The sequence below is a fragment of the Modestobacter italicus genome (genome assembly GCF_019799965.1).
Lineage (GTDB): Bacteria > Actinomycetota > Actinomycetes > Mycobacteriales > Geodermatophilaceae > Modestobacter > Modestobacter italicus_A.
This window is the reverse complement of record NZ_JABGCJ010000001.1, coordinates 54,855-281,513: the sequence shown is the minus strand read 5'-3', so window position 1 is coordinate 281,513 and position 226,659 is coordinate 54,855. Positions and strand designations below refer to the sequence as shown.

Sequence of the window (226,659 nt, the reverse complement as noted above, 5' to 3'; positions counted from 1 at the left end):
GCGGCGGCCGACGCCCTCGGGCTGGACAGTGCGTGGGCCGACACCGCCGTCTCGCTGGTCCGCGGGTCGGGCGTCGGTGACCGGGCAGCGGTGCGAGCGCGGTTCGCCGAGGCGCGGGCGCGGGCGCAGCGGTCCGGGGACGCCGACGTCGAGATGCGGGTGTGGTTCAGCCAGGCGGTCACCGCCCACGACGCCGGTGACATGGCCGAGGCGCTGGACCACGCGGCGGCGGGGCTGGCCCGGGCGCGGGCGCTGGGGGTCGACTGGTCGTTCTACGGCGCCGAGCTGCGGCACCTGGAGGTGCTGGCCCGCTACGTCCTCGGTGACTGGGACGGGAGCCTGGCCGCCGCCGACGCGCTGGCCCGGGTCCCCGACATGGCCGCACACGTGCGCGCCGACGGGCTGCTGGTGCTGGTCGGCCGCGGTGACCCCCGGGCGGCCGAGCGGCTGGAATGGGCGCAGGGGCCGGCCGCCCGCTGGGACAACCACGTGCTGCTGATGCTGGCCACGGTCGCCGCGGAGATCGAGCTGGCCGGCCAGGCCGGCGACGCCGCGACGGCGGCGGAGCGGGCCCGGTGGGCCGACCGCCGGCTGCGCGAGCTGTGGGGCGACGAACGGCTCGCCTCGCTGCGGCTGGTCGCGACCGCGCTGGCGGCGGTCGGCGACGCGGCGGTCGCCGCCCGGCGGGGAGGGGATGACGAGGCCGTGGACCGCTGGGTGGCGGAGGCGGCGGAGCTGGCCGAGATCGGCCGGTCAGCGGCCCGGACGCCGTACCCGGTGGGGATCGAAGGGCGCGCCTGGGCGACCCGGCTGGCGGCGGAGCTGGCGCGGGTGGACGGCGAGGACGCACTGGAGCCGTGGCGGCGGGCGGTCGAGGAGTTCGGCGGCCTGGGGCACGTCTACGAGCAGGCCCGTTCCCGGTTCCGGCTGGCCGAGGCGCTGCTGGCCGGTGACGACCGACGCGGGGCGGCCGATGAGCTGCGAGCCGCGCACGAGGTGGCGGTGCGGCTGGGGGCGGTGCCGCTGCGGACGGCGGTCGAGGCGCTGGCCCGCCGGGCGCGGCTGGAACTGCCCGGAGTGCTGACGACGACCAGCACCGTCTTCACCCCGCGGGAGGCCGAGGTGCTGGCGCTGGTCGCCCAGGGGCGCACCAACCGGCAGATCGGCGCCGAGCTGTTCATCAGCGAGAAGACGGCCAGCGTGCACGTCAGCAACATCCTGGCCAAGCTCGGTGCCGCGAGCCGCGCCGAGGCCGTGGCCCTCGCCGCCGCCCGCGGGCTCCTCGGCTGACCGGCGTCCCTGCGGTCGATCAGCGGCCGGCCCGCCGACCGTCCGCCGAGGATCGACGGGTCAGCCCGCCCGCCTGCGGGTGAAGGGGGCACGGAGCCGCTCGACCCAGCCGTCGAGCAGGGTCGTGCGGTCGTCCGGCCGGGCGGGCGCGGTCGGCATCAGCAGCCACAGCGCCAGGTAGAGGAAGAACCCGGCCCCGCCGGCGAAGACCAGCGCGACGAACCCGAGCCGCCACAGCAGCGCGTCGATCCCGGTGTGCCGGGCCAGCCCGGCGGCGACGCCCCCGACCAGCAGGTCGGTGCGGTCGCGCTGCAGCGGCGGACGCCCGGAGGTGTCGTGCGGCGTCCCGGCCGGCGGCGCCTGGAGCTGCGGGGTCTCGGTCTGCGGGGTCTGGGTGTGCACCGTCTCGGTCATGACACGAGCCTGCGCCCGGCGGGGTCCCGCCGGCATCGGGGAACCCCCGGATCCGACCCTGGTCCTACAGCTCAGGGTCGGCGGGGCGCGCCCCGGAGGCGAGCATCAAGTGACAGCTGATCGGGCTCACCCGGCCCCGGGAGCCCCGCTCAGCTGTCACTCGGTGAGGGCGGCGGCACTCGCCGCCCGGAGGAGGCCTCAGAGCATGGTGCGGAGGCGTTCCCGGCGGGCGCGGAGGACGTCGACCGAGGCGGACGCCGAGGGCGGGCCGGGCACCGACTGGCGCAGCTGGGTGTGCACCACGGCCTGCGGCGTCGAGGTCTTCGCCGCGATCCGGTTCACCAGCCGGTTGATCTCCCGGCGCAGGTCGGTGGCGTCGCGCCAGGAGCGGCCGGCCTCCTCTTCCTCCGGGTGGTCCTCGACGACCATGAAGCCGTCGTCGTCCCCGTTGCGGTGCGAGGCGGCGATCCGGGCGCGCAGCTCGTCGTCCCGCTTGGCCAGCAGCTCGGCGGTCTGCGCGGGCGTGAGCAGCCCGGGGATGCCCAGGAAGTCTTCGGCCTCGGCCTCCAGCGGCACCACCGCGGGGGAGCCCTCACCGGTGTGCGCCGTCCCGCTGGACAGGACGTGGGCGAACCGGGCGTCGGCCTCCAGCGCCTCCCACTGCTTCATCTCGCCCTCGCGCGGCTCGCGCGGGGGCAGGTCGAGGGCCTCCAGCTCCTCGTCGGGCTGGCTCTTCGGCGGCGGCATGACGTGGTTGCGCTGCTCCTCCATCGAGGCGGCCAGCGACAGGAGCGGACGCACCGCGGGGAGGAACACGGTCGCCGACTCGTGCGGCGCCCGGGCACGCACGACGCGGCCGACGGCCTGGGCGAAGAACAGCGGCGTCCGGTAGGAGGTCATCCAGGCCAGGACGGCGGCACGCGGCACGTCGACGCCCTCGGAGACCATCCGCACGCAGACTGCGATCCGGGCGCCGCCCTTGTTGAACTTCTCGATCTTCTTCGACGCCTTGGGGTCGTCGGAGAGGATCAGCTCCGGCGCCTTCCCGGTCACCCGGCGCACGATCTTGGCGTACTCGCGGGCGTCGTCCTGGTCGCTGGCCAGCACCAGCCCGGCGGCGTCGGGCATGCCGCCCTCCTCGCGGAGGTGGGTGATCCGGTCGTCCATCGCGGCGATCACGTGCGGCACCCACTGGCCCTTGGGGTCCAGTGCGGTGCGCCACGCCTGCATCTCCACCGAGCGGGTGCCGGCCTCCGACAGCGAGGCGGCGACGACCTCGCCGGCGGAGTTCCGCCACCGCGAGGTGCCGGTGTAGGCGGCGAACACGACGGGCCGGACGACGTTGTCGGCCAGCGCCTCCTTGTACCCGTAGGTGAAGTCGGCCATCGACATCAGGCCGCCCTGGCCCTCGAAGCCGTCCTCCACGTACCGCACGAACGGGATGCGCTCGTCGGCCTTGGTGCGGAACGGCGTCCCGGTCAGGCACAGCCGGCGGGCGGCGCGGCCGTAGGCCTCCTCGACCGCCTCGCCCCAGGAGAGCCCGTCGCCGGCGTGGTGCACCTCGTCCAGGATCACCAGCGTCTTGACGGTGGTGGCGCGGGCGGCGTGCAGCATCGGCTTGCCGGCCACCTGTGCGTAGGTGGTCACGTAGCCCTGGGTGCCGGCGCGCACCGGGCCGACGGCGTTGGTCAGGTTGGGGTCGAGCACGATGCCCATCGCGTCGGCCGCGTCGGCCCACTGCATGCGCAGGTGGTCGGTCGGGCAGACGACGATCACCCGCGCGACCTCGCGGCGGGACAGCAGCCGCGCGGCCAGGGTCAGGGCGAAGGTGGTCTTCCCGGCGCCCGGGGTCGCGGTGACCAGGAAGTCCTTCGGGGACTCCTCCTCGTACTTGCCGAGGGCCGCCTGCTGCCAGGCCCGGAGTGGTCGGCTGGTCGTCTGCGGGGCCCGGGCCGCCGCCTGTGTTGCAGTCGCCATGTCGGGAGTCATTCTGGACGGCGGCCGGGCAACACGCCCAACCACCCACCTCCCGCGCGCGTCTCCGGGCGCGACGTATGGCGGCTGTCGGCACGCCGCTGACCTGCGCACATGACTCGACACGACGCAGGGTGTGGCGCTCGTCATGTCCCGGACCGGACCGTCCCGTCACCCTCCCCGGCCCCGCCGTCCCCAACCGCCCCGCGGCGCGTTGACAGACTCCCGGCGTGACCGACGGAGCCGACCTGTCCCTGTCCTGGCTGACCTCACCGGGAGCGGTGTCGGAGGAGGTGCGGGCCGAGCTCACCGCGTGCTGGCGGGACGTCGCCAACGGCGGGGGAGCGGTCGGCTTCGCCCAGCAGCTGCCGGTCACCGACGACGTCGTCCGGCCGGTGCTCGACGACGCGATCGCCACGCTCGGCGCCGGGCTGGGCCGGCTGCTCGTCGTCCGCCGGGACGGCGACCTGGCCGGCTGGCTGCTGCTCACCGGCAACGCCGACCCGGTGCGCGCGCACTGGGGCCGGGTGACCCGGGTGATGACGGCGTTGCCCGCGCGGGGCAGCGGCGTGGGCCGGGCCCTGATGACCGAGGTGGCCCGCGCCGCCCGGGACGACCTCGGACTGGAGCTGCTGCGGCTGGAGGTCCGGGGCGGCACCGGCTACGAGCGGTTCTACGCCCGGTTCGGCTGGCAGGTGACCGGCTGCTGGCCCGGCGCCCTGCAGATCGGCCCCGGCGACCGGCGGGACGAGCTGCTCATGACCCTGTCCCTGACGGGCTCGCCCGCCGCGTCGTAAGCTGGCCCCGGCCCCTCGACCAGGAGGCCCGATCGGCCCGGCCACCAGCGGGACACCCCCCGCTGCCCGGCGCCGCCTCATCCACCGTGCTGCCTCCTGGAGTCCTCCCGTGTCCTCGTCGGTGCTGTCCCCGTCCCTGCCCCAGCTCGCCCAGCGGCTCTCCGGGGTCGCCAGCTCGCCGGTCCGTGAGCTGCTCGCCCTGCTCGACCGGCCGGGCGTCATCTCCTTCGCCGGCGGCCTGCCGGCCCCCGAGCTGTTCGACCTGGACGGCGTCCGGGCCGCCTACGACAGCGTGCTGTGGGGCCCGCGTGCCCGGCACGCGCTGCAGTACGCCCCCACCGAGGGCGACCGGCAGCTGCGGGCGCGGGTGGCCGGCCGGATGACCGCCCGCGGGATGCACAGCTCGGTCGACGACCTGCTGGTCACCACCGGCTCGCAGCAGGGCCTGACCCTCGTCGCCACCGCGCTCCTCGACCCGGGCGCCGTCGTCCTGGTCGAGGACCCGACCTACCTGGCCGCGCTGCAGTGCTTCCAGCTGGCCGGCGCCCGCGTCGTCCCGGTCGCCACCGACGAGCACGGCGTCGACCCGGCGGCGCTGGACGAGGCGATCCGGCGGGAGAGCCCGGCGCTGGTCTACCTGGTGCCCACCTTCGCCAACCCGACCGGGCGCACGATGCCCGAGCACCGGCGCGCCGAGGTGGTCGAGCTGACCGGCCGGCACGGTGTCTGGCTGGTGGAGGACGACCCGTACGCGGAGCTGCGCTACCGCGGCACCGACGTCGCGCCGCTGGCCGCGCAGTCAGGGGCGGACGAGCACGTCGTCCACCTGGGCAGCTTCTCCAAGATCGCGGCCCCGGGGCTGCGGCTAGGCTGGCTGCGGGCGCCGTCCCGGCTGCTGCCGGCGCTGACGGTCGCCAAGCAGGCCGCCGACCTGCACACCTCCACGATCGACCAGGCCGCCGCGGCCGCCTGGTTCGCAGCGGCCGACGTGGAGACCCACCTCCGCACGCTGCGGCGGGCCTACCGGCAGCGCCGCGACGCGATGGTGGCCGCGCTGCCGACGACGCTGCCGGCGGGCAGCACCTGGACCGAGCCGGACGGCGGCATGTTCGTCTGGGCGCGGTTGCCCGGGGACGTCGACACCGCCGAGCTGCTGCACCGGGCGCTGGCCGCTGACGTCGCCTTCGTGCCCGGCGCCGCGTTCTACGCCGGGACGCCGGACCGGTCGACCCTGCGGCTGTCGTTCACCACCCACACCCCCGAGCGCATCGCCGAGGGCATGGCCCGCCTGGGCGCCGCCCTCCGCGCCTGACGGCGCACCCCGGGGCGGCCATGTTGGCCAACATGGCCGCCCCGGGTCCGGCCCGCGCTGAGCGGGGGGCCTTGCTCAGTCGGCGGGTTCGTCGACCCAGTCGGGGCCGTTGACCTCGCCGGGGCCGGCCAGGTCGGCCGCGTCGACGATCGTGTAGGCGTAGCCCTGCTCGGCGAGGAACCGCTGCCGGTGGGCTGCGTACTCGCTGTCCAGGGTGTCCCGGCTGACCACGGTGTAGAAGTGCGCCTGCCGGCCGTCGGCCTTCGGGCGGAGCACCCGGCCGAGGCGCTGGGCCTCCTCCTGACGTGACCCGAAGGTGCCCGACACCTGGACGGCGACGGCGGCCTCGGGCAGGTCGATGGAGAAGTTGGCGACCTTGGAGACGACGAGGGTCTTGATCTCGCCGGTGCGGAACGCCTGGAACAGCCGCTCGCGCTCCTTGTTCGTCGTCGACCCCTGGATCACCGGTGCGTCGAGCGCCGCGCCGAGCTCGTCGAGCTGGTCGAGGTAGGCCCCGATCACCAGCTTCTGCTCCTCCGGGTGCCGCTCCAGCACCCGGCGGATGACCGGCAGCTTGGACTGCGCGGTGGCCGCGATCCGGTACCGCTCCTCGGGCTCGGCGACCGCGTAGGTCATCCGCTCCTCGTCGTCCAGGCTGACCCGCACCTCGATGCACTCGGCCGGGGCGATGTAGCCCTGCGCCTCGATGTCCCGCCACGGGGCGTCGTAGCGCTTCGGGCCGATCAGGGAGAAGACGTCGTCCTCGCGGCCGTCCTCGCGCACCAGCGTCGCGGTCAGCCCCAGCCGGCGGCGGGACTGCAGGTCGGCGGTGAGCCGGAAGATCGGGGCGGGCAGCAGGTGGACCTCGTCGTAGACGATCAGGCCCCAGTCCTGGGCATCGAAGAGGTCCAGGTGCCGGTACTCGCCCTTCCGGCGGGTGGTGATCACCTGGTAGGTCGCGATGGTGACCGGCCGGATCTCCTTGCGCTCGCCGGAGTACTCGCCGATCTCGTCCTCGGTCAGGCTCGTCCGCGCGATGAGCTCGCGCTTCCACTGCCGGCCGGAGACGGTGTTGGTGACCAGGATCAGCGTGGTCGCCTTCGCCTCGGCCATCGCCGCGGCGCCGACCAGCGTCTTGCCCGCGCCACAGGGCAGGACGACGACGCCCGACCCGCCGGCCCAGAACCCGTCGACGGCTTCCTGCTGGTAGTCACGCAGGTGCCAGTCGTCCTGGGCCAGGTCGATCGGGTGGGCCTGCCCGTCGACGTAGCCGGCGAGGTCCTCGGCCGGCCAGCCCACCTTGAGCAGCGCCTGCTTCAGCCGCCCGCGCTCGGAGGGGTGGACGACGATCGAGTCGGCGTCGATCCGGGCGCCGAGCATCGGGGCCACCCGCTTGCTGCGGACGACCTCCTCCAGCACGGCCTTGTCGGTGCTGGTGAGCGTGAGCCCGTGCACCGGGTGGTTGGCCAGGGTCAGCCGGCCGTAGCGGTCCATCGTGTCGGCGACGTCGACCAGCAGCGCGTGCGGCACCGGGTAGCGCGAGTAGCGCACCAGGGCGTCGACGACCTGCTCGGCGTCGTGCCCGGCGGCGCGCGCGTTCCACAGCGCGAGCGGGGTGATCCGGTAGGTGTGCACGTGCTCGGGTGAGCGCTCCAGCTCGGCGAACGGCGCGATCGCCGCCCGGCACTCCTTGGACTGCGGGTGGTCGACCTCGAGCAGCAGCGTCTTGTCGGACTGGACGATCAGGGGTCCGTCGTTCACGCGGGCGCGATCCTCTGTTCGGGGCTCCGGTGCAGGGTGCGCGCCGGACTGTCCACGGTAACGCCGCACACCGGCCGGGCCTTCCGGCGCAGCTGCCGATCGCGTCACCTGGGCGCCGGTCCGGGCACGGCCGGGGTTGGGGCGAGGGGGCAGCCCCGCGCTCGGTCGGCGCGCGCGGAGACGCCCCGCTGCCGGTGAGACGCCGCTACCGTCCCGGCATGCTCGACCACCTCGGGATCCAGGTCGCCGACGTCGAGGCGTCGCTGGCCTTCTACCTGCAGACGTTCGCGCCCATCGGCATGCGGGAGGTGGCGCGCTTCCCGGCGGGGGAGTCCTCCGTCGTCGGCCTCAGCGGCCCGGACGGCGTGCCGGACCTCTGGCTCAGCCCGGCCGAGGCCGGGGAGACCCGGGAGCTGCACGTCGGTCTCCGGGCCCCCGACCGGGCCGCCGTCGACGCGGTGCACGACGCCGCCCGGGCGGCCGGCGCCGAGGTGCTCCACGCTCCGCGGGAGTGGCCGGAGTACCACCCGGGCTACTACGCGGTCTTCCTCCGGGACCCAGACGGGCACAACGTCGAGGCCGTCCACCACGGCTGAGCCCGGCCGGGGCTCATCCCGCCGGCGGCCCCTCAGGTCCAGGCGGTGCGTCGCAACGGGGGCTGCTCACCCCCGGTCTTCTGCAGCAGCACCTGGTTGACGCCCATGTCGCCGGCCTCGAAGGCCAGGGCGCAGGCGGCCATGTACAGCCGCCAGACCCGGGCCCGGCCCTCGCTCGTGGCCGCGACGGCGGCGTCCCAGTTCTCCTCCAGTCGCTGCACCCACGCCCGGAGGGTCAGGGCGTAGTGCTGGCGGAGCGCCTCGACGTCGAGCACCTCCAGGTCCCGGGACTCCAGCAGGCCCACCGTCTCGCCCAGGCCCAGCAGCTCGCCGTCGGGGAAGACGTAGCGGGCGATGAAGGTGTCCGGGTCCCAGGTGGTGGTGCCGTCGTTCCAGTTGATCGCGTGGTTGAGCAGCCGGCCGCCGGGACGCAGCAGGCTCCGCAGCTGGGCGACGTAGGCCGGCATCTGCGCGCGGCCGACGTGCTCCGCCATCCCGATCGAGCTGATCGCGTCGAACGGCTCGTCGTCCACGGCCCGGTAGTCCTGCACCCGGATGTCCACCAGGTCTGCCACTCCTGCCTCGGCGACCCGCTTGCGGGCCATCCGGGCCTGCTCCTCCGACAGCGTGATGCCGACGACGGTGGCCCCGTAACGCTGCGCGGCGTGGATGGCCATCGAGCCCCAGCCGCAGCCGACGTCCAGCAGTCGCATGTCCGGGGACAGGCCGAGCTTGCGGCAGACCAGGTCGAGCTTGGCCTCCTGCGCGGCGTCCAGCCCGGTGTCCGGGGACTCCCAGACGGCGCAGGAGTAGACCATCGACGGCCCGAGCACCAGCTCGTAGAAGTCGTTGCCCACGTCGTAGTGGTGCGAGATGGCGGCGGCGTCCCGGGTGCGGGAGTGCCGGCGGCCGTGCGAGCCGAGGTCGGCCTCCTCGACGGGCGGCGCGGGCTCCCGGCCGATCGCGCCGAGCCGCAGTGCCGTGCCGACCAGGCCGAGCCGCTCGCGCAGCGTCGGCGGCGCCATCGGCCCCGTCTCGGCCAGCCGGCCGACCGACCGGAGTGCGGCGAAGGTGGCGAAGACGTCGTCCTCGATGTCGATGTCACCGGCGACGTAGGCCCGGCCCAGGCCCAGCTGGCCCGGCGACCAGGCCAGCCGGCGCAGCGCCCGCCGGGAGTTCACCGCCAGCACGGGTGCGCCGGGCGGGCCGGCCAGCGAGCCGTCCCAGGCGCGCAGTCGGAGGGGCAGCTCCGTCGTCCCCAGCACGGCGCCCAGCGCCTCTGCCAGCCGGTCGGCCACCGTTCGCTTCGTCATGTCCACGCTCCTGAACCAGGTGCGCCGACCAAGGCCCGTCACGTCTCGAACTCTGGTTGCGCACACCAACTGTTCCGCGCAACAGTGGGCGGGTCCGTGATCATTCCGAACTCGCCCGATCTAGGGAACAGAGATCAGGACGGCGCGGGGGAGTCCTCCGACTCGACCAGCGCGACCGAGGTGATCCGGTGGACGGCGAAGGTGCGGTTCTCCCCGCGCCCCTCGTCGAAGCCCTGCAGGAAGCCACCGACCAGCGAGACCGGCTGCACGATCCGCTGGCTGCCGCTGCCCTGGGCGTCGACGTAGCCCAGCCAGATCGGCAGCCCCTCGCGCACGGCCCGGGAGAGCAGCTCGAGCGTGCTGGCGGTGGTCACCCCCGGCACCTGCCGCACCGGCTCGCTGCGCCGGGCGGCGAGCGCGGCGTCCCCGGCCCGGATCTCCCGGACGGTCGCCGCCACGTCGTCGGGGGCCAGCCGCCGGGGCCCGGACGGCGCGGCGTTGCCGGGTCGCCGTCCGGCGGCGCGCGCGGGCGCCTTCGGCCGGGTGAGCACCGCCCCTCCGGAGGACTCCCCGGCCGGGGCGTAGCCCGCGGCGCGCAGCACCGAGAGCACCTCCTCCGGCGGCAGCCCGCTGACCAGGACACCGGGGGCGAGGCGGCGCAGCTCGGCGTTGGCGGTCCGTCGGTCGCTGAGCACCTGGGACACCAGCCCGTGGTCGTCGGAGCGCACGTAGCACTCGATCGCGCCCACCCGCAGCCGGCCGTGCTGGCGGGCCACGTCGTCGACCAGGAACTCCAGCGCCTGCGGCACCGGGGTGCGGGAGGCGCGGGTGAAGAAGTCGTGCAGGTCGGCCGCCGACCAGCCGGCGTCCAGCGCGCGCCGGATGCTGCCGTCGGAGACCCGGTAGACCGTGGCCCCGCCGGAGGACTCGACGTCGGCGACGACGGCCAGCGTCCCGGCCAGCTCGGCGACCAGCGGACCAGGGGCGATGAGGGAGAGGTCGGGCTGGGCGAGCACGTGGTCCACCGGCTCGGGCAGCAGGCCGCGCATCCCGTCGGCGGCGGCGTCCTCCCCGCCGGTGAGCAGCGCCCGCCCGCCGGTGCTCAGCACCCCGCCCACCGCGATGCCCAGCCGTTCGGCCTCGGCCAGCAGGTCGGGCACCGGGGAGAGCCGGTCGGCCCGGCGCGGCGTCCGCCAGCGCAGCAGGGTGACCAGCTCCGGGGCGGTGAGCCCCTCGCCGGATGGGAACTCGGCCAGCACCGCCAGCGCCGAGCGCCGCAGCGCCGGTGCGGTCTGTCGGACGACGTCGGGGGACAGCACGTTCACCGCCTTGCCCGCCACGTCGCGCTGGCCCACCAGCGAGATGAGCCGGACGCTGGTCAGCCAGCCCTCGGCCAGCACCGCCCAGCGGTCGGGGAGGTCCTGCTCGCGCCAGGCGTCGTAGCCGCGGGTGGGCAGCCACTCGTCGCGCTGGGCACCGCCGACGTCCAGCAAGCCTGCGGCGTGCGCCAGCTCGACCAGGAAGGCGATGTCGCCCTCGCTGATCCGCAGCTCCTTGGCCAGCCGCTTCTGGTCGCGCACGCCGAGCCCGCCGCTGCGCAGCAGGCCGGCCGGCTCCTCCTCCAGCGCGGTGAGCACGTCGGTGACCCGGCCGATGACCTCCAGCGCGGCGCCGGCGGCCTGCCGGTCGACGATCGCCGGATCGCGCCGGGTGACCGCCGGTTCGGGGCGCAGTCGCGGTGGGCCCAGCGGTCGGTCGCCACGCAGCGCCAGCCCGATCTCCCGGGGCAGCTCGACGTTCACCGCGTCGATCCGGGCGAGCAGTCCGGCCTGCAGCAGCCGGCGGGCCGGGGTGAGCGCACCGCCGGTGCTGTCGGGCAGGTGACCGACCGGCCGGTCGGCGCTCAGCCGCTCCAGCACGCCGAGCTCGTCGGGGTCGAGCCCGGCCAAGGTGGCCGGCACGTCGCCGGGCAGCGGCACCCGCAGGTCGGCCGCCCGCCGGCCCAGCCCGGCCGGGTAGCGGACGGCGCGGCGCACCGGCTCGGGGGCGTGCAGGTCGGCGTCGCCCCACAGCAGCGCCCGGGTGGTCAGCGTCTCGACCGCGGCGTCGACCACCTCGGCCGGCACGTCGGGCAGCAGCCCGGGCAGCTCGGTGCGCGGCACGCCGTCGGTGGGGGAGAGCAGCACCGCGTCGAGCACCTGCAGGGTCGCGGCGTCCAGCTCGTCCAGCGCGCGGTCGACCGAGACCGGCACCGCCAGCCGCGTGGCCAGGCCGACCACGTCGGAGGGAGCAGGGCGCGCGACGTCGGGCCGGGCCACCAGGAGGTCGCCCAGCTGCTCGTCGGTGCGGGTGCGCAGCCAGGCGGCGAGCGTGGCGGGCTGGTCCGGAGACATCCGCTCCACGCTACGTCGCCCTCCGCCGCGGCCGCCGGGCCGGCCGGGCTCTGTCACCATCCCGGGGTGCCCGCCCTCGACGACCCGCAGACCCGTACCGACCTGGCCGCGCTCCGCGCCGGGGGCCTGCGCTGGCTGGGCGGCGGACTGCTCGCCGTCGTCCTGGGGTGCGTGCTGGGCGCCGCCGTCGTCCGGATCGCCGAGGACGGCGGCACCCGGCTGCCCGGCGGTGGGCTGCTCGTCGTCGCCCTGGTGCTCGGCGGGCTGGCGGCCGCGCTCGCCGGTCTCGGCTCGCTGCTGCGCACCCGCCGGTGGGCCGCCGCGCTGGCCCGGGAGCCGTGGCGGTCGGGCCGGCTGCGGATCGCCGGGCCGGCGGTGCTGCAGGTCGAGCCGGACGGGCCGGAGGACGACCCGCTGCCGCTGCGGCTGCTGTCGACCGCGGTCTGGCGGACCCGGGCGGTGCAGCGGCTGGACGGCGGCGAGGTCCGCTACGCCGAGGTCTCCCCGACCGAGTGGGTGCTGACCGCCGACGGCGCCGGCACGGTCTACGGCGCCCGGGTACCGGCCGGCACTGACCCCTCCCAGCGACACGGGGACCCGCGGCGTGCGTGCGGGCGGCCCGGCACGGGAAGATGAGCGGTGAGGCACCCGGGGAGCTGACCCGGGCCCCGCACGCAGATGGAGGCGTCATGTCCAAGCGCAAGGAGAAGCACGCCCACCTGGTCGAGCCGACCTGGGGGCAGTCGGAGGGCGACGGCCCGCCGGTGACCGAGCTGGTCAGCGAGATGGCCGGTGGCCTCTCCCCGTTCGGCGAGGACCACGCCTTCCCGCTCCCGCCGGAGCGCCTGCGCTACGTCCACCCGCAGGACAAGCCCAACCGGGCCGGCCTGATGGCGGGCGAGGGCAGGTGAGTGCGCCCGCGCTGCCGTCCTACAGCAGCGGCACCTCCACGGTGCCCCTGCTGGGCGACACGATCGGGGACGACCTCGACCGGACGGCAGCGCGGGTGGGCGACCACGAGGCGCTGGTGGAGTGCTCCTCGGGCCGCCGCTGGACCTACCCCGAGCTGGTCGCCGACGTCGACGCCTGCGCCCTGGGCCTCGACGCCCTCGGCGTGGCCAAGGGCGACCGGGTCGGCATCTGGGCGCCCAACTGCGCCGAGTGGGTGTTCGTGCAGTACGGGACGGCGAAGCTCGGCGCCGTCCTGGTCACGATCAACCCGGCCTACCGCACCCACGAGCTGTCCTACGTGCTGCGCCAGGCCGGCATCTCGGTGCTGGTCGCCGCACCGGAGTTCAAGGGCAGCGACTACCGGGCGATGGTCGACGAGGTCCGGGCCGACTGCCCGGACCTGCGCGAGGTGGTCTTCCTCGGCGACCCGGCGTGGGACGAGCTGATGGCCACCGGCCGCGCCGCCGACCGCGGGCTGCTCGCCGAGCGGGCCACCCAGCTCTCCCCGGACGACCCGGTCAACATCCAGTACACCTCCGGGACGACGGGCTTCCCGAAGGGCGCCACGCTCACCCACCACAACCTGCTCAACAACGGGTTCTTCGTGGGCGAGGGCTGTGGCTACACCGAGGCCGACCGGGTCTGCATCCCGGTGCCCTACTACCACTGCTTCGGCATGGGGATGGGCAACCTGGGCTGCACCTCGCACGGCGCGACGATGGTCATCCCGGCGCCCGGCTTCGACCCCGCGGCGACCCTGCGCGCGGTGCAGGACGAGCGGTGCACCTCGCTGTACGGCGTCCCGACCATGTTCATCGCCGAGCTGGGCCTGCCCGACTTCGCCTCCTACGACCTGTCCAGCCTGCGCACCGGGATCATGGCCGGCTCGCCGTGCCCGGTCGAGGTGATGAAGCGGGTGGTCGAGGAGATGGGCATGACCGAGGTGACCATCTGCTACGGCATGACCGAGACCTCGCCGGTCTCCACCCAGACCGGTGCGGACGACGACCTGGACCGCCGCACCTCGACGGTCGGCCGGGTGCACCCGCACCTGGAGGTCAAGGTCGTCGACCCACGGACCGGACTGACCGTGCCGCGCGGCAGCCCGGGGGAGTTCTGCACCCGCGGCTACTCGGTGATGCTCGGCTACTGGGACGAGCCGGAGAAGACCGCCGAGGTGCTCGACGCCGCCCGCTGGATGCACACCGGCGACCTGGCGGTGATGGACGAGCAGGGCTACCTGAACATCGTCGGCCGAATCAAGGACATGGTGATCCGCGGCGGGGAGAACGTGTACCCGCGGGAGATCGAGGAGTTCCTCTACACCCACCCGGACGTCGTGGACGCCCAGGTGATCGGCGTCCCGGACGTGCGGTTCGGCGAGGAGCTGATGGCCTGGGTGCAGCTGCGCCAGGGCGCCGAGCCGCTCACCGTCGAGGCGTTGCGGGAGTTCTGCGCCGGCAAGCTCGCCCACTACAAGGTGCCCCGGTACCTGAAGCTGGTCGACGGCTTCCCGATGACGGTCACCGGCAAGGTGCGCAAGGTCGAGATGCGCGAGGTGTCGATCGAGGAGCTGGGGCTGCAGGAGGCGGCCGCCCACCGCTTCGCCTAGGGGTGGACGGGGCGGCTGCGGGGTCAGCCGTGGCGCAGCAGCAGGTCGGTGGCCAGGCCGCAGAGGGCGGCCAGCACCACCAGCGCGGTCGCCAGGGCGGCGGCGCGCGGTGCGCGGGCGTCGCCACCGGCCGCGGCCGCGGCCTGGGCGTCCCGCTGGCGCCGGGGCGCCACCACTCCGAGCACCGCCAGGGCGGCGATCGCCGCGACCGCGGCCGGGACGACCAGCCGCAGGTCGCCGTGCACGGCCGCGCTGCGGGTCAGCAGGCTGGTGACCAGCAGCAGCCCGACCCCGGTGCGCTGCCAGGACAGCGCGGTGCGGGCCGGCTGTGTCTCCCCGGCGCGGTGGGCCGGTGGGCTGCTGGTCACCCGCGGACGATGTCCACCACGACCAGCACCAGCAGCGCCACGACCAGCAGCGCGACCAGTGCGGTGACCCAGCGCGCGGCCACGCTGGTGGGCAGCGGCTCGTCGGCGGCGATGGCCCGCTCGTTGCGGCTGTAGCGGCGGTGCCCGGCCAGCGCGGTCACCAGGCCGGCGACGAGCAGCGCCACCGAGACCGCCTGGCCGCCGCCGGGGAAGCCCAGCCGCGGGGCGAACTGGGTCATCGCGACGCCGCCGGCGACCAGGGCCAGGCCGGTGCGCAGCCAGGCCAGCAGCGTCCGCTCGTTGGCCAGGCTGAACCGGTAGTCCGGGTGCGGCGGCGGCGCCGGGGAGCCGGGCGGGGTGGACACGGCGGTCAGCGTAGGGGCCGGGTGGCAGCCTCCCCGGAAAGCCCGCCCGGCACGGCCCCCGGCCGGGCTAGCCTGAGGAGCGAGCGGCCGAGACCGGCCGTGGACGCCCCGGCCACGACGGCCCGGGGCCGGCGACGAGTGACTGAGGGATCGACGTGCCCAGCGGCAAGGTGAAGTGGTTCAACCCGGAGAAGGGCTTCGGCTTCCTGGCCCACGACGGTGGACCGGACGTGTTCGTGCACAAGGACGCGCTGCCCGCCGGTACCACCGAGCTCAAGCCCGGCCAGCGGGTCGAGTTCGGCATCGTCCAGGGGCGACGCGGTGACCAGGCGTTGCAGGTGCGGGTGCTCGACCCGCTGCCCTCCGCCGTCGCCGCCACCCGCAAGAAGCCCGACGACCTGGTGCCGATCGTCGAGGACCTGATCAAGCTGCTGGACGACGTCTCCGAGGGGCTGCGGCACGGGCGGCACCCGGACAAGCAGCACGCCCGCAAGGTGGCCGCGGTGCTGCGCGCCGTCGCCACCGACCTCGACGCCTGAGGCCCGGCGGGGCGTCACCCGGCCGGGGGCGCCTCGGTGGTGCCCTCGGTCGGACCGGCCGCGGTGCGGATGAAGCCGACCGGCCACGCGCCGGACAGCCCCTCGCACGCGTCGGCGTCGGAGTCCTGCACGACCACCAGGTAGAACGTCGCCGGGACGACGTCGGAGGTGGAGATCTCGTCGAGGACGGTGGTGCCCGCCTCGACGTCGACCTCACCGATCCGCTCCTGCAGGTCCTCGTCGAAGACCTGCACCTCCCAGCCGGTCTCGGCCACCGCGTCGGGCACCTGCAGCACGACGGTGGTGTCCGGCGCGACCTCGAGGATCGGCGGCGAGGTCTGGTAGCGCTGGCCCTCCCCGTCCAGGCAGTACTGGGTGGGCTCGGCGGTGATCGGGTCACCGCCGGCCTGCACGGTGATCGAAGGGGCGACGGTCTCCGGGCTGCCCGGACCGGATCCCCCGCAGCTGCTCAGCAGCACCAGCCCGGCCAGCAGCGCGGCCCCCGTCGACGCCCGTCCTGCCGTGCTCACGTCATGCCTCCCGATCGGTGGTGCGGATGACCCGGCGGGTGCGCAGGCTCCAGAGGGTGAGGGCCACGGCGAGCACCAGCAACGCCGCGGCCACGGTGAAGCCCAGCCAGCCGATGGTGGGCAGGGCGACACCGAGCGCGCCACCGACGACCCAGGCCAGCTGCAGCCAGGTCTCGGAGCGGGCGAACGCCGAGGCGCGCAGCCGGTCGGGCACCTCGCGCTGGATGATCGCGTCGAGGGCGGACTTGCCCAGGCCGTTGGCCACCGCGGCCACCCCGGCGACCAGCGCGGCCATCGGCAGGCTGAACGTGAAGGCGGCCAGCACGGTGATCGCGGCGGCCACCCCGGCGGCGGCCAGCACCACCTTGTCCGGGCTGGTGGTGTGCAGCCGCGACCCGGCCGCGGTGCCCAGGAAGCTGCCGGCCCCGGCCGCGACGGCGATCGAGCCGAGCGCGACGGTGGCCGCCCAGCCGTCGTCCACGGTGGCCTGCACCAGGAACGCGGAGAAGATGGTGAGGAAGCCGCCCAGTCCGCGCAGCGCCGCCGTCGCACGCAGCGCGGTCACCACGTGCGGGGTGGTGGCCCGGCGCCGTCCCGGCAGGTCGATCGGTGCGGTGCGCAGCACGTCGGCCGCCTCCTCACCGGCCGGGACGTCGACGTGGGAGGGGAGCCGGAGGGCGAGCACCGCCGCCACGGTGAACAGCACGGCGGTGGCGCCGAGTTCCCAGCCGAAGCCGAGCACCGCCACGATCCCCGCGCCGACGGCCCCGAGCACCCCGCCGGCGGCCAGGCCGAAGACCGACAGCCGGGCGTTGGCCGAGGTCAGCGACATCGCTCCGGGCAGCACGCGGGGGACGACGGCGGCGCGCAGCACGTTGAAGCCCTTGCTCAGCACCAGCACCCCGAGCGCCGCCGGGTAGAGCGCCAGGTCGTCGTGGTGGGCGGCCATCAGCAGCGCCAGCACGGCCCGCGCGGCGAGGCTGCCGCTCAGCGCCCAGCGCCGCCCGCGCTGCAGCCGGTCCAGGGCCGGTCCGATCACCGGCGCCACCAGCGCGAACGGTGCCATCGTGACCAGCAGGTACAGCGCGACGTTGCTGCGCTGGGCGTCCGCCGCGGCGGCGAAGAAGAGCGTGCCGGCCAGGGAGACGGCGATCATCGCGTCGCCGGCCACGTGCAGGGCGTTGACCCAGACCAGCCCGGAGAGGCCGCTGTCGCCGGCGCCGTCGGCCCGGCCGGCGGCCCGCACCCGGCGGACGGCGGCGCCGCTCAGCTCGCGGGTGCGTGCCGCGGCGACCCGGGTGACGGTGACCCGCGGCCCGCGGACCCCGGGGCCGGGCGTGGTGGCACCGGGCGTCGGGTCGGCCCAGGGGCCGGCCGTCGTCGCGGCGGGGGCGGCGCCGTCGGTCGTCGCGCGGGCAGCGGCGCCCGGCGGCTGAGCGGCGGGGACCGGTGCGGCGGGGACCGGTGCGACGGGGGTCGGCGCGGCGGCCACCGGGCGGGCTGCGGTGGGGGTGTCGTCGCCGGGCGGCTGGCTCGCGGCCACCGGAAGCGGCCGGGTCTGCTGCCGCCGCACCCCCATCGGTGAGGTGTCGACCCCGTGCTCCGGCGCGTGGCGCGCGGCGCGCAGCCGCCGGCGGGCGCGCGGGGCGGGGGAGTCGGGCACGCCGCCCATGGTGCCGCAGCTGCCTGTGTCGGTCCGCCGCCCTCGGCGCGGGCACCCGGCGGTGAGGACGGGCGGAGCCGCCCGCGCCCGTCCGCCCACTCCGGCTGCGCTGCCCGGTGGTGGCGGCCCGGCCGAACCGCCGTCCCGGCGACGCCGCCCGAGCCGGGGTGGCGCCATCGGTGACAATGGGGGTGTGTCCGACTCCGAGTACGCCGCTGCCCCTGGCCCCACTCCGGACGAGGTGCTGGCCGCCGCCGTCGAGCAGGCCCGTGCCGCCGCCGTCGAGGTCGCCGGGGACGCCGCCGCCGTGGGTGACCACCTGGGCGTGAGCCCCGAGCCGATCGGCGTGGACGAGGCCCCCGAGCTGGGCGCCGTCCGCACGCACTCCTTCGCCGCCACCCTGCCCGGCTACGTGGGCTGGCACTGGGCGGTGACCCTGGCCGTGGTGCCCGGCGACGCCGCCCCGACCCTCGACGAGGTCGTGCTCCTCCCGGGTGACTCCGCGCTGCTCGCCCCGGCCTGGGTGCCGTGGAGCGAGCGGCTCCGCCCCGGTGACCTCTCGGTCGGTGACGTGCTGCCCTCCACCGAGGACGACCCGCGCCTGGTGCCGGCCTACCTCGCCGACGACGACTCCGCCGACGACCCGGCCGGCCGCGTCGTCGCCGAGGAGCTGGGCATCGGCCGTGAGCGGGTGCTGTCGCCGGAGGGCCGCAACGAGGCCGCCACCCGCTGGCGGGAGGGCGACTTCGGGCCGCGCTCCTCGATGGCCCGGCACGCGCCCGGCCCCTGCGCCACCTGCGGGTTCTACCTGCCGCTGGCCGGGTCGCTGCGACTGTCGTTGGGCGCCTGCAGCAACGCCTTCGCCCCGGCCGACGGGCACGTGGTGGCCGCCGACTACGGCTGCGGCGCGCACAGCCAGGCGAGCCTGGAGCGCGCCGACGGCGAGCCGGCCGAGTTCACCCCGACCGCGCGCTACGACACCGCGGACTTCGACGTCCTCTGAGCGCCGGGCCGCTGAGTGCTGGGCCGCTGAGCGCTGGGCTCAGCGCTGGCCCTGCCAGCGCATGAGCGCCAGGCCGAGGAAGGGCAGCACGACGCCGGCGACACAGGTCCAGGTCCAGACCGGGTCGACCCGGTCGCCCAGGAACAGCAGCACGACCAGCGCGATCGCCCACAGCGCCGTCCCGGCCAGCACGACCCGGGTGGTGTCGACCTGCAGCGGCGGGGGAGAGGGGCGGGTGGGCGCGGGCACGCCCCGACCCTAGGTCCGGCGCAACCAGAACGGAACGCGGGTGGAACGACCCGGCCCGGCGCATGTGGCACGCTGTCGCCGCTCGATGTCAGCTGCGCCGGGCGGTCCGCCGGTGTGTCGACACCGCCGGGGCCGTGCCGTCGCCGTCCCCCGGGGGTCACCCATGCCCGACAAGTCCCGCAACCGTGCCCGCAAGGTCGCCGGTGGCACGGGTGCGACCGCAGCCACCGGCACCGCCCCGGCCCCGGCGGACGCCGGCGTCCCCGCCGAGGTCGTCGCCGGCCCGCGGCGCAGCGCCGGCCCGCAGGTCCGGCCGAAGAACGGGGTGGACCGGTACTTCGAGGTCACCGCGCGGCGCTCCACGTTCGGGCGCGAGGTCCGTGGCGGTCTGACCACCTTCTTCACGATGGCCTACATCGTGGTGCTGAACCCGATCATCCTGTCCGGCGCGGACATCGACGGGAACACGCTGCCGTTCGCCTCGGTCGCCGCCGTCACCGCCTTCGTGGCCGGCGCGCTCACCATCGCGATGGGCGTCATCGGGCGGTACCCCTTCGCGCTGGCGGCCGGGCTGGGGATCAACGCGATCGTCGCCGTCTACGCGGCCACCGAGCTGACCTGGCCGGAGATCATGGGCCTGGTCGTGCTGGAGGGCCTGCTCATCACGGTGCTGGTGCTCACCGGGTTCCGCCGGGCCGTCTTCGAGGCGATCCCCGCTCAGCTGAAGATCTCCATCGCCGTCGGCATCGGCTTCTTCCTGACCATCATCGGGCTGGCCGACGCCGGGGTGATCCGGCCGGGCTCACCGCTGATCAGCTTCGGCGTGGGCGGTCAGCTGGCCGGCTGGCCGCTGCTCACCTTCGTCGTCGGCCTGCTGGTGACCAGCGTGCTCGTCGTCCGGCGGGTGCGTGGTGGGCTGCTCATCGGCATCGTCGTCACCACCCTGTTCGCCATCGTGGTGGAGGCGATCGCGCAGGTCGGGCCGCGCACCGGCGCCGACGGCAGCGAGGCCAACCCGCGCGGCTGGGCGCTGCAGGTGCCCTCGTGGCCCGACGACTGGATCGGCCTGCCCGACCTGTCGCTGATCGGGGACTTCTCGCTGTTCGGTGGGTTCTCCCGGATCGGCGTGATCGCCGCCGTCCTGATCGTCTTCGCGATCATGATCGCCGACTTCTTCGACACGGTCGGCACGGTCACCGCCGTCGGCGCGGAGGGCGACCTGCTCGACGAGGACCGCAACCTGCCCCGTTCCCAGCCGGTGCTGCTGGTCGACTCGCTGGCCGCCGCGGCCGGTGGTGCCTCCAGCGTCTCGTCGAACACGACCTACATCGAGAGCGCGGCCGGGGTCGGCGACGGTGCGCGCACCGGCCTGGCCAGCGTCGTCACCGGTGTGGTGTTCCTGGTCGCCGCGTTCTTCACCCCGCTGGTGCAGGTGGTGCCCTCCGAGGCCGCCGCGCCGGTGCTGGTGATCGTCGGCGCCATGCTGATCAGCCAGATCCGCGACCTGGCCTGGGACGACATGTCGCTGGTGATCCCCGCCTTCCTCACCATCGCGCTGATGCCGTTCACCTACTCGATCACCAACGGGATCGGTGCCGGGGTGGTCAGCTTCGTGCTGCTCCGGCTGGCGGTCGGCCGCCGCCGGGACGTGCACCCGCTGATGTGGATCGTGGCGGCGGTGTTCGTCGTCTACTTCGCGCTCGAGCCGATCCAGCAGCTCCTCTGAGGAAGGACCCCCCTTCCCCCCACCCCTCGCAGGCTCGGGGCGGGCCCCTGAAGGGGGGCCGGTCGGGGACGTCGCCTCCGCGGGCGGCGCCTCGGCGCGGCAAGTCGTTAGTCATGCTTCCTTTCTCGGGTTAAGGTGGACGACGTGGCTCGGACGACGCTGGACACCGCGGCGCTCGCCCACGACCTGCGGCTGGCCGTGATGCGCTTCTCCCGGCGGCTGCGCAACCAGCGGGTGGACACCTCGGTGACCCTCACCCACCTGGCCGCGCTGTCGACGCTGAAGCGGCACGGGCCGATGAGCCCTGGAGAGCTGGCCACGCACGAGCGGGTGCAGCCTCCGTCGATGACCCGGGTGGTCGTGGCGCTGGAGGCCAAGGGCCTGGTGACCAGGACGCCGCACCCCACCGACGGTCGGCAGGTGGTCATCGAGCTGACGCCGGCGGCGGAGGAGCTGATGAACGAGGAGGTCCGCGCTCGGGAGGCATGGTTGTCCGGGCACCTCCAGGAGCTGACCGCCGAGGAGCGGGCCGTGCTGCGCGAGGCCGCGGTGATCATGGACAAGCTCGCCAGTGGGTGACCTCGACGGCTGCTGACCCCACCCCGCGCGCCGGCATGTTCCGGTCGCTGCGCGTGCGCAACTTCCGGCTGTACGTCTCGGCCAACCTGGTCAGCCAGACCGGGACGTGGATGCAGCGCATCGGTCAGGACTGGCTGGTGCTCCAGCTCTCCGGGGACAGCGGCGTCGCGCTCGGCATCACCACCGCACTGCAGTTCGGCCCCACCCTGCTGTTCAGCTTCTACGGCGGCGTGCTGGCCGACCGGTACGACAAGCGTCGGGTGCTGATGCTCACCCAGGCGGTGATGGGCGTGCTCGCGCTGGGGCTCGGGCTGATGGTGGCCACCGACGCGATCGACCTCTGGCACGTCTACCTGCTGGCCCTGGGGCTGGGCATCGTCTCCTCGCTGGACACCCCCGTGCGGCAGTCCTTCGTCTCCGAGATGGTCGGCGCCGACCTGCTGGCCAACGCGGTCAGCCTGAACTCCACCGTGTTCAACGGGGCCCGGCTGGTCGGACCGGCGGTGGCCGGTGCGCTGATCGCGGCGTCCGGTGGCGACACCGCTCCGGCGTTCCTGGTCAACGCGGCCAGCTTCGCGACCACCATCGCCGCGCTGGCGTTCATGCGGGTCGGGGAGCTCAACCGCAGCGCGCCGGTCGCCCGGTCCCGCGGGCAGCTGCGGGAGACCCTGGCCTACACCCGCCGGCACCCCGACCTCATCCTCGCGATGGTGCTGGCCTTCACCGTGGGCACGTTCGGCTTCAACTCCCAGATCACCATCGCGCTGATGGCCAAGGAGGTCTTCGGCCTGGGGGCCGGCGCCTTCGGGCTGCTGTCCACCGCCTACGCGGTCGGGTCGTTGTCCGGCGCCCTGCTGTCCACCCGCCGCAGCACCCGGCCGCTGCAGCGCTTCCTGATCGTCTCCGCCGTCGCCTTCGGGCTGCTGCTGGTGGTCAGCGGCCTGATGGGCGACTACGTCGCCTTCGCCGCGCTGCTCATCCCGACCGGTGCTGCCGCCCTGGTGTTCAGCGTGGCCTGCAACAGCTTCGTCCAGCTCGGCGTCGACCCGCAGATGCGCGGCCGGGTCCTGGCGCTCTACTTCATGGCCTTCATGGGCGGGACGCCGGTGGGTGCGCCGCTGATCGGCTGGGTCTCCGAGCGGTTCGGCGCCCCCTGGGGGCTGATCGGTGGCGGGATCGTCTGCGTCGTCGTCGCGGCGGCCGCGGGCGCGGTGCTCTCGCGCGGGCGCCGGGTGCGCCTCGAGCTGCACGTCGTGCCGCCCAGCGCACACCTGCACGTGGCCCCCGCCCGGCTGCCCGACCGGGTTGCGGGCCTCGCGGAGGCTGCGGACGGGGCAGTGCCCGGGGAGCAGACGACGCGCGACCCGGTCCGCTGAACCGGTCGCAGACAGCGTTCGCGTTGTCACACGGCGCTGACGGACGTACCGTCGCTGCGTGCCCTCCGCAGGGTCGGTCGCCGCAGACCTCAGCACGAGCTCGCTGCACCTCGCCGTGATCATCGCCATGGTCGCCGCAGGGGTCGCCGTGCTCGTCTGGCTGCTGCGCGTCTTCACCGGGCAGCGCCAGCACGACGTGGCCGCCCAGCGGCGGGCCCGCGAGCAGGCCGACCAGCCGCCGCGGCCACCGGCCGCCCCGGCGACCCGGTTCATGGAGGCCACGCCGCCCGGCCCGGGCATCGCTCCGCCGCGCCGCCGGCCGGCCGCCGGGCACCACCCCGCCGGGCGCCGCGCGCCCGGGACCGGCCAGCAGCGGGCGGTGTCACCTCCCGTCCGTCGTCCGCTCCAGCTCGTCGCCGCCGACCTGCGGCGGCTCACCCGGGAGCTGACCACCGTGCCCGGTGGCATGCCGATGGCCCGCCGGCGCGGACTGCTGGCCGCCTACGACGACGTGCTGGTCGAGGCGGCCGACCTGCTGCAGGTGCCGCACCGGCTGATGGACACCCCCGAGACGGCCCGGGAGTTCGAGCGGTTGCGGCTGCTCGGCGAACTGGAGGCCGCCGGGCTGGTGACCGGCTGAGCGGGTCGGCCGGCCGGCTCTTCCTCGCCGTCGACCCACCTGCGGCGGCGGTCACCGACCTCGAACGGGCCCTGGCGCCGCTGCGCTCGGCCCCCGGCGCCCCGCGGTGGACGCCGTCCGCGCGGTGGCACCTGACCCTGCTCTTCCTCGGCGAGGTGCCCAGCGCCCGGCTCGCCCCGCTGACCACCGCGGTGCGCCCCGCGGTGGCCGCGTCCCCGGCGATGTCCCTGCAGCTGGCCGGGGCCGGCCGGTTCGGCTCCCGTCGTCGTCCGGCGGTCTGCTGGGCCGGGCTGGCCGGCGACGTCGAGGAGCTGACCGCGCTGGCCGGGCGGCTGGCCGCGGCCGCGCGCGGGCTGGGGCTGCCGGTGGAGGACCGGCCGTTCCGGGCGCACCTCACCCTGGGCCGGTGGCGACCCGGCCGGCCGGCCGACGGCGACCTGCCCGAGCGGCTGGCCGGGTACCGCGGCCCGGCGTGGCCGGTGGCCGAGGTGGTGCTGTGGCGCAGCCACCTCGGCCCCGAGCCACGGTACGAGCGGGTCGCCGCCTGGCCGGTCGGCTGACCTGCTCGGGGTCCCGCCCGGCTCAGACGGCGACCGCGTCCCGCGGGAACAGCCGGCGCAGCACGTCGGACAGGGTGACGACCCCCAGCACCTCGTCGCCGTCGGTGAGCACGGCGAGGTGGTTGCGGGTCTCCCGCATGGCCGCCAGCGCGGCGTGCACCGTCGTGTCGGCGGGCAGCGCGAACAGCGGCCGGGCGAAGCCCGCTGCAGCGGCGTCCCCCGGGGCGGTCAGGGTGTCCCGGACGTGCACCACCGCAGTCGGCCGCTCACTCCCACCGACCCCCAGCAGCACCCGGAGGTGGCCGGAGTCGCGGGTGGCTGCGCGCACCTGGTCGACCGTCGCCGCCGCCGGCACGCCGGTCAGCTGCCTGCCCGGGGTGAGCAGCTCGCGGACGGTCAGCTGCTCCAGCTCCAGCACGCCGGCGATCTGCGCGGAGTAGCCGGCGTCCAGCGCGCCCACGTTCGCCGAGTGCTCGACCAGGTGCCGCAGGGCCTCCGGGGTCGACCCGACGGCCACCTGGTCGGCCGGCTCGACCCCGACCCGGCGCACCAGGGCGTTCGCGGCGGCGTTGAGGGCGCGCAGCAGCGGCCGGGTGAGGACCAGGAAGCCCCGCATCGGCAGCGCGAGCAGGGTGGCGGACCGCTCGGGGTGCGCGATGGCCCAGGACTTGGGCGCCATCTCCCCGACCACCAGGTGCACGAAGGTCACGACCACCAGCGCCAGGACGAAGCCCACCACGTCGGCGGCGACCGCGGGCAGCCCCCAGCCCTCGAAGAGCGGGGTGAGCCAGTGGTGCACCGCCGGCTTGGTGACCGCACCCAGGGCGAGCGTGCAGACGGTGATGCCCAGCTGCGAGCCGGCCAGCAGCAGCGTCAGCTCCGAGGAGCTGCGCAGCGCGGCCCGGGCCGAACGGCTGCTCGCCGCCGCGTCCTCCAGCCGGTGGCGCTTGGCCGCCATGAGCGCGAACTCCACGGCCACGAAGAACGCACTGAGCCCGACGATGAGGACGGTCGCGGCCAGGACGACGATCGGGTCGTCGGTCATCGGGAGACCTCCTCGTCGGTGCGGTCGGTGGCCGTGGTCCGGTCGGTGTCCGGGAGCTCCAGCCGCAACCGGGACGGGACGTGCCGGTCGACGGCGAGGACGGTGACCCGCAGCAGCCGCGGGGCGGGCGCCGCGTCGTGGACCAGGTCGGCCGGGTCGGCCGGCAGCTCCACGTCGAGGACGGTGCCGACGTCGGGCAGGTCGCCGTGGACGGCGATCACCAGGCCCGCGACGGTCTCGTGGTCGCCGCGGGGCAGGTCGATGGACAGGGACCGCTCGACCTCGTCGACGTGCACGTCGCCGGCCATCTCCCAGACACCGTCGTCGGCCACCGGCTCGTACGCCGGGTCGGCGGGGTCGTGCTCATCGGTGATCTCCCCGACCAGCTCCTCGGCGAGGTCCTCCAGGGTGAGCACGCCGGCGAAGCCGCCGTACTCGTCGATCACGCAGGCCAGTTGCTGACCGGCCTGCTCGAGCTGGCGCAACGCGTCGGGCAGTGCGGCCAGCGAGGAGACGACCAGCGGGGGGCGGGCGATGGCGGTGACCGGCGCCGAGTCGGGCTCGCCGGACCGCAGCAGGTCGGCCAGCTGGACGACGCCGACGACGTCCTCGCTGCCGGCGGCGAGCACCGGGTACCGGGAGTGCCCGTGCGCCATCAGCTGCCGCAGCTCACCGAGGGTGGTGGTCTCGCTGACGGTGGCGACCCGGGACCGGGGCACCATCGCGTGCTCGACGTCCCGCCGGGGGAAGTCCAGGATCCGGTCCAGCATCATCGACAGCTCGACCGGGAGGTCACCGCTCTCCCGGGAGTCCTCGACGATGTGCTCCAGGTCCTGGGCGGTCGCGGCGTGCTCGACGTCGTGCACCGGCTCGATCCGCAACAGCCGCAGCAGCAGGTTCGACGCCTGGTCGAACACCCAGATCAGCCAGCCGAACAGCGCCAGGTACAGCGCCGTGGACCGGGACAGCCACCGGGCGACCGGCTCGGACCGGGCGATGGCCAGGTTCTTGGGGAACAGCTCGCCGAAGAGCATCTGCACCAGCGTGGAGAACAGCAGCGCCAGGACGGCGCCGACGCCCATGGCCACCGCGGTCGGCACACCCGCGCCGCCGAGCAGCTCGCCGAGGGAGTCACCGATCAGCGGCTCGGCCACGTAGCCGACCAGCAGCCCGGTCACGGTGATGCCCAGCTGCGCGCCGGAGAGCATGAACGAGGTGCGGCGGGTGATCGCCAGGGTCCGGGCCGCGGCCGCGTCACCGGCGGCTGCGCGAGCACCGACCCGGGAGCGGTCGACCGCCATGTAGGCGAACTCCTGGGCGACGAAGTACCCGGTGACCGCGGTGATCAGCAGGACCACCAGGACACCCGTGGCGAGGGAGAGGAGCGTGGTCACCGGCCACGCACCGCCTCGGTGGGGCGGCGGTGCGTGGCCTGGGCTATGTGGTCTGCGCTCATGTCTCTCTGGTCGGTGGGGGACCTGGACTCACGGCCCCGTGGACTCCGCCAACGGCCCGGCCCGACCGGCGGTTCCCCCGCCGGCAGCAGTCCGGCCCGGATCACCCGTGCGAGTCGGCCGGGCCCGGAGGCGGGTGGCCCACCGGGCCCGGTCCGGGCAGCGGGCTGGCACCCTGACCGTCGTGCCGCAGACCGACCCGCTCACCCCGGCGTCCGACACCGCCTTCGACGTCGCCACCGCCGTCACCCGCAGCGAGGGCGGTGGCCTGTCCGCCACCCTCGACCCGGGCTGGGACGTCGGCGGCGGCGTCCTCAACGGTGGCTACCTGCTCTCCGTGGTCGCCCGGGCCGCCGTCCTGGAGTCCCCGCACCCCCACCCGGTCGCGCTGTCGGCCAGCTACCTGCGCGCGGCCGCGGCCGGCCCGGCGTCGCTGACGGTCACGCCCGGCCCGGCGGGTCGGACGCTGGCCCACTCGACGGTGCTGCTCTCCGACGCCACCGGGCCGGCGGTCAGCGTCCAGGCGACGACGGCGACCCTGACCGCCGGCGAGCCGGTGTTCTCCGCACCGGTGCCGGCCGCCACCCCGCTGGCCGACTGCATCTCCCTCGCCGAGAACGCGCACCTGGCCCCGTCCGCGGTGGCGGTCCCCGGGCTCACCCGGCGGGTGGAGACCCGGCTGGACCCGGACACCGCTGGGTGGGCGCTCGGGCAGCCGGGGGAGGAGCCGGTGCTGCGGGCCTGGGTGCGCTTCGCCGACGACCGCGAGCCGGACCCGCTGGCGCTGGTCACCTTCGCCGACGTGCTGCCGCCGACGCCGTGGGCGCTCGGGGTGTTCGGCTGGGCGCCGACCGTGCAGCTGCAGGTGCTGGTACGGGCCCTGCCGGCGCCGGGCTGGTGCCTGGTCGAGGCGCGGGCGAGCGAGATCGCCGGCGGCTGGCTCGACGAGGACTACCGGATCTGGGACTCCACCGGCCGCCTCGTCGCGCAGAGCCGCCAGCTCGCCCGCGCCCCCCGGTAGCGGCAGCGGTTCCCGAGCCGCCCCGGTTCCCCGCGGTGGCCCCGTCCAGAGGCTCGCGCCGAGCTGGCGAGGCGTGCGGAGGACGGGGTCCTTCCTCAGGCCTCCTGGCGGAGCACCGTGGCCGGGTCGGCGCGGTCGGCGGCCCGCTGGGCGTAGAGCGCGGCCAGCCCGGCCACCACCACGACGACCACGGCGCTGAGCCCGAGCGCCGGCCAGGGCACGTCCAGCAGCGGGGTCGGCGGGCGCACCTGGTCGACGTCCAGCCGGCGGTAGACCAGCGCGACCGCGCCGGCGGCCAGCACCCCGCCCAGCAGCACGCCGGCGACCGCGACCCCGATCAGCTCGACCAGCAGCGAGCGCAGGTGTGCGGCGCGGGTCAGCCCCAGCCGCCGCGCCATGACGTAGCCGGCGACCCGGGTGCGCGACCGGGCCTCCAGGTACAGCAGCAGCCCGCCGACGGCGATCACCCCGACGAACACCGCCAGCGCCGACAGGTAACCGAACGTCCAGGTGATCCCCAGGAAGTTCGCGCTCTCCTGAACCCCCTCGGGCGTGAGCAGTCGGATGTTCTGCGCGCCGGCGTCGGCCAGCGCATCGACGCCGGCGCCGAGGTCGTCGTTCGTCCAGAGCTCGGCGGCGGGCGCAGCGCCTGCGTTGCGGGTGATCTCCGGCAGCCGGCCGGCGTCGACGAGGACGACCGGGTCATCGCTGCGGCGGCCGGGCAGCACCCGGGCGGTCGCGGTCACCTCGGCCGGCACCGAGGTGCTGCCCAGCCGGAGGTTCGGGTCGCCGGCCGGCAGCCCGGCGGCGACGATCGGCAGCCGCCCGTCCACCTCCGGGCCGGTCAGCGCGGCCAACAGCTCCGGGAGTGAGCGGTCGGCGAAGGAGTCGTCCCAGAAGGCCGTGTCGGCGAAGTCGTCGGGGTCCACGGCCAGCACCTGGACGTCGGTGCGCCCGGCGTCATCGGCAGCCTCGGCGCTGCCGTCGTAGCGGACGAGGTAGGTGCCGGCGGCCTCGATGGCCGGGGTCACCTCGAAGCGCGTGACCGTGGTGGCCGCCGCCGCCGCGCCGATCTGCACGCCGACCTTGGCGTCCAGGGTGGTCTGCGAGCTGGCGGTGAGCGTCGCGGTGTAGCCCAGGACGGCGACCGGCAGTGTGACCGCGACCAGCAGGGTGCCGGTGGCCAGCCGAGCCGCGGTGAGCCGGTTGGCGGCGAGGAAGACGGCGGGTGAGCGGCGGCCGGCCCAGCGGCGCAGCCGGGGGAGCAGGGCGGTGACCAGCCTGCCGAGCACGATCGCGGTGCCGGCGATCGCCAGCAGCGGGAAGGCGACCAGCAGCCCGTTGACCTGGGCCACGAAGCCCACGCTGACCACGGCGTCTCGGGTCTGCAGCAGCAGCCAGCACCAGGCGGCGCCGAGCAGCAGGGCCAGCTCCCACGGCACCCGGGCGGGCCAGCGCGGTGCCGCGCCCAGCGGCCGCTCCGCAGTGCCCCGCGCGCGCAGGCCGGCCACGGCGGAGGCCGCGCCGAGGCCGACGACGAACGCGGCCACCCCGGCCCACGCCGCGGCGGTCGTGGCCGAGGGGTCCAGGTCATCGGCGGGGCCCAGCCCGGCGATCAGCAGCCGGGACGCCGCCCACCCGAGCGCGGCCCCCGCCAGCGCCGGCAGCGCGAGCTCCAGCGCCGCCTTGCCGGCCAGCGGTGCCGGCCCGACGCCGCGGGCGGCCAGCAGCCGCACCTCGGTGGCCCGCCGGTCGGCCCAGAAGCTGCCGGCGGCGGCGACCAGCACCAGGGCCAGCAGCGCACCGGCCACCGCGACCGGGACGACGGGCCCGCGCAGCCCGGACTCGATCAGGGTGGCCCGGTCCAGCACGTCGGGCAGCCGGTCGTTGGGCACGGCCACCACGGGTTCCGGCGAGCCTCGGGAGGGCAGCGGCAGGCCGCTGGCCGCCACGATGCGCTGCTGGGTGTCCAACTGGTCGCGCGCGTCGCTGACCGACAGCGACGCGGCGTCCACCGGTACCTGCTGCAGCCGGGTCGCGTAGCCGACCGCGGCCGTCGCCAGCCGGTAGAAGGTCGGCTCATCGGTGGTCAGCAGCATGGCGGGCGGCGGCACGTTCGCCGACGTCTCGTTGGAGAACAGCAGCCGGTAGTCGCACCAGTACGGGTCATCGGCGTTCGCCACGGCGAGGTCGCGGTGGATCCCGGCGACTGGAGCGGACTGGGACCCGAAGGTGAGCACGTCCCCGACCGCGAGGCCCTCCTGCTCGGCCAGGGTCTGCGGGACCCACACCCCCGGCCCGTCCCCGCGCTCGACCACCTCGACGTGCTCCAGGGCAGCGGGGCGGTGGAACAGGCTGATCGGCGTGGAGAGCAGCGAGCCGTCGGTGCGGCTGACCGGAGCGGCCGAGTAGGGGAACGGGCCGGACGAGCCGATCCACGCCGTGGCCAGCACCGGCTCGGGGTCCATCCCGGCATCTGCCCACGCCTGCAGGAACTGGTCGTCGGCCGCCGGGCGGGTGCTGCCGTCGCCGCCGTCCAGCGGCTGGAGCTGCTCGTCGACGAGGGATGAGCTGACGCCGGTCTGCGGGCGGGCGACCTCGTCGCAGCGCTGGGCGAGCTGCTGCTGCAGGGCCGCGGAACGGGCGGAGGAGAGGAACAGCGGGGCGGAGGCGACCGCGCACGCCAGGATCGCCGAGGTCACCAGCACGGCGAGGACGGCGGCCGGCTGGCGCAGGCCGAGCAGCGGCGCCCGGGTCCAGGGGGCCAGACGCCACAGCTGTGGCCGGCTCACGACGGGGCCCCGTCGGTGAGCACGCCGTCGCGCATGGACAGCACCCGGTCGGCGCGGGCCCAGGCGATCTCGTCGTGGGTGGCGATCAGCACCGCCGATCCCTCCCGGGCGGCGGCGGTGACGGCGTCGAGCAGGCGGTCGGCGTGGCCACGGTCCTGGTGGGCGGTGGGCTCGTCGGCCAGCAGCACCGCCGGGCGCAGCAGCAGCGCGCGGGCGACCGCGGCCCGCTGCTGCTCGCCGAGGGAGGCCTGGTGGGGGTAGCGGTCGGCCAGGTGGTCGATGCCGAAGTCGGCCAGCAGCGCCCGGGCTCGGGGTCCCGCGTCGGCGGTCGTGCCGCGCAGCCGGGCGGGCAGCAGCACGTTGTCGGCCAGGCTGAGGTCGGCGACCAGCCCGAGCGCCTGCGGCACCAGAGCCAGTTCGCGCCAGCCCAGCTCCACCGGCGGCCGATCGGCCAGGGGGCCGAGGTAGTCCAGGTGCCCCTCGTCGGCGGTCTCCCAACCGCACAGCAGCGCCAGCAGGGTGCTCTTGCCCGAGCCCGACGGGCCCACGAGCGCCACGAACTCCCCGGCGTCCACCCGCAGGTCCACCCCGGCCAGCGCGGTCACCGTCTCCGCGCCGCGGCTGAACCGCTTGACCAGGCCGGTGGCGGCGAAGCCGCCGGCCGGCTGCAGCCGGGGGCTCATGCGGCGACCAGCCGGCCGTGGTCCAGTCGCACGAACCCGTCGGCGATCGCCATCACCCGCGGGTCGTGGGAGGAGATGACGAAGCCGACGCCGGCGGCGGCGAGGTCCTCCATCGCGACCAGCACCCGTTCGGCGGCGGCGGTGTCCAGCTCGGCGGTCGGCTCGTCGGCGACCACCAGCGCCGGGTCGCCGACCACGCCGCAGGCCACGGCCAGCCGCTGCTGCTCACCACCGGAGAGCTGGGCGGGGAGGTGGTCGGCCCGCTCGCGCAGGCCGAGGCGGCCCAGCAGCGCCAGGGCGTCGTCCTCGGTGGCCGGCGCCCCGCGCAGCGCGGCGGCCAGCCGGATCTGGGCGACGGCGTCCAGGTAGGGGAGCAGGTTCTCCCCGGGTCGCTGGAACAGGTAGGCCACCTGCCGCTGGCGCAGCTTGCGCCGGGCCCGGGCACCCAGCCGGTCGACCCGCTGCCCGGCGATGAGCACCTCCCCGTCGTCGGGGGAGTCGATGCAGGCCAGCAGCCGCAGCAGCGAGGACTTCCCCGACCCCGACGGGCCGACCACCACGGTCACCTGGGCGCGGGGGATGGACACCGTGACGTCGTCCAGCGCGGTCACCGACTCGGTCGCCGTCCGGTAGGTCTTGCGCACGCCCCGGCAGACCGCGGCCGGCGGTGACTCGGGCGTGCTGAACACCGGGTCGGCCAGCGGATCGGCCGCGAAGTGGAAGCCGTCGTCGGTGCTCATCGAGGCGAGAGCCTAGGTGTTGGGCGCAACCACGCCCGGGAGGTCGACGTCCCCGGTCAGGTAGCGCTGGACGGTGGGCCCGACGGCCGCGACCAGCTCGTCGGCGGTCGCCGAGGCGAGCGGCTCGACCCGCAGCACGTAGCGGGCCATCACCACCCCGATCAGCTGGGAGGCGACCAGCGACCCGCGTGCCTCCGCCTCGGCCGGTGGCAGGCCGAGCGTGCCGACGACCCGGCGCAGCACCTGCGAGACCAGGAACTCCCGCAGCAGCCGGGCGGTCCACTCGTTCGTCACCGCCGACCGCACCAGGGCGAGCCCCGCGGACCGCCCCGGCCCGTCCCAGACGTGCAGCAGCAGCCGGACGACGCGGGCGCCGAGGTCCGCCGTCCCGCCGGCGAGCAGCTCGGGCAGCAGCTCCTCCGGGTCGGCCGGCGCCTCGATCGCGGCGAGGAACAGCTTGTCCTTGCTGCCGAAGTAGTGGTGCACCAGGGCGGGGTCGACGCCGGCGGCGGTGGCGATCACCCGGATCGAGGCGCCGTCGAAGCCACGCTCGGCGAAGGCGGCGCGCGCGGCGGTGAGCACCGCGTCCCGGGTGTCCGGGTTGCCGGGCCGTCGTCCGGTGGGCCGGGCGCGGCGGGCGGGCTGGCTCAGCTGGTCCTCCTCCGCAGGGTGGCCGCCGCCAGGCCCAGGGCCAGCAGCGCGGCGCCGGCGACGACGCCGACGTCCACCCACATGGTGCCGGTCGCCTCCGGTGAGGCGCCGACCTCCTGCAGCGCCTCGACCGCGTAGGTCAGCGGCAGGACGTCGGCGACCGCCTGCAGCCACCCGGCCAGCTGGTCGCGGGGCACCAGCAGCCCGCAGAGGAAGAACTGCGGCAGCACCACCACCGGCATGAACTGCACCGCCTGGAACTCGCTGCGGGCGAAGGCACTGGCCAGCAGGCCCAGCGCGACCCCGAGCACCGCGTCCACCACGGCGATGAGCACCACCAGCGCGAGCGGGCCGGCGACGTCCAGGTCGTAGGCGGTGGTCGCGATCGTCACGGTGACCACCGCCTGCAGCGCCGCGGCCAGCCCGAAGGCGGTGCCGTAGCCGAGCAGCAGGTCCAGCCGGGACAGCGGCGTGGTGAGCAGCCGTTCCAGCGTCCCCGACGTCCGTTCCCGCAGCATGGCGATGCTGGTGACCAGGAACATCACCACGAACGGGAAGACCCCCAGCATGGTCAGCCCGATCCGGTCGAAGGTGTCCGGCTGGCCGCGCGGGGTCGGCACGTCGGCCCACAGCAGGTACAGCAGACCGAGCAGGGCGCTGGGCAGCACCAGCAGCATCGCCACGGTGCGGTGGTCGTGCCGCAGCTGCCGGAGCACCCGCCCGGCGGTGGCGGAGGTCAGTCGCGGGGAGAGCGCGGTGGTCATGCCGGCACCTGCTCGGCGCGGACCAGGGAGAGGAACGCCTCCTCCAGGTCGTCGGTGCCGGTGCGGGCGCGCAGCTGCGCCGGGGTGGAGTCGCTGAGCAGCCGCCCGTCGCGGAGCAACAGCAACTGGTCGCAGCGGCCGGCCTCGTCCATGACGTGGCTGGACACGACCAGCGTCGTCCCGGCCGCGGCGAGGGCGTGGAAGTGTGCCCAGAGCTCCACGCGCAGCAGCGGGTCCAGCCCGACGGTCGGCTCGTCGAGCACCAGCAGCTCGGGTCGGGCGACCAGGGCGCAGGCCAGCGAGGCCCGCCCGCGCTGCCCGCCGGAGAGGGCGCCCACCAGTTGCCCAGCGGCGGCGCCCAGCCCGACGTCGGCCAGCGCGGCGTCGGCCGCGGCGGCGTCCCGCCCGGCGAGGGCGGCGAAGTAGCGGGCGTTCTCCCGCACGGTCAGGTCGGGGTAGACGCTGGGTGACTGGGTCACGTAGCCGACCCGGGCGCGCAGCTCGGCGGCGCCGGCCGGGCGGCCCAGCACGGTGACGGTGCCCGAGTGCACGCGCTGCACGCCCACCACGGCGCGCAGCAGGGTGCTCTTCCCGCTCCCGCTGGGGCCGAGCAGGCCGGTGACCCGGCCGGGTGGCACGGAGCAGCTCACCTCGTGCAGGACCCGGCGGGCACCGCGGTGCACCACCAGGTCGGAGACGGTCACGGCGGCGGTCATGGGCCCTCCCGAAACAACTCAACGAGTGATGAACTCAACGCTAGATGAGTTGTGCGGCCGGGACAAGACCCGGGAAGCCACCCGGGGAGGTCAGCTGCTGCGGCCCAGCTCGGTGAGCAGCCGGCGCCGACGGTCGTGCTCGTCGGTCGCCAGGTCGTAGAGCTCCACGTCGCTCTGCCGCTCCTTGGCCACGTACATCGCGACGTCCGCCTGCCGCAGCAGAGCACCGATCTCCACCGGGTCACCGCCGGTCGCGGCCACCCCGATGCTGGCGCCGATCTCGAGCGCGAGCCCGTCCACCGGGAACGGCGCCCGCAGCGCGTCGCGCAGCTGACGGGCCGCGGTGCAGGCCTGCTGCGCCGTCACCTCCGGCAGCAGGACGGCGAACTCGTCGCCACCGAGCCGGGCCAGCAGGTCGTCGTCCCGCAGCAGCGGCCGCAGCCGCGGCCCGACCTGGGCCAGCAGGCGGTCCCCGTAGCCGTGTCCCAGCGTGTCGTTGACCTCCTTGAACCTGTCCAGGTCCATCAGCAGCACGGCCAGCCGGGCCCGGCCGGCCAGCAGCTGCGCTCCCTGGGCGAGCAGTGCGGCCCGGTTCGGCAGACCGGTCAGCTCGTCGTGCGTGGCCTGGAAGGCCAGCCGGCGCTGCAGCTCCAGCCGCTCGGTGACGTCCCGCGCGGTGACCAGCAGGCCGCCGATGACCGGGTCGCCGCGCCGGTCGGAGGAGCTGATCTCCAGGTGCCGCCAGCTGCCGTCGCGGTGCCGGGCCTGCACGAGGAAGACCTGCGAGGGGTCCTGGTCGCGGGTGACCGGCTCGCCGTCGGCGGTGAACAGGTCGGCGTCCTCGGCGTGCAGCAGGTCCTGCGCCGGCCGGCCCAGCAGCTCCTCGCGCGACCAGCCCAGGACGTCGGAGACGGAGTCGGACACGAAGGAGATGTGGCCGGTCGGGGTGAGCAGGGCCAGCACGTCGTTGGTCGCCTGCACCACGGACCGGAAGCGGCGCTCGCGGTCCAGGGCGGCGAGCAGGGCGTTGAACGCCGCAGCCGTGGTGCCCAGGTCGTCGGCGGAACCGACCGGGAGGGCCAGCGCGGTCGCCGGGGGAACCGAGCCCTGCGCGGTGGCCACCGGGTCGCCGACCGTGTGCGCCACGTCGGAGAGCCGGCCGGCGAGCAGCCGGAGGCGGCTGCCGATCACGTGCCGGGCCAGCAGCCAGTTCGCCGCCCCCAGGACCAGCCCGGCGGCCAGGCAGGCGACCCGGAAGACCGGGTCCTCGGCGTACCGGGCCGGCACGCCCAGCAGCTCGGCGAACAGCGGGAAGACCGCGCCGACGGCCAAACCCAGCAGGGCCATCCCGGCCGCCAGCCGGGTGAACGCCGACCAGCGGGCAGGGGAGTGCCCTCGACCCGTGGTCCGCGGTGGTGCCATGCGGTCAGGTCGGCAGCCGGGTGCGTCGACTGCAGCCCCGGGGAGCGGGTCTCCCCCCGGCGAGGGGGAGCCGGGCTCAGCCACCGGCCGGTGCGGTGTGGCACCGGCCACGCGCGGGGTCCGGCACGGCGATCACCAGCAGCGTCAGCGGCACGGTCGCCACGATGCCAGCACCCGGCCCTCCACGGGGGCGACCGGCGCCGCGACGCCGGTCGCGGCCACCGGGGTGGGCCACTCGGTGGTCCGGCAGGTGGCTCCGGGGCCCGGGCTGGGTCGATGGCCGGCGGGACCGGTCAGCTGGGCCGATCGGCCAGCGCGGTGCCCAGGGCGTCGCCGGACCGCCAGGCGCTCTCCACCTTCGACGGGGCCGACCAGCCGTCCCCGCAGAGCCCGATGCCGTCGGCAACCGCGAACGGTTCCTCCCGCGGTGCGGTCGGCTTGGCGAAGCTCCAGCGGTGGACGTGCGTCCACTCCGGCTCCCCGTCCAGCCCCAGCACCGCGCGCACCGCGGCCACCACCGCGGGCACGGCCCGCTCCGGATCGTCCAGGTGCTCGGCGGCCAGCGCCGGCGTGCTGTGCGCGACCAGCACCGGGGCGCCGTCCCCGCGCCGGTCGCCGTCGTCGGCGATCCACTCCACCGCGGGGGAGTCGTGCACGAAGGCCCCGTGCAGGTCGGCCGGCCAGCGGCGGCCGGCGAAACCGAGGGCCACCGCGAGCGTCGGCTGCCACGCGGCGGGCCGCAGACGCCCGGCGATCGCCGAGCCCGGGTCCAGCAGCCGGGCAGCCTGCGGGTCGGGCACCGCCAGGACGACGGCGGCGGCCGGGTCGCCGTCCACGGTCGGACCGCCGTCGCCGCCCACCCGGGTGACCGCCCGCTCCAGCTGGACGTCCAGGCCGCCGGCCAGGTCGGTCACCAGGCTGCGGAGGCCGCCGGGGGTGCCATACCGCAGCGGGCCGGACGTCGTCCGCTCGATCCCGTCCGGCCCGGCGACGGCGAAGGTGTCGGTCCACGGCCGGGCCAGACCGCGGTCCACCCAACCGGCGACCACCGGGGCGAACGGCGAGCCCTCGGCGACGGTCAGGTAGGAGGCGCCGAGGTCGACCGGCCGGCCGTGCAGGGTGCGACCGCCCATCCGGCCCCCCAGCCGGCGGCCGCGGTCGAGCACCCGCACCGCGCTGCCCCGGTCGGCCAGCGCCCGGGCACAGGCGATGCCGGCGATGCCGCCGCCGACGACGACCGTGCTGCTCGGGCTGCTCACGGCACGATCCTGCGGTCCGCGACGTGATCGTGCCCGCCGGGCCGCGTCGGGTGACCCGCCCGGCGGGTCGATGGGCGGACGGCGCCGGGGATGATCGTCGGCGTGCCCGTCCCTCCCGTGCAGATCACCGACCCCGCCGACGAGCGGGTCGCCGACTTCCGCGACCTCGTCGCCGGCGACCGCAGGCCCGGCACCGAGCGGGGCACCGGGCCGGTGATCGTCGAGGGTGTCCCCGCGGTCGAGCGGCTGCTCGCCTCGGGCTACTCGGTGCGCAGCGTCTTCGGCATCCCCGGCCGGGTGGCCGACCTGCAGCTGCCCGACGACGTGCCCGCCTACGAGGCCGACCGGTGGGTGCTCTCCGACGTCATCGGGTTCCGGCTGACCCGGGGCGTGCTCGCCTCCGCCGACCGGCTGCCCCCGCCGGACCTGGACGAGCTGCTGGCCGGCCCCGACCCGGCCGCGCCGCGCCGGCTGGCGGTGCTGGAGGGGCTCAACGACCACGAGAACATCGGGTCGATCGCCCGGTCGGCGGTGGCGCTGGGCGTCGACGGCCTGCTGCTGGACCCGACCTGCGCCGACCCGCTGTACCGGCGGTGCGTGCGGGTGTCGATGGGGCACGTGCTGTCCCTGCCGATCGCGGTGCTCAGCGACTGGCCGGGCGGGCTCGACCGGCTGCACGACGCCGGGTACCTCACGGTCGCACTCACCCCGGCGGCGGACGCCGTCGACCTGGCGGACGTCGACCTCGCCGCCCACCCGCGCACCGCGGTGCTGCTCGGCGCCGAGGGGCCGGGCCTCACCGCCGCGGCGAAGGAGACGGCCCGGGTGCGGGCCCGGATCCCCATGCGGGCGGGGGTCGACTCGCTCGGGGTCGCCGCGGCCGCGGCGATCACCTTCGCCACGCTCCGCTGACCGCGGCGGCCGGGCTGCTGGCGCTGCAGCTCCCCGGGCCCTACCGTCCCGACATGACGTTCTGGATCGTGGTCGGGGTCCTGCTGGCCGTGCTGCTGGCCGGGACGGCCCTGATCGACCACCGGGCCAGGGCCCGCGGCGCCCGCGTGTCCGGCGACGTCGGTCAGAACGTGACCCGCGGCGCGGTGAACGGCAACGTCGACGCCTACCGCGGCTCGGACGCCCAGGGACACCGCACCGGGGGCGGCTTCAGCGGCCCCTGACCGCCGGGAGGCCGGTGTCCCGCGAGGCCGGCCGCCCCTGGTCCGCTCGGGGCAGACCGGGGCCGGGCCTCGGTCGAGTGGGGCCTCGTCAGCCGCGCAGCGACAGGCGGGCCAGCTCGGCCCTGGCCTGCTCCGCGAACTGCGGGGCGCACATCACGTCGTAGCGGCTGGCCACCACCTTGCTGGTGCTGGTGAAGTCGCGCTTCCCCTGCGAGGCCGCGTACCCCACGGCGCCGAAGACGGCACCGAACACCAGCCCGATGAGCAGGCCGGTGAACACCGAGCCGAACCAGTCGCTGCCGTCGGCGGCGAAGATGCCGAGCAGCAGGCCCACGAAGAGCCCGAACCACGCACCGCTGGCAGCTCCGGCCGCGATCGCCCGGCCCCAGCTGAGCCGGCCGGTGACCCGCTCGACCATTCGCAGGTCGCTGCCGATGATCGTCACGTTCTCCACCGGGAACTTCTGGTCGGAGAGGTGGTCCACCGCCCGCTGGGCCTGCTGGTAGTCGTCGTAGGACCCCACCTGCACGCCGCCGAGCGGCATGGACACAGAAGCTGGCATGTCGATCTCCGTTCCGAGCCGGCCTGCTGATGGCGGCCGGACGTTCCGGCTGCCACGGGTGTCCACCAGGACGACGACCGGCTCACTACCCGAAACGATCTTCGGGGACACCCTGTTCCGCGATGGACCTCGGCGGCACCGTGCCAGGCCGGCTCTTCGCTACACCAGGCTGTCGGCCCAGGCGCGGTGCAGGTCGGCGAACCGGCCGGTGCCGCCGACCAGCTCGGCCGGCGAGCCGTCCTCGACCACCCGGCCGGCCTCCATCACCAGCACCCGGTCGGCGATCTCCACCGTGGAGAGCCGGTGGGCGATGATCAGCGCCGTCCGGTCCGCGAGCAGCGTCTGCAGGGCCTGCTGGACGAGCACCTCGGAGGGCACGTCGAGGGAGCTGGTGGCCTCGTCGAGCACCAGCACCGCCGGGTCGGCGAGGAACGCCCGGGCGAAGCTGACCAGCTGGCGCTGCCCGGCCGACAGCCGGCCGCCGCGCTTGGCCACCGCGGTGTCGTAGCCCTCGGGCAGCGCCCCGATGAAGGCATCTGCGCCGATCGCCCGGGCCGCCGCCTCGATCTCCGCGCGGGTCGCGTCCGGCTTGCCGAAGGAGATGTTGTCGGCGATCGACCCGGAGAACAGGAAGCTCTCCTGGGTCACCATCACCACCGCCCGGCGCAGGTCGGCGTCGGCGAGCCGGTCCAGCGGGACGCCGTCCAGCCGCACCTGACCGGCGACCGGGTCGTAGAACCGGGCGGCCAGGCGGGCCAGCGTGGACTTCCCGGCGCCGGTGGCACCGACCAGGGCGACGGTCTGGCCGGCCGGGATGGTCAGGTCCAGCTGGGGGAGCACGGTCGACTCCCCGTAGCCGAAGCGCACGTCGTCGAAGACCACCTCCCCGGCGGCGGGGGAGGGCAGCGGCTGCGGGTCGGCCGGCTCCGGCACGACGGAGCGCTCCTCCAGCACACCGGAGAGCTTCTCCAGCGCGGCGCTGGCCGACTGGTAGCTGTTGTAGAACATCGCGATGTCCTGCAGCGGGTCGAAGAAGCGGCGCAGGTAGACCAGGAACGACAGCAGGAAGCCGACCTCGAGGTCGCCGTCCATCACCCGCAGTGCGCCGTAGCCGAGCACCGCCACGGTGACCAGGTTGCCGATCATCGTCACGCTGGGCACGAACACCGCGATCAGCCAGAACGCGTGGTGGTGGGCCCTGCGGTTGGCCTCGTTGAGCTCGGCGTGCAGCGCGTCGTTGCGGGGCTCCCGGCGGAAGGCCTGCACCGCGCGGATGCCGCCGAAGGTCTCGGTGAACTGCACGATCAGCGCGGCGATCGTCTGCCGGGTGTGCCGGTAGGCGACCGTCGAGCTGCGCTGGAACCAGCGCCCCAGCAGGTACAGCGCAGGCAGGCCCAGCAGCGCCACCAGCCCCAGCGGGAGGTCGAGCACCAGCATCAGCACGCCGATGGAGACCACGCTGAACAGGGCGGTGAGCAGCCCGTCGAGCCCCTCGTCGAACAGCTCGGCCAGCGCCTCGACGTCGCTGGTCAGCCGGCTGATCGTCTTGCCCGAGGTGTACCGCTCGTGGAAGGACAGCGGCAGCGCCTGGACGTGGGTGAACACCCGCCGCCGCAGCGTGAGCAGCACCGCCTGGCCGACCCGCCCCGAGCCGATCAGGAAGCGGTAGCGCAGGCCGGTGTCCAACACGGCGGCGGCGACCATGGCCGCCGTGATCCAGACCAGCGGCCACGGATCGCCGTCCAGCAGGGCCGGGACGGCGACCTCGATGCCGAGGCCGATCAGCAGCGGGCCGGCCAGCCAGGCGAGGTTCTGTACGACGATGACGGCCAGCAGCAGCCACAGTGCCCGGCGGTGGGGGTGCAGCAGCTCACCGAGCAGCCGTCGCGACCGGCCGCGCAGGAACGAGCTGGCCGAGGCGTCCAGGTCGTCGGCGTCCTCGCCGGCCACGCCCCGCCAGTCGGCGTGCGCGTCGGCCGGTGCGCCGGCGTCGGTGGTCACGGCCGCGCCGGTGCCCGGGGTGGTCATCGGGCGCCCACCTCGCTCAGGTCGGTGTCGGTCAGGCCGGCGAGCTCGGACTCGGAGGAGAGCAGTGCCCGGTAGGCGGGCACCTGCGCGAGCAGGTCGGTGTGCCGCCCGACGGCGGTGATCCGGCCGTCCTCCAGCAGCGCCACCCGGTCGGCGAGCAGCACGGTGGAGGCCCGGTGGGCGACCACCAGCGCCGTCGTCTCCGCGAGCACCTCGCGCAGCGCCTGCTCGACGAGGGCCTCGGTGTGCACGTCCAGGGCCGACAGCGGGTCGTCGAGCACCAGCACCGACGGGCGGCCCAGCACCGCGCGGGCCAGCGCCAGCCGCTGTCGCTGGCCGCCGGACAGCGACAGGCCCTGCTCGCCGATCCGGGTGTCCAGCCCCCAGGGCAGGTCGTGCACGAAGTCGGCCTGGGCCACCTGGAGCGCCTCGGCCACCTCGGCGTCCCCGGCGCCGGGCCGGCCGAGCGTGACGTTCTCCCGCACGCTCATCGAGAACAGCGTCGCCTCCTCGAACGCGGAGGCGACCACGGTGCGCAGCTGGTCCAGCGGGAGGTCGCGGACGTCGTGCCCGTCGAGGGTGACCCGTCCACCGGTGACGTCGTACAGCCGGGCGACCAGGGCGGTCATCGTCGTCTTGCCCGAGCCGGTGGCGCCGACCAGGGCGACGGTCTCGCCGGGTGCGACGTCCAGGTCGACGTCGGTGAGCACCGGCTCACCGGTGCCGGGGAACCGGAAGGCCACGTGCTCGAACCGCAGCCGGGCGGGGCTGCCCACCGCGGCCGGTCGCACGCCCGGGGCGTCGGTGACGGTGAGCGGTGCGTCGAGCAGCTCACCGATCCGGTCGCAGGCGCTGGCGGTCTCCTGTGCCTGGGCGAGCAGGAAGCCCAGGGAGAGGATCGGCCACAGCAGCACGGTGAACAGGGCGACGAAGCCGACCAGCCCGCCGACGGTGAGGGCGCCGCTGCTCACCGCCAGCGAGCCCCCCACCAGGATCACCGCCAGGGTGATCTGCGGCTGGAACTCGAACAGGCACCAGATCAGCGCCAGCGTGCGGACCTTGCGCAGCTGCAGGTCCTGCAGGCGCAGCGCCTTGCGGTCGTACCGGCCGAACACCAGGCCGCTGCGGCCGAGCGACTTGACCACGCGGATGCCCTGGACCGCCTCCTCCACGTCGGTGGCCAGCTCGCCCTGCTCGTCCTGCACCAGCCGGGACTCGGCGTTGTACCGCTTCTCCAGGCGCAGCCCGAAGAAGGTCAGCGGCAGGCAGGTGACCAGCACCGCCACACCCAGCGGCCAGTAGGTGGCCACCAGCAGCGCGCCGACGACCGCGCAGGTGACCAGGTTGACGACGAGGAAGACCGCGCCGAAGCCGACGAAGCGCCGGATGGTGGAGACGTCGGAGGTCGCGCGGGACAGCAGCTGACCCGAGGACCAGCCGTCGTGGAAGGCGACCGGCAGCCGTTGCAGCCGCTGGTAGAGCGTGTCGCGCAGGTCGCGCTCGATCTGCAGGCTGCTGATGTTCATCGCCCAGCGGCGCAGGAAGAACAGCGCCGCCTCGGCGACGCCGAACAGCAGCGCCAGGCCCAGCAGCGGGACCAGGCCGGCGCGGTCGCCCCGGGCGATCGGCCCGTCGACGACGGCCCGGGCGATCAGCGGGACGGCGAGCTGGGTGAGCGAGGCGAGCAGCGCACCGGTGAAGGTCAGCGCGATCAGGCCGCGGTAGGGGCGGGCGAAGGGCAGCAGCCGGGCCAGCGCGGAGAGCCGGCCCCGGGTGTCGGCGGCGGGGGCGACGGTCTCGGTCATGGCGCGCTCAGGCTAAGCCTGGGTGCCGACAGCAACGAACCATTTACGCCCGCGGCGGAGTCGGTCCCTCAGCGGTTCCGGCGCACGCCGAAGACGATGTCCTCCCAGGCCGGGATCCGGGCGCGCGGGTCGTCGGTCTCGCCCTCGCCCAGCCGGCCGAGCACCACGGTGTCCTGGGTGTCGGGGTCGACCTCGTCGTGCACGGCGTGCTGCGGTGCGGCCGGGTGCTCGAGGTCGCCGGCGAGCTCGTCGTGCTGGGTGCCGTCGGCCGGGACGACGTCGTGCGCCTCGTCGTCGGGCAGCTGGCCGTCGGGCAGTTGGCCGTCGGGCAGCTGGTCGGCGGTGTCCAGGTCGTCGGCGTCGGTCAGCTCGCCGCCCCGGAGCACGGCGACCCCGCGCCGGGAGATGGGCGCGGCCGGCAGGCCGGCGGGGACGTCGGGGACCACGCGCACCAGCCGGGTGCCCTCGGCGAAGTCCATGGTCGTGGCGTCCACCGGGGTGACGGTGCGGGCGGGCAGGTCGTAGCTCCACCGCGTGGTGCCGGACTTGTGGCCCGCCCGCCAGTCGGCGCGGACCTGCCAGGTGCCGTCCTCGGTGCGGTGGGCGTCCCAGCTGACCGCGTCCAGGTCGGCGCCGAGCAGCCGCAGCCGCTCGGACATGAACTGCTCCAGCGGGACGCTGGGGACGCCCTCGGACAGCCGGACGCGCGCCTCGCGGGCCTGCTCGGCGACCCGGATGCGCTCCTGCAGCACCGGGTGGGCGAAGCGCATGATCCGCTCGACCCGCGTGCCGGAGGACTCCGCGACCTGCTCGGGGGTCTCCCCGGCGCGGATCCGGGCCTGGATCACCCGTGGCGGCAGGTCCGGTGCCGGGGCGGGCGGGGCCGGGGCGCGGTCCGGCCCGGCGAGGGCGGACCGCAGCTCGTCGTCGACCGGCAGCTCGAAGCGCTCGCCGTCCTCAGCGGGGTCGGTCTGGTCGGGCGCGTCCGCGGCCAGCACCAGGCGCTTGCCGTCCGCGGAGAGCGCCACGAGGCGCAAGGAGCGCATGGGGACGACCTCCAGCAGGGTTCGGTGCGGGTCCGGGATGGGAGACGGACCAGCGCCACGCTATCCGCGCCGCCGTGAGCTGCACCCGCCGACACGCCCGGTCCGGCGCGTCGCCTCGACAAGGGCCGCCGGGAGGCCCCCGGCGATCGCGGGGGCCCGGTCGCCGCCGCTCGCGGGAGCCACCAGAATGGTCACCTCGGCGATCCCGGACCCTCCTCGGGTCGTCCGCAGACACCCGGGGAGGACGGCGGGACAGACGGCCGGCGCAGTGCGGCGCCGCACCAGGAAAGGGGAGGGGCGCTCGTGTGCGGCATCTCGGGTGAGGTCCGGTTCGACGGCGGGGTGGCCGACATGGCCGCGGTCGCCGCGATGTGCGACCAGTTGCAGCGGCGGGGCCCCGACGGGTCCGGCGGGTGGCAGGCCGGGCCGGTGGCCCTCGGGCACCGCCGGCTCAAGATCATCGACCTGACCGACGCCGGCGCGCAGCCGATGGTCGACGCCGAGCTCGGTCTGACCATGGTCTTCAACGGGATCATCTACAACTACAAGGAGCTCCGCGCCGAGCTGCAGGGCGCCGGCTACCGCTTCTTCTCCACCTCCGACACGGAGGTGGTGCTCAAGGCCTACCACCGCTGGGGCGCGGCCTGCGTCGAGCGCTTCCTCGGGATGTTCGCGTTCGTGGTGGTCGAGCGGGACACCGGCCGGGTGGTCATGGGCCGGGACCGCTTCGGGATCAAGCCGCTCTACCTCAGCCGCGGCCCGGGCCGGTTGCGGTTCGCCTCGTCGCTGCCCGCCCTGGTGCGCGCCGGCGGCGTCGACACCAGCATCGACCCGGTCGCGCTGCACCACTACATGTCCTTCCACGCCGTCGTCCCGGCGCCGCGCACGATCCTGGCCGGGGTGGGCAAGCTGCCGCCGGCGACCGTGCGCACCTACGAGCCGGACGGGCGGGAGTCGGACTGGGAGTACTGGCGCCCGGTGCACGAGCGCCGGGCCGACCTGGCGGGCCTGCGCCCGGAGGAGTGGCAGGAGCGGGTGCTGGAGTCGCTGCGCGTCGCGGTGCGCCGGCGGATGGTCGCCGACGTCCCGGTCGGGGTGCTGCTCTCCGGGGGCATCGACTCGAGCCTGGTCGTCGGACTGCTGGCCGAGGAGGGGCAGCGCGGGCTGGCCACGTTCTCCATCGGCTTCGAGGCGGTGGGTGAGCGCAGTGGCGACGAGTTCGTCTACTCCGACGTCGTCGCCGAGACCTTCGGCACCGACCACCACCGGCTGATGATCCCCAGCGCCGACGTGCACGCCGGCCTGGACGGCGCCATCGGGGCGATGGCCGAGCCGCAGGTCAGCCACGACGCCGTCGCCTTCTACCTGCTCTCCCAGCAGGTCAGCCAGCACGTGAAGGTGGTGCAGAGCGGCCAGGGCGCCGACGAGGTGATGGCCGGCTACGACTGGTACCCGCCACTGGACGGCGTCCCGGCCGACCAGGCCGTCGAGGCCTACTCCCGGGGGTTCGTCGACCGCACCCACGACGAGCTCGCCCAGCAGCTGTCGGCACGCTGGCTGACCTCCGAGGACGTCAGCCGGGCGCTGATCGCCGAGCACTTCGCCCGGCCCGGTGCGGACACGGCGCTGGACAAGGCGCTGCGGCTGGACTCCACGATCATGCTGGTCGACGACCCGGTGAAGCGGGTGGACAACATGACGATGGCCTGGGGCCTGGAGGCCCGGGTGCCGTTCCTGGACCACGAGTTCGCCGAGCTCGCCGCGGCGGTCCCGCCGGAGCTCAAGCTGCTGCACGGGGGCAAGGGCGTGCTCAAGGACGCTGCCCGCAAGGTGATCCCGGCCGACGTGATCGACCGGCCCAAGGGCTACTTCCCGGTGCCGGCGATCATCGACCTGCACGGCGACTACCTGGAGACGGTGCGCGCTGCGCTGCACGCCCCGGAGGCCCGCGAGCGCGGCCTGTTCCGCCCCGAGTACGTCGACCGGCTGCTGGCCGAGCCCAACGCGCACCGCACCACCCTGGGGGCCAACCAGCTCTGGCAGGTGGGCCTGCTGGAGCTGTGGCTCCAGCGGCACGACATCTCCTGATCCGCGGGGCGGCTCCCGGGAGGCCGGGACACCTCCTCGACACACCGCTGGTGCACTCTGGCAGCGGCCTGCCGAGAACTGAGCCGTCCACGAGGAGGTGCGATGACCGATGTCCTGCGGTCGCCCGGTCTGTCCACCGAGGTGCGCCTCGCGATCGCGGAGATCGCCGCCGCTGCCGGCGCCTGGGTGCCGGCGCTGTCGCCGGCCGCGGACCGGGTGGCCTACGTCAGCGACCGCTCCGGGCTGCCCCGGCTCGAGGTGGCCACGCTCGACCAGCAGACCCCGCCGGCCGTGCTCTCCGGGATCGACGAGGAGGTCGTGTCGGTCGCCTGGTCGCCGGACGGTGAGTGGATCGCCTACCTGGTGAGCCCCGGCGGCTCGATCTGTGCCCAGCTGTGGGTGGTGCGCCCCGACGGCACCGACCGCCACCTGGTCGCGGGGGAGGACCCCCGGGCCACCGTGTTCGCCGGGGGCTGGACGGCGCCGGGGCACTACGTCTGCTCGATCGCCCCCGGCGACGGGCCGGACGCCGACGTCGTCCTGGTCGACGTGGTCAGCGGCGCCCGCCGCACCCTGGCCAGTGGCGGGTTCCTGGCGGTCACCGCGGTGTCGGCCGACGAGCGCACCGTGCTGGCCCGGCGTGGCCCGCGCGGCCACCGGCACGTGGTGCTGGTGGACGTCGCCTCCGGGGTCCAGCGCCGCGTCGTCCCGCTGAGCGCCCCGGGTGGCGCGGCGTCGGAGGACGGCCGGTTCGCCCCCGACGGCAGCGCGGTCTACCTGCGTGCCGCCCTCCCGGGCCGGCCCGGGGTGCCGCGCAGCGACCGCACCGGGCTGGTCCGGGTGCCCCTCGACGAGGACCGGGTGCCCGGCGCCGGGCAGGTGCTGGTCGCCCGGACGGACGCCGACCTGGACGCCTACGCCGTGCGCACCGACGGGACGGCGCTGTGCGTCTGGAACGTCGACGGCGTCACCGAGCTCGACCTGCGCGACCTGTCCAGCGGTGAGCTGGTCCGGGCCGTCCCGCTGCCCGAGCCGGTGATGCCCGGCTGGTCACTGTCGGCCGACGGCGGGCTGCTCCTCGCCGAGCTGACCGGCCCGACCGCGCCCCGCTCGCTGTGGTCGGTGCCGCTGGACGGCACGGGGGAGGCGGTCCCGCTGCCGTCCTCCCCGCGGCGACCGGACCCGCACCTGCTGGTCACCCCGGTCTGCCTCCGCTACCCGGCCGCCGACGGCATGGAGCTGGACGGCTGGCTGTACACCCCGCCCGGCGTGCACGGCCCGAACCGCACGGTGGTGACCTTCCACGGCGGCCCGGAGGGGCAGGAGCGGCCGGCCTTCAACCCGGTCGCCCAGTCGCTGGTCGCCGCCGGGCTGACCGTCTTCGCGCCCAACGTGCGCGGGTCCGGCGGGCACGGCCGGGCCTTCATGGCCGCCGACGACCTGGCCGCCCGGGAGTCCTCCTTCGACGACGTGGTGGCCACCGTCGACCACCTGGTGGCCGAGGGGATCGCGCTGCCCGGGCAGGTCGGGGCGCACGGCTGGTCCTACGGCGGCTACCTGACCCTGGTCGCGCTCACCCGGTGGCCGGACCTGTTCGCCGCCGGCGCGACGCTGGCCGGGATGAGCGACCTGCGCACCTTCTTCGCCGGCACGGAGCCGTGGATGGCCGCCGCCTCGGTGACCGAGTACGGCGACCCGGTGACCGACCGGGAGATGCTCGCCGCGATCTCGCCGATGACGGCGCTGGACCGGCTCACCTCACCGGTGCTGCTGACCCACGGCGACCGGGACACCAACGTGCCGGTGCTGGAGTCGGTGCAGGCACACCAGGAGCTGACCGCGCTCGGCGCGCCGGTCGAGCTGCTGCTGCTGCGCGGCGAGGGACACACGATCGTGGGACGGGACAACCTGCTGCACCTGTCCGAGCGGGTGGCCGAGTGGTTCGATCGCTGGCTGTGAGCCAGCGATGACCGGTGCCCCCGGCGTGTTCGCCCGTTACCCCGGCACCGTCCGGGACGAGGCGGTCGACCCGGACGGCGCGGTGCGGCCGGCGTACCGGGCGGTCGCGCAGGTGCTCGAGACGCTGGGCGGGGCCGGGATCGCCGCGGTCGCCGATGCGGTGGCCCGGGAACGGCGGCTGCGCGGGGTGGTGGTGGGGGACCACGTGGACGGCCGGCTGCAGGAGCGGCCCCTCCCGCTCTGCCCGGTCCCGCGCGTGCTGACCGCCGGGGACTGGGCCCACCTGGCCGCCGGGGCCGAGCAGCGCACCCGGGCGCTCAACGCCTTCCTCGCCGACGTCTACCGGCCGGCCGGACGGCGCCGCAGCGATCCCGACCGGCACCCGGAGGTGGTGCGGGCCGGGGTGGTGTCCGCGGCGGTGATCAGCGCCAGCCCCGGCCACCGCCCGTCCGCCGTCGGCCTCGCCGGGCCGGGGCAGCGACGGGTCACCGTGGCCGCACTGGGGGTGCTGCGCGGCCCCGGCGGCTGGCTGGCGGTCAGCGACGACCTGAGCGCCCCGGCCGGCCTGGGGCACGCGCTCAGCAACCGGGAGAGCAGCCGGACGGCGCTGCCCCGGCTGCACGCCGCCGCCGACGCCGACGGGCTGGTCGACCCGGCGACGGCGGTGCCGCTGCTGCGTGCCGCCCTCGCCGACGCGGCGCCGCGGGAGTGCACCGGCGCCCCGCGGCTCGCCCTGCTCAGCGGCGGGCCGGGGGAGCCCACCTGGTTCGAGCAGCGGCTGCTCGCCGAGGCGCTGGGCGTCCCCGTGGTCACCCCGGGTCAGCTCTGGCCCGGGCTCGACGGCGGGGTCGTCGCCCACGTGGACGGCGAGCGGCTGCCGGTGGACGTGCTGTACCGGCACCTCGACGAGGCCGAGCTCGCCGCGCACGTCACCCCGGCGGGCGCCCCGTTGGACGTGCTGGTCGCCGAGGGGGTGCGCGCCGGCCGGTTGTCGGTGGTCAACGTCCCGGGCAACGGCGTCGCCGACGACCCGGCGCTGTACCGCTGCGTGCCGGAGATGATCCGCTTCTACCTGGGCGAGGAGCCGGTACTGGCAACGGTGCCGACCTGGGTGCTCGCCGACGACCGGGACCTGGCCCAGGTGCGCGACCGGCTGCACGAGCTGGTCCTCCGGCCGGTCGACGGGTACGGCGGCCGGGGGCTGGTCTCCGGCCCGCTGTGCTCGGCGGCCGAGCTCGCCGAGCTGCAGGCCGAGGTGCTCGCCGCCCCGCACCGGTTCGTCGCCGCCGAGCCGGTGGACTGCTCCACCGTGCCCACGGTGGTGGACGGGTCGCTGGTGCCCCGGCGGGTGGACCTGCGGGTGTTCACCGTCGCCGGGCGCACCACCCGGGCGCTGCCCGCGCCGCTGACCCGGGTCGCGCCGGCGGCCGGCGCCCAGCTGGTCGGGTCCGGCCCGGGCAGCGCCACCAAGGACACCTGGCTCCTGGGCAGCTGACGGGCTGGTGGGGCCCGCCCGCGGGGCCCACGACGCGCACAGCGTGTCATGGGGGGCGATGGGGTTCTTCGAACCGGTCTGGCCGCGCATCAAGGCCGACCCAACCAACTAAAGGTAGCCCAGTCCCGGCCCATCCTAGGAACGCGTTGACGAGGCCCAGGACTGATTGGCGACGTAGGACGCGAGTGGTCGGTCGGGGATGGCTACTGCGGCGTGCCATGTCGCCAGACAACCGCTCTAAGCCTAGCCTAAGCGGGTAGCCGGGACGTTCGAGCGGGAATTGGTGAGGCGCGGGATGGTAGCCGAGGTAATAGCTCTGTCTGTCGGCAATACTGTGGCCAAGTGGGTCTTCAAGCTCTGGGTTGGCTCAGATGATCTTGCAGACGCTTCCTCCGATATAGGATCGCTCGTCGCCCAGCATGTTCCTGGACTCCTGAGTGCTCGAAAGACAAGCCGTCAGTTTGATCGTCTCGCGGAATCGATCAGCGAAAGGCTTGAGCCACTCTTGGCGATTGAATTCCGCGGCCTCAAAGAGAATGAGCAGGAGGCTGCCATTCTTGCGTTGAATGAAACGCTAAGCCGCTCTCATCTCAGTGTTGAAGAGCTGCTCAAGGCGGATTTGAATGCTAATCAACTAGAGAGTGTCTTGCGCGCCAACGCGCCAGACGTCGCCAGTCGGGCCATGCTGGCCGAGTCGGCCGTTCAATATTATGACTTACTCTTGGCCGAATCCTGCACGTTCATCTGCCAAGCCGCGTTGAGCCTTCCCAACTTTGCCAGCGCCGCCGCGAAGCAGATGATGGAACGCGAGTCAGACATACTGGACGTGATGTCTGCGGCGCTTGACCGGCTGCCAGTTCCTCGGGTTCCCGAATCCTGGGGTGAGGGCGGCGAAGATGCCCGCTTCGAAAACAAGTACCTACAGTCCCTGGTGACCCGCCTGGACGTCCTAGAACTCTATGGTGCGAGCCTAGACGCCGATCGCCGGCAGTACCCTCTTTCGGTTGCATACATTTCCCTTACCGCGTCTCAGGGGGCTGCGGACGTAACGCAGGGGAGGAGTCGGATCGATCTCGAGGCACCGCTCGGCGACTTTGAAGGAAGCGATGAAGCCGATGACGTCTCGCCGGCGCGGGACAGAAACTGGATTCTGGATGCAGAGTCGGTGCGAGTTGACGCTGCCCTTGGTGGGTCCACGCGTGTCCTAGTTGGCGGACAGGCGGGTTCGGGCAAAACAACACTCCTGCAGTGGCTGGCCGTCACAGCCGCCAGGAACGCATTTGCCGGTCGCCTTGAAGACTGGAACGGAAAGATTCCTTTCCTGGTTCGCCTTCGCCAGTTCAGCGAGGAAGATCTTCCAACTCCGGATCAACTGATCTTCAGTGCAGTTCCCAACATTGCCGAGGTGATGCCGCCTGGTTGGGTGCACAGAGTCCTGGAGTCGGACCGGGCGCTACTGCTCGTTGATGGAGTCGATGAACTCTCTGAGGAGCGCAGGGATGTAGCCCGACGTTGGCTCGAGGAGCTCATCCTCGATTATCCAACAGTCCGAGTCGTTGTCACGTCGCGTACCACCGCGATCAGCAAAGAATGGCGTGAGTTGAAGGGATTCGCAGGGACGGAACTCCTTCCCATGGATCTCGGCGATATGCGCGCTCTTATTTCCCATTGGCACCGTGCTGCTGCCATTGACATCGTCGACCCTGTCATGCTGAGCCGCATCCGGCTGGCTGAGACCAGCATGCTAGCAACTGTCCGAGAGAATGCAGCGATAAGAAGCTTGTGTACAAGTCCTCTTCTGTGTGCCCTCATCTGTGCACTACATCGCGACAGCACTAACAAGCTTCCCGAGAATCGCGTGGAGTTGTATGAGACTGCTCTTAGAACCCTCCTGATCAGTCGCGATGAGGAGCGGGACGTTACGTATGGACGGCGACAGGGGCTCAACTTTGCCGCACGCAAGTCATTACTCAGAGACTTTGCCCTCTGGCTTCTCGAGAACGACGCGTCGGACGCTACTGAGGAAGTCTTTAAGCGGCACGTCGAGCGAGGTCTGCGTCAGTTGACGCATGTCAAGGCTGATGCGGAAGCTGTGGCAACGGAGTTACTCCAGCGAAGTGGGGTGCTGCGGATGCCGGTCGAAGGTCGCGTCGACTTCATACATAAGACGTTCCTTGAGTACTTGGCTGCAGAAGCGCTCGTCGAGGACGAGGCTATCGACAAAATCGTACTGGAAGCGCATCGCGATCAATGGCGCGAAGTGGTGATTCTTGCCGCGGGACATGCCCCGATTGCTCAGCGTGAGCGGCTATTGAACGGGCTGATCGATCGCGGAGACGCTGAGCCGGCCAATCTTCATCGCTTGTACCTGCTGGCTGTTGCCTGCCTGGAAACAAGCTACCGTCTCTCTGAGAACATTGTCCAAAGACTCGAGTCGTGCCTTGCTCGGGTGATGCCACCTGCAAACATGACAGAAGCTGCAGCTGTCGCTTCCGCGGGAAATGTTGCTGTGCCTCAGTTGACTGCTCACATGTCTCGTGCGCTTGAAGCTGCCGCATGTGTTAGGGCTCTCAGCCTCATTGGTACGGAGGAAGCCTTGCTCGCCCTTCGTCAATTCTCCGCTGACTCGCGAGTCACCGTGACGCGCCAGCTGATCAGGGCCTGGACGCAGTTCGATCCAGAGCGTTACGCGGAAGAGGTGCTCGCCGACTCGCCGCTCGACCGGGGGTACCTCAAAATCACAGATCCGGAATTACTGCCGTTGACTCGGCATATGAAGCAGCTCGAGCGCGTCTATCTAGACTGTCCGGGCCGCTGGGACTCATTCGAGATTGTCGCTGATTACCCTGTTGTTACAGGTCTGGATGCAAGCTTCTCTAAGAACTTGACTGATCTGAGTAGTTTGCGGCGGCTGGTCAATCTGCGAGTTTTAAGCGTGCGCGCATGTTCCAATCTAGTCTCCACGCAGGGGCTTGAGGCGCCTGCTCTTCGGACGTTCGACGCGGGTGGATCCGCGAATCTCGCGGACTTGTCAGGTCTCTCCAGTGACTGGTACAACACGATCCACCTATCAGGTACGGCCGTGTCCGACCTGGCGCCGATCGTGCAGGTTCCGATACGTCGTCTAGTTCTCAGTCACATGCCATTCCTCACACATCTAGAGGCGAATATGAAAGTTAGTGAACTTGTGTTAGGCAATTGTCGTGAGTTGAGATCGTTGGATGTACTTGGGGGTTGGCAGGGGCTTGGTTCGCTGCAGATATTCGGATCGGTCGGTGATGTTGAACCGGTGTTCGTCCCGGATTCCGTAATGGAACTGTTCGTATCCTCAGCGACGACGGGCGGCGTGATCAATCGAATGCGGCTCGGATCGGGACTAAAGAGGATCATCGCATCTGGTGTAACCTCCTCATTCGTCGACCAGCTGGCTGGTCTTCCGAGCCTGACGAGTGTGACCCTGTATGACGCTGAAGAGATATCGGATGTGGTCAGGCTAGCGACTTCTCCGTCTCTTCAGGTCTTGACTCTGACTAGCGGCCTTAGGGAGAAGTGGATGTCAAGCGGTTTGTCACTTCCGGGTTTCACGGAAGTTGGCCGATCCCGGCGTGGCAACATGACTTTTACTCGGACGTAGGTTCCAATGAGGTTGGCTAGCGCGTGTCTATCAGGTGCGTGACCAGGCGAGGACAGCAGCCAGCACGACGCCGCCACGGTAGATGAGGGCGTGTTTGTCGTAGCGAGTGGCCAGTCCGCGCCACTGCTTGAGCAGGGGCAAATGAGCCATCGACGACGGTGCGCTTCTTGTAGAGACGGTGCGCTTCTTTAGAGCTCGCGGTAGTAGCTGACCGGCCGGCCGCCCTTGCTGCCGCGGCGGGCGCGGTGGCCCTGCTGCTCGCGGGGCTCGGGGACGATGGCGACGATCGCGCGGGAGCGCAGGTGGGCTCGAATGGCCTTGAATAAGTAGGCGTGATCGGCCAGCAGCGCGGTTAGTCGGGTGCGAGGCCGACCCGGTGTGGATTGAGCCACGCGGATGCTGGCCAGGCGCGGCAGGCACGCGGGTGCGTCGTCGGCCTGACCGGCGCAGACCAGGATCGACAGTGGCCGGCGCGACCGTCGACGGCGTGGTGGACCCTGGTGGACAGGCCACCGCGGGAGCGGCCGATGCTGTGATCAGGGGGCTCGGCCAGCGACCTGGTGCTGGCTCCGAGAACCTGTGTCATGTGGTTCGCCGATGCACATCCGTGGGAGCCTCGATTCGCGGCAGGTTGGTGGCGTGCTTGTGCGTGCGGTTGACCGTGGAGTCCACCGATACGGCGGCCCAATCGACGTCACCGGCGGCATCAGCGTGCGCGATCACCGCGGCCAGCATCTAGTCGCGCGTGCTATCCGGGGAAACCGGGCGTGCCGCTTCCACGCCTTCTGCCAAGCCCCGAACCGCTCCGGCAGATCACGCTTGGCGACTCCGCACCAATAGCGGTGTTCAACGCCCATCACCGCCTGTCGGTGATACCGGTGATGCCGCGACCGGCCCGTCACATGCGGCATCAACGGCTCGATCGCCGCCGACTGACTACGACTCGGCTGCGAACGAACGGCCACCGGATCGAGATCCCGCGCCGAAGACAATCAACTTGGGAGACACGCTCTAGAGCTGGCCGACGACGTGTTCGATGCTGGCGGTCAGCGCGCTGACGTCGTCCGGGTCGATCGCCGGGAACATGCCCACCCGCAGCTGGTTGCGGCCCAGCTTGCGGTAGGGCTCGACGTCGACGACCCCGTGCGCGCGCAGCACCTTCGCCACCGCCGCGGCGTCCACCGCGTCGTCGAAGTCGATGGTGCCGACGACGTAGGAGCGCTGCTCGGGCTCGGTCACGAACGGCGTCGTGTACGACGTCTTCTCCGCCCACTCGTAGAGCCGGCGGGAGGACTCCTGGCTGCGGGCCACCGCCCCGGACAGGCCGCCCAGGCCGAGCATCCAGTCGATCTGGTCGGCCAGCAGGAACAGCGTGGCCACGGCCGGGGTGTTGTAGGTCTGGTCCTTGCCGGAGTTGTCGATGGCGATCGACAGGTCCAGGAAGCCGGGGACCCAGCGGCCCGAGGCCTTGATCTCGGCCACCCGCTCCAGCGCCGGCGCCGACATCAGCGCCAGCCACAGCCCACCGTCACTGGCGAAGGCCTTCTGCGGGGCGAAGTAGTAGACGTCGGTCTGGCCGACGTCGACCGGCAGGCCACCGGCCCCGGAGGTGGCGTCGACGAGCACCAGGGCATCGGGGTCGATGCCGGCCGGCCGGAGGACCGGGGCCATCACGCCGGTGGAGGTCTCGTTGTGCGCCCAGGCGTAGACGTCCACGCCGGCCTCGGCGGTGGGCAGCGCCAACGAGCCGGGCTGGGCCTTGGCGATCACCGGGGCGTCCAGGAACGGTGCCTCGGCCACGCCGGAGGCGAACTTGGCGGAGAACTCGCCGTAGCTGCCGTGCGCGCTGCGCTGCCGCACCAGGCCGATGGTGGCGGCGTCCCAGAACGCCGTCGTGCCGCCGTTGCCGAGCACGACCTGGTAGCCCTCGGGCAGGTCGAACAGCTCGGCGAGCCCCTCGCGCACCCGCTTGACCAGGCCCTTGACCGGCGCCTGGCGGTGCGAGGTGCCCATGACGGCGGCGCCGGAGGTGGCCAGCGCCTGCAGGGCCTCCGGCCGGACCTTGGACGGGCCGCACCCGAACCGGCCGTCGGCGGGCAGCAGGTCGGTGGGGATGGAGATGCTCATGCTCGTCGTCCTCCGGTCGGTCGCGCGGCCCCGCTGCAGGGCCCGCCGCGAGCGTGCGAGTGGTGGGGGCAGCGGGGTCCTTCAACTACTGGATGGTGTCCCAGCCCTCGACGTCCTGGGGCTTGCGGGGGGCGGGGCCGACGTACCGGGCGGAGGGGCGCACCAGCCGGCCGGTCTGCTTCTGCTCCAGGATGTGCGCGCACCAGCCGGCGGTGCGCGCGCAGCTGAACATCGAGGTGAACATGTGGCTGGGCACCTCGGCGAAGTCGAGCACCACCGCGGCCCAGAACTCGACGTTGGTCTCGATCGGCCGGTCCGGGCGGCGCTCGCGCAGCTCGGTCAGCGCGGCCTGCTCCAGGGCCAGGGCGGCCTCGAAGCGCGGGGCGCCGAGCTCCTCGGCCGCGCGGCGGAGCACCCGGGCGCGCGGGTCCTCGGCGCGGTAGACGCGGTGGCCGAAGCCCATCAGCCGCTCGCCGGAGTCCAGCAGGCCCTTGACGTAGGTCTCGGCGTTCCCGGTCTGCTCGACGCCGTCGAGCATGTGCAGCACCCGGGACGGGGCGCCGCCGTGCAGTGGACCGGACATCGCCCCGATCGCGCCGGAGAGCGCCGCGGCGACGTCGGCGCCGGTGGAGGCGATCACCCGGGCGGTGAAGGTCGAGGCGTTCATGCCGTGCTCGGCCGCCGACGTCCAGTAGGCGTCGACCGCGGCGACGTGCCGCGGGTCGGGCTCACCGCGCCAGCGCACCATGAAGCGCTCGACGATGGTGGAGGCCTCGTCGATCCGCTTCTGCGGCACGGCCGGGACGCCGATGCCGCGGGCGGACTGCGCGACGTAGGACAGCGCCATGACCGCGGCGCGGGCCAGCTCGTCGCGGGCCTCCTCGTCGGAGACGTCCAGCAGCGGCCGGTAGCCCCAGATCGGGGTGAGCATGGCGAGCGCGGCCTGCACGTCGACCCGCACGTCGCCGGTGTGCACCGGGATGGGGAACGGCTCGGCCGGCGGCAGCCCCGGCCCGAACTGGCCGTCGACCAGCAGCGCCCAGACGTTGCCGAAGGTGACCGTGCCGACCAGGTCCTCGATGTCGACGCCGCGGTAGCGCAGGGCGCCGCCGTCCTTGTCCGGCTCCGCGATGGTGGTCTCGAAGGCGATGACGCCCTCCAGGCCCGGTACGAAGTCGTCTGCCATCTCGCATGCTCCTCTGCGCGCGGGTGGGGACGGACGCCGGTCAGCGCACGACGAGCCACAACTTAGGCGGTCGCGGGGCGCGGAGGGCACCCGGGCGGGCGGTCACCCGGCGGTGCGCGGTGCAACGGTGACAGCATGAGGGAGTGCCCGACCTGATCCGCATGCGCAGGGACTACGACGACAGCGGCTTCGGGGAGGAGGGCCTGGCCCCCACCTGGGTCGAGCAGTTCGACCGGTGGTTCGCCGACGCCGTCGCCGCCGAGCTCCCCGAGCCCAATGCCATGGTGGTGGCGACCGCGGACGCCGACGGTGCCCCCGACGCGCGGGTGGTGCTGATGAAGGGCTACGACGCCGACGGGTTCGTGTTCGGCACCAACTACGCCTCGGCGAAGGGCGCCCAGCTCGCGGTGAACCCGCGCGCGGCGCTGGTGTTCCCGTGGCACGCCCAGCAGCGGCAGGTCCGGGTGACCGGCGCCGTCGAGCGGATCGGGCCGACCGCCTCCGACCTGCTCTGGGACCCGCGGCCACGCGGTTCGCAGCTGGCCGCGGCCGCCTCGATCCAGTCGACGGTGGTGGAGTCGCGGGAGCTGCTGCGCACCCGGGTGGCGGAGCTGGACGCGCAGACCCCGGCCGGGCAGCTGCCGCGGCCGGAGAACTGGGGCGGCTACCGGGTCGTGCCCGAGCGGGTGGAGTTCTGGCAGGGCGGCCATGACCGGCTGCACGACCGGCTGGTGTTCGTGCGCGATGACGAGGAAGGCGGCGGCTGGGTCGTGCAGCGACTCGCCCCATGAAGGACCCCGTCGCCCCCCGCGACTCGCACGCTCGCCGCGGGACCCTGCGACGGGGCCGTTCCAGCACGTCACCTGCAGAGACGCCGGTCGATCCGGTCGAGGGCGGTCTGCCGGTGGAGCAGCCGCAGCCGGTGACCCGGCGGCGCGGGTGGGCGCTGGACACCACGCCGCTGCGCAACCGCGCCTACCGGCGGGTCTTCGGCGGGGTCGCGGTCACGATGCTCGGCCAGCAGATGACGCTGGTCGCCGTCCCGTACCAGGTCTACGACCTGACCGGCTCGTCGCTGATGGTCGGGCTGACGTCGGTGGTGGCACTCGTGCCGCTGGTCGTCTTCGGCCTGCTGGGCGGCGCCATCGCCGACGCCATGGACCGCCGGCTGCTGATGGTGGTCAGCTCGGCGGGCGCGGCGGTCACCAGTGCGCTGCTGGCGCTGCAGGCGCTGCTGCCCGGTGACGGGCACATCAGCGTGCTGTGGGTGCTGGCCGCCGCCGTCTCCGGGTTCGCCGCGGTCAACCAGCCGGCGCGCAGTGCGGTGATCCCGGCGCTGGTCGGGCCGGCGCAGGTGGCGGCCGCGAACGCGCTGGCGATGACGGTGCGCCAGGCGGGCGTGATCGTCGGACCGCTGCTGGCCGGGCTGCTGATCGGCCTGGGCGACCTCTCGATCGTCTACACGATCGACGCCCTGGGCTTCGTCGCCGCGGTGCTGCTGCTGCGCGGGCTGCCCCCGCTGCCGCCCGAGGGCGTCTCGGGGCCGCTGCGGCTGCGGTCGGCGGTGCGGGGGGTGGGGGAGGGCTTCGCCTTCCTGCGCACCCAGCCGCTGCTGCTGATGACCTTCGTGGTCGACGTGATCGCGATGCTGTTCGCCTGGCCGCAGGCGGTCTTCCCGGAGCTGTCGCAGACCACCTACGCCGACAACGCCAACAGCCTGGGCTGGCTGTTCGCCGGCGTCTCGATCGGCTCGCTGCTGATGGGGCTGACGTCGGGCTGGGTGAGCCGGGTCGACCGGCAGGGGGCGGTGGTCCTGGCCGCGATCGCGGTGTGGGGCGTGGCGATCATCGGCTTCGGGCTGGCGTCGACCCTGTGGCTGGCGGTGCTCTGCCTCGCCGTCGCGGGCGCCGGCGACATGGTGAGCGCGGTGCTGCGCTCGGCGATGCTGCAGACCGCCGCCCCGGACGAGATGCGCGGGCGGATGCAGGGGGTGTTCATCGTGGTCGTCGCCGGTGGCCCGCGGCTGGGCGACCTGCGGGCCGGGCTCATGGCCAGCAGCGTCGGGGTCACCGCGGCGATGGTCTCCGGCGGCCTCGTCATCGTGGTCGCGATGGTGGTCGTCGCGGTCGCCGTCCCCTCGTTCTGGCTGTACCGGGCGTCGCAGGCCGACGAGGTGGCCCGGGCCGCCCGCCGCCGGCTCGCGGCGGACTGACCTCCGCCACCGGTCACCCGGTGCTGCCCCAGCCCCGGCGAGGCAGCCCCGGGTGACCAGCGACCCGCGTGTCGGGCATGTGCCGGGGGCGTGGCGGGTAGCTGTGCGGCCATGGCGCTCCCGCGGGTCCTCGTCCTCGTCCTCGCCGGTGGCAAGGGCAGCCGCCTCGAACTGCTGACCGAGACCCGGGCCAAGCCCGCCGTCCCGTTCGCCGGGGTGTACCGGCTCATCGACTTCCCGCTGTCGAACTGCGAGCACTCGCAGATCCCCGACGTGTGGGTGTCGGAGCAGTACCAACCGCAGTCGGTGAACGAGCACCTGGCCAACGGCCGGCCGTGGGACCTGGACCGCACCACCGGCGGGCTGATGATGCTGCCGCCGTTCCAGGGCAGCGACCGTGGCGGCTTCACGATGGGCACCGCCGACGGGCTGTGGCGGCAGGCCGAGCTCATCCGGCAGTTCGCCGCCGACGCGCTCGTGGTGGTCAGCTCCGACGCGGTCTACAAGCTCGACTACCGGGCCGTGGTCGACGCCCACCTCGGGTCCGGTGCCGAGGTGACGATGGTGACGACCGAGGTCGCCCCGGACGACGCCGCCCGCTACGGCATCGTCCGGGCCGCGGACGACGGCAAGGTCACCGACTACGCCTACAAGCCCGACGAGCCGGCGACGACCACCGCCACCAACGAGGTCTTCGTCTTCTCGCCGACCGAGACCCTGGACCGGCTCGAGGCGATCAGCGACCAGGTCGGCGAGGACGGCCTGGAGGACCTCGGCACCCACCTGCTGCCGGCGCAGACGGAGGACGGCCTGGCCCGGGCGTACCCGCTGGGGGGCTACTGGCGGGACGTCGGCACCGTCGAGTCCTACTGGGAGGCCCATCGGGAGTTCCGCTGCGAGGAGCCGCCGATCGACCTGGACGAGGCGAGCTGGCCGATCCGCACCCGCGGCGGCCGGCACAGCGCCGCGCGCCTGCTGCGGGGGGCGGTGGTCGAGGACAGCCTGGTCTCCGGCGGCACGCGGGTGGCCGGGGAGGTGCGCGGCTCGGTGCTCTCGCCGGGGGTGATCGTCGAACCGGGGGCGACCGTCGTCGACTCGGTGCTGCTGCCCGGCGCCCGGGTCCGCGCCGGGGCCACCGTCACCCGCACGGTCCTGGACGACGGCGTGGTGGTGGGGGAGCGGGCCACCGTCGGCGGTGACGGGGAGATCACCCTGGTCGGGCGGCGGGCCGAGGTCGCGGCCGGCACCGAGCTGGCGGCCGGTGCACGCTTCCCCGAGCCCGAGCGGGACTGACCCCCGGGCTCGTCAGCGGGGCGACTCCGCGGTCAGGCGAGGACGTGGGCGACCACCCGCAGGTCGGCGACGAGGGCGTCGTAGGCGGCGGCGCGGGCGTCGTCCGGCGTCCGCAGCACGGCCGAGGGGTGCGCGGTCGCCAGCACCCAGGTCTGGTGCGGAGCGTCCTCGTCCTGGTCGGCCTCGGGCAGCGAGGCCTCGGCGGCCCGCACGCCCGGCGGCGTCCACGGCATCAGCTGCCCGCGCTCCCGGGTGATCCGGAACGACGGCGCGATGAGCGCCTTGGCGGCCACCGCACCCAGGCAGACCACCACCTCCGGCTGCAGGACGGCGAACTCCGCCTCCAGCCAGGGCCGACAGGCGGCCAGGTGCTCGGCCCCCGGTGACTGGTGGATCCGCCGCTTGGGCGTGGGCGTGAAGCGGAAGTGCTTGACCGAGTTGGTCACGTAGGCATCGCCGCGGTCGATCCCGGCGTCGGTCAGCGCCTCGTCCAGCAGCCGGCCGGCCGGGCCGACGAACGGCTCGCCCCTCCGGTCCTCCTGGTCGCCGGGCTGCTCGCCGACGAACACCACCCGCGCGGTCTCCGGGCCCTCGCCGAACACCGTCTGGGTGGCCGGCTCCCACAGCTCGCAGGCCCGGCAGCCGGCCGCCGCCTCGCGCAGCCCGGCCAGGCCGACGCCGCTGGGCACCTGCGCTGGTTCGTCCCCGCCGCTCATGTCCAGATCCCACCCGACGGCGGACGTTGCCGCAGCACGAACGGGGACACACCGCACCGTTCACTTGACGAGTTGGAAAGTCATCAGACACTCTCGCCCCGAGAAGACAACCGAGACAGCACGCACAGACCGAACCCCGGAGGGGCAGTGCTCGAGTTCGACGGCCTGGTCAAGGCCTACGGCGACAACCAGGTGCTCAAGGGGGTGAGCTTCTCCGTCGCCCCGGGGCAGATGTTCGGCTTCTGCGGCTCCAACGGCGCGGGGAAGACCACCTCCATGCGGATCGCGATGGGCCTGGCCCGGGCCGACGCGGGGGAGGTGCGCTGGTCGGGCCGGCCGGTCGACGAGGCCGTCCGCCGCCGGATCGGCTACATGCCCGAGGAGCGCGGGCTCTACCCGAAGATGAAGGTCGGCGAGCAGCTGACCTACTTCGCCCGGCTGCACGGCATGGACGCCGGCCCCGCTGCCCGCGCCGCCGAGACCTGGGCCGAGCGGCTCGGGCTGGGCGAGCGGCGCGGCGACCGGGTCGAGAAGCTGTCACTGGGCAACCAGCAGCGCGTGCAGCTCGCCGCCGCGCTGGTCAGCGAGCCCGAGGTGCTGATCCTGGACGAGCCGTTCTCCGGCCTCGACCCGGTCGGCGTCGACTCCCTCGCCGAGGCGCTGCTGGAGCAGTGCCGGCGCGGCGTCCCCGTCGTCTTCTCCAGCCACCAGCTGGACCTGGTCGAGCGGCTCTGCGACGCCGTCGGCATCCTCGCCCGCGGCTCGATCGTGGCCAGCGGCACCGTCCCCGAGCTGCGGTCCACGACCGCGGGCCGGCAGCTGCGGGTGGTCGCTCCTGATGCACCCGGCGGCTGGGCCCAGGCGGTGCCGGGGGTGCGGGTGGTCTCCGAGCAGCGCGGGGACACCGTGCTGGAGCTCGCGCCCGGCACCGACGACCAGCAGGTGCTCGCCGCCGCCCTGGCCACCGGCCGGGTCACCCACTTCGCCTGGCGCGAGCCCACCCTCGTCGAGCTCTTCCGCGACGCCGTCACGACCCCTCAGGAGGTGGCGGCATGACCGCGACCGCAGACCGCGACGTCCGCAGCACCGGACCGGCGCACTCCGACGTGACGCCGCACAGCCCGGGGCAGCTGGTCCGCCTGGTGGCCGGCCGGGAGGTCAACACCCGGATCCGCGACAAGGGGTTCCTCGCCGGTTCCGCCTTCCTGATCCTGCTCATCGTGGGCATGCTGGTCTTCCAGGTGCTCATCAACAGCGGGGAGGACACCACCCGGCTCGGGGTGATCGGCGGGGACGCCACCGTCAGCGACGCGCTGCGCAGCCAGGGTGAGGCGCTGGGCACCGAGGTGGAGGTCGTCGAGTTCGACGACGAGGCCGCCGCCAGCACCGCCGTCGAGGACGGCGACGTGGAGGGCGCGCTGCTCAGCCCGTCCGGCGCCCAGCCCGAGCTGCTCGTGGAGAGCGACGGCGGGCAGGTCGAGACCCTCGTGCAGGGCGCGGTGCAGGAGCTGTCGCTGACCCAGCAGCTGGCCGACGCCGACGTCACGCTGCAGGCGCCGCCGGAGGTCGAGGTGGTGGCGCTGGACCCGGACGCCGAGGCCGACTTCGAGGCCATCATCGTCGCGCTCATGGGCGTCGCCGTGCTGTACGGCCTGTTGCTGCTGTTCGGCCAGTTCGTCGCCCAGGGCGTCGTCGAGGAGAAGTCGAGCCGGGTCGTGGAGCTGTTGCTGGCCACCATGCGCCCGTGGCAGCTGCTCGCCGGCAAGATCATCGGCCTGGGCGTGCTGGCGCTGGGGCAGATGCTGGTGATCGCCGTCATCGGTGTGGCGGGGGCGCTCGCCTTCGACCTGGTGACACTGCCCGGCGACCTGATCGGCACGGTGCTGACGGTGCTGGCCTGGTTCGTCCTCGGCTACGCCTTCTACGCGGCGCTGTTCGCCGCCGCCGCCTCCCTGGTCAGCAGACAGGAGGACCTCGGCAGCGTGATCACCCCGGCGACCCTGCTGCCCGTCATCGGGATCGTCATCGCCATCCAGGCCGCACAGGACCCGACCGGCACGCTGGCCGTCGTCACGTCCTACGTCCCCGGGATCTCACCGATGGTCATGCCGTTGCGGCAGGCGGCCGGTGCCGCCGAGTGGTGGGAGGTCGCCCTCGCCGTCGTCCTCATGCTGGTCGCGATCGCCGCCATCGTGCGGATCGGCGGGCGGGTCTACGCCGGGGCGCTGCTGCGCACCGGCGGCCGGGTCAAGCTGCGCGAGGCCCTGGCCTCCGAGAAGGCCTGACCCACCGCTGTCCCCGATCAGCCGGGTCCCCCTGCACCAGCATCGGTGCACGGGGACCCGGCTGATCCCGGGGCCCTGCCCACCGCGGGCGGCCGGACGGCGGTGCGGTCAGACCTGCGCGAGGGCGCCGAGCGGGCCGCGGTAGGGGTGCGCGGGTGAGCCGGTGACCCCGGTGCGCACGGTGAACAGCCGGCCGGCGTCGGGCTGTGCGGCGGCGGCCTCCTCGTCGAGCCCGTGCACCGAGGTGCTGATCACCAGCAGGTCGCCGACGAGCGCGCAGCTGGTGGTGTTCTCCACGCCCGGGACCTCGACCACGGCCAGCAGCTCGCCGGTGGGCGACCACCGCCGCACCTGGCCGCCGCCCCACAGCGCGGTCCAGAGGCAGCCCTCGTCGTCGACGACCAGGCCGTCGGCGACGCCGTCCGGGTCGTCGGAGAGGTCCAGCAGCACCCGCCGCTCCCCGAAGGTGCCGGTGTCCAGGTCGTAGTCGAACGCCCAGACCGTCGCGGCACCGGAGTCGGACAGGTACACGGTGCGGTCGTCGGGTGCCCAGCCCAGGCCGTTGGAGATGGTCAGCCCGTCGAGCACCGTGCTGACCGTGCCGTCGGTGTCGAGGCGGTAGAGGCTGCCGGCGCCGGGGCGCTCGTCGAAGGCCATCGTGCCGCCGAAGAAGCGGCCGGCCCGGTCGCAGGCGCCGTCGTTCATCCGGGTGCCGGTCGCGCCACCGCCCTCACCGGTGAGCTGGATCAGCGCGTGCGCCTCGCCCTCGGCGGTCAGCCGGGTCACGCCGGCGTCCGCGCCGAGCAGCCACCCGCCGGCGGCGGCCGGGACGGCGAAGCCCACCGTCTCCCCGCCGCGGTGCTCGGCCACGTCCACGACGTCGTCGCCGTCCACCCGGCCGCGGCGCACCAGCCCGGCGGTGATGTCCACCCAGACCAGCTCGGCGGCGGCGGCGTCCCAGATCGGGCCCTCACCGTGCTCGGCGGGGGCGGCGCTGGCGGGCTGTGCCTGCAGTCGGATCACCGGGCCATCCTCCCCAGTACACGGGGCCGTCACACCGACCACCGATACTCAGCGCGTGTCCGAAGCCACTGTCGACGTCGCCGACCTGCGTCCGGCCGGGGGTCCGCCCGAGCCCGACGACCGCACCGCCGAGGCCCCGCTGCGCGAGGACATCCGCCTGCTGGGCCGGGTCCTGGGCGAGGTGATCGCCGAGCAGGCCGGCCCCGAGGTGCTGGAACTGGTCGAGTCCACCCGGGTCGAGGCCTTCCGGATCCGGCGGTCGGAGGCCGAGCGCGGCGACCTCGCCCAGCGGCTGGCCGCCCTCGACCCGCGCAGCGCCAACCACGTCGTGCGGGCGTTCAGCCACTTCTCGCTGCTGGCCAACATCGCCGAGGACGTGCACCACGAGCGCCGCCGCCGGCACCACCGCCGGGAGGGCTCGCCGCCGCAGAAGGGCAGCCTCGCGGCCACCCTCGACCTGCTGGACGGCGCCGGGCTGGACGGCGACACGGTGGCCCGCGAGCTGTCCGGCGCCCTCGTCGTACCGGTGGTCACCGCGCACCCGACCGAGACCCGGCGGCGCACCGTCTCCCAGGTCCAGCGCCAGGTCAGCGAGCTCATCCGCAACCGTGACGCCGACGACCCGGCCTGGTCGGCGCGACTGTGGCGTGAGGTGCTCACCCTCTGGCAGACCGCGCTGCTGCGGCTGAGCCGGCTGCGGCTGGCCGACGAGATCGACGAGGCGCTGCGCTACTACGACCTCTCGCTGTTCCAGGTCGTCCCGGCGATCAACACCGAGCTGCGGCAGGCGCTGCAGGAGCGGTGGCCCGACGCCGACCTGCTCGGCACCCCGCTGCTGCAGCCGGGCTCCTGGATCGGCGGTGACCGGGACGGCAACCCGTTCGTCACCGCCGACGCCGTCCGCCGGGCCACCACCCGGCAGGCGGAGACCGCGCTGGGCCACCACCTGGCCGAGCTGGTCTGCCTGGCCGACGAGCTGTCGATGTCCGACCGGCTGGTCACCCCGACGCCGGAGCTCTACGCGCTGGCCCAGGCCGCGCAGGACGACTCGGTGTTCCGCGCCGACGAGCCCTACCGGCAGGCGCTGCGCGGGATGTACCGGCGGCTGGCCGCCACCGCCCAGCAGGTGCTCGGCTCGGTGCCCGGCGAGCAGCCCGACGCCGCCCTCCCGCCCTATACCGCACCCGAGGAGCTGATCGCCGACCTCGGCACGGTCGACGTGTCGCTGCGCAGCCACGGCGCGGGCGCGCTCGCCGACGACCGGCTGGCCCGGCTGCGGGACGCCGTCGAGGTGTTCGGGTTCCACCTCTGCGGGCTGGACATGCGGCAGAACTCCGCCGTGCACGAGGAGGTGCTGGCCGAACTGCTGGCCTGGGCCGGCGTGTGCGACGACTACGCCGGCCTGGACGAGGCCGGCCGGGTCGAGCTGCTCACCGGCGAGCTGCGGCTGCGCCGGCCGCTGGTGCGCGCCGACGCCGAGCTCTCCGAGCTCGCCCGCGGCGAGCTCGACCTGCTGGTCGCCGCCGCCGAGCAGGTGCGGCTGCTGGGCCCGCGGGCGATCCCGAACTACGTGATCAGCATGTGCGAGTCGGTCAGCGACGTGCTCGAGGTCGCCGTGCTGCTCAAGGAGGTCGGCCTGCTCGACCCGGACGGCGCCGACGGACCGCGCTGCACGATCAACATCTCCCCGCTGTTCGAGACGATCGACGACCTGCAGGCCGCCGGCGCGACGCTGCAGGCGATGCTCGCGCAGCCGCTGTACCGGGCGCTGGTGACCAACAAGGGCGACCTCCAGGAGGTCATGCTCGGCTACTCCGACAGCAACAAGGACGGCGGCTACCTGGCCGCCAACTGGGCGCTCTACCGGGCCGAGCTGGCGCTGGTCGAGGTCGCCCGGGCGCACGGCATCCGGCTGCGGCTGTTCCACGGCCGGGGCGGCACGGTCGGCCGGGGCGGTGGCCCCAGCTACGAGGCGATCAAGGCCCAGCCGCCCGGTTCGGTGGCCGGCGCGCTGCGGATCACCGAGCAGGGGGAGGTGATCGCGGCCAAGTACTCCACCCCCGACCTCGCCCGCCGCAACCTGGAGGCGCTGGTCGCCGCGACCCTGGAGTCGACGCTGATCGACACCGAGGGCCTGGCCGACGACGCCGAGCAGACCTACGCGCTCTTCGACGACCTGGCCGCCCGGGCCCGCTCGGCCTACAGCGCGCTGGTGCACGAGACGCCCGGCTTCGTCGAGTGGTTCCGCGCCGCCACCCCGGTGCGGGAGCTGGCCGAGCTCAACATCGGCAGCCGACCGCCGTCCCGCAAGGCCGGGGACAAGATCACCGACCTGCGGGCGATCCCGTGGGTGTTCAGCTGGTCGCAGGCCCGCATCATGCTGCCGGGCTGGTACGGCACCGGGTCGGCCCTGGAGTCGTGGGTGGACGGCTCGCCGGAGCGGCTGGCCCAGCTGCAGGACCTGCACCGGCGGTGGCCGTTCTTCCGCACCGTGCTGTCCAACATGGGCATGGTGCTCGCCAAGACCGACCTGGAGCTGGGCGCCCGCTACGCCGAGCTGGTGCCCGACCCCGAGCTGCGCGAGCGGGTGTTCAGCCAGATCGTCGCCGAGCACGAGCGGTCGGTGCGGATGCTGCTGGCGGTCACCGGTGACGACCACCTGCTGGCCGACAACCCCAGCCTGGTCCGGTCGATCCGCAACCGGTTCCCCTACCTGGAGCCGCTGCACCACCTGCAGGTGGAGATGCTGCGCCGCCGCCGCGGTGGGGACGACGACGAGCTGGTGCGCCGCTGCATCCAGCTGTCGGTCAACGGCGTCGCCACCGCCCTGCGCAACTCCGGCTGAGGCCGGGCCCGCACCCGGGGGTCGGCCACGCTGGTGCTCTGCTGCCTGTGGGGCAGCAGAGCACCAGCTTCCTGAAACCCCTGGGGGGCGCCCTGCCGGGTCAGGGCCGCCAGCCGCGGATGCCATGATCCACTCGTGCCACGCCCCGCGACGACGTCGATGGACGACTGGATCGCCCTACCGCTGAGAGCGCAGTTCGACGCCTTCCTCGACCAGCACCGCGACCTGCTGAACGCCTGCCTGGACGACCTCACCGAGGAGCAGGCGCGTCGTTCGCTGGTCGCCTCCAAGACCACGTTGCTGGGCCTGGTCAAGCACGCCACGTTCGTGGAGCGGGTCTGGTTCGACGAGGCCGTGACCGGTCGGTCCCGTGCCGAGATCGGCATCCCGGCCGGCCCCGACGAGTCCTTCGACCTGGATGACGGCGACACCGTGGCGAGCGTCCAGCGGGCGCACGCCGAGGCCTGCGAGTCCTCCCGCCGCGCGGTGGCCGGGCTCGGCCTGGACGACCTGGTGCACGGCAACCGCCGTGGCCCGCTGCCGCTGCGCTGGGTCTACCTGCACGTGCTGCGGGAACTGGCCCAGCACTGCGGGCACGCCGACATACTGCGGGAACAGCTGCTGCGCGGCTGACGGCGGGTCCCGCGCCGGGGCCCGCCGTCAGCACAGATTGCTCAGGGGCGGGCGGCCTCGATCGCAGCGGCCAGCCGGCGGACGCCCTCGTCGACGTCGCCGGGCTGCACCGCGGAGTAGGCCAGCCGGAAGCTGTTGTGCCCGCCCTCGAGCAGGAAGTCGGTGCCCGGCACGATCGCGACGCCCCGGGCGGCGGCCTCGGCGGTGATCCGGGCGACGTCGTGCCCTTCGTCCTCGGGCAGCGATACCCACAGGAAGTAGCCACCCTCGGGACGGCGGAACGTCGCCCGCGGCAGGTGCTCGCGCAGCGCGTCGTCCAGCAGCCCGACCCGCTCGGCCAGCGCCGACTTCACCCGCTCCAGCGCCGCGGGGAACCGCTCGCCGCGCAGGTACTGGTAGACGGTGCCCTGGGCGACCATGTTCGGCGCGATGTAGGTGTTGGTGGCCCGCACCTGGATGCGCTTGATCAACGCCGGCGGCCCCACCAGGTAACCGACCCGGATGCCCGGGCACACCGTCTTGGAGAACGACGAGGCGTAGACGACGTGCTCGCTGTCGGCCCCGCCGTCGAGCTCCAGCATCCGCGGCAGCTGCTCGCCGCTGAACCGGATGTCGACGTAGGGGTCGTCCTCGAAGAGCACGAAGCCGTGCTCCCGGGCCAGCTCCAGCAGCCGGTGCCGCTTGGCCAGCGACAGCGTGTAGCCCGCCGGGTTCTGGAAGTTCGGGATCACGTGCGCCAGCGTCGGCCGAAGTCCGCCGTCCAGCAGGGCGGCGACCTCGTCGACGGCGATGCCGTCCTCCTCCAGCGTCACCAGGTGCACGTCGGCGCCGCGGTTGCGCAGGCCGAGCAGGGTGCGGTCGTAGGTGGGGCGCTCGGTGATGACGGCCGCGCCGGGTGTGGCCAGCTCGTCGAAGAGGAAGGCGTCGGCCTGCATGGAGCCGTTGGTGACCAGCACGTGGTCGACCGGCACCCCGTGCTTCTCCGCGATCCACTGGCGCAGCGGCACGTAGCCCACCGCCGTCCCGTAGCCGGTGAGGCCGGCCGGGTCGGCGTCGAACGCGGCGACGGCGGCCTGCTTGAGGCCCTCGACGTCGACGATGTCGGTCGACGGGGCGCCGCGGGCGAAGGAGATCATCGTGGTGGCGGGCGAGGTCTGCGCTGAGCCGGTCACCAGACCGAGTCTGCCGTACCGCGCCACCCGGGGCTCAGCCCTCCCGCGCCGCCGCGGCCGCCCGGACGGCATCCAGCAGCTGCTGCCGGTCGTGGATGGTGGTCCGGGCCCGGCCGTGCACGGCACCGAGGGCGATCTCGGCGGCGTCGATCGCCCGCCAGTCGGCCAGCAGTACCGGGTGTCCGCCGCGGGCGAGCAGGGTGTCGACCCAGTCCTCGTCCCCGCGGGGGCGCAGCACCCCGGACGCCACGTCGGCCAGCAGCGAGGCGACCGTCTCCCGTGCGTCGTGCTTGTTGGTGCCGACGACGCCGGTCGGTCCCCGCTTGATCCACCCGGCCACGTACTCGCCCCGGCTGACCTCGCCGTCCCGGAGCACCCGGCCGGCGTCGTGGGGCACGGTGCCGCCGTCCAGCGGCAGGCCGGGCAGCGGGTGCCCGCGGTAGCCGACCGAGCGCACCACCAGGTCGGCCGGGACGACGTCGAGCTCCCCGGTGCCCACCGCCCGGCCGTCGGCGTCCACCGTCGTCCGCTCCACCTCCACCCCGGTGACCCGGTCGGCGCCCAGCAGCCGCACCGGGCGGGCGTGGAAGCGCAGTCGCACGCTCACCGTGCCCGGCGCGGCCTCGTGACCGGCGTAGTCGGCCAGTGCGGCGAGGTTGCGGGCGACGTGCCGGTCCTCGGCGGCCAGGGCCGCGTCCCCGGCGTCGGTCAGGTCGGCCGGGTCGACCAGCACGGTCGCAGCGGCCAGGTGCCCGAGCTCGCGCAGCTCCTGGGTGGTGAAGCTGGCCTGCGCCGGCCCGCGGCGGCCGAGCACGGTGATCCGCTCGACGGGTGCGGCGGCCAGGGTGTCGAGCACGTGGTGCGGCATGTCGGTGGGGTGCAGCTCGGCGGGGGAGCGGGCCAGCACCCGGGCCACGTCGAGGGCGACGTTGCCCACCCCGACGACCACCACGTCCCGGGCCCGGGCGACCAGCTCCTCCACCTTCGCCCGGTCGGCGTCGGGGTGCCCGCAGTACCAGGCCACGACGTCCGTGGCGGCCAGGCTGCCGGGCAGCTCCTCACCGGGGACGCCCAGCGCGCGGTCACCGGCCGCGCCGTAGGTGTAGACGACGACGTCGACGTGGGCGCGCAGTTCCGCCAGCGACAGGTCGGTGCCGATCTCCACGTTGCCGACGAAGCGCACCCGCTCGTGGTCCAGGGTGTGGTGCAGCGTCTCGCGCAGCGCGCGCATCTTCAGGTGGTCGGGCGCGATCCCGTGCCGGACCAGACCGAACGGGGTGGGCAGCCGGTCGATCAGGTCGACGGCGACCGGGACGTCGTCCTGCCCGGCCAGGGCGTCGGCGGCGTAGATGCCCGCCGGCCCGGCGCCGACGACTGCCACCCGCAGCGGGAGTCCGGGGACTGTGGGTTGGGCCACGCCCGCATCGTCGTCCCGATGGCGGGTAGGCGCCAGGGTGAACCCGGGCGGCCGTGCCCGGTCACCGTTGAGGAGCCCTGCGTGTCCATCACCATCGTCGCCACCATCTCGCCGAAGCCCGGTCGGGCCGACGCCGTCCGCGAGGCGTTCACCGCGGCGATCCCCAAGGTGCACGAGGAGCCCGGCTGCGAGCTCTACGCCCTGCACGAGGACGGCTACGGCTTCGTGATGATCGAGCGCTGGGCCACCCAGGACGACGTCAAAACCCACGGCGCCGGGGAGACGTTCAACCAGCTGTCCGAGAGCGTCAAGGACGACCTGACCGAGCCGATCGGCGTCCGACTGCTGCAGGCCGTGCCCGCCGGCGACGAGACCAAGGGCGCCCTCTAGACCGCCTGGCAGGTGGGGCACCAGAAGAGGTTGCGGCCGACCATGACCTCGGTGCGCACCTCGGTGCCGCAGATCCGGCAGGGCAGCCCGGCGCGCCGGTAGACGTAGTGCGCGTCCTCCCGGAGCGCCGGGCCGCGCCGGCGCTCCCGGTCGGCGCGCTCGGTGGTGACGATCCGGCCGGCCTTCACCCCGGCTCGCATCAGCACGACCAGGTCGGCCCACATCGCCGTCCACTCCTCCGCGGTGACGGCCCTGCCCGGCCGGAACGGGCTCATCCGCTGCCGGAACAGGATCTCCGCGCGGTAGACGTTGCCCACCCCGGCGAGCACGGCCTGGTCCATCAGCAGCGCGCCGATCGGCACCCGGCTGCGGGAGATGCGGGCGAACGCCTTCGCGGGGTCCGACCGGCGCAGCGGGTCGGGGCCCAGCCGGTCGAGGATCAGCTGCACCTCGCCGTCGGTGATCAGGTCGCAGGCGGTGGCGCCGCGCAGGTCGGTCCACACACCCTCGCCGTCCTCACCCGGGCCCTCCCAGCGCATCCGCAGCGCCCCGCGCGGCTCGGGCGGCAGCCCGGTGCCGGAGGTGAACTTCCCGTAGAGGCCCAGGTGGACGTGGACGACGTCCGGGCCGAAGAAGGCGAACAGGTGCTTGCCGTAGGAGGTGACCTCGTCGAGCACCCGGCCGTCGAGCAGCTCGGCCTGCCCGGCGAAGCGGCCCTGCGGGCTGGTCACGTGCACCTCGCGGCCGGCGAACGCAGACTGCTGTTCGCGGGCCAGCCGGAACAGGGTGTGGCCCTCAGGCACCGACGTTCACGCCGTCCAGCTTCGCCCGTGCCACCCCTGTTCGCCACGACGAGCCAGGTGACCCAGCCGACACCCCGTACCGCCGGGACCGGCCATGTTGGCCAACATGGCCGGTCCCGGCGGTGGCGGCGGGCCGAGAGGGCCGCGGGTCAGCGAGTGCGGACGGCGGCGTAGCGGTCCAGGGACACCTGGCGCTCGTGGGCGTGGTCGACGACCGGCTCGGGGTAGCCGGCCGGGACGCCGCCGGGCGCCGTCCACGGCTCGTGCACGTGCTTCGGGTCGAGGTCGCGCAGCTCGGGCACCCAGCGCTTCACGTAGGTGCCGTCCGGGTCGAACTTCTTGCCCTGGGTGACCGGGTTGAACACCCGGTAGTACGGCGAGGCGTCGGTGCCGGTGCCGGCGACCCACTGCCACCCGTGATTGTTGCTGGCCAGGTCGCCGTCGACCAGGTGCTGCATGAACCACCTCGCGCCCAGCGTCCACTCCTGGTGCAGGTCCTTGACCAGGAACGAGGCGACGATCATCCGCACCCGGTTGTGCACGTAGGCCTCGCCGAGCAGCTGCCGCATCCCGGCGTCCACGATCGGGAAGCCGGTGCGGCCGGTCTGCCACGCGCGCACCAGCTCCTCGGCGTCCGGCCCGGTGTCGTAGCCCATGCCCTGCAGCTCGGGCTTGAGGTACACACGGGCCGACTCCGGGCGGTGCCAGAGGACGTCGGCGTAGAAGTCGCGCCAGGCCAGCTCGTCGGTGTAGCGGCGCACCGACTCCGAGCCCTGCTCGGCAGCCAGGTCGGCCAGCAGGGTGCGCGGGTGGATGCAGCCGTACTTCAGGTAGGCCGACAACCGGCTCGTCCCGTTCGTGCCCGGGGTGTTGCGGCCCTCGTCGTAGCCGAGCAGCCGCTCGTCGCGGAACCGGTGCCAGGCCGCCAGCGCCGCCGCCTCCCCGGCCGGGGGCAACTGCACGTCGCCCAGGTCCGGTCGCGGCGGGAGGTCGTCGGAGCGCACACCGTGCTGCCACGGGACGGCGTCCGGGCGGACGGCGGGGGAGTGCCAGCCGTGCTCCCGCCAGGCCCGGGCGAACGGGGTGAACACCTGGAACGGCGTGCCGTCGCGCTTGACCACGCGGCCGGGCGCGACCGCGTACGGCGAACCGGTGCGCACCAGCGGGACGTCGCCCAGCGCCCGCTCCACCGCCTGGTCGCGCTGCCGTCCGTACGGGCCGGCGTCGGCGGTGACGTGCACGCCGGCGGCGTCCAGCTCGGCGGCCAGCCGGGGGAGGACGACGGCCGGGTCGCCGGTGCGGGTCACCAGGGCACCGCCGGTCGAGGCGTCCAGCTCGGCCAGGCAGTCGAGCAGGAACCGCCGCCGTGGCTGCCCCGAGGGTCCGTACAGCCGGTCGTCGAAGACGAAGACCGGGACGACGCTGCCCCCGGGCCCGGCGGCGTCGACGGCAGCGAGGAGTGCTGGGTGGTCACCCAGGCGCAGGTCTCGGCGGAACCAGAGCAGCGCGGTGGGCACCCGGCCGAGCTTAGGAAGCCCCGGCCGCTGCCGCTGGGTGATCAGCCGCTGGGTGGATCAGCTGTGGGCGGGCGCCAGGCCGAACGTGGGGCGGTCGGCCTCGGCGACGAGGTCGAGCTGCTCGGGGTGGTCGAGGAGGTACTTGCGGATGAAGGAGCAGTAGGGCAGCACGTGCAGCTGCCGCTCCCGGGCGGCGGTGAGCACGCCGGCGACGAGCTGGGTGCCCAGGCCCCGGCCGCCCATCGACGGGTCGACCTCGGTGTGCGGCAGCGTCATGACGTCGCCGTCCACGTGGTAGCTGGCCAGGCCGACGACACGGTCGCCGTCCCGGATCTCGAAGCGCCCGCGCTCGGGGACGTCGACCACCGTGATGTCCATCTGTGCTCTCCACCTCCCGCGCCTCCGGCGCCGTTGCCGGGGCTCGTACGTGCTTCGACAAGGTAACGGTTGCGACACGTCGTCGCCCGCATCCCTACCCACGCGTGGCGGGTCGGGGACGTTCCCCCCGCCGCTCCGCACACCGCGACGGAAGTGGTGGCCGGCATTCGCCCGGAATGTGCCACAGCGGTGGCGGAAATGGGTCCAGCGCGGTGTACATGTAGATCTCGTGAAGATCCAGTGACACATTCTCCACATTCTGCGGGTGTGCGTCGTCGCATGGGCGACGTCGGTCGCCCGGGAAGTTCTCGCAGCTCAAGCGTGTGTGGGCGATGGTCGTGGGCCGCGGGGAGGACTCGGATCGTGTTCTCCGCCACCATTGACCTGGATCACGACCGAGTAACGGAATGGTGCGGGACGGGCATTCCACAATTTCTGGGGCGAGTGGGCTGTTAACGTGCTGGAAGCCGAGACGAGAGCGGGTCCGCACCCGCCCTTCTCCCGCTCACCGGCGGCGCACCGCGAGACGTGTGCACACACCTCGTGGCGCCGCGACCGAGCGCTGCAGCTCGTCAGCTGCCACCCGCGGCGCAGCGTGCGCTCCCTCGCGCGCTGCCCTGCCGCCGGGTCCGAGAACTTGAACGAGAGGTGGTCCCGTGCCCGCCGTACACGCCGAAGGCCTGTTCAAGGTGTTCGGCCGGCGCACCGCAGACGCGGTGCGCCGGCTCCAGGACGGTGCCTCCGTCGCAGAGGTGCGAGGCAGCGGCGCGACGCCGGCCGTCATCGACGCGACCTTCAGCGTCGAGCCCGGCGAGATCTTCGTGGTCATGGGGCTGTCGGGCTCCGGCAAGTCGACCCTGCTCCGGATGCTCAACGGCCTGCTGGAGACGACGGCCGGCACCGTCCGGGTCGGGGACGCCGAGCTGACCGCCCTGGACGCCAAGGGCCTGCGCCGGCTCCGGCAGGAGCGGATGAGCATGGTCTTCCAGCACTTCGCGCTCTTCCCGCACCGCAGCGTGCTGGACAACGCCGCCTACGCCCTCGAGGTGCGCGGGGTCGACCGCGCCACCCGCCGGGCCAAGGCGCGGGAAGCCCTCGCGCTCGTCGGCCTGGACCAGTGGGCCGACCAGAAGCCCGGCCAGCTCTCCGGAGGCATGAAGCAGCGGGTCGGACTGGCCCGCGCGCTCGCCGCGGAGACCGACCTGCTGCTGATGGACGAGGCGTTCAGCGCGCTGGACCCGCTCATCCGCCGGGAGATGCAGGACCAGCTGCTGGAGCTGCAGGCATCGCTGGGCAAGACCATCGTCTTCATCACCCACGACCTCAACGAGGCCATGCGGCTGGGTGACCGGATCGCGATCATGCGGGACGGCCGGATCGTGCAGATCGGCACGCCCGACCAGATCCTCGAGACCCCGGCCGACGACTACGTCCGGCAGTTCCTCGCCGACGTCGACCGCGGCCGGGTGTTCACCGCCCGGCACGTGATGGTCGGGGCACCGGCGCTCGTGGCCCCCACGGCCGCGCCCGCGCAGGTGCTGCAGACCATGCACGACCACCGCTCTGGGTCGGTCCTCGTCGGGGACGGCGACGGCCGGGTGGCCGGCGTGGCCACCGAGGACGCCGTCCGCGCGGCGGCCGCGGTCGGGGCGCCGTCGCTGGCCGGGGTGGCCCTGCTGCCGCCGGTCGAGGTCCGGACGACGACCACGCTGAGCGACCTGCTCGCGCCCGCCGCCCAGGACGAGGTGCCGGTGACCGTCGTGGACGACGACCGCCGGTTGCTCGGGGTGGTGCCCCGTGGCGCCGTCCTGGCTGCACTGGGTGGCGTGCCGCGCCCGGCGCCGGCCGCCGTCCCCGAGTCCCTACACCCGGCGGGTGCGACCGCGCTGGCGACGAAGGAGGCCGTCCGTGGCTGAGACCGTGTTCCGAGCCGCCGATGACGGTGCCCTGCCGCAGATCCCGGTCGGCGACTGGGTCGACACCGGGTTCGACTGGGTGACCGACAACTTCGAGCCGCTCTTCGATGCGATCAGCGCCGGGACCGAGACCGGGGTCGAGGCACTGCGCGACGCCCTGCTGTTCCCTCCGTCGATCCTGCTGGCCGTGCTGCTGGCCGTGCTCGGTGGCGTGGTGCGGTCGGTGCGCTTCGCCGTCGTCTCGTTGCTGGGCCTGCTGCTGCTGATCAGCATGCGGATGTGGGAGCCAGCCATGGCGACGCTGGCCCTGGTCCTGGTGTCCGCGCTGATCGCGGTGGCAATCGGCATCCCGATCGGGGTCTGGGCAGCCCGCAGTGACCGGGTCAGTGCCGCCCTCCGGCCGGTGCTCGACTTCATGCAGACCATGCCGGCCTTCGTCTACCTCGTGCCCGCGGTGACCTTCTTCGGCATCGGCCTCGTGCCGGGCGTCGTCACCACGATCATCTTCGCCGCACCGCCGGCCGTCCGGCTCACCGAGCTGGGCATCCGACAGGTCGACCCGGAGCTGGTGGAGGCCGGGCACGCCTTCGGCAGCCCGCCCGGGCGGATCCTGCGCGGCATCCAGCTGCCGCTCGCGCTGCCCACGATCATGGCCGGCGTCAACCAGGTGATCATGCTGGCGCTCTCCATGGCGGTCATCGCGGGGCTGATCGGGGCGGCGGGCCTGGGTGGCGTGGTCGTCACCAGCATCTCCCGGCTCGACGTCGGGCTGGGCTTCGAGGGCGGCCTCTCGGTGGTCGTCCTCGCCATCTACCTGGACCGGCTGACCGGCGCGTTCGGTCAGCGGCGGGGGCGGTTGTCCGGCATCCCGTCCTTCCTCAGCCGCGGCGGGACGGTCGCGAAGGGCGGCTTCGCCGCCAGCGGCCGGTCCGCCAGTGCGGCCATGCCCGTCGGGCCCGACCAGGACCCACCGAACCGACCTGCCCGGTAGTCGATCGGCGCGGCCCGCCCGGGCCGTCGCCGCGGAGCCGGAGCGCCAACGGTGCGCGGGGCAGTCGACCGCCACCAGATGTAGGAGAGGAACGACCGCATGAACAAGCACCTGACCACCCGAGGCACCCGCCTGGCCGCCGGCCTCGCCGCCGTGGCCCTGACCGCGACCGCGTGCGGCAGCGACAGTGACGAGGACACCACTGCCAGCGGCGGGACGTCGTCCGGCGGTGCCTGCGAGACCGTGAACCTGGGCTTCATCCCGTCCTGGACCGACGGCCTGAGCATGGCCTGGCTGTGGAACGAGGTCCTCGCCGAGCAGGGGGTCGAGGTCGAGATGACCGAGATCTCCGAGGCGGCTCCGCTGTACGCCGGCCTGGCCGGCGGGGACGTCGACGTCTACCCGTCCGCCTGGTCCGAGGTCACTCACGCGGCATACATGGAGGAGTACGGCGACCAGGTCGAGGACCTCGGCGCCTGGTACGAGGGCGCGGTGCTGACCTTCGCCGTCCCCGAGTACACCGACATCGAGTCCATCGCCGACCTCGCCGGCAACGCCGAGATGTTCGACGGCCGGATCGTCGGGATCGAGCCGGGCGCGGGCCTGACCGCGACCACCAAGGACAGCGTCATGCCGACCTACGGGCTGGAGGAGGACTACACGCTGGTCGAGTCCTCCACCACGGCGATGCTGGCCGAGCTGCAGGCGGCGACCGACGCCAACGAGGACATCGTCGTCACCCTGTGGCGCCCGTTCTGGGCCAACAGCGAGTTCCCGATCAAGGACCTCGCCGACCCCGAGGGCGCGCTGGGCGAGGCCGAGGGCCTGCACACCCTGGCTCGCGAGGGCTTCTCCGACGACTGCGCCGACGTGGCGTCGATGATGGAGAACGCGACGCTGACCGACGAGCAGTACGGCTCGCTGGAGAACATGGTCGTCAACGAGTACGGCGAGGGCCAGTACGCCGAGGCCGTCGACGCCTGGCTCGAGGAGAACCCGGACTTCGTGGAGTCCCTGCAGAGCTGACCTGCGTCACCGGATCACCCGAGGGGCTCGACGGCGCGTGCCGTCGAGCCCCTCGTGGTGTCCGATACCCTCTCGACGGCAACCGGGCCGGCGCGCAGCGGCCCGGTGGCGGTGCGACCAGCGCCGCCGCAGCCCCCGTAGCTCAGGGGATAGAGCATCGGTTTCCTAAACCGTGTGCCGCAGGTTCGAATCCTGCCGGGGGCACCTCGAGGGCCCGTCCGTCGCCGGTCGGGGCGCGGGCGACACTGGGGGCATGACCGCTGCTGATGCCGGGCCGCGCGCCGACCGGAGCCCCAGGCCGCTGACCGACGACGCGCGTGCCCTGCTCGACGCGCTCCTCGCCCACGACTTCCTCGGCGTCGCCGAGCTGCGCGCCCAGGTGGCCCGGGCCACCTCCACGCCGGGCTGCCGTTGCGGGTGCGGGACGCTCGACCTGCAGGTGCCCGATGACGTGCCGGCCGCCCCGGCCAGCGGCCCGGCACCGGTCGAGGGGACGGTCGTCGGTGCTGACGGGGCGCCCGTGGGCGGGGTCCTGCTGTTCGTCGAGGACGGCCGGCTGAGCCGCCTGGACATCACCTCGCACGGCGACCCGCTGCCGCTGCCCGCTCCGGACCAGGTGACCTGGGGCCCCACCCGGTGGGCGGGCGCGGACACGGTGCGCCGGCCGGCCCGGTTCCGGCGCGGCTGAGCCTCGCGTGACGCCCCGCGTCGGCGGGTAGCCGCCGGTGCATGCCAGTGCGCAGCGCGGCGGTGGCGGCCGCCGACCAGTGGGTCGACCCGGACGACGGCATCCGCTATCCCGCGGGTGAGGTGCACGCCTGGGAGCGCGGCCGGAACGAGACGGTGTGCGGGCTCTCGCTGTACCGCTCTCGGCTGGCCCGGTTCCCGCACGTCAGCTGGGCCGACGTCCAGCCGGAGTCCGGCCGGCATGCCGAGGGTGTGGCGGACGTCTGCCGCCGCTGCCGGGCCGGCACCGGCGCCCGGCGGGACGAGCGCGGCTGGACCCGGACGAACCCGCGTCCCTGAGCAGGCCCCACGGCGGAGGCTCCGGTGTCAGGGTGGGCGGATGGCCGGTTGCTGTGACCCCCGTGGCTGTGACCAGGTGTTCGACGCCCGGTTCGCCCGGCGGCGGGCCGACCGCTACCGCCGGCGCGGACTGGACCGCACCGCCCGGGCGATGGTGGAGCTGCTCACCGAGCGCGGCGTGGACGGTGCGACGGTGCTGGAGATCGGCGGCGGGGTCGGGGAGATCCAGCTCGAGCTGCTGCGACGGGGCGCGGCCTCGGCGACCAACCTGGAGCTCTCGCCGTCCTACGACGCCGAGGCGACGGCGCTGATCGCCGAGGCCGGCATGACCGGGCGGGTGCGCCGCCGGCTGGTCGACATCGCCGCCGACCCGGCCGCCGTCGAGCCGGCGGACGTCGTGGTGCTGCACCGGGTGGTCTGCTGCTACCCCGACGTCGACGCGCTGCTCGGCGCGGCCGCCGACCACGCCCGCCAGCAGCTGGTCTTCAGCCACCCGCCGCGCACCCTGCTGTCCCGGGCGGCCACGGGTGCGGAGAACCTCGCCGCCCGGGCGTCCGACCGGGACTACCGGGCCTTCGCGCACCCGCCGGCGCAGATGCTCGCGGTGCTCGCCGAGTGCGGCCTGGCGCTGACCGGCAGCCACCGGAGCCCGATCTGGCGGGTCGCCGCACTGCAGCGCCTTGACCGGGCATATCCGTAAGTCGTAGCTTACGTTCGTGCCCACTTACCAACCCGGTGATGGGTGGGAGGCCCTCGGGGACCCCACCCGCCGGGCGATCGTGACGTCCCTGGCCGAGCGGCCCCGGGCCGTCGGCGAGCTCGCCGACGAGCTGCCGATCAGCCGTCCCGCGGTATCCCAGCACCTCAGGGTGCTCAAGGACGCCGGCCTCGTCACCGACCGCGCGGTCGGCACCCGCCGGGTCTACCGGCTCAGCCCGGAGGGCCTGGGCGCGCTGCGGGATCAGCTCGACACGTTCTGGCAGCGGGCCCTGCACGGCTACCAGGACATCGCCGAACAACCGACCGAGGAGAAGTCATGACCCAGGCAGCTGCTGTGGTGGTCCGCCGCGAGATCGTCGTCCAGGCGACGGTCGAGCGGGCCTTCACCGTCTTCACCACGCGGTTCGGCGACTTCAAGCCGCCGGAGCACAACCTGCTCGGCGCCCCGGTCGTCGAGACCGTCCTCGAACCCCGGGTCGGCGGCGCGATCATCGACCGGGCCGCCGACGGCAGCGAGTGCCGCTGGGCCCGGGTCCTGGTGCACGAGCCGCCGCACCGCGTGGTGTTCAGCTGGGACATCAGCCCGCAGTGGCAGGTGGAGACCGACCCCGAGCGCGCCAGCGAGGTCGAGGTCCGGTTCGTCGCGGAGGGGCCGGACCGCACGAGGGTCACGGTGGAGCACCGCAACCTCGACCGGCACGGCGAGGGGTGGCCGGCCGTCAGTGACGGCGTGGCCGACGACGCCGGGTGGCCGCTCTACCTGGCCCGGTTCGCCGCGCTGCTCACCGCCGGCGACTGACCCCGCGGCCCGGTCCGGCCGGGGGGCCGGCGCACGCTGAGCGACGCCGCGCGCCGGCCCCCCGCCGGAGACCGTCGACGAACGTGCAGGTCGTACACAGAAAGTCCTCAAGGACTCCGTTCACCCGGTCGATCTACTGGTTGTCAGTCGATGACCCTCAGTGAGCGGAGTCCGAACGTGTCCACCCCGATGGCCAGCACCCCCCGCGGCGTCACCCGCGTCCTGATCCTCGCCGACGCCCCGGTCCTGCGCCGTGGGCTGATCGGCATGATCAACGAGACCGCCGGCATGCAGGCGGTGGGCACCCCCGGTGAGCCGCGCCGCGCGCTGACCCTCGCCGAGTCCGCCCGCCCCGACGCCGTCGTGGTGGAGCTGGGCACCGGCCGGGCCGCCACCCTGAACGCCTGCCGCGACCTGCGCCGTCGCTTCCCGCAGCTGGCGATCGTCGCCCTGGCCACCTCCGAGGACCCGGCCGTGGTGAACGAGGCCCTGGCCGCCGGCGTCCGCGGCTACCTGCTGATGAACACCTCGCCGACCCTGCTGGGCTGGGCGGTGCTGGCGGCTCGCGCCGGCCGCACCGTGGTCGACCCGCAGATCCGTCGCGGTGAGGGCGCCGAGGTGCCGGTGTCGCGTGAGCTGACCCCCGAGGTGCCGCTGACCCGCCGCGAGTCCGACGTCCTCGACGAGCTCATCCAGGGCCAGTCCAACCGCGCCATCGGCAAGAACCTCTTCATCTCCGAGGACACGGTGAAGTCCCACGTCAAGGCCATCCTGCGCAAGCTGGGTGCCCGCGACCGGGCGCACGCGGTGTCCCTGGTGCTCTCGGCCCGCAACCCCGGCTGCCACTGCGGCGCCCACCGGCTCGCCGAGGCCCCGGCCGACGTCTGACCGGTGCCGGACGGCGGGTGCGCGGAGCCGGGGTTAGGTTGCCCCGGTGCCTCCGACGACACCCGCCGTCAGCAGTGGCCCGCCGCAGCTGCAGCGGCTGTTCGTGGTCGGCTGCCCGCGCTCGGGCACCACGCTCCTGCAGTCCTTCCTGGCCGCGCACCCGGGCGTCCACTCGTTCCCGGAGACGCACTTCTTCTACCGGCTGCGGGCCGGCGGTGTGCGGGCCGAGCAGGGGGTGATCAGCGCTGAGCTGGCCGCTGACCTGCCGCAGGTGGCCGGCTTCCTGGGCCGGCCCGGGATGTCCTGGCCGGTGCCGCCGACCGTGCACGGCACGGCGGAGGCGTTCGTGGCCACCGCGGACGAGGTGACCCTCGCCGCGGGCGCGAGCGCCTGGGTGGAGAAGACCCCGGCCAACCTCTACGCCATCGACCTGATCGAGCAGCTCGTCCCCGGCGCCCGCTTCCTGCACATCCTCCGGGACGGCGCCGACGTGGTCACCAGCCTCTGCGCCGTGGCCGGCGGGTGGGGCAGCACGTACTCGGTGGACCAGGCGCTGGAGCTGTGGACCGAGTGTGTCGAGATCACCGCTGCCCACCGCGACCGGCCCGGCCACCACGTCGTCTCGTACGCCGACCTGGCGCAGCACCCCGAGCCCACGCTGCGGTCGGCCTGCGACGTCGTCCGGCTGGAGTACACCCCGGCGATGGTCGATGGCCGCGCCACCGCCGCCCGTGGCCTGATCAAGGACTTCGAGCACTGGAAGGGCGACAACGTCGGCCCGCTCCGGTACCGCCCGCGCGAGCGCTTCGCCCAGGCCTTCGACCCCGCGACCCGCCGGCGGATCGAGGAGCGGGTCGCCGCCGTGCACCTGCCGGAGACCGTGCCCGGCTGAGCCGTCCGGGGGTTACCGTGCTGGGCATGGTCGGCATCCTGGCGGCTGCGCTGCTGCTCCTGCTGCTGGCCGCGATCGTCGCCTGGGCCGTCTCGGTGCCGAAGCCACGGCCGGCGATCGGCCGTCCGCTGCCCCCGCGCGAGCGGGCCTGGCAGCAGCAGGCGGTCGCCGCCGCCCGCTGGGGCGCCGCGCACGACGAGGTCGACGGGGTGACCCGGGTGCTGCTACGGCGCAGTTGCCCCGGCCTCGACGGGCGCCCGGAGGTGCTCGAGGAGCGGGTGTTCGACACCTTCCCGGCGAACGACCCCATGTGGGAGGCCCGCTTCACCGAGGCGATGGCCGGTGCCCGGTTCCGCTGCTCCTACCTCAACACCGAGGAGGGGCAGGCCTGAGCCGGTCGGGCAGGATGGGCGGCATGGGTCAGGTCGTCGCCACCACCGAACGGGTCGTGCGGGCACCGGCGGACGTCGTCCGCTCCGCGCTCGCCGACTACACCACCACGCGCCCCGCGGTGCTCCCCGAGCAGTACAGCGAGTACCGGGTGGACGCCGGCGGACAGGGCGCCGGCACGAAGGTGCACTGGCGGCTGCAGGCGACGTCCAAGCGGGTGCGTGAGCAGGACGTCGTCGTCACCGAGCAGCCCGACGGCACGCTCGTGGAGACCGACACGAACTCGACCATGGTGACCACCTGGACGGTGTCGGCCGCCGACGCCGGGGTCAGCACGGTGCGGGCGCGCACCACCTGGACCGGCGCCACCGGCATCGGCGGGTTCTTCGAGCGCACATTCGCGCCCAAGGGCCTGTCCCGCATCCAGGACGCGATGCTGACCCGCCTGGAGCAGTCGCTCGCCGGCTGAGCAGCCGCATCCCGGCTCCGGGTCAGGACCACGAGTGGTCGTCACCGGGCCAGCGGTAGCTGGCCGCCCCGATCCGTCGGGACAGCTCGTCGCGCAGTTCGGCGTGCTCCGCGGTGAGCACGCCGAGCTGCACCGAGTCGGCCGGCAGCCCCGCCCGACCGATCTCCGCCGGGTCCAGCGCCGGCGCCGCCGGGGCGCGCTCGCCGCCCGCGACCGGGGCGTGCGCGACGTACTGCTGCACGGCGGAGACGACCGATCGGCGCAGGCCCGGCGGGACCCGGGCGGCCGGGTCGGCCGCCGACGAGAGCACCAGCACCGCGTCGAGCAGGACGGCGACCGCTGGTGCGGTGCCGAGCTCGGCGGCGCGTGGGCGGTAGGCGTGCAGCAGCGGATAGGCCCGGTGCTGCTGGCTGAGCGTCGTCAGGGTCGACGACAGCGCCGAGAGGGACACCACGGCCGGGACCGTCGTCCCCGGGGTGACCAGGCCGGTGGCCATCTCCGTGCCGGTGCTGCCGAACCCGGTGACCTGGGCGGCGAAGCTCCGCTTGCCGACCACCGCGGAGATCACCGAGGTCAGGTAGGAGACCCCGAGGGTGATCAGCAGCATCCCGCTGAGCGCGGCGGCCATGGTGGCCAGCTGGAACCCCGCCCCGGCCGGCTGGTACCCGCCGTTGCCCAGCGTGGCGACGTTGTAGCCGGCGAAGTAGAAGCGCTCCCATACCGAGGCCGGCGCTCCGCTGGAAGAGCCGACCACCGCCTCGTCGCCGCCGAGGAAGACCAGCGACCAACCGATCCAGAGCAGGGTGAACCAGGACCCGAGGGTCGCGGCGACGAGGATGGGCCCGGGGCCACCCACGAAGCGCACCAGGGCCGCGTCCGCCACGGCGGGCCGCCGGGTCAGCCGCCAGGCGGCCCGGGTGATCAGCTGGGTCAGCGGGCCGGGACCGCTGGCCACCGCCAGCGTCGTCCGCCCCTCGTCGACCACGGCGAACGCCACGATCGCCAGGCCGAGGACGTCCCACCACCAGCCGGTCACCGGGTGGCCGGCCGGGAGGTGGGGGAGCGGTGGAGCGGGCAACCGGCGACGGTCGGCCTCCTGGTTCGCGGACGGGTGTCGGGAGAGAGGTGACCCGGGAGGCCGCCGGCTACACACCGGCTGCCCGCGCTCGCGGCACGTCCGCGCTCCGGCAGGGACGATGGGGGAGTGACCGCAGCGACCCCCACCGTCGAGGGCCTCTCCGAGCTCGCCGGCCTGCTCGCCGACGGCGGGGCCCTCGTCCTCTCCGGCGCCGGGCTCTCCACCGACTCCGGCATCCCCGACTACCGCGGCGCCACCGGCTCGCTGCGCCGGCACACGCCGATGACCTACCAGACCTTCACCCGTGACCCGCGCGGCCGGCACCGCTACTGGGCGCGCAGCTACGTGGGCTGGCGGCAGATCGCCGAGGCCCGGCCCAACGCCGGCCACCGGGCCGTCGCCGCGCTGCAGCAGGCGGGCGCGGTGGGCGAGGTGATCACCCAGAACGTCGACGGGCTGCACCAGGCCGGCGGCGCCCGCGACGTGCTGGAGCTGCACGGTGGTCTGGACCGCACCGTCTGCCTGGCCTGCGACGACGTGGCATCCCGCGCGGAGCTGGACCGCCGGCTGCGCACGGTCAACCCCGGCTTCCGCCCCGACGTCACCGACGAGGTCAACCCCGACGGCGACGTCGAGCTGCCCGAGGAGGCGCTCGACGGCTTCGTGATGGTCGACTGCCTCGCCTGCGGCGGCGGCCCGCTCAAGCCCGACGTCGTCTTCTTCGGTGAGACCGTGCCGCGCGACCGGGTCGACCGCTGCTTCACCCTGGTCGAGCAGGCCCGGTCGCTGCTGGTGCTGGGCTCGTCGTTGACCGTCATGAGCGGCTACCGGTTCGTCATCGCCGCCGCCAAGCGCGGCATCCCGGTGGCCATCGTGAACTCCGGCCCGACCCGCGGGGACGCGAAGGCATCGCTCAAGGTCGATGCCCCGCTGGGCGCGGTGCTGCCCGAGCTGGCGCGCCGGCTGGCATGAGCCGCGAGGTCGAGCGCACCGACGACGGCCGCTGGATCGTCGTGGACGGCCGGCGGTGGCGGACCGCCGACCCGGCCCTTCCCGAGGACGTCCGGGCCAGGCTGCTGCACCACCTCGGGGTGGCCCGGTCGGCGGTGCGCACGTCGCGCGGGGACGACGGAGCGGTGGCCGCCGCCCGCGCCCGGGTGCAGCTGGCCAAGACCGGCCTCGGCGAGCGCGGCCCCGCCTGGTGGGAGCAGGACGACGCCGAGCGCCGCGCCCGCTGGGAGTCCGCGCTGGGCCAGCTCGAGTCCTGAAGGGCCGAGGTCGCGACTTCGGCCCCCGGGTCGCCGGGCGGTTGGCTGCTCGCCGCTGCGGGCAGGAAGGCGGCGATGCAGACGTTCCTGCCGGCCGCCGACTTCACCGAGTCCGCCCGGCTCCTGGACAACCCGCGGCTGGGCAAGCAGCGGGTCGAGTGCCTGCAGGTGCTGCGCGCACTCGAGCTGCCCGACTACGGCTGGGCCAACCACCCGGTGGTGACCATGTGGCGCGGGCACACCGCCGGCCTGGTCGTCTACTCGCTGGCGATGGTGCGGGTCTGGCGCGAGCGCGGCTTCGCAGACACCACCGAGGCGCTGATCGCCGAGTTCGCCCCGGACGCCGCCCGGCTGACCCAGCAGGAGGCGGCCGACGCCGGCCTGCTGCCCAGCTGGGTCGGCGACGAGCAGCTGCACCTGTCCCACCGGTCGAACCTGCTGGCCAAGGACCCCGGCTTCTACCGCGCCCGGTTCCCCGACGACCCCGACGACCTGCCGTACCTGTGGCCCGGCTCGGACGACGTCCCGCCGGCGCCCCCGCCGGAGGGCGTGCCGGTGTGGGTGGTGCGGCCGCGGGCGCACAACGAGCTGGGCGCGGCGCTGGCCACCGGGGTGGTCGGGCTGGGCACCCAGTCCGGCATCGACGTCGACGCGACCGGCCAGTCGCCGGCCGAGCTGCGGGCGCTGTCCAAGGAGCTGTCCGGCCGCCGTCCGGCCAAGGACCTGCGCCAGCTGTCCACCTTCCTGGACGAGGTGGCCCCCGGTGACCTCGTCGGCCTGCCGATCGAGCACGGCGCCGGGCTGCTGCTCGGTGAGGTGGTCGGCGACTACGCGTTCGCCGGCCGGGAGCTGCTGCCACACCGCCGTCCGGCCCGGTTCGAGTCGGTGGTGCCGCGTTCGGCGGCCCGGCCACCGGCCACCCTGCAGGACCCGCGCGCGCTGTTCCGGGTCGTGCTCGACCCGGACGCGGTCCCGGCGGGGCTCCGGCGCGGGACCCGTTGACAGGCAAGTCGCTGCTTGCCTAACGTGTCGTCCCGTGGGTGACGTGTTCAAGGCGATCGCCGATCCCACGCGCAGGGCGATCCTCGACGAGCTCACGGACCGGGACGGGCAGACGCTGTTCGAGCTCTGCTCCCGGCTGGCCACGAAGCACGGCATGGGGTCGAGCAGGCAGGCGGTCTCCCAGCACGTCGACGTCCTCGAGTCCGCGGGGCTCGTGCGCAGGCGGCGGGCGGGCCGCTACACGTTCCACCACCTCGACACCGCGCCGCTGGGCGAGATCACCCGCCGGTGGCCGGTCCCGGACCCGGAGGAGGACCCATGAGGGTCAACGTCATGAGCGTGATGGTCGATGACCAGGCCAAGGCGCTGCGTTTCTACACCGAGGTGCTCGGCTTCGAGCCCAAGCGGGAGATCCCCCTGGGGGAGCACTCCTGGCTCACCGTCGTCTCACCCGAGGACCGCGACGGCGTCGAGCTCTCGCTGGAGCCGGACGAGCACCCGGCGGCGCGGCCGTTCAAGCAGGCGCTCGTCGCCGACGGCATCCCGTTCACGTCCTTCGCCGTCGACGACGTGTCGGCCGAGTACGAGCGGCTGACCGGCCTGGGCGTGCGGTTCACCCAGCCGCCGGCGGACATGGGCGTGGTGACCACGGCCGTCTTCGACGACACCTGCGGCAACCTCATCCAGATAGCGGCGCTGAAGGACTGACCCGGGCGTCACCGCAGACCCGCGCCGACCTCCCCGACCGCGGCGGCCAGCCGCCGTCGCGCCTCGGGGAGCTCGGCGGGCTCACGCGCCGCGTGCACGAACCAGCAGGCTCCCGCGTACAGCTTCCGCAGCCAGAGGAACGGCGCGAGCTCGGCGTCGTCCACCGGGTCGGGCATCGCGTCCAGCGCTGCCCGGCCGTCGAGGCGGGCCGTGGCGCGCAGGCTGGCCAGGTCCCAGCCCCGCGGGCCCCGGGAGGTGTCCTCGAGGTCGGTCCAGCGCAGCCCCTCGCCGGTGACCAGCAGCAGAAGGACCCCGTTCCTCACCACTCGCAAGCTCGCGGCGAGCCTCGGACCGGGGCCGGCAGGGCCCCGGCCCGGTCCGGCGCGCGGGGTCGGCGCCCAGTCCGGCACCGGTGGCCACGAACTCCGCCAGGTCGTCCAGCGGCCGGTCCAGCGGGGAGCCGGTCCACAACGGTGGCAGCGTGCCCAGCACCTCGTGCAGCTCGGCCAGCGACCGGCCGGCCTGCTCCGCGGTCGGTCGCTCTGGCAACACGTCGACATGTCGCCAGAACGACACCGTGCGCCCGTCGTGCTCGTGCGGGCCGGGCGGCGGCAGGTCCGACGGCGGCACGACCGCCGCCCCCGCCGCGGTCAGCGCCGCGGCGAGCGCGACCTCCCGGGTGAACGGGTCGCGGATCTGCGGACGGAGCAGCGGTGTGTACACGGCCACCCGGGCCACCACCGGCGCCGGGCGCAGGTGCACCGCGGCGTTGACGCCCCAGGACAGCAGCGCCGGCTCGGCGACGGGGACGCCGTGTCGCCGGGCGACGGCGACCGCGGTGGTGACGGCCTGCTCGACCGACGCCGTCACGCCTGCGGCAGCGACACGTTCTGCAGCCGCACCTGTCCCCGGGCGACGATCTTGCCGTCCTCGCGGGTGAGGGTGACCAGCCACAACTGCAGCGTCTTCCCCTGCTGTACCGGCTCGGCGAGCACGTCGAGCCGGCCGGCCGTCATCGGACGCAGGAAGTCGGTGCTGTTGTTCACGCCCACCGCGAACTGGCCTCGCTCGGCGACCGCCGTGCTCGCCCCGACGCTGGCGGCGCCCTCCACGATCGAGCAGTAGACACCGCCGTGCACGACCCCCCAGGGCGTGTGGTGCTCCGGCCCGACGTCGACGTGCCCGGTGACCCGGGTGCCCGTGACCTCGACCAGCTCCAGGCCGGTGGCCGCGACGAACGCACTGGCGGTGGTGAGGTCCGGGGTCACGCGGCGTCCCAGACCAGGCAGAACGGGTGTCCGACCGGGTCGGCGTAGACCCGGAAGTCCCCGCCGCCACCGGGCAGCCGGCGGGCGCCCAGCTCGAGCACCTGGGGCTCGGCCACGTCCACGTCGGCGACCCGGATGTCCAGGTGGAACTGCTGCGGCCGGCTCGGGTCGGGCCAGTCCGGCGGCTGCAGGTCGGGGGCCTGCTGGAAGGCGATCCGGTACCCGGCGCCGGTGACCACCACCCAGTCGTCGCCGGGCTCGCCCTTGACCTCCATGCCGAGCAGCCCGGCGTAGAACGTCGCCAGGGCGTGCGCGTCGGGGGCATCGATGACCACGGAGTGCAGCTGACCGATCATGGCGGCCATCCTCTCCCGGCGCCGGGCCGCCCACCAGGCTGACCCGTGCGCTCCCGGGCACCCCCGCCCGGCGCGCGCCCCGGCCGTGTCGGACGATCGTCGGCATGGCCGCACCCGACCCCGCCCCTCAGCTCGGCACCCTCTCCTGGCTCCCGGCCGTCGACCGGCTGGACCTGCTCGGCGCGCCCGTGGCCGCGGCCGTGCCCACGCTGTCCGCTCCCGTCTGGGTGGCCGAGATCGACGACGACGCCGCCGACACCGCCGCGTTCACAGAGGCCTACTCGGTGCCACTGGCTGCCTCGGCGAACTGCGTGGTCGTCGCCGCGCGTCGGTCGGGGGAGACGACGATGGCCGCCTGCCTCGTGCTGGCCACCACCCGGGCCGACGTCAACGGGCTGGTCCGGCGGCACCTGGGGGCCCGCAAGGCCTCCTTCGCCCCGCAGGACGTGGTCGTCGCCGAGAGCGGCATGGCCTACGGCGGGATCACCCCCGTGGGGCTGCCGGCGTCCTGGCCGGTGCTGGTCGACGCCGCCGTGGCCGCCAGCGAGCTCGTCGTCATCGGCTCGGGCACCCGGGGCAGCAAGCTCGCCGTCCCCGGTGCCGTGCTCGCCGGGCTGCCGGGCGCCGAGGTGCTCGACGGGCTCGGCCAGCCGATCGGCTGACCTGCCTACCCTCGTGGCGTGTCAGAGCACGAACAGCACCCCGGCGCGCCTGCCGCACCACGGCCCGAGCGGGCACCCGACGACAGCGACGTCGGCTGGGGCGAGCGGCTGACCGACCCGGACGACGACGACCGCCGCTACCTGGAGGACCGCCCGCCGCACTGGGGCAGCGACTGACGAAGGACCTCGTCCTCCTCACCCCTCGCCAGCTCGGGGCGAGCCTCTGGACGAGGCCGAGCCAGCCGCGACCTCGCGGGTCAGGCGCGGTGGCGGGCTTCCGTCTCGGGCGTGGGCTGCTCGGGCGCGTGCTGGGCGCGGAGCAGGTCGCGGATCTCGATGAGCAGCTCGGTCTGGGTGGGCAGTACTTCGGCCTCCTCGCCCCGCTCGCGGCGCTCGAGCAGCGTCTTCATGGGCAGCACCACCACGAAGTAGATGACCGCCGCGGTGATCAGGAAGGTGATCACCTGGTTGACGAAGGCGCCCCAGGTGAAGAGCTGCCCGTCGACCTCGAACGTGCCGCCCTGGACACCGCCCCCGCCGACCAGCCCGATCAGCGGGCGGAGGAACGACTCGGTGAACGAGGTGACCACGGCGGTGAACGCGGCGCCGATGACCACTGCGACCGCCAGGTCGACGACGTTCCCGCGCAGCAGGAAGCCCTTGAAGCCCTTGAGCACGTCGGCACTCCTCGACTCGTGCGGCCGCCCCCGGCGGCCCGGTGATCACGGCCGGCCGAGGGTAACGGTGAGGCTGCCCGCCGCCGCGGCAGCAGCCAGCGCGGCGGCCGTGTCCGGCGGCACGGCCAGTACCAGCAGGCCCGCGTCACCGGCCCCTGCCTGGCCGTCCGGCGCCGGGGCGGTCAGCACGAGGGCACGGGAGGCGACCACCTCGACCGACGGCGCGGCCACCTCGCCCGCGGCTGCGAGCACGTCGACCCGGTCGCCGGCGCGCAACAGCGTGGCCACCGCCAGGTCGGCCAGCCGGACCGGAGCCGCGACCTGCCCGTCGGGCACCGCCGCCCACAACCCGGGGCCGACCAGCCGGACGTCGGTGATCGGCTCACCGGCCCGCAGCGGTGCGGCCAGCACGCGTCCGGCGAGCTCGGCCGGGTCGGTGCTCACGCCGTCCGGTGCCCGGTCGGCGGGCAGCTGCTCCGGCCGCACGTCGTCGGCCGTGAGCACCTGACCGGCCGCCAGGTCAGCGGCGGCGACCACCACGGGCACCGTCGGGCCCGCGATCGGGGCGCCGGCGGCCGGCGCCGGCGGTCGCAGGGCGAGCAGCAGGGCCAGGCAGGCGAGACCGGCCGCGGCCACCTGCCGCAGCAGCCGCACCGGGGAGCGGGGACGACGCAGTCGGGGCATGCCGCCAGGGTCGCGGCGGCCGGCGTTCAGCGGCTGGGCGCCGGCCAGGTCGTGGACAGCGGGTCAGGTTGTGGACCGTCGGCAGGGCAGCGCCGCCGTCCGTGCCGTCAGCCGGCGGCCGTGCTGCTGGTGGTCGACGAGGTCGCCGAGGACGAGGAGCTGGTGGTCGACGAGCTGCTGGCGGAGGACTCCTTGCCGCCGGAGCCGGCGGACTCCTTCTTCGCGGCAGCCGGGGCCGTGGACGAGCTCTCGGCCTTGCGGCTGTCGGTGCGGTAGAAGCCCGACCCCTTGAACACCACGCCGACCGACCCGTAGACCTTGCGCACCGGTGCGCCGCACTCCGGGCAGGTGGCCACCGCTGGGTCGGTGAACGACTGCACGACCTCGAACTCGTGCTTGCCCTCGGGGTTGCTGCAGACGTACTGGTAGGTGGGCACGGTGCTGGAGACTCCTCGTCACGGTCCGAGCCGGGCTGGCACTCGGCCCCGGCGACTGCCAATCATGCGCCGAGAGGGCCCGTCACGTCCACGTGGTGGGGGTGAGTGTGACGTGCGCGTCGCGGTGCGGTGGTGCCGTGGACCGGACGACGGCTAGAACGTCCCGGACGGCCTCGGGCCCGGCAGCACCTCGTCGAGCCAGGCGTCGTACTCGTCCTCGGTCATCGGCCGGGCCGGGGCGAGCGCGGCGTCCAGCAGTCCGGGAGGGGTGCCGGGCGCGGCGGTGACCCCGACCCACGCCGCCTCCCGCCGGCTGAGCAGCACCTCCGAGTACGCGGTCGTGTACGACCAGCGGTCCGGGGCCACCTGGCGGCAGGACGTCACCGTCTCGCCGATGGTGCTGCCCGGGGCCGTCCGGGCGGTGCACGGGTCACCCTGGACGGCGGTCGAGGCGTCCCGGAAGAGCTCGAACCCCTCCGTGGGACCGCCGTCCACCGGGACGTAGGGCGTCACGATGAGCTCGCTGCCGGTGTGCTGCGGCGACTGTCCCCGGAACCCGTCGACCTGGGTGACCCAGGGCCGGGACAGGGTGCCGACCTCGGTGAGCACCCGGTCGTCCTGCCAGCCCTGCCGGGCGTCGGGGTACCAGGTGGCGACCGAGGCGCCTGCGCCGATGAGCAGCACGAGCGTCGTCCCGCGCCGGACCACGCCGGGCCACTGGAGCCCCGCCACGACGGGGAAGGGCAGTGCCGCGGCAGCGAGGAGCAGCGGATCGGGCAGCACCGCCCGCAGGTCCGCCTGCAGCACCGCGACGCCGAACAGCGCGGCGCCTCCTGTCCCGAGGACGCCGACGGACAGCCCTCGCAGGAACGAGCCGGTCGAGTCGGCGTCGTCCGGGCCGGTCACCCGGTCCAGCCCGATGGCCAGCCCCACCGCGGCCACGGTCAGCAGCCCGAGCGCGATCAGCACGTGGGTCGTCCCCCCGAACGAGGACGCGATGACCAGGGGTGTGCCGACCAGGGAGACGGCCACCCCCAGCCCGGTCACCGATGCGAGGTGCCGGAGGGCCCGGCGGAGGGCACGTGAGTGCTCCGAGTGGGGAGCCGCCCGGGCCGGCACGAGCGGAGTGTGGCAGGCCGTCGACCGGGACGGCGGCTGCCGTACCGCGCACCCGGGTTAACGTTCGGCGGTGTCCTCCCCGTGGCTCGACGAGCAGCAGCAGCGCACGTGGCGCGCCTGGCTCGCGGTCGCCGAACTGCTGCCGCGCACCCTGGACGCCCAGCTGCAGCGCGACGCCGGCCTCACCCACGCCGCCTACGTCGTCCTGGCCATGTTGTCGGAGGCACCGGACCGCAGCCGCCGGATGAGCGACCTGGCCCGCACCGCCAACCAGTCGCAGAGCCGTCTCTCGCACACCGTCGCCCGGCTCGAGGAGCGCGGCTGGGTGCGTCGGGAGAAGGCCGCCGAGGACCGGCGCGGCAACCTGGCCGTGCTCACCGACGCCGGCTGGGACGTCGTGACGCGGGTGGCCCCGGGCCACGTCGCCGCGGTCAAGGAGGGGCTGTTCGCGGCGCTGACCGCGGAGCAGACCGCCGCGCTGGAGGACGCGCTGACCGCCGTCCTCGACCGGCTGGACCCCGACCACACCCTGCGGGTGCCCGAGGCCGGCTGACCAGCCCGGTCAGCGCAGGTGGCGCAGGAACGACTCGGGGGGAACCGAGGAACTGCCGCCAGCTCTCGGTGAGCTCGAGCTCCGACCAGACCGCCGGCCGCATGCCCCACTCGCCGACCTCCAGCAGCGTCGCGCCCGGCAGCGCGGCCACGACGGGGGAGTGCGTCGCGACGACGACCTGAGCGCCGCGGTCGACCAGCGCGAGGAGGTGGGACACCAGCGCCAGGCTGCCGCCGAAGGACAGCGCGGCGTCGGGCTCGTCGAGCAGGTAGATGCCCTTCCCGGCAGCCCGGCTGGTGAGCACCTCGAGGAACGCCTCCCCGTGCGACAGCTCGTGGAACGCCCGGTCGCCGCCCACCTGCTCCAGGTAGCTGTACAGACCATGCAGCGTCTCGTCGCGCAGGAAGTACCCCCAGCGGGACGCTCCCGGGCTGCGCTCGACGACGAGGCCCAGCGACTCGGGCTCGCTGGCCCGGGTGCGGTGCCGGACGTTGGCCGATCCACCTTCCGGGTTCAGGCCCAGCGTGACCGCGAGCAGCTCCATCACCGTCGACTTGCCCGACCCGTTCTCCCCGACCAGGACCAGCGCCCCGGCGGGCAGCTCGAGCCCCTCGTCGACCAGCTGCGCCACGGCCGGCACGGTCAGCGGCCACCGGCCCCGCTGCTCGGCGGACGGCGGGGGAGCGGCACGGTCGGGTTTGACCCGGCGGATCGGTCGAGGGTCCACCCGGCCATCCTGTCCCGCCGGTACGACACCCCGGACGTGGTCCTCCGACTGGTCGGAGCTGCGGGCGCTCAGCGGCCCAGGTGGCGCCAGCGGCGGGTGCGGGCGCGCATCCGCTCGACGTCGTCCCGGCCCAGCAGCCCGGCCAGCTCCTCGGCGAGCACCCGGCCCAGCCGCCGGCAGAACTCCACCGGCTCGTCGGCGGCGTCGGGCCGCTCGGGCACCACCCGGTCGACGATGCCGTCCCGCCACAGGTCGGTGGCCCGCACGCCCTGCGAGGCGGCCAGCTCGTCGGCGCGGTCGACGGTGCGGTGCACGATCGCCGAGGCGCCCTCCGGTGGCAGCGGGCCCAGCCAGCCGTTGGCGGCGGCCAGCACCCGGTCGGCGGGCACCAGGGCCAGCGCTCCGCCGCCGGTGCCCTGCCCGAGCAGCACCGCCAGCGTCGGCGCCTCCAGCATCACCAGGTCCTGCAGGCAGCGGGCGATCTCCCCGGCCAGCCCGCCCTCCTCGGCGGCCACCGACAGGGCCGCGCCCGGGGTGTCGATCAGGGTGAGCAGCGGCAGCCGCAGCTCGGCGGCCAGCCGCATCCCGCGCCGGGCCTCGCGCAGCGCGCCCGGGCCCAGCGGGGCCGACAGCGACTGCCCGCGCCGGTCCTGGCCGAGCACCACGCAGGGGGCGCCGCCGAAGCGGGCCAGCGCGATGAGCAGCCCCGGGTCGTACTCGCCGGCGCCGGTGCCGTTGAGCGTGACGACGTCGGTGGCCGCGGTGCGCAGCAGCTGCCGCACCCCCGGCCGGTCCGGACGGCGCGAGGCGGTGACGACGTCCCAGGCGCTGCGGCCGTCCTCCGGGTCGTCGGCGTCGGTGCCGTCCCCGGCGACCGGCCCCTCCACCTCGCCCTGCCGGTGCCAGGTGGACCGGGCGGCCAGCACCCGCAGCGCCCGATCGGCGACGTCGGCGATCTCCTCGTGCGGGACGACGCCGTCGATCAGCCCGTGCGCGGCCAGATTCTCCGCGGTCTGGACGCCCTCGGGGAAGGGCTCGCCGTACAGCGCCTCGTAGACCCGGGGCCCGAGGAAGCCGACCGCGGCACCGGGCTCGGCGATGGTCACGTGCCCCAGCGACCCCCAGGAGGCGAGGACGCCGCCGAACGTCGGGCCGCGCAGGTAGACGAGGTAGGGCAGCCCCGCCTCCTTGTGCCGGGCGATCGCCGCGGTGATGCCGATCATCTGCAGGAAGGCGACCGTGCCCTCCTGCATCCGGGTGCCCCCGGAGACGGGGGCGGCCAGCAGCGGCAGCCCCTCGTCGGTGGCCCGCTCGACCGCGGCCATCAGCCGCTCGGCGGTGGCCACCCCGATCGACCCGGCCAGGAAGCTGAACTCGCCGGCGACGACGGCCACCCGGCGCCCGCGCAGCCGGCCCTCCCCGGTGACGACCGCCTCGTCCTGCGAGCTCTTCTCCGCGGCCCGGGCGAGCTCCGCGGCGTAGTCGTCGTCCACCGCGCGGGGTGGCACGGGGGTGTCCCACGAGGTCCACGAGCCCGGGTCCAGGACCAGGTCGCGCAGCGAGCGGGCGTCCAGCCGGCGGGCGCTCACGTCGCGTGCCCGTCCTCGACGTCGCCGCCCTCGCCGTCGGGCTGGGGAACGCCCTCGGCGCGCTGCAGCCAGGCGCGGATGGCCTCGCTGTCGGCGCCGAGCACCGGCGGCGGGGTGTGGTCACGCCGGGTGGTCTCCACCTCGCCGTCCGAGCCCGGGGCGAAGAAGCGCAGCGGGGGGCCGGGGAGGGTCAGCGGCCCGGCGGTCGGGTGGTCGACCGAGATCGCCAGGCCCTGGGACAGGGTCTGCTCCCAGGCGTACACCTCGTCCAGGGTGCGCACCTTGCCCGCCGGGACCCCCGCCGCGGCCAGCCGCGCCAGCAGCTCCTCGGCGGGGATGTCGGCGAAGGCCGTCTCCAGCAGCTCGATCACCCGGTCGCGGTTGCCCACCCGCTCGCCGTTGGTGGCCAGGCCGGGTGCCTCCGGGTCGAAGCCGAACTCGGTGCACAGCCGGCGCCACAGCCCCTCGCTGCCGCAGGACAGCTGCACGCTGCCGCCGGCGCAGCGGAACAGGCCGTAGGGCGCGATCGAGGGGTGGTGGTTGCCCTGCCCGCGGTTGACCTTCCCCGCCACGGTGTACGCCGTGCCCTGGAAGGCGTGCACGCCGACGACGGCGGCCAGCAGCGAGGTGCGCACCACCTGGCCGCGGCCGGTGCGCTCCCGCTCCAGCAGCGCGGCGAGCACGCCGTAGGCGCCGTACATGCCGGCCAGCAGGTCACCGATCGGGACGCCGACCTTCTGCGGGTCCTCGGGGCCCGAGCCGGTCAGCGACATCAGGCCGGCCTCGCCCTGGGCGATCTGGTCGTAGCCGGCCCGCTGCCCCTCCGGGCCGTCGTGGCCGAAGCCGCTGATCGACAGCTGCACCAGCCGCGGGTTGAGCTCGGCCAGCACGTCGGTGCCGAACCCGAGCCGCGCCAGCGTGCCGGGCCGGAAGTTCTCCATCAGCACGTCGGCGCGGCGCACCAGCTCGGTGAGCAGCGCCTTGTCGCCGTCGTCCTTGAGGTCGAGGGTGATCGACTCCTTGTTCCGGTTCGCGGAGAAGAAGTAGGTGGACTCCCGGCCCTCGGGGGTGTCGACGAACGGTGGCCCCCAGCCGCGGCTGTCGTCCCCGCTGCCGGGGCTCTCCACCTTGATCACCCGCGCGCCGAGGTCGCCGAGCATCATCCCGGCGTGCGGCCCGGCGAGCGCGCGGGTCAGGTCGACGACGAGCACGCCGTCCAGGGGTCCGGTCACGGTTCCTCTTTCCCTACATCCAGCCGGGCACGACGAACACCAGCCAGGCCACGAGCGGCCCGACGGCGACGACGACACCGGAGTAACCGAGCATCTGCTTGTAGAAGCGGTCGCGGTCGATGTCCTGGGCGTTGGCGAGCACCAGCGCCCCGTTGGTGGAGAAGGGGCTGACGTCGACGATCGTCGAGGCGACCGCCAGCGCGGCGACCACCCCGACGGCGCCGATCTCCCCGGCCAGCAGGAACGGCACGGCCAGCGAGATGGCCACACCGATGATCGCGGTGGACGAGGCGAACGCGGACACCACGGCGCCGATGTAGGCCAGCAGCAGGGCGACCAGCAGCGGGCTGCCCAGCGCGGTCACTCCCTCGCCGACGTAGGAGATGGTGCCGGCCTCCTGCAGCACGAACACGAAGGTCAGCACGCCGGCGATCAGCAGCACCGTCGACCAGCTGATCTGCATGACCGCGCCCTTGTGCCGGGCGGCGGAGAACAGCGCCAGCACGGTGGCGATGGTGATCGAGACGAAGCCGATGTCCAGGTCGAAGGCGAGCGCCAGGACGGCGAGGGTGACCAGCCCGACCAGGGTCAGCACCTGCTCGGCGGTCACCCCGGCCCGGACGGTGCGGGTGTCGGTGCGGGTGTCGGTGTCGGCGGACGCCGCCGTCCCGTGCCCACGGACGACGCTGCTCCGGTCGCCGGTGCCGGCCAGCGCGCGCTCCTCGGCCTCGACCTCGTCGCCGACCCGGCGTCCCATCAGCTGCCGCCCACCGAAGACCAGGAACAGCACCACGGCGATCGCCAGGTTGAACAGCAGGCTGGCCAGGAAGATGGTCAGCGGGCTGCCGGGCAGGTCGTTGTCGTCGACGATCCCGTTCACGGTGACGCCGTAGACGCTGATCGGCGAGAAGCCGCCGCCCTGCGCGCCGTGCACGACCATCATGCCCATCAGCAGCGGGTTGATCCGGTGCTTGGCGGCGAAGCCCAGGGCGATCGGCGCGATGATCGCCACCGCGGCGGGGGAGAGCGCACCGATCGCGGTCAGCACCGCGGTGACGGCGAACATCACCCACGGGATGAAGGCCACCCGGCCGGCGACGAGCTTGACCGCGCCGCGCACCAGCAGGTCGACCGTGCCGTTGTTCTGCGCGATCGCGAACAGGTACGTGACCCCGATCAGGGTCAGGACCAGCCCGCCCGGGAACCCGGCGATGATGTCGTCGGTCGACAGCCCCACCGCCAGCGTGCCCACCAGGAACGCCGCCACGAAGGCCAGCGCCCCCATGTTGATGGGCAGCGCGGTGGCGATCGCGAAGATCGCCACGAGCGCCAGGATGGAGATGATCTCGGGTGACACGGTGCTCCTACTGCGACGACGCTGCGGGCGGTCGCCCGGAGACGCCGGTCACTGTCTCATGAGGCGCACGGGGCGGCTGATCAGCGCAGGGGACGCCAGCCGCCGCCCGGGGTGACCACCGCGGACACCCGGTGGTCGTGCTCGCCGGAGGGCAGCTCGTCCACCATCTCCTCGTCGAACACCACCGCGACCAGCAGCGCGTCCGGGCGGGCGTGCGGCAGCGCCCGGTCGTACCAGCCGCCGCCGCGGCCCAGCCGGGTGCCGTCGGCCGCCACGGCCAGCGCCGGCACCAGGACGACGTCCGCGGCGGCCAGCGTCGCGGGCGGCAGCGGCGTGCCCGGCGGCTCCAGCAGACCGAACCGGCCGACGGTCAGCGCCCCCGACCACCACCCCCAGTGCAGCTGCCGGCCCTGTGCGGGCACCACCGGCAGCAGCACCCGCCCGGGCAGCGCGGCGGGCAGTCGGCCGTGCCCCGGCTCCTCGGCCAGCGGCACGGTGGCGGCGACGACGCCGTCCGCCGGCAGGTGCGCGGCCAGGACGTCGGCGAGGGCGTCGGCGGCGCCCGCCCGGGCCTGCGCCGTCCGGCCGGCGCGGCCGGCCAGCAGTGGTGTGCGCAGCGTCGCCTTGGCTCTCACCAGCTCGGGGGAGTCGGGCACCTGGCCAGGCTAGTTACGCTCCCGACATGTCGAGCCCGTCCGCCGATCGCCAGCCCATCACCAAGGCCGTCATCCCGGTCGCCGGGATGGGGACCCGATTCCTGCCGGCCACCAAGGCCGTCCCGAAGGAGCTGCTGCCGGTCGTCGACCGGCCGGCGCTGCAGTACATCGTCGAGGAGGCCGCCCGCGCCGGCCTCGGCGAGGTGCTGATGGTGACCGGGCGCAACAAGGGCAGCATCGAGGACTACTTCGACCGCACGCCCGAGCTCGAGTCGGCGCTGGAGGCCAAGGGCGACCAGTCCCGGCTGGACGCCGTCCACGAGTCCACCGAGGTCGCGCAGGTGTTCTTCGTCCGCCAGGGCGAGGCCAAGGGGCTGGGGCACGCGGTGCTGCAGGCCGCCGCCTTCGTCGGGGACGAGCCGTTCGCGGTGCTGCTCGGCGACGACCTCATCGACGCCCGCGACCTGCTGCTGGAGCAGATGCTCGCCGTCCAGGCCGAGCACGGCGGCGCGGTGATCGCGCTGCTGGACGTCGGTGCCGACAACATCTCCAAGTACGGCGCGGTCGCCGTCGAGGACGCGCACGTCTCCGGTGACGCCGCCGGTGACCAGGTGTTCCGGGTCACCGGGATGGTGGAGAAGCCCCCGGCCGACGAGGCGCCCAGCACGCTGGCGATCATCGGCCGCTACGTCCTGCCCCCGGAGGTCTTCGAGGCCATCCGTGCGACCCCGCCCGGCCGCGGCGGGGAGATCCAGCTGACCGACGCGCTGCTCAAGCTGGTCGAGGACGGCGTCCCGGTGCACGGGGTGGTCTTCTCCGGCCGCCGGTACGACACCGGGGACAAGCTGGACTACCTCAAGGCGGTCGTCCGGCTGGCCGTCGAGCGCGCGGACCTCGGCCCGGACTTCGGTCCCTGGCTCAAGGACTTCGTCGCCGACCTGCCCGCCGAGGGCGCGTCGCCCGCCTGACGGACGTCCCCAGGGGGCACCATCGGGGTCAAGTGCGTCGACCGGCGGCCGCACCCGGCACCAGCCGGGCGCGGCCGAGCCCGGTGACGGTGGTGACGACGGTGGTGGGGATGAGCGACGACAGCACACGTGGGTGGTTCGCCGGCGGTGGCCGGGACACGACCCAGCTCGACCTCGGGCAGGGCTCGCTGGTGCCCCCGCCCCGGGACAACCAGCTGATCTCCGGGCCGACGCCGCGGGTCACGCACGACACGACGCAGGCCTCCCACGACACGGTGCAGGTCGACCGGGCCGTGTTCGCCTCCGACCAGGTGCCCTCACCGGCCGTCGCCACCGGCGACCGCGCACCCGACCCGATGGCCGACACCGGCTCGGTGGACGTCTCCGGGGTGCGGCTGCGCACCGTGGAGCACCACCTGGACGAGATCCTCGGGGCCGTGCCGCAGCCGGCCCCGATCGAGCTCGCCGTGCTCGACGCCCAGGGGCTGCTCTGCGCCGAGCTGGTCACCAGCCAGCGCTCGCTGCCCGCCTTCGACCAGGCCGGCCTGGACGGGTACGCCGTCCGGTCGGCCGACATCGCCACCGCCACCGTGGAGACCCCGGTCGACCTGGCGGTCGTGGGGGAGAGCCTGGCCGGATCCGGTGAGGCCGCCTCGATCGGCGACGGCCTGGCCCACCGGGTCGCGGCGGGCGCGATGCTGCCGGCCGGCGCCGACGTCGTCGTCCCGGCGGCGTGGACCGACCAGGGGGCGGCCCGGGTGCAGGTCTACGCCGCGCTCGCGCCGGGCAGCTACGTCCGCCGCATCGGCGACGACGTGGCCCCCGGCGACACGGCGGTGCAGATCGGCACCCCGATCGGCCCGGCCCAGATCAGCCTGCTGGCCGCCGTCGGGCGGGAGCGGGTGGCGGTGCGGCCGCGCCCGCGGATCGCCGTGCTGTGTGCCGGCGACGAGCTGGTCGACGTGGGCGCGACCGTCGGCCCGGGGCAGCAGGTCGACGTGAACAGCTACGCGCTGGCCGCCGCGGCCCGCGACGCCGGGGCCGAGGCCTACCGCGCCGGCATCATGCCCAACGACCGGCGGCGGATGGTCGAGCTGCTCGAGGGACAGATGCTGCGCAGCGACGTGGTGCTGATCGCGGGCACCTTCGCCAACGGCGGGCCCGACCTGCTGCAGGAGGCGCTCGCCGAGCTGGGTGGGCTGCAGTTCACCCAGGTCGCCATGCACCCCGGTCCGGTGCACGCCTTCGGGCGGCTCGGGGCCGACGGCGTCCCGGTGATCTGCGTGCCCGGCGAGCCGGTGGCCGCGCTGGTGGCCTTCGAGGTGTTCGTCCGGCCGGCGATCCGGCTGATGCTGGGCAAGCGCCAGCTGTTCCGGCGCACCGTGCAGGCGGTGTCGGCGCAGCAGCTGCTCTCACCGCTGGGCTACCGGCAGTACCTGCACGGCCAGGTGATGCGGCACCCCGACGGCGGCTACGTGGTCGAGCCCATCGGTGACGGGGACCAGGCGATGCTGGCGCGGATGGCGCGGGCGAACTGCCTGATCGTGGTGGACGAGGACGTCACCGAGGTGTCGGCCGGCGGGCTGGTCACCGTCATGCCGATGCTGCTCGGGGGCTGAGCTGGAACCGGCGCCGCACCCCGGCTGGCCGGCCCAGCTGAGCTGGGGGCCGGTCGAGCTGCACCCGCTGCGCCGCGGGGACGCCGCCCAGTGGGCCCGGCTGCGGGTGGAGAACGAGAGCTGGCTGGCGCCCTGGGAGCCCTCGGTCGGGATCTCCTGGTCGGCCCGGCACACCCCGGCGGCCTACCGGGCCATGCGCCGGGCGTCGTCCCGCCGGGCCCGGCTGGGGACGTCGCTGCCCTTCGCCCTCCGCTACGAGGGCCGGCTGGCCGGGCAGGTCACCGTGGACAACATCGTGCGGGGCGCGATGCGGTCGGGGCACCTGGGCTACTGGGTCGACCGGGCGGTCGCCGGCCGGGGCGTGGCGTCGCTGGCCGTGGCGCTGGTCTGCGACCACGCGTTCGGCCCGGTCGGGCTGCACCGGCTGCAGGCCGACATCCGGCCGGAGAACCGGCCCAGCCGCCGGCTGGTGGAGCGGCTGGGGTTCCGTCAGGAGGGGTTGTTCCGCGACTACCTCGACATCGACGGCGCCTGGCGGGACCACCTCGGCTACGCCCTGCTGGCCGGCGAGCACCCGGGCGGGGCGCTCGCCCGGTGGCGGTCCCGCAGCCCGTCCTGACCGGCCTGCGGTACGCACCGCACCCGTACGCTGACCAGCCGTTACCGGCCCGAGACCAGCCGTGGACGACGACACGCCGATGTGTCGCGCGGACGCGACGACACACCGGTGGACGTCCCGGTCATCGGCAGTCCGCCGACTTACCTTGACTCCCGAGTGACTGATGTGACTCGTGTGGCCCCAGGGAACGGGGCCCTTCCGTTGTGCCAGGGATGGATCGAGGTGTTGTGATGGGTTCGGGCGTGCTGCTGGCCGCTCTCGTCGTGCTGTGGTTCGTGGTCCTGGTGCCGATGGTGGTCACCCGGGGCGACGGGCAGGCGCGGACGAGCGCGGCGGACTCGGGGCGGACCCTGCAACGCCGCCGCCCCGTGGACCCCGTCGTCCACGCGGAGACCGAGCGGGTGACCATCGACCGCGCGCTGCTCCGCAGTCGCGGTGAGCTGCAGGTCGACGTGCACGCGGTGCGCCGCCGCACGCTGGCCGGCCTGGTCGCCCTCGCCGTCCTGGCGCTGGTCGGCGCGCTGGCCTACCGGTCCTGGCTGTGGGCGCCGCAGGTGCTGCTCGACCTCGCCGTCGTCGGCTACCTGATGGTGACCAAGGCCGCCGCCGATCGGGAGCGCCGTGCTGCCGCCCGGCGCGCCGCCCGGGCCGCGCAGCGTCCTGCGCGGGCCCGCCCGGTGCCGCACCACGCGCCGGCCCCGCGCCCGGCCGCGCCGTCGGTCAGCCCGGAGCCCGCCGTCGCCACCGAGACCGGGCCGGTCCACCCGAGCCTGCCGCTGGCGCCGGTGCACCCGCTGCGGCCCGGCCGTGTCGTCGCCGCACGCACCCCGGCCCCGGCCGGCTGGCAGCACAGCGCGGTCGTCGGGCTGGACGACGACGACATCGGTTTCGCCGACATCGACGTCTACTCCCCGGCGCGGGTCGTCAACGGCTGAGCCGACCAGCCCGACCCTCCGGCGCTGCCCCCGTGGCAGCGCCGGAGGGACCGGGCGGTAAGCTGCTCATCACAAGGGGCTGTGGCGCAGTCCGGTAGCGCACCTCGTTCGCATCGAGGGGGTCAGGGGTTCAATTCCCCTCAGCTCCACCCTTGTCAGGCCGGGCCCTCGGGCCCGGCCTGACGCACGTCCGGGGTCTCCCGGCCGGCCTGACCGCGCCCGCCCGAGCCGGCTGGATGGTCCACCCGGCCTGACCACGCTGCCTCCCCGACCGTGATCGACGGCGGTGGACCGGGGCCCGGGCGGGCGCGCCCCTGGCCATCGGCCGGGGGGTGAGCCGCTCCGGGCATCGCGGTCACCGAGCCGGGCGCGTCCCGCCGGCGGGCTGGCTGGAGGCGGCAGCACGCAGTCGTGCCGGGGGTGCGTCGGTCAGAACCAGGAGGGGAACCACATCCGCTGCAGCCACTCCGGGTGCGACAGCGGCTGCCCGGTGAGCACCGGGTAGAAGAAGACGAAGGTCATCGCCACGGCCGCGACGTACAGGCACACCACGCCGAGCCCGACGTTGCGGCGCAGCGCCGAGGCGGTGGCCGGTCCCAGCGCGTCCTGCAGCACGAGCACGACCGCCAGCACGAAGAACGGCACGGCCGGGGCCATGTAGAAGATGAACATCGTCCGGTCGAGGTTGACGAACCAGGTGAGCCACCCCGCGGCGATGCCGGTGGCGGCGACCACGGCGGCCTGGTCGCGGCGGGCGACGATCCGCCACAGCAGCCACAGCATCGCCGGGGCGAAGGCGAACCACAGGGTCGGCGTCCCGACCATCAGGATGTAGCGCACCACCTGGTCGCCCGCGGCGTCGGTGAGCCCCTGCGGGTTCCACAGCAGGATCGGCCGGCCGGACACCAGCCACGACCACGGGTTGGACTCCCACGGGTGCGGCGAGGACAGGCCGCTGTGGAACTCCAGCCACTCGCCGTGCATGTGCCACAGCGAGCGCAGCGCGTCGGGGACGAAGCCGAAGGCGGTGTCGGGGTGCTGGTCGGCCCAGTGCCGGCCCTGCGCGTTCTCGCCGCGGAACCAGCCGGCGAAGGTGGCCAGGTAGGTCAGCACCGGGACGGCGGCCAGCGCCCAGGTCGCCCCGGGCAGTCCGCGGCGCAGGGCCACCGCGGTGGGCCGGGGCACCCCCGCCGCCCGCCAGGCCGACCGGTCCCACCACAGCGAGAGCAGGGCGAACGCGGCGAGGAAGTAGACGCCGCTCCACTTCACCCCGCCGGCGCAGCCGAAGAGCACACCGGCGGCGATCCGCCAGCCCCGCGGGCCGAGCCGGAAGCCGGTCGCGGTGACCCGGTCGGCGCCGTCCCGGACCCGCTGGCGCACGGAGTCCCGGTCGACGACCAGGCAGGCGACCGCCGAGATGACGAAGACCTGCAGGAAGACGTCGAGCAGCCCGATCCGGCCGAGGCTGAAGGAGAAGCCGTCGAGGGCGAGCAGCAGGCCGGCGAGCAGGCCGAGGAGCGTGGAGCCGGTCAGCCGCCGGGCCAGCCGGGTGAGGACGACGACGGCGATCGTGCCGGCCACGGCACTGGGCACCCGCCAGCCGAGGGAGTCGTAGCCGAACAGCTGCTCACCGACCGCGATCAGCCACTTGCCCAGCGGCGGGTGGACGATGAAGGTGTAGCCGCGGTTGTACTCGTAGCCCAGCTCCCGCAGCTCGGCGGCCTCCGGCGGGTAGTACGCCTCGTCGAAGACCAGGTCGGCCGGGTAGCTGATGTCCCACAGTCGGGTCACCAGCGTGGCCAGACCGAGCAGCGCGGTCAGCACCGCGGCCAGCGTCCGGTCCGACGGCAGCTGCGGGGTGGGCTGGCGGCGGGGCCGGGGCAGCGGGGGGAAGCGACGGTGCGCGGTCGCCTCCGGAGCCGACGCCGTGCGTTCCGGGACCAGCACCGCCATGCCGGCCAGGGTAGTCAGAGGCCCCCCTGCTCCCCGCCGCTCGCAGGCTCGCGGCGGCCCCCTGCACGGGGGCCTGGGGGACCGGGCGTGACAGGCTCGATGGCATGACCGGACGACTCGTGCTGGGTGGTGCACCGCTCGGGCAGCCGGGGGACGTCGGCCCGCGGCTGCGGCAGGCGATGGCCAATGCCGACGTCCTGGCGGTGGAGGACACCCGCCGCCTGCACCGGCTGGCCAACGACCTGGAGGTCACCCTCACCGGCAAGGTGGTCACCTTCCACGAGACGGTGGAGCGCTCCCGCCTGCCCGGCCTGGTGGCCGCGATGAGCGAGGGCCGCACCGTCCTGCTGATCACCGACGCCGGGATGCCCTCGGTCTCCGACCCCGGGTACACGCTGGTGCGGGCGGCGATCGAGGCCGGCATCGAGGTGACCTCGGTGCCCGGGCCCTCCGCGGTGGTCACCGCGCTGGCCGTGTCCGGGCTGCCGTGCGACCGGTTCACCTTCGAGGGGTTCCTGCCCCGCAAGGGCGGTGAGCGGCGCTCCGCGCTGACCGCGCTGGCCGCCGAGCCGCGGACGATGGTGTTCTACGAGTCACCGCACCGGCTGGCCGACGCCCTCACCGACGCCGTGGGTGCCTTCGGGCCGGAGCGGCCCGCGGCCGTCTGCCGGGAGCTCACCAAGACCCACGAGGAGGTCCGCCGCGGGTCGCTGGCCTCCCTGGCCGAGTGGGCCGCTGAGGGGGTGCGCGGGGAGATCACCCTGGTGGTCGCCGGCGCGGTGGCCGGCCCGGCGAGCCTGACGGCGGCGGAGCTGGCCGCCGAGGTCGCCGCCGAGGAGGCCGCCGGCGCCGACCGCAAGGAGGCCATCCGCACCGTGATGGCCCGCACCGGCCTCCCCAGACGCCAGGTCTACGACGCAGTCGTCGCCGCCAAGCCCACCTGACCCCGCCGTTGGTCGCGGTGTGCACCGGACGTCGGTTCTGGGGCAACCGACCAGCGGTCAGCGCACGACCCCGAGTGCGGCGGCGATGCGTGCGATCAGTCGCTCCGGGTGGTGCAGGTCGGCTGCCGTCACGAAGAGCACGCGCCAGCCGGCGGCTGTCAGCACGTTGAGTCGTTGCCGGTCGCGGGCGAACTGGCCTGGTTCGGCGTGCCAGAGCCCCCTACTCCAGCGCGACCCGCTGTACGGGCCAGCCGAAGTCGACATGGGATGACCGCCCGGCCAGCGGGTGATCTCCACGTCGTCGTGCGCCGAGCAGAGCGGGACTCCCCGCAGCGCGGCCGCGCTCACCCCGGTGACGACGCCGTCCGGCAGCAGCAGACGACCCGCAGCCAGCGCCCGCAGCTCGTGCGTGACCGGGACGTCGCGGTGGACGTAGACGTCGGGGAACAGTCGCCTCCAACAGTGCCTGCGCAACTGTGCCCTCGTCAGCGCGCCGTCCCGGACGGCCCCGGAGCCCAGGAACGGGGCGTGGCAGAGGTCGTCGGGCACGGCGAGCACACCACCACCCTGCCGCCCCACAGCCCGCGCCACGTCCGTCGTCCACAGCCCTCCGCCGTTGTGCGCGTGCTGTCGATCAGTCAGCTGTGGACCGACATCTCGTGCACAACGGCGGAGGGAACAGAGGTGTCAGAGCCAGCCGGTGCGCTTGAAGCCGCGGTGCAGGGCCAGGCAGGCGAGCAGCATCACCAGCAGCGCGGCGGGGTAGCCCCAGCGCTCGTCCAGCTCGGGCATGAACTCGAAGTTCATCCCGTAGATCCCGGCGATGGCGGTGGGCAGCGCGATGATGCCCGCCCAGGCGCTGATCTTGCGCATGTCCTCGTTGTCGGCCAGCGAGGTGCGGGCCAGCGACGCCTGCAGGATCGAGGTGAGCAGCTCGTCGAGGCCGGTGACCTGGTCACGCACCCGCAGGGCGTGGTCCTGCACGTCCCGGAAGTAGGACCGCATCGCCTCGGGCACCAGGTCGTTCGGCCGGTCGACCAGGGTGGACAGCGGCAGTTCCAGTGGCAGCACCGCCCGGCGCAGCTGCATCAGCTCCCGCTTGAGCTGGTAGATGCGGCCGCTGTCATCGGTGCGGGCCGGGCTGAAGACCGAGGTCTCCACCTCCTCGACGTCCTCCTCGACGGCGTTGGCGACCTCGAGGAAGTCGTCGACGACGTGGTCGGCGATCGCGTAGAGGACGGCGGACGGGCCGTTGCAGAGCAGGTCCGGCTGCCCCTCCAGCTGGGTGCGCAGCTGGCCCAGCTCACCGTGCGTGCCGTGCCGGACCGTGATCACGTGGTCGGGGCCGACGAACACCATGATCTCGCCGGTGATCACCACCTCGCTGGTCGAGGTCAGCAGCTCGTGCTCCACGTACTGCGCGGTCTTGAGCACCATGAACAACGCCTCGTCGTAGCGCTCCAGCTTCGGGCGCTGGTGGGCGTAGACGGCGTCCTCGACGGCCAGCGGGTGCAGCCCGTAGTGCTCGCCGATCGCGGTGAGCTCGGCCTCGGAGGGCTCGTACAGGCCGAGCCAGACGAAGCCGCCCTGCTCGCGGGCCACCCGGAGCGCTTCGGGCGGGGCGACGTCCAGCCGCTCACCGCGCACGTAGACGGCGCAGTCGACCACCGGGTCGCCGCCGTCCCTCGGCGGGGTCACCTCGCGCGGGACGCCGGCCGGACGCGGGCGCAGGGTCTGTGGGAGGGCCGCGGGGGCGTTCTGGCTGGTGGTGCTGCGGGTGTCGGTCACCGGTCCTCCTCGGGTCTGTCGGTGTCCAGCATCCCCGCCGGCCGGGAGCCCGTGCACGGCACGCGCCCGCCGGGTGGCGAACGACGCTGCCCGCTCCAGATGATCACCAGTCGGACGGCGTCCCGCACCTCGGCCCGGTCTCCCCCGCAGGGGTGAGGCCCGCCCGCTCACCCCTGCGGGGGAGCGGCCGGCGACCCGACCTGATCGGTGACACCCGTCATCGGTCAGGAGAACACCGTGCCCACCGCCGTCCTCGACGACGTCCGCACCGCCTCCGTCGCGCCGCAGCCCGCGGACGTGCGTCCCCGGCGGATGCCGGTGACGGTCGCGGCGGCCGGGCTGCTCGCCGTCCTCGAGTCCGTCGGGCTGCTGGCGATCGGGCTGACCGGCCTGGACGGCGTCTTCGGGGTGGGCGCCCGCCCGTCCGGGGCGCTGGTGGCGGGCACCCTGCTGCTGCTCGCCGGCTGGGTCGTGCTCGCCGCCGGCGGGGGCGCGAGCCTGGTCGACGGGGCCGGCCGGCGCCTGCTGGTGGCGCTCGCCTGCGGGGAGATCGTCCTGCTCGCCGTCCTGGTGGTCGCGGGGCTGCTCGGCGCCGACGGCGTCTGGCTGGTCGCGGTCGGTCCGCTCGGGGCGCTGCCGGTGCCGGCGCTGGCGCTGCTCGCCCTCGCCGTCCCCACCGGCAAGCTGCTGCTGGCCGGCGCGCCGTCGGCAGGGGAGTGGGTGCGGGCCGGCGGCCGGCCGCGCACGGCGCGCTCCGCGCCGGTGGTGCGCCACCGCGCGCTCCGCGGTGTCACCGTGGCCTGCATCGGACTGGCGCTCACCGGGACCGCGGTGCTCGGCGCCCCGGCCGACCCGGCGGCCTCCCCGAGCACCGTCGCCGTCACCGAGGCGCCCTGAGCCGGTGCGGCGGCGAACTGGCTGGACGCAGGTCACTACCCTCAGGCCGTGACAGATCGGCACATCCTCACCGCCGTCGCGTGGCCCTACGCCAACGGCCCGCGGCACATCGGCCACGTATCCGGGTTCGGCGTCCCCTCCGACGTCTTCAGCCGGTTCCACCGGATGAGCGGCGACCAGGTGCTGATGGTGAGCGGCACCGACGAGCACGGGACGCCGATCACGGTCGCCGCCGACGCCGAGGGGATCACCCCGCGGCAGATCGCCGACCGCAACAACCGGGTCATCGTGAACGACCTGGCCAGCCTGGGGCTGAGCTACGACCTCTTCACCCGGACGACGACGGCCAACCACCGCGCGGTGAGCCAGGAGATCTTCCTGGGGCTGCTGAAGAACGGCTACGTCTTCCCGCAGACCACCCTTGGCGCGATCAGCCCGTCGACCGGGCGCACGCTGCCCGACCGCTACATCGAGGGCACCTGCCCGATCTGCGGCTACGACGGCGCGCGTGGTGACCAGTGCGACAACTGCGGCAACCAGCTCGACCCGACCGACCTGGTCAACCCGGTGAGCCGGATCAACGGCGAGACCCCGAAGTTCGTCGAGAGCGAGCACTACTTCCTCGACCTGCCCGCCTTCACCCGGGCGCTGGGCGACTGGCTGGCGACCCGCAAGAGCTGGCGGCCCAACGTGCTGAACTTCAGCGTCAACCTGCTGGAGGACCTCAAGCCGCGCAGCTACACCCGGGACATCGACTGGGGCGTGCCGGTGCCGCTGGACGGCTGGCGCGACCGCAACGACAAGCGGATCTACGTGTGGTTCGACGCCGTGGTGGGCTACCTGTCGGCGTCCATCGAGTGGGCCCGCCGCTCCGGTGACCCGGAGGCCTGGCGGCAGTGGTGGCAGTCGCCGGACGCCGACGCCTACTACTTCATGGGCAAGGACAACATCGTCTTCCACTCCGAGATCTGGCCGGCCCAGCTGCTCGGCTACAACGGCGCGGGCGACAAGGGCGGGACGCCGGGCTCCTACGGGGCGCTGAACCTGCCCACCGAGGTGGTCTCCAGCGAGTTCCTGACCATGGAGGGGCGCAAGTTCTCCTCCTCGCGCAACGTGGTGATCTACGTGCGCGACTTCCTCGCCCGGTACGACGCCGACGCGCTGCGCTACTTCATCGCCGTGGCCGGCCCGGAGAACCAGGACACCGACTTCACCTGGGCGGAGTTCCTGCGCCGCAACAACGACGAGCTCGTCGCCGGCTGGGGCAACCTGGTCAACCGCACCGTGTCGATGGCGGCGAAGAACGTCGGCGCCGTCCCGACCGCGGGCGAGCTCACCGAGGCCGACCGGGCGCTGCTGGCCACCACGTCGGGGGCCTTCGCGCCGGTCGGCGACCTGCTCGGGCGCAACCGGCAGAAGGCCGCGGCGACCGAGGCGATGCGGGTCGTCGGTGAGGCGAACAAGTACCTGTCGGACCAGGCGCCGTGGAAGCTCAAGGAGGACCCGGCCCGCCGGGACACCGTGCTGCACACCGCGCTGCAGGCGATCAAGGACTGCAACGCCCTGCTGACGCCGTTCCTGCCGCACTCCTCGCAGCAGGTGCACGAGCTGCTCGGCGGCACCGGCGTCTGGTCGGTGGCCCCCCAGGTGGTCGAGACCGAGGACCTGGACGACGGCTCGCCGTACCCGATCATCACCGGGCCCTACGGTGAGGGGCAGGCCGTCTGGGCGTCCACGCCGCTGCCGCCGTCCGGTACGCCGCTGGCCCCGCCGAAGCCGGTGTTCACCAAGCTCGACGACTCCATCGTCGCCGAGGAGCTGGCCCGCCTGGAGGAGAAGGGCACCAGCGGCACGGACGGCGAGGCGTGACCCCCGTGACGGCCATGTTGACCAACATGGCCGCGGGGGCCGGACGGTCGTGTCCCGCCGGACCGGCCATGGTGGCCGACATGGCCGCGCGGTGAGCCGGTCGGCGTCCTCGCGGGCGAACCGGCGGGGCGAGCCGCCGCCGTCGCCGGAGCCGCTGCCAGCGCCGGCGGTGGACAGCCACACCCACTTCGACATCGCGGTCGGCGGGGAGGACCGCACGCCGACCGAGGACGAGGTCGACGAGGCGATCGCAGCCGCCGTCGCGGTGGGGGTGCCACGGCTGGTCCAGGTCGGGGTGGACGTCGCCTCCTCCCGCTGGTCGGCCGAGCTCGCCGCCCGGCACCCGAACGTGCTGGCCGCGGTGGCCCTGCACCCCAACGAGGCCGGCGCGGGTGCGGCGACCGAGCAGGCGTTGGCGGAGATCGACCGGCTCGCCGCGCAGCCGCGGGTACGGGCGGTGGGGGAGACCGGGCTGGACCGGTTCCGCACCGGGGAGGACGGCTGGGCCGCCCAGGAGGCGTCCTTCCGCGCCCACATCGACATCGCGAAGCGGCACGGGATCGCGCTGGTCATCCACGACCGGGACGCGCACGAGCACGTGCTCCGGGTGCTCGAGGACGAGGGCGCGCCCGAGCAGACGGTGCTGCACTGCTTCTCCGGGGACGCCGGGTTCGCCCGGGCGTGCATCGAGCGGGGGTACGTGCTGTCCTTCGCCGGCACGCTGACCTTCGGCAACGCCGGGTACCTGCGGGAGGCGGCGGCGCTGACCCCGCTGGACCAGCTGCTGGTGGAGACCGACGCGCCCTTCCTCACCCCGGCGCCGTTGCGCGGCCGGCCGAACTCCGCCCGCCTGGTGCCGCACACGGTGCGGGCGCTCGCCGAGGTCACCGGCGTCCCGCTGGAGCAGCTGTGCGGCGCCCTGACCGCCACCGCCGAGCGGGTGTTCGGGCGCTGGGAGCCGGAGAGTCCGTAGTAGCAGCGGGAGGGCGCCACCTCCACGCCGATCCGGGGCACACTGGGGGCGTGGGCCGCCTCATCGCCGTCGTGCTCTTCATCGCCCTCATGGCCCCTGCCGGGCTGCTGGCCCGGGGCTGGTCGCACGCCTCGGCGCGCCGGGGCGCTGCTGCCGCCGGCGTCGAGTTCGTGCCGGTCAGCCCGTCGGCGACGGCGCACCTGGACCGGCAGGCCGTGCACGGGCGCCGGCTGCGCCGGCTGGGCCTGCTGGCGGGGGTGGCCGCCGTGATCACCACGGTGGTGCTCTTCGCCGAGGCGTCGGTGTTCCTGTGGGTCCCGGCGCTGGCCACGGGTCTGCTCGCCGGCGTGCTGCTGGCCGAGGTCACCCGGCCGCGGGCGCGCTGGGCGCTGTCGAGTCCGGCCCGCCGGCCCCGGCGCGGTGAGCAGATCTCCCTGGGGTTGCTGTGGACGATGCGGGCAGCCGTCGTCGGTGTCGTGCTGAGCAGCGTGTGGCTCTCCGACGAGCTGGGCAGGGCGCTCACCGTCACCGCGCTGGCGGTGCCGCTGGGGGGCTGGGTGCTGGCCGAGCTCGCGCTGGCCCGGGTGCTGCTGCGCCCGCTGCCGGCCGAGGGGGCCGACGTGCCGGTCGACGAGGCGCAGCGCACCTGGACCGCGCACCTGGTGGTCGGCGCGGCGAGCGTGCTGGCGCTGCTGCCGCTGGGTGCGCTCCTGCTGCGGGCGGCGATCGACCTCGATGACCGGGTCACCTCGGACGGCGCGGGCCTGCTGCCGGTGGCCTTGGTCGCCGGCGGGTTCTCCGCACTCATCGCCGGCGTGCTGGTCGCCGGGTTCCTGCTCACCTGGCTCCGGCCGGTGCGGCAGACCACCCCCGCGCTGGCCTGAGGGAGGTCCGGTGCCTCGCCCGCTGTGTGCGGGACCGTTCACCGGGGCTGCGAATGTGCGGTTGGCCACGGTGGACGGGGGCGCTCAGGAGTGTCCAACCGGCGTGTGAGTGACTGAACGTGTCGGCGCGCCTGCGCACAGCTGAGTCGACATGTTGGTTTCCTGGCGGAGCACCGTTGTCTTCCGTTGGGCGTTCGTTATCGTGTCGTGACCGACCAGCCGGGGTGGGGAACACCCAGGCGGCCATCTGCCGGCCAGGGTGACCCCCGACCGGTGGCACCGTCGGGCGACACGAGACCGGGCGCCTCCCTCGGGTGGGGTCCGTCGGCTGCTGCCTGCGTTCCCCTGCCGGGCCCAGTGACCCGTGGATGTGTTGTGCGCCGATCGTTGAAGTTCAGTCTCTTCGCCCTGGTCCTGCTGGGCCTGGTGGGCGGCTCCGCCGCCTACCTCCTCGCCCAGAAGTCGGTGACCCTCACCATCGACGGCCAGGCCCGCGAGGTGAGCACCTACGCCGGGACCGCCGGTGAGGTGCTCGCCGACGAGGGGCTGACGCCGGCCACGCAGGACGTCGTCCTGCCGGCGCTGGACGCCCGGGTCGGCGACGGCGACACCATCGTGGTCAACCGCGCCCGCCCGCTCTCGCTGACCGTGGACGGCGTGCGCACCGACGTCTACACCACCGCGCTGTCGGTGGACGGCGCGCTGGCCGAGCTCGGCTACCGGGCCGAGGACCTGGTGCTGTCCACCAGCCGCAGCGAGCGTCTCCCGCTGGACGGCATGGAGCTGGCCATCACCACCAACAAGGACGTCACGCTGATCGCCGACGGTCAGCAGCGGGTGGTCACCACCGCCGCGGCCACCGCCGGCGACCTGCTGGCCGAACAGGGCATCGCCCTCTCGCCGACCGACCGCACCTCGCTCTACCCGCAGCAGCCGCTGCTGGACGCGATGGTCCTGCGGGTCACCCGCGTGCAGGTCAGCGACGTCACCGAGGTGCAGCCGGTCGACTACGAGACCGTGGAGACCCAGGACCCCGCGGCGTTCGAGGGCGAGCGCACGGTCACCTCGAAGGGCGTCGCGGGGGAGCGGACCGTCACCTGGCGGGTCACCGTCACCGACGGGGTCGAGACCGGCCGCGAGCAGTTGGGCAGCGTGGTGACCCAGGAGCCGGTGGCCGAGCAGGTCGCCGTCGGCACCAAGGAGAAGCCCGCCGCGCCGGCGGCCGTGGTCAGTGCCGACGGGCTGAACTGGGCTGCGCTGGCCAAGTGCGAGTCCGGTGGCCGGCCGAACGCGGTCAGCGGCACCGGCAAGTACCGCGGCATGTACCAGTTCTCCACGTCGACCTGGGCCGCGGTCGGTGGCTCCGGTGACCCGGCGGCCGCCTCGGCCGAGGAGCAGACGATGCGGGCCCAGATGCTGTACGCGCGATCCGGTGCCGGCCAGTGGCCGCACTGCGGGTCCCGCCTGTTCGGCTGAGCGGGACGCTGAGCACCGTCCCGGAGCAGTCCGACGGGCTGCTGGGCCCCGCGGCCATCCGCGAGCTGGCCCAGCAGCTCGACCTGCGCCCGACCAAGACCCTCGGCCAGAACTTCCTGCACGACGCGAACACCATCCGGCGGATCGTGCGCACCGCCGACCTGACCGAGGACGACGTCGTCCTGGAGGTCGGCCCCGGGCTGGGCTCGCTCACCCTGGGCCTGCTCGGGGCGTGCGCGCACGTCACCGCGGTCGAGATCGACCCGCGGCTGGCCGACCAGCTGCCGCACACCGTGGCCGCCCGGGCACCCCAGCTGGCCGGGCGGCTGACCGTGGTCACCGCCGACGCCCTGCGGGTCACCGAGCTCCCCGGGCCGCCGCCCACGGCCCTGGTCGCCAACCTGCCGTACAACATCGCCGTGCCGGTGCTGCTGCACCTGCTCGAGCTGCTGCCCTCGCTGCGCAGCGCGCTGGTGCTGGTGCAGGCCGAGGTCGCCGACCGGCTGGCCGCCGCCCCGGGCTCCCCGGCGTACGGGGTGCCCAGCGTCAAGGCGGCCTGGTACGCCGACGTCCGGCGGGCGGGCAACGTGCCCCGACCGGTGTTCTGGCCGGTGCCCAACGTCGACTCCGGGTTGGTCGCGCTGCGCCGCCGACCCGCCCCGCCCGGCGACCGGGCGGCGACCTTCGCGGTCATCGACGCCGCCTTCGCCACCCGGCGCAAGGGGCTGCGCGCAGCACTGGCCGGCTGGGCCGGCAGCCCGGCCGCGGCCGAGGCCCGGCTGCGGGCCGCCGGGATCGACCCCACCACCCGGGGCGAGCGGCTGTCGGTCACCGAGTTCGCCCGGCTCGCGGCCACCCCGTAGGTCGACGTCCGTCCCCGGTCCGCCGAGCCTGGGGACGGCGGCACGGCGGGCCGTGGCAGGGTGGGCGGATGCACCACGCGACCTCCGGTGGGCCGGGCCGGCTGGCCGGCAACGGCGCCGTCGTGGCCCGGGCGCCGGCGAAGGTCAACGTGCACCTGGGCGTCGGGCCGCTGCGTCCGGACGGCTTCCACGAGCTGCAGACGGTGTTCCTGGCCGTGTCGCTGTTCGACACCGTCACCGTGCGCCCGGCCGAGGGCCTGTCGCTGGCCGTCCGGGGCGAGGGCTCGGCGGCGTCGAACGGGCCGGCCAGCGTGCCAGCCGACCGGCGGAACCTCGTCTGGCAGGCCGCCGAGCTGCTGGCCCGGCACGCCGGGGTCACCGCCGACGCGCACCTGGAGGTGGACAAGTCCATCCCGGCCGCCGCCGGCCTGGCCGGGGGGAGCGCCGACGCCGCCGCGACCCTGGTGGCGCTCGACGCGCTCTGGGGCACCCGGGCCACCCGCGGCGACCTCGCCCGGCTGGGCGCGCAGCTGGGCAGCGACGTCCCGTTCAGCCTGCTGGGCGGCGTGGCGCTGGGCACCGGCCGAGGCGAGCAACTCTCCCCGGTGCTCGCCCGCCGGCGCTGGGACTGGGTGCTGGGCATCGCGGGCGAGGGGCTGTCGACCCCCACGGTCTACGCCGAGCTCGACGCGCTCCGGGCCGCCGGCAGCCTGCCGGACGGGGCGGACCTGGTCTCGCCCGAGCCGGTCATCGCGGCGCTGCGCAGCGGCCCCACGGAGGCGCTCGCGGCCGCGTTGGACAACGACCTGCAGGCGCCGGCCCTGCGGCTGCGCCCCGAACTGCGCCGGGCGCTGCAGGCCGCCACCGACGCGGGCGCGCCCGCGGCGCTGGTCAGCGGGTCCGGGCCGACGGTGGCCGCGCTCGCCGCGGACGAGGACGACGCGGACCGGCTGGCGGCGGAGCTGGCCGGTACCGGGGTCTTCCGGGACGTGCGTGCGGTGCACGGCCCGGTGCACGGCGCGCGCCTGGTGGGCTGACGGAGGCCGGGCGAGGGGTCGGGCTCAGGGCCGGCCGGCGAGGCCCGGCGACGGCTCGAGGTGGGACAGCCCGTGGTAGGCGAGGTTCACCAGATGGGCGGCGACCTCCCGCTTGTCCGGTGACCGGGTGTCCAGCCACCACTGGCCGACCAGCGCCACCATGCCGACCAGGGCCTGGCTGTACAGCTCGGCCAGCGCGGGGTCGTAGCCACGCAGCCGGAACTGGTCGCCCAGGACGTGCTCGACCTTGCTGGCCACCTCGCTGATCAGCGAGGAGAACCCGCCGTCGGTGCCGGCGACGGGGGAGTCGCGCACCAGCACCCGGAAGCCGTCGGCCTCCTCCTCGATGTAGTCCAGCAGCACCAGTGCGGCGCGCTCCAGCAGTTCCCGGGGGTGGCCGCTCATGGACAGGGCGGAGGTGAACCGGTCCAGCAGCCGCTGCATCTCCCGGTCCACGACGACGGCGTAGAGCCCCTCCTTGCCGCCGAAGTGCTCGTAGACCACCGGTTTGGAGACGTCGGCGCGGGCGGCGATCTCCTCGATCGAGGTGGCCTCGTAGCCGCGCTGGGCGAACAGCTCGCGGCCGACGTCCAGCAGCTGCCGGCGGCGCTGGGCCCCGGTCATCCGCACCCGTGGCCGGCCGGCGCCGGGGTCGGCGGGGGTGCTCATGCGGCCATCGTCCCCTGCCGGTGCGCCCGGGTGCTGCGGGGTGCGGGCCGGCGACGTCCGGGCCCGGCGGTCCAGGGCCCTCGTCCGGGTGGTCTCGGGCGGGCCCACCGCCGGTGCTGGGTGCCCGACGGCGAGCCCGGCCCTAGGCTCTGGGGGTCCGCCGGTCCGCCGGCGGGACCACCGCAGCCGCACCGTCCGGGGACGTCCCGGTGGGCGGCCGGCGATGGGGGATGGGGTAATCGGCAGCCCGCCGGCCTTTGGAGCCGGGAAGTCTCGGTTCGAGTCCGAGTCCCCCAGCCAGCCCGGCGGGCGGCACCGCGCCCACCCGCTGCACGTCGTCCCGAGGAGATCCGTGAGCCAGCAGGACAACCCCACCAGCGTCGGCGCCGTCGTCGTCCTCGCGGCCGGCCAGGGCACCCGGATGCGCTCGCGCACCCCCAAGGTGCTCCACGAGATCGGTGGCCGCAGCCTCCTCGGCCACGTGCTCGCCGCGGCCGAGCCGCTCGGCGCCGCGCAGACCGTGGTCGTGGTCGGCTCCGGCCGGGACGCGGTAGAGGAGCACCTGACCCGGATCGCGCCCAGCGCGCTGCCGGTGGTGCAGGAGGAGCAGAACGGGTCCGGGCACGCGGCGGCCGTGGCGCTCGACGCACTGGCCGAGGTGACCGGCGCGGTGCTCATCGTCAACGGTGACGCACCCCTGCTGCGGGCCGAGACGCTGACCCGGCTGGTGGCCGCGCACGGACAGGCCGGTGACGTGCTCACCGTCCTCACCGCGGAGGTCGCCGACCCCACCGGGCTCGGCCGGATCGTCCGGGACGCCGGCGGCGCCGTGCTCGCCATCGTCGAGGAGAAGGACGCCGACGAGGCCCAGCGGGCGATCACCGAGGTCAACGCCGGGGTGTACGTCGGCGACGCCGCCGCCGTGCGGGAGGCGCTCACCCGCGTCGGTTCGGGCAACCAGCAGGGCGAGCAGTACCTGACCGACGTCCTGGGCCTGCTCGTCGCGGACGGACGGCAGGTCGGCGGGCACCGCGCCGACGACGCCGACGACACCCTCGGCTGCAACGACCAGCGCGAGCTCGCCGCCCGTCGCCGCACGATGAACGACCGGGTCCTCGACGACCTGATGCGGGCCGGCGTGGTCGTGGTCGACCCGCTCACCACCTGGGTCGACGTGACAGCCGAGGTCGCCGCGGAGGCGGTGCTGCACCCGGGCACCCAGCTGCTGGGCGCCACCACCGTCGCCGCCGGTGCGGTGGTCGGCCCGGACAGCACGCTGGTCGACTGCGAGGTCGGGGAGGGCGCCTCCGTCGTCCGGTCGCACTGCCAGCTCGCAGTGGTCGGCCCGGCGGCGACCGTCGGCCCGTTCAGCTACCTCCGGCCGGGCACGCAGCTGGCCCGCGGCGCGAAGGTCGGCGCGTACGTCGAGACCAAGAACGTCCAGGTCGGCGAGGGCTCGAAGGTGCCGCACCTGTCGTACGTGGGCGACGCGACCATCGGGCGGGAGAGCAACATCGGCGCCGCCACCGTGTTCGTCAACTACGACGGGGTCGACAAGCACCACACCACCATCGGCGACCACGTGCGGGTCGGTTCCGACACGATGCTCGTGGCGCCGGTCACGGTCGGCGACGGTGCCTACACCGCGGCCGGATCGGTGATCACCACCGACGTGCCGCCCGGGGCGATGGGCGTCGCCCGGGCCCGGCAGCGGAATGTGGCAGGCTGGGTCGGACGACGGCGTCCAGGGACGCCCGCAGCCCAGGCTGCAGCAGCCGCCGGTGGTGCGGCCGCCGACCCCGCGACCGACACTGGGAAAGCGGGGTCCACGAGCCGGTCCACGGCCACGGACGACGAACAGCAGGGACGACGATGAGCGTGATCCGGCAGACCACCAACAAGAGCCTGATGCTCTTCTCGGGGCGCGCGTACCCCGAGCTGGCGACCGAGATCGCCGGGCACCTGGGCGTGACCCCCACCCCGACCGCCGCCTACGAGTTCGCCAACGGTGAGCTGTTCGTGCGGTTCGAGGAGTCGGTACGCGGCTCCGACGCCTTCGTCGTGCAGAGCCACACCGCCCCGATCAACACCTGGCTGATGGAACAGCTGATCATGGTCGACGCGCTCAAGCGCGCCTCCGCGAAGCGGATCACCGTGGTCGCCCCGTTCTTCCCCTACGCCCGGCAGGACAAGAAGCACCGCGGCCGCGAGCCGATCTCCGCCCGGCTGGTCGCCGACATGTTCAAGACCGCCGGCGCCGACCGGCTGATGACCGTCGACCTGCACACCGCGCAGATCCAGGGCTTCTTCGACGGCCCCGTCGACCACCTCTTCGCCATGGACCTCCTCATCGAGGAGGTCAAGCGCAAGTGGGGGCACTGCGACCTCACCGTCGTCTCGCCCGACTCCGGCCGCGTCCGGGTCTCCGAGCGCTGGAGCGACAAGCTCGGCGGCACCCCGCTGGCCTTCATCCACAAGACCCGGGACGTCAGCCGCCCCAACGAGGTCGTCGCCAACCGCGTCGTCGGCGAGGTCGAGGGCCGGGTCTGCATCCTGGTCGACGACATGATCGACACCGGCGGCACCATCTCCAAGGCCGCCGAGACCCTGTTCGACGCCGGTGCGGCCGACGTGATCATCGCCGCCACGCACGGCGTGCTCTCCGGCCCGGCCGTGGACCGGCTCAAGAACAGCCGGGTCAGCGAGGTCATCGTCACCAACACGCTGCCCATCGAGCCGGCCCGCCAGTTCGACAAGCTCACCGTCCTCTCGATCGCCCCGCTGCTCGGCCGGGCGATCAAGGAGGTCTTCGAGGACGGCAGCGTGACCAGCCTGTTCGGCGGGGCGAGCTAACTGGCGATCCTCCGGATCGCACCGCGGTCAGGAGCCGTTCCCCCGTTGAGCTAAGCCGTTCCCCGCGGCGTCGGCAGGGACCCTGCGGGCCCCGTGCCGGCGTCGCGGACGGACCCGGCCGTGGTCCCGGACGGGAGCCTCCGGCCCCGCGTCCGGGACCACGGACGCCCTTCGGGCGGACGGGTCCGGGGGTTCCCCCCGCTGGTGGCGCTGGCTTCCTCCGCTGGGTGCCGCCTGGCCCTTCCACTAGAGGACGTAGGTCGCTGCCGCCCCTGGCCGTCGGGCGGGGTGTGATTGTCAGGTAGGGTGGGCGAGTTGCCCGGCGAGGGAGCGGTTCTCCGACTCCGTGATCGACGTGCGTGTGCCTCCAGGGGTGTGCCGCGGTCGAGTGCCGCGCACACAGACCCGATCCACCTGTTGAGGAGCACACCACCGTGGCCGACTTCCGCCTCGTCGCCGAGCCCCGCACCGAGTTCGGCAAGGGCAGCGCCCGCCGCACCCGCCGGGCCGGGCGCGTCCCCGCTGTCATGTACGGACACGGCCAGGACGTCGTCCACCTGTCCGTGCCGGCCCTCGAGTTCGCCGCGGTGCTGCGCAACGGCGGCACCAACGCGCTGATCACCGTCACCCTGGACGGCAAGGACCAGCTCGTGCTGATCAAGGCCGTGCAGCGCGACCCGCTGACCCGCGTGCACGAGCACGTCGACCTGGTGGCCGTCCGCCGCGGCGAGAAGGTCACCGTCGACGTCCCCGTGGTCATCGTCGGCGACCCGGCGCCGGACACGATCAGCAACCACCAGCTGAACACCGTGTCCCTCGAGGCCGACGCCACCAACCTGCCCGAGTCGATCGAGGTCGACATCACCGGCCGCACCGCCGGCAACGGCGTCACCGCCGGCGACCTGCCGCTCCCGGCCGGGGCCACCCTGATCACCGACCCGGAGGCGCTGGTCATCGGCTTCCTGGGTGCGCCGTCCGCCGCCGAGCTCGAGGCCGAGCTGGAGGAGGCCGAGGCCGAGGCCGGCATCGAGCGCGACGAGTCCGACTCCGACGGCGACGTCGTCCCGGAGCCGCAGGACCAGGGCAGCGGCGAGTCGATGGACTCCGCCGAGAAGTCCAGCGACGCCTGATCCCGGCGAACCCCGGAGCAGGACTCTGAACGAGAGCACGACCCGCAGGGGCGCCGGCGCTGCCGGCGCCCCTGCGGCGTCTCCTGAGCCCGCCCCCGTGTCCGAGGGGCCGTTCCTGGTCGTCGGGCTGGGGAACCCCGGCCCCGGCTACGCCGGCAACCGGCACAACGTCGGCGCGATGGTGCTGGCCGAGCTCGCCTCGCGGGCCGGCGTACGACTGTCCGCGGGCAAGGGCCCCCGGGCCCGGGCGCTGTCCGGGGAGGGCCGGCTCGCCGGCCGCCGGGTGGTGCTGGCGCAGCCGCTCACCTACATGAACGAGTCCGGCGGCCCGGTGCGCGGGCTGCTCGACTACCACCACCTGCCGGCCACCGACCTGGTCGTGGTGCACGACGAGCTGGACATCGCCTTCGAGGCCGTCCGGCTCAAGCGCGGTGGGGGAGAGGGCGGCCACAACGGCCTGCGGTCCATCTCCCGGTCCACCGGCACCAAGGACTACCTGCGGGTGCGCGTGGGCATCGGCCGGCCGCCCGGCCGCCAGGACCCGGCCGACTTCGTGCTGAAGGACTTCTCCGCCACCGAGCGGAAGACCCTCGACCTGCTCGTCGCCGAGGCCGCCGACGCCACGGAGCTGCTCCTGGAACGGGGCCTGGAGGCGGCGCAGAACGTCGTGCACCCCCGCAGCTGAGTCGCTGGATCGCCGACCGGCGAAGGGTCAGTCCGTGGAAGCCAGCCCGGTGTAGGACCAAGCACGCACATAGTCGATCTGCACGTTGCCGGCCACCGATGCGGCGGGGTCACCGGCCTCGGTCTGCATGGACCAGTACATCGGCACGGTGGGGATCGACCCTGGGTCGGTGTTCCGGTACTCGACGCCGTCGAGGATGAACGTCACCGAATCGGGGCGCCACTCGATGACTGCGGTGTGCCAGTCGAGGGTGGACTGATCCGTCGTGACAGTCCAACCGTGATTGCCCTCGTCGACGTTGACGCGGTGCGAAAAGCCCTCGATGACGTCACCCGGGTCCAGTCCGGCCTCAGGGAAGTCGATCTCTCCGTTGAGCCAGTTGTCGTCGGCGGGCCACAACAACCAAGCGATCTTGTACCCCGGGACCGGGTCCGTCCGAAACCGGACCTCGTATCGCCCGTACGTCTGGACGTGGGGCACCGGCGTGATGGAGACGACCAGAGCCTCGCCGTCCTCGGTGTGCAGGTGCTCGTTGAGGATGCCGTCGCTGACCGTGACGACCCGGCTGCTGTCGTACAGGCCGGGTCCTTCGGTGTCGTACCACCCGTCGTACGAGGCCCAGCCCGGGTAGACGTCGGCGAACTCGCCCAGGGCCGCCGGCTCGTCGAAGTCCTGGTCGATCAGGGGCGTCCACTCGGGTACCGGTGCCGGGTCGGTCGACGGTGAGGCGGTCGGCGTCGTCGGTCCGGTCACGGGAGCGGCGGGTCCCGCGGTCTGGCCGGTGGGCTCCGCACCCTGGCCGGTGGCCACACCGACCGACAGCACCACCCCTGCCAGGCTCAGTGCGACCCACGGGAGCCTGCGGAGCACAGCCGAGGACGGCCCTCGACGTCGGGACACCGTCGATCGGTGCTGCCCAGCGTGCACGGTTCCCCCAGTCATCCCTCTCATCGTCGTAGGAGCCCTCGTGGTGGGCGCCACGCAGCGTGAGGCAGTCACCCTTACGGGTCGGTGGACCACCCAGCTGGGGAGCTCGGCGTCGCTCTCGAGGCACTCGACGGTCCGGCGTGCGAGCAGCGAAGTCGGTCTAACCTTGGCAGCCGGCCCCCGCGCGCACCCGGCGCGCGCTCCGCCCACTGGCGGACGAGGTGCGGCCACCAGGAACCAGGAGTGACCCCCGTGAGCTTGCGCGGCGTGCTCGACGTCGTCCTGACCGACGCCGACGTGGCCTCGGTGGTGCAGAAGGCCGGCACCACCGAGCTGGCGGTCACCGCACCGCCGTCGGTCCAGCCGCTGGTCGCCGCGGCGCTCGCGGCGCCCGCCCCGGGCGCTGGGGTGCCGGTGCTCGTCGTGACGGCGGGGGAGCGGGACGCCGACGGGCTGGCCGCGGTGCTGCGCTGCTTCGTCCCCGACAGGCGGGTGGAGGTCTTCCCCGCCTGGGAGACGCTGCCGCACGAGCGGCTCAGCCCGCGCGCGGACACCGTCGGCCGCCGGCTGGCCGTGCTGCGCGACCTGACCCACCCCGGGGAGAACGGCGCGGTCGACGTGCTGGTCGCCCCGGTGCGCAGCGTGCTGCAGCCGCTGGCCCCGGGCCTGGGCGACCTGGTGCCCGTGGAGCTGGCGCCCGGGCAGGCCGCGGAGCTGGACGCGATCGCCCAGGCGCTCTCCGACGCCGCCTACACCCGGGTCGAGCTGGTCGAGAAGCGCGGGGAGTTCGCCGTCCGCGGTGGTCTGCTCGACGTCTTCCCGCCGACCGAGCCGCACCCGGTCCGCGTCGAGTTCTGGGGCGACGAGGTCGACGAGCTGCGGTACTTCTCCGCCGCCGACCAGCGCTCGCTGGACGAGCGGCCCGAGCGGCTCTGGGCGCCGCCGTGCCGGGAGCTGCTGCTCACCGACGACGTCCGGGCCCGGGCCGCGCAGCTGGCCGTCGACCACCCGGAGCTGGCCGAGGTGGCGGGCAAGCTGGCCGAGGGCATCGCCGTCGAGGGCATGGAGTCGCTCATCCCGGCGCTCATCGGGGGTGAGCAGATGCAGTTGCTCACCGACCTGGTCGCGGCGGGCACGCACGTGCTGGTCTGCGACCCGGAGCGGGTGCGCAGCCGCGCTGCGGACCTGGTCCGCACCGCCGAGGAGTTCCTCGCCGCGTCCTGGCAGACGGCGGCCGAGGTGGGCCAGGCGCCGATCGACCTGGGCGCCTCCTCCTTCCAGGACCTCGCCGATGTCGAGTCCGCGGCCCGCGGCCGCGGACTGCCCTGGTGGACGACGGGCGCCTTCACCCTCTCCCCGGACGACGACGAGCAGCACGTCACGCTGGACGCCACCGGGGTCGAGCGCTTCCACGGCGACCAGCCCCGGGCGATCGAGCAGCTGCGCAGCTGGACCCGGGAGGGCTGGCGGGTCGCGCTGACCTTCGCCGGCCCCGGCCCCGCGCAGCGCGCCGCCGACCAGCTCACCGAGGCCGACCTGGGCGCCCGCCTGGTGCCCGGCATCGAGGCCGCCCCCGAGGCCGGCGCGCCGTTCGTCACCCAGGGCAACCTGGACGCCGGCTTCGCCTTCCCCGGGGTCGGGCTGGCGCTGGTGACCGAGGGCGACCTCACCGGCCAGCGCGGCACCTCGATGAAGGACGCCACCAAGATGCCGGCCCGGCGGCGCAACGCCGTCGACCTGGTGCAGCTGCAGCCCGGCGACCTGGTGGTGCACGAGCAGCACGGCATCGGCCGGTACGTGGAGATGGTCAGCCGCACCGTGCACGGCGGGCAGCGCGACTACCTGATCGTCGAGTACGCGCCGGGCAAGCGGAACCAGCCGCCGGACCGGCTGTTCGTGCCCACGGACTCCCTGGACCAGCTCACCCGCTACGTCGGCGGGGAGGCCCCGGCGCTGTCCAAGCTGGGCGGCGCGGACTGGACCAAGACCAAGAACCAGGCGCGCAAGGCGGTCAAGCAGATCGCCGCGGAGCTCATCCGGCTGTACTCGGCGCGGATGGCGACCAAGGGGCACGCCTTCGGCCCGGACACCGTCTGGCAGCGGGAGCTGGAGGACGCCTTCCCCTTCCAGGAGACCCCCGACCAGCTCGCCGCCATCGACGAGGTCAAGGCGGACATGATGAACCCGGTTCCGATGGACCGGATCATCTGCGGCGACGTGGGCTACGGGAAGACCGAGATCGCCGTGCGCGCGGCGTTCAAGGCGGTGCAGGACGGCAAGCAGGTCGCCGTCCTGGTGCCGACCACGCTGCTCGCCAACCAGCACTTCAAGACCTTCGCCGAGCGGTTCGCCCAGTTCCCGGTGACCGTCGCGGTGCTGTCCCGGTTCCAGTCGACGGCCGAGTCGAACGAGACGCTGCGCAAGCTGGCCGACGGGGAGATCGACGTCCTCGTCGGCACCCATCGGCTGCTCCAGCCGACCACCCGGTTCAAGGAGCTGGGCCTGGTCATCGTCGACGAAGAGCAGCGCTTCGGCGTCGAGCACAAGGAGTACCTGAAGACGATGCGGACGGCGGTCGACGTGCTGTCGATGTCCGCGACGCCGATCCCGCGCACGCTGGAGATGAGCCTGACCGGCATCCGGGAGATGTCGACGATCCTCACCCCGCCCGAGGAGCGGCACCCGGTGCTCACCTACGTGGGCGCCTGGGACGACAAGCAGATGGCCGCCGCGATCCGCCGCGAGCTGCTCCGCGACGGCCAGGTCTTCGTGATCCACAACCGGGTCCAGTCGATCGACAAGGCGGCGGCGAAGATCCGCGCCCTGGTGCCCGAGGCCCGGGTGGCGGTGGGCCACGGCCAGATGAAGGAGCACGAGCTCGAGAAGATCATGGTCGGCTTCTGGGAGAAGGAGTACGACGTCCTGGTCGCCACCACGATCGTCGAGTCCGGGCTGGACATCCCCAACGCGAACACCCTGATCGTCGACCGGGCCGACACCTTCGGTCTCTCCCAGCTGCACCAGATCCGCGGCCGGGTCGGCCGTGGCCGGGAACGCGCCTACGCCTACTTCACCTACGACCCGTCCCGGCCGCTGACCGAGACCTCGGTCGACCGGCTGACCACCATCGCGCACAACACCGACCTCGGGGCCGGCATGGCCGTGGCGATGAAGGACCTGGAGATCCGCGGGTCGGGCAACCTGCTCGGCGGCGAGCAGTCCGGGCACATCGCCGGGGTCGGCTTCGACCTCTACGTCCGGCTGGTCGGCGAGGCGGTCAGCGACTACCGGGCGCAGGCGACCGGTGAGTCCCCGGCGGTGGAGCCGGCCGAGGTCCGGGTCGACCTGCCGGTCGACGCGCACCTGCCGCACGACTACGTCCCCGGCGAGCGGCTGCGGATGGAGGCCTACCGCAAGGTCGCCTCCGTGCAGGACGACGACCAGGCGCAGGCGGTGCTCGACGAGCTCACCGACCGCTACGGCCCGGCGCCGGCCCCGGTGCTCAACCTGCTGGCCGTCGCGCGGTTCCGGGCGGCGATGCGGGCACTGGGCGTCACCGAGGTCTCGATGCAGGGCCGCAACGTCCGGGTCGGCCCGGTGGAGCTGCGGGAGAGCCAGGTCATGAAGCTGTCCCGGCTCGCCGAGGGGGCCACCTACAAGGAGGCGGTCCGCACGGTGTCGATCAAGGTGCCGGTCGGCCCGGACCGGCGCACCCCGCTGCGGGACGTCGCCCTGCTGGAGAAGCTGCACGTGCTGCTGTCGGCGGTCCTGGAACAGCCGGTGGCAGTCGCCTCCTGACGGAGGCCGGCCGCACCCGGTGTGCGACACGGGTCACACCGGGTGTGGCACGCTCGCGCCCGTGTCGCGCCGCAGAGTGCTCGTCGTCCTGCTCGTGGGTGCCGTCGGCCTCGGCGGCCTGACCGGCTGCCGCACCGCGCCGTCGGTGGCCGCCTACGTGGGTGAGACGCAGGTCAGCGTCGCCGAGCTGGACGACGCGGTCGCCACCCGGCTCGCCGACCCCGACATCGCCGCCTTCGTCGGGGAGGACGAGGCGGCGTTCACCCGGCAGGTCCTCTCCCTCCGGGTGACCGAGGCGGTGCACGCCGCCGCTGCCCGGCGCCTGGACGTCGAGGTGACCGACGCGCAGGTGCGGGACCGGATCGAGCAGCTGCTGGACGGCAGCGACCCGGCCGCGGTGTTCGCGCAGGTGGCGCAGCAGCAGGGGGCCAGCGAGGCCGACGTGGTGGAGAACGTGCGCCAGCAGCTGATCCGGCAGCGTCTCGCGGCGGCCGCCGGGGAGGCGGACCTGTCCGAGGAGGGCCTGCGGGCGCGCTTCGAGCAGGTGCGGGGGAGCCTGGGCCAGGTGGAGCTCGGCCTGGTGACGGTGCCCGACCAGGTCGCCGCCGACGCGGCACTGGCCCAGCTCACCGCCGACCCGGCCGCCTACCCGGCGGTCGCGGCGCAGTACGCGGGGCCGAACACGCTGCCGCAGATCGAGCCCCGGTCACCGGCCGACCTGCCCGAGGTGCTCGCCGCCGAGATCACCCGCACCGCCCCCGGCCAGGGCTTCACCGTGGCGGTGCCCCAGGCCGGCGGGGTGGTGGTGGGCTTCGTGCGAGCGGTGGCCCAGCCGACGTTCGACGAGGTGCGCGACCAGCTGGCCGAGCAGGCGCTGGCCGAGGCCGACGCGGTGGGCCAGCAGCTGGTGTCCGCCGTCCGCGACGACCTGGACGTCGTGGTCAACCCGCGCTACGGCGAGCTGACCGAGGGGCAGGTCGTGCCCGCCGACGGCGGTGTGGTGCAGCTGCTGGCCGACGTGGGTGGCGCGTCTGCCGGAGACTGAGCGGGTGCCCGTCGCGCTCCTCGTCACCGTCAGCCCGCGTCTGCCCGGCCTGCTCGCCCCGGCCGGCTGGCGCGCGGTCACCACCGCGCCCGCCGTGCTCGCCCTGCCCGGCGCCGCGGCCACCACGGCTGCGCTGCGCGCGGAGGGGATCGCGGTGACCGACGTCCCCGACCCCGGGGCGGTCACCGTTCCGGGCGCCGTCCTGCTGGCCACCCCCGAGGAGGCGGCCGGCTGGCCGGAGGTGCCCCGGGTCGCCGGCGCCCCCGAACCACCCGGTGTGCGGCTGCTCGACGTGGTCACGGTGATGGACCGGCTGCGCTCGCCCGGTGGCTGCCCCTGGGACGCCGAGCAGACCCACGCCTCGCTGCGCGGCTACCTGCTGGAGGAGGCGCACGAGGCCTACGACGCGATCGTCGACGAGGACCCGGTGGCGATGCGCGAGGAGCTCGGCGACGTGCTGCTGCAGGTCGCCTTCCACGCGCGGGTCGCCGCCGAGGGGGAGCCGGGCTTCGACGTCGACGACGTCGCCGGCGACCTGGTCGACAAGCTGGTGCGCCGGCACCCGCACGTCTTCGCCGACGCCGGCCCCCGTGACGTCGCGGCGGTGGAGCGCGGTTGGGACGAGATCAAGAAGACCGAGAAGCAGCGGCGCTCGCCGACCGAGGGGGTGTCCCGCTCGCAGCCGGCGACCTCCTGGGCCGCGGCGCTAGCCGGGCGCGCCGAGCGGGCCGGGTTGCCCACCCCGCCGGCCGGCGAGCTCGCCGCCCGGGACGCCGACGAGCTCGGTCAGCTGCTGCTGGGGCTGGTCGTCGCCGCCCGCCGCCGGGGCTGGGACGCCGAGGACGCGCTGCGCACCGCCGTCCGCCGGTACGCCGACGAGCTGGACGCCGCAGCGAACGCCCGCGCCGACGGCTGACCCGCCGGTGGCTGTGGGTCATCGCACGGCCGACCACCCGGCTCGGCACAGCTGCTGCCCCTAGCGTGGACGGCGGCCGGGGCGAGGAGGTGCCCGGTCGTCCACCGTCCCCGCTGGGAGGAGCAGCCCCCGCGTGCCTGCGCACCCGAACACCGACCTGCTGTCCGCTGCCGACGACGTGGTCTCCGGGGTGCTGCCCGACAGCACCTGGGCGCTGCTGCTGGTGGTCGCCGGCGCAGCGCTGGTGGCCTGGCTGCTCGCCGTCGTGATCGGCCTGGTGGTCTCCCGCTTCACCGGCCGCTCCGCCGCCGTCGCCGACCTGTCCCGGCGTGGCCGGCGGCCGCTCCGGCTGTTCCTCGTGCTGGTGGCGGTCACCGTGGTGCTGGACGCGGCGCCCGGCGTGGGGGAGTGGCGGGACGTCGTCGTCCGGGTGCTCGGGCTGCTGCTGATCGCCGCGGTCGCCTGGCTGATCGCCGTCGCCGCCTTCGTCGTCGAGGACCTCGCCCTGGCCCGCTACGACGTCGACGTGGTCGACAACCGGCACGCCCGCCGGGTGCGCACCCAGGTGTCGCTGATCCGCCGGCTCACCGTCGCGGTGATCGCCGTGCTGGCCATCGCCGGGATGCTGCTGACCTTCCCCTCCGCCCGCGCGGCCGGCACGAGCATCCTGGCCAGCGCCGGCGTCCTCTCCGTCGTCGCCGGCCTGGCCGCCCAGACCTCGCTGGCCAACGTCTTCGCCGGGATGCAGCTGGCCTTCACCGACGCGATCCGGGTCGACGACGTGGTGGTCATCGAGGAGGAGTGGGGCCGGATCGAGGAGATCACCCTCACCTACGTCGTCGTGCACGTCTGGGACGACCGCCGGCTGGTGCTGCCCTCCACCTACTTCACCACCACGCCGTTCCAGAACTGGACCCGCAAGGAGTCCGCGGTCCTCGGTTCGGTGGAGATGGACGTCGACTGGACGGTGCCCTTCGACGAGATGCGCGGCGAGCTCGACCGGCTGCTGGAGGGCGACGACCTGTGGGACCGGCGGGTCAAGGTGCTGCAGGTGACCGATGCGGTCGGCGCGCTCGTCCGGGTCCGGGTGCTGGTCAGCGCCAAGGACGGCCCGACGCTGTTCGACCTGCGCTGCCACGTGCGGGAGGGGCTCGTCGTCTGGTTGCAGCGGACCCACCCCACCGGGCTGCCGAAGGTGCGCAACGAGGGCACCGCCGGGCCCGACGTCGTCGCGCCGCGCCGTCGTCCGGGCGCCGTCGACGGCGACGCCCGCCCGGCCGGGCCGCAGGCCGGGCTGTTCACCGGCAGCGAGGAGGCCCGCGAGCGGTCCCGGGCCTTCACCGGGCCCAGCGAGGAGGAGCTGGCCGCCCGTGCCCGCACCGACGCGGAGGCCGAACCGACCGCCTGACCTGTCCCGTCAGGAGGAGCGGGTGGCCCGCGGGTCCGAGCCGAGCCACTGCGGCACCCAGAACAGCACGGCGGCGAGCAGTGCGGTCGCCACCAGGAAGCCACGCGGTCCGCTGCCGTCGACGTAGGCCCACAGCAGCCCGAGGAACGGCGCCAGGAACGGCAGCACGCCGTCGGCCCGCGCCTGCCGGCCCAGCCCCACCTCAGCGGCGTCCGGGTCGACGGGTGCCTGCCGCACCTCCCCGCGCGGCTCCCGGCTGCGCAGCCGCCCGGAGGGCCACACCTCGGCGCCGCCCACGACGGGCAGCACCAGCCGGGCACGGGCCGGGTCGCCGTGCACGGTCACCGGGGTGCCCGGCGCCAGGCGGTCCAGCTCGGGCGCCCAGTGCACCGGCAGCCACCGCCGTCCGGCCGACGTGTCCAGCTCCAGGAAGCTGCGCACCAGCAGGCCCTGCCGGACGACGACGTGGGTGGCGGGCACCGTGGTCGTCGGGCGGGTGCGCAGCCGGGGACGGCCGAGCAGCCGGGCGAGGGTCAGCACGCCGACCACCAGCAGCACCAGCACGATCGCGACCAGCCCGAAGACGACGTCGCCGACCGCGGCGTGTGCGGCGTCCCCGTCGGTGAACACCGGGACGGCACCCCGGGCCGGCAGGTCCGGGTCGTAGCGCACCGTGAGCTCGGCGTCGACCGGCACCTCGAGCGGCCGGTCCAGCTCGATCCGGCCCTCCCGCTCGGTGCCCCCGGCGTCGGTGAACGCCACGTCCAGACCGCGACCGCCCGGGGCGGCGCCGGTGGCGGTGACCGTGGCGGTCGTCGTCTCCCGGGCCGCGGACAGCGGTGCCTGCACGTCGGGCAGCCGCAGGGCCAGGGCGAGCAGCAGGCCCAGCCCGACGAGCAGGACCGGGACGAGACCGAGCAGCAGCTGGCCGACGGCGCGGCGGTGCCGGCGTGGTGCCGGGGCGGGCGGGTGCGTCATCACCGGTCATCGTCCCAGGCACGCTCCGGTCGCCGGGTGTTCGGCGCGGGGGTGCCACCGCGTCGCGCGGGCTGGCTAGGCTGCAGCCCGTGGCCAGCATCGACGCAGTAGGCGCGCGGGAGATCCTCGACTCGCGCGGAAACCCCACCGTGGAGGTCGAGGTCGCCCTCGACGACGGGACGATCACCCGGGCCGCCGTGCCCAGCGGCGCCTCGACCGGCGCCTTCGAGGCGGTGGAGCTCCGGGACGGCGGCAGCCGCTACGGCGGCAAGGGCGTGACCCAGGCCGTCGACGGCGTCCTGGACGTGATCGGCCCTGAGCTCGTCGGGTACGACGCCGCCGAGCAGCGGCTGGTCGACCAGCGGCTGATCGACCTCGACGGCACCCCGGACAAGTCCCGCCTGGGCGCGAACGCGATCCTCGGCGTCTCCCTCGCGGTCGCGAAGGCCGCCGCGGAGTCGGCCGGCCTGCCGCTGTTCCGCTACGTCGGTGGCCCCTCGGCCCACCTGCTGCCGGTGCCGATGATGAACATCCTCAACGGTGGCGCCCACGCCGACAGCAACGTCGACGTCCAGGAGTTCATGATCGCCCCGATCGGCGCGGCCTCCTTCGCTGAGGCGCTGCAGGTCGGCACGGAGACCTACCACGCCCTCAAGTCGGTGCTGAAGAAGCGTGGCCTGGCCACCGGGCTGGGCGACGAGGGCGGCTTCGCCCCGTCGCTGCCCAGCAACCGGGACGCCCTGGACCTGATCGTCGAGGCCGTGCAGGCCGCCGGCTACACCGTCGGCACCGACATCGCCTTCGCCCTGGACGTCGCCGCCACCGAGTTCCACAGCGAGGCCGGCTACGCCTTCGAGGGCAAGACCCTCAGCTCCGCCGACCTGGTCGAGTACTACGCCGGCCTGGTCGAGGCCTACCCGATCGTCTCCATCGAGGACCCGCTGTCCGAGGAGGACTGGGACGGCTGGGTGGCGATGACGCAGCAGCTGGGCGACCGCGTGCAGATCGTCGGCGACGACCTGTTCGTCACCAACCCGACGCGCCTGGCCGACGGCATCGCCCGCGGTGCCGCCAACGCCCTGCTGGTCAAGGTCAACCAGATCGGCACGCTGACCGAGACCCTGGACGCGGTCAACCTGGCCCACCGCAACGGCTACCGCAGCATGATGAGCCACCGCTCGGGCGAGACCGAGGACACCACGATCGCCGACCTCGCCGTCGCCACCGACTGCGGTCAGATCAAGACCGGTGCCCCGGCCCGCAGCGAGCGCGTGGCCAAGTACAACCAGCTGCTCCGGATCGAGGAGGAGCTGGACGACGCCGCGCGTTACGCCGGCGCCGCCGCGTTCCCGCGGCTGGCCGCCCGCCAGGGCTGACCCGGCCGTACCGAGCGGGCCCGCCCCGGCCGCGACCGCGGTGCCGGGGCGGGCCCGTTCGAGCAGGAACAGCGAGGAGAGCCAGTGAGCACCGGTCCCACCCGTCGCGGCCGGTCCGGGGGCGGACGCCGCCGGACCCCGTCGCGGCCGGTGCGGGCCGGTGCTCGCGGGGCGGCGGACAGCCGCCCGGGCCGCCGCACCACCCGCCGCCCGACCCGGGGGACGGCGCCGCGGCGCGGGCCGCGGTTCACCGGACGCGCGGTGCTGCTCACCGCCCTCGTGCTGCTGTTGGCGCTGACCCTCGCCGGGCCACTGCGCCAGTACGTCGCCGGCCGGCAGCAGCTGGCCCAGCTGGCGGCCGAGGAGGCAGCGCTCACCCAGCGGGCCGCCGACCTGCAGGCCCGGCTGGACCAGCAGGCCGACCCGGCCTACATCGAGCAGCAGGCGCGTGAGCGGCTGACGCTCGTCCCGCCGGGCAGCCGGCTGGTCATCGTCGGGGACGCCGGCGACCCCGGTGACTCCACCGACGCACCGGCCGGGGCGACCGACCCGAGCGCGCCGGTGCCCTGGTACGAGGCGCTGATGGGCTCGGTCGCCACCGCCGACGGGGACCCCGCGACGGACGGCGACTGAGCGAGGACACCGCCGCTCCGGGCCCTCGCGGCAGTCCCGGGAGGGGGCCCTGACGGGACAGCGGAGGCGCTGCCGCAGACTCTTCGGGGTGTCCAGTCCCGACCCCGCCCAGGTCTCGCCGCCGGTCACGCCGGACGAGCGTGCCGTCGTCGCCCGCCAGCTCGGTCGTCCGCCCCGCGCGCTGGTCGGTGTGGCGCACCGCTGCCCGTGCGGGCAGCCCGACGTCGTCGAGACCTCGCCACGGCTGGAGGACGGCACCCCGTTCCCGACGCTGTACTACCTGACCTGCCCGCGGGCGACGGCGGCGGCGAGCCGGCTGGAGTCCGCGGGCCGGATGCGCGAGTGGCAGGACGAGCTGGCCACCGACCCCGAGCTGGCCGCGGCCTACCTCGCGGCGCACGAGGCCTTCCTGGCCACCCGTGACGCACGCGACGTGCTGCCGACCCGGGCCACCGCCGGCGGCATGCCCGACCGGGTGAAGTGTCTGCACGCGCTGGCCGCGCACGCGCTGGCCGCCGGCCCGGGGGTGAACCCGATCGGCGACCGGGCGGTGGCCGAGATGGGGGAGTGGTGGGCAGCCGGACCGTGCGCCCAGCCGTCCCCGCAGGACCCGGCGGACGTGCGCTCGCAGGACCCGGCGGACGTGCGCTCGCAGGACCCGGACGCCGGAGGGCAGGCATGACCCGGGTCGCCGCGATCGACTGCGGCACCAACTCCATCCGGCTGCTGGTGGCCGACGTCCCGGTCGAGGGCGCGCACACCGACCTGTTGCGCCGGATGGAGGTCGTCCGGCTGGGTCAGGGCGTGGACGCCACGGGCCGGCTGGCCCCGGAGGCGATCGAGCGCACCCGTCTGGTGCTGGCGGAGTACGCCGCCCAGGCCCGGGAGCTGGGAGCCGAGCGGGTGCGGATGGTCGCCACCAGCGCCAGCCGGGACGCCGCGAACCGCGACGAGTTCGAGGCGATGGTGGTCGCCACCCTCGGCCAGTTGCCCGACGTGGTCCCGGGCGTGGAGGAGGCCGAGCTGTCGTTCCTCGGGGCGACCGCGTCCCTGGCTGCGGCGGCGCAGGCGCACGGTGCCCCGGCGCCGCGCGCGCCGTACCTGGTCGTCGACATCGGCGGCGGCTCGACGGAGTTCGTGCTCGGCGACGCGGGTGGCGTGCGGGCGGCCCGCTCGGTGGACGTCGGCTGCGTGCGGCTCACCGAGCGGCACCTGCGCAGCGACCCGCCACCGCCGGACGAGGTGCAGGCCGCCGAGGCCGACGTCCGTGCCGCGCTGGAGCTGGTCGCCGCCGAGGTGCCGGTGGGGCAGGCCGCGACGCTCGTCGGGCTGGCCGGCTCGGTGACGACGGTGGCGGCGCTCGCGCTGGGCCTGACCGCCTACGACCCGGCTGCGATCCACGGCTCGCGCATCCCGGTCGGCGCCGTCCGCTCGGTCACCGCCGGGTTGCTCACGGCCACCCGCGCCCGGCGGGCGGCCTCACCGGTCATGCACCCGGGCCGGGTCGACGTCATCGGCGCCGGCGCCCTCGTGCTGCGGGTGATCATGGACGCCTTCGAACTCGAGGACGTCGTGGTCAGCGAGCACGACATCCTGGACGGCATCGCCCTCCGCCTCGCGCGCTCCTGACGCCGCGTCCCTGACGCCGTCTACGGCGTCAGGGACGTCCGGCCCCCTCCAGGGGGCCGCCCTGAGCTTGCGAAGGGTGGGGAGGAGGGGGTCCTTCTTCAGGCGGCGCTGTCGGCGTTGACGCCGGGCGGCAGGTTGCCGGTCACCTTCTGGTAGAGGGTCGCGGCCGCGTTGGCCGCGACCAGCCGGCCGGCGGCGTACAGGGCGCCGGAGACCGCGGCCCAGGCCAGCGCGTCGGGCCAGGTGACCCCGGGGGCGGCGGGGTTCTTCGGCGGCGGGTAGCCCCGCACCTTCTCCCAGGTGGTGTCGGCCACCTTCTTGACCACGATGCCGGCCGGGATCGCCATCGCCGGGCCGAGCAGCTTGTACAACAGCGGGGTCTTCACCTTCTGCTTCTTCGCCACCCCACGATCATGCCGTGGGGGCGGCTGACGCGCGCTCCCGGAGCAGTGCTGTGCTGTCGGCATGGCACGTGACGCCGACGGCTTCCCCGTCACCCGCAGCGCCGCCGGGGTCCGCCGCGGCGCGGCCGCCAGCCGTGACCTGGCAGTCCTCGACGAGCGGGTCTCCGGCTGCCGGGCCTGCCCGCGGCTGGTCGCCTGGCGCGAGGAGGTCGCGGTGACCAAGCGGGCCTCGTTCCGGGAGGAGGAGTACTGGGGGCGGCCGGTGCCCGGCCTCGGGCCGGCCGACTCCCGGATCGCCGTCGTCGGCCTGGCGCCGGCCGCGCACGGGGGCAACCGGACCGGGCGGGTCTTCACCGGCGACCGCAGCGGCGACTGGATCTTCGCCGCGCTCTGGCGCGCGGGGCTGGCCAACCAGCCGACGTCGGTGGCCAAGGACGACGGCCTCGAGCTCACCGACGTGCGGGTGGCCGCCGCCGTCCGCTGCGCCCCGCCGGCCAACGCCCCGACCCCGGAGGAGCGGGACACCTGCTCCCCGTGGCTGGCCCGCGAGCTGGCCCTGCTGCCCCGGCTGCGGGTGGTCGTGGTGCTCGGTGGCTTCGGCTGGACGGCGCTGTGGCCGGTGCTCGCCGGTGCCGGGTACCAGATCCCGCGGCCCCGTCCGGCCTTCGGGCACGGCGTGGAGGTCACCCTGGCCGGTCCGCGCGGTCCGCTGACGCTGCTGGGCAGCTACCACGTCAGCCAGCAGAACACCTTCACCGGCAAGCTGACCGAGCCGATGCTGGACGCGGTGCTGGCCCGTGCGACGGAGCTGGCAAGCTCATGAGCGCTGAAGCGCCCTCGTAGCCCAATCGGCAGAGGCAGGCCCCTTAAAAGGGTCCCAGTGTCGGTTCGAACCCGACCGGGGGCACCCGTCCGAGTGGTGCCGGGGAAATGGGAACTCGCCGGGCCGACCTGGCGTTGGGACAGGCAGCGTGGGGTGTACGAAGTGGCCCCACGGTCCGACCAGTCACCTCGAGGAGATGACGATGCCCAGCAGCAACCCGGCCTTCAGCCGGGGGTTCCCCGCGGCCGGCAACGGCCAGTACGCCGGCTGGGGCACCACCCCGCAGCAGACGTACGGCGGGGCGCCCGCCCAGCAGGACCCCTACGCCGCACCGTCGCCGTACGCGGCCACCGGGCGCGCCTACCTGACGATGGACGACGTCGTCACCAAGACCGGCATCACCTTCCTGGTGACCGTCCTGGCCGCCGCCGCGACCTGGGCGCTGCCCGGCACCAGTGCCGCGGCCTTCGCCCTGCCGGCGGTGCTGATCGCCTTCGTGATCGCGATGGTGATCTCGTTCAAGCAGATCGCCAACCCCGGTGCCACGCTGGCCTTCGCGGCTCTCGAGGGCATCGCGCTGGGTGCGATCAGCGAGCTCTACGCGCTGCAGTTCGGCGGCAACATCATCATGCAGGCGGTGATCGGCACCTTCGGTGTCTTCGTCGGCATGCTGGTCGTCTACAAGACCGGCGCCATCCGGGTCACCCCGAAGCTGACCCGCTGGATCGTCGGCGCGATGTTCGGTGTGCTGGCCCTGGTGCTGGTCAACCTGGTCGCCAGCTTCTTCACCCCTGGCGGCCTCGGCCTGCGTGACGGTGGCGCGCTGTCCATCGTGTTCAGCCTGGTCGTCATCGGTGTCGCGGCGTTCTCGCTGCTGCTCGACTTCGACATGGCCGACGAGGCGATCCGCCGCGGTGCCGAGCCGAAGTTCGCCTGGTACATCGCCTTCGGCCTGCTCGTGACGGTCGTCTGGCTGTACCTGGAGATCCTGCGACTGCTCAGCTACCTGCAGTCCAGCGACTGACACACCCGCACCACATGACAGTGGCCCGGTCCCCGCGAGGGGGCCGGGCCACTGTCATGAAGGGCCCCGTCCCTGCCCACGGCACGCTCCGCGCTCCCCGGGGCCCTGGGACGGGGCCGGAACTGCTAGCTGAGGCGCTCGAGCACCATCGCCATGCCCTGACCGCCGCCGACGCACATGGTCTCCAGGCCGAACTGGCCGTCCCGGGCGCGCAGCCCGTTGAGCAGGGTGCCGGTGATCCGGGCGCCGGTCATGCCGAACGGGTGCCCGACGGCGATCGCGCCGCCGTGCACGTTGAGCTTGTCGATGTCGATGCCCAGGTCGCGGTAGCTGGGGATGACCTGCGCGGCGAACGCCTCGTTGATCTCGACGAGGTCCATGTCCGAGATGGACATCCCGGCGCGGGCCAGCGCCTGCTGGGAGGCGGCGACCGGGCCGTAGCCCATGATCTCCGGGGAGAGCCCGGTGACGCCGGTGGAGACGATCCGGGCCAGCGGGGTGATGCCCAGCTCGGCGGCCTTCGTGTCGCTCATGACCACCAGGGCGGCCGCGCCGTCGTTGAGCGGGCAGGCATTGCCGGCGGTGACCCGGCCCTCGGGGCGGAAGACCGGCTTCAGGCCGGAGATGCCCTCGATCGTGGTGCCGGCACGCGGGCCGTCGTCCTTGGTCACCACGGTGCCGTCGGGGGTGGTGACCGGGGTGATCTCCCGCTCCCAGAAGCCGTCGGCGATGGCCTGCTCGGCCAGGTTCTGGCTGCGGACGGCGAACTCGTCCATCTCCTGGCGGGAGACGTCCTTGAGCAGGGCCAGGTTCTCCGCCGTCTGGCCCATGGCGATGTAGGCGTCGGGCAGGTCGCCGTCCTCGCGCGGGTCGTGCCAGGAGTCGGCGCCGCTCTCGGCGGCCTTGGCGACCTTGGCCTGGGCGGCCTCGAACCGCGGGTTCTGGGTGTCCGGGATGGCGTCGGAGTTGCCCTTGACGAAGCGGGACACCATCTCCACGCCCGCGGAGATGAACACGTCGCCCTCGCCGGCCTTGATCGCGTGCAGCGCCATCCGGGTGGTCTGCAGCGAGGAGGAGCAGTAGCGGGTGATCGTGGTCCCGGGCAGGTGGTCCATGCCCATCAGGACGGCGACGACGCGGCCCATGTTGAACCCCTGCTCACCGCCGGGGAGGCCGCAGCCGAGCATCAGGTCGTCGATGTCAGTGGGGTCCAGCTGGGGCACCTGGTCCAGCGCCGCTCGGGTGATCGTGGCGGCCAGGTCGTCGGGGCGGAAGTCCTTGAGCGACCCCTTGAACGCGCGGCCGATGGGGGAGCGGGCGGCGGCGACGATGACGGCTTCGGGCATGGGTCCTCCACGATGAGGCGCGCCGCCTCGGTGGGCGGCGACGGACGTCCGGTCGCCTCGAACCTACTCCCGGGTACGCGAGCCGTCCGCCGCGGCCGACGTCAGGACAGGGCCGGGGCGGAGACCGCCTCGTCGGCCTGCTCCGCGGTGGGGATCTCCGGCGGGCGCCGGCGCCGCAGCCGGGCCCAGGGGCCCCGTGGCCCGGTCTCCTGGCCGCGGACGGCGGTCGGCTGGACCTCGGTGCCGGGGCGCCCGGCAGCGCGGGCGGCGGCCTGGGCGATCGGGCGCACGGTGTCCCGGCGCAGCCGCAGGCCGCGGTCGGCGGCGGCGGGCCAGACGCCCAGCGCGTCGGCGACGGAGGGCAGCAGGGACGCCGCTGCCGCGGCGTAGCCGGCGGCGGAGGGGTGGAACTCGTCGTTGCTGAACAGCCCCCGGTCGGTGGCGAAGGACGGGCCGAGCACCGAGCCCAGGGAGACGGTGCGGCCGCCCTCGGCGACCACGGCGATCGTCTGCGCCGCGGCGAGCTGGCGGCTCCAGCGCCGGGCCAGCAGCCGCAGCGGCTGGCTGATCGGGCGGATCGTGCCGAGGTCGGGGCAGGTGCCGACGACGACCTGGCAGTCGGCGGCGACCAGCCGACGGACCGCCTCGGCCAGCGCGCGCACCGAGTCCGCGGGCCGGGCCCGGCTGGTCACGTCGTTCGCGCCGATCATGATCACCGCGACGTCCGGGTGCTCGAGGAGCGCCAGGTCGACCTGGGCGGCGAGGTCCTTCGACACGGCGCCGGACCGGGCGAACTTGGCCAGCCGGACCGGCCGCTCGGCGAGCTCGGTGAGGGCGGCGGCGATGAGCACACCGGGCGTCTCGCCGGGGTCCTCCACGCCGAGCCCGACGGCGCTGGAGTCGCCCAGGACGGTGAGGACCAGGGGCTTGCCCCGGCCGCGGCCGTAGACGCCGTTGCCGGTGGGCGGGTCGGCCTTGGCGGTGCGGGCGACCACCTTGCGGCGGGCCGCACGGGCCTCCTCGCGCAACAGCGTCACCAGTGCGGCGCCGGCCAGACCGACGCCGCCGCCGCCGTACACGGCACCGGTCGCCAGTCGCCGCGCCCTGCTCGCTCGCGTCACCCGGCCCGTCCTCTCTCCCGGCTCCCGCGCCGCGTGCCGCGGTCGGGAGCGCTGATCACCAGGCTATCGACCACCTACGGTGGAGCCGTGGCCGACCGCGCTGACCTCACCCCTCCTGACGACGAGCGTCAGCAGCAGATCGTCGACGTCCTCGTCGACGCCTTCGCCGACCTGATGACCGCCGACGCGGACGCCTTCCGGACCAAGTTCCGCAAGATGGCCGCCGACCCGTTCGCCTTCTACCGCGGCTCGGCGTGCCTGTTCTACGCCGACATGGCGACGATCTCCGATCGCTGGTGCGACGAGCGGACGTCGCGGGTGTGGATCCAGGGTGACCTGCACGCGGAGAACTTCGGCACCTACATGGACGGGTCGGGGCGGATCGTCTTCGACGTCAACGACTTCGACGAGGCCTACCTGGGGCACGTCAGCTGGGACCTGCGCCGGTTCGCGGCCAGCTTCGCGTTGCTGGCCTGGCGCAAAGCGCTCGGCGACGACGCGATCGACGCGGTGCTGCGCCGCTACCTGGAGGCCTACCTGGACCAGGTGCACGCCTTCGTGGCCGCCGACGACGACCGCTCGTTCGCGCTGCGCCGGGAGAACACCGAGGGCGCGGTGCACGAGCTGGTGCTCAGCACCACCGAGCGCACCCGGATCGGGCTGCTGGAGCGGATGACGGTGATCGAGGGCCACCAGCGCCGCTTCGCCGAGGGCCCGCGCACCCGCCGGCTGGACGACGCCGAGCGCGCGAAGGTGCTGGCCGCCGTCGAGCGGTACCGGGAGACGCTGCCGGCGGGCAAGCGCCGCCGCGAGGTCACCTACGACGTGAAGGACGTCGTGGCCACCGGCGGCTTCGGCATCGGCAGCGCCGGGCTGCCGGCCTACAACGTGCTCATCGAGGGCTACGACCAGGCGCTGGAGAACGACGTCGTCCTGTCGATCAAGCAAGGAGGTGTGTCGGCGGTCAGCCGGGTGGTGACCGACCCGGCCATCCGCCGGCACTTCGAGCACGAGGGCCACCGGACGGCGATGAGCCAGCGGGCGCTGCAGTCCTACGCCTCACCGTTCCTCGGGCACACCGAGATCGACGGCGTCGGGTTCGTCGTCGCCGAGCTGTCGCCCTACGAGCTGGACCTGGACTGGGACGAGCTGACCGAGCCCGAGGAGATCCTCCCGGTGGTCGCCCAGCTGGGCCGGGCCACGGCGAAGATGCACTGCGTCGGGGACGCCGACAGCGACCACGAGCTGGTCGACTTCCAGACCGAGGACGCGATCACCGAGATGGTGGGCGACCGGCGCGAAGAGCTCATCGCCGACCTGACCGCCTTCGCCCACTCCTACGCCCAGCGGACCCGGGTCGACCACCGGCTGTTCGTGGACGCCTTCCGGGCCGGTCAGATCCCCGGGATCAGCTCCAGCGGGGCGCACCCGTTGCGCTGACCCGATCGGGGCTCAGCGGATCGGCAGCTCGATCAGCATGCCGCGGTGCGGGCCGACCGGGCGCAGGTCGTACTCGTCGGTGACGATCGTGAAGCCGATCCGCTGGTAGAAGCCGACGGCGGCCGCGCGGGCGTCGCACCAGACCAGCTGCCCGCCGCGCGCCGCGACCCGGGAGAGCCCGGCGGCGACCAGCGCCCGTCCGGCACCGAGGCCGCGCACGCGGGGGTCGGTGGCCATGCCGCGCAGCTGCCAGGATCCCTCGCCCTCCCGCCACGGGCAGTCCCGCGGGTGGAACCGGACCACGCCGACCACCTCGCCGCCGTCGATCCGGGCGGCCAGGTGCAGCGTGTAGGGGGCGTCGTCCTCGTCGATCTCCAGTGGCCGTCCCTGGCGGAGCTCCTGGGCGCGCAACGGGTAGGTCGTCGCGGCGTCGACCTGCTCGATGGTGATCGTCCCGGTGCGGGCCTCGGACTCGGTGCTCACCCGCTCAGTGTCCCCGACCCCCACGACGTGCCGGTGCGGCCCGCTGCAGGGGACAGCGGGCCGCCGGTCAGCGGCGGCCGCGCCCTCGGCGGGCCCGCAGGTAGTCGGCGACGACGTACTCGCCGAGCCGGTCGCTGTCGGGCTGGAAGACCCGCCCGCCGGCCCGCGCGGTGATGTCGTGCACGAACTCCACCAGGCCGGGCTCGGGGTCCAGGGCGAAGACGTTCAGCGTCGCCCCCGAGCGGGCCACCCGTTCCACCTCGGCCACCGTGCGGGCGATCGTCTCGGGCATCGGCGGCCAGCAGAAGTACGGCGTCCCGTCGTCCTCCAGGTGCGCGGTCGGCTCGCCGTCGGTGACCACCAGCACCACCGGCTCGGCGTCCCGGTGCCGGGCCAGGAAGCGGCGGGCGAGCATCAGCCCGTGCTGCAGGTTGGTGCCCTGGAGGGTGTCCACGCTCAGCTCGGCCAGCGTCTCCGGGCGCAGGACCTGCGCGGTGGAGGAGAAGCCGATGATCTCGATGGCGTCCTGCGGGAACTGGGTGGTGACCAGCGAGTGCAGGGCCATCGCGGTCGACTTGGCCGCACCCCAGGTGCCGCGCAGCGCCATCGAGTAGGAGAGGTCGACCAGCAGCGCCACGGCGGCGCCGGTGCGCCGTTCGGTCTCCACCACCTCGAAGTCCTCGACGGCGATCTGCACCCGGCGCGCGCCCTCCTGCCGGGGCGTGCCGGCGCTGCGCAGCACCGCGTTGCGCACGGTGCGGACGACGTCGAGTGGCTGCTCGTCGCCGAACCGCCACTCCCGCGACGCGCCGGTCAGCTCGCCAGCGGCCCCGGCGTCGGCGACGTCGTGCTCGCCGCGCCCGGTCGCCGACAGCTGGGCGAACACCCGGCGGAGCGCGGTGGCGCCCAGCCGGCGGACCGCCTTGGGGGAGAGCTGCAGTGCGCCCTCCGACCGGTTCAGCCAGCCCTGCCGCTCCAGCTCGCGTTCCAGCCGGCGCAGCGCGGCGAGGTCGTCGACGGCCGAGCGGCCCAGCGCCTGCTCCAGCAGCTCCTCGTCCACGTCGGCCAGCGAGGCGCCGGCGTAGCCCTGGGACAGCTGCTGGGACAGCGACTCCAGGTCGGCCAGCTCGGCCACCGCCGTCGTCGCGTCGCCCAGGCCGAGGCCCTGCTCGCCGTCCGGGACCGGCCCGCGCTGCCCCCACGGCAGGTCGGGGCGGGCCTGGCGCAGCGCGTCGGACAGGTGGGCCATCTCGCTCTGCAGGCCCAGGTCGCCCATCGCCTGGCCCATCAGGTCCTGCAGCTCGGCCCGCTGCTCGGCCGACAGCCCGGCCATCATCCGTTCCTGGGCGGCCGCCCGGCGGGCGAGGGAGTCGATCAGCTCCTCGACCGACTGCGGGTCGTCGGGGAAGAACTGCCCGTGCCGGTCCATGAAGTCGGCGAACTGCTGGTCGGTGTCCTCACCGCGGTTGTGCGCGTCGACCAGCGCGGACAGGTCGGCCACCATGTCCTTGACCGCCTGCATCGCGGCGCCGTCGCCGTCGGCCATCTGCTGCAGCGCCTGCTTCATGCCCTGGAAGGAGCTGTCCAGGACCTCCTGCCGGAGCAGGTCCTCGATCTCCCGGTAGGCCTGCGCGGCCTCCGGCGACCGCCAGGCGCGGTCCTTGAGGGCACGGACGGCGCCGGCGGTGTCCTGCGGCAGCGCGTCGAGCTCGGCCTCGGCCAGCCGGGCGGCGTCGTCCGGGTCGGGGAACAACGCCGTCCGCTCGGCCTCGACCGCGCGGTCCAGCAGCTCGCGCACCTGCTCCAGGGTGCCGTCCAGCCGTCCGGCCTGCCGGGCCCTGCGCAGCCGGTCTCGGACGTCGCGGCGCAGCTGGTCCAGCCCGCGCCGGCCGTCGGCACCGCGGCGCAGCAGGTCGCGCATCGCCTCCCGGACGCCGCTGCCGGCCAGCACCTGGTCGCCGATCTCGTCGACCGCGGCCGCGACGTCGTAGGGCGGGGCGAGCGGGTCGGGCCCACCCCGCCACTTGCCGTACCGGTACCCGCCGTGCCGTCGCTGCGCCACGTCAGGCCCCGTACACCGTGCGGGAGCCGTCGGTGTCCTTGGCCAGCCGGCGGGTGAGCCAGAGCCCCTCGAGCGCGAACTCGACCGCCGCGGCGGCCTGCTCCGCGGACTGCTCGCCCTCGGGCACCCCGAGGCGGCCCAGCAGCTGGGCCAGGTGGGGGATGGTGCCCAGCTGCCCCAGCAGGGCCGCGGCGGGCACGAGGTCGCCGGACTCCACGGTGTCCCCGCCGGTGAAGTGCTCCTGCAGCCCGGTCAGGTCCAGCCCGCCGCAGCGGGCCCGGAAGGTCTGCGCCGTCGCCTGTCGCAGCAGGTGCTCCAGCACCTCCAGGTCGCGGTCGTCGTCGGGGTCGCTGCCGGCGTCGGCGAACTCGACCTTGCCGCGGCTCGCCGGCACGATGCTGGGCAGGTCGACGACCCGCGCCACCGGCCGCGTCTCCCCGGCCACCGCGGCGCGCCGGACGGCGGAGGCGGCGACCGTCTCCAGCCCGGCGATGGCGAACCGGGCGCTGACCCCGGACCGCTGGTCGACGTGGCTGGACTCGCGGACCAGGCGGGTGAACCGGGCGACGATCTCCACCAGGTGCTCGGGCACCAGCGGGGCGTCCAGCCCGTTGCCGGTCAGCCAGCCGGTCTGTGCCTCCTGGTGCAGCAGGCGCACCTCGTCGGCCAGCTCGATCGGGTAGTGGGTGCGCACCTCGGCGCCGAACCGGTCCTTGAGCGGGGTGATGATCCGGCCGCGGTTGGTGTAGTCCTCGGGGTTCGCGCTGGCGACCAGCAGCAGGTCCAGCGGCAGCCGCACCCGGTAGCCGCGGATCTGGATGTCCCGTTCCTCGAGCACGTTCAGCAGCGCGACCTGGATCCGCTCGGCCAGGTCGGGCAGCTCGTTGACGCTGAAGATGCCGCGGTTGGTGCGCGGCACCAGGCCGTAGTGCACCGTCTCCGGGTCGCCCAGGGTGCGCCCCTCGGCGACCTTGATCGGGTCGACGTCGCCGATCAGGTCGCCGACGCTGGTGTCCGGGGTGGCCAGCTTCTCGCCGAACCGCTCGCTGCGGTGCAGCCAGCCGACCGGGGTGGCGTCGCCGTGCTCGGCGATCTGCCGGTGCGCCCAGACGCTGATCGGCTGCAGGGGGTGCTCGTTGAGCTCGCTGCCGACCAGCACCGGCGTCCACTCGTCGAGCAGGCCGACCAGGGTGCGGATCAGCCGGGTCTTGCCCTGGCCACGCTCGCCGAGCAGCACCAGGTCGTGGCCGGCGATCAGGGCCCGCTCGACCTCGGGCACCACGGTGTCCTCGAAGCCGACGATGCCGGGCAGGGAGGGCTGCCCGGCGGCCAGCCGGGCGAGCAGGTTGTCGCGGATCTCGGCCTTGACCGGCTTCGGAGGGGCTCCGGCGGCGCGGAGCTCGCCCAGGGTCGTGGGAGCAGGTGGGGTGGGGGACTGCGAGGTCCCCAGCGGTGCGGCGTCCGTCACCTCGACCACGGTACGACGCACCGGTGACACCCGGGTGTCCGTCGGTCCGCCGACCTGGGGGCTGCGAAGATCGGCGGCGTGTCCGTCCCCGGTGCAGTCCCCATGGTCAGCGGCGCCGACGTCGACGCGGCCGCCCAGCTGCTGGACGGCGTGGTGCGGCGGACGCCGCTGGAGCACTCTCGCGCCCTGGCCGAGCGGGTCGGCGGACCGGTGTGGCTCAAGTGCGAGAACCTGCAGCGCACCGGCTCGTTCAAGATCCGTGGCGCGTACACCCGGATCGCCCGGCTGACCGACGAGGAGCGGGCCCGCGGTGTGGTCGCGGCCAGCGCCGGCAACCACGCCCAGGGCGTCGCGCTGGCCGCGCGCGAGCTCGGTGCGGCCGCCACCGTCTTCATGCCCGAGAGCGCCCCGCTGCCCAAGGTCGCCGCAACCCGCGGCTACGGCGCCGACGCCCGGCTCGGCGGCGCCACCCTCACCGAGGCGCTGGTGTCGGCCGTGGAGTTCGCCGCCGCCACCGGATCGGTGTTCATCCACCCCTTCGACCACCCGGACGTGATCGCCGGGCAGGGCACCGTCGGCCTCGAGGTGCTCGAGCAGTGCCCGGACGTCGCCACCGTCGTGGTCTGCACCGGTGGTGGAGGGCTGGTCTCCGGGATCGCCGCAGCGGTGAAGGCCCGGCGTCCCGACGTCCGGGTGGTCGCCGTGCAGGCGGCCGCGGCCGCGGCGTTCCCGGCCTCGCTGGCCGCCGGCCGGCCGGTGCCGCTGACCGCGATGAGCACCATGGCCGACGGCATCGCGGTGGCCGCGCCCGGCGACCTGACCCTGGCGCACGTGGCCGGGCTGGTCGACGAGGTGGTCACCGTTACCGAGGGCGACCTCTCCCGGGCGCTGCTGTTCTGCGTGGAGCGGGCCAAGCTGGTCGTCGAGCCGGCCGGGGTGGCCGCGGTCGCCGCGCTCCTGGCCGACCCGGCCGCCTTCGCACCGCCCGTGGTCGCGGTCGTCTCCGGCGGCAACATCGACCCGGTGCTGATGATGAAGGTCGTCCAGCACGGCATGGCCGCCGCCGGGCGGTACCTGTCGCTGCGGGTGACTGCCCCCGACCGCCCCGGCTCACTGGCCCGGCTGCTGCACGAGCTGGCCGGGCTGGCGGCCAACGTGCTCTCGGTCGAGCACGAGCGGACGACGCCGCGGCTGGACCTCGGTGAGGTGGAGATCGGCGTCCACCTGGAGACCCGCGGCCCCGACCACGCCCGGGACGTGGTGGCGGCGCTGGCCGCCGCCGGCTATGCCCCGCAGGTCGACTGAGCACGGCCCCGCAGGTCGACTGAGCACGGCCCCGCAGGTCGACTGAGCACGCCCCCCGCGGGGGGACTGAGCACGCCCCCCGCGGGGGGACTGAGGACGGCCCCGCCCGTCGACAGGCGCGCCGCGACCGATGAGTTCTCCCGCGGCCTCCGGTCTGCACCCCTGAGCCGTCGCGCCGCGGCGGCCGGGAGTGATCACGCGTTGCGAGGAGTGTTCATGGGACCGACCCGCTGGGTGCCCGGAAAAGCCAGTGAGAACTGTCGGTGGGCGGGCCTAGCGTGCGCGGCATGACCAATGCCGTCGTCGTCGAGGGGCTCGTGAAGCGCTTCGGGGAGAACACCGCGCTCGGTGGGGTCGACCTCACCGTGTCCGAGGGCACCGTCCTCGGGCTGCTCGGCCCGAACGGGGCCGGCAAGACCACCGTGGTCCGGATCCTCAGCACGCTGCTGCAGCCCGACGCCGGGCGCGCCGAGGTCGCCGGGCTCGACGTCGCCACCCAGGCCGACCAGGTGCGCGCGGCCATCGGGCTCACCGGCCAGTACGCCGCGGTCGACGAGTACCTGACCGGGACGGAGAACCTGGAGATGGTCGGCCGGCTGTACCGGCTGGGCAAGAAGGAGGCCCGCTCGCGTGCCGGGCAGCTGCTCGAGCGGTTCGACCTGACCGGCGCGGCGAACCGGCCGGCGAAGACCTACTCCGGCGGCATGCGCCGGCGGCTGGACATCGCCGCCTCGCTGATCGCCCGGCCGCGGGTGCTCTTCCTCGACGAGCCGACCACCGGGCTCGACCCACGCAGCCGGCTGGGGATGTGGGAGTTCATCGCCGACCTGGTGCACGACGGGACGACGATCCTGCTCACCACCCAGTACCTGGAGGAGGCCGACCGGCTGGCCGACCGGATGGTGGTCATCGACCGCGGCCAGGTCATCGCCCGGGGCACCGCCGACGAGCTCAAGGCCCAGGTCGGCGGCGAGCGGCTGGAGCTGACCGTGGGCACGGTCGAGCAGCTGGCCGTGGTCACCGACGCGCTGCGGCCGCTGGCGCACGGCGAGCTGCACGCCGACCAGCAGACCCGGCGGCTCTCCCTGCCGGTCACCGGCGGCACCGACACGCTGGCCGAGGCACTGCGCCGGCTGTCCAGCGCCCGCGCCGACGTGCTCGACATCGGGCTGCGCCGCCCGGACCTGGACGACGTCTTCCTCACCCTCACCGGGCGCTCGGCGGAGGACGCCGACCCCGACTCCGCCGCCGACGAGCCGACCGCCACCGTCAGTGCAGGAGCGCAGTCATGAGCACCCTGGCCGAGACCGTCTCCGACAGTGTCGTCATCACCCGGCGGAACCTGATCAAGGTCAAGCGGGTGCCCGACCTGATCGTCTTCGCCACGCTGTCGCCGATCATGTTCGTGGTGCTGTTCCGCTACGTGTTCGGCGGAGCCATCCAGGGGCTCCCCCCAGGGGTCAGCTACGCGGAGTTCCTGCTCCCGGGGATCTTTGCCCAGACGGTGGTCTTCGGGTCCACGGTCACCGGGGCCAGCATCGCCGAGGACCTGCAGAAGGGGCTGATCGACCGGTTCCGGTCGCTGCCGATGTCCCGCTCGGCGGTGCTGATCGGCCGAACGGTCGCCGACCTGGGGCTCAACGTCATCTCCATCGTGGTGATGGCGTTGACCGGGCTCGTCGTCGGCTGGCGGATCAACAGCTCCATCGCCGAGGCGATCGGTGGGTTCCTGCTCCTGCTGGTGTTCGCCTTCGCCATCTCCTGGCTGATGGCGATGGTCGGGCTGCTGGTCCGCACCCCCGAGGTGGTGAACAACGCGAGCTTCATCGTGATCTTCCCGCTGACGTTCATCGCCGACACCTTCGTGCCGTTGGAGACCTTCCCGACGGTGCTGCGGCACTTCGCCGAGTGGAACCCGGTCTCGACGGTCGTGCGGGCGGCGCGAGAGCTGTTCGGCAACATGCCGGCCGGCCTGCCGGAGCCGGACGCATGGTCGCTGCAGAACCCGGTGCTCTACACGCTGCTGTGGGCGGTGGCGATCCTGGCGGTGTTCGTGCCCCTGTCGGTTCGCGCCTACCTGCGCACCTCCAGCCGCTGATGCAGCACCTCCCGGCCGGGTCCCGCCATCCCCACGCCCGCGGCTGGACCCCGCCGGGAGGCCCGCATCGCAGCCCGGTCGGCCGTCGGGTGACGGCCCACCGGGCCGCGGGGTGAAGATGGGCGGGATGAGCACCGCCGCACCGGCCCCCTCGCCGGACCCAACGCCCCTGTCCGCGTCCAACCCGCTGGCTGCCCCGTCCGCGCTGCCCTACGAGCTGCCGCCGTTCGCCGACATCTCGTTGGAGCACTGTCGGGAGGCGCTGCTGGCCGGCATGGCCGAGCAGCGGGCCGAGGTCGCCGCGCTGCTGGCCGACCCGGCCGACCCGACCTTCGACAACACCGTCGTCGCGCTGGAGCGCTCGGGTCAGCTGCTCGGCCGGGCCGAGGCGGTGTTCTGGAACCTCGCGTCCTCGATGGCCAGTGACCGGCTGCGGGAGATCGAGCGAGAGGTGGCCCCGCTGTCGGCGGCCCACTCCGACGCCCTGCGGCTCGACCCGGCGCTGTTCGCCCGGATCGACGCGGTGCACACCGGCCGGCACGAGGCCGGCCTGGACGCCGAGTCGCTGCGGTTGGTCGAGCGCTACCACCTGGACTTCGTGCTCGCCGGCGCCGGGTTGGACGACGCCGGCCGCGAGCAGCTCCGCGACCTCAACCAGCGGCTGTCCGAGCTGTCGACGACCTTCGGGCAGAACCTGGTGGTGGCCACCGAGGCCGCGGCGGTGCTGGTCACCGACGAGACCGAGCTGGACGGACTGAGCCCGGCCGAGGTGCAGGCCGCCGCCGGCGCCGCCGCCGAGCGTGGCCACGAGGGCGGGTACCTGCTCACCCTGGTGCTGCCCAGCGGTCAGCCGGCGCTGGCCAAGCTGCGCAACCGCGAGCTGCGCCGCCGGCTGCACGAGGCGTCGCTGAGCCGCGCCTCGGCCGGGGAGCACGACAACGGCCCGATCGCCGCGGAGATGGCCCACCTGCGCGCGGTGCGCGCCCGGCTGCTGGGCTTCACCACCCACGCCGACCTGATCGCCGCCGACCAGACCGCGGAGACCTCCGCCGCCGTCGACGAGCTGCTGGGCGCCCTCGTGCCGCCGGCGATGGCCAACGCCCGGGCCGAGGCCGCGGTGCTCGCCGAGGTGGCTGCCGCCGACGGGGTGGAGCTGGCCGCCTGGGACTGGGCGTTCTACTCCGAGCGGGTGCGGGCCGAGCGGTACGCCGTCGACAGCGCGGCGCTGCGTCCGTGGTTCGAGCTGGACCGGGTGCTCGTCGACGGGGTCTTCCGTGCCGCCGAGCTGCTCTACGGCCTCACCTTCACCCCGCGCCCGGACCTGCAGGGCTACCACCCCGACGTCCGGGTCTGGGAGGTCTTCGCCGACGAGCAGCCCGTCGGGCTGTACCTGGGTGACTTCTTCGCCCGCGAGGGCAAGCGCGGTGGCGCGTGGATGAGCTCGTTCGTGCACCAGTCGGGCCTGCTCGGCACCCGGCCGGTGGTGTTCAACTGCCTCAACGTCACCCGGGCGGCGGCCGGGCAACCGACGCTGCTGACCCTCGACGAGGTCACCACGCTGTTCCACGAGTTCGGGCACGCGCTGCACGGGCTGTCCTCGGCGGTGACCTACCCGCGCTTCTCCGGCACCAGCGTGCCGCGGGACTTCGTCGAGTTCCCCAGCCAGGTCAACGAGATGTGGGCGCTGTGGCCGGAGGTGCTGGCCCACTACGCCAAGCACGTCGAGACCGGTGAGCCGCTGGCCCAGGAGACCGTCGCCGCGATCGAGGCCGCCGCTCTCTGGGGTGAGGGGTTCGCCACCGTCGAGTACCTGGGCGCCACGCTGCTCGACCAGGCCTGGCACCGGATCGGGCCGGACACGCGGGTCACCGACCCGCAGGCGTTCGAGGCGCAGGCGCTCGCCGACGCCGGCGTGGCCTTCGACCTCGTGCCGCCGCGGTACCGGACGACGTACTTCCAGCACGTCTTCGCCGGCGGCTACTCGGCCGGCTACTACTCCTACATCTGGTCGGAGGTGCTGGACGCCGACACCGTGGAGTGGTTCAAGGAGAACGGCGGGCTGCGCCGGGCGAACGGCGACGTGTTCCGCGACCGGCTGCTCTCCCGGGGTGGCTCGGTCGACCCGCTGGGCGCCTTCGCCGCCGTCCGCGGCCGCGCAGCCGACACCGGCCCGCTGCTCCGCCGGCGCGGGCTCGCCCCCGCCGCCTGACCCCGCAACGCCGAACGGCCCCACGGACTCGTGTCCGTGGGGCCGTTTCGGCGCCGCCCGGTCGCCGCCGTGAACGGGCCGGAGGTCAGAGCCAGGGAAGCTGCAGCACCAGGTCCAGGTCGTCGGGAGCTGCGCCGTCCCGGACCAGCCGGTTGGGCTGCCGGTGGCCGCAGGTGGTGCACCGGTGCACCACCTGCCAGCCCTTGCCCGACTTCTCCACCAGGCCGATCGGCTCCATCAGCGCCCGGCACTCGCTCGCCCGGTCGCCGGGCAGCTCGTCGACGTGCAACGACCACAGGCACCACGGGCAGTGGTTGCGGTAGTGCCCGTCGGTGTTGGCCGGCACGAGGGTCTCGCAGTGCCCGCAGACGAAGGTGGTGTTCTCCGCCCGCCGGCCCCGCGTGTGCCCGCCGTCCACCGTGCTGGTCATGCGGTCGATCAGGGGACGAACGGCTCGACGGCGAGGACCTTCACGGAGATGTCCTTGCCGTTGGGGGCCTGGTAGGTGACCGTCGCCCCCGGCTCGGCGCCGACGATCGCCGAGCCCAGCGCCGACTCGGGGGAGTAGACGGTGAGCTCGGTGGTCCCGGCGATCTCGCGGGAGCCGAGGAGGAACTTCTCGGTGTCGTCCTCGTCGCCGTCGAAGGCGATGGTGATGACCGTGCCGAGGGCCGCGTGGGTGGCCGTGGTGGGGGCGTCACCGACGCGGGCCTTGCGCAGCAGGTCGGTCAGCTGGCGGATCCGGCCCTCCTGCTTGCCCTGCTCCTCGCGGGCAGCGTGGTAACCGCCGTTCTCCTTGAGGTCACCCTCCTCGCGGCGGTCGTTGATCTCCTTGGCCATGGCCGGACGGTTCGCCACCAGCTGGTCGAGCTCGGCGCGCAGCCGGTCGTGGGCCTCCTGCGTCAGCCAGACGCCCTGGTCCTGCTCGTCAGTGGGGGTGGACACGTAGTGCTCCCGGTGCTCGTGTGGCGGCCCTCTGCTCCGAGGACCACCGCTGGTCAATCCGAGCAACCTAACACCGCGGCGCGGCCTCGTGCAGGGGTCAACGGAACGGCTCCGGCCGTGGTCGCACCTCGCCCGGGAGTGGCGCGGCGCACATCCGGTCCTCCTCGGGGGCGTGCCAGGACCGTCACCCGAGTGGGACCATGGCCGGTGTGGCCGAGTGGGCCATGCAGGCAGCACCGTCGGGCACGGGTTCGACGAGCGGAGCGAGGAGAGACCGTGACCGAACCGGACCAGCTGCGGCTGCTCGCGGTGCACGCGCACCCGGACGACGAGTCGAGCAAGGGCGCCGCGACGATGGCGAAGTACGTCGCCGAGGGGGCCCGCGTGCTGGTGGCCACCTGTACCGGGGGAGAGCGCGGCTCGGTCCTCAACCCGGCCATGGACCGCCCCGACGTCTGGGAGCGGATGGCGGAGATCCGTACCGAGGAGATGGCCCGGGCCCGCGAGATCCTGGGCGTGGAGCAGGAGTTCCTCGGCTTCGTCGACTCCGGGCTGCCCGAGGGCGACCCGCTGCCGCCGCTGCCGGAGGGCTGCTTCGCCCTGGTCCCGGTCGAGGAGGCCGCGGCCCCGCTGGTCGCGCTGATCCGGCGGTTCAAGCCGCAGGTGATGACCACCTACGACGAGCGCGGGGGCTACCCCCACCCCGACCACATCAAGACCCACGAGATCTCCGTGCACGCGTTCGAGGCGGCCGGCGACCCCGACCGGTACCCCGAGCTCGGGGAGCCCTGGCAGGTCAGCAAGCTCTACTACCACATGGGCTTCACGCTGCCGCGGACGAAGGCGCTGCACGAGGCGATGCTGGCCACCGGCGCCGAGTCCCCCTACACGGAGTGGCTGGCGAACTGGGACCCGGCCAACGACATCTCGCACCGGGTGACCACCCGGGTGCCCTGCGCCGAGTACTTCCCGGTGCGTGATGCGGCCCTGATCGCCCACGCCACCCAGATCGACCCCACCGGCCGCTGGTTCTCCGTCCCGCTGGACCTGCAGACCCGCACCTGGCCGACCGAGGACTACGAGCTGGCCCGCTCGCTGGTCGACTCGACCACCCCGGAGGACGACCTGTTCGCCGGCATCCGCACCTCCGCGGACGTCGCGTGAACGCCGCCCTGACGCTGCTGGCCGTCCAGGAGCAGCAGCTCCCCGAGGACGTGGGCAAGGCAGGCCCGGTCGGGCTGTTCCTGATCGTGGTGCTGCTGATCGCGGTCATCCTGCTCGGCCGGTCGATGGGGCGGCACCTCAAGCGGGTGCCGCGCAGCTTCGACCCGGCCGACCAGGTGCCCGACACCCCCGCCGAGCTGGTCGACGACGCGCCCCCCGGGCAGGAGCTGCTGGACACCCTGCGGCGGGCACCGCTGGCGATCGAGCCGCCGCGCCGCACCACTGACCCGCAGGAGGGACGTCCGCCCGCGTCCTGATCTGCGCGGGGGCCGGTGTCGGCCATGATCGCCGGATGGCGACCCAGCGGACCCGGCGCGACCCCGAGCAGCAGGACGACGAACGGCCCGGGCTGGGCCGTTTCGGCACCCGCGCGCTCGAGGTCGGCGAGAACCTCGTCTACGCCGGCATCGCACTGTTCCTGGTGGTCAGTGCCTTCCTGCTGCTCGTCGTGGCCGGGAAGACCACCTGGGGGATGGTCGAGGACTTCTCCCAGACCCCGGTGCTCGAGCTCCTCGACGTCCTCCTGCTCGTGTTCATCGTGGTCGAGCTGCTGTTCGCCGTCCGCACCACGGTCGAGCGGCGCGAGCTGATCGCCGAGCCGTTCCTGCTGGTCGGGATCATCGCCTCGATCAAGGAGATCGTCGTCCTCTCGGTCGAGGCGGCGAGCGCCCTGGGCAAGGGCCCGGCGTTCGACGACCGGATCACCGAGATCGCCGTCCTGGGGGTGCTGGTCGTGCTGCTGGGTGCGACGGCCTGGCTGCTGCGGCGCAAGGAGCGCGAGCCGGACGAGGGCAACATCCCGCCGGACTGAGCCGCCCCCGCGGTGTCACCAGTGGTGGGCGACGTCCACCACGACACGCGCACCGTCGGCCGCCCCCGGGGCGCCGTCCAGCACGAACACCCGGAACGGCAGCCGGGCGCGGGTGCCCACGGCGAGGGACGTCTGCCCCTCGAAGGAGCCGGCCCAGGCGACCTGCCGGAGGGTGCGGGAGCCGACGACGTCGACGACCTCGATTGGGTCCGTGGGCTGGTGGGTCGGCCGGTAGGCGTCGTCGTACGCGGGTGCTCCCACGATGACCTGCAGTACGGCGCCGCCCCGGACGTGCACCGGCGTCCCCGACCCCTGCGCCCCGACCTGGTCGACGTAGCGCACGGCGTACCCACTGGTCGCGTACGCGGCGTGCAGGTCGACCACCAGCCGGTCGAAGCACGGGTGCTGCCCGGCCCGGACGTCGGCGACCGTGCCGGACGGGTAAGCCGGGGCCGCGGCCTCGGGCAGGGAGCCCCAGCGGATGCTGCACCAGGGGTCATCGCTCGCCTGGGCCGGCAGTGCACCGCCCAGCAGCGCGATGGTGGCCAGGAGCACGACGGCGAGCACCCGCGGGCGGGCTGGGGTCCGGTCCATGACGACCTCCTCGATCTCGCCGAGAGGGTGCCCAGGGCAGGCCCGGGCGAACGTGACGATCGGGTGACGGCGGCGCGCGGCGGTACGTGGACCGGCCGCGTGCGTCAGGCGGTGCCCTCGGCGGCGATCAGGTCGGCGACCTCCTGCGGTCGCTCGCTGCAGTCGTCGTCGCTGTCGGGCTCGTCGGCGGCCAGCCCCGTGATCCCGAGGTCTTCGATCGGCTGGAAGCCCAGCCGCTCGAGGTGGCCGGGCAGTCGCTTCTGCGCGTTGAGCACGTGCGACCGGGAGAGCCAGCCGAGGCCGTCCTCGACCTGGAAGTCGAGCCCACCGCCGGGGGCGCGGCGGACGTGCCCGGGGGAGGGCAGCAGGCCCGCGAGCTGGACGGCCTGGTCGGGGTAGAGCGTGTCGGGCGGGGTGTCGAAGTAGTACCAACTGGCGGCGCAGACGCCGTAGACCGTCGGCCCGAACTGGGCGTGGTTGACGTACAGCTCGAGCATCCGCCGGTCGTCGACGGCGATCGCCAGCTCCGCGGCCAGGCCTGCCTCCACCGCCTTGCGCCAGGCGCTCAGCTCCTGGTTGAGGAAGAGGTTCTTGGCCACCTGCTGCGGGATGGTCGATCCCGAGGGGTCCTCGTCGCCGCGGAGGTGGGCCTGGGCCCGGGCGACGAGCTCGTCCCAGTCGAACGCCCCCGAGCGGTAGGGCAGCTGGGCGTCCTCGTGGGCGACGACCGCGGCGAGGAGGTTGCGGGAGACGTGTTCGACCGGCACGGACTGCTGCACGGCACCGTCGGGGTTGGCGGCCATGAACGCGGTCGTCGGCGGGTCCACCCACCGCAGCGACGCCAGCACCAGGGCCTGGACCAGGAACGCGACGACCAGCAGCCGGCCGAGCGTGCGCAGGAGCCCACGACGGCGGGTGCGGCGCTGCCGGCGCCACGGTCGGCGTGCGCTCCGCTCGGCCTCGGCGGGTGGACGCCCGTCGGAACCACCGCCGGGTCGCCACGACCGCCGGGGGCCGGCCCCCGGCTCAGCGGCCGGTGGGGGCGGCCAGCCGACCGCGTCGTACGGCGGGACGGCGCGGTCGGCGTCGGCGGGCGGTGTCCGGTCGTACGTGGTCTCGAGCGGGTTGCCCGGCCGGGGGCCGGGCCGGGCCGGCGGCGGAACCGGGCGGTCGGTCGGCGGTCCGGCGGTACGTGGGCCACGCGGCGGGCCTCCCCCTGGGTGGACGCGGACCGCCATCGTACGGGCGGCGCGGGTCGCCCCGGCTGCGACGACGAGTGCCGGAGGACGCGTGGCAGGTCGGGACGGCGGGAGGGGTGGGCCGCCATCGTGATGGCGCCGTGGCTGCGTGCGCCGGCGGCCGGGCTGTCCGCTCTCGGCGCAGCGATCAACGGCCCCAGCGGCTGATTACACGATTACATTCGCTGGTGTCCGTCCGATCGAGGAGGCACCGTGTTCACCCACCACCACCGTTTCCCACCCGACGGCTTCCCCGGCCGCGGTCGTGCCCGCGGGCGCGGGGCCGAGGCCAGCCCACCCGTCGAGCGCGCCGAGGTCGCCGGCTGGTTCGCCGGTCGGCTGCCCGACGAGTGGTTCACCGGCCCGGTCGAGCTGGTCATCGACCGCGACGAGATCACCGTCATCGGCACCGTCCCCGAGCCCGACGCGGGGGAGGGGGACCCTGCAGCGGCCCGGGCCGGGCGGATCGCCCGCTTCCGCGAGCAGACCCGCGGGCAGCGGATGGGGATCGCCGACGCGGCGCAGGAGCGTTACGGCCGATCGGTCGCCTGGGGCGCCACCTGCGGCGACGTCCGCGAGCTGTTCACCACCCTGTCGGTGCCGGTGATGACCCGGCTGCGCCAGCCCGAGCGGCTGGTGCTGGACACCCTGGTCGACGCCGGGGTCGCCCGCTCCCGGTCCGAGGCACTGGTCTGGGCGGTGCGGCTGGTCGGGCAGCACACCGACGACTGGCTGGCCGAGCTGCGGACGGCGATGGCCGGCGTGGAGGAGGTCCGCTCCCGGGGGCCGAACGTCGGCTGAGGCCCGGCGAGGACACTGGGCCGGTGACCACGAACGTCGAGCCCACCGAGACCGACGTCCTGGTGGTCGGGGCGGGGCCGGCCGGCTCGGCCGCTGCGGCCTGGGCCGCGCGGGGCGGTGCCGACGTCGTCCTCGCCGACGCCGCCGTCTTCCCCCGGGACAAGACCTGCGGCGACGGGCTCACCCCTCGGGCGATCGCCGAGCTCGACCAGCTCGGGCTGGGGAACTGGGTGCGGTCGCACGGCCGCAACCGCGGTCTGCGGGCCGCCGGGTTCGGGCAGGAGCTGCTGTTGCCGTGGCCCGGCGGCTCGCTGCCCGACCACGGGAGTGCGGTGCCCCGCACCGAGCTGGACGCCCGGATCCGGCAGGTCGCCCTGGACGCCGGTGCCGTCCCGGTGGAGGCCGCGCGCGCCGTGGGCGTCGAGCGGGACGGCGACCGGGTGGCCGCGGTGGTGTTCCGCCGTCCCGACGACTCGACGACGACGGTCCGGTGCCGCCGGCTCGTCGTGGCCGACGGCGTCCGCTCGCCGCTGGGGCGGGTGCTGGGCCGGGAGTGGCACAAGGACACCGCCTACGGCGTGGCCGCGCGCGGCTACGTGACCTCCGGCCGCAGCGACGACGAGTGGATCTCCTCGCACCTGGAGCTGCGGGGCGCCGACGGTGATCTGCTGTCCGGCTACGGCTGGGTGTTCCCGCTGGGTGCGGACGCCGGTCAGGTCAACGTGGGCGTGGGGACGCTGGCCACCGAGCGGCGTCCGGCCGACGTGCGGTTGCGCAGCCTGCTGGAGCTCTACACCGACCAGCGGCGCGAGGAGTGGCAGATCGAGGGCGCCGTCCGGGCTCCGGCGAGCGCACTGCTGCCGATGGGCGGGGCGGTGTCCGGGGTGGCCGGCCGCAACTGGGCGCTGATCGGGGACGCCGCCGGCTGCGTCAACCCGCTGAACGGCGAGGGCATCGACTACGGCCTGGAGACCGGGCGCAGCGTGGTCGAGCTGTTCGCCGACGACGACTGGGCGCAGGCCTGGCCGGCCACGCTGCGCCGGCACTACGGCGAGGCGTTCTCCATCGCCCGGCGACTGGCCGGCCTGCTCACCGTGCCCCGCCTGCTCCCGGCCGCCGGCCCGGTCGGCATGCGCTCACGCGCGCTGATGACCGTGGCCCTCCGCGTCATGGGCAACCTGGTCACCGACGCCGACCGTGACGTGGTCGCCCGCGCCTGGCGCACCGCCGGCAAGCTCAGCCTCAAGCTCGACCACCGGGCCCCGTTCAGCTGACCCGCACCGGCCGGAGTCCGTCCGCCTGAGCGGGGGCCCGCAGTCTCCCGACGCCGTCGCACGAAACAGCTCAGCGCCCCCGGGGCACGGCTCTTGGCCGCGGTGTGATCCGGAGGCTCACGAGGTGAACGGCGAGTTGTAGAGCGCGAAGTACACCGCGATGTAGTGGCAGATGGCGGCCACGATGGTCATCGCGTGGAACACCTCGTGGTAGCCGAACGTGCCGGGCCAGGGGTTGGGGCGCTTGCTGGCGTAGGCGATGGCGCCGACGCTGTAGAGCACGCCGCCGACGGCCATGAGCACCAGCACGGTCACCCCGACCAGCTGCAGGATGTCGACCAGCACGAAGACCGCGGCCCAGCCGAGCGCCAGGTAGATCGGCACGCCGAGCCAGCGCGGCGCGGTCGGCCAGACCATCTTCAGCGCGACGCCGAGCGCGGCCCCCAGCCAGACGGTGCCCAGCAGCCACCAGCCGGTCGGCTCCGGCACGGCCAGCAGCGCGAACGGCGTGTAGGTGCCGGCGATGAAGATGAAGATCATCGAGTGGTCGGCGCGCTTCATCAGCTTCCAGCCGCGCGGTGACCACCGGCGCCGGTGGTAGGCCGCGCTGATGCCGAAGAGGCCGAGGATGGTCAGGCAGTAGACGGTGACCGACCAGCCGGCCCGCGGGTTCTCGACGAAGGCCAGCGGGATGAGCACCGCGGCCGCCACGATGGAGCCGAAGAAGGCGAAGAGGTGGAGCCAGCCGCGCATCCGCGGCCGGGTGTCGGGGTGGGTGAAGTCGGAGTCGCCGTAGTCGGCGACCGCCCACTCGCCGTCCCGTTCGACCGCCTGGACGCGTTCCCCCTCGGCGTGCACGGTGTCGATGCCGTGGCCGGCCGGCGCCGCCAGTTCGGCGCCGTCAGCGGTGATCCGGACGTGGTCCTCGCGGTCTGAGGAGACGTTCATGAGCCGAGGTTACGGAGGCGTAGGTACTGCCGTCATCTGGAACCGGCTGTGAGGTCGCCGCCGGGCGCGCGACGCGATCGGCACCGCAGCCAGCCGGTCAGCCGGTCGGCACCTAGGGTGACGGCGTGGGGGTGCGCGCACGGGTCCGGGACGCACTGACCGTCGTCTACGAGCGCCGCCTGGCCCGAGGGCTGGTGGGCGCCGACACCCCTCGCCACGTCGGCGTGATCATCGACGGGAACCGGCGCTGGGCGCGGGCGATCGGCCTGGAGGACGTCAGCGAGGGGCACCGTCGCGGGGCGGACAAGATCGCCGACCTGCTGTCCTGGTGCGACGAGGCCGGTGTCGAGGTGGTCACGCTCTTCCTGCTGTCCACCGACAACCTGACCCGGCCCGAGCCGGAGCTGACCCCGTTGCTGCGGATCATCGAGGGCGTCGCCTGCGACCTGGCCGGGCCGAACCGGAACTGGCACCTGCGGGCGGTGGGCGCCTTGGAGCTGCTGCCCGAGGAGACCGTCGCCGTGCTGACCCGGGCCGAGCGGGACACCCGGGACCGTCCCGGTGCCACGGTCAACCTGGCGGTCGGCTACGGCGGGCGGCGGGAGATCGCCGACGCCGTCCGGTCGTTGCTGGCCGAGCACGCCGAGCGGGGGACGACGCTGCCGGAGCTGATCGAGGTGCTGGACGTCGAGCACATCGCCGAGCACCTCTACACCCGTGGGCAGCCCGACCCGGACCTGGTGATCCGGACCAGTGGCGAGCAGCGGCTGTCGGGGTTCCTCACGTGGCAGACGGCGCACTCGGAGTTCTACTTCACCGACGTGTACTGGCCGGAGTTCCGCCGGGTCGACTTCCTGCGGGCGCTGCGCGCCTACGCGGCCCGGCACCGCCGCTTCGGCGGCTGACCGGCGACCAGGAAGACGGCGGCGATGTCGGCCGACATGGCCGCTGGGGGCCAGCGGGACGGCGGCTGGGAGACTGCGGGGCATGGCAGCCGGCGCGGTCGACGTCCCCCTGGAGTACGTGCGGCTGGGGCTGCGCTTCGACCGGCTGGAGCCCGGTTTCGTCGACGCCTACACCGGTGACCCACGGCTGCGCGCGCAGGTCGCCGACGAGCCCGCCCCCACTCCGCAGCAGCTGCGCGACCAGGCACGCGGCCTGCTCGCCGAGCTCGACTCCGCCTCCCTGCCGGCCGACCGCACCGCCTACCTGCGCGGCCAGCTGACCGGACTGGAGTGCAGCGCCCGCAAGCTGGGTGGCGAGCCCGTGGGCTTCATCGCCGAGGTGGAGGCCTACTTCCAGGTCTCGGTCACCCTCGGCGACCCGGCCGAGTACGCCGCCGCACACGCCGAGCTGGAGGGGCTGCTGCCCGGCAGCGGCACGCTGTCCGAGCGCTACGCGGCGCACCGGCGCCGGGAGGAGTGCCCGCCGCAGCGGCTGGAGGCCGCGGTGCACGCCCTGTCCTCCGCGCTGCGCGATCGGGTGCGCGGGCAGTACGGCCTGCCCGAGGTGGAGACGGTGCGGTACGAGGTGGTCACCGACAAGCCGTGGTCGGGGTTCAACTACTACGAGGGCGACTACCGCTCGCGGGTGGCGATCAACGCCGACCTGCCGCACCGGCTCGGCCAGCTGCCGCACCTGGTCGCGCACGAGGCCTACCCGGGCCACCACACCGAGCACTGCCGCAAGGAGCGTGGCCTGGTCGAGCGCGACCAGCACCTGGAGCACACCGTCTTCCTGGTGAACACCCCGGAGTGCCTGATGGCCGAGGGGCTGGCCGACCTCGGCGTGCAGGCGTCCATCGGCGCGGGGTGGGGCCCCTGGGCCGCCGACGTCCTCGGTGACCTGGGGCTGCGCTTCGACGGGCACCTGGCCGAGCGGATCGCCGAGGCCGCGGCGCCGCTGAACCGGGTGCGCCAGGACGCCGCGATCCTGCTGCACGACCGTGGCGCCGACCCCGACGTGGTGATCGCCCACCTGCAGCGCTGGGGGCTGGTCAGCCACGACCGGGCGGTCCAGCAGCTGCGCTTCCTCACCGACCCGCTGTGGCGGGCCTACATCTCCACCTACGTCGAGGGCTTCGACCTGCTGTCGGCGTGGCTCGCCGCCCGTCCGGCCGGGCAGCCGGTGGCCGACCGCTTCCTCCGCCTGCTCGACGAGCCGCTCACCCCGGCGGTGGTCACCGCCGAGCTCGCCGGCGCCTGAGCCGTGCCGGACGACGGGACGCCGGACGCTGGGACGCCGGACGAGCGGCGGCTGCTGGGGCTGTGGACGGCGGGCTGGCTGGCGGTGCTGCTCGTGGTCGGGCTGCTGTGGCTGGGCGACCTCTCCCTGCAGTGGCCGGTGCTGCTGGTGCCGCTGGTCTGGGCGCTGGTCGCGGTGCGCCGCCGGCCCGGCGACCGGCCCTCCGCCGGCGGCTGACCCCGCGAGCAGCTCTTCGCGACCTGGCCCCGGGCGGCCGTTGAGGACGCGGGGTGCGACGTTTCCGGCAGGAGTCCAGCTGGCGAACGGCGCACCACTGGTCACCCGTTCGCGTGTCGGACCCGTGCTTTCGTCGGTGGGGCGGCCTAGCGTCCGCAGTGGAGGACGGGCTCACCCCGCCCTCCACGGGAGGCCCGGTTGGTGCGACGCAGTTCGTTCACCAGAGGGGCCGAGTCCCGGCCCCAGCGCCGGGACCCGGTCACCTTCGAGCCGGGGCGCGCCTTGTCAGCAGGGTGGCGCCCCTTGGGAGCCGACTCGTGAGCACTCGCCGTACCTACGTCCTCGACACCTCCGTGCTCCTCTCCGACCCGGGCGCGCTGCTGCGCTTCGACGAGCACGACGTCGTCGTCCCCCTCGTCGTGATCGGTGAGCTCGAGGACAAGCGCGACCACCCGGAACTGGGCTGGTTCGCCCGGCAGACCCTGCGCAAGCTCGACGACCTCCGGGTCGAGCACGGCCGGCTCGACGCCCCGGTGCCGGTCGGTGACCAGGGCGGCACGCTGCACGTCGAGCTGAACCACAGCGACCCGTCGGTGCTACCGGCCGGCTTCCGCAACGACAGCAACGACAGCCGGATCATGGTCGTCGCGCTGAACCTGCGCTCGGAGGGGCGCGACGTCTGCCTGGTCACCAAGGACGTGCCACTGCGGGTGAAGGCGGCGGCGATCGGCCTGGCGACCGAGGAGTACCGGGGCCTGGGCGTGGTCGACGCCGGCTGGACCGGGATGGCCGAGCTGTCGCTGGAGGACGAGGAGATCCGCGAGCTCTACGAGACCGGCACCGCCTACCTGCCCTCGGCCGCCGAGCTGCCCACGCACACCGGCCTGGTCCTGCTGTCCTCGCGCGGGTCGGCGCTGGGCCGGGTGACGCCGGACAAGCAGGTGCGGCTGGTCCGCGGCGACCGTGACGCCTTCGGCCTGCACGGTCGCTCCGCCGAGCAGCGCATCGCCCTGGACCTGCTGCTCGACCCGGAGATCGGCATCGTCTCCATGGGCGGACGGGCCGGCACCGGGAAGTCGGCGCTGGCCCTGTGCGCCGGCCTCGAGTCGGTGATGGAGCGCCGGGCGCACAAGAAGGTGGTCATCTTCCGGCCGCTGTACGCGGTCGGTGGCCAGGAGCTCGGCTACCTGCCCGGCAGCGAGGGCGAGAAGATGGCGCCCTGGGCGCAGGCGGTCTTCGACACCCTCGGCGCGCTCGTCTCCTCCGACGTGCTGGAGGAGATCGTGGCCCGCGGTCTGATCGAGGTGCTGCCGCTGACCCACATCCGGGGGCGCTCGCTGCACGACTCCTTCGTGATCGTCGACGAGGCGCAGTCCCTCGAGCGTGGCGTGCTGCTCACCGTGCTGTCCCGGCTGGGCACCAACTCCCGCGTCGTCCTGACCCACGACGTCGCGCAGCGGGACAACCTGCGGGTCGGCCGGCACGACGGGGTGACCGCGGTGATCGAGGCGCTCAAGGGCCACCCGCTGTTCGCCCACGTCACGCTGACCCGCTCGGAGCGGTCGCCGATCGCGGCGCTGGTCACCGAGATGCTGGAGGACCTGCCGCTCTGACCCGCGTGCCCAGGGCGGACGTCCTGGGCCGGACGACCAGGGCCCCGCCGTCCAGCTGGACGGCGGGGCCCCTGTCGGTCACGAGCTGCTGGGCTGGCTCTCGGTCTCCGCAGACTCCACGGGGCCAGTAGCCGCGGCCTCCTGCGGCTTCGGGGGCGTGCTCGCCCAGCGGATCAGCGCGACTGCTGCCCAGCCGGCGGCCAGACACCACGGCAGCCGGGTGATGACCTCGTCGACGGTGAGGTCACCGCGCAGCGCCAGCAGGAACAGCGGCACCGCCAGCACGAAGGCGGTCAGCACGACGTCCCGGCGGAACGGGCTGGTCACGCGTCCATCTCCTCCAGGCGCTCACACAGCAGCGACGCCCAGCGGTGGGCGGTGGCCCGCGCGCCGTCGACCAGGGCGACGGGCACCGACACGTGGCCGAGCACGGCGGCGGGGTCGGCGGTGGCGTCGGTGTCCTGGACGACGACGGCGTCCAGCCGGGGCAGCGCATCCAGCCACGGGACCAGGTCCTCGGGCTTGCGGGTCGAGTCCATGACCGCCCACACCGCCGCGGGGGTCCAGACCGAGAGCATGTGTTCCAGCCACGGCCCACCGGCGGTGCGCAGCGGCGCGTCCACGGCGACGATCGTCATGGTGCCGCGGGAGCCGCTGGTGCGGCGACGCTCGGCCGCCGTCTCCAACGAGGTGATCCGGCTGCTCTCCGGAGCCAGCCCGGCCAGCGCACCGGAGGCGGCCCACTGCACGTCCTCGGGGTCCAGCCGCAGCGAGAACGCCAGCGACCGGGCGGCGGCCAGCGTCTCGGCGCCGGGGCCGACGACCATGAGCACGTCGCCGGTCTCGGCGGGCACCCGCGGTGCCGCCGGCAGACGCTCGGTGAGCGTCCGGGTCAGGGCTGCGTAGACCCCCCGGACGGCGGCGTCCATGGCGAAGTCGGCGTCCAGCAGCGAGTGGGGGAGCCCCAGGGTGAGCAGGTGGCCGACGAGTTCCTCGGGGCCGGGCGCCGTGTAGGGCGCGAGCTCCGTGGACGGGGCCGGGACCAGCCGGGTGACCGTGGCCAGCCGGGTGCCGGTCTCGGCGGCGGCCGGCAGCGCGCTGGGGGCGGGGGCGGCGGCCACCGGCAGCGGGGCGACCCGCGGGCGGCCGGTCACCGAGGGGCGGCTGGCCGGCACCGGCGGGCGCGACCGGCGGACCGGCGGCACCCCCGGGCGGGAGGCGAGCAGCGGCGGCAGGCCGTTCGCGGTGCCGAACCGCTGCGGCGGCATCAGCGACAGCGGCGGCAGGACGGTCGTGGCGTCCATCGGCAGCGGCGCGGGGTCGCTGGCGGTGCGGGCCAGGGCGGGTGCCTCCGGCATCGGCAGCACGAAGCGCTCCGCGGGTGCCTCGGCCGGGCGCGGGGCCACGTACCGGACCTCCTCCGCGGGATCCTCGGCCACCACGACGGCGTCCACCACGAGGTCCTGGGCGGCAGCAACCTGCGCCGCGCGCTGGGCCACGCGCGCGTCGTCGCCGAGGGCAGGGAGACGGTGGGCGTCGAGGCGGTGGGCGCCGGTGTCGTAGGCGTTGGGCTGCGACCCGGTCGTCCCGTAGGCCCAGGGGCGGGGGACGTCGCGGACCTGGTTCACGACCGAGGGGACGGTCGGGGCCGCGGGCCCGACGGCAGCGGCGCCGACGACGGCACCGGCGGCCACCGCGGCGGCGTCCTGGTCGTCGTGCGCGCCGGCCTCGGGGAAGCGGTGCCGGCCACGCCCGGTGCCGTTGGCCGCGAGCACCTCCTCGAGCAGCTCGGCGAGCTCCTCGTCGGCGGAGCGGACCGACTCGACCATGGACAGCGCGGGCACCTCGTCGACCAGCTCCGCGGCGACCGGCTCGGTCCCGGCGGCAGCGGCCTCGGCCGTGATCCGCTCGGCCTCGGCGGTGATCCGCTGGGCCTCCCGGCGCTCGGCCTCGGCCCGCGCTGCCTCAGCCCGCTCGGCGGCGAGCCGGGCTGCCTCGGCGGCAGCTGCCTCGGCAGCGACCCGCTCGGCTGCTGCGGCGATGCGCTCTGCCTCCAGGCGCTCTGCCTCCAGGCGCTCTGCCTCCAGGCGCTCTGCCTCCAGGCGCTCTGCCTCCAGGCGCTCTGCCTCCAGGCGCTCTGCCTCCAGGCGCTCTGCCTCCAGGCGCTCTGCCTCCAGGCGCTCGGCTTCGATCCGGGCGGCCACGACACGGGCGGCCTCGGCGGCGACCCTCGCGGCCTCGGCGGCAGCGGCCTCGGCGGCGTGGCGCTCTGCCTCGATCCGTTCGGCCTCGATGCGCTGAGCCTCGACACGGGCGGCCGCGACACGGGCGGCCTCGGCGGCGACCCGTGCAGCCTCGGCGGCAGCGGCCTCGGCGGCGATGCGCTCGGCCTCGACCCGCTCTGCCTCGACCCGCTCTGCCTCGACCCGCTCTGCTTCCAGTCGCTCGGCCGCGATGCGCTCGGCTTCGATGCGCTCGGCTTCGATGCGCTCGGCCTCGACCCGCTCGGCCTGCAGCCGCTCGGCCTCGATCCGGGCGGCCTCGGCGGCAGCCGCAGCGTCCGCGGCGGCCTGGATCCGGGCGGCCTGGACCCGGGCCGCCTCCGCGGCGGCGGCGTCGATGCGGGCTGCGGCGAGCCGGGCGGCCTCGGCGGCCGCGGCCTCGACCGCTGCGGCCTGGGCGGCAGCGACGTCCCCGGCGGCCGCCTCAGCGGCAGCGTCCGCGGCGGCGGCGTCCTCGGCCGCGGCGTCGGCGGCGGCCTGGACCGGGCTGGAGCTGACCATGCGGGTGAGGGCGGCGGCGAACGGGGACGGGGCGGCCGGCTCGTCCCCGGCCGGCTCGTCGGCGGTGGTGCGGGCGGTGCGCAGCTCCTCCGCCGACAGCATCAGCGTGTGCCGGGCCGGGGTGAACGGCTTCGCGGCGGGGGTCCGCTGACCGGCCGGGGCACTCGCGGGGCGGGACGCCGGACGCGCGGTCCGGGGGGCGGCGGCGATCCGCGCGGCCGCGGCGGCGGCGGAGTGCGTGGGGACCGACTCGCGGGGGGCGGCGGCGGACCGTGCCGCGGCGGCGGCGGCGGAGCGGGCGGGGGCGGCGTTGCGCACGGGCGCGACGTCGTCGTCGAGGAGGGACCGCGCGGGCGTGGACCGGCCGTACATCTCCACGTCGGGGGTCTGCTGGCCGGCGGCGCCGAGAAGGTCGGCGAGCTCCTGCATGCGGTCGTCGAGCGACAGGGCGGGCGCGGCGGCTGCGGCGTTCTTCAGCACGGCACCGGCGTCCTTCAGCACGGCACCGGCGGTGCTGCCGTCGGCCGGCGTGGGGGTGCCGGCGGGCACCTCGACCTCGGCGATGAAGCGCTCGTTGGTGAAGAACCCGAACATCCCGCCTGACCGGATGCGGCGGACCCCGACGACCCGGGCGGCCGGACCGAACTGCTCGCGTGCGGCGGCGATGGCCTCGTCACGCGTGGCGGCCTCAACGGATTGCGACGGCACCGCTCACCACTCCCAGGGACTCGATCTGTGCCGTGCGGGACACCTCGTTGTACGAGATGACCGGCAGGCGGGGCAGGACCTGGCGGACCAGGCGGGACAGGGCGGCTCGCACCTGCGGGGAGCAGACGAGCACGGGGGAGAGGTTCAGCCGCTCGGCGTCCTCGAGGATGTCGGTGCAGCCGCGGACCAGCAGGTCGACGGTGTGCCCGTCGAGGGCCAGCACCTGGCCGCCCTCGGTCGGGCGGACCGACTCCAGCAGCCGCTGCTCGAACGAGGGCTCGAGGGTGATGACGTGCAGCCGCTCGTCCTCGGTGACGTGCGGGTGGCTGATGGCGGCGCCGAGGGCGGCGCGGACGGCCTCCACCAGGCCGTCGAGGTCGGTGGAGACCTTGGCGCGCAGCGACAGGGCCTCGAAGATGCGCACCAGGTCGCGGATGGAGACGCCCTCGTCCAGCAGGGCCTGCAGCACCTGCTGCACCTGGCCGAGGCTGAGCAGGGTCGGGGTGAGCTCCTCGACCACCGCTGGGTGCGAGCGCCGGACCATCTCGACCAGGACCTTGACGTCCTCGCGGCCCAGCAGCGCCGAGGCGTTCTGCCGGACGACCTCGGCCAGGTGCGTGGTGATGACCGAGGAGCGGTCGACCACGGTCGCGCCGGCCATCTCGGCCTGCCGCTGCAGCTCGGCGGGCACCCACTTGGCGGCCAGGCCGAACACCGGCTCGCGGGTGGCCTTGCCCGGCAGCCCGTCGAGGTGGTCGCCGATCGCCAGCACGGTCCCGGCCGGCGAGGTGCCCTTGGCGGCGGGGACGCCGTTGAGCCAGATGACGTACTGCGAGGCGGGCAGGTCGAGGTTGTCGCGGGTGCGGACCAGCGGGATGACCAGACCGGTCTCCATGGCGACCTTGCGCCGCAGTGCCTTCACCCGGTCCAGCAGGTCGCCGCCGCGGGCGGTGTCGACCAGCTCGACCAGGTCGAAGGCGACCTCGAGCTCCAGCGGGTCGACCCGCATCCGGTCGGCGATCGCCTCCGGGGAGTCCGGCTGCGTCTCGGCGGCGGCGAGCTGGGTGGCGGGGCTGTCGTCGTCGTCCTCGTCGACCTGGTCGGTGAGCCGGGTGGAGATGAACAGCACCACGCCACCGATCACCAGGAACGGCAGCTTGGGCAGGCCGGGGATCAGGCACAGCGCCAGCGCGGCGATGCCGGCGATCCGCACCGGCTGCTTGTTGCGGGACAGTTGGCTGATCAGGTCCGAGCCCATGTCGCCCTGGGAGGCGGAGCGGGTCACGATCAGGCCGGTGGCGGTGGAGATCAGCAGGGCCGGGATCTGCGAGACCAGGCCGTCGCCGACCGACAGCAGCGAGTAGGTGGAGACCGCCTCGCCGGGGGCCATGCCGCGCTGCATGACGCCGATCGCGAAGCCGCCGATCAGGTTGATCAGCGTCACGATGATCGCGGCGATGGCGTCGCCCTTGACGAACTTGCTGGCGCCGTCCATCGAGCCGTAGAAGTCGGCTTCGGCGGTTACCTCGGTGCGCCGCTTGCGGGCCTGCTTCTCGTTGATCAGGCCGGCGTTCAGGTCGGCGTCGATGGCCATCTGCTTGCCGGGCATCGCGTCGAGGGTGAAGCGGGCGCCGACCTCGGCGACCCGGCCGGCACCGTTGGTGATGACGACGAACTGGATGATCGTGAGGATCACGAAGATCACCAGGCCGACGATCAGCGAGCCGCCGATGACGAAGTGCCCGAAGGCCTCGATGACCTTGCCCGCGTAGCCGTCGGTCAGGACCAGCCGGGTCGAGGAGACGTTGAGCGCCAGCCGCATCAGGGTCGCGATCAGCACCAGCGACGGGAAGATGGCGAAGTCCAGCGGCCGCTTGATGTTCATCGACACCAGCAGGATCAGCAGCGAGCCGACGATGTTGAGGGCCAGCAGCAGGTCCAGCACGGGGGCCGGCAATGGCACGACGAGCATCAGGACGATGGAGACGACCCCGATGGGGACGGCGGCCTTCGTCAGCTTTCCCACGGGCCCTCGTTCCTGTGCGGTCGTCCTCCGGCGGTGCGCCGGGGCGCTCCTTCAGGGACGTTCTCGGCAGCCCGGGGAACGGTCCGTACCGCGGCACCGACCGCGGGCAGCCCGACAGCCCCGCCCGTCACAGCAGTGCCGTGGGCACCAGGCAGGTGGCCCCGTCCCGGGGCTCGGCCCGAGCTCGCGAGGGGTGAGGAGGACGGGGTCCCTCGTCAGCGGCGCCGTCCCGCCTTGGGCAGCCCGTCGAGCGCGGGGGCCTCGAAGCCGGGCCGGTGCATGCCGCCGTGGACGCCGCGGGCGGACAGGTGCATGACGAAGGCCAGCACCCGGGCGACGGCGGTGAACAGCTGCGCGGGCACCTCCTGGCCGATCTCGCAGGAGCCGTGCAGCGCACGGGCCAGCGGGATGTCCTGGACCATCGGGACCCGGCACTCCTCGGCCCGGGAGCGCAGCTTCGCCGCAACCTCGCCGGCACCCTTGGCGACCACCCGGGGGGCGCCCTTCATCGGGTCGTACTTCAGCGCGACGGCGACGTGGGTGGGGTTGACCAGCAGGACGTCGGCGTCGGCGATCTCGGACATCATCCGGTTGCGCGACATCGCCATCTGGGTGGCCCGCCGCTGGGCCTTCATGTGCGGGTCGCCCTCGGACTGCTTGTGCTCCTGCTTGATCTCGTACTGGCTCATCTTGAGCTGCTTCATCATCTTGTGCCGCACCACCAGGTAGTCGGCGATGGCGATGACCAGTCCGGTGATCCCCACGACCCGGAACATCAGCACCGCGGACTCGGTGAAGGTGCGGGTCACCTCGCCCAGTGGCATGGCACCGGAGGCGGCGACCAGCTCCTGGGCCTTGGACGAGGTGACGATGATGACCGCGGCGAGCGCGACCGTCTTGATGATCGCCTTGGTCGCCTCCCACAGACCCTGGGTGCCGAACATCCGCTTGACCCCGGGGAAGGGGTTGAGCTTCTTCAGCGTCGGCTTCATCGCCTTGGTGGCGAGCGTGACCCCGCCCTGCCCGGCCGAGGCGAGCGTGCCGATCAGCATCATCGCCAGCGCCATGGGCAACAGCGCGGTCATGAACAGGGCCAGGGCGCGGCCGAGCAGCACCGACAGCGCGGCCGGCTCCGGCTGTCGCGCCACGGTGCCGACCTGGACGAAGAGCTCCTGGGCGGAGTCGAAGGCGTTCCCGACCACCATCGGCAGCAGCACGCTGGCAGCTGCCGCGCCCAGCCAGGTGCCCAGCTCCTGGGTCCGCGGGATCTGGCCTTCCTTGCGGGCCTTCTTGAGCTTCTGCGGTGTCGGCTTCTCGGTCTTCTCCCCGCCGGGACCGTCCTTGGCCATCAGTCACCTCCTCCCGGGTGCACGTCAGCCGCTCCGCAGCGAGGTGATCGCGTCGAGGGCGGTGTCCATCAACGAGTCCACCGCCGCAGGGAGCAGCGGGAACGTCAGACCCAGCAGGGTCAGCGTGATCATGATCTTGACCGGGAAGCCGATCGCGAAGATGTTCAGCGCGGGAGCGGCCTTGGACAGCAGGGCCAGCGCCACGTCGGCCAGCAGCAGCACGGCCACCATCGGCCCGGCGATCTGGATCGCGGCCAGGAACATCATCGAGAAGGCCGTCATGAGGGTGGCCGCCAGCTGGTCGGTGGGCAGCGCACCTCCCACCGGGAGCCCCTCGTAGGAGGTGACGAACCCCCGGACCAGCAGGAGGTGCCCGCCGCTGGTGAACAGCAGCGTGGTGGCCAGCAGGTAGTGCAGCTTGCCGATCACGCCGCTGGTGGTCAGTGACATGGGGTCGTAGGCCGGCTGCAGCGAGAAGCCTCCGGCCAGGTCGATGACGTCGCCGGCCAGCTGGACGGCGGCGAACAGCACCTGGACGATGAACCCCAGCGCAGCGCCGATGACCGCCTCGGTGATCGCTCCCACGATCAGGAACCCCGCGGTGATCTCCGGCATCAGGTCGGTGATGTGCGGGAAGGCGACCAGCGCGAGCGCGAGGGCCAGCGCCCCCTTGACCGCCCGCGGGATGCCGTTGGAGTTGAACGGCGGCGCGAGGACGATGAACCCGGTGGCCCGCGTGCTGGCCAGCAGCAGGGCCGCCAGCGTCGCCGACGGGACCTCGAGGTCCATGCCGGCTCAGGCCTTGCCGAGCAATCGCGGCAGCGACGCGAACAGCTGGTCGGTGAAGGAGACCAGCTCCGAGAGCACCCAGTTGCCGGTCACCAGCAGCGCGATCGCCACCGCGATCATCTTCGGCACGAAGGAGAGCGTGGGTTCCTGGATCTGCGTGGCGGCCTGGAACAGCGAGATCATGAAGCCGACCAGCAGGGCGGTCAGCAGGATCGGGGCGGCGACCTTGGCGCCGACGATCATCGTCTGGGTGGCGATGTCGGTGACATCTGCGTCGGTCATCCGTAGGACCCCACGAGCGCGGTGGTGATCAGCGCCCAGCCGTCGACGATCACGAAGAGCAGCAGCTTGAAGGGCAGCGACACGACGGTCGGCGGCACCATCATCATGCCCATCGCCATCAGCGCGGCGCTGACCAGCATGTCGAGCACCAGGAACGGGATGAAGACGACCAGCCCGATGATGAAGGCGCTCTTGAGCTCCGAGAGCACGAACGCCGGCACCAGGGTCAGCATGCTCACCGACTGGGCATCGGCCGGGCGCTCCTCACCGGACAGCCCGATCATCAGCTTCAGCTCGTCGTCCCGGGTGTTGTCCAGCAGGAACGTCTTGAGCGGCTCGACGCCGGAGTCGTAGGCCGCCGAGGCGGTGATCGCGCCGTCCAGGTAGGGCTGGACGGCGACCTCGTTGATGTCCCCGAACACCGGGCCCATCACGAAGATGGTCAGGAACAGCGCGATGCCGGTGAGCACCTGGTTGGGCGGTGAGGTGGGCAGGCCCAGCGCGTTCCGGGTCAGCGCCAGCACGATGAGGATCTTGGTGAACGAGGTCACCAGCAGCAGCGCGGACGGCGCGATCGACAGCACGGTGATCGCCAGGATCAGCGTGACCGCGGTGCTCGGGCTGTCCCCGCCGATGGAGATGTCCAGCCCGCCGTCGTCCACGACCGGTGCGGTGGGGGCCGTCGGTGCGGTGGGGGCGGTCGGCGCGGCCGAGGCCGGCCCGGCCAGCAGCACCATCGCGACAGCGGCACCGAGCAGCACGAGCAGCAGCAGGGCCGACCGCTGTGCGTTCGACGGGCCACGGGTGGCCGGCGCAGGCAGCGTGGTCACGACCGTCGCACCGTCCGCTCGCGCAGCTCCTGCACGACCGACGTCCAGGTGCCGCGGTCGAGCACGGACCCGGCCAGGGCGGGGGAGCCGACGCGGGCCGGCGGGCGGGGAGCGGTCACGCCGTCCACGTCGTCGGCGGCACCGGTGGCGGCCGGCCGCACCCGGGCGGCGGCCAGCGCGGTCTGCAGTTCGTCGTCCTCGACCTCGGCGAGCAGGGTGACCTGCTCCTCGGTGGAGCCGACCACCAGCACGCGGCCGGCGACCCGCAGCACCGAGACGCTGCTCGCCCGGCCCATGCGCTGACGGGCGACGACCTCGATCACACCGGTGGTGCCACCGAGGCCGCGCTTGGCGGCCAGCCGGCTGGCGAACAGCAGCACCGCCGCGATGAAGCCCAGGCACAGCACCAGGCGGATGATCATCCAGGTCACGGGGCCGCCGTCCCGGGGTCGGCGTCGGTCACGATCTCGCTGATCCGCAGGCCGAAGTCCTCGTCGACGACAACGATCTCGCCGCGGGCGATCAGGGTGCCGTTGACCAGCAGGTCGGCCGGTGCGCCGGCGGCGCGGTCGAGCTCGACGACCTCACCGGGGTGCAGGGAGAGCAGCTCGGAGACCGTCATCCGGGTCCGGCCGATCTCGACGGTGACCTCCATGGCCACGTTGCGCAGCAGGTCCAGGCTGCCGCGGCGCTCACGCCGCTGCGGCAGGGTGACCTGCAGCGCGAGGGTCGCGGCGATCTCGCTGCCGTTGACCAGCGGGACGGCGAGGAAGACGCCCTTGTCGCGGAGGCCGTCCAGCGCGGGGACGACCTCCTCGACGCGCTCGGCGGCGACCCGGACCCGGCCCAGGGCCGACGCGGCGGCCTCCAGCGCCGGGCGCAGCGCGGTGGCGACGTCCATCGGGCCGACCGGGGAGTTGGTCAGCGCGCTGACGATCTCCTCGGAGAGGACCAGCACGATGTCGCCGCTGACCTCGCCGCCGAGGGCGGCGGTGACGGCCGCTCCGGGCGTGGCGGGAAGGGGCACCGACTCGGGGTCGGCCACCGTCTCCCCGGCGCGCAGGTCCAGCTCGGCCGGCAGGGCGGCGGCCGCGGCCTGGGCGGCGGCCGCGACGGCGGTGGCGATGGTCTCGGAGTCCGACGAGGTGCCGAAGGCGGTGGTCATGGGTGGTCCTTTGCGGCGGTCGCGGCGATGTCGGGGACGATCTCGGCGGCCAGGCGGCGCCGGTGGTTGCTCGGCAGGGCGTGGGCGAAGGTCACGTCGTTGGTGGTGACCTCGAGCGGGCTGTCCTGGGTGTGCCGCAGCAGCAGCACGTCGCCGACGGCGAGGGACAGCAGGTCACCGGAGGGGACCTCGATGGGGTTGAACCGGACGCTGACGTCCACCGGCACGTCGTTCAGCCGTTCGGTCAGCGCCTCGTAGGCCCGCTGCCGCTTGACCCGCGCGGACTCCGACAGCTGCGGGGAGGCGGCGTTGTTCAGCGGTCCGGCGAAGGCGGAGAACGGCAGCACCAGCGTGGCCTCGGGCTCGCGGGCGCCGATCCGCATGCTGTACGTGGAGACCATCACGGTCTCCGAGCCCGACGCCGCCTGGGCCAGCTGCGGGTTGTACTCGACGCCGTCCAGGGCCGGCTGCAGCGCGGTGATGTGCGCGAAGGCGTCTGCGAACTGCTCGAGCAGCTGCTCCAGCAGGTGGCCGGTGATGCTGCTCTCCATGCCGGTCATCGGCCGGTTGGGCTGGTCGCCGGCGCCGGCGCCGCCCAGCATGTGGTCGACCATCGCCATCGCGGTGTCCAGCGGGTAGGCCAGCAGACCCTTGCCGGGCAGCGGCTCCAGCGTGAAGACCGCCAGGAAGTACGACGGCGGCAGCGTGGCGATGTAGTCGTCGTAGGAGAACTGCTCGATGCCGACCAGCTCCATCCGCGCCCCGGTGCGCAGTGCGGAGGTCAGCGTCGTCGTCGCCTGGCGGGCGAAGCTCTCCTGGGCGATCTGCAGGATGCGGACGTGCTCACGGGAGAGCTTCGTCGGGCGACGGAAGTCGTAGGTGCGTGGTTCCCGTCGCCGGGCACGCCCCTGCCCGTCGGGGTTCCGGGGGGCGGGGACGCTGGGCGCCTCGGCCACGGTGTCGGACAGGCTCACGCATGTCCTCATCGGCGGTGGGGTGGTCGACCCTGACCGCCGGGGACCAGCCGGTACCGGTTCCCCGGTACCGGCTGGTGCCGGTGCGTCCCAGTGGGGACGGTGGTGGAGGAGCGTCTGGTGAGGTGCTGGACGGCCCCCTCGCGAGTGCTGGGGGCGTGGGGGCCGTTCTGCTACTGGGTGACGTACTCCGTGTACCAGAGCTCGTACACGTCGCCGTGGTAGGCCTCGATGACCGCTGCCTCGAAGGCGGCCTTCATCGCCTCGCGGTTGGTCTGCACGTCCGACAGTGCGGCGCCGGAGAACTGCGAGATGGCGATGTCCATGGCCTTCGAGCCGTCCGGGGTGGCGCCGCCGCCGTGCCCGCCACCACCGGCGGACTCGTCGTAGGCGAGGGAAAACTGCAGCGTGAAGCCCAGCTTCAGGTAGCTGCCCCCGGCCAGGTTGATCGCCACAGGGTCGACGGCGAGGACGACGCTCCCGGCCTCCGGCGCCGGCTCGGCCTCGGCCTCACCACTGCCGCTGAACAGGAAGAAGTAGGCCGCGGCACCGAGCGCCAGGACGGCGACCAGCCCCATGACCAGCAGCTTCTTCTTCCCGCCGCCCGCGGCTTCCTCGTCCTCGGGCGTCTCCTTCTTGGTCTTCTTGCTCATCCGTGGCCTCCCTCGGAGTTCGGTGCCCGCGTGGCTGTGGGTGCGCGCGGTGCGTCGGTGGTGCTGCTCGGTGGTGCGGACTGGCTACTGCGCCGCGGCCTCGAGGCCGGGCAGCAGGGCATTGGCGCTCGCCGAGGCGTCGGACAGGACGACGACGTCGACCCGCCGGTTGACGGTGACGTAGCTGGGGTCGCTGTCGGGCACCAGCGGCCGGGTGCTGCCGTAGCCGGCCGCGGACATCCGGGTGTCGGGGATCCCGTCGGTCTCGGCGAGGTGTCGCAGCACCGTGGTGGCGCGGATCGCCGACAGCTCCCAGTTGGACGGCCACGGGCCGCCACGGGTCACCGGCAGGGAGTTGGCGTGGCCCTCGACCTCGATCTGGTTGGGCAGGGAGATCAGCGTCGGGGCCATCGCGTCGAGCACGACGGTGCCCTGCGGCTGCAGGGTCGCCGACTCGGGCGCGAAGAGCACCGGGTCGGACACCACGTGGATGACCAGGCCCCGCTCGTCGATGACGAACTCGGCCGCGCCGGACTGGCCGGCCGCGGCGAGCGCCTCCTGGAGCGCGGCGCGGGCCGCGGCGAGCTGGTCGTAGGCGGCCTGCGCCTCGGCGGCGGTCTGCCTGGCCGCGGCCGCGGCGGCTGCCTCGGCCGCCGCCTGCTCCGCGGCGGTCTGCTCGGTGCCGTCGATGGCTGCCTCCTGAGCCACCTGGACGGGCTTGAGCGGGCTGTCGTTCTCCACGGGTGCGTCGATGGCGGCGCCGTCGTTGAGGATGGTGACCGGGGCGCCACCGCCCTCACGCGCGCCCTCGGCGAAGGCGGTGAACTTGGCGGCGTCGATCGAGCTCATCGCGTAGAGCACGACGAACAGCACGAACAGCAGCGTCATCATGTCGAAGCCGGACACCAGCCACCGTTCGTGGTTCTCGTGCTCCTCGTGCTCCTCGTGCTTCTTGCGGCGGCCACCACCGTGGCCGCCGTGCCCGCCGCTCTTGCTCATGCCGCCTCGCGCTCCTGCTCACTGGGCGGCACCAGCGAGGTGAGCTTGGCCCGGACGGTGCGCGGGCTGGTGCCGGCCTGGATCTCGGCGATGCCCTCGACGAGCAGCTCCATCTGCGCGGCCTGCAGCTCGCTGACCCGGGCGATCTTGGCGCCCATCGGCAGGAACCAGAAGTTGGCGGCCATGACGCCCCACAGGGTGGCGATGAACGCCGCGGAGACCATCGGACCCAGCAGCTCGGGCTGGCTGAGGCTGCCCATCACGTTCATCAGGCCGACGATGCAACCGAGGATGCCGATGGTCGGCGCGTAGCCGCCCATGGTGGTGAAGAACTTGCCCGCGACCTTGTCCTCGGCCTTCTTGGCGGAGATCTCGCCTTCCAGGATGGCCCGCAGGTCCTCGGGGTCGGTGCCGTCGATGCTCATCTGCAGCCCGCGCTTGAGGAACGGGTCCTCGATGTTCTTGACCTGCGCCTCGAGCGCCAGCAGGCCCTCCTTGCGGGCCTTCTCCGCGAGGCTGACCAGGATCTGGATCTGGTCGGTGGCCGGCGGCACCTTCGCCGGCAGCACGGCCATCTTGAACCAGACGGGGATCTTCTTCAGGTCGGCCATCGTCTGGCTGGCCAGCGCGGCACCGAAGGTCGCGATGATGACCAGCACGATCGCGGGGAGGAAGATCAGCGACGTCGGGTCCGCGCCCTCGAGGATCATGAAGACGAAGAACGCGATCAGGGAGATCGCGAACCCGATCAGGGTGGCGGGGTCCATGGCTCAGCGCTCGTCTCGGCTCGGGAAGGGCACGACCGAGGCGTCCTCGGGGCCCTGCAGGTCGGTGGTGGTGGGCGGGCGGTAGTCACCGCGGTCCATCTGGAAGGCGACCGCCTGGATGCCGGCCCGGTAGTCGCGGACCTCGCGGACGACCTCGTCGACGGTCTCGGTGACGACGTACTTCGTGTCGTCGCGCAGCGTGACCACCGTGTCGGGATGGCCCTCCACGCGCTGGATCAGCTCAGCGTTGAGCACGAAGTGCTCGCCGTTGAGGCGCGTCAGACGGATCACGGACTGCTCCAGGGGTTCGGGGTGGCTGTGACCTGGGGTGGTCAGGTGCCACGACGGGCCTCGTCGCGCCGCGTTCGTGACATCGGCGGTTCGAGGGTGGTGCTTGAGCTGGACGGCCCGGTCACCCCGAACGGGTGACCGGGCCCGTCATCAGCGCTTGAGCTGGACCAGGTCCTGCAGGATCTCGTCGGAGGTGGTGATCACGCGGCTGTTGGCCTGGAAGCCGCGCTGGGCCACGATCAGGCCGGTGAACTCCTCGGCCAGGTCGACGTTGGACATCTCCAGGGCGCCGGCCGACAGGCTGCCGCGGCCGCCGGTGCCGGCCTGCCCGACCAGCGGGTTGCCGGAGTTGTCGCCGGCCCGGAACGAGCTGTTGCCGGCCTTCTCCAGGCCGCCGGGGTTGGTGAAGGTGGCCAGCGCGAGCTGACCGATGTTCTGCCGCAGCCCGTTGGAGTAGAGGCCCACGATGGTGCCGTCACTGGCGAGCGAGTAGCCCTCCAGCACGCCCATCGCCGAGCCGCTGTCGGCGGTGGTCTTCGCCGCGGCGTCGCTCTTGCCGCCGAACTGGGTCATGGCGGACAGGTCGACGTCCACGTCCTTCGTCCAGGCGGCGAAGCCGGCGGTGGAGGTGGGCAGCTGGAACGTGGCCGGGTTCGGGAGGTGCAGGGTGCCGGCCTGGCGGGGCTGGCCGTTCCCGTCGAGGTAGGCGTTGCTGCCGTCGGCGAACTGCAGCGTGACGCTGCCCAGCGCGGTCCCCGTCGAGGTGGCCGTCGCGGTCGAGGTGTCGGTGAAGGTGACGTTCCAGCTGTTGGCCGGGGTGGCGTTGCGGGTCATCTCCACGCTGACCGGGTGGGCGTTGCCCAGGTCGTCGTACATGGTGATCTGCGAGGTCACCGGGGTCTCGTTGGCGGCCGGGGTGGCCGATAGGTTGCCGGCCAGCGCCGCACCGGTGGTGGCGACCGGGGCCAGCACCTGGCCGGTGGGGATCCTCAGGTCCACCAGCGGGCCGTTCGGGTCCACGACGCCCAGGGCATTGGCCATCCAGCCCTGCAGCTTGGCGCCGTCGGGGGTGACCAGGTTGCCCACGCCGTCGGTGTCGAAGGAGCCGGCCCGGGTGTAGAGCTGCTCGTTGCCGACCTTGGTGACGAAGAAGCCGTCGCCGCTGATCATGAAGTCGCTGGCCCGGCCGGTGTTCTGGGTCGAGCCCTGGCCGAAGTTCGTGGTGATGCCGGCGACCTTGACGCCCAGACCGACCTGCGCCGGGTTGGTGCCGGCGGTGTCGCCGTTGGGCGCGGAACCGTTGCGGAGCACCTGGCTGAGCGTGTCCTCGAAGACGGTCTGACTGGCCTTGAAGCCGACGGTGTTGACGTTGGCGATGTTGTTGCCGGTGACGTCGAGCTTGGTCTGGTGCGCGCGCAGGCCGGAGATGGCCGAGAACATGGAACGCAGCATGGGGAGGACTCCTCGCGATCGGTGATCGGTGTCGGTGCAGGGGGCGGGACGCCGGGGTCAGCTGGCGGAGGTGCCCGTGGTGGTCGGGGTGGTGGCCGGGGTGTCGACCTCTGGGATGGTGATCTCGGTGATCCGGCCCAGCGGCACGGCCTTGTCGCCGACGATCGCCCGCGGCTCGTTGCCGGCGGTGACGATGACCGAGGAGACCGCGCCGGTGACGGTGGTGCCGTCGTCGGCGGTGTAGGCGACGTGCTTGCCGACCAGGGCGCCGGCGCTCAGCGAGCGCTGCAGGGTGAGCAGCTCGGCGTTCTGCTTGGCGATCTCCTCGAGCTTCTCCACCTGGGTGAAGGTCGCGGTCTGCGCCATGAACTCGCTGCTGCTGGTCGGGTTGCTCGGGTCCTGGTAGCGCATCTGGGCGACCAGCAGCTTCAGGAACGTGTCCTTGCCCATCTGGTCGGAGCGGTCGACCGCGCTGCTGGCGGTGGTCGTCGAGGTGCCGACGCTGCCTACGGGGGTGGTCATCGAGCGGACTCCAGGTCAGACGCGGACGTCCACGCCGGGCGACGTGGACTGGTCGGTGGTCAGGGGGGTGCCGTCGGCGGCGACGGCGTCGGGGACCGAGCCCCAGGTGCGGGGCGCCTGCTGGCCGGGCTGGCCGGAAGAGCCCTGGTGGCCGGCGCGGGCGTCGAGCAGCTGCTGGGCCGCGCGGGAGCCCGAGCCGCCATCGGTGCTGGTGCCGACGTCGAGCTTGCTCAGCGACAGCCCGGCGCCCTCCAGGTCGCGGCGCAGGTCCGGCAGCGCGTCGAGCAGGGCGTGCCGGCCGAGCTCAGAGGACCCGTGCAGGGTCAGGTCGAGGGTGCCGGCGGTGGCCGTCACCGAGACCGTCACCGGGCCGAGGTCCTCGGGGGTGATGACGAGGGTCATCGTCTGGCTGCCGTCCGGGGCGTTGCGCAGCACCGCGATCTGTCGGCCGAGCTGTGCGGCGACGGGCGCGTCGTCCGGCAGCGGGGCCGGGGCGGGGGTGACCTCGGCGGCGGCGCCGACGGTGGCGTTCGCCGTCGCACCGCCCAGCGTGAACACCGCGTCGGCGTCCTGGGGTGCGTCGGCCGCGGCTGCCGGCACGGCACCGGCAGCACCACCGGTGGCTCCGTCGGTCCCGGCGTCCGCCGAGCCGGCCGCCCCGGCGGCGGGCGGCAGCACGCCGCCCGCGACGACAGCCGGCTCGGCCGAGAGGGGACCGGCTGCAGGCGCGGGGTCGCGGACGACGGTGAGTCCGGCCGCGTCGGCCAGCACGTCGGCCGCGGTCGCGGCCGGCGCGGGGACCGCGGTGCCGGTGGGCGCCGGGTCGACGCTGGCCAGCAGCTGGTCGGCGCCGGGCGCCGTGACACCCGGCGCCGTGGCACCCGGGACCGCGACCTCGGTGGTCGGGGCGCCGGGCAGCGGGGGCACCGCGACGCCGGTCACCGCCCCGATCAGGCTGGCGGCCGCGGTGGTGGCGGCCGTTCCGGCAGCGGAGGTGGTCAGCGGGTTCACCGCGGTCATCAGCGCCCAGAGCCCGGGCACCAGCACGACCGGCGCCGGCGCCGCGGCGTCCTCGGCCGTGGCCGCATCGGACTGCTCGGGGTCCGTGGGCGAGCCGCCGGCGGCCTTGCCGCCGCCGGAGAGCGTGTCGTCCAGGGCGGTGTCCAGCGCGTCGGCGAAGGCCGGGGAGCCGTCCCCGCTCGGGGACGCCGTGCTGCTCGGGGCGCCTGCGCGGGCCACGGCCGGCATCACCGGCATCGAGGTGGGAGCGGTCATGAATAGGCCTCCGCGGCTCTGGTGACCTTCTGGACGTAGGACTGGGTCTCGGCGTAGGGCGGGATGCCGCCGTAGCGCTGCACGGTGCCCGGGCCGGCGTTGTAGGCGGCCAGCGCCAGCTCGGTGGAGCCGAACTGCTTGGTCAGGCTGCTCAGGTAGCGGGCGGCCCCGTCGATCGAGGAGGCCGGGTCGGCGGCGTTGACGCCCAGCCCCTTGGCGGTGGCGGGCATGAACTGCATCAGCCCGGTGGCGCCTGCGGAGGAGACCGCGGAGCTGTTGAAGCCGGACTCGGTCTTGGCGACCGCGGCCAGCAGAGCGGGGGAGACGCCGTGCCTGGCGCCGGCCTGGGTGAAGAGGTCGGCGTAGGGCACCCCGGCCAGCCCGCCGCCGGTGGCGGCGGAGACGGCGGCGGTGCTGGTGCCCTCCGGCAGCACCCGGCGGATGAGCGTCGGGTTGCCGACGTCCTGCACCTTGACGACGTCGCCCTCCTGCGGGGCGGCGATCATCTTCCCGCCGCCGATGTAGAGGCCCACGTGGTCGATGCCGGCCCGCGACGAGGAGTTGTCGAAGAAGACCAGGTCGCCGGGCTGGGCCTCGGCGAGGGAGGCGACCGGGCGGCCGGCGGTGGCCTGCTGCGAGGAGGTGCGCGGGATGCTGATCCCGAGGTCGGCGTAGACCCGCTGGGTGAAGCCGGAGCAGTCCAGCCCGGTCGCCGGGTCGGTGCCGCCCCACTTGTAGGGGACACCCAGGTACTTGGTCGCCGCGCCGACGACCTCCGCCCCGGTGCCGGTGGCCGACAGCGTGGACGTGCTGGTCGCGGAGCTGGTGCCGGTGAGGCCGGCGGCGGATGCCGCGCTGGCCCACGAGGCGTTGGTCGTCGCGGGGGGCATGAAGCGTGCCTGGATCTGGCCGATCCGGGCCTGTACCGCGGTCAGTCCGTCCACGTCTCCTCCTCCCTGTCGGTGGTGCTGTGCCGGCCGGTGACCAGGTCGTCGACCGCCCGTACCTCGGCGGCGTCGGCGGCCGCCTGCAGGGCGGCCACGTGCCGTTCCCGCAGGCGCTCCAGGCCCTTGGTGCGCTGCGCGGCGGCGGTCCACCGCGCACGCACCAACTCGGCCTGCTCCGCCCGGGCGAGCGCGAGTGCCCGTGCAGCTGACACATCGGCAGCCGCGGCGGTCGATGCGACCATCGCGGCCACGAACGCCCCACCGGTCGCAGCCACGGGCAGGCCGCGGCGACTGAGCGCGGCGGCGTCCCGCTCGGCCCGCTCGGCCGCCTCGGTCGCCTCCCGGGCGGCCTGGGCCGCCGCGAGGGCGGCGGCCCGTTCCTCGTTCCGGCGCAGCCTCAGCACCGGCTCCAGGCGGAAGGCCGGCTGCTTCACGGTGCGAGGCGGCCGAGGTCGGCGTGCACGCGACCGGCCCTCACGCGACCGGCCCTCACGCGGTGGTGGCGATCGTGTGCAGTCGGGCGAACGCCTCGGCCGTCGAGGTCGCGTCGTCCACGGTCTGCCGCAGGAAGGCGTCGATCGCGGGCACGAGCCGGCGGGCCCGGTCGACCAGGGGGTCGCTGCCGGTCTGGTACGCGCCGATCTCGATGAGCTCGCGGACGTCGCGCAGCGCGGCCATCATCCGGCGGATCTCCCGGGCGTCGGTCATCTGCGGCGGCGGCACGATCGTGGTCGCCACCCGCGAGATCGACTCGAGCACGTCGATGGCCGGGAAGTGCCCGGCGGTGGCGAGCTTGCGGGTGAGCACCACGTGGCCGTCCAGGATCGACCGGGCGGTGTCGGCGATCGGCTCGTTGTGGTCGTCGCCCTCCACCAGCACGGTGTAGAGGCCGGTGATCGAGCCCGTCGTCGACGTGCCGGCCTTCTCCAGCAGCTTGGGCATCATCGCGAAGACGCTCGGCGGGTAGCCGCGGGTGGCCGGCGGCTCCCCGGCGGACAGCCCGACCTCGCGCTGGGCCATCGCCGTGCGGGTGATCGAGTCCATCATCAGCAGCACGTCGCGGCCCTGGTCGCGGAAGCCCTCGGCGATCCGGGTGGCCACGAAGGCGGCCTTCAGCCGGACCAGCGGCGGTTCGTCGGAGGTCGCGACCACGACGACGGTGCGCGCCATCCCCTCGGGGCCGAGGTCCTCCTCGAGGAACTCCCGGACCTCGCGGCCACGCTCACCGATCAGCCCGATGACCCGCACGTCGGCGTCGGTGCCGCGGGTGATCTGGCTCATCAGCGTGGACTTGCCGACGCCGGAGCCGGCGAAGATGCCCAGTCGCTGGCCCTTGCCCACCGGGACCAGCGTGTCCAGGGCACGGACGCCGGTGGTCAGCTGCCGGCTCACCCGGGCCCGGGTGAGTGCGTTCGGGGTCTCGCTGGTCAGGTCGACGTACCGGACGGCGGAGCCCAGTGGTGGGCCGCCGTCCATCGGCCGGCCGAGGCCGTCGAGCACCCGGCCGAGCAGCGCCTCACCGACCGGCACCTGCAGCGGCAGGCCGGTCGGGCGCACCCGCGCACCGGAGTGCACGCCGGACAGGTCGCCCAGCGGCATGCAGGTCAGCCGGTCGCGCTGCACGGCGACGACCTCGGCCAGCAGTGGCCGCGGGCCGGTGCTGACCTCGACCAGGTCGCCGACGGCGGCGGAGACGCCCTCGACGCTGAGGGTCAGGCCCATGGCGCCGGTGACGATCCCGGTGATCTGCGGGCGGGCGGCCGCGCGGGCGCGAGAAAGGACCCCCTCGCCCCCCACCGCTCGCAAGCTCACGGCGGGCCCCTGCGAGGGGGCCAATGGCGTGGTCACGAGCGGAGCACCTCGCGGACCCGCTCGAGCGCGGCGGACAGCTGGGCGTCCACCCGCTGGGTGCCGGCCTCGGCCAGGGCGCCGGCCCGTTCGACGGTGTCGTCGGCGACCACGGTCACCGACGCGGGCAGCCCGGCCAGCGCGTCGGCGGGGACCTCGGCGAGGTCGTCGGGGTGCAGCCGGACGACGACCGGCACGTCGCGCGGGCAGAGGGTGAGCGCACGGCGCAGCGCGTCGAGCCCGGGGGAGGCGGCCATCGCGAGCTCCCGGCCGAGCAGGTCGCCGACCAGCACGAGGACGGTGTCCAGGACGCTGTCGCGCAGCTCGTCGACGACGGGGGCGGCGGTGGCGTCCAGCCGCTCCACCGCGGCGCCCATGGCGGCCGTGGCCGTGGCCAGCCGGCGTTCCCAGCGCACCTGCACCGCGGCGAGCCGCTCCTCCGCGGCCCGCTCGGCGGCCTGCACCACCTGCTCAGCGGCGACCAGGCCCTCGGTGTGGCCGGCGGCCCAGCCCGCCCGGCGGGCCTCCTCACGCAGCCGGGCCAGCTGCTCGGCGTAGACCTCGCCCAGCCGCAGTCCCACCCGGGCGGCCGACGCGGAGTCGGCGTCCCGGACGGTGGCCGAGGCGGTGGACGGCGGGGTCGGGACGGTGGTGGCCTCGACCGGGCCGGGCAGCACCACCGGCGGCGGGCCGGACCGGGCCGGTGCGGGCGGGGTCACGGGCGGGGTCGCCGGACGGACCACCACCGGGTCGTCGGCGAGCGCCGTCGTCCCACGCCGTCCCCAGACCGGGGCGCCGGAGGCGCTGCGCTGGTAGGGGATCGCGTCGGCGGCCGAGGACCCCCGCAGCAGCAGCGTCTCGCGCGCGCCGTCGGACGACCGCGGGCCCGGTGCCCGGCGTCGGTCCGCTCCTCGCTCGCCGGCGACGTCAGGCGACGAAGTCATCCTCACCACCCCGCGAGATGGTCAGGGTGCCCTGCTCCTCGAGGGTGCGGATGACCGCGACCACCTTGGCCTGGGCCTCCTCGACCGTGCGGGCGCGCACCGGGCCGAGCAGCTCGATCTCCTCGAGCAGGTTCTCCCCGGCACGCTCGGAGAGGTTGCGGACCACCTTGTCCCGGACGTCCTGCTTGACGCCCTTGAGCGCGGTGGCCAGGTCGTTGGCCTCGACGTCGCGCAGCACCAGCTGCAGCGACCGGTCGTCGATGGTGACGATGTCCTCGAAGACGAACATCTGCGAGCGGATCCGCTCGGCGAGCTCGGGGTCGCTGTTCTCCAGCCACTCGAGGATGGAGCGCTCGGTGGGTCGGGAGGAGCGGTTGATGATCTCGACGAGGGTCTCGACGCCGCCGACGGTCGCCATGTCCTGGTAGGCCAGCAGCGACCCCATCCGGCGGCCGAGCTCCTCCTCGACCATCCGCACCATCTCCGGGGCGGTGCGGTCCATCATCGCGATCCGGTAGGCCACGTCGGCCTGCTGGTCCGGCGGGAAGCCCGACAGCACCTCGGCCGACTGCGGGGCCGGCAGGTGGGCCAGCACGAGGGCGACGACCTGCGGGTGCTCGTCCTTGAGGAAGGTGACCAGCTGCCGGACGTCGCTGTTGCGCAGCGAGGCGAAGGGCAGCTCGGTGTAGACCACGTTGAGCCGGGAGAGGATGCCGTCGGCCTTCTCCTCGCCCAGGCCGGCGGCGAGCACCTCGCGGGCGAACTCGACGCCGCCGGTGCCGACGAAGCGGCGGGCCTGCATGAGGGCGTGGAACTCGCTCAGCACGTCGTCCACGTCGGCGCCGTCGACGCGCTGCAGGGCCATCAGCTCGCCGGTCAGCTTCTCCACCTCGGAGGGGCGCATCTGCGCGAGCACGGCGCCGGCCTCCTCCTTGGTCAGCTGGGCGAGGAACACCGCTGCCTTGCGCAGGCCGGGGAGCTCGGGGCGAGGGGGCGCGGCGAGCTGGCCACCGGTCCGGGCCGGCACCCCGGTGAGCTGTTCGATGCTGGCGATGCTCACTGCTGTCGTTCCCCCCTCGTCTCGGACGCCGGCGGCGTCCACCTACTTGATCGGCAGTCCGGGGCCCCACCCGGCAGGGCGTCGGCCCCACCGGGGGAGGCCCCGGACGTCGTGCTGCTCACTCGGTCGTGCTCACCGGCCGGTGCTCACCGGCCCGTTGCTCACTTGGCGTCGGCGAACCAGCCGCGGAGCATGGTGGCGACCTCGTCGGGCCGGTCGCTGACCATCTCGGAGATCTCGCCGCGCACCCGCTCGCGCTGGGCGACGGCCAGCTGGGCGGCCCGGTCGTCGAGCTCGGGGTCCCGGACGCTCTCGACCTGGATCCGCTCGTACTCCGGCTCCTCCTCCTCGAGCTCCTCGTACTCCTCGCGGTTGCGCCGGGAGCGCAGCCAGACGATGAGCACCAGCAGGGCGATGCCGAGCGCGATGCCGCCGGTCTTGATCATCGACCACATCTGGGCGGTCTTCTCCGCCTCCCGCGCGGCGGCGAGGTCGGCGGCGGCCTGCTCGGCGGCGGTGGTGTCGAAGGCCATCGCGGCGACCGTGATGGCGTCGCCCCGGGCGACGTCCAGCCCGACCGCGTTGCCCACCAGGTCCTGGATGGTGGCCTGGTCCAGGGCACCGGCGGTGGCGTCGTCCATGACGACGGAGACGGTCAGCCGCTCGACCGCGCCGGGGGCGCCGGCGATGGTCTCCACCGTCTTGTCGACCGCGTTGTTGGAGGTGGTCGACTCCTTGTCGTAGGCCGACTCACCGCCGCCAGCAGCCACGTCCTCCGCGCCGAGCACCCCGCCGACGGCGGTCCCGGTGCCGGTATAGCTCTCGGTGGTGGTGCTCTCCGACAGCGCCGGGGTGCCCTCGTTGTACTGGTAGCTCTCGGTCGTGGTGTCGCGCTGGGAGAAGTCCAGGTCGGCGCGGACGGAGACCACGGCGTTGCCGGGGCCGGCCACCCGGTCGAGGATCTGCTGCGCGTTGGCCGCCAGCCGCCCCTCGTAGGCCTGCTCCTGCTCCGACTGGGCGTCTCCGGCCGCACCGGTCGCGCCCCCGCCGGCGGCGGAGAGGACCGCACCGGTGGAGTCGGCCACCGTCACCGAGTCCGGCGACATCCCCTCGATGCTGGAGGAGACCAGGTGGGTGACGGCCTGGATCTGCTCGCCCCGCAGGTTCGTGCCCGGTGCCAGGTCCAGCAGCACCGAGGCGGTCGGCTGGTCGTCCTCGGTGGCGAAGACGTCCTCCTTGGGCAGCGCGACGTGCACCACCGCGGAACGGACGCCGTCCAGCGCCTTGAGGGTGTTGGAGAGCTCACCCTCCAGGGCCCGCTGGTAGGAGACCTGCTGCTGGAACTCGCTGGTGGTGATGCCCTGCTCGTCGAGCAGGGAGTAGCCGGTCTCGTTGCCGGCCGGCAGTCCCTTGCCGCTCATCGCCAGACGCATGTCGTAGACCTTGTCCTGGGCGACCATGACGGTCTGGCCACCGTCGGCCAGCTCGTAGGGCACGCCCTCGGCGTTCAGCTCCTCCACGATCGCCGAGGCGTCGGTGGAGGCCAGGTTGCTGAACAGCGGCGACAGCGTCGGCGCCGTGATCCACCGGGTGAAGAAGACCCCGCCCAGCAGCAGCCCGGCCAGCAGGAGACCGATCACGATCTTCTGGCCGAGGCTGATGGTGGACAGGGTGGTCCGGATGCGCTCCAGCGGTCCGGCGAGGGCGGCGGGCATCAGATCTGCATCCTCATGATCTCGGTGAAGGCCGCCACCGCCGAGTTCTTCAGGGTCACCACGGTGTCAGTGGCCAACCGCGCCTCGGTGCTGGCGATCATGTAGTCGTGCGCGTCCTGCAGGTCGCCGGTGGCGGCCTGCAGGGCGAGAGTGTCGGCCGTGCCCTGTACGGCGTTGAGCGAGTCGATCGAACCGGTGAGGACGGCGGCGAAGCCGCCGTCGCCGGAGGCCGACGCCGGCGCGGCGGCCGAGGCCGCCCCGGAGACGCCGGCGACGTCGGTGATGCCGGGCATGCCGAAGGAGATGCCGCTGATCGGTGAGGTCATGGTCAGCCCTTCCCGAGCTGCAGGGCCTGCTGGTAGGCCTCGGTGGCGCTCTTGATGGTGGAGAGGTTCGCCTGGTAGCCGCGCTGGGCCATGAGCAGCTGGGTCATCTGGTCCCCGAGGTCGATGTCGGGGTAGCGGACGTAGCCCTCGTCGTCGGCGAGCGGGTTGTCTGGCTCGTAGACCATCCGGCCCTCGGCGCTGCCCAGCTCGGTGCCGGCGACGCGGACGCCGCCCTGGCCGGAGCCGTACTGCACCGCCTCGGCGACGACCATGCGCTCCTGGAAGGCAGCCTCGCCCGGGGCGTTGACCGTGTTGATGTTGGCCATGTTGTCGGCGACCGCGTCCATCCACTTGCGGTGGACGTACAGCGACGAGCCGCCGATGCGCAGCGTGTCGAAGACGGTCATCACTGCGTCCGCAGGGCCGAGCGCAGGAGGGCGTACTTGCCGTCCAGGGCGCTGATCGACAGCTGGTAGCGCAGGCCGGTCTCGGTGGCGATGACCGTCTCGGTGTCCAGGTTGACGTTGTTGCCGTCGGTGCGGGTCGGGTCCATCGAGCGGGTGACCGCGCTCTGGCCGACCCCGGGGGTCTCGCCGTTGGCGATCGCGCTCTGCAGGGTCGACTCGAAGTCGACCCTGCCGGCCAGGAAGCCCGGCGTCTGGATGTTGGCGATGTTGTCGGCGGTCACCCGCTGGCGCTGCTGCAGTCCGGTGAGGGACGCGTGCAGGGCCGTCATGGTCGAGTCGGTGATCACCGGACGCTCGGCAGGGAGCGACGGAGCACGAGGTACCTCCGGGTACGGCGGGACGCGCTCACAGGGGGTGCCTGCGAACGAGGGGGGCCGCCGATCCGTGGCGAGAGTGGTGCATTCCGTGCAGCTGAGTCATCGGCAGGGGGCCGGCCGGACATGACCACATGCACTCGATCGAGCACCGCACGTCACACAACGCACACGTCCCCCGGGGCAGAAATGGCCATTTCTGCCCCGGGGGACGGGGGAGTGCTGGTGGTGCTGGAGGGGATCTACAGGGCGCGGTCGATGAAGGAGGCGACCGGGCGGGTGGGGGCGTAGGACATCCGGGCGGCCAGGTCGCGCTGCTTCTGCGACTGCGTGATCCGTTCGACCAGGGCCTCGGCGACCGCGAGCTGGTGCTGCAGCAGCCGGGCGGCGCGCTCGCGCAGGTCGTCGGGCAGGGGCCCGAGGTTGCTAGGCGGGATCCAGTCGGTCGACCGGCGACCCCAGGCCGCGATCTCGTCCGCTCGGCCGCGGGCCAGGGTCTCCTCGGCCTCGTGCACATCGCCCTCCAGGGCGTCGAGCACGACCGGCCAGGAGCGCGCCTCGCCCAGCGAGCCGGGGACGTCCCCGACCCGGTTGCGGCCGGGGCTGCCCGAGGCCGGACCGCCGGTCATGCCGGGGCCGAGACGAGGGTGGCCGCAGCCTCCCGCCACGCGTCGCGCAGCGGCTCGACGATCTTGCGGCAGTCGGCGACCCGGCGCAGGTCGCCCTTGACGATCGCCTGGCCGAGCTCGGAGATCAGCCAGTTGTAGAGCGCGGCCAGCCGGGGAGCGCCTTCCCAGGCGTCGATCTGCAGGCTCTCCAGCAGTCCGAAGACGACGTCCTGGGCGTGCTGGAGCTGCTCGGTCGCCGCCTCGCGGTCACCCGCGGTGAGGGCGGCGTGCCCGCGCTCCAGGTCCAGGGCGAGGCGGTCGTACAGCATCACCAGCAGCCGCTGGGGCGACGCGGTGGTGACCGTGTCGCCCAGGTAGCGGGCGCGGAGGGAAGCGGTGCTCATCGGGAAGATGCTCCTGGGGGATCAGCGCGTCGGTGGGTCAGGATCCGGCGGGACTACTTGTTCGAGGACGACCAGGAGGGCAGGCCGGCGATCTGCGAGCTCAGCCAGGACGCCTGGTTCTGCATCGTGCTCAGCGCGGTCTCCATGGCGGTGAACTGTCGGGTGAGCGTGGTCTTGCGCAGCTCGAGCCGGATGTCCCAGGCGTCGATCCGCGCCTGCAGGTCCTTGGCGAGCGCGTCCTGGCTCGTCGCGAGCTGCACCAGCGACCCGGTCGTCGTGTCGCTGGCGCCCTTGGCCAGCACCTCCAGCTGTGCGGCCAGCCCGATCGGGCTGGTCACGTCGTCGGCGTTGCCGCTGATCCCGTCGGTGCCGGCGCTCTCGATCTTCTTCTCGGCGAAGACCTTCTGCACCTTCGCCGGGTCGGCGGTCAGCGCGGTGGTGAAGACGGTCTTGTCGAAGGCGAACGTGCCGTCGCGGTTGAGCTGGATGCCGACCGTGGAGGCGGACACCCCGCCCACGGCGGTGGAGACGACGCTCATGATCTGGTTGGACAGGCCGCGCAGGGTGGTGTCGCCCTTGAGGACGGCGCTGGTGCTCTCCGCGTCGGTGTAGGAGCTGATCGCCGACTGCAGGGCATTGGCGGCGTCGACCAGCGACTGCACCTTGCTGGCGACCGCGCTCGGGTCGGCGGACACCCCGACCGTTATCGACGTCGACGCGTCGGCCTTGGTGGCGGTGATCGTCACGCCCGGCACGAGGTCGGTGAACGTGTTGGTCGACGAGGTCGCCGTCAGGCCGCCGCCGAGGGTGAGGAGGGCGTCCTGGCCCTGGTCGGTGGTCAGGAACTCGGCCGGCGTGGTGCCGTCCGGTCGCGGCGAGCTGATCACCTCGAACGCGCCGGCGGCGCCGCTGGTGGTGGAGGTGAGCTGCAGTCGGAACTGGTCCTTGCCCAGCTGGATGACCGAGGCCTGCACGCCGGCGTTCGCGGCGTTGATCGCGGCGGCTGCGTCGGTGAGGGTGGCGGTCGCACCGACGTCGATGCTCGTCGTGGCACCGGTGGCGGTGTTCTTGATGGTGATCGGCCAGACCGGGTCCTGGTCGCGCACCGGCGCGGTCTTGGACGACCACTGGGTGCCGCTGACCAGGCTGTGGGTGCCGGAGAGCTGGGTGACGGCGAAGGTGACGGCGGTGCCGCTGACGGCGGTCGTGCCGGCGGTCGCGGTGACGTTCGTCGACGTGCTGGTGGTCTTGGTGGCGTTCCACGCGGTGGCGTCGGTGAGCGCGGCTGCGGCGGTGCGCAGGGCGTCGAACCGGGTGTTGACCGCGCGGTACGCGGCGGCGTCGGCCTGGGTGGCGGACAGCTGGGTCTTGAGCAGGGTCTGCGGGTTCGCCTCGACCTGCATCAGCTGCGTGATCATCGTGCTGTAGTCGATGCCCGAGATGAGGCCCGTGCTCACGCTCATGCCTGCCATGCCGGTGCCTCCGTGGTCAGGGGATCAGGGGGTGGAGCGCCGGTGAGGGGGGAGGCCCGAGGGCCTCCCCCCTCACCGGGTGTTCAGGTGGTGCGGGTGGATCAGCCCAGGAGCTTCAGGATGCCCTGCGGAGCCTGGTTGGCCTGGGCCAGCATCGCGGTGCCGGCCTGGGTCAGGATCTGCGTGCGGGTGAAGTTGGTCATCTCCTGAGCCATGTCCGTGTCACGGATCCGGCTCTCCGACGCCGACAGGTTCTCGACGGCGACGTTGAGGTTGTTGACCGTGTGCTCGAACCGGTTCTGGATGGCACCCAGGTCGGCGCGGGTCGTCGACACCGTCTTGATGGCGGCGTCGATCTTGTCGATCGCCTCAGAGGCACCGGACGCGGCGGTGAAGGTGACCTCCGCGTCGGCGATCTGCTGGGCGGTCGGGGTGGCGCCAGGGGCGGTGCCGGTGAAGGTCAGGCCCGTGGCGGTGGCGCCGGCGGTGACGGCTCCGGTGCCGAAGGCGGCGTCCAGCGCCGACTGGACCTTGGTCAGCTTGGCGCCGGCGTTGTCGGTGGCGCCGAACTTGACCGAGGACAGGTCCACGCTCTTGCCGTTGTAGCTGATCGACCCGTTGAGGCCGTCGAAGCCCTCAGCGGTGGTGTAGTCGTTCGCCGCACCGACGGTGGACACCGACGCCGTGCTGGCGGCGGCGTTGGTGGTCTGGGTGCCGGTGGTGCCGGTGCCGGTGGCAGAGACGTCGACACCGTCGACGCCCAGGCCCTGGGCACCCATGGCGGTGGCGATGCTGACGCCGATGGTCTCGCCGGCGTTGGCGCCCACCTGGAAGGTGGTGTTGTAGTTGCCGTCGAGCAGCTGCTTGCCGTTGAAGTTCGTCGTGGACGAGATCCGGTCCAGCTCGCTCTTGAGCTGGGAGACCTCGGACTGGATGTTCTTCTTGGCGTCGTCGTTCAGCGAGCCGGTGTTGCTGGCCTGCACCGACAGGTCGCGCATGCGCTGCAGGATGCTGTGCGTCTCGGTGAGCGCACCTTCAGCGGTCTGCACGACCGAGATGCCGTCCTGGGTGTTGCGGACGGCGACCTTGAGGCCACCGATCTGCGAGCGGAGGCCCTCGGAGATGGCCAGACCGGCAGCGTCGTCGGCGGCGCGGTTGATGCGGAAGCCGGAGGAGAGCTTCTCCAGCGACTTGCTCATCTGGCTGTCGGTGACCGACAGGTTGCGGTACGAGTTCATCGCCGCGATGTTGTTGTTGACGCTCAGACCCATGGTGTTCCTCCGTGGACGTGGGTTTCAGGATTCCGCTGCATCCGTGCTGCGGGGTGTTGCAGTGCCAGGATCGGCGGGCGGAGAGCTGGTCTTGACCTGAAACGGCGAGGAACTTCGACGGAGCACCACGGGCGGGTCCGGCGGGCTGCCCGGGCGCCTTGGGGTGGGCCGGGACAGCGGTGAGGGGGAGGCCGGGGCCTCCCCCTCACCGGTGCTGCTCAGGGAGTGCGGGTGGGTCAGCCCAGCAGGCGCAGGATGTTCTGCGGAGCCTGGTTGGCCTGGGCCAGCATCGCGGTGCCGGCCTGGGTCAGGATCTGGGCGCGGGTGAAGTTGGTCATCTCCGACGCCATGTCCGTGTCGCGGATCCGGCTCTCCGACGCGGTCACGTTCTCGATCGCGACGTTGAGGTTGTTGACGGTGTGCTCGAACCGGTTCTGGATGGCACCCAGGTCGGCACGGGTGGTGGAGACCGTCTTGATGGCGGCGTCGATCTTCTTGATCGCTTCGGAGGCGCCGGACGCGGCGGTGAAGGTGACCTCCGCGTCGGCGATCTGCTGGGCGGTCGGGGTGGCGCCAGGGGCGGTGCCGGTGAAGGTCAGGCCGGTGGCGGTGTTGGCGACGTCGACGGCGCTCGTGCCGAAGGCGGCGTCCAGGGCGGCCTGGATCTTGGTCGTCTTCTGCGCGGCGTTGTCGGTGGCGGCGTACTTGACCGAGGCCAGGTCGACGCTCTTGCCGTTGTAGGAGATCGACCCGTTCAGGGTGTCGAACGCCGCGGCGGTGGTGTAGTCGTTCGCCGCGCCGACCGTGGACACCGACGCCGTGCTGGCGGCGGCGTTGGTGGTCTGGGTGCCGGTGGTGGCGGTCCCGGCGACGGAGACGTCGACGCCGTCGACGCCCAGGCCGTTGGCGCCCATGGCGGTGGCGATGCTGACGCCGATGGTCTCGCCGGCGTTGGAGCCCACCTGGAAGCTGGTGTTGTAGTTGCCGTCGAGCAGCTGCTTGCCGTTGAAGTTCGTCGTGGTCGCGATGCGGTCCAGCTCGCTCTTGAGCTGGGACACCTCGGACTGGATGTTCTTCTTGGCGTCGTCGTTCAGCGACCCCGAGTTGGAGGCCTGGACCGACAGGTCACGCATGCGCTGCAGGATGCTGTGCGTCTCGGTCAGGGCGCCTTCCGCGGTCTGCACGACCGAGACACCGTCCTGGGTGTTGCGGACGGCGACCTTCAGGCCACCGATCTGCGAGCGCAGGCCCTCGGAGATGGCCAGACCGGCAGCGTCGTCGGCCGCGCGGTTGATGCGGAAGCCGGAGGACAGCTTCTCCAGCGACTTGCTCATCTGGCTGTCGGTGACCGACAGGTTGCGGTACGAGTTCAGGGCCGCGATGTTGTTGTTCACGGTCAGACCCACGGTGGTGCCTCCTTGACAGGGCGACCGCAGCATCCGTGCCGCGGTCTCGTACCCCTGTCAACGGACCGCCCCGGGAGGTCCTTGAGCACGCCCCTGGGATGTCCCCCCAACGGGTGGTGCCGCCCGATCAGCCCAGCAGCTGCAGCACCCCGCGCGGCGTCTGGTTGGCCTGGGCCGCCATCGCCGTGCCCGCCTGGGTCAGGATCGAGGCGCGGCTGACCGTGGTCATCTCCGCCGCGATGTCGACGTCCCGGATGCGGCTCTCCGACGCCGCGGTGTTGTCGATGGCGACGCCCAGCTTGGCGATGTTGTGCTCGAACCGGTTCTGCGCCGCACCGACGTCGCCGCGCACCGTGGAGACCCGTTCGATCGCCGCGTCGATCGCCCCGATCGCCGCGGACGCGCCGGACGCGGTGGTGAAGACGACGGTCGCGTCGGCCAGGTCCCGGGCGGTCGCGCCCGGCGCCGGGGGAGTGCCGGTGAGCACCAGACCCCCGCCGGTGTTCGTGGCGGTGACCGTGCCGGTGCCGAACGCGGTGTCCAGCGCCGACTGCACGGTGGCCAGTCGGGTGGTGGCGTCGTCCGCGGCGTCGTGGTCGATCGACGCGAGGTCCAGGCTCCGGCCGCCGTGGCTGATGGAGCCGTCGAGCGCGGCGAGGCCCGCCGCGGTCAGCGCGGCCCCGCCCAGGGTCACCGACGAGGCGGTGCCCACGGCTGCAGCGGTGGAGGCGCTCGCGCTGGTGCTCCCACCGCCGCCGGCTGCGACGTCCACACCCGCGACGCCGAGCGCTGCCGAGCTCATGGCCTGGCCGATGCCGACGGAGATGGTGTGCCCGACGTCGGCGCCGACCTGGAAGAGGCCGCGATAGCTGCCGTCCAGCAGGTGGCGGCCGTTGAACGACGTCGTCTCCGCGATCCGGTCGAGCTCGGCGCGCAGCTGCCCGACCTCGGTCTGCAGGTTCGACCGGGCGGCGTCGTCCAGCCCGCCGGCGTTGGCCGCCTGCACGGCGAGGTCGCGCATCCGGTGCAACACCGACTGCGTCTCGGTCAGGGCGCCTTCAGCCGTCTGCAGGACGGAGATGCCGTCCTGGGAGTTGCGCAGCGCGACCTTGAGCCCGCCGAGCTGGGTGCGCAGACCCTCGGAGATGGCCAGGCTGGACGCGTCGTCCGCGGCGCGGTTGACCCGCAGGCCGGACGAGAGCCGTTCGACCGACGAGGTCAGCTGGCGATCGGCGATGCCCAGGATCCGGGCGGAGTTCAGCCCGGCGATGTTGCTGTTGACGACCAGGCTCATGCGGGCCCTCCGTGGACCGGGAACGAGAAGGAACCGCCGCAGCCGTGCGGCGGGATCGCTCTCTTCTACGGTCCGGGAGGCCCGGTGTTGACCCGAACGGGTGAGGTACCCGGTGCTGGTGTGACTCAGGCGGGCTGGGCGGCCGCCCCGCGCTCGGGGAGCACCCAGCTGTGCCGGGAGCGGGACCGCGGCTGCGGGACCGGGGGAGCGGTGGCGGCTCGGCCGGCCGCGTTGCGGGCGGCGACCCGCTCGACGTAGGCGCGCTGCTGGTTCCGGGCGCGCACCCCGCCGTCGGCCGGGACGGCGGTGCCGTCCCAGATCTCGCTCATCGCCGCGTGCAGCAGGGTCAGCGCGCGGGCGCGCATCTGCGAGACCCGGGAGAGGGTGACGCCCAGGGAGTCGGCGATGTCGGTGAGCGACTCGTCGCCGAAGAAGTTGCGCTCGACGACCTCGTCGAGCCGGTCGGGCAGGGCGCGGATGGCCTCGTGCAGGTGCCGGGCGCGCTCGCCGCGCAGCAGGGCGCGCTCCGGGGAGTCGCCGGTGTCGGGCAGGTCGAGCGAGCCGCCCTCGGTGCCGGTCTCGGCGTCGATGCTGACCATCACGGCGCGGTGGACGTCAAGGTGCAGCGAGTCCAGCTCGGATCGCTGCACGCCCAGGCTGGTGGCCAGCTCCTGCTTCGTCGGGGGCCGGCCGAGGCTGATCGTGAGCGCGTCGGCAGCGGCGTCCGTTCGCCGGGCGGCGGCCCGGACCGAGCGGCTGGCCCAGTCGCCGGAGCGCAGCTCGTCCAGGACCGCACCCTGCAGCCGGGGGAGTGCGTAGGTGGCGAAGGTGGCGCCGGCGGCGGGGTCGAACCGGCGGGCCACCTCGACCAGCGCCACGCTGGCGCAGGACAGCAGGTCGTCCCGGCTCACGTGGCTGGGGAGGGAGATCCGGGAGGCCACCGCGTTCACCGCGAACTGGGCCAGGGGGAGATGGGTGGTCACCAGCGCGTCGACGTCGGGCTGTCGGCGCTCACTCACGACGGGGCGGGCTGCGGTCACGCCTCTCTTCTCGGCTGTCTGCGGTCCGCGTGGCACCGCCATCGGCACAAATGTCCGCGGCCTTGAGCCATCTCGGCTTGACCGTGCGTGGGCCGGTGCCGAAGGAAGATCGACAGTTCCCGCCGCACCCGGCGGGACGAGGCCTGCACGACGGGCTGCACACGACGACGGAAAGGCGGCCGGCATGGACCACCAGCACCTGTCGACGTTGCTCTGGCGAGAGCAGGAACTGCTCGACCTCCTGCTCTTCAAGGCCGAGGAGAAGCAGTACCTCATCCTCACCGGCAAGAGCCGGTGGCTGGCCCGCATCGCCCACGAGATCGAGGTCGTGCTGGAGCAGCTGCGCACGCTCGAGCTCGAGCGTGCGGCGGCCACCGAGCAGATCGCCGGCCGGCTCGGCCTGGAGGCCAACCCTTCGCTGCGGCAGCTCGCCGACGCAGCTCCGGCCCCCTGGGACGACCTGTACACCAAGCACCACGAGGCCCTGTTGGTGCTCGTGACGGAACTCCGGGGTCTGTCCGACGCCAACAAGGAGCTCATCGAGAGCGGCCTGTCGGTCATCAACGACGCGCTGACCTCATCCGGTCCGACCACCACGGCCGGCACCTACACCCAGGCGGGCCGGGCCTCCGGCAACGCCTACCGCTCGGTCACCCTGGACGGCGCCCTGTGAGCACCTTCTCCGGTCTGAACACCGCGACGACGGCCCTGTGGGCCCAGCAGCGCGGGCTCGACGTCACCGGTCAGAACATCGCCAACGTCAACACCGCCGGCTACTCCCGCCAGCGCGCCGAGCTGCAGTCGGTCGGTGGCAACGTGGTGCCCGCGACCTACGCGGTCAGCAACGGGATCGGCCAGGGCGTCAACGCCGACAAGGTCACCCGCATCCGCGACGCCTTCCTCGAGGGCCGGGCGCAGATCGAGAGCGCCGAGACCGCGCGGATGACCGTCAAGGACAGCACCCTGGCCCAGATCGAGCAGGCCTTCCGTGAGCCGGGCGAGACCGGCATCGCCGCCAAGCTCACCGGCGTCTTCACCGCCTGGGGCGACGTGGCCAACAAGCCGGCCGAGAGCGGCGGCCGTACCGCGGTGCTGCAGAAGACCGCCACCCTGGTGGCGGAGCTGCACACGACCAGCTCCAACCTGGACAAGCAGTGGACCCAGACCCGGGACAGCCTGGACACCCTGGCCACCGACGTGAACGCCAAGGCGCAGTCGATCGCCGAGCTCAACACGGCCATCAGGCGGGCGACCCAGTCCGGGCTGCCCTCCAACGAGCTCGCCGACAAGCGCGACGTCCTGGTGATGGAGCTGGCGGCCTCGATCGGTGCCACCGTCACCCCGGGCGACGACGGCCAGGTCAACGTGGTCGTCGCCGGCGCCCAGATCGTCTCCGGCGGCTCGACTCTCGGCATCAAGGTCGTCGGCACCGAGGTGCCGTCGGAGGCCGCGGTGGGCAACCCGGCCTTCGTCACCGACCCGGGTGGCACGCGGCTGGCCGTCGGCGGCACCGCCGGTGGCTCGCTGACCGCGCTGACCGACACGATCCCCAAGTACCAGGCGCAGCTGGACGCCGTCGCGGTGCAGCTGGCCACCGAGGTCAACGCCGCGCACGTGGCCGGCTTCGACCAGAACGGGGTCGCCGGGGAGCCGATGTTCGACGACGGGTCGGGCACCCTGCCGGTCGACCTGACCACCATCACCGCCGCCAACCTCCGGCTGCGGATCACTGACCCGGCCAAGCTCGCCGCCGGCGCGGTGGCGCCGGCGGGCACGGTGGCCTCGGCCGACGGCGGGAACGCCACCAAGCTGGCTGCCATGGCCAAGACGGGCAACGGGGTGGCCGTCGCCTACCGGCAGCTCATCGTGAACCTGGGCGTCGAGGCGTCGGTGGCGACGAGCAACCTGCAGACCCAGACCGTGGTCGCCGCCCAGGTCGACGCCTCCCGCGAGTCGGTCTCCGGGGTCAACATCGACGAGGAGATGACCAACATGCTGCAGTTCCAGCACGCCTACTCCGCCGCCGCGCGCATGATCACGGCGATCGACGAGACGCTCGACGTGCTGATAAACCGCACCGGCCGAGTGGGGCTGTGACCTGATGCGGATCACCCAGCGCTCCCTCGCGGTCACCAGCCTGCAGGGGCTGAACCGGAACATGGAGGCCATCGCCAAGCTGCAGGCGCAGCTGACGTCGGGCAAGACCATCAACAAGCCCTCGGACGACCCGACGGGCACGAACGCCGCGATGCAGACGCGCCAGGAGCTCGCCGGCGCCACGCAGTACGCCCGCAACATCACCGACGGCATCGGCATGCTCGACGCCACCGACTCCGCCCTGCAGAACATGATCAAGCAGGTGCAGAACGTCCGTGCGCTGACCGTCAAGGGCCTCAACGACGGGGTCAACTCCGAGGCGTCCCGGGTGGCCATCGCCACCGAGGTGTCCGGCATCCGGGAGAGCCTGCTCGGGCTGGCCAACACCTCGGTGCAGGGCACGCCGATCTTCGGTGGCGTCACCAGCGGCTCGACCGCCTACGACGCCAGCACGGGCGCCTACACCGGCTTCGGTGGCGCTGGTGGCATGCCGGTGGTCCCGGTCAACCGGCAGGTCTCCGACTCCGACGCGGTGCGGATCGACATCACCGGGCCCGAGGCCTTCGGCGACCCGGCGGCCGGCGACCTGTTCGCCGTCGTCCAGGCCATCGCCACCGACGTGGTCAGCGACCCGGCCGCTCTGGCCGGCCACCTGGAGGACCTCGACGTCGCGCTCGACCGGATGCTGGCCGCCGCCGCCGACATCGGCACGCGCACCAACCGGATCGAGACCGCACAGCAGGTGAACAAGGACCTGCAGCTGTCGCTGACCAGCCGCTCGGCGGCGATCGAGAACGTCGACCTGGCCAAGACCATCATGAACCTGCAGATGCAGCAGACCGGCTATGAGGCGGCACTGGGGGCCACCGCCAAGGCGCTCCAGCCGACCCTGCTGGACTTCCTGCGCTGATCAGCAGGCAGGACGCCCGGTTCCGGGCGGCACCTGCCGAGAAGAAGGAGCAGGGACGCGCCCGCCCGGGTGGGCGCGCCCAGCCCCGCCGTCCGGCGGGGCGATGCCACGGACGGCCACAGCAACCCATGGAGGGGTACCAGTGCTCACACTCACCCGCAGCGTCGGCGAGAGCATCCGGATCGGGGAGGACATCGAGGTCTACGTCGTCGAGGTGCGTGGTGGCACCGTGCGGCTGGGCTTCAAGGCCCCCCGTGAGGTGACCATCCACCGCGAGGAGGTCTACCGGCAGATCGCCGAGGCGAACAGCCTCGCGGCCGAGGTGACAGCCGACGCGCTCAACGCCCTGGCAGCTTTCGCACCATCCTCGGAGCCCCCGGCTAGCAAGTAGTGACAACGGGCCGGGCGATCCGGTCCAGAACTCACTAATCACCCCAGCCACAGTAGTCACAGGACGGCGAGTCTCGCCGTCGGCCCCATCGATCGTGCGCAAGTCTCTCCCCACAGCAACACGGTTACAGGGGGAGACGAACATGGAACTCAGCGCACTCGCACCGGTGTCGACGGCGACCGTCGACCTGACCGACGACCTCCAGCTGTTCGAGGCCGCCGACGTCACCGTCGACACGCTCGACCAGGTCTCCACCGAGCCGGCGTGGAGCGAGACGGTCGTCGTCCACGTGCAGCTGCGGCCGCGCCGCCCCGCCACCCGCCGTTGTCTGGCCGCGCTGGCCGCGCTGGCCGCCCGGCACCCCGCGGTGCCCTTCTCCCTGACCGGCCTCAGCGGCGACGACCGCGTCGTCCGGGTCACCGTCGGCGTCGAACTCGGCCCGCGTGAGCTGATCGCGAAGTTCTCCGACGAGGCGCAGGCTGCCTACGCCTTCGTCGACGGCCTCTTCACCGACCTGTACGACTTCATGCCGGTCTACGTCGGCGAGCCCGGCGAGGCCGAGCGCGCCGCCGCCGCCGGCGTGCTGCAGGCCGCCGACGCGCCGCGTCCGCGGACCCCCGCCCCGCGCTCGCCGATGCCGCGGATCCCCAGCCCCCGCATGCCGATGGACACCGTCGCCGCGACCCGGCGCGCGGTCCCCGTCCCCGCCTGACGAAGGACCCCCGTTCCCCCAGCCCGCGCACGCTCGGGCCGGGACCCCGAACGGGGGCCGCGTCCGAGCACGCTCCAGCCACCCCGCCCACCTGCACTTCCCCTCAGGAGGACCGGTGTCCGAGAACATCCTCGTCGCCCAGCCCGTCACCCCCACGACGTCCCAGCCCGAGACCGCCGACGAGCGTGCCCGCACCCGCGAGCCCCTGGTCTTCGGTGGGCTCAGCGAGGCCGAGGGGTGGGCGCTCGCCCCGATCACCCCGCGGGACCGGGTGCACTTCCGCACCGACCGCGAGCTGCCGCTGGCCGACTTCCGCGCCGCGCTGCCGGCCGCGGTCACCGTGACCTACGACGAGGGTGACGGCCTGTACCGGGTGGACGGCGAGACCGGCACGGCCGAGGCCCTCGCCGGCCTGATCCGCGCCTGGTGCGCCGAGCACGGCTACGCAACGGTCGGACTGCGGCCGGAGAACGGCGTCCGCCGCCGGGCTCCCCGTGACCTGCCCCCGGCCTTCCTCGACGGCCTGTGCCGGCACTACTGCCGGGTCAGCCTCAAGCGCCTGCAGCGGAACATGAGCACCATCCGACTGCACCTGCCCGACAACGACGACATCGACCAGCAGGTCGCCGAGTGGGTGCTCAAGGCGGTCAGCCAGTACGACGAGACCAAGTCGGTGCCCTTCGGCGCCTTCCTGGCCACCCAGCTGTCCAAGTGGGTGCACGACCTGGGCCGCAACGCCTACGGCCGCACCGCCGCCGACACCGAGAACAAGCAGCAGAAGGCGGTCGCCGCCTTCACCGCCGAGCACCAGCGCCGGCCGAGCGAGAAGGAGCTCGCGGAGTACATGGGCCAGAGCGTGGCCACCCTCCGCCGCAACTCCCAGACCGTCGCCACGCTGAACGGCCTGCGCAACCTCCAGTCGCTGGACGGCGGCACGGACACGGTGGAGTTCGTCGTGCCCGACAGCGCCGAGGTGCCCGACGAGATCATGGGCGAGGCGGAGCAGACCCTGCTCTCCCACGCGCTCACCGCCGCCTGCGCGCCCGACCCGACCGCCCGGCGCGACCAGCGGGCCGCCCAGCCGAACGTGCTGGGCTGGGCGACCTGGTACCTCACCACCTGGGGCGGGCAGACGAAGACGCAGCTGTCGGCCGACCTCGGCACGTCCGTGCGCAACATGAACGTGCACGCCGACCGCGCCGAGCAGGCGCTCAAGGCACGCCTGGACGACCTGGCCGGCTGACCCGCCGCAGTCGATCGCCGAACCAGGACGACGCCGTGCCGCAGGGCCGCGAATGTGGTTGTGACATGGGTCCATGTGGCCCTCAACCTGCCGATATCCAGTTCGTGACCGCACCGGAGCCAAGCCGCCGACCCGCGGGGCGCAGTGGTCGTCCGGTGCCGGCGCGCACGGGTACCGGCTGTCCGGAGGTGGCGGCATGAGCGTCCCCCCGGCGGAGGACCCGGCGACGGCGGTGCTCGTGCCGCACTGGCTCAGCAGCCCCGACCGGCTCGAGGTCGAGCGCGCGGTCCGCACCGCCCTGGACGACGGACCGGTCCACCCGGTCGCCGCCATCCACCTCGGGGACGTGCTCACCGAACTGCACGTGGCCGCCGCCCGCGAGGTCGTCTGGCCGGCGCCGGTGTCCCGCGTCCGGCAGGCCACCGGCTGGGGCGAGGACGTCGTCCCCGTCCGGCTGTCCGCGGTCGAGCTGGCCAGCGTCCTGTCCCTCCCCGGGCTGGCCACCGTCGCCCGGGACGCACTCACCGGAGGACGCAGCGCGTGACCGAGGCCCTCTTCGGCCCCCCGTCCGGGTTCCTCCAGCGGCTCAACCGCGCCGAGGTGCGGGTCCCCGACCTCCGCGAGGCCGCCGCGCGGCTGGCGGAGGACCAGGTCGCCCCCGGGCTGGAGCTCGTCGTGCAGGGCGGCACCGGCCGCGGGCCGATGCTGGTGCTGGAGGAGGCCGGCCGGCGCACCCGGGTGCTGCTGGCCGAGCTGGCCGTGGAGATGACCCGGGCCCGGGTGCCGGCGACCCCCGACGGGGTGGCCACCGCGCTCGCCGCGTGGCTGGCCCGCCGGCCGGTGCCCGACGGCATCGCCGCCACCGAGGGCATCGCGGTGCTGGACTGGACCGACAGCACCCAGACGGCGCTCGGCTGGCGGGTCGTCATCGCCCGCGACGCACTCGTCGTCCCGTGGCGCCCATCGGGCACCGCCACGCTGCCGCTGGTGCACCAGACCCGCTCGGCCGCGCTCGGCCGGTCCGCGGGGCTGCCCGGGCAGCTGCAGGTGCGCGGCCCGGTCGCGCTGTGGACCTCCACCGCGCCGGCCGGTGTCGACACCGCCGTCCTCGCCCGCCCCGAGGAGCTGCTCGCGGAGATGGCCGCGGCCGGCCTCCGGCTCCGGGACGGGCACGTGGTGGTCACCCCGCGCCGCCCGGTCGCCTGCGCCGAGGCGGGGGTGGCCCGGCGGCTGGTGGCCGAGGCGACCGACGCCTGGCTCAGCCTGCCCTGGCGCCGGTTGGCCGACCTCGGCTGGGCCTGACCGCGCGCGACCGGCCGGGCCGTCAGGTCAGGTTGCCGTACTCCCAGTGCCACGGCTCCGGGTTCTGCCCGCCGGCCTGCGCCCAGTCCGGCTGCAGCCAGCCGTAGTACCCGGCGTTGAGCTGCATCCACGCGGTCTGCGCGGTGCCGAAGACGTTGATCCCCCCGCACAGGTCCACCGCCAGGCCCCAGCCGTGGTTGGAGGTGCCCGGGACGGCGGTGATCCTCGGCTTGCGGTGGTGCGCGTCGACCTGCGCCCCTAGCGACCGGTAGGAGTCGGTGATGCACAGCGGGGTGCCGAACGCCGTCCGGTAGGCGGCCGACATGGCCGTGTACGCCGCCGCCGCGTCGCAGCGCAGCCGGTGACCACCACCGATGGTGCACAGCTGGTCGGCCGGGACCTGGCCGTTGGACCAGCCGCCCCAGGCTGCGGAGGTGGCGCCGGGCGCGGGGGTCGGTGCGCTGCAGGTCGCCGGGAAGGGGCCGGTGGCCGGCAGCGGGGACGGCGTGGCCGGCGGCACGGTCACCCGGACGGCGCTGTGCAGGTCGGCCAGCTCGCGGACCGCGACCTGCCGGCGGTCGGCGGAGGCGGACAGCACGCTGGTGCCGCCCAGGTAGATGCCGACGTCGTCCAGGCCGCTGCGCGGGTCGGTGCTGAAGACCAGGTCGCCGACCTGCAGCTGCCCGGCCGGTACGGGGGTGCCCTGGGCCCACTGGCCGGCGAGGTCGCTGGGGAGGCCGAGGCCGCCCTGGGTCCACGCGGCCGCGACGAGACCGGCGCAGCCGTACCCGTCCGGTCCGGTCCGGTCGGCCAGGTAGGGCTTGCCGAGCTGAGCGAACGCGGCGCTGACCGCGGCGACCGTCTCGGCGGGGAGCACGGTCAGCGTCCGCCCGGCGACGTAGGTGGTGGCCACCCCGGGGACCGGGGTGCCCGTCGCGTCGCGCAGCGCGGCCAGCCCGAGGGGCAGGTCGGTCGGGTCGGCGAGCTCGGCGGCCGGCGGCGGGGTGATGCCGGCCAGCGTCAGCTGGGCCAGGTGGTCCTGCCACCCGGCCAGCGCGGCGGCGTTGGCGGCGTCCTGACCGGCGGCGCTCGGGCTGGTGCCGGATGCCGCCCACTGAGCGCTGACCGCCGGGTCGAGGTCGGCGACCACGGCGCGGATCTCGGTCAGCACGCCCTCGGCCCGGCGGTGCGCGTCGGCGGCGAGGGCGTCGGCGGCGTCGGCGGCGTCGATCTGCTCGGCCGCCCGCACGGCGGCCACGGCGGCGCGCGCCACCTCGGCGTCCCGGTCGGCGGTGAGCTGCTCGGCGAGGCCCTGGGCGTGCAGCACGTCGGCGGTCGCCTCGGGGGCGTGCAGCGACAGCTGGGCGAGTGGCCAGCGCTCGGCGGGGTTGCGCTGGTAGGCGGTGGCCGCGTGCTCGCCCACCAGGGCGCGCTCGGCGGCCGCGGCGGCGAGGGCGGTGGTGCCGGCCTCACGCGCCTGGCGGGCCTGCGCCTCGAAGCCGGTCGCCTCGGCGAGGGCGGCGCGGTAGCGGGTGGCCGCGGCCGTCAGGGTGGCCGAGGTCAGCTGGGCCTGGCCGGCGGCGCTGGCCGATCGAGGCACCTGACCTGCCTCGGTCGGCGGCTGGGCGAAGGCGGCGAGCACGCTGACCAGGGCGAGGGTCGCGCCACCGACGACGGCGAGCCGGGACCACCACAGCCGGGCGGCTCCCGGGGGGCGGGTGCGCCGGGCGGCGGGCCGGCGGCCGGCGGGCGGACGGCGGCGGGCGGGCGCACCACGCCGCGGGGCGGGGCGCTGGCCGGTGCGGGGTGCAGCGGTACGAGGGGTGCCGGCACGCGGGGCCTGCGCGCGGGGTGCTCCGGTCCGGGCTCCCGGCGTGCGTGCGGTACCGGCACGGGGTGCGCCGGTGCGGGGCTGAGCGGCCGGACGTCGGGCCGGTGTCGAGGCGGTGGACCCGCTGCGCGGTCGCGGGGTCGCGGCCTGCGTGCGTGGTGCGGGCACCGTCGTCCCCCCCTGCGTCGGATCGGCCCGGCCGCCTGGTGGCGTCCGGTGTCCTGATCCCATCGACGCAGCCCCCGTGGGGGTGGAGCGCCCTCACCGCTTCGGGGGAGGCAGATCACCCCTTCGGGGGAGGGGAACGACGAGGCCCCGCCGTCCACGGGGGACGACGGGGCCTCGGGTGGTGCAGGTCGGGTCAGCGGTCGCCGATCTCCACGAAGGAGCGCTCGGTGTAGCCGGTGTACACCTGGCGCGGGCGGCCGATCTTGGTGGCCGGGTCCTCGATCATCTCCCGCCACTGGGCGATCCAGCCGGGCAGCCGGCCCAGGGCGAAGAGCACGGTGAACATCTTCACCGGGAAGCCCATCGCCCGGTAGATGAGCCCGGTGTAGAAGTCGACGTTCGGGTAGAGCTTGCGCTGGATGAAGTAGTCGTCGTTGAGCGCGATCTCCTCCAGCTGGCGGGCCAGGTCGAGCAGCTCGTTGTTGCCGCCGAGCTTGTTCAGCACCGTGTCGGCGGTCTGCTTGACCAGCGTCGCGCGCGGGTCGTAGTTCTTGTAGACCCGGTGACCGAAGCCCATGAGCTTGACGCCGGGCTCCTTGTTCTTCACCCGGTCGACGAAGCGGTTGATGTCCCCGCCGTCCCGCTTGATGGCCTCGAGCATCTCCAGCACCGACTGGTTGGCCCCACCGTGCAGGGGCCCGAACAGCGCGTTGATGCCGGCGGAGACCGAGGCGAACATGTTGGCGTGCGAGCTGCCGACCAGGCGCACCGTGGAGGTGGAGCAGTTCTGCTCGTGGTCGGCGTGCAGCACGAACAGCATGTCCAGCGCCTTGACCAGCTCCGGGTCGGCCTCGTACGGCTCGGCCGGGAACCCGAAGGTCATCCGGAGGAAGTTCTCCACCAGGCCCAGGGAGTTGTCCGGGTACAGCATCGGCTGGCCGACCGACTTCTTGTAGGCGTAGGCCGCGATCGTCGGCAGCTTGGCCAGCAGGCGCACGGTCGACAGCTCGACCTGCTCCGGGTTGAAGGGGTCCAGCGAGTCCTGGTAGAAGGTCGACAACGCGCTGACCGCCGAGGACAGCACCGGCATCGGGTGTGCGTCCCGGGGGAACCCGGAGAAGAACTGCTTGAGGTCCTCGTGCAGCAGCGTGTGCCGGCGGATCCGCTGGTCGAAGGCCTCCAGCTGGTCGGCGGTGGGCAGCTCGCCGTAGATCAGCAGGTAGGAGACCTCGAGGAAGCTGGCCTTGCCGGCCAGCTGGTCGATCGGGTACCCGCGGTAGCGCAGGATGCCCTGGTCGCCGTCGATGTAGGTGATCGCCGAGGTGCAGGACGCCGTGTTCACGAACCCGATGTCCAGGGCCACCTGGCCGGTCGTGGCCAGCAGCTTGCTGGTGTCGATTCCCTCGGACCCCTCGGTCGCGGGGACGACCCGGAGCGGCAGTTCGCCGCCGGGCCAGCGCAGGGCTGTGTCTGGGGTGTTCGCTGTCTCGCTCATCAGCTCTGGACGCTACTCAGTTCTCGGCAGGATGCGACACGGCCCCGCCGCACCGGGTGAGACGGGGCCGTGTCGGCGTCCTCAGGGGTGAGTCATGGACAGCACGTCGAGCGCCTGGTCCAGCTGCTCCTCGGTGAGCTTCCCGGCCTGGACGTACCCGCGCTCCACCACCACCTGGCGGATGGTCTTCTGCTCGGCCAGCGACTGCTTGGCGACCTTGGCCGCCTCCTCGTAGCCGATGTACTTGTTCAGCGGCGTGACGATGGAGGGCGAGGACTCGGCGTAGGTGCGGCACTGCTCCACGTTGGCGGTGATCCCGTCGACGCAGCGGTCGGCCAGGACCCGGCTGACGTTGGCCAGCAGCCGGATCGACTCCAGCACGTTGCGGGCCATCAGCGGCAGGGTGACGTTCAGCTCGAAGACGCCGGTGGTGCCGGCGTAGGTGACCGCCGCGTCGTTGCCGATCACCTGGGCGCCCACCTGGATGACGGCCTCGGGGATGACCGGGTTCACCTTGCCCGGCATGATCGAACTGCCCGGCTGCAGGTCGGGGAGGGCGATCTCGCCCAGCCCGGTGCGCGGGCCCGAGCCCATCCAGCGCAGGTCGTTGGCGATCTTGATCAGGCCGACGGCGATGGTCTTGAGCTGGCCGGAGCCCTCCACGAGGGCGTCGCGGGAGCTCTGCGCCTCGAAGTGGTCGCGGGCCTCGGACAGCGGCAGACCCAGGTCGGCGGCGAGCGCCTCGATGATCGCGGCGGCGAAGCCGGGCGGGGTGTTGATCCCGGTGCCGACGGCGGTGCCGCCCAGCGGCAGTTCGCCGATCCGGGGGAGGGAGGCCTGCAGCCGCTCGATGCCGTAGCGAACGGCGGCGGCGTACCCGCCGAACTCCTGGCCCAGGGTGACCGGGGTGGCGTCCATCAGGTGGGTGCGGCCGCTCTTCACCACCTCGGCGTACTCGGTGGCCTTGCGCTCCAGCGAGGCCGCCAGGTGCTCCAGCGCCGGCACCAGGTCGCGCACGATGGCCCGGGTGGCGGCGACGTGGATCGCCGAGGGGAACACGTCGTTGGACGACTGCGAGGCGTTGACGTGGTCGTTGGGGTGCACCGGGGAGCCCAGCGCCTCGGTGGCGAGGGTGGCGATGACCTCGTTGGTGTTCATGTTGCTCGACGTCCCGGAGCCGGTCTGGAAGACGTCGATCGGGAAGTGCTCGTCCCACTTCCCGGCGGTCACCTCGGCCGCGGCCCCGACGATCGCGTCGGCGGTCGCCTGGGGCAGCACGCCCAGTGAGGCGTTGACGGTGGCGGCGGCGCCCTTGATCGACGCGAGGGCGGCGATCAGCTCGCGCTCGATCGGCGTGCCGGAGATGGGGAAGTTCTCGACGGCGCGCTGGGTCTGGGCCCGCCACTTCGCCCAGGACGGGACGCGGACCTCCCCCATGGAGTCGTGCTCGACGCGGTAGTCCGTCTCGGTGGCCACGGTGCGCTCCCGGTGTGGTGTGGGTGGTGAGGGTGCTCCGGGAGCGACCCTAGACACCCGGTGGTGCGACGCCGCCCGGGTGCTGGTGGCCGGCGCCCCGCGGGGCGCTCGCCGCGGCCCTAGGCTCCGCCGGACCCGTGACGGAGGAGAGCCCGTGTCCGAGCAGAACGACACCACCGCCCACCGGCCCGACCTGGCTGGTCCCGGCTCAGGCGGTGGCCCTGGGCAGCCGTGGCCCGGCGCGGCGGGGCAGGACGGGGCCCGGTGGGCGGGCGCGCCGGGCGCCGCCGTCCCGGGGTGGTCCTGGGGGCCGGCTGCCACGCCGCCGGGCCCGCCGGCGGCGCCCGCCCGGGTCACGGCCGCGGTCGCGATGGGTGCGGCCGGCGTGCTGGCGCTCGGCCTGGTGCTCGCCGTCTTCGTCGCCTCGCTGGTGCTGCGGGCCGGCGCCGAGGACCTGGGTCGCGGCCTGGGTGAGGCCCTCGGGGCGAGCCCGGACGGGCTGGCGGCCGAGGCCCTGGCCGGCATCGAGGACGGCGGCTGGGACGCGTACCCGCCCGGCACGGCGATCGAGCAGTCCGAACCGGTCGCCCCGGCCGGCCTCGGCTCGGACCCGGCACTGGACGCCTACGCCCAGGAGTGCTTCACCGGCCTGCTGCAGTCCTGCGACGACCTGTACGCCGAGTCGCCGCCGCTGTCGGCCTACGAGGAGTACGCCACCACCTGCGGCGGGCGGGTCAAGGCGATGACCGTGTACGCCTGCACCGAGCTGGACTGAGGTCGGCGCTAGGGTCCGCCCCATGAGCGAGCAGCCGGCTCCCGACGGCCCCGTGGTCCGCGCCTCCGACGCCGAGCGCGAGGCGGTGGTGGGCCGGCTGCAGACGGCGGTCGGTGAGGGCCGGATCGACCTCGACGAGTTCGGGCAGCGCGTCGAGGCCGCCTACGCCGCGACGACCACGGTCGAGCTGGACCAGCTGCTCGCCGACCTGCCCGCGCCGGCGTCGGCGGTGCCCGCGGTCGGCGAGATCGTGGGGGAGCGGACGACGGGGTCGATCGCCACCGTCTTCGGCGACGTGAAGCTGACCGCGACGACCAGCGTGCCGCGGCAGGCGAACACCGTCTTCGGTGATGTCCGCATCGACCTGCGCGGGCTGCGCACGTCCGAGGAGACGGTGGCGCTGCAGCTGGGCACGGTCTTCGGTGACGTGGAGGTGATCGTCAGCGAGGGCGTGGCCGCCGAGATCGAGGGCTGGACGGTGTTCGGCGACCGCAGGACCGACCTGGCGCCCGTCCCGCGGCTGCCGGGCACCCCGCGGGTCGTCGTCCGCGGCTGGACCGTCTTCGGTGACCTGAAGCTGCGCAGCCTCGCCCCCGGCGAGTCGCCCAGCCGCTGGCGCGCCGTGCTCGACCGCCTGGCCGAGCGTCGCGCCGCCCCGCCCACCCCCTGACCCCGCCGGGCCCCCGCAGGGCCCCGCCGCGAGCCCGGGGGTGGGCAGCGGTGCCGCTATTGGTCGTCGTCGCCGAAGGGGACGGCGGAGTACTGGTTCAGCTTCTCCAGCGAGTGCAGGCTGTCGATCGACCGGATCGTGCCCGACCGCGAGCGCATCACCAGCGACTGCGTGGTCGCCCCGCCGGACCGGTACTGGACGCCGCGCAGCAGCTCCCCGTCGGTGATGCCGGTCGCGACGAAGAAGACGTCCCCGCGCACCAGGTCGTCGATGGCCAGCACGCGGTCCAGGTCGTGCCCGGCGTCCAGCGCCTTCTGCCGCTCCACGTCGTCCCGGGGCCACAACCGGCCCTGCAGGGCACCGCCCATGCACTTGAGCGCGCAGGCGGTGATGATCCCCTCCGGCGTGCCGCCGATGCCCATCAGCAGGTCGACGCCGGTGCCCTCGCGGGCGGCGGCGATCGCACCCGCCACGTCGCCGTCGGTGATGAACTTGATCCGGGCGCCGGCCTCGCGCACCTCGCGGACCAGGGTCTCGTGCCGCGGCCGGTCCAGGATGCAGACGGTGACGTCGCCGGCGGAGCTGCGCTTGGCCTTGGCCACCTTGCGGATGTTCTCGCCCACCGGTGCGGTGATGTCGATGACGTCGGCGGCGGCCGGCCCGGTCGCGATCTTGTCCATGTAGAAGACCGCCGACGGGTCGTACATCGCGCCGCGGTCGGCCACGGCCATGACCGCGATGGCGTTGGGCATGCCCTTGGCCATCAGGGTGGTGCCGTCGATCGGGTCGACCGCCACGTCGTAGTCGTTGCCCCAGCCGTCGCCGACGTGCTCGCCGTTGTAGAGCATCGGGGCCTCGTCCTTCTCGCCCTCCCCGATGACCACGACGCCCCGCATGTGCACCGTGCCGATCAGCGCGCGCATGGCGTCGACGGCGGCGCCGTCACCGCCGTTCTTGTCGCCGCGCCCCACCCAGCGGCCGGCGGCCAGGGCGGCGGCCTCGGTGACCCGGACCAGCTCCAGGGCCAGGTTGCGGTCGGGCGCCGGGCGGTCGGCGCGCAGGGTGGAGGCAGGCCGGGCGGGGGGCGGACCGTCGGGGAGTGGCAGGGACACGTGACCTCCTGGGCAAGGTCCCCCTCCTGGGTCCCCTCGAGAGCTCGGACGCCGTGGCGGGGGCCACGGACGTTGCTCGGCGGGGCGGGGGAGCGGTGCTGCGATCCTAGGGGCATGCCCGACACCGGCCAGCACCCCGACGAGCAGGCCACCGCCGTCCCGACCGCTGCTCCCACACCGACGCCCGGAGCGGCGGGCCCCGCCGGGGCCACCGCGGCTGCGCCCGACGCCGGGGGCGACGCCCCGGCCGCCTCCCCGGCGGTGGAGCGCATGCAGCGGTTCACCGCGGCCAACATGATCCGGTCGCTGCTGCCGCTGCTGGTCATCTGCCTGGTGCTGGTCGGCTGGTCGGCGCTGAAGTACAACGGCGGCGACCCGGTCCGCGAGGTGGACCCGACCAGTGCCGAGCGGGCGGCGGCCGAGGTGGCCGGCTACCCGGTGCTGGTGCCGCGCGGCCTGCCCGAGGGGTGGCGGCCGACGAGCGTGCGCACCGACGCCGGGGCGGCCTCGGCGGGCGACCCGGTGACCCTGCAGATCGGCTGGTACACCCCGGCCGAGGAGTACGCCGGCTACGTGATCAGCGACGACGCCGGCGCCGAGGCGCTGACCGACGTCCTGGACGACGCGACGGAGGACGGCACCGAGCAGGTGGCCGGCGAGACCTGGGAGCGGCGGACCGCGCCGAACGGGGAGACCGCGCTGACCCGCACCGAGGGCGGGGCGACGCTGCTGGTCACCGGATCAGCCTCGGACGAGGAGCTGACGACCCTCGCCGGCTCCCTCCAGCCCTACTGAGGCGGGCACGCCGGCGTCCGGGGGCGCCGGCGTGGCGGCTCAGCCCTGGGGGTCCGTCGGGGCGGCGGCGGCCAGCCGCTCGCGGGCGCGGTCGAGCCAGTGCTGGCACAGCTCGGCCAGCGCCTCGCCCCGCTCCCACAGACCCAGGGACTCCTCGAGGGTGAGCCCCCCGGCCTCCAGCCGGCGGACGACGTCGGCCAGCTCCTCGCGGGCCTGCTCGTAGGTCTGGGTCGGCTCCGGCGTCTCGCTCACGGTCGCCCATCCTCCCCGGTCGCCCTGTCCCCGGTGCGCTGGTCCCCGCCGGGGTCGTCCCTGGTGCCGCCGTCCCTGGTGCCGTCGTCCCCGCTCTGCGGGCGGTCGACGCGGACGGTCAGCCGGCCACCGGCCACCCGGACCTGCAGGCGTTCGTCGGTCGACACCTCGGCAGGGTCCCGCACCAGGGCCCCGTCGGCGCGCTGCACCACGGCGTAGCCCCGCTGCAGCGTCGCCGCCGGCGAGAGCGCCGCGACCCGGGCGCGGGCGTGCTCGACGTCGCGCTCGGCGGCCTCGACCCGGTGGGTGAGGGTGCGGGTCGAGCGGGCGCGCAGCGCGCTCACGTCGTCGGCCCGGCCGGCCAGCAGCCGCTGCGGATCGGCCAGCGCCGGCCGGCTGCGGACCGACTCCAGCCAGCGTTCCTGCTGGTCGAGCCGGCCGGCCAGCAGGTGCCGGGCCCGGGCGCGCAGGCCCTGGACCAGCTGGCGCTGCTCGCCGATCTCCGGCACGACCCGGTGCGCGGCGTCGGTGGGGGTGGCCGCCCGCACGTCGGCGACGTGGTCGACCAGCGTGGTGTCGGTCTCGTGCCCGACGGCGGTGACGACGGGGGTGCGGCTGGCCGCGATCGCCCGCACCAGGCCCTCGTCGGAGAAGGGCAGCAGGTCCTCCACCGACCCGCCGCCGCGGGCAATGACGATCACCTCCACCGTCGGGTCGGCGTCCAGCCGCTGCAGCCCGGCGATCACCGACTCGGCGGCGGTGGGGCCCTGGACGGCGCAGTTGTGCACCGCGAACCGGACCGCGGGCCAGCGGCGCCGGGCGGTGACCAGCACGTCCCGTTCGGCCGCGGAGTCCCGGCCGGTGATCACGCCGACGACGGCCGGTGCGAAGGGCAGCGGCCGCTTGCGGGCGACGTCGAAGAGCCCCTCGGCGGCCAGCAGTCGGCGGATCCGCTCGATCCGGGCCAGCAGCTCGCCGAGGCCGACCGCTCTGATCTCGGTGGCCCGCAGGGAGAAGGAGCCGCGGGCCACGTAGTAGTCGGGGCGGGCCCGGACCAGCACCCGGGCGCCCTCGGTCAGCTCCAGCCCGGGCCGGTCGGCGACGTCGCGGTGGCAGGTGACCGGGACCGACAGGTCGGCCGCGGGGTCGCGGAGGGTGAGGAAGACCGTGGCGGCGTTGCCCCGGCGGGAGAGCTGGGCGACCTGGCCCTCGACCCACACCTCACCGAGCCGGCCGATCCACTCGGCGACCTTGCGGGCCACGGTCCGCACCGGCCACGGCGACTCGGGGGACGACGGACTGGTCACGGCACCGAGCCTGCCAGAGGCCCCCGTGCAGGGTCCCGCCGCGAGCCTGCGAGTGGTGGGGGGCCCGGGGGTCCTTCGTCTCCTCCCCGGCCCTCACCGGCTCGGGCCGGGCCCCTGGAGGGGGCCGACGGACCTGCGGGCTGCGTCAGCCGAGGTACCCGGGCGCGGCGGGGAGACCGAAGAACTCCTCCATCGTCGGCACGCCGGTGCGCTGCATCTCGGTGGCCAGGGCGACGCCGACGTAGCGCACGTGCCAGGGCTCGTACTTGAACCCGGTGACGTCCTGCCGGCCCTCGGGGTAGCGCACGAGCCAGCCGAACTCCGGGCCGCGCGCGGCCACCCACTGGCCCTCGGCGGTGGTGGCGAAGCAGCTCTCGATGTCGCAGCCGCCCCCGCCGACGTCGGCGGCCAGGCCGGTCTGGTGCTCGCTGTACCCGGGCCGGGCCACCTGGACCTCGGCCCGTTCCTCGCCGAACCGGCTGACCTGGGCGTCGAAGAGGCCCACCTGGTAGTCGTAGGCCCGGTAGGCGCTCTGCACGCCGATGTCGAGGCCCTCGGCCGCGGCGGCGGCCAGCATCGCGTCCATCGCCTGCGCCGCCTCGGCGCGCAGCTCGTAGCCGCCCCCGATCGGCACGAGGTCGGTGGGGGCGAAGGCGATCGGGCTCAACGGCCGGGCCTTGTTGACCACGACCCACGGGCTGGCCGGGTCGGTGATCGAGAGCTGGGTGCGGTCGAAGGTCGGCGTCGGCGTCGGCGTCGGGGTGGGCGCCGGTGTCGACGGCGTCGTCGGGACGGCGGCGGGAGAGGTCGTCGCCGGGCCCGCAGCGGCGGACGGGTCCGCGTCGCCCTCCGCCCCGCCGGCCCGCAGCCAGACGACCAGCCCGGCGGCCACGGCCAGCACCGCCACCAGCACGAGCAGGAGGACCAGTCGCCGGGACCCGCGCCGCCGGGGCGTCATGGGCCCGTCCGTGTGCTCGTCGCCCACCGTCTCCCCGGTCCGTGGTCCTCCCGCTGCCGGCTCAGCCGCGGTCGATGCTCAGCTTCTCCAGCCGGTTCTGCAGCAGGGTGACATACGGGGCGCGGGCCCGGGTCGCCCGCTCGTAGTCCAGCAGGTCGGCGACCGTCTCGGCGGGGTAGGCGCGCAGGTGACCGCGCAGGGCCGGGATGCTGAAGGAGTCGTAGCCCTCCACCGGGCTGGTGACCGCCGGTGCCGTGGTGCCGGCCGAGGTGCTCTCGTCGACCCGCGCGGTGTCGTCGGCGGGGACGAGCGGGTCGCTGGCCGCGCTGTCGGTGACCGCGCTGCCGGGGGTGACGCTCTCCGCCGCCTCCGGCCCGCCCAGGTCGACGAGCTCCTCACTGGCGTCGGCCAGGGCCCCGACCGCGGGGTCGGCGTCGTCCACCAGCTGGGTCTGCCCGGGTGCGGCCTGCGGTGCCACGTCGTCCAGCGTCGGCGGCCCGCTGACCGGCTCGTCGTCAGCGGGAGGGGTGCCCCCGACGGCGGCGTCGGCGATCAGCTCGTCGGTGACCGCCTCCTCGATGGCGGTCTCCTCCTCGGCGATGTCGGTGACGGTCTCCGCGGTGAGGTCCTCGAGCACCTCGTCCGGGACGGCGTCGGGCACCTCCGCGGCGACCTCGTCGGCGACCTCGCCGGCCAGCTCGTCGACGACCGCGGTCACCGCGTCGGCGGCCGGGTCGGCGGGCAGCGCGGCGACCTCGGCGGGGGAGAGGTCGGTGTCGTCCCCGGCGGCGAGGCTGAGCACGGCGGCTGCCTCCTCGGCCAGCTCGTCGGCCTCGGCCACCGAGAGGTCGCTGTCGGCGATCAGCGCGTCGTCATCGGCCCCCGGCAGGTCGCCGCCGGCCACGGGCGAGTCCGCCTCGGCCACGGGCAGTTCCGCGACGGCCAGGTCGTCGGCCAGCTGGTCGGCGAGCTCCTCGTCCACGGCGTCGTCCGGCAGGTCGCCGACCCGGTCGAAGGCCGAGCTGCGCAGCCCGGCGGCACCGGCCGGCCGGGCCGGCGGGGCGAGGTCCTCGTCGTCGTCGAAGGTGGCCATGCCCGGCTCGGCGTCCCCGCGCAGGCCGGTGAACACCTCGTCGCCGCGGGCGACCAGACCGGAGTACTGCTGCTGCAGCCGGAGCGAGGTCTGCAGCGCCTGCCCGATCAGCCGCACCGGCAGGCCGGGCAGCGTCTCGGGCAGCTTGCGCGCCTCGTCCAGCACGGTGGCGGCCAGTCCGGCGGCAGCGCGGACGACCTCGGGGATCTCTCGAGCCATGCCCCCAGCGTGCCGCACCGGGCGACCACCGGCAGCCCGACCGGGTGCACGACCACCCCATCCGGTGGCCGCGAGGCCCCGTGGGGCGGCCGCCGGGCGGTCGCGGCGTGTGCAGCGCCACCCACCCGCTTGCGCCGGGGCCGGTCCGTCGTGCGTGACGCACCTACCATGGGGTCATGGCTGAACCGCGCGGACGCGTCCTGCTGGCCGATCCCCGGGGCTACTGCGCCGGCGTGGACCGGGCGGTGGTCGCGGTCGAGCGGGCACTGGAGATCCACGGCGCCCCGGTGTACGTGCGCAAGCAGATCGTCCACAACAAGCACGTCGTCGCGACGCTGGAGCGCCGCGGTGCGGTGTTCGTGGAGGAGACCGACGAGGTGCCCGAGGGCGCCGTCGTGGTGTTCAGCGCGCACGGGGTCTCGCCGGCGGTGAAGGCCGAGGCGCAGGCCCGCTCGCTGCGGACGATCGACGCGACCTGCCCGCTGGTGAGCAAGGTGCACATGGAGGCCAAGCGGTTCGCCAAGGACGACTACGACATCCTGCTGATCGGCCACCGCGGGCACGAGGAGGTCGAGGGCACGATGGGTGAGGCCCCGGCCAACACCCAGCTCGTCGATGGTGCCGAGGACATCGCCAACGTGCAGGTGCGCGACCCGGAGAAGGTGGTCTGGCTCTCCCAGACGACGCTGTCGGTCGACGAGACGCTGGCGACGGTGGACTCGCTGAAGAACCGCTTCCCCGGCCTGCAGAGCCCGCCCAGCGACGACATCTGCTACGCCACGCAGAACCGGCAGCAGGCCGTCAAGCAGATGGCCGCCGAGTGCGACCTGGTGCTGGTGGTCGGGTCGACGAACTCGTCGAACTCGGTGCGGCTGGTGGAGGTGGCGCTGGAGGCCGGTGCCCGCGACTCGCACCTGGTCGACTTCGCCTCCGAGATCGACGAGGCGTGGCTCGCCGGCGTCGGGACCGTGGGCGTGACCAGTGGCGCCTCGGTGCCGGAGATCCTGGTCAGCGAGGTGCTCGACTGGCTGGCCGCCCGCGGCTACGCCGACGTCGAGACGGTGAAGGCCGCCGAGGAGCGACTGGTCTTCGCGCTGCCGCACGAGCTGAAGCCCCGCCGCGAGGCACTGGCGGTCGAGACCGACTGAGACCGGCCCCTCGGCGCGAGCTGAAAACGGGGCCCGGTCCAGACCGGTCCGTACGACGCAGAACGGCCCGGCGCCCCAGAGGGGTGCCGGGCCGTTCTGCGTGCGGGTGGCTCAGCGCCGAGCGGCGAGCCGGATGAGGGTGAGGACCAGCGCGGCGCCGGTGGCGATCGCCATTGCCGGGAAGCCGCGGACCAGCAGGGTGACCAGGCTGGGGAGGTTCATGGTGGCCGACGGAGCCAGGCCGATGTTGGCCAGCGCGACGGCGCAGAAGACCAGCGGCGGGGCGACCACGACGGTCAGCAGGTCGCGGCGCCGGGTGACCACGGCGGCGAGGACGGTGGAGCCGGTGAGCGCCACCAGGGTGATGATCCCCAGCCCGATCCCGACGTAGGAGTCGGCGGCCGCGGCGACCAGGGTGATCAGGAAGACCCCCAGGACGGCGATGACGCCCGGCACGCGCGGCCCGGCCGCCGGGATGCTGCGGGCAGCCGAGGAGCCGGTGTGCCGGTCGGCCCGGGCCTCACGAGCCGGCGGCGGGACGGGACGACGGAACTCGCCGGAGTGGCGGCCGACGCGGGCGGACTCCCGCGGCGCGGGTGACCGGCGGTCGGGCGTGCGGCGGTCGCGGTCCTGCAGCAGGCGGTCACGGTCCGCGCGGCTGCGGGACGGGCTGCTCGCCGCACGCGGCGACGGGTAGGCCCGCCCTGGGGCTCGGCCGGCGTCGCTGGGTTCTGCGCGCACAGCAGCCTCCCGCCTGGCATCGACAGTCACCGGAGCGATCTTGCACCTCCTCGTTCGCGGTGCGGGCCTGGACCCGCACCGACCGGGCCACGGTAACGGCCCTCCCTGAGTAGACGCTGGACGTCGACCGATGCGGCGGGTCAGAACTCGCCGGTGTCCGGCTGCCCACCTGGCGACATGTGCGGAACGCCGCCCCAGCAGCCCCACCACCCCCCGGGGCCCCCGCCGTCAGGGGCGTCACCGCCCGGCGGCCGGTGGCGGGCCGGGTCAGCCGTGCGTGCCGTCCCGGTCGGCGGTGTGCCGCCCGCCGTCCAGCTCGGTGTGCCGCGCGGTGTCCGGCCGGGCGGGCGGGGCGAGGTCGGCCGGCGGCCGGACGGGGGAGTGCAGCTCCGGCAGCGTGAGCTCGCCGGCGGACGACTCGGCGTCGTCGTCGGGCACGGAACGGAGCACCCGGACGGTGCCCTCGACCGGCGCGGGCGTCGGGACCGGGGCAGCCGCCACGCCGAGGTCGTCGAAGCGGCGGGTGGCCACCAGCACCGACCGCTCGTAGGAGCCGACGGTCTCGTTGTACCGGGTCAGCGCCGAGCCCAGCGCCGACCCCAGCCGGGTCAGGTGACCGGAGAGGGTGCTCAGCCGGGCGTGCACCGTGCGGCCGACCTCGAGCACGGCGGCGGCGTCCTGCGCCAGCCGCTCCTGCCGCCAGGAGTAGGCGACGGTGCGCAGCAGGGCCAGCAGGGTGCTCGGGGTGGCCACGATGACGTCACGGGCGAAGCCGTGCTCCAGCAGGTCGGGCTCGGCCTCCAGGGCGGTGGTGAGGAAGCCGTCGGAGGGCACGAACAGCACGGTGAACGGCGCGGCCTGACCGAAGGCGGTGGGGTAGTGGCGGGCGGCCAGGGCGTCGACGTGCACCCTCAGCTGCCGGGCGTGGTCGGCCACCCGCTGGGACCGGACCGCCTGGTCGGTGGCCTGCACCGCCTCGATGTAGCCGGTGAACGGCACCTTCGCGTCGACGATCACCTGCCGACCGTCGGCCAGGGTGACCACCAGGTCGGGCCGGACCCGGGCGCCGTCGTCGGTGGTGCCGGAGGGCTGCTCGACGAAGTCGCAGTGCTCCAGCAGCCCGGCCACCTCGACCACCCGGCGCAGCTGGAGCTCACCCCAGCGGCCGCGGACGTGCGGCGTGCGCAGCGCGGTGACCAGGGCGGCGGTCTCCTGGCGGAGCAGCGTGGAGGTCTGGCCGATGGTGCCCACCTGCTCGCGCAGCTCGCCGTGCGCGGTCGCCCGGTCGCGCTCGATGCCGGCCAGCAGGCGGTGCAGGTGGTCCAGCGACTCGTGCACCGGCTCCAGCGCGTCGGGGGCGGCGGTGGACCGGTCGCGCAGCGCCACCACACCCAGCGTGATCGCGGTGGCGAGCAGGGCACCGAGCAGGAGCCCGAGCAGCAGGGAGGCGGCGTCCATGCCCGACAGGCTGCCGGAGGGGTCCGACAGAACCGGTCAGGCGGGGCGGAGCAGGCCCCAGCCGCCAGGCCTCAGGCCGGTACGGGCGCGTGCGCGGCCTCGTGGTCGAGCAGCCAGCGCTTGACCGGGGTGCCCCAGCGGAACCCACCCAGGCCGCCGCCGGTGGACAGCACCCGGTGGCAGGGCACGAACAGCGCGGCGGCGTTCTTCGCGCACGCACCCGCCGCGGCGCGCACCGCGGTCGGCCGGCCGCACCGCTCGGCGAAGGAGGCGTAGGTGTCCGGTGCGCCGGCCGGCACGGTGCGCAGCACGTCCCAGGCGTCGGTGAGGAACGGCCCCGACCGCTGCCGCACCGGGACCCCGTCGATCGCGGTGACGTCGCCGTCGCAGAAGGCCGCCACGGCGGCGAGCACCGGCAGGTCGTCGTCGGCCCGCTCCACCCAGGTCGGCCGCAGCGACCGGTGGACGACGGGCAGCAGCTCGGTGACGTCGTCGGTCCAGCCGCTGGCCAGCACGACGTCGCTGCCGTCGGGTCCGGCGGTGACGAGCACGGTGAACGGGCCGGGCGGGGTGTCGACGGTGGCGTACCGGGCAGGGGCGATGGTCATGACGGGCTCCGTTCGGGAGAGGTGCCGCGGGTGAACAGGTCGGGCACGGCGAGTGCCCAGAGGTGCATCACGGCGTAGGAGCGCCACGGCCGCCAGCGGGTGGCCGCGTCGGCGTCGGAGCTGCCCAGCGCGGCCAGGCTGCGGCGCAGCGCCAGGTCGCCGGGCAGCCAGACGTCGGGGTCGGCGAGCCCTCGGAGCCCGACCAGCGCCGCCGTCCACGGGCCGATGCCGGGCAGGGCGAGCAGCTGGCGGGAGGCCGCCTCGCGGTCCGCGCCGGGGTCCAGCGCCACGGTGCCCTCGGCGAGTGCGGTGGCCAGCGTGTGCACGGTGCGGCGGCGCGCACCGGTCAGGCCGACGGCGGAGAGGTCGGCGTCGGCCAGGTCGGCCGGGCGGGGGAACGCGTGGGTGAGCGTGCCCACCGGTTCGGCGAGCGGTCGGCCGGCGGCGGCCACCACCCGCGCGGTCAGCGTGCGGGCGCCGGCCACCGACACCTGCTGGCCGAGCACGGCTCGCACCGCGAGCTCGTCGGCGTCCGGCGCGGCCGGCACGCGGCGACCGGGGGCGCCGGCGACCAGCGGGGCGAGCGCCGGGTCGGCGCCCAGCACCGCGTCGACGGCGGCCGGGTCGGCGTCCAGGTCCAGCAGCCGCCGGCAGCGGGCGACGGCGACCCCCAGGTCGCGCAGCTCGGTCAGCCTCAGCCGGGCGAGCACCGCCGGCCCGCCGTCGGGTGCGGGGGAGAGCCGGACGACGGCCGGCCCGTGCGGCAGGTCGAGCACCCGGGAGAACGTCGTCCCGTCCCACTCCTCCAGGCCCGGGGTGGCGTGCGCGCCGAGGAACAGCAGCACCTCGTCGGCGGCGAACGGCGCCCGGGCGGCCAGCCGCAGGGTCAGCCAGCCGGGCGGGCCGCCGTCGCTGCGTGGGGTGGCCGGGCGCAGGGCCGACGGCGTCGTCCCGAACACCGAGCGCACCGTGTCGTTGAACTGCCGGATGCTGGCGAAGCCGGCGGCGAACGCGACGTCGGCCATCGGCAGCCGGGTGGTCTCGATCAGCAGCCGGGCGGTCTGCGCCCGCTGGGCCCGGGCCAGCGCCAGCGGGCCGACGCCGAGCTCGCCGGTGAGCAGCCGGTGCAGCTGGCGCTCGGAGTAGCCCAGCCGGGCGGCGAGCCCGCCGACGCCGCCGCGCTCCACCTCGCCGTCGGCGATCAGCCGCATCGCCCGGGCCACGACGTCGGCGCGGGCGTCCCACTCCGGTGACCCGGGGACGGCGTCGGGCCGGCAGCGCCGGCAGGCGCGGAAGCCGGCCGCCTGGGCCGAGGCCGCGGTGGTGTGGAAGGAGACGTTGCGCTCCAGCGGCGTGCGCGCCGGGCAGGACGGGCGGCAGTAGATGCCGGTGGTGTGCACGGCGGTCACGAACCAGCCGTCGAAGCGCGGGTCGCGGCTGGAGACGGCGCGGTAGCAGTGGGCCGGGTCGAGCTGCCCGCGCACCAGCGTCGTCGTCATGGCACGAGCATGGCACCGCACGCGGCGGCTGACTGGCGGGTTTCGGACGGGACGGTGAGCGGCCCGCCGTCCACCGGTCGGTGGACGTCCGGCCCACGCTCCGGTGGTCCCGGCGGCGTCCCTGCGTGGACAGGCTCAGGGCATGACGACGACCGAGTGGGCGCCACCCGCCCCGACCACCGCGGACGCCGCCGCCGTGGTCGTGCGGGGGCTGGGGAAGAGCTACGGGGGGAAGGCCGTCCTCGACGGCCTCGACCTGGAGGTGGTCCGCGGGGAGTGCTTCGCCCTGCTCGGGCCCAACGGCGCGGGCAAGACCACCACCATCGAGGTGCTCGAGGGCGTGCGGTCCCGCGACGCCGGGGAGGTGCAGGTGCTCGGCGCCGACCCGGCGACGGCCGGCCGCGCCTGGCGGGCGCGGATCGGCGTGGTCAGCCAGGGGGAGGGCGCCGCCCAGGCGCTGACCGTGCGCGAGGCGCTGGACCACTTCGCCGCCTACCACTCCCGCCCGCGCGCGACGGCTGAGCTGCTGGCCGCGGTGGGGCTGGAGGAGAAGGCGGGCACCCGGGTGGGGCGGCTCTCCGGTGGCCAGCGCCGCCGGCTGGCGGTGGCGCTGGGCGTGCAGGGCCGGCCGGAGCTGGTGTTCCTGGACGAGCCGACCACCGGGATGGACCCGGTGGCGCGGCGGCAGTTCTGGGAGCTGGTCCGCGGCCTGCGCGCCGAGGGGACGACGGTGCTGCTGACCACCCACTACCTGGACGAGGCCGCCGAGCTCGCCGACCGGGTCGGCGTCATCGCCGGCGGCCGGCTGGTCGAGGTCGCGCCGCCGGCCGAGCTCGGCGCGGAGCTGCGCCGGGTCGCCACCGTCTCCTGGCTCGACGGCGGAGCCCGCCGCTCGGTGCGCACCGAGGCGCCGGCTGCGGTGCTGCGCGACCTGCTGGCCACCACCCCGCACGAGGTGCCCGGCCTCACCGTCACCCGGCCCGGCCTGGAGGACGTCTACCTGCAGCTCGTCGACACCCCCGGAGGAGATCGGTGATCACCACCCTCGACGCCCCCGCCCGCCCGGCCCCGCCCTCGGCGGCGCGGATCGCCCTGGCCCGCACGCGCCTGGAGCTGCGGCTGTTCGCCCGGGAGCGCCAGCAGGTGGTGTTCTCCTTCGCCTACCCGATCGTGATGATGGTCGTGTTCGGCTCCGTGCTCGGCGGCGACGTGCTGCCCGGCGGCGTCCCGTTCCCGCAGTACTTCCTGGCCGGCATCGCCGCCACCGGCATCATGCTGACCAGCTTCCAGTCGATCGCCACCTCGATCGCCGGAGAGCGGGAGGCCGGTCAGCTGGAGCGGCTGCAGGTGCTCGGCACCCCGCCGGTGGCCTACTTCGCCGGCAAGGCCGGGCTGGTGCTGGTGACAGCGGCGGTGCAGCTGGCCCTGCTGCTGCCGGTGGCGCACTGGGGCTACGACGTCCCGTTGCCGGCGGACGTCGCGGACTGGGCGACGTTCGGCTGGGTCGCCGTCCTCGGGTCGCTGGCCGGCACGGTGCTCGGCATCGCCGTCGCCGGGCTGCCGGGCAGCGCCCAGTCGCTGACCACCGGGGTGACGGCGTTCGCCGTGGTCCTGCAGTTCTTCAGCGGGGTGTTCTTCGCCTTCCCCGAGCTGCCCGGCTGGATGCAGCAGGTGGCCGCGGTGTTCCCGCTGAAGTGGCTGACCCAGGGCATGCGGTCGGCGTTCCTGCCCGACCAGGCGGCGGCCTTCGAGGTGGCCGGGGGATGGGAGCACGGCAGGACTGCCCTCGTGCTGGTCGCATGGGTGATCATCGGCGTCGTGGTGTGCACCCGGACGTTCCGCTGGCGCCAGGCCGATCGATGAGCAGGGCCGACCGTTGAGCGTCGGTTCCCGGCTGCGCGCCGCTGTCCTCCCCGCCCGGGGTGAGGACAGCGGTTCGCCGCTGTCCGGGCGTGGCTGGCGGGCCACCGTCGTCGGCTTCCACGTGGCGTTCGTGGCGCTGCTGGCCCTCGCCGTGCTGGCCACGCAGGTCGGCCGGGTCGAGGGCTCGCCGCGGTGGGCCCTGACGGCGCTCGCGGTCCTGGCGGTGGCCTACCTGTTCCTGGGTGCGCCGGCCCTCGCCGACGAGCGCCCGGCCCGCGCGGTCGCCTACCTGACCGTGCTCGTCGCCGTCTTCGGCGTGCTGGGCTGGCAGGCCCCCCAGCTGCTGTTCCTGCTCTTCCTGGCCTATCCGCAGATCTGGTTCCTGGTCGAGTCGCCCCGCCCGGGCACGGTGTGGACCGTGCTGCTCGCGCTGGCCAGCGCGGTGGGCCCCGCGACGGCCTGGACGCGCGGCGCCGAACCGCTGTCGGAGGTGCTCGACTCCGGGATCGGCCTGCTGTTCAGCCTGGCGCTCGGGGTGTGGGTGAGCCGCGTCCTGCAGCAGAGCCGGGAGCGGGCGCGGCTGATCGCCGAGCTGGAGGCCACCCGCGGGGAGCTCGCCGACGCCCACCACCAGCAGGGCATCGCCGCGGAACGCGAACGGTGGGCCCGGGAGGTGCACGACACCCTGGCCCAGGGCTACACGAGCATCGTGGTGCTGGCCCAGACCGCGGCCGCCCAGCTGCCCACCGACCCGGACGCCGCCGCCGAACGTCTGGCGCTGATCGAGGAGGTGGCCCGGGACAACCTCGCCGAGGCGCGGGCGATGGTCGCGGCGTTCGCACCGGCCGGGCTGGACAGCGCCACCCTGGTGGAGGCGCTGCAGCGGCTGGCCGAGCGGTTCGGCCGGGAGACCGGGATCGTCACCCGGGTCGACCTCTCGGCCCTCGACGAGGCCCGCGGCCTGACCCGCGCCGAGGAGATCGTGCTGCTGCGCGGCGCGCAGGAGGCGCTGGCCAACGTGCGCCGGCACGCGGCGGCGAGCTCGGTGGTGCTGCAGGTCAGCCGGGTGGAGGCGGGGGAGTCGACGCAGGTGTCGGTGCACGTCGCGGACGACGGGGTGGGTTTCGACCCGGGGACGTCGCCCGGGGTGGGCCTCGCCGGGCTGCGCGACCGGGCCGCGGAGGTGGGCGGCGCGGTGGACGTCGTCTCGGCGCCGGGGGAGGGCACCCGCGTGACGGTCCGGGTGCCGGCGCCGTGACCGTGCGGGTGCTGGTGGTCGACGACCACCCGGTGGTGCGCGGCGGCGTGGTCGGCTGGCTCGCCGCCCAGCCGGACGTCGAGGTCGTCGGGGAGGCCGGCGACGGGCTGGCGGCACTGGCCGCGGTGGCCGAGCACGCGCCGGACGTCGTCCTGATGGACCTGCGGATGCCCCGGATGGACGGCGTGACGGCGACCGGCCGCATCCTCGCCGCGCACCCGGGGGTGCGGGTGCTGGTGCTCACCACCTACGACACCGACGCCGACATCGTGCGGGCGGTGGAGGCCGGCGCCACCGGCTACCTGCTCAAGGACACGCCACTGCCGCAGCTGGCCGACGCGGTGCGCGCGGCGGCCCGCGGGGAGACGGTGCTGGCCCCGCCGGTCGCGGCCAAGCTGGTCTCCCGGATGCGGGCGCCGGCGGTCGAGGCGCCGACGGCCCGCGAGCTGCAGGTGCTGGGCGGGGTGGCGCGCGGGCTGACCAACGCCGAGATCGGCCGGGAGCTGTTCATCGGCGAGGCGACGGTGAAGACCCACCTGCTCCGGGTCTTCACCAAGCTCGGCGTCGACGACCGCACCCGGGCGGTGCTGGTCGCCGTCGAGCGCGGCCTGCTCCCCGGCCCGGGTTCGGCCGGCTGAGCCGGCTGCGGCCGGCGAGTGCTGCGATCTCGTGGCGCTGCGGGCCGCCGGGGCCACGAGATCGCAGCACTCGCCCGGGCGACGTCCGTAAGCTGGTCTCCCGTGAGTCTCACCATCGGGATCGTCGGCCTGCCCAACGTCGGCAAGTCGACCCTCTTCAACGCCCTGACCAAGAACGACGTGCTCGCCGCGAACTACCCGTTCGCGACGATCGAGCCGAACGTCGGCGTGGTGGGCGTGCCCGACCCGCGGCTGGAGAAGCTCGCCGAGGTGTTCGGCTCGCAGAAGATCATCCCGGCGACGGTGTCGTTCGTGGACATCGCCGGCATCGTCCGCGGCGCCAGCGAGGGGCAGGGGCTGGGCAACAAGTTCCTGGCCAACATCCGCGAGAGCGACGCGATCTGCCAGGTGATCCGGGTGTTCACCGACCCCGACGTCGTGCACGTCGAGGGCAAGGTCGACCCGGCCGACGACATCGAGACGATCAACACCGAGCTCGTCCTCGCCGACATGCAGACCCTGGAGAAGGCGATCCCGCGGCTGGAGAAGGAGTCGCGCAAGGACAGGGAGCGCAAGGCGCTGCACGACGCGTCCGTCGCCGCGCAGGAGGTGCTCAACACCGGCAAGACGCTGTTCGCCGCCGGCGTCGACCCCGAGCCGCTGCGCGAGCTGACGCTGCTCACCACGAAGCCGTTCCTGTACGTCTTCAACGTCGACGCCGACGAGCTGGCCAACACCGCCCAGCTGGACGAGCTGCGGGCGCTGGTCGCCCCGGCCGAGGCGATCTTCCTGGACGCGCAGACCGAGTCCGAGCTGATCGAGCTGCCCGCCGACGAGGCCGCCGAGCTGCTCGCCTCGATCGGGCAGGACGAGCCGGGCCTGGACCAGCTGGCCCGGGTCGGCTTCCGCACCCTGGGCCTGCAGACCTACCTGACCGCCGGGCCCAAGGAGTCGCGGGCCTGGACCATCCCGGTCGGCGCCACGGCGCCCGAGGCGGCCGGCGTCATCCACACCGACTTCCAGCGCGGCTTCATCAAGGCCGAGATCGTCGGCTTCGACCAGCTGATGGAGGCCGGCTCGATGGCCGAGGCCAAGTCGAAGGGCTGGGTGCGCATGGAGGGCAAGGACTACGTCATGGCCGACGGCGACGTCGTGGAGTTCCGCTTCAACGTCTGAGCCCGCCGCCCGGCATGCCTGCCCTCGGGTGGGCGTTGGCCTTCAGCAGGGGGCTGCGGCTGCCGATGTGCCCGAGGACCCGGTAGTCGGGGACGACCAGTGGAACGGCACGACCGAGGAGATGACGTGGACTACCTGAACCGCCTGCGGATGGAACGTCCCGTGCTCTTCTGGGTCGTCCTGCTGGTGGGCTTCTGGCTCGCCTTCCAGGTACTGCTCTTCCTCGTCGCCCTGGTCATCGGGCCGTTCGGCCTGCCCTCCTGGGCGCCCATCGCGGTGGTGCTGGCCATCCTCGTCATCGTCGCCAGACGACAGCAGCGGTAGCCGCGATCACCGCGGCTCCCCGGTGATCGAGATGCCGGACGCCGCGGGCAGGGGATGCTGGGCGGGTCGTCCGCGCAGAGGAGCCCCGTGTCGTCCCGCAGCACCGCCGTCCGTGCCCGTGTCAGCCGCTGGACGCCACCGCCGGGACGGACCCTCCGCTTCCTCGGCGGGCTCGTCCTGTGCGCGCTGGCCGTCTGGCTGTCCCTGCAGGTCCAGCTGGGGCTCGCGCCCTGGGACATGCTGCACGCCGGTCTGAGCGAGCGCCTCGGCCTGTCGTTCGGCCTGGTCGTGATCCTGGTCGGGCTCGCCGTCCTCGTGCTCTCCGCGGCGCTCGGTGAGCGTCCCGGCATCGGCACGTTGGTCAACGTGCTGGGCGTCGGGTGGGTGATCGATCGGCTGCTGGCCACCTCGTGGCTGGACGGCCTCGCGGACGCCGAGGTGTGGCTGCGGGTGCCGGCCCTGGTCGCCTCCGTCGTGCTGCTCGGCGTCGGCGCCGCGCTCTACATCGGCGCCGCGTTCGGGGCCGGCCCGCGGGACAGCCTGATGGTCGCCTGCCACCACCACGGCTGGCCGATCGGCGCCTCGCGGGTCGGCATCGAGGTGACAGTGGCGCTGGTGGGCTGGCTGCTCGGCGGGGCCCTCGGGCTCGGCACCGTGCTGCTGGCGCTGGGCACCGGGCCGGTCGTCCAGCTCACCTTCCGGGTGCTCGGTGAACAGCCGCCCAGCCGCCGGGTGCACGCGGCGGCTCAGGTGCCGCAGAACGTCCGGTAGGCGCCGAAGTCGACCGGGGCGGGCTCGGCGTACCGGGCCAGTCCGGGGCGTTCCTCGAACGGGCGGGTCACCGCGTCCAGCAGCTGGTGCAGCGGGGTGAGGTCACCGGCGGTCGCATCGGTCAGCGCCTCCTCGACCAGGTGGTTGCGCGGGATGTACACCGGGTTGACCCGGTCCATCGCGTCGGCGTCCGGGCCGGTGGCGCGCCAGCGCTCCGCCCAGGCGTCGAAGCCGGCGAGGTCCAGGAACAGGTTGCGGGCCGGTTCGACCTCGCCCCGGGCCGCCGCGGCGAGCCGGCGGTAGAACGACGTGTGGTCGACGTGGTCGCGCTGCAGCAGGGGCAGCAGATCGTCGGCCAGCGCGCCGACGACGGCGTCGTCCAGGCCCTCGGGCAGGCCCAGCTTGGCCCGCATGCCCGCCGTCCAGGCCGCGTTGTAGTGCGGGCGGAAGCCGCCGAGGGCGTCGACGGCGAGCGCGATGGCGCGCTCCTGGTCGTCGTCGATGAGCGGCAGCAGCGCCTCGGCCAGCCGGGCCATGTCCCACTCGGCCACCACGGGCTGGTTCCCGTAGGCGTACCGCCCGCCGGTGTCGATCGAGCTGTAGACCGTGGCCGGGTCGAAGGCGTCCAGGAAGGCGCACGGCCCGTAGTCGATCGTCTCGCCGGAGATCGTCACGTTGTCGGTGTTCATCACCCCGTGCACGAACCCGACGAGCATCCACTGCGCCACCAGCGACGCCTGGGCGGCGACCACCGACTCGAACAGCGCCAGCGCCGGGCGCTCGGCGGCGGCCGCGTCGGGATGGTGCCGGGCGATGGCGTGGTCGGCGAGCCGGCGCAGCAGGTCGAGGTCACCGGTCGCCGCCGCGTACTGGAAGCTGCCCACCCGCAGGTGGCTGCTCGCCACCCGGGCCAGGACGGCGCCGGGCAGCAGCGTCTCCCGGCGCACCGGCCGCCCGGTCGCCACCACGGCGAGCGCGCGGGTCGTCGGGATGCCGAGGGCGTGCATCGCCTCACTGATGACGTACTCGCGGAGCATCGGCCCGACCGCGGCCAGGCCGTCGCCGCCGCGCGCGAACGGCGTGCGCCCGGAGCCCTTCAGGTGCAGGTCGCGCAGCCGGCCGGCGGGGTCGGTGAGCTCACCGAGCAGCAGCGCGCGCCCGTCGCCCAGCCGTGGGTTGAACCCGCCGAACTGGTGCCCGGCGTAGGCCTGGGCCACCGGGGTCGCGCCCTCGGGGACGTCGGCCCCGACCAGCAGGCCGATCCCCGCCGCGCCGCGCAGGGTCGCCGGGTCGAGGCCCAGCTCGGTGGCCAGCGGCTCGTTGAGCACCAGCAGCTGCGGGTCGGGTGCCTCCTCGGCCAGCCACGGCACGGCCATCTCCGGCAGCTCGCCGGCGAACCGGTGCCCGAGGGTGACGGTCTCTGGCAGGGCGATGCTCATGCCCCCGACGGTACGTCGGACGGCGCGGTCGGCCAGTCGATCAGCGGGGGCCCGTGCTGGCCGACCAGTCGATCCGGTCGGCCAGCGCCCGCAGCCGGGCACCGGTCACCGGGTCCAGCGACGTCGCCCAGGCCACCCGGCCCAGCACGTGGTCGCGGAACGTGGCCGGGTCGCGGCCGCGCAGCTGGGTCGTCCAGCCGCGGGTCGCGCAGTTGTGCAGCAGCGCCCGCAGCGCGTCCCGCTCGGCACGGGGGAGCGCCGGCCGGGTGTTGACCACCGCGCCGAGCACGGACTGCCGGCGCGCGTCGCTGGTCACCGACGTCTTCGCCGGGTTCACCCGGAAGCCCTCGTCGGCCACGATCTCGGTCACCAGCTCGGCGAACCGGCCGCGGCCGAGCCCCGGGTCTCCGCTGAACGTCAGGTCGTCGACGTAGCGGGTGTAGCGGGCGCCGAACGCGGTGGCCAGCCCGGTCAGCCGGCCGTCCAGCCGGGCGCAGGCGAGGTTGGCCAGCGCCGTGGACGTCGGGGCGCCCTGCGGTAGGTGCGGCACGGCCAGCAGCCGGCCGAGCAGGTGGTGCCGGTCGCGGGCCGCGGCGTCGGCCGGCACCGGCACCCCGCGCCACACCTCGGTCGGTAGCACGGTCGTGACCAGCCCGGTGAGCACGTGCGCCACCGGCTCCGGCAGGCCGGCGACCCCGAGCAGCAGCCCGTGCACCCGCCCGGCCGGGATGCTCGCGAAGAACGCGGTCAGGTCCATCCGCAGCACCACGGCGCGGCCGGCGTGCGGGGCCACCGCCGTCCGCACCGACCGGCCGGGGACGCCGCCGTGCGCGGCGTCGTGCAGCGGGATGGGGGCGAGCACGTGCCGCAGCAGCCGTCGCTGCCCCTCCTTGAGCCGGGGCTTGGGCGCGGCCAGCAGCCGCACGCCGGACGGGCGGGGCACCACCCGCCAGCGGTAGTGCCGCAGCGCCTCGCCGGAGGTGCGCTCCAGCCTGCGGACGTCGGCGAACCAGGCGAGCTCACCGGCGTCGACGTCCAGCAGCCGGGCGACCGCCGCCTGGTCGTGGAGGTCGGCCACCGGCCAGCGCTGCCAGGCGAGTCCGGTCGGCCGGGGTGTCCACTGCACCACCCGCGGGGGCGTTGCCGCGCTCTGCCTGCGCTGGAAGCCCCGCGTCGTCCGGACGAAGGCGGCCAGCTCGCGCGGCCGGTCGACGGGTGGCCTGGCGTATGCGGTCTGCACCTCGCCCACCAGGGTGCCGACCCACGTCGCGGCGCGCGCCTGCCCGAGCGTGACGGCCACCCGGCGGACCATCTCCGGCCGCCGCCACGGCCCGGCGAGCAGCGCGGTGCTGATCCCGGCCGCCAGCGCCGCCTCCTGCCGCGGCGTCGTCACCGGCGGCCCGGACGGGGTGCGCGGCGGGGTGGCCAGCCGTCCCCTGAGGGATGTGCCGCTGGGTGCGCGGAGCGCGCCGCCCGGCTCATGACGGGAGTGCCTGACCTGTTCACGATGCCCCGGGGTTGCCCCGGGGTGACCGGCTGCTGCCGATCGTCCTGGCCTCCCCGCCGCGCACCCGGCCCACCGTAGGGGTGCGGCGACGCGAGGTGAAGAGCTGGACGACGAGGCCCTCGAGTGCGACAGGATGGGCGCTCCGCAGCACTGCCCGAGCCCAGGAGCCCGCCCGTGTCCGTCCCGCACCAGCCCCCGATGACCGTTCCGGCGTTCTTCGTCACGCAGCGGGTCACGATGATGGTGAACCGCTACGAGGTCATCGCCGCCAACCCCGACGGCTCCGAGGGGCAGCTGCTGGCGCTGGCCGAGCAGAAGCGGATGAAGCTCAAGGAGGAGGTCGTCTTCTACGCCGACGAGTCCAAGAGCCGGCGGGTGTTCTCCTTCAAGGCGCGGCAGCGGCTCGACGTCGGTGCCCAGCACGACGTGTTCGACGAGCAGGGGCAGCCGCTGGGCGTGTTCAGCAAGGCCTTCGGTGCCAGCCTGCTCCGCTCCACCTGGGACCTCGAGGTGCCGGGGCTGACCGCCCGCGGCCAGGAGCGCCGTCCGGTGCTCGCGGTGGTGCGCCGGGTGTGGACGGCGCTGCCGGTCGTCGGCGACGTCCCGGTGCCCTTCGTCTTCCACTTCGACTTCGTCGACACCACGACCGGAGCGCCGGTGCTCACCAGCGAACGGAAGCGGTCGATCCGCGATCGCTACACGGTGACGGTGCCCGACCCCCGGCTGGACTTCCGGGTCGCCGCCTCGATGGCCGTCGCCCTGGACGCGCTGCAGAGCCGCTGACTGCCGGCCGGGCCCCGCACGCGGGGGCCCGGGTGGGGCGCTAGAGGCAGCGGGCCTCCAGTTCGGCGAAGAAGGCGCCGGCCAGGGCGCGGAAGCCGGCCTCCCGGACGGCGATCTCGTCGCCCACCCGGTGGCCCAGCACACTGCGGCCGGGGTCGAGTCGGATCCGCCGGTCGGCGATCATCGTGCTGCCGTGCGCCAGCGACCCGGCCAGCAGCCGCACCTCCTTGACGGCCACCTCGTGGTCGGGCACGTCGTTGTCCAGCCCGGCCGTGCCGTGGTGGCCGAACCAGTCCGCCAGGACGATGACCAGGTCGTTGAAGAAGACCGGTTCGAAGCGGTACAGCGCGGTCGGCTCGGTGGCGGCGGCCAGTGCGTGCCAGGCGGCGACCCGCTCGTCGACCGCGGCACGTCGTCCGTCGATGTGGTCCAGTGCGTAGGTGCTCTGACACAACACGGCTGCTCCTCGGTGGATCGCGACGCTGCGTCCCAGGGGTGCGTCCAGCGTGACAGCCCGAGCGGCCGTACGGAACCGGATCGGGCGTCAGGACCGGCTGTGCACCGGCTGCACGCTGCGCAGCGGCGGCAGCGGGGGGAGTGGCGTCGGGGTCCGCCGCACCTGTTCCGGGGTGGGGAGCAGCATGTCCGGCTCGGTGCGTGGGGCGGGCGGCGTCCAGGCCGGCGCCGGCTGCGGCAGGCGGACGTCGGTCAGGGGCAGCCAGCTGGCCCGGCGCAGTCCGCCGATGACGAACTGGATGCGCACCCGGGCCGTGCCGTCGGGCTCGTGCCGCCAGCCGAGCAGGACGGCGGGGCACCAGCTCCCGTTGAGGTCGAACTCAACGGCCAGGGGCTCGCCCGCGAACGTCGTCATCTCCGGCACGGGCGGGACTGTAAGTGCGCGGTCGATCACGCAGCGGCAGGCGCGCGTGGTGCTGTCCCACCTGTCACAACTCCGCAGCGACCTGCACGGGAAGTGGTGCCGGGTGTCGCGCGTTGCCCTGGACAACCGACTGGAAGGCCCTTCGTCATGCGCATCCCGCTGTCCGTCCTCGACCTCGCCCCGATCGCCCGGGGGGAGAGCGTCAGCAGCAGCATCGCGGCCAGCGTCGCCCTCGCCCAGCGCGCCGAGGAGCACGGCTACCAGCGGGTCTGGTACGCCGAGCACCACAACATGCCGACCATCGCCTCGTCGGCGACCAGCGTGCTCATCTCCCACGTCGGCGCGCAGACCAGCACCATCCGGCTCGGTGCCGGCGGGGTCATGCTGCCCAACCACTCGCCGCTGACCATCGCCGAGC

Annotated in this window: 223 protein-coding genes and 4 tRNA genes (2 of these 227 running past the window's edge); 114 read left to right on the top strand and 113 right to left on the bottom strand. The window is 74.1% G+C overall.

What is annotated here, in order from left to right; genetic code table 11:
- A protein-coding gene (locus tag HLA93_RS21340; protein WP_308127885.1) for a helix-turn-helix transcriptional regulator crosses the window boundary here: on the top strand, positions 1-1,290 show its final stretch. Its footprint begins 1,728 nt before the window's first position; 1,290 of the gene's 3,018 nt are visible here — the last part of the coding sequence; the start codon falls outside the window, past its left edge; it ends in the stop codon at positions 1,288-1,290.
- Positions 1,291-1,350: 60 nt separating this feature from the next.
- On the opposite strand, the gene HLA93_RS01425 is transcribed toward HLA93_RS21340, so the two are convergent.
- Positions 1,351-1,704, bottom strand: a complete 354-nt coding sequence (locus HLA93_RS01425) for a PspC domain-containing protein (RefSeq protein ID WP_222192431.1) — start codon at positions 1,702-1,704, stop codon at positions 1,351-1,353.
- Between the two features lie 198 nt (positions 1,705-1,902).
- Entirely contained in the window at positions 1,903-3,681 is a 1,779-nt protein-coding gene (locus tag HLA93_RS01420) for a DEAD/DEAH box helicase (protein ID WP_222192430.1), read from the bottom strand.
- Positions 3,682-3,908: 227 nt separating this feature from the next.
- Here HLA93_RS01420 and HLA93_RS20615 point away from each other — a divergent pair, with 227 nt between their 5' ends.
- Positions 3,909-4,475 carry a GNAT family N-acetyltransferase gene (locus tag HLA93_RS20615; protein WP_222192429.1) on the top strand — a complete coding sequence of 189 codons (567 nt, stop codon included), beginning with the start codon at positions 3,909-3,911 and terminating at the stop codon, positions 4,473-4,475.
- 109 nt (positions 4,476-4,584) lie between these two features.
- Positions 4,585-5,787, top strand: a complete 1,203-nt coding sequence (locus HLA93_RS01410) for an aminotransferase-like domain-containing protein (protein ID WP_222192428.1) — start codon at positions 4,585-4,587, stop codon at positions 5,785-5,787.
- Between the two features lie 75 nt (positions 5,788-5,862).
- On the opposite strand, the gene HLA93_RS01405 is transcribed toward HLA93_RS01410, so the two are convergent.
- A complete protein-coding gene (locus tag HLA93_RS01405; RefSeq protein ID WP_222192427.1) occupies positions 5,863-7,548 on the bottom strand; it encodes a DNA repair helicase XPB in 1,686 nt (561 codons plus the stop codon).
- Positions 7,549-7,766: 218 nt separating this feature from the next.
- Between HLA93_RS01405 and HLA93_RS01400 the strand changes: the two genes are divergently transcribed.
- A complete protein-coding gene (locus HLA93_RS01400) occupies positions 7,767-8,144 on the top strand; it encodes a VOC family protein (protein ID WP_222192426.1) in 378 nt (125 codons plus the stop codon).
- 32 nt (positions 8,145-8,176) lie between these two features.
- On the opposite strand, the gene HLA93_RS01395 is transcribed toward HLA93_RS01400, so the two are convergent.
- Both HLA93_RS01395 and HLA93_RS01390 read right to left on the bottom strand, forming a co-directional pair.
- Positions 8,177-9,457 (bottom strand): SAM-dependent methyltransferase, encoded by a 1,281-nt coding sequence (locus HLA93_RS01395; RefSeq protein ID WP_222192425.1) that lies wholly within the window; start codon positions 9,455-9,457, stop codon positions 8,177-8,179.
- Positions 9,458-9,591: 134 nt separating this feature from the next.
- Positions 9,592-11,850: a helicase C-terminal domain-containing protein gene (locus HLA93_RS01390; protein ID WP_222192424.1), complete on the bottom strand. Its 2,259-nt coding sequence runs from the start codon at positions 11,848-11,850 to the stop codon at positions 9,592-9,594.
- 66 nt (positions 11,851-11,916) lie between these two features.
- Between HLA93_RS01390 and HLA93_RS01385 the strand changes: the two genes are divergently transcribed.
- Genes HLA93_RS01385 through HLA93_RS01375 form a run of 3 tightly spaced genes read left to right on the top strand, consistent with a single transcriptional unit; the run spans position 11,917 to position 14,413 of the window.
- Positions 11,917-12,486, top strand: coding sequence for a hypothetical protein (locus HLA93_RS01385; protein WP_308127884.1), 570 nt, complete (start codon positions 11,917-11,919; stop codon positions 12,484-12,486).
- Between the two features lie 53 nt (positions 12,487-12,539).
- Positions 12,540-12,761: a hypothetical protein gene (locus HLA93_RS01380; protein WP_222192423.1), complete on the top strand. Its 222-nt coding sequence runs from the start codon at positions 12,540-12,542 to the stop codon at positions 12,759-12,761.
- Positions 12,758-14,413 (top strand): AMP-binding protein, encoded by a 1,656-nt coding sequence (locus HLA93_RS01375; protein ID WP_222192422.1) that lies wholly within the window; start codon positions 12,758-12,760, stop codon positions 14,411-14,413. Before HLA93_RS01380 ends, HLA93_RS01375 begins: the two co-directional genes overlap by 4 nt.
- Before the next feature lie 23 nt (positions 14,414-14,436).
- On the opposite strand, the gene HLA93_RS01370 is transcribed toward HLA93_RS01375, so the two are convergent.
- The gene (locus HLA93_RS01370) at positions 14,437-14,781 is read right to left on the bottom strand and encodes a DUF202 domain-containing protein (protein ID WP_222192421.1); all 345 of its coding nucleotides are present in this window, start codon (positions 14,779-14,781) and stop codon (positions 14,437-14,439) included.
- Entirely contained in the window at positions 14,778-15,146 is a 369-nt protein-coding gene (locus HLA93_RS01365; protein ID WP_222192420.1) for a YidH family protein, read from the bottom strand. The genes HLA93_RS01370 and HLA93_RS01365 overlap by 4 nt, the downstream gene beginning before the upstream one ends.
- Positions 15,147-15,301: 155 nt before the next feature.
- Between HLA93_RS01365 and HLA93_RS22495 the strand changes: the two genes are divergently transcribed.
- Positions 15,302-15,685 (top strand): cold-shock protein, encoded by a 384-nt coding sequence (locus HLA93_RS22495; protein WP_222192419.1) that lies wholly within the window; start codon positions 15,302-15,304, stop codon positions 15,683-15,685.
- 14 nt (positions 15,686-15,699) lie between these two features.
- Here HLA93_RS22495 and HLA93_RS01355 read toward each other — a convergent pair whose 3' ends face one another.
- Positions 15,700-16,215: a DUF2771 family protein gene (locus tag HLA93_RS01355; protein WP_222192418.1), complete on the bottom strand. Its 516-nt coding sequence runs from the start codon at positions 16,213-16,215 to the stop codon at positions 15,700-15,702.
- Position 16,216: 1 nt separating this feature from the next.
- Positions 16,217-17,878 carry an MFS transporter gene (locus tag HLA93_RS01350; protein ID WP_308127883.1) on the bottom strand — a complete coding sequence of 554 codons (1,662 nt, stop codon included), beginning with the start codon at positions 17,876-17,878 and terminating at the stop codon, positions 16,217-16,219.
- A 193-nt stretch (positions 17,879-18,071) separates the two neighbouring features.
- Here HLA93_RS01350 and HLA93_RS01345 point away from each other — a divergent pair, with 193 nt between their 5' ends.
- Complete coding sequence (locus HLA93_RS01345; RefSeq protein WP_222192417.1) at positions 18,072-18,881, top strand: DUF3027 domain-containing protein; 810 nt, start codon at positions 18,072-18,074, stop codon at positions 18,879-18,881.
- A gap of 39 nt (positions 18,882-18,920) precedes the next feature.
- Here HLA93_RS01345 and HLA93_RS01340 read toward each other — a convergent pair whose 3' ends face one another.
- Positions 18,921-19,130 (bottom strand): DUF2530 domain-containing protein, encoded by a 210-nt coding sequence (locus HLA93_RS01340; RefSeq protein WP_222192416.1) that lies wholly within the window; start codon positions 19,128-19,130, stop codon positions 18,921-18,923.
- A 163-nt stretch (positions 19,131-19,293) separates the two neighbouring features.
- On the opposite strand from HLA93_RS01340, the gene HLA93_RS01335 reads away from it, so the two are divergent.
- The 5 genes from HLA93_RS01335 to thpR all read left to right on the top strand — a co-directional run bounded on the left by HLA93_RS01335 (position 19,294) and on the right by thpR (position 24,011).
- Positions 19,294-20,856, top strand: a complete 1,563-nt coding sequence (locus HLA93_RS01335) for an NCS2 family permease (RefSeq protein WP_222192415.1) — start codon at positions 19,294-19,296, stop codon at positions 20,854-20,856.
- 144 nt (positions 20,857-21,000) lie between these two features.
- Entirely contained in the window at positions 21,001-21,435 is a 435-nt protein-coding gene (locus tag HLA93_RS01330) for a MarR family winged helix-turn-helix transcriptional regulator (protein WP_222192414.1), read from the top strand.
- On the top strand, positions 21,432-22,811 hold the full coding sequence (locus HLA93_RS01325) for an MFS transporter (RefSeq protein WP_308127882.1): 1,380 nt from the start codon (positions 21,432-21,434) through the stop codon (positions 22,809-22,811). The genes HLA93_RS01330 and HLA93_RS01325 overlap by 4 nt, the downstream gene beginning before the upstream one ends.
- 58 nt (positions 22,812-22,869) lie before the next feature.
- A complete protein-coding gene (locus tag HLA93_RS21910; RefSeq protein ID WP_222192413.1) occupies positions 22,870-23,451 on the top strand; it encodes a hypothetical protein in 582 nt (193 codons plus the stop codon).
- Entirely contained in the window at positions 23,448-24,011 is a 564-nt protein-coding gene (gene thpR, locus HLA93_RS21905; protein WP_222192978.1) for an RNA 2',3'-cyclic phosphodiesterase, read from the top strand. Before HLA93_RS21910 ends, thpR begins: the two co-directional genes overlap by 4 nt.
- Before the next feature lie 22 nt (positions 24,012-24,033).
- On the opposite strand, the gene HLA93_RS01310 is transcribed toward thpR, so the two are convergent.
- Both HLA93_RS01310 and HLA93_RS01305 read right to left on the bottom strand, forming a co-directional pair.
- Entirely contained in the window at positions 24,034-25,056 is a 1,023-nt protein-coding gene (locus tag HLA93_RS01310) for a CNNM domain-containing protein (protein WP_222192412.1), read from the bottom strand.
- On the bottom strand, positions 25,053-26,450 hold the full coding sequence (locus tag HLA93_RS01305) for a hemolysin family protein (protein ID WP_222192411.1): 1,398 nt from the start codon (positions 26,448-26,450) through the stop codon (positions 25,053-25,055). Before HLA93_RS01305 ends, HLA93_RS01310 begins: the two co-directional genes overlap by 4 nt.
- 244 nt (positions 26,451-26,694) lie before the next feature.
- Here HLA93_RS01305 and HLA93_RS01300 point away from each other — a divergent pair, with 244 nt between their 5' ends.
- Positions 26,695-27,531: a thioesterase family protein gene (locus HLA93_RS01300; protein WP_222192410.1), complete on the top strand. Its 837-nt coding sequence runs from the start codon at positions 26,695-26,697 to the stop codon at positions 27,529-27,531.
- Between the two features lie 95 nt (positions 27,532-27,626).
- Here HLA93_RS01300 and HLA93_RS01295 read toward each other — a convergent pair whose 3' ends face one another.
- From HLA93_RS01295 to HLA93_RS01260, 8 genes are all read right to left on the bottom strand, one after another.
- Positions 27,627-30,323, bottom strand: a complete 2,697-nt coding sequence (locus tag HLA93_RS01295; protein WP_222192409.1) for an FtsX-like permease family protein — start codon at positions 30,321-30,323, stop codon at positions 27,627-27,629.
- Entirely contained in the window at positions 30,320-31,006 is a 687-nt protein-coding gene (locus HLA93_RS01290) for an ABC transporter ATP-binding protein (protein ID WP_222192408.1), read from the bottom strand. Before HLA93_RS01290 ends, HLA93_RS01295 begins: the two co-directional genes overlap by 4 nt.
- Positions 31,003-31,746, bottom strand: coding sequence for an ABC transporter ATP-binding protein (locus HLA93_RS01285; RefSeq protein ID WP_222192407.1), 744 nt, complete (start codon positions 31,744-31,746; stop codon positions 31,003-31,005). The genes HLA93_RS01290 and HLA93_RS01285 overlap by 4 nt, the downstream gene beginning before the upstream one ends.
- 12 nt (positions 31,747-31,758) lie before the next feature.
- On the bottom strand, positions 31,759-32,328 hold the full coding sequence (locus tag HLA93_RS01280) for a TetR/AcrR family transcriptional regulator (RefSeq protein ID WP_222192406.1): 570 nt from the start codon (positions 32,326-32,328) through the stop codon (positions 31,759-31,761).
- Positions 32,329-32,393: 65 nt separating this feature from the next.
- Positions 32,394-33,161, bottom strand: a complete 768-nt coding sequence (locus HLA93_RS01275) for an ABC transporter permease (protein ID WP_222192405.1) — start codon at positions 33,159-33,161, stop codon at positions 32,394-32,396.
- Entirely contained in the window at positions 33,158-33,877 is a 720-nt protein-coding gene (locus HLA93_RS01270; protein ID WP_222192404.1) for an ABC transporter ATP-binding protein, read from the bottom strand. The genes HLA93_RS01275 and HLA93_RS01270 overlap by 4 nt, the downstream gene beginning before the upstream one ends.
- Before the next feature lie 90 nt (positions 33,878-33,967).
- Complete coding sequence (locus tag HLA93_RS01265) at positions 33,968-35,299, bottom strand: sensor domain-containing diguanylate cyclase (protein WP_222192403.1); 1,332 nt, start codon at positions 35,297-35,299, stop codon at positions 33,968-33,970.
- A 293-nt stretch (positions 35,300-35,592) separates the two neighbouring features.
- Positions 35,593-36,558, bottom strand: coding sequence for an NAD(P)/FAD-dependent oxidoreductase (locus HLA93_RS01260; RefSeq protein ID WP_222192402.1), 966 nt, complete (start codon positions 36,556-36,558; stop codon positions 35,593-35,595).
- A 102-nt stretch (positions 36,559-36,660) separates the two neighbouring features.
- Between HLA93_RS01260 and HLA93_RS01255 the strand changes: the two genes are divergently transcribed.
- Positions 36,661-37,470: a TrmH family RNA methyltransferase gene (locus HLA93_RS01255; protein WP_308127881.1), complete on the top strand. Its 810-nt coding sequence runs from the start codon at positions 36,661-36,663 to the stop codon at positions 37,468-37,470.
- A gap of 53 nt (positions 37,471-37,523) precedes the next feature.
- Positions 37,524-37,733, top strand: coding sequence for a hypothetical protein (locus HLA93_RS01250; RefSeq protein WP_222192400.1), 210 nt, complete (start codon positions 37,524-37,526; stop codon positions 37,731-37,733).
- An 88-nt stretch (positions 37,734-37,821) separates the two neighbouring features.
- On the opposite strand, the gene HLA93_RS01245 is transcribed toward HLA93_RS01250, so the two are convergent.
- The 4 genes from HLA93_RS01245 to sepH form a co-directional block, all read right to left on the bottom strand.
- Complete coding sequence (locus HLA93_RS01245; protein ID WP_246625477.1) at positions 37,822-38,295, bottom strand: general stress protein; 474 nt, start codon at positions 38,293-38,295, stop codon at positions 37,822-37,824.
- Positions 38,296-38,454: 159 nt separating this feature from the next.
- Complete coding sequence (locus HLA93_RS01240) at positions 38,455-40,323, bottom strand: ABC transporter ATP-binding protein (RefSeq protein WP_222192399.1); 1,869 nt, start codon at positions 40,321-40,323, stop codon at positions 38,455-38,457.
- Positions 40,320-42,128, bottom strand: a complete 1,809-nt coding sequence (locus HLA93_RS01235) for an ABC transporter ATP-binding protein (RefSeq protein WP_222192398.1) — start codon at positions 42,126-42,128, stop codon at positions 40,320-40,322. Before HLA93_RS01235 ends, HLA93_RS01240 begins: the two co-directional genes overlap by 4 nt.
- 68 nt (positions 42,129-42,196) lie before the next feature.
- A complete protein-coding gene (gene sepH / locus HLA93_RS01230) occupies positions 42,197-43,174 on the bottom strand; it encodes a septation protein SepH (RefSeq protein WP_222192397.1) in 978 nt (325 codons plus the stop codon).
- A gap of 303 nt (positions 43,175-43,477) precedes the next feature.
- Here sepH and HLA93_RS01225 point away from each other — a divergent pair, with 303 nt between their 5' ends.
- The 4 genes from HLA93_RS01225 (at position 43,478) to HLA93_RS01210 (ending at position 52,350) form a co-directional block, all read left to right on the top strand.
- Positions 43,478-45,262, top strand: a complete 1,785-nt coding sequence (locus tag HLA93_RS01225) for an N-acetylglutaminylglutamine amidotransferase (protein ID WP_222192396.1) — start codon at positions 43,478-43,480, stop codon at positions 45,260-45,262.
- 102 nt (positions 45,263-45,364) lie between these two features.
- Complete coding sequence (locus HLA93_RS01220; protein WP_222192395.1) at positions 45,365-47,221, top strand: S9 family peptidase; 1,857 nt, start codon at positions 45,365-45,367, stop codon at positions 47,219-47,221.
- A gap of 7 nt (positions 47,222-47,228) precedes the next feature.
- Positions 47,229-48,716 carry a circularly permuted type 2 ATP-grasp protein gene (locus tag HLA93_RS01215; protein ID WP_222192394.1) on the top strand — a complete coding sequence of 496 codons (1,488 nt, stop codon included), beginning with the start codon at positions 47,229-47,231 and terminating at the stop codon, positions 48,714-48,716.
- A 295-nt stretch (positions 48,717-49,011) separates the two neighbouring features.
- The gene (locus HLA93_RS01210) at positions 49,012-52,350 is read left to right on the top strand and encodes an NACHT N-terminal Helical domain 1-containing protein (protein WP_306433267.1); all 3,339 of its coding nucleotides are present in this window, start codon (positions 49,012-49,014) and stop codon (positions 52,348-52,350) included.
- A 188-nt stretch (positions 52,351-52,538) separates the two neighbouring features.
- Here HLA93_RS01210 and HLA93_RS01205 read toward each other — a convergent pair whose 3' ends face one another.
- The 4 genes from HLA93_RS01205 to HLA93_RS01190 form a co-directional block, all read right to left on the bottom strand.
- Complete coding sequence (locus tag HLA93_RS01205) at positions 52,539-52,742, bottom strand: hypothetical protein (protein ID WP_222192392.1); 204 nt, start codon at positions 52,740-52,742, stop codon at positions 52,539-52,541.
- A gap of 190 nt (positions 52,743-52,932) precedes the next feature.
- Complete coding sequence (locus HLA93_RS01200) at positions 52,933-53,085, bottom strand: hypothetical protein (protein ID WP_222192391.1); 153 nt, start codon at positions 53,083-53,085, stop codon at positions 52,933-52,935.
- Positions 53,086-53,361: 276 nt separating this feature from the next.
- Positions 53,362-54,477 (bottom strand): phosphoserine transaminase, encoded by a 1,116-nt coding sequence (serC, locus tag HLA93_RS01195; protein ID WP_222192390.1) that lies wholly within the window; start codon positions 54,475-54,477, stop codon positions 53,362-53,364.
- 85 nt (positions 54,478-54,562) lie between these two features.
- Positions 54,563-55,663 carry a citrate synthase 2 gene (locus HLA93_RS01190; RefSeq protein WP_222192389.1) on the bottom strand — a complete coding sequence of 367 codons (1,101 nt, stop codon included), beginning with the start codon at positions 55,661-55,663 and terminating at the stop codon, positions 54,563-54,565.
- Between the two features lie 143 nt (positions 55,664-55,806).
- Here HLA93_RS01190 and pdxH point away from each other — a divergent pair, with 143 nt between their 5' ends.
- The 3 genes from pdxH (at position 55,807) to HLA93_RS01175 (ending at position 59,168) form a co-directional block, all read left to right on the top strand.
- Positions 55,807-56,454, top strand: a complete 648-nt coding sequence (gene pdxH, locus HLA93_RS01185; protein WP_222192388.1) for a pyridoxamine 5'-phosphate oxidase — start codon at positions 55,807-55,809, stop codon at positions 56,452-56,454.
- A gap of 113 nt (positions 56,455-56,567) precedes the next feature.
- On the top strand, positions 56,568-57,875 hold the full coding sequence (locus HLA93_RS01180) for an MFS transporter (protein ID WP_308127880.1): 1,308 nt from the start codon (positions 56,568-56,570) through the stop codon (positions 57,873-57,875).
- A gap of 111 nt (positions 57,876-57,986) precedes the next feature.
- Positions 57,987-59,168 (top strand): glucose-1-phosphate adenylyltransferase family protein, encoded by a 1,182-nt coding sequence (locus HLA93_RS01175; protein WP_222192386.1) that lies wholly within the window; start codon positions 57,987-57,989, stop codon positions 59,166-59,168.
- 32 nt (positions 59,169-59,200) lie between these two features.
- On the opposite strand, the gene HLA93_RS01170 is transcribed toward HLA93_RS01175, so the two are convergent.
- Complete coding sequence (locus tag HLA93_RS01170) at positions 59,201-59,884, bottom strand: UdgX family uracil-DNA binding protein (protein WP_222192385.1); 684 nt, start codon at positions 59,882-59,884, stop codon at positions 59,201-59,203.
- A 147-nt stretch (positions 59,885-60,031) separates the two neighbouring features.
- On the opposite strand from HLA93_RS01170, the gene HLA93_RS01165 reads away from it, so the two are divergent.
- Both HLA93_RS01165 and HLA93_RS01160 read left to right on the top strand, forming a co-directional pair.
- Positions 60,032-60,940 carry an ABC transporter ATP-binding protein gene (locus HLA93_RS01165; RefSeq protein WP_222192384.1) on the top strand — a complete coding sequence of 303 codons (909 nt, stop codon included), beginning with the start codon at positions 60,032-60,034 and terminating at the stop codon, positions 60,938-60,940.
- Positions 60,937-62,169, top strand: coding sequence for an ABC transporter permease (locus HLA93_RS01160; RefSeq protein ID WP_222192383.1), 1,233 nt, complete (start codon positions 60,937-60,939; stop codon positions 62,167-62,169). The genes HLA93_RS01165 and HLA93_RS01160 overlap by 4 nt, the downstream gene beginning before the upstream one ends.
- A gap of 108 nt (positions 62,170-62,277) precedes the next feature.
- On the opposite strand, the gene HLA93_RS01155 is transcribed toward HLA93_RS01160, so the two are convergent.
- Positions 62,278-63,192 (bottom strand): SMP-30/gluconolactonase/LRE family protein, encoded by a 915-nt coding sequence (locus tag HLA93_RS01155; protein WP_222192382.1) that lies wholly within the window; start codon positions 63,190-63,192, stop codon positions 62,278-62,280.
- Between the two features lie 55 nt (positions 63,193-63,247).
- Between HLA93_RS01155 and ppc the strand changes: the two genes are divergently transcribed.
- Both ppc and HLA93_RS01145 read left to right on the top strand, forming a co-directional pair.
- Entirely contained in the window at positions 63,248-66,037 is a 2,790-nt protein-coding gene (gene ppc, locus HLA93_RS01150) for a phosphoenolpyruvate carboxylase (RefSeq protein WP_222192381.1), read from the top strand.
- A 135-nt stretch (positions 66,038-66,172) separates the two neighbouring features.
- On the top strand, positions 66,173-66,670 hold the full coding sequence (locus HLA93_RS01145; protein ID WP_308127879.1) for a DinB family protein: 498 nt from the start codon (positions 66,173-66,175) through the stop codon (positions 66,668-66,670).
- A gap of 41 nt (positions 66,671-66,711) precedes the next feature.
- Here the strand turns inward: HLA93_RS01145 and HLA93_RS01140 are convergent, their stop codons facing one another.
- Positions 66,712-67,842: an aminotransferase-like domain-containing protein gene (locus HLA93_RS01140; protein WP_222192380.1), complete on the bottom strand. Its 1,131-nt coding sequence runs from the start codon at positions 67,840-67,842 to the stop codon at positions 66,712-66,714.
- A gap of 34 nt (positions 67,843-67,876) precedes the next feature.
- Positions 67,877-69,259 (bottom strand): FAD-dependent oxidoreductase, encoded by a 1,383-nt coding sequence (locus tag HLA93_RS01135; RefSeq protein ID WP_222192379.1) that lies wholly within the window; start codon positions 69,257-69,259, stop codon positions 67,877-67,879.
- An 81-nt stretch (positions 69,260-69,340) separates the two neighbouring features.
- Here HLA93_RS01135 and HLA93_RS01130 point away from each other — a divergent pair, with 81 nt between their 5' ends.
- Positions 69,341-69,649 (top strand): putative quinol monooxygenase, encoded by a 309-nt coding sequence (locus HLA93_RS01130; protein ID WP_222192378.1) that lies wholly within the window; start codon positions 69,341-69,343, stop codon positions 69,647-69,649.
- Here HLA93_RS01130 and HLA93_RS01125 read toward each other — a convergent pair.
- The 3 genes from HLA93_RS01125 to HLA93_RS01115 form a co-directional block, all read right to left on the bottom strand.
- Positions 69,646-70,452 carry an Fpg/Nei family DNA glycosylase gene (locus HLA93_RS01125; RefSeq protein ID WP_222192377.1) on the bottom strand — a complete coding sequence of 269 codons (807 nt, stop codon included), beginning with the start codon at positions 70,450-70,452 and terminating at the stop codon, positions 69,646-69,648. The genes HLA93_RS01130 and HLA93_RS01125 overlap by 4 nt on opposite strands.
- 149 nt (positions 70,453-70,601) lie before the next feature.
- The gene (locus HLA93_RS01120) at positions 70,602-71,969 is read right to left on the bottom strand and encodes a cryptochrome/photolyase family protein (RefSeq protein WP_222192376.1); all 1,368 of its coding nucleotides are present in this window, start codon (positions 71,967-71,969) and stop codon (positions 70,602-70,604) included.
- A gap of 57 nt (positions 71,970-72,026) precedes the next feature.
- A complete protein-coding gene (locus HLA93_RS01115) occupies positions 72,027-72,347 on the bottom strand; it encodes a GNAT family N-acetyltransferase (RefSeq protein WP_222192375.1) in 321 nt (106 codons plus the stop codon).
- Positions 72,348-73,003: 656 nt separating this feature from the next.
- Here HLA93_RS01115 and HLA93_RS01110 point away from each other — a divergent pair.
- From HLA93_RS01110 to HLA93_RS01050, 13 genes are all read left to right on the top strand, one after another.
- Positions 73,004-74,263 (top strand): quaternary amine ABC transporter ATP-binding protein, encoded by a 1,260-nt coding sequence (locus HLA93_RS01110; protein WP_222192374.1) that lies wholly within the window; start codon positions 73,004-73,006, stop codon positions 74,261-74,263.
- Positions 74,256-75,254, top strand: coding sequence for an ABC transporter permease (locus HLA93_RS01105; RefSeq protein WP_222192373.1), 999 nt, complete (start codon positions 74,256-74,258; stop codon positions 75,252-75,254). The genes HLA93_RS01110 and HLA93_RS01105 overlap by 8 nt, the downstream gene beginning before the upstream one ends.
- 99 nt (positions 75,255-75,353) lie before the next feature.
- Positions 75,354-76,280, top strand: coding sequence for a glycine betaine ABC transporter substrate-binding protein (locus HLA93_RS01100; protein ID WP_222192372.1), 927 nt, complete (start codon positions 75,354-75,356; stop codon positions 76,278-76,280).
- Between the two features lie 131 nt (positions 76,281-76,411).
- A tRNA-Arg gene (locus tag HLA93_RS01095) sits at positions 76,412-76,484 on the top strand.
- A 49-nt stretch (positions 76,485-76,533) separates the two neighbouring features.
- Positions 76,534-76,968: a hypothetical protein gene (locus HLA93_RS01090; protein WP_222192371.1), complete on the top strand. Its 435-nt coding sequence runs from the start codon at positions 76,534-76,536 to the stop codon at positions 76,966-76,968.
- 41 nt (positions 76,969-77,009) lie between these two features.
- Entirely contained in the window at positions 77,010-77,306 is a 297-nt protein-coding gene (locus HLA93_RS01085) for a hypothetical protein (protein WP_222192370.1), read from the top strand.
- Between the two features lie 40 nt (positions 77,307-77,346).
- On the top strand, positions 77,347-78,006 hold the full coding sequence (locus tag HLA93_RS01080) for a class I SAM-dependent methyltransferase (protein WP_222192369.1): 660 nt from the start codon (positions 77,347-77,349) through the stop codon (positions 78,004-78,006).
- A 16-nt stretch (positions 78,007-78,022) separates the two neighbouring features.
- Positions 78,023-78,346: an ArsR/SmtB family transcription factor gene (locus tag HLA93_RS01075; protein ID WP_222192368.1), complete on the top strand. Its 324-nt coding sequence runs from the start codon at positions 78,023-78,025 to the stop codon at positions 78,344-78,346.
- Positions 78,343-78,825 carry an SRPBCC family protein gene (locus HLA93_RS01070; RefSeq protein ID WP_222192367.1) on the top strand — a complete coding sequence of 161 codons (483 nt, stop codon included), beginning with the start codon at positions 78,343-78,345 and terminating at the stop codon, positions 78,823-78,825. The genes HLA93_RS01075 and HLA93_RS01070 overlap by 4 nt, the downstream gene beginning before the upstream one ends.
- A 177-nt stretch (positions 78,826-79,002) precedes the next feature.
- Positions 79,003-79,713 (top strand): response regulator transcription factor, encoded by a 711-nt coding sequence (locus HLA93_RS01065; RefSeq protein WP_222192366.1) that lies wholly within the window; start codon positions 79,003-79,005, stop codon positions 79,711-79,713.
- A gap of 46 nt (positions 79,714-79,759) precedes the next feature.
- Positions 79,760-80,605 carry a sulfotransferase family protein gene (locus HLA93_RS01060; RefSeq protein ID WP_222192365.1) on the top strand — a complete coding sequence of 282 codons (846 nt, stop codon included), beginning with the start codon at positions 79,760-79,762 and terminating at the stop codon, positions 80,603-80,605.
- Positions 80,606-80,631: 26 nt separating this feature from the next.
- On the top strand, positions 80,632-80,997 hold the full coding sequence (locus HLA93_RS01055) for a hypothetical protein (RefSeq protein ID WP_222192364.1): 366 nt from the start codon (positions 80,632-80,634) through the stop codon (positions 80,995-80,997).
- Positions 80,998-81,020: 23 nt separating this feature from the next.
- The gene (locus HLA93_RS01050) at positions 81,021-81,464 is read left to right on the top strand and encodes an SRPBCC family protein (RefSeq protein WP_222192363.1); all 444 of its coding nucleotides are present in this window, start codon (positions 81,021-81,023) and stop codon (positions 81,462-81,464) included.
- Positions 81,465-81,486: 22 nt separating this feature from the next.
- Here HLA93_RS01050 and HLA93_RS01045 read toward each other — a convergent pair whose 3' ends face one another.
- On the bottom strand, positions 81,487-82,542 hold the full coding sequence (locus HLA93_RS01045; RefSeq protein ID WP_222192362.1) for an ion channel: 1,056 nt from the start codon (positions 82,540-82,542) through the stop codon (positions 81,487-81,489).
- A 126-nt stretch (positions 82,543-82,668) separates the two neighbouring features.
- On the opposite strand from HLA93_RS01045, the gene HLA93_RS01040 reads away from it, so the two are divergent.
- The 5 genes from HLA93_RS01040 (at position 82,669) to HLA93_RS01020 (ending at position 85,520) form a co-directional block, all read left to right on the top strand.
- Positions 82,669-83,514 (top strand): NAD-dependent protein deacetylase, encoded by an 846-nt coding sequence (locus tag HLA93_RS01040; protein WP_222192361.1) that lies wholly within the window; start codon positions 82,669-82,671, stop codon positions 83,512-83,514.
- Positions 83,511-83,810, top strand: a complete 300-nt coding sequence (locus tag HLA93_RS01035; protein WP_222192360.1) for a biopolymer transporter Tol — start codon at positions 83,511-83,513, stop codon at positions 83,808-83,810. The genes HLA93_RS01040 and HLA93_RS01035 overlap by 4 nt, the downstream gene beginning before the upstream one ends.
- Positions 83,811-83,885: 75 nt before the next feature.
- Positions 83,886-84,812 carry an MSMEG_6728 family protein gene (locus tag HLA93_RS01030; protein WP_222192359.1) on the top strand — a complete coding sequence of 309 codons (927 nt, stop codon included), beginning with the start codon at positions 83,886-83,888 and terminating at the stop codon, positions 84,810-84,812.
- A gap of 34 nt (positions 84,813-84,846) precedes the next feature.
- Positions 84,847-85,134, top strand: a complete 288-nt coding sequence (locus HLA93_RS01025; RefSeq protein WP_222192358.1) for an ArsR/SmtB family transcription factor — start codon at positions 84,847-84,849, stop codon at positions 85,132-85,134.
- On the top strand, positions 85,131-85,520 hold the full coding sequence (locus tag HLA93_RS01020; RefSeq protein WP_222192357.1) for a VOC family protein: 390 nt from the start codon (positions 85,131-85,133) through the stop codon (positions 85,518-85,520). Before HLA93_RS01025 ends, HLA93_RS01020 begins: the two co-directional genes overlap by 4 nt.
- An 8-nt stretch (positions 85,521-85,528) precedes the next feature.
- Here the strand turns inward: HLA93_RS01020 and HLA93_RS01015 are convergent, their stop codons facing one another.
- From HLA93_RS01015 to HLA93_RS01005, 3 genes are all read right to left on the bottom strand, one after another.
- On the bottom strand, positions 85,529-85,843 hold the full coding sequence (locus tag HLA93_RS01015; protein WP_222192356.1) for a hypothetical protein: 315 nt from the start codon (positions 85,841-85,843) through the stop codon (positions 85,529-85,531).
- A 543-nt stretch (positions 85,844-86,386) separates the two neighbouring features.
- Positions 86,387-86,788: a PaaI family thioesterase gene (locus tag HLA93_RS01010; protein ID WP_222192355.1), complete on the bottom strand. Its 402-nt coding sequence runs from the start codon at positions 86,786-86,788 to the stop codon at positions 86,387-86,389.
- Complete coding sequence (locus HLA93_RS01005) at positions 86,785-87,153, bottom strand: VOC family protein (protein ID WP_246625475.1); 369 nt, start codon at positions 87,151-87,153, stop codon at positions 86,785-86,787. Before HLA93_RS01005 ends, HLA93_RS01010 begins: the two co-directional genes overlap by 4 nt.
- A 95-nt stretch (positions 87,154-87,248) precedes the next feature.
- Here HLA93_RS01005 and HLA93_RS01000 point away from each other — a divergent pair, with 95 nt between their 5' ends.
- Together HLA93_RS01000 and HLA93_RS00995 are read left to right on the top strand one after the other, a co-directional pair.
- A complete protein-coding gene (locus HLA93_RS01000; RefSeq protein ID WP_222192354.1) occupies positions 87,249-87,806 on the top strand; it encodes a YbaK/EbsC family protein in 558 nt (185 codons plus the stop codon).
- 18 nt (positions 87,807-87,824) lie between these two features.
- Complete coding sequence (locus HLA93_RS00995) at positions 87,825-87,983, top strand: hypothetical protein (RefSeq protein WP_222192353.1); 159 nt, start codon at positions 87,825-87,827, stop codon at positions 87,981-87,983.
- Positions 87,984-88,063: 80 nt separating this feature from the next.
- On the opposite strand, the gene mscL is transcribed toward HLA93_RS00995, so the two are convergent.
- From mscL to HLA93_RS00975, 4 genes are all read right to left on the bottom strand, one after another.
- A complete protein-coding gene (gene mscL, locus HLA93_RS00990) occupies positions 88,064-88,483 on the bottom strand; it encodes a large conductance mechanosensitive channel protein MscL (RefSeq protein WP_222192352.1) in 420 nt (139 codons plus the stop codon).
- Positions 88,484-88,528: 45 nt separating this feature from the next.
- On the bottom strand, positions 88,529-89,167 hold the full coding sequence (gene cpaB / locus HLA93_RS00985) for a Flp pilus assembly protein CpaB (protein ID WP_222192351.1): 639 nt from the start codon (positions 89,165-89,167) through the stop codon (positions 88,529-88,531).
- Positions 89,168-89,274: 107 nt separating this feature from the next.
- A complete protein-coding gene (locus tag HLA93_RS00980) occupies positions 89,275-89,604 on the bottom strand; it encodes an FmdB family zinc ribbon protein (protein ID WP_222192350.1) in 330 nt (109 codons plus the stop codon).
- Between the two features lie 153 nt (positions 89,605-89,757).
- The gene (locus HLA93_RS00975; RefSeq protein ID WP_222192349.1) at positions 89,758-90,651 is read right to left on the bottom strand and encodes a hypothetical protein; all 894 of its coding nucleotides are present in this window, start codon (positions 90,649-90,651) and stop codon (positions 89,758-89,760) included.
- Between the two features lie 142 nt (positions 90,652-90,793).
- On the opposite strand from HLA93_RS00975, the gene HLA93_RS00970 reads away from it, so the two are divergent.
- On the top strand, positions 90,794-91,276 hold the full coding sequence (locus HLA93_RS00970) for a MarR family winged helix-turn-helix transcriptional regulator (protein ID WP_222192348.1): 483 nt from the start codon (positions 90,794-90,796) through the stop codon (positions 91,274-91,276).
- A 795-nt stretch (positions 91,277-92,071) separates the two neighbouring features.
- Here the strand turns inward: HLA93_RS00970 and HLA93_RS00965 are convergent.
- From HLA93_RS00965 to HLA93_RS00950, 4 genes are all read right to left on the bottom strand, one after another.
- Complete coding sequence (locus tag HLA93_RS00965) at positions 92,072-93,592, bottom strand: acetyl-CoA carboxylase carboxyltransferase subunit alpha/beta (protein WP_222192347.1); 1,521 nt, start codon at positions 93,590-93,592, stop codon at positions 92,072-92,074.
- The gene (locus HLA93_RS00960; protein WP_222192346.1) at positions 93,589-94,824 is read right to left on the bottom strand and encodes a CaiB/BaiF CoA transferase family protein; all 1,236 of its coding nucleotides are present in this window, start codon (positions 94,822-94,824) and stop codon (positions 93,589-93,591) included. The genes HLA93_RS00965 and HLA93_RS00960 overlap by 4 nt, the downstream gene beginning before the upstream one ends.
- Before the next feature lie 13 nt (positions 94,825-94,837).
- The gene (locus HLA93_RS00955; RefSeq protein ID WP_222192345.1) at positions 94,838-96,181 is read right to left on the bottom strand and encodes an SLC13 family permease; all 1,344 of its coding nucleotides are present in this window, start codon (positions 96,179-96,181) and stop codon (positions 94,838-94,840) included.
- Between the two features lie 80 nt (positions 96,182-96,261).
- Positions 96,262-96,837, bottom strand: coding sequence for a 5-formyltetrahydrofolate cyclo-ligase (locus tag HLA93_RS00950; protein ID WP_222192344.1), 576 nt, complete (start codon positions 96,835-96,837; stop codon positions 96,262-96,264).
- A 26-nt stretch (positions 96,838-96,863) separates the two neighbouring features.
- Here HLA93_RS00950 and HLA93_RS00945 point away from each other — a divergent pair, with 26 nt between their 5' ends.
- From HLA93_RS00945 to HLA93_RS00925, 5 genes are all read left to right on the top strand, one after another.
- Positions 96,864-97,805, top strand: a complete 942-nt coding sequence (locus HLA93_RS00945; protein ID WP_222192343.1) for a UTP--glucose-1-phosphate uridylyltransferase — start codon at positions 96,864-96,866, stop codon at positions 97,803-97,805.
- 32 nt (positions 97,806-97,837) lie between these two features.
- A complete protein-coding gene (gene glp, locus HLA93_RS00940; RefSeq protein WP_308127878.1) occupies positions 97,838-99,424 on the top strand; it encodes a molybdotransferase-like divisome protein Glp in 1,587 nt (528 codons plus the stop codon).
- 1 nt (position 99,425) lies between these two features.
- A complete protein-coding gene (locus tag HLA93_RS00935; protein WP_222192973.1) occupies positions 99,426-100,043 on the top strand; it encodes a GNAT family N-acetyltransferase in 618 nt (205 codons plus the stop codon).
- A gap of 230 nt (positions 100,044-100,273) precedes the next feature.
- Entirely contained in the window at positions 100,274-100,978 is a 705-nt protein-coding gene (sepX, locus tag HLA93_RS00930; protein WP_222192342.1) for a divisome protein SepX/GlpR, read from the top strand.
- Positions 100,979-101,053: 75 nt separating this feature from the next.
- Positions 101,054-101,127, top strand: a tRNA-Ala gene (locus tag HLA93_RS00925).
- Between the two features lie 280 nt (positions 101,128-101,407).
- Here HLA93_RS00925 and HLA93_RS00920 read toward each other — a convergent pair.
- Positions 101,408-102,931 carry a dolichyl-phosphate-mannose--protein mannosyltransferase gene (locus HLA93_RS00920; RefSeq protein WP_222192341.1) on the bottom strand — a complete coding sequence of 508 codons (1,524 nt, stop codon included), beginning with the start codon at positions 102,929-102,931 and terminating at the stop codon, positions 101,408-101,410.
- 104 nt (positions 102,932-103,035) lie between these two features.
- On the opposite strand from HLA93_RS00920, the gene rsmI reads away from it, so the two are divergent.
- Complete coding sequence (rsmI, locus tag HLA93_RS00915) at positions 103,036-103,875, top strand: 16S rRNA (cytidine(1402)-2'-O)-methyltransferase (protein WP_222192340.1); 840 nt, start codon at positions 103,036-103,038, stop codon at positions 103,873-103,875.
- 57 nt (positions 103,876-103,932) lie between these two features.
- Here the strand turns inward: rsmI and HLA93_RS00910 are convergent, their stop codons facing one another.
- Both HLA93_RS00910 and corA read right to left on the bottom strand, forming a co-directional pair.
- The gene (locus tag HLA93_RS00910) at positions 103,933-104,466 is read right to left on the bottom strand and encodes a hypothetical protein (RefSeq protein ID WP_308127876.1); all 534 of its coding nucleotides are present in this window, start codon (positions 104,464-104,466) and stop codon (positions 103,933-103,935) included.
- A 96-nt stretch (positions 104,467-104,562) separates the two neighbouring features.
- Entirely contained in the window at positions 104,563-105,663 is a 1,101-nt protein-coding gene (gene corA / locus HLA93_RS00905; protein ID WP_222192339.1) for a magnesium/cobalt transporter CorA, read from the bottom strand.
- Positions 105,664-105,900: 237 nt separating this feature from the next.
- Between corA and HLA93_RS00900 the strand changes: the two genes are divergently transcribed.
- From HLA93_RS00900 to HLA93_RS00870, 7 genes are all read left to right on the top strand, one after another.
- Positions 105,901-106,560, top strand: a complete 660-nt coding sequence (locus HLA93_RS00900) for a hypothetical protein (RefSeq protein ID WP_222192338.1) — start codon at positions 105,901-105,903, stop codon at positions 106,558-106,560.
- 48 nt (positions 106,561-106,608) lie between these two features.
- Entirely contained in the window at positions 106,609-108,429 is a 1,821-nt protein-coding gene (metG, locus tag HLA93_RS00895; RefSeq protein ID WP_222192337.1) for a methionine--tRNA ligase, read from the top strand.
- A gap of 91 nt (positions 108,430-108,520) precedes the next feature.
- Positions 108,521-109,402, top strand: a complete 882-nt coding sequence (locus tag HLA93_RS00890; protein ID WP_222192336.1) for a TatD family hydrolase — start codon at positions 108,521-108,523, stop codon at positions 109,400-109,402.
- A 50-nt stretch (positions 109,403-109,452) separates the two neighbouring features.
- The gene (locus HLA93_RS00885) at positions 109,453-110,286 is read left to right on the top strand and encodes a hypothetical protein (RefSeq protein ID WP_308127875.1); all 834 of its coding nucleotides are present in this window, start codon (positions 109,453-109,455) and stop codon (positions 110,284-110,286) included.
- A gap of 375 nt (positions 110,287-110,661) precedes the next feature.
- Positions 110,662-111,762 (top strand): resuscitation-promoting factor, encoded by a 1,101-nt coding sequence (locus HLA93_RS00880; protein WP_222192335.1) that lies wholly within the window; start codon positions 110,662-110,664, stop codon positions 111,760-111,762.
- The gene (gene rsmA / locus HLA93_RS00875; protein WP_222192334.1) at positions 111,729-112,625 is read left to right on the top strand and encodes a 16S rRNA (adenine(1518)-N(6)/adenine(1519)-N(6))-dimethyltransferase RsmA; all 897 of its coding nucleotides are present in this window, start codon (positions 111,729-111,731) and stop codon (positions 112,623-112,625) included. Before HLA93_RS00880 ends, rsmA begins: the two co-directional genes overlap by 34 nt.
- 68 nt (positions 112,626-112,693) lie before the next feature.
- Complete coding sequence (locus HLA93_RS00870; RefSeq protein ID WP_222192333.1) at positions 112,694-113,662, top strand: 4-(cytidine 5'-diphospho)-2-C-methyl-D-erythritol kinase; 969 nt, start codon at positions 112,694-112,696, stop codon at positions 113,660-113,662.
- Positions 113,663-113,686: 24 nt separating this feature from the next.
- On the opposite strand, the gene HLA93_RS00865 is transcribed toward HLA93_RS00870, so the two are convergent.
- Entirely contained in the window at positions 113,687-114,331 is a 645-nt protein-coding gene (locus HLA93_RS00865) for a TetR/AcrR family transcriptional regulator (protein WP_246625474.1), read from the bottom strand.
- Positions 114,332-114,555: 224 nt separating this feature from the next.
- Here HLA93_RS00865 and HLA93_RS00860 point away from each other — a divergent pair.
- The 5 genes from HLA93_RS00860 (at position 114,556) to pth (ending at position 118,999) form a co-directional block, all read left to right on the top strand.
- Positions 114,556-114,631 (top strand) — tRNA-Gln (locus tag HLA93_RS00860).
- 52 nt (positions 114,632-114,683) lie between these two features.
- Positions 114,684-116,207 carry a bifunctional UDP-N-acetylglucosamine diphosphorylase/glucosamine-1-phosphate N-acetyltransferase GlmU gene (gene glmU / locus HLA93_RS00855; RefSeq protein WP_308127874.1) on the top strand — a complete coding sequence of 508 codons (1,524 nt, stop codon included), beginning with the start codon at positions 114,684-114,686 and terminating at the stop codon, positions 116,205-116,207.
- Positions 116,204-117,184 carry a ribose-phosphate diphosphokinase gene (locus tag HLA93_RS00850; RefSeq protein WP_222192332.1) on the top strand — a complete coding sequence of 327 codons (981 nt, stop codon included), beginning with the start codon at positions 116,204-116,206 and terminating at the stop codon, positions 117,182-117,184. The genes glmU and HLA93_RS00850 overlap by 4 nt, the downstream gene beginning before the upstream one ends.
- 434 nt (positions 117,185-117,618) lie before the next feature.
- Complete coding sequence (locus HLA93_RS00845) at positions 117,619-118,314, top strand: 50S ribosomal protein L25/general stress protein Ctc (RefSeq protein ID WP_222192331.1); 696 nt, start codon at positions 117,619-117,621, stop codon at positions 118,312-118,314.
- A gap of 97 nt (positions 118,315-118,411) precedes the next feature.
- The gene (gene pth / locus HLA93_RS00840) at positions 118,412-118,999 is read left to right on the top strand and encodes an aminoacyl-tRNA hydrolase (protein WP_222192330.1); all 588 of its coding nucleotides are present in this window, start codon (positions 118,412-118,414) and stop codon (positions 118,997-118,999) included.
- A 27-nt stretch (positions 119,000-119,026) separates the two neighbouring features.
- Here the strand turns inward: pth and HLA93_RS00835 are convergent, their stop codons facing one another.
- On the bottom strand, positions 119,027-119,827 hold the full coding sequence (locus HLA93_RS00835) for a glycoside hydrolase family 16 protein (protein ID WP_222192329.1): 801 nt from the start codon (positions 119,825-119,827) through the stop codon (positions 119,027-119,029).
- 351 nt (positions 119,828-120,178) lie between these two features.
- On the opposite strand from HLA93_RS00835, the gene mfd reads away from it, so the two are divergent.
- The 4 genes from mfd (at position 120,179) to HLA93_RS00815 (ending at position 127,093) form a co-directional block, all read left to right on the top strand.
- Positions 120,179-123,724 carry a transcription-repair coupling factor gene (gene mfd, locus HLA93_RS00830; protein ID WP_222192328.1) on the top strand — a complete coding sequence of 1,182 codons (3,546 nt, stop codon included), beginning with the start codon at positions 120,179-120,181 and terminating at the stop codon, positions 123,722-123,724.
- Between the two features lie 61 nt (positions 123,725-123,785).
- On the top strand, positions 123,786-124,769 hold the full coding sequence (locus HLA93_RS00825; RefSeq protein WP_222192327.1) for a peptidylprolyl isomerase: 984 nt from the start codon (positions 123,786-123,788) through the stop codon (positions 124,767-124,769).
- Between the two features lie 4 nt (positions 124,770-124,773).
- A complete protein-coding gene (locus HLA93_RS00820; protein WP_222192326.1) occupies positions 124,774-125,685 on the top strand; it encodes a MazG family protein in 912 nt (303 codons plus the stop codon).
- Positions 125,686-125,818: 133 nt separating this feature from the next.
- The gene (locus tag HLA93_RS00815) at positions 125,819-127,093 is read left to right on the top strand and encodes a mechanosensitive ion channel family protein (protein WP_222192325.1); all 1,275 of its coding nucleotides are present in this window, start codon (positions 125,819-125,821) and stop codon (positions 127,091-127,093) included.
- Between the two features lie 9 nt (positions 127,094-127,102).
- On the opposite strand, the gene HLA93_RS00810 is transcribed toward HLA93_RS00815, so the two are convergent.
- The gene (locus HLA93_RS00810; protein ID WP_222192324.1) at positions 127,103-128,071 is read right to left on the bottom strand and encodes a DUF3592 domain-containing protein; all 969 of its coding nucleotides are present in this window, start codon (positions 128,069-128,071) and stop codon (positions 127,103-127,105) included.
- 89 nt (positions 128,072-128,160) lie between these two features.
- On the opposite strand from HLA93_RS00810, the gene eno reads away from it, so the two are divergent.
- The 4 genes from eno to HLA93_RS00790 all read left to right on the top strand — a co-directional run bounded on the left by eno (position 128,161) and on the right by HLA93_RS00790 (position 131,709).
- Positions 128,161-129,447, top strand: a complete 1,287-nt coding sequence (gene eno / locus HLA93_RS00805; protein ID WP_222192323.1) for a phosphopyruvate hydratase — start codon at positions 128,161-128,163, stop codon at positions 129,445-129,447.
- A gap of 84 nt (positions 129,448-129,531) precedes the next feature.
- On the top strand, positions 129,532-130,080 hold the full coding sequence (locus tag HLA93_RS00800) for a septum formation initiator family protein (RefSeq protein WP_308127873.1): 549 nt from the start codon (positions 129,532-129,534) through the stop codon (positions 130,078-130,080).
- Positions 130,081-130,168: 88 nt separating this feature from the next.
- Positions 130,169-130,762, top strand: a complete 594-nt coding sequence (locus HLA93_RS00795; protein WP_222192322.1) for a DUF501 domain-containing protein — start codon at positions 130,169-130,171, stop codon at positions 130,760-130,762.
- Positions 130,759-131,709 (top strand): Ppx/GppA phosphatase family protein, encoded by a 951-nt coding sequence (locus HLA93_RS00790; protein WP_222192321.1) that lies wholly within the window; start codon positions 130,759-130,761, stop codon positions 131,707-131,709. The genes HLA93_RS00795 and HLA93_RS00790 overlap by 4 nt, the downstream gene beginning before the upstream one ends.
- 98 nt (positions 131,710-131,807) lie before the next feature.
- Here HLA93_RS00790 and HLA93_RS00785 read toward each other — a convergent pair whose 3' ends face one another.
- Positions 131,808-132,113, bottom strand: a complete 306-nt coding sequence (locus tag HLA93_RS00785) for a DUF4235 domain-containing protein (protein ID WP_222192320.1) — start codon at positions 132,111-132,113, stop codon at positions 131,808-131,810.
- A gap of 61 nt (positions 132,114-132,174) precedes the next feature.
- Here HLA93_RS00785 and HLA93_RS00780 point away from each other — a divergent pair, with 61 nt between their 5' ends.
- The 3 genes from HLA93_RS00780 to HLA93_RS00770 all read left to right on the top strand — a co-directional run bounded on the left by HLA93_RS00780 (position 132,175) and on the right by HLA93_RS00770 (position 133,960).
- Positions 132,175-132,936 carry a uracil-DNA glycosylase gene (locus HLA93_RS00780; protein WP_246625473.1) on the top strand — a complete coding sequence of 254 codons (762 nt, stop codon included), beginning with the start codon at positions 132,175-132,177 and terminating at the stop codon, positions 132,934-132,936.
- Positions 132,937-132,946: 10 nt separating this feature from the next.
- Positions 132,947-133,020: transfer RNA gene (locus HLA93_RS00775), tRNA-Leu, on the top strand.
- Between the two features lie 118 nt (positions 133,021-133,138).
- Positions 133,139-133,960: a Bax inhibitor-1/YccA family protein gene (locus HLA93_RS00770; RefSeq protein WP_222192319.1), complete on the top strand. Its 822-nt coding sequence runs from the start codon at positions 133,139-133,141 to the stop codon at positions 133,958-133,960.
- Between the two features lie 125 nt (positions 133,961-134,085).
- Here the strand turns inward: HLA93_RS00770 and HLA93_RS00765 are convergent, their stop codons facing one another.
- Positions 134,086-135,306: an acetyl-CoA C-acetyltransferase gene (locus HLA93_RS00765; protein ID WP_222192318.1), complete on the bottom strand. Its 1,221-nt coding sequence runs from the start codon at positions 135,304-135,306 to the stop codon at positions 134,086-134,088.
- Between the two features lie 101 nt (positions 135,307-135,407).
- Positions 135,408-136,427, bottom strand: a complete 1,020-nt coding sequence (locus HLA93_RS00760) for an SGNH/GDSL hydrolase family protein (RefSeq protein WP_222192317.1) — start codon at positions 136,425-136,427, stop codon at positions 135,408-135,410.
- Between the two features lie 87 nt (positions 136,428-136,514).
- Between HLA93_RS00760 and HLA93_RS00755 the strand changes: the two genes are divergently transcribed.
- The gene (locus tag HLA93_RS00755) at positions 136,515-137,867 is read left to right on the top strand and encodes a DUF2252 domain-containing protein (RefSeq protein WP_222192316.1); all 1,353 of its coding nucleotides are present in this window, start codon (positions 136,515-136,517) and stop codon (positions 137,865-137,867) included.
- Between the two features lie 12 nt (positions 137,868-137,879).
- On the opposite strand, the gene HLA93_RS00750 is transcribed toward HLA93_RS00755, so the two are convergent.
- The 3 genes from HLA93_RS00750 to HLA93_RS00740 form a co-directional block, all read right to left on the bottom strand.
- Positions 137,880-138,350: a GNAT family N-acetyltransferase gene (locus HLA93_RS00750; protein ID WP_222192315.1), complete on the bottom strand. Its 471-nt coding sequence runs from the start codon at positions 138,348-138,350 to the stop codon at positions 137,880-137,882.
- A 67-nt stretch (positions 138,351-138,417) separates the two neighbouring features.
- Positions 138,418-140,412, bottom strand: a complete 1,995-nt coding sequence (locus tag HLA93_RS21900; RefSeq protein WP_222192314.1) for a vWA domain-containing protein — start codon at positions 140,410-140,412, stop codon at positions 138,418-138,420.
- A 1-nt stretch (position 140,413) separates the two neighbouring features.
- The gene (locus HLA93_RS00740; protein WP_308127872.1) at positions 140,414-141,901 is read right to left on the bottom strand and encodes a sigma 54-interacting transcriptional regulator; all 1,488 of its coding nucleotides are present in this window, start codon (positions 141,899-141,901) and stop codon (positions 140,414-140,416) included.
- A 57-nt stretch (positions 141,902-141,958) separates the two neighbouring features.
- Between HLA93_RS00740 and ilvA the strand changes: the two genes are divergently transcribed.
- From ilvA to HLA93_RS00720, 4 genes are all read left to right on the top strand, one after another.
- Positions 141,959-143,185: a threonine ammonia-lyase gene (gene ilvA, locus HLA93_RS00735; RefSeq protein WP_308127871.1), complete on the top strand. Its 1,227-nt coding sequence runs from the start codon at positions 141,959-141,961 to the stop codon at positions 143,183-143,185.
- A 287-nt stretch (positions 143,186-143,472) separates the two neighbouring features.
- Positions 143,473-144,477: an ATP-binding cassette domain-containing protein gene (locus HLA93_RS00730; RefSeq protein WP_222192313.1), complete on the top strand. Its 1,005-nt coding sequence runs from the start codon at positions 143,473-143,475 to the stop codon at positions 144,475-144,477.
- Positions 144,474-145,283, top strand: a complete 810-nt coding sequence (locus tag HLA93_RS00725) for an ABC transporter permease (RefSeq protein WP_222192312.1) — start codon at positions 144,474-144,476, stop codon at positions 145,281-145,283. The genes HLA93_RS00730 and HLA93_RS00725 overlap by 4 nt, the downstream gene beginning before the upstream one ends.
- A gap of 127 nt (positions 145,284-145,410) precedes the next feature.
- Positions 145,411-147,492 (top strand): M3 family metallopeptidase, encoded by a 2,082-nt coding sequence (locus tag HLA93_RS00720; RefSeq protein WP_222192311.1) that lies wholly within the window; start codon positions 145,411-145,413, stop codon positions 147,490-147,492.
- A gap of 85 nt (positions 147,493-147,577) precedes the next feature.
- Here the strand turns inward: HLA93_RS00720 and HLA93_RS00715 are convergent, their stop codons facing one another.
- Together HLA93_RS00715 and greA are read right to left on the bottom strand one after the other, a co-directional pair.
- Positions 147,578-147,922 (bottom strand): RNHCP domain-containing protein, encoded by a 345-nt coding sequence (locus HLA93_RS00715; protein ID WP_222192310.1) that lies wholly within the window; start codon positions 147,920-147,922, stop codon positions 147,578-147,580.
- 8 nt (positions 147,923-147,930) lie between these two features.
- Complete coding sequence (gene greA, locus HLA93_RS00710) at positions 147,931-148,437, bottom strand: transcription elongation factor GreA (RefSeq protein ID WP_222192309.1); 507 nt, start codon at positions 148,435-148,437, stop codon at positions 147,931-147,933.
- 276 nt (positions 148,438-148,713) lie between these two features.
- Here greA and mca point away from each other — a divergent pair, with 276 nt between their 5' ends.
- The 3 genes from mca to HLA93_RS00695 are packed head-to-tail and all read left to right on the top strand — an operon-like array spanning position 148,714 to position 150,472.
- Entirely contained in the window at positions 148,714-149,601 is an 888-nt protein-coding gene (mca, locus tag HLA93_RS00705; RefSeq protein ID WP_222192308.1) for a mycothiol conjugate amidase Mca, read from the top strand.
- Positions 149,598-149,918: a hypothetical protein gene (locus HLA93_RS00700; RefSeq protein WP_222192307.1), complete on the top strand. Its 321-nt coding sequence runs from the start codon at positions 149,598-149,600 to the stop codon at positions 149,916-149,918. Before mca ends, HLA93_RS00700 begins: the two co-directional genes overlap by 4 nt.
- Positions 149,919-149,953: 35 nt before the next feature.
- Complete coding sequence (locus HLA93_RS00695) at positions 149,954-150,472, top strand: phosphate-starvation-inducible PsiE family protein (RefSeq protein ID WP_222192306.1); 519 nt, start codon at positions 149,954-149,956, stop codon at positions 150,470-150,472.
- Between the two features lie 15 nt (positions 150,473-150,487).
- Here the strand turns inward: HLA93_RS00695 and HLA93_RS00690 are convergent, their stop codons facing one another.
- Together HLA93_RS00690 and HLA93_RS00685 are read right to left on the bottom strand one after the other, a co-directional pair.
- Positions 150,488-151,066, bottom strand: a complete 579-nt coding sequence (locus tag HLA93_RS00690; RefSeq protein WP_222192305.1) for an AMIN-like domain-containing (lipo)protein — start codon at positions 151,064-151,066, stop codon at positions 150,488-150,490.
- Positions 151,067-151,170: 104 nt separating this feature from the next.
- On the bottom strand, positions 151,171-152,304 hold the full coding sequence (locus HLA93_RS00685; protein ID WP_222192304.1) for a transglycosylase domain-containing protein: 1,134 nt from the start codon (positions 152,302-152,304) through the stop codon (positions 151,171-151,173).
- A 213-nt stretch (positions 152,305-152,517) separates the two neighbouring features.
- Between HLA93_RS00685 and HLA93_RS00680 the strand changes: the two genes are divergently transcribed.
- Both HLA93_RS00680 and HLA93_RS00675 read left to right on the top strand, forming a co-directional pair.
- On the top strand, positions 152,518-153,105 hold the full coding sequence (locus HLA93_RS00680) for a hypothetical protein (RefSeq protein WP_222192303.1): 588 nt from the start codon (positions 152,518-152,520) through the stop codon (positions 153,103-153,105).
- Between the two features lie 23 nt (positions 153,106-153,128).
- Positions 153,129-154,379, top strand: a complete 1,251-nt coding sequence (locus HLA93_RS00675; RefSeq protein ID WP_222192302.1) for a geranylgeranyl reductase family protein — start codon at positions 153,129-153,131, stop codon at positions 154,377-154,379.
- Positions 154,380-154,496: 117 nt separating this feature from the next.
- Here HLA93_RS00675 and trhA read toward each other — a convergent pair whose 3' ends face one another.
- Positions 154,497-155,327, bottom strand: coding sequence for a PAQR family membrane homeostasis protein TrhA (trhA, locus tag HLA93_RS00670; protein ID WP_222192301.1), 831 nt, complete (start codon positions 155,325-155,327; stop codon positions 154,497-154,499).
- A gap of 125 nt (positions 155,328-155,452) precedes the next feature.
- Between trhA and HLA93_RS00665 the strand changes: the two genes are divergently transcribed.
- The 4 genes from HLA93_RS00665 to HLA93_RS21895 all read left to right on the top strand — a co-directional run bounded on the left by HLA93_RS00665 (position 155,453) and on the right by HLA93_RS21895 (position 159,361).
- Positions 155,453-156,232 (top strand): isoprenyl transferase, encoded by a 780-nt coding sequence (locus HLA93_RS00665; RefSeq protein ID WP_222192300.1) that lies wholly within the window; start codon positions 155,453-155,455, stop codon positions 156,230-156,232.
- An 82-nt stretch (positions 156,233-156,314) separates the two neighbouring features.
- Positions 156,315-157,532, top strand: a complete 1,218-nt coding sequence (locus HLA93_RS00660) for a DUF885 domain-containing protein (protein ID WP_222192299.1) — start codon at positions 156,315-156,317, stop codon at positions 157,530-157,532.
- A gap of 3 nt (positions 157,533-157,535) precedes the next feature.
- Positions 157,536-157,748: a hypothetical protein gene (locus HLA93_RS00655; RefSeq protein WP_222192298.1), complete on the top strand. Its 213-nt coding sequence runs from the start codon at positions 157,536-157,538 to the stop codon at positions 157,746-157,748.
- Between the two features lie 317 nt (positions 157,749-158,065).
- On the top strand, positions 158,066-159,361 hold the full coding sequence (locus HLA93_RS21895; RefSeq protein ID WP_222192297.1) for a PhoH family protein: 1,296 nt from the start codon (positions 158,066-158,068) through the stop codon (positions 159,359-159,361).
- A gap of 78 nt (positions 159,362-159,439) precedes the next feature.
- On the opposite strand, the gene HLA93_RS00645 is transcribed toward HLA93_RS21895, so the two are convergent.
- From HLA93_RS00645 to HLA93_RS00485, 33 genes are all read right to left on the bottom strand, one after another.
- Positions 159,440-159,688, bottom strand: coding sequence for a hypothetical protein (locus tag HLA93_RS00645; RefSeq protein WP_222192296.1), 249 nt, complete (start codon positions 159,686-159,688; stop codon positions 159,440-159,442).
- Positions 159,685-162,852, bottom strand: a complete 3,168-nt coding sequence (locus HLA93_RS00640; RefSeq protein ID WP_222192295.1) for a hypothetical protein — start codon at positions 162,850-162,852, stop codon at positions 159,685-159,687. The genes HLA93_RS00645 and HLA93_RS00640 overlap by 4 nt, the downstream gene beginning before the upstream one ends.
- Positions 162,833-164,878: a flagellar biosynthesis protein FlhA gene (gene flhA, locus HLA93_RS00635; protein ID WP_222192294.1), complete on the bottom strand. Its 2,046-nt coding sequence runs from the start codon at positions 164,876-164,878 to the stop codon at positions 162,833-162,835. Before flhA ends, HLA93_RS00640 begins: the two co-directional genes overlap by 20 nt.
- A gap of 215 nt (positions 164,879-165,093) precedes the next feature.
- Positions 165,094-166,227 (bottom strand): EscU/YscU/HrcU family type III secretion system export apparatus switch protein, encoded by a 1,134-nt coding sequence (locus HLA93_RS00630; protein WP_222192293.1) that lies wholly within the window; start codon positions 166,225-166,227, stop codon positions 165,094-165,096.
- 24 nt (positions 166,228-166,251) lie between these two features.
- Positions 166,252-167,016, bottom strand: coding sequence for a flagellar biosynthetic protein FliR (fliR, locus tag HLA93_RS00625; protein WP_222192292.1), 765 nt, complete (start codon positions 167,014-167,016; stop codon positions 166,252-166,254).
- A 6-nt stretch (positions 167,017-167,022) separates the two neighbouring features.
- The gene (gene fliQ, locus HLA93_RS00620; protein WP_222192291.1) at positions 167,023-167,298 is read right to left on the bottom strand and encodes a flagellar biosynthesis protein FliQ; all 276 of its coding nucleotides are present in this window, start codon (positions 167,296-167,298) and stop codon (positions 167,023-167,025) included.
- On the bottom strand, positions 167,295-168,128 hold the full coding sequence (gene fliP / locus HLA93_RS00615) for a flagellar type III secretion system pore protein FliP (RefSeq protein WP_308127870.1): 834 nt from the start codon (positions 168,126-168,128) through the stop codon (positions 167,295-167,297). The genes fliQ and fliP overlap by 4 nt, the downstream gene beginning before the upstream one ends.
- On the bottom strand, positions 168,125-168,550 hold the full coding sequence (locus HLA93_RS00610; protein WP_246625544.1) for a FliO/MopB family protein: 426 nt from the start codon (positions 168,548-168,550) through the stop codon (positions 168,125-168,127). The genes fliP and HLA93_RS00610 overlap by 4 nt, the downstream gene beginning before the upstream one ends.
- 5 nt (positions 168,551-168,555) lie before the next feature.
- Positions 168,556-169,293, bottom strand: a complete 738-nt coding sequence (gene fliN, locus HLA93_RS00605) for a flagellar motor switch protein FliN (protein ID WP_222192289.1) — start codon at positions 169,291-169,293, stop codon at positions 168,556-168,558.
- On the bottom strand, positions 169,290-170,267 hold the full coding sequence (locus HLA93_RS00600; RefSeq protein WP_308127869.1) for a flagellar motor switch protein FliM: 978 nt from the start codon (positions 170,265-170,267) through the stop codon (positions 169,290-169,292). The genes fliN and HLA93_RS00600 overlap by 4 nt, the downstream gene beginning before the upstream one ends.
- 173 nt (positions 170,268-170,440) lie before the next feature.
- Positions 170,441-170,920: a flagellar basal body-associated FliL family protein gene (locus tag HLA93_RS00595; protein WP_222192287.1), complete on the bottom strand. Its 480-nt coding sequence runs from the start codon at positions 170,918-170,920 to the stop codon at positions 170,441-170,443.
- 84 nt (positions 170,921-171,004) lie between these two features.
- On the bottom strand, positions 171,005-171,919 hold the full coding sequence (locus HLA93_RS00590) for an OmpA/MotB family protein (RefSeq protein WP_222192286.1): 915 nt from the start codon (positions 171,917-171,919) through the stop codon (positions 171,005-171,007).
- A complete protein-coding gene (locus HLA93_RS00585) occupies positions 171,916-172,686 on the bottom strand; it encodes a motility protein A (protein ID WP_222192285.1) in 771 nt (256 codons plus the stop codon). Before HLA93_RS00585 ends, HLA93_RS00590 begins: the two co-directional genes overlap by 4 nt.
- 3 nt (positions 172,687-172,689) lie before the next feature.
- Complete coding sequence (locus tag HLA93_RS00580; RefSeq protein ID WP_222192284.1) at positions 172,690-172,977, bottom strand: flagellar FlbD family protein; 288 nt, start codon at positions 172,975-172,977, stop codon at positions 172,690-172,692.
- A 150-nt stretch (positions 172,978-173,127) separates the two neighbouring features.
- Complete coding sequence (locus HLA93_RS00575; protein WP_222192283.1) at positions 173,128-174,429, bottom strand: flagellar hook protein FlgE; 1,302 nt, start codon at positions 174,427-174,429, stop codon at positions 173,128-173,130.
- Between the two features lie 57 nt (positions 174,430-174,486).
- On the bottom strand, positions 174,487-174,951 hold the full coding sequence (locus HLA93_RS00570) for a flagellar hook assembly protein FlgD (RefSeq protein ID WP_222192282.1): 465 nt from the start codon (positions 174,949-174,951) through the stop codon (positions 174,487-174,489).
- A gap of 15 nt (positions 174,952-174,966) precedes the next feature.
- Positions 174,967-176,226 carry a flagellar hook-length control protein FliK gene (locus HLA93_RS00565; protein ID WP_222192281.1) on the bottom strand — a complete coding sequence of 420 codons (1,260 nt, stop codon included), beginning with the start codon at positions 176,224-176,226 and terminating at the stop codon, positions 174,967-174,969.
- Entirely contained in the window at positions 176,223-177,170 is a 948-nt protein-coding gene (locus HLA93_RS00560; protein ID WP_222192280.1) for a transglycosylase SLT domain-containing protein, read from the bottom strand. Before HLA93_RS00560 ends, HLA93_RS00565 begins: the two co-directional genes overlap by 4 nt.
- On the bottom strand, positions 177,158-177,607 hold the full coding sequence (locus HLA93_RS00555) for a flagellar export protein FliJ (RefSeq protein WP_222192279.1): 450 nt from the start codon (positions 177,605-177,607) through the stop codon (positions 177,158-177,160). The genes HLA93_RS00560 and HLA93_RS00555 overlap by 13 nt, the downstream gene beginning before the upstream one ends.
- 55 nt (positions 177,608-177,662) lie before the next feature.
- Complete coding sequence (locus HLA93_RS00550) at positions 177,663-178,985, bottom strand: FliI/YscN family ATPase (RefSeq protein WP_308127868.1); 1,323 nt, start codon at positions 178,983-178,985, stop codon at positions 177,663-177,665.
- A 32-nt stretch (positions 178,986-179,017) separates the two neighbouring features.
- Complete coding sequence (locus tag HLA93_RS00545; RefSeq protein WP_222192278.1) at positions 179,018-179,965, bottom strand: FliH/SctL family protein; 948 nt, start codon at positions 179,963-179,965, stop codon at positions 179,018-179,020.
- The gene (gene fliG, locus HLA93_RS00540; protein WP_222192277.1) at positions 179,949-181,025 is read right to left on the bottom strand and encodes a flagellar motor switch protein FliG; all 1,077 of its coding nucleotides are present in this window, start codon (positions 181,023-181,025) and stop codon (positions 179,949-179,951) included. The genes HLA93_RS00545 and fliG overlap by 17 nt, the downstream gene beginning before the upstream one ends.
- A 161-nt stretch (positions 181,026-181,186) precedes the next feature.
- Entirely contained in the window at positions 181,187-182,740 is a 1,554-nt protein-coding gene (gene fliF / locus HLA93_RS00535; RefSeq protein WP_222192276.1) for a flagellar basal-body MS-ring/collar protein FliF, read from the bottom strand.
- The gene (gene fliE / locus HLA93_RS00530; RefSeq protein WP_222192275.1) at positions 182,740-183,066 is read right to left on the bottom strand and encodes a flagellar hook-basal body complex protein FliE; all 327 of its coding nucleotides are present in this window, start codon (positions 183,064-183,066) and stop codon (positions 182,740-182,742) included. The genes fliF and fliE overlap by 1 nt, the downstream gene beginning before the upstream one ends.
- 2 nt (positions 183,067-183,068) lie before the next feature.
- Complete coding sequence (locus HLA93_RS00525) at positions 183,069-183,473, bottom strand: flagellar basal body rod protein FlgC (protein WP_222192274.1); 405 nt, start codon at positions 183,471-183,473, stop codon at positions 183,069-183,071.
- On the bottom strand, positions 183,473-183,802 hold the full coding sequence (locus HLA93_RS00520) for a flagellar basal body rod protein FlgB (protein ID WP_246625471.1): 330 nt from the start codon (positions 183,800-183,802) through the stop codon (positions 183,473-183,475). Before HLA93_RS00520 ends, HLA93_RS00525 begins: the two co-directional genes overlap by 1 nt.
- A gap of 287 nt (positions 183,803-184,089) precedes the next feature.
- Positions 184,090-184,476 (bottom strand): hypothetical protein, encoded by a 387-nt coding sequence (locus tag HLA93_RS00515; RefSeq protein WP_222192272.1) that lies wholly within the window; start codon positions 184,474-184,476, stop codon positions 184,090-184,092.
- Complete coding sequence (gene fliS / locus HLA93_RS00510; RefSeq protein WP_222192271.1) at positions 184,473-184,859, bottom strand: flagellar export chaperone FliS; 387 nt, start codon at positions 184,857-184,859, stop codon at positions 184,473-184,475. The genes HLA93_RS00515 and fliS overlap by 4 nt, the downstream gene beginning before the upstream one ends.
- A 53-nt stretch (positions 184,860-184,912) precedes the next feature.
- The gene (gene fliD, locus HLA93_RS00505; protein WP_222192270.1) at positions 184,913-186,322 is read right to left on the bottom strand and encodes a flagellar filament capping protein FliD; all 1,410 of its coding nucleotides are present in this window, start codon (positions 186,320-186,322) and stop codon (positions 184,913-184,915) included.
- 110 nt (positions 186,323-186,432) lie between these two features.
- A complete protein-coding gene (locus HLA93_RS21325; protein ID WP_281424988.1) occupies positions 186,433-187,602 on the bottom strand; it encodes a flagellin N-terminal helical domain-containing protein in 1,170 nt (389 codons plus the stop codon).
- 236 nt (positions 187,603-187,838) lie between these two features.
- On the bottom strand, positions 187,839-189,008 hold the full coding sequence (locus HLA93_RS21320) for a flagellin N-terminal helical domain-containing protein (protein WP_308127867.1): 1,170 nt from the start codon (positions 189,006-189,008) through the stop codon (positions 187,839-187,841).
- A gap of 127 nt (positions 189,009-189,135) precedes the next feature.
- Entirely contained in the window at positions 189,136-190,302 is a 1,167-nt protein-coding gene (locus HLA93_RS00490) for a flagellin N-terminal helical domain-containing protein (protein ID WP_222192268.1), read from the bottom strand.
- 125 nt (positions 190,303-190,427) lie between these two features.
- A complete protein-coding gene (locus HLA93_RS00485; protein WP_308127866.1) occupies positions 190,428-191,321 on the bottom strand; it encodes a sigma-70 family RNA polymerase sigma factor in 894 nt (297 codons plus the stop codon).
- Between the two features lie 205 nt (positions 191,322-191,526).
- On the opposite strand from HLA93_RS00485, the gene HLA93_RS00480 reads away from it, so the two are divergent.
- From HLA93_RS00480 to HLA93_RS00445, 8 genes are all read left to right on the top strand, one after another.
- Complete coding sequence (locus HLA93_RS00480; RefSeq protein ID WP_222192266.1) at positions 191,527-192,015, top strand: flagellar protein FlgN; 489 nt, start codon at positions 191,527-191,529, stop codon at positions 192,013-192,015.
- Complete coding sequence (flgK, locus tag HLA93_RS00475) at positions 192,012-193,439, top strand: flagellar hook-associated protein FlgK (protein WP_222192265.1); 1,428 nt, start codon at positions 192,012-192,014, stop codon at positions 193,437-193,439. Before HLA93_RS00480 ends, flgK begins: the two co-directional genes overlap by 4 nt.
- Before the next feature lie 4 nt (positions 193,440-193,443).
- Entirely contained in the window at positions 193,444-194,349 is a 906-nt protein-coding gene (flgL, locus tag HLA93_RS00470) for a flagellar hook-associated protein FlgL (RefSeq protein WP_222192264.1), read from the top strand.
- Positions 194,350-194,491: 142 nt separating this feature from the next.
- Positions 194,492-194,740, top strand: a complete 249-nt coding sequence (gene csrA, locus HLA93_RS20575; protein ID WP_222192263.1) for a carbon storage regulator CsrA — start codon at positions 194,492-194,494, stop codon at positions 194,738-194,740.
- A gap of 142 nt (positions 194,741-194,882) precedes the next feature.
- A complete protein-coding gene (locus tag HLA93_RS00460; RefSeq protein ID WP_222192262.1) occupies positions 194,883-195,452 on the top strand; it encodes a hypothetical protein in 570 nt (189 codons plus the stop codon).
- A 115-nt stretch (positions 195,453-195,567) separates the two neighbouring features.
- Positions 195,568-196,695: a flagellar biosynthesis protein FliA gene (locus HLA93_RS00455; RefSeq protein WP_308127865.1), complete on the top strand. Its 1,128-nt coding sequence runs from the start codon at positions 195,568-195,570 to the stop codon at positions 196,693-196,695.
- 196 nt (positions 196,696-196,891) lie between these two features.
- On the top strand, positions 196,892-197,239 hold the full coding sequence (locus HLA93_RS00450) for a hypothetical protein (RefSeq protein WP_222192261.1): 348 nt from the start codon (positions 196,892-196,894) through the stop codon (positions 197,237-197,239).
- Positions 197,236-197,997: a dihydrodipicolinate synthase family protein gene (locus HLA93_RS00445; protein ID WP_222192260.1), complete on the top strand. Its 762-nt coding sequence runs from the start codon at positions 197,236-197,238 to the stop codon at positions 197,995-197,997. Before HLA93_RS00450 ends, HLA93_RS00445 begins: the two co-directional genes overlap by 4 nt.
- A gap of 22 nt (positions 197,998-198,019) precedes the next feature.
- Here HLA93_RS00445 and HLA93_RS00440 read toward each other — a convergent pair whose 3' ends face one another.
- The 3 genes from HLA93_RS00440 to HLA93_RS00430 form a co-directional block, all read right to left on the bottom strand.
- Positions 198,020-199,996: an NlpC/P60 family protein gene (locus HLA93_RS00440; RefSeq protein ID WP_222192259.1), complete on the bottom strand. Its 1,977-nt coding sequence runs from the start codon at positions 199,994-199,996 to the stop codon at positions 198,020-198,022.
- Between the two features lie 193 nt (positions 199,997-200,189).
- Entirely contained in the window at positions 200,190-201,491 is a 1,302-nt protein-coding gene (locus tag HLA93_RS00435) for a citrate synthase (protein ID WP_222192258.1), read from the bottom strand.
- Positions 201,492-201,572: 81 nt separating this feature from the next.
- Positions 201,573-202,967, bottom strand: coding sequence for a class II fumarate hydratase (locus HLA93_RS00430; protein ID WP_222192257.1), 1,395 nt, complete (start codon positions 202,965-202,967; stop codon positions 201,573-201,575).
- 154 nt (positions 202,968-203,121) lie between these two features.
- Here HLA93_RS00430 and HLA93_RS21890 point away from each other — a divergent pair, with 154 nt between their 5' ends.
- Both HLA93_RS21890 and HLA93_RS00420 read left to right on the top strand, forming a co-directional pair.
- On the top strand, positions 203,122-203,742 hold the full coding sequence (locus tag HLA93_RS21890) for a hypothetical protein (RefSeq protein ID WP_222192256.1): 621 nt from the start codon (positions 203,122-203,124) through the stop codon (positions 203,740-203,742).
- 22 nt (positions 203,743-203,764) lie between these two features.
- A complete protein-coding gene (locus HLA93_RS00420; RefSeq protein WP_222192255.1) occupies positions 203,765-204,412 on the top strand; it encodes a DUF1707 SHOCT-like domain-containing protein in 648 nt (215 codons plus the stop codon).
- A 56-nt stretch (positions 204,413-204,468) separates the two neighbouring features.
- On the opposite strand, the gene glpX is transcribed toward HLA93_RS00420, so the two are convergent.
- Complete coding sequence (gene glpX / locus HLA93_RS00415; RefSeq protein WP_308127864.1) at positions 204,469-205,524, bottom strand: class II fructose-bisphosphatase; 1,056 nt, start codon at positions 205,522-205,524, stop codon at positions 204,469-204,471.
- 114 nt (positions 205,525-205,638) lie between these two features.
- On the opposite strand from glpX, the gene HLA93_RS00410 reads away from it, so the two are divergent.
- Positions 205,639-206,319 carry a DUF4245 domain-containing protein gene (locus HLA93_RS00410; RefSeq protein WP_222192254.1) on the top strand — a complete coding sequence of 227 codons (681 nt, stop codon included), beginning with the start codon at positions 205,639-205,641 and terminating at the stop codon, positions 206,317-206,319.
- 39 nt (positions 206,320-206,358) lie between these two features.
- On the opposite strand, the gene HLA93_RS00405 is transcribed toward HLA93_RS00410, so the two are convergent.
- From HLA93_RS00405 to HLA93_RS00390, 4 genes are all read right to left on the bottom strand, one after another.
- The gene (locus HLA93_RS00405) at positions 206,359-206,571 is read right to left on the bottom strand and encodes an exodeoxyribonuclease VII small subunit (RefSeq protein ID WP_222192253.1); all 213 of its coding nucleotides are present in this window, start codon (positions 206,569-206,571) and stop codon (positions 206,359-206,361) included.
- Positions 206,568-207,878 carry an exodeoxyribonuclease VII large subunit gene (gene xseA, locus HLA93_RS00400; RefSeq protein ID WP_308127863.1) on the bottom strand — a complete coding sequence of 437 codons (1,311 nt, stop codon included), beginning with the start codon at positions 207,876-207,878 and terminating at the stop codon, positions 206,568-206,570. Before xseA ends, HLA93_RS00405 begins: the two co-directional genes overlap by 4 nt.
- A 145-nt stretch (positions 207,879-208,023) precedes the next feature.
- Entirely contained in the window at positions 208,024-208,836 is an 813-nt protein-coding gene (locus HLA93_RS00395; RefSeq protein WP_222192252.1) for a M15 family metallopeptidase, read from the bottom strand.
- Between the two features lie 61 nt (positions 208,837-208,897).
- Positions 208,898-210,148: a lipid droplet-associated protein gene (locus HLA93_RS00390; RefSeq protein WP_222192251.1), complete on the bottom strand. Its 1,251-nt coding sequence runs from the start codon at positions 210,146-210,148 to the stop codon at positions 208,898-208,900.
- A gap of 176 nt (positions 210,149-210,324) precedes the next feature.
- Here HLA93_RS00390 and HLA93_RS00385 point away from each other — a divergent pair, with 176 nt between their 5' ends.
- Positions 210,325-211,296, top strand: a complete 972-nt coding sequence (locus tag HLA93_RS00385; protein ID WP_222192250.1) for a 4-hydroxy-3-methylbut-2-enyl diphosphate reductase — start codon at positions 210,325-210,327, stop codon at positions 211,294-211,296.
- 111 nt (positions 211,297-211,407) lie between these two features.
- Here the strand turns inward: HLA93_RS00385 and HLA93_RS00380 are convergent, their stop codons facing one another.
- The 4 genes from HLA93_RS00380 to HLA93_RS00365 all read right to left on the bottom strand — a co-directional run bounded on the left by HLA93_RS00380 (position 211,408) and on the right by HLA93_RS00365 (position 215,602).
- Entirely contained in the window at positions 211,408-212,037 is a 630-nt protein-coding gene (locus tag HLA93_RS00380) for a DUF6542 domain-containing protein (RefSeq protein WP_222192249.1), read from the bottom strand.
- 267 nt (positions 212,038-212,304) lie between these two features.
- Positions 212,305-213,495: a DNA recombination protein RmuC gene (locus tag HLA93_RS00375; protein WP_246625469.1), complete on the bottom strand. Its 1,191-nt coding sequence runs from the start codon at positions 213,493-213,495 to the stop codon at positions 212,305-212,307.
- A 71-nt stretch (positions 213,496-213,566) separates the two neighbouring features.
- The gene (locus tag HLA93_RS00370) at positions 213,567-214,103 is read right to left on the bottom strand and encodes a methylated-DNA--[protein]-cysteine S-methyltransferase (protein ID WP_222192248.1); all 537 of its coding nucleotides are present in this window, start codon (positions 214,101-214,103) and stop codon (positions 213,567-213,569) included.
- Positions 214,100-215,602, bottom strand: a complete 1,503-nt coding sequence (locus tag HLA93_RS00365; protein WP_222192247.1) for an AlkA N-terminal domain-containing protein — start codon at positions 215,600-215,602, stop codon at positions 214,100-214,102. Before HLA93_RS00365 ends, HLA93_RS00370 begins: the two co-directional genes overlap by 4 nt.
- Before the next feature lie 142 nt (positions 215,603-215,744).
- Here HLA93_RS00365 and HLA93_RS00360 point away from each other — a divergent pair, with 142 nt between their 5' ends.
- The 7 genes from HLA93_RS00360 (at position 215,745) to HLA93_RS00330 (ending at position 221,632) form a co-directional block, all read left to right on the top strand.
- The gene (locus HLA93_RS00360) at positions 215,745-216,638 is read left to right on the top strand and encodes an ABC transporter ATP-binding protein (protein ID WP_222192246.1); all 894 of its coding nucleotides are present in this window, start codon (positions 215,745-215,747) and stop codon (positions 216,636-216,638) included.
- The gene (locus HLA93_RS00355; RefSeq protein ID WP_308127862.1) at positions 216,635-217,465 is read left to right on the top strand and encodes an ABC transporter permease; all 831 of its coding nucleotides are present in this window, start codon (positions 216,635-216,637) and stop codon (positions 217,463-217,465) included. Before HLA93_RS00360 ends, HLA93_RS00355 begins: the two co-directional genes overlap by 4 nt.
- A gap of 13 nt (positions 217,466-217,478) precedes the next feature.
- Positions 217,479-218,723 carry a sensor histidine kinase gene (locus tag HLA93_RS00350; RefSeq protein WP_222192245.1) on the top strand — a complete coding sequence of 415 codons (1,245 nt, stop codon included), beginning with the start codon at positions 217,479-217,481 and terminating at the stop codon, positions 218,721-218,723.
- Positions 218,720-219,361, top strand: a complete 642-nt coding sequence (locus HLA93_RS00345) for a response regulator (RefSeq protein WP_222192244.1) — start codon at positions 218,720-218,722, stop codon at positions 219,359-219,361. The genes HLA93_RS00350 and HLA93_RS00345 overlap by 4 nt, the downstream gene beginning before the upstream one ends.
- Before the next feature lie 102 nt (positions 219,362-219,463).
- Positions 219,464-220,537, top strand: a complete 1,074-nt coding sequence (gene ychF, locus HLA93_RS00340) for a redox-regulated ATPase YchF (protein WP_222192243.1) — start codon at positions 219,464-219,466, stop codon at positions 220,535-220,537.
- A 126-nt stretch (positions 220,538-220,663) separates the two neighbouring features.
- Positions 220,664-220,861, top strand: a complete 198-nt coding sequence (locus tag HLA93_RS00335) for a hypothetical protein (protein ID WP_222192242.1) — start codon at positions 220,664-220,666, stop codon at positions 220,859-220,861.
- Positions 220,862-220,948: 87 nt separating this feature from the next.
- On the top strand, positions 220,949-221,632 hold the full coding sequence (locus HLA93_RS00330; protein ID WP_222192241.1) for a YczE/YyaS/YitT family protein: 684 nt from the start codon (positions 220,949-220,951) through the stop codon (positions 221,630-221,632).
- On the opposite strand, the gene HLA93_RS00325 is transcribed toward HLA93_RS00330, so the two are convergent.
- Positions 221,608-223,071, bottom strand: a complete 1,464-nt coding sequence (locus tag HLA93_RS00325) for a protein adenylyltransferase SelO (RefSeq protein ID WP_222192240.1) — start codon at positions 223,069-223,071, stop codon at positions 221,608-221,610. The two genes, HLA93_RS00330 and HLA93_RS00325, sit on opposite strands and share 25 nt — an antisense overlap.
- A 40-nt stretch (positions 223,072-223,111) precedes the next feature.
- Positions 223,112-224,464: a reverse transcriptase family protein gene (locus tag HLA93_RS21885; RefSeq protein ID WP_222192239.1), complete on the bottom strand. Its 1,353-nt coding sequence runs from the start codon at positions 224,462-224,464 to the stop codon at positions 223,112-223,114.
- Positions 224,465-224,752: 288 nt separating this feature from the next.
- Between HLA93_RS21885 and HLA93_RS00315 the strand changes: the two genes are divergently transcribed.
- Entirely contained in the window at positions 224,753-225,361 is a 609-nt protein-coding gene (locus HLA93_RS00315; RefSeq protein ID WP_308127861.1) for a hypothetical protein, read from the top strand.
- Positions 225,362-225,401: 40 nt separating this feature from the next.
- Here HLA93_RS00315 and HLA93_RS00310 read toward each other — a convergent pair whose 3' ends face one another.
- Together HLA93_RS00310 and HLA93_RS00305 are read right to left on the bottom strand one after the other, a co-directional pair.
- On the bottom strand, positions 225,402-225,818 hold the full coding sequence (locus HLA93_RS00310) for a hypothetical protein (protein WP_222192238.1): 417 nt from the start codon (positions 225,816-225,818) through the stop codon (positions 225,402-225,404).
- Positions 225,819-225,905: 87 nt separating this feature from the next.
- A complete protein-coding gene (locus tag HLA93_RS00305) occupies positions 225,906-226,241 on the bottom strand; it encodes a hypothetical protein (RefSeq protein WP_222192237.1) in 336 nt (111 codons plus the stop codon).
- A gap of 147 nt (positions 226,242-226,388) precedes the next feature.
- Between HLA93_RS00305 and HLA93_RS00300 the strand changes: the two genes are divergently transcribed.
- A protein-coding gene (locus HLA93_RS00300; protein ID WP_222192236.1) for an LLM class flavin-dependent oxidoreductase crosses the window boundary here: on the top strand, positions 226,389-226,659 show its 5' portion. 719 nt of this gene lie beyond the right edge of the window; 271 of the gene's 990 nt are visible here — the first part of the coding sequence; it begins with the start codon at positions 226,389-226,391; its stop codon lies off the right edge, out of view.

Bases quoted from the DNA above. Each gene is read 5' to 3' on its own strand.
- HLA93_RS00325 (WP_222192240.1), bottom strand. From the start codon at position 223,071: ATGAGCATCGCCCTGCCAGAGACCGTCACCCTCGGGCACCGGTTCGCC.
- HLA93_RS00690 (WP_222192305.1), bottom strand. From the start codon at position 151,066: ATGGACCGGACCCCAGCCCGCCCGCGGGTGCTCGCCGTCGTGCTCCTG.
- HLA93_RS00850 (WP_222192332.1), top strand. From the start codon at position 116,204: ATGAGCGTGATCCGGCAGACCACCAACAAGAGCCTGATGCTCTTCTCG.
- HLA93_RS01190 (WP_222192389.1), bottom strand. From the start codon at position 55,663: ATGGCAGACGACTTCGTACCGGGCCTGGAGGGCGTCATCGCCTTCGAG.
- HLA93_RS01210 (WP_306433267.1), top strand. From the start codon at position 49,012: ATGGTAGCCGAGGTAATAGCTCTGTCTGTCGGCAATACTGTGGCCAAG.
- HLA93_RS00595 (WP_222192287.1), bottom strand. From the start codon at position 170,920: ATGAGCAAGAAGACCAAGAAGGAGACGCCCGAGGACGAGGAAGCCGCG.
- fliD (WP_222192270.1), bottom strand. From the start codon at position 186,322: ATGAGCGTGAGCACGGGCCTCATCTCGGGCATCGACTACAGCACGATG.
- HLA93_RS00435 (WP_222192258.1), bottom strand. From the start codon at position 201,491: ATGAGCGAGACAGCGAACACCCCAGACACAGCCCTGCGCTGGCCCGGC.
- HLA93_RS01240 (WP_222192399.1), bottom strand. From the start codon at position 40,323: ATGACCACCCCGGGCACCGGCGCGGCCGTGACCACCGACGCCGGCGCA.
- HLA93_RS01160 (WP_222192383.1), top strand. From the start codon at position 60,937: ATGACCGCGACCGCAGACCGCGACGTCCGCAGCACCGGACCGGCGCAC.
- HLA93_RS01005 (WP_246625475.1), bottom strand. From the start codon at position 87,153: ATGGCCGCCATGATCGGTCAGCTGCACTCCGTGGTCATCGATGCCCCC.
- HLA93_RS01395 (WP_222192425.1), bottom strand. From the start codon at position 9,457: ATGACGAAGCGAACGGTGGCCGACCGGCTGGCAGAGGCGCTGGGCGCC.
- HLA93_RS01020 (WP_222192357.1), top strand. From the start codon at position 85,131: ATGAGGGTCAACGTCATGAGCGTGATGGTCGATGACCAGGCCAAGGCG.
- HLA93_RS01400 (WP_222192426.1), top strand. From the start codon at position 7,767: ATGCTCGACCACCTCGGGATCCAGGTCGCCGACGTCGAGGCGTCGCTG.
- HLA93_RS01055 (WP_222192364.1), top strand. From the start codon at position 80,632: ATGGTCGGCATCCTGGCGGCTGCGCTGCTGCTCCTGCTGCTGGCCGCG.
- HLA93_RS00410 (WP_222192254.1), top strand. From the start codon at position 205,639: ATGCCCGACACCGGCCAGCACCCCGACGAGCAGGCCACCGCCGTCCCG.
- rsmI (WP_222192340.1), top strand. From the start codon at position 103,036: ATGACCGGACGACTCGTGCTGGGTGGTGCACCGCTCGGGCAGCCGGGG.
- HLA93_RS00660 (WP_222192299.1), top strand. From the start codon at position 156,315: ATGGCAGCCGGCGCGGTCGACGTCCCCCTGGAGTACGTGCGGCTGGGG.
- HLA93_RS00865 (WP_246625474.1), bottom strand. From the start codon at position 114,331: ATGAGCACCCCCGCCGACCCCGGCGCCGGCCGGCCACGGGTGCGGATG.
- HLA93_RS00575 (WP_222192283.1), bottom strand. From the start codon at position 174,429: ATGCTGCGTTCCATGTTCTCGGCCATCTCCGGCCTGCGCGCGCACCAG.
- HLA93_RS00370 (WP_222192248.1), bottom strand. From the start codon at position 214,103: ATGACCATCGCCCCTGCCCGGTACGCCACCGTCGACACCCCGCCCGGC.
- HLA93_RS00590 (WP_222192286.1), bottom strand. From the start codon at position 171,919: ATGAGCAAGAGCGGCGGGCACGGCGGCCACGGTGGTGGCCGCCGCAAG.
- HLA93_RS00780 (WP_246625473.1), top strand. From the start codon at position 132,175: ATGGCACGTGACGCCGACGGCTTCCCCGTCACCCGCAGCGCCGCCGGG.
- serC (WP_222192390.1), bottom strand. From the start codon at position 54,477: ATGAGCATCTCCATCCCCACCGACCTGCTGCCCGCCGACGGCCGGTTC.
- cpaB (WP_222192351.1), bottom strand. From the start codon at position 89,167: ATGCCCCGACTGCGTCGTCCCCGCTCCCCGGTGCGGCTGCTGCGGCAG.
- HLA93_RS00685 (WP_222192304.1), bottom strand. From the start codon at position 152,304: ATGGCGGTCCGCGTCCACCCAGGGGGAGGCCCGCCGCGTGGCCCACGT.
- fliN (WP_222192289.1), bottom strand. From the start codon at position 169,293: ATGACCACCGCCTTCGGCACCTCGTCGGACTCCGAGACCATCGCCACC.
- fliE (WP_222192275.1), bottom strand. From the start codon at position 183,066: ATGACCTCACCGATCAGCGGCATCTCCTTCGGCATGCCCGGCATCACC.
- HLA93_RS01275 (WP_222192405.1), bottom strand. From the start codon at position 33,161: ATGACCACCGCGCTCTCCCCGCGACTGACCTCCGCCACCGCCGGGCGG.
- HLA93_RS01380 (WP_222192423.1), top strand. From the start codon at position 12,540: ATGTCCAAGCGCAAGGAGAAGCACGCCCACCTGGTCGAGCCGACCTGG.
- HLA93_RS01310 (WP_222192412.1), bottom strand. From the start codon at position 25,056: ATGACCGACGACCCGATCGTCGTCCTGGCCGCGACCGTCCTCATCGTC.
- HLA93_RS01085 (WP_222192370.1), top strand. From the start codon at position 77,010: ATGCCAGTGCGCAGCGCGGCGGTGGCGGCCGCCGACCAGTGGGTCGAC.
- HLA93_RS01100 (WP_222192372.1), top strand. From the start codon at position 75,354: ATGAACAAGCACCTGACCACCCGAGGCACCCGCCTGGCCGCCGGCCTC.
- HLA93_RS01050 (WP_222192363.1), top strand. From the start codon at position 81,021: ATGGGTCAGGTCGTCGCCACCACCGAACGGGTCGTGCGGGCACCGGCG.
- HLA93_RS01265 (WP_222192403.1), bottom strand. From the start codon at position 35,299: ATGGCACCACCGCGGACCACGGGTCGAGGGCACTCCCCTGCCCGCTGG.
- HLA93_RS00480 (WP_222192266.1), top strand. From the start codon at position 191,527: ATGGACCACCAGCACCTGTCGACGTTGCTCTGGCGAGAGCAGGAACTG.
- HLA93_RS00570 (WP_222192282.1), bottom strand. From the start codon at position 174,951: ATGACCACCCCCGTAGGCAGCGTCGGCACCTCGACGACCACCGCCAGC.
- HLA93_RS00695 (WP_222192306.1), top strand. From the start codon at position 149,954: ATGGCGACCCAGCGGACCCGGCGCGACCCCGAGCAGCAGGACGACGAA.
- HLA93_RS00395 (WP_222192252.1), bottom strand. From the start codon at position 208,836: ATGACGCCCCGGCGGCGCGGGTCCCGGCGACTGGTCCTCCTGCTCGTG.
- HLA93_RS01215 (WP_222192394.1), top strand. From the start codon at position 47,229: ATGACCGGTGCCCCCGGCGTGTTCGCCCGTTACCCCGGCACCGTCCGG.
- HLA93_RS00360 (WP_222192246.1), top strand. From the start codon at position 215,745: ATGACGACGACCGAGTGGGCGCCACCCGCCCCGACCACCGCGGACGCC.
- HLA93_RS00545 (WP_222192278.1), bottom strand. From the start codon at position 179,965: ATGACTTCGTCGCCTGACGTCGCCGGCGAGCGAGGAGCGGACCGACGC.
- HLA93_RS01070 (WP_222192367.1), top strand. From the start codon at position 78,343: ATGACCCAGGCAGCTGCTGTGGTGGTCCGCCGCGAGATCGTCGTCCAG.
- HLA93_RS00870 (WP_222192333.1), top strand. From the start codon at position 112,694: ATGCACCACGCGACCTCCGGTGGGCCGGGCCGGCTGGCCGGCAACGGC.
- fliS (WP_222192271.1), bottom strand. From the start codon at position 184,859: ATGAGCACCGCTTCCCTCCGCGCCCGCTACCTGGGCGACACGGTCACC.
- HLA93_RS00365 (WP_222192247.1), bottom strand. From the start codon at position 215,602: ATGACGACGACGCTGGTGCGCGGGCAGCTCGACCCGGCCCACTGCTAC.
- HLA93_RS00520 (WP_246625471.1), bottom strand. From the start codon at position 183,802: ATGACGGCCCTGCACGCGTCCCTCACCGGACTGCAGCAGCGCCAGCGG.
- HLA93_RS00515 (WP_222192272.1), bottom strand. From the start codon at position 184,476: ATGACCGGCGGTCCGGCCTCGGGCAGCCCCGGCCGCAACCGGGTCGGG.
- HLA93_RS00715 (WP_222192310.1), bottom strand. From the start codon at position 147,922: ATGACCAGCACGGTGGACGGCGGGCACACGCGGGGCCGGCGGGCGGAG.
- HLA93_RS00630 (WP_222192293.1), bottom strand. From the start codon at position 166,227: ATGGCCAAGGACGGTCCCGGCGGGGAGAAGACCGAGAAGCCGACACCG.
- HLA93_RS01390 (WP_222192424.1), bottom strand. From the start codon at position 11,850: ATGTCTCCGGACCAGCCCGCCACGCTCGCCGCCTGGCTGCGCACCCGC.
- HLA93_RS00920 (WP_222192341.1), bottom strand. From the start codon at position 102,931: ATGGCGGTGCTGGTCCCGGAACGCACGGCGTCGGCTCCGGAGGCGACC.
- HLA93_RS01425 (WP_222192431.1), bottom strand. From the start codon at position 1,704: ATGACCGAGACGGTGCACACCCAGACCCCGCAGACCGAGACCCCGCAG.
- HLA93_RS00420 (WP_222192255.1), top strand. From the start codon at position 203,765: ATGAGCGAGCAGCCGGCTCCCGACGGCCCCGTGGTCCGCGCCTCCGAC.
- HLA93_RS00525 (WP_222192274.1), bottom strand. From the start codon at position 183,473: ATGACCGTCTTCGACACGCTGCGCATCGGCGGCTCGTCGCTGTACGTC.
- HLA93_RS00730 (WP_222192313.1), top strand. From the start codon at position 143,473: ATGACCAATGCCGTCGTCGTCGAGGGGCTCGTGAAGCGCTTCGGGGAG.
- HLA93_RS00460 (WP_222192262.1), top strand. From the start codon at position 194,883: ATGGAACTCAGCGCACTCGCACCGGTGTCGACGGCGACCGTCGACCTG.
- HLA93_RS01175 (WP_222192386.1), top strand. From the start codon at position 57,987: ATGGCGCTCCCGCGGGTCCTCGTCCTCGTCCTCGCCGGTGGCAAGGGC.
- fliF (WP_222192276.1), bottom strand. From the start codon at position 182,740: ATGCCCGCCGCCCTCGCCGGACCGCTGGAGCGCATCCGGACCACCCTG.
- HLA93_RS00945 (WP_222192343.1), top strand. From the start codon at position 96,864: ATGTCGAGCCCGTCCGCCGATCGCCAGCCCATCACCAAGGCCGTCATC.
- HLA93_RS00385 (WP_222192250.1), top strand. From the start codon at position 210,325: ATGGCTGAACCGCGCGGACGCGTCCTGCTGGCCGATCCCCGGGGCTAC.
- sepH (WP_222192397.1), bottom strand. From the start codon at position 43,174: ATGCGCTCCTTGCGCCTCGTGGCGCTCTCCGCGGACGGCAAGCGCCTG.
- HLA93_RS01170 (WP_222192385.1), bottom strand. From the start codon at position 59,884: ATGAGCGGCGGGGACGAACCAGCGCAGGTGCCCAGCGGCGTCGGCCTG.
- HLA93_RS00725 (WP_222192312.1), top strand. From the start codon at position 144,474: ATGAGCACCCTGGCCGAGACCGTCTCCGACAGTGTCGTCATCACCCGG.
- HLA93_RS00490 (WP_222192268.1), bottom strand. From the start codon at position 190,302: ATGAGCCTGGTCGTCAACAGCAACATCGCCGGGCTGAACTCCGCCCGG.
- HLA93_RS01420 (WP_222192430.1), bottom strand. From the start codon at position 3,681: ATGGCGACTGCAACACAGGCGGCGGCCCGGGCCCCGCAGACGACCAGC.
- flgL (WP_222192264.1), top strand. From the start codon at position 193,444: ATGCGGATCACCCAGCGCTCCCTCGCGGTCACCAGCCTGCAGGGGCTG.
- fliQ (WP_222192291.1), bottom strand. From the start codon at position 167,298: ATGACCGACGCAGATGTCACCGACATCGCCACCCAGACGATGATCGTC.
- HLA93_RS01080 (WP_222192369.1), top strand. From the start codon at position 77,347: ATGGCCGGTTGCTGTGACCCCCGTGGCTGTGACCAGGTGTTCGACGCC.
- HLA93_RS01220 (WP_222192395.1), top strand. From the start codon at position 45,365: ATGACCGATGTCCTGCGGTCGCCCGGTCTGTCCACCGAGGTGCGCCTC.
- HLA93_RS01250 (WP_222192400.1), top strand. From the start codon at position 37,524: ATGACGTTCTGGATCGTGGTCGGGGTCCTGCTGGCCGTGCTGCTGGCC.
- HLA93_RS01000 (WP_222192354.1), top strand. From the start codon at position 87,249: ATGGCCGCACCCGACCCCGCCCCTCAGCTCGGCACCCTCTCCTGGCTC.
- sepX (WP_222192342.1), top strand. From the start codon at position 100,274: ATGGGTTCGGGCGTGCTGCTGGCCGCTCTCGTCGTGCTGTGGTTCGTG.
- HLA93_RS01290 (WP_222192408.1), bottom strand. From the start codon at position 31,006: ATGAGCCCCCGGCTGCAGCCGGCCGGCGGCTTCGCCGCCACCGGCCTG.
- HLA93_RS00770 (WP_222192319.1), top strand. From the start codon at position 133,139: ATGCCCAGCAGCAACCCGGCCTTCAGCCGGGGGTTCCCCGCGGCCGGC.
- HLA93_RS00810 (WP_222192324.1), bottom strand. From the start codon at position 128,071: ATGACGCACCCGCCCGCCCCGGCACCACGCCGGCACCGCCGCGCCGTC.
- HLA93_RS01335 (WP_222192415.1), top strand. From the start codon at position 19,294: ATGCCCGACAAGTCCCGCAACCGTGCCCGCAAGGTCGCCGGTGGCACG.
- HLA93_RS01035 (WP_222192360.1), top strand. From the start codon at position 83,511: ATGAGCCGCGAGGTCGAGCGCACCGACGACGGCCGCTGGATCGTCGTG.
- HLA93_RS00790 (WP_222192321.1), top strand. From the start codon at position 130,759: ATGACCCGGGTCGCCGCGATCGACTGCGGCACCAACTCCATCCGGCTG.
- HLA93_RS01235 (WP_222192398.1), bottom strand. From the start codon at position 42,128: ATGACCGAGACCGTCGCCCCCGCCGCCGACACCCGGGGCCGGCTCTCC.
- trhA (WP_222192301.1), bottom strand. From the start codon at position 155,327: ATGAACGTCTCCTCAGACCGCGAGGACCACGTCCGGATCACCGCTGAC.
- HLA93_RS00765 (WP_222192318.1), bottom strand. From the start codon at position 135,306: ATGCCCGAAGCCGTCATCGTCGCCGCCGCCCGCTCCCCCATCGGCCGC.
- HLA93_RS01115 (WP_222192375.1), bottom strand. From the start codon at position 72,347: ATGGACATCACGGTGGTCGACGTCCCCGAGCGCGGGCGCTTCGAGATC.
- HLA93_RS00720 (WP_222192311.1), top strand. From the start codon at position 145,411: ATGAGCACCGCCGCACCGGCCCCCTCGCCGGACCCAACGCCCCTGTCC.
- HLA93_RS01245 (WP_246625477.1), bottom strand. From the start codon at position 38,295: ATGCCAGCTTCTGTGTCCATGCCGCTCGGCGGCGTGCAGGTGGGGTCC.
- HLA93_RS00375 (WP_246625469.1), bottom strand. From the start codon at position 213,495: ATGGACGCCGCCTCCCTGCTGCTCGGGCTCCTGCTCGGTGCCCTGCTC.
- HLA93_RS00450 (WP_222192261.1), top strand. From the start codon at position 196,892: ATGAGCGTCCCCCCGGCGGAGGACCCGGCGACGGCGGTGCTCGTGCCG.
- HLA93_RS21325 (WP_281424988.1), bottom strand. From the start codon at position 187,602: ATGGGTCTGAGCGTCAACAACAACATCGCGGCGATGAACTCGTACCGC.
- HLA93_RS00610 (WP_246625544.1), bottom strand. From the start codon at position 168,550: ATGATCATCCGCCTGGTGCTGTGCCTGGGCTTCATCGCGGCGGTGCTG.
- fliR (WP_222192292.1), bottom strand. From the start codon at position 167,016: ATGGACCTCGAGGTCCCGTCGGCGACGCTGGCGGCCCTGCTGCTGGCC.
- HLA93_RS01285 (WP_222192407.1), bottom strand. From the start codon at position 31,746: ATGAGCACCGACGACGGCTTCCACTTCGCGGCCGATCCGCTGGCCGAC.
- HLA93_RS00390 (WP_222192251.1), bottom strand. From the start codon at position 210,148: ATGGCTCGAGAGATCCCCGAGGTCGTCCGCGCTGCCGCCGGACTGGCC.
- HLA93_RS01200 (WP_222192391.1), bottom strand. From the start codon at position 53,085: ATGCTGGCCGCGGTGATCGCGCACGCTGATGCCGCCGGTGACGTCGAT.
- HLA93_RS01270 (WP_222192404.1), bottom strand. From the start codon at position 33,877: ATGACCGCCGCCGTGACCGTCTCCGACCTGGTGGTGCACCGCGGTGCC.
- HLA93_RS00565 (WP_222192281.1), bottom strand. From the start codon at position 176,226: ATGACCGCTCCCACCTCGATGCCGGTGATGCCGGCCGTGGCCCGCGCA.
- HLA93_RS01030 (WP_222192359.1), top strand. From the start codon at position 83,886: ATGCAGACGTTCCTGCCGGCCGCCGACTTCACCGAGTCCGCCCGGCTC.
- HLA93_RS01090 (WP_222192371.1), top strand. From the start codon at position 76,534: ATGACCGCTGCTGATGCCGGGCCGCGCGCCGACCGGAGCCCCAGGCCG.
- HLA93_RS00585 (WP_222192285.1), bottom strand. From the start codon at position 172,686: ATGGACCCCGCCACCCTGATCGGGTTCGCGATCTCCCTGATCGCGTTC.